Raw genomic sequence first — 224,164 nt, forward strand, 5'->3', positions numbered from 1 at the left:
GGCCTGCGCTTCGCCATCCGTGAAGGCGGCCGTACCGTGGGTTCGGGCGTCGTGGCCAAGATCCTCGACATCTAAGCCAAGCGTAAAGAGTACCGGAGGGGTATAGCTCAATTGGCAGAGCGTCGGTCTCCAAAACCGAAGGTTGTAGGTTCGATTCCTACTGCCCCTGCCACCTAGGTGGCACCCCGACAAGCCCATCGCGATCCGATGGGCTTCGGCGTCTCAAGAGACGCATTGAATTGAAGGCCGCAAGGTCACAGGAAATCAGCCGACATGGCCACTTCTCAAATCGAAACCGTGAGCACGGGTGCCGACAAAGCCAAGCTGGCTGCGGCGGTGGTGCTGGCAGTGGGCGCGATCGTCGCGTTCTACCTGCTGTCGCGCCAAGGCTCGCTGGTGCAATGGGCTGCGCTGCTGGTCGGCCTGGCCGCGGCCGTGGGCGCCTTCGGCAGCTCCGAGAATGGCCGTCAGCTGTGGGCTTTCGGTCGTGACTCGTGGCGCGAGGTCAAGAAGGTCGTGTGGCCGACCCGCAAGGAATCGATGCAGATGACGGCCTATGTGTTCGCCTTCGTGGCGATCATGTCCGTCTTCCTCTGGCTCACCGACAAGACGCTCGAATGGGTGTTCTTTGACCTCATTCTGGGCTGGAGAAAATAATGACCGACGACGCAGTTGAAACCACGCCGAGCACGCCGGAAGAAGAGCAAAACCCTCTCCTGGCTCCCGCCACCAACCCTGATCTGCGTTGGTACGTGGTGCATGCCTACTCGGGCATGGAGAAGGCTGTCGAGCGCAACATCACCGAGCGCATCACCCGCGCCGGCATGCAGGACAAGTTCGGCCGCATCCTGGTTCCGACCGAAGAAGTGGTTGAGATCAAGAACGGCCAGAAGCGCACCACCGAGCGTCGCTTCTTCCCGGGCTACGTGCTGGTCGAAATGATCATGGACGACGAGAGCTGGCACCTGGTGAAGCACACCAACAAGGTGACGGGTTTCGTGGGCGGCGCCAAGAACCGTCCGGCCCCGATCTCGCAGAAAGAGGTCGAGGACATCGTCAACCAGATGCAGCAGGGCACCGAGAAGCCGCGTCACAAGGTCGAGTTCACCGTGGGTGAGTTCGTGCGCGTCAAGGAAGGCCCGTTCACCGACTTCAATGGCACGGTGGAAGACGTCAACTACGAGAAGAGCAAGGTCAGTGTGTCGGTCATGATTTTCGGCCGCGCCACCCCGGTGGAGCTCGAATTCGGTCAGGTCGAGAAGACCTGATCCCATGGCCTGCCTTCGGGTGGGCCTGCCAGTTTCCGGCTGCGCGTTGTCCGACTCGGCGCGCGGCCTTGATCGAAGAGTCGTTTAACCCCGGGGAGCCGCGGCGAAAGCCAAGGCGATATCACCCGCAAGGAGCAAAGCATGGCGAAAAAAATCGTCGGCTTCATCAAGCTGCAAGTGCCAGCTGGTAAGGCCAACCCGTCCCCGCCGATCGGTCCCGCACTGGGTCAGCGCGGTCTGAACATCATGGAGTTCTGCAAGGCGTTCAACGCGCAAACCCAAGGCGTCGAGCCGGGTCTGCCGCTGCCGGTGGTCATCACCGCGTTCGCTGACAAGAGCTTCACCTTCATCATCAAGACGCCCCCGGCGATCACCTTGATCAAGAAGGCCATCAAGCTGGACAAGGGCTCGGCCCGTCCGCACACCGACAAGGTCGGCAAGATCACGCGCGCTCAGCTCGAAGAAATTGCCAAGGCCAAGATGAAGGACCTGACTGCCGCCGACCTCGACGCAGCAGTTCGCACCATCGCCGGCTCGGCCCGCTCGATGGGCGTGAATGTGGAGGGCGTGTAAATGTCCAAGATCACCAAGAAGCAAAAGTCGCTCGAAGGCAAGGTCGACAGCAACAAGCTGTACCCCCTGGCTGACGCCATCGTCATCGTCAAGGACGCCGCCACCGCCAAGTTCGACGAATCGATCGACGTGGCCGTGCAACTGGGCATCGACGCGAAGAAGTCGGACCAAGTGGTTCGCGGTGCTGTCGTGCTGCCGAACGGCACCGGCAAGACCAAGCGCGTCGCCGTGTTCGCCCAAGGCGCCAAGGCTGAAGAAGCCAAGGCCGCCGGCGCCGACATCGTCGGCATGGACGACCTGGCTGCGATGGTCAAGGCTGGCGACATGCCTTTCGACGTCGTGATCGCTGCCCCTGACGCCATGCGCGTCGTCGGTACGCTCGGTCAGATCCTCGGCCCGCGCGGCCTGATGCCCAACCCCAAGGTTGGCACCGTGACGCCTGACGTCGCCACCGCTGTCAAGAACGCCAAGGCTGGCCAGGTCCAGTTCCGCGTCGACAAGGCCGGCATCATCCACGGCACGATCGGCCGTCGCTCGTTCGACAACGACAAGCTGCAAGGCAACCTCGCTGCGCTGATCGACGCTCTGGTCAAGGCCAAGCCCGCGACCAGCAAGGGTGTGTACCTGCGCAAGGTGGCTGTGTCGTCGACCATGGGTCTGGGTGTCCGCGTGGACACGCAAACCATCTCGGCGAGCTAAAGAGATTTGCCCTCTCCCGCAAGGAGAGGGCGGATGTGGTGGGTCGCGGCAGCTTCGGTTGCCGCGAGCCATCCAAGACCGCTGGTGTGCAGGGCGCTGCACTTAATGGCCGGATCGATCCTTCCGGTATCCAGCGCAGATGGCGACCCCACTGCAAGGAATTTGATTTTTGTTCCGAAACAGTTGGTCGCTGCATGAAGCGCGATCCGAGGCCCCGGCCGAAGGTCGCATTAAAAGGAGTAGACCTTGAGTCTGAATCGCAGTGAGAAAGAAGCGGTCATCAGTGATGTGACCAGCCTCGCCGCAAAAGCTCAAACGCTCGTGATGGCGGAATACCGTGGCATCACGGTGGCCGATATGACCAAACTGCGCAGCGAAGCGCGCAGCAACGGTGTGACCCTGAGTGTTCTGAAGAACACGCTGGCTCGCCGTGCTGTCGCTGGCAGCCCGTTTGAGATCGTCGGCGACCAGATGACCGGTCCGCTGATCTATGGCTTCTCCGAAGACGCTGTGGCTGCCGCTAAGGTGGTGGCCAATTTCGCGAAGACCAACGACAAGTTGGTGATTCGCGGTGGCGCATTCGGTGGCAAGGCCCTGGACGTCGAAGGCGTGAAGCAACTGGCCAACATCCCTTCCAAGGAAGTGCTGCTGGCGCAACTGCTGGGCTTGATGCAATCCCCGATCTCTCGTACCGCCCGCGTGCTCGCGGCGCTGGCCGAGAAGCGTGGTGGTGGCGAAGCTGCACCCGTCGCCGATGCACCGGCAGAAGAAGCGCAGGCCGCCTGAGCGCGCCCTCGTTTTTGAATATTCAACCCAATTGTTAGGAAACAAAAATGGCATTCGACAAAGACGCATTTCTGACCGCGCTCGACAGCATGACGGTCCTGGAACTCAACGACCTGGTGAAAGCCATCGAAGAGAAGTTTGGCGTGAGCGCCGCAGCCATGTCGGCACCCGCTGCCGGCGGTGGCGCTGCTGCTGCAGTCGCTGAAGAGCAAACCGAATTCAACGTCATGCTGATGGATGCTGGCGCGAACAAGGTGTCGGCGATCAAGGCCGTGCGCGAAATCACCGGCTTGGGCCTCAAGGAAGCCAAGGACCTGGTGGAAGCCGCTCCCAAGGCTGTCAAGGAAGGCCTGTCGAAGGCTGACGCTGAAGCCGCCAAGAAGAAGCTGGAAGATGCCGGCGCCAAGGTGGAACTGAAGTAATTCAGACCCCCTAGAGGGCTGGAGGTGCCTGAAAAGGCCCTCCAGCCTTTGCCGCTTTCAGAGCGCACCCAAAAGCCGGCTTGGCGCCGCTTTTCTCAGAGACCGAAAGGTCGATGAAAAAGCAAAAGCCAAGACGATTTTTGAGTGTCTTCTGAACCCGACTGCAGAAGACCCCTTGGTTCGGGCGATGTGCAATGCATCGCCGTCCGCCAACGGCTGGTAGTGGCCAGCCGCCAAGCAGTGGTGCCGTTCGCCCGGCATTGCTGACAAGTCGCTGAAGATCTCAAGCACCGGAGCTCTCATGGCCCAATCGTCCGCGTACAGTTACACCGAACGCAAGCGCATCCGAAAAAGTTTCGGTAACCGCGACAGCGTCGTCGAAATCCCTTACCTGCTGCAGATGCAGAAAGACGCGTACACCGCGTTCCTGCAAGCCGGCATCGCCCCCAAACAACGCACCGTCGAAGGCCTGCAGGCCGCGTTCGACGCCGCCTTCCCGATCGTCTCGCACAACGGTTTCGTCGAGATGAAGTTCCTCGAGTACAACCTGGCAAAGCCGGCGTTCGATGTGCGTGAGTGCCAGACCCGCGGTCTGACCTTCGCCTCGGCCGTGCGCGCCAAGGTGCAGCTCATCATCTATGACCGCGAGTCGTCGACCTCGCAGTCGAAGGTGGTCAAGGAAGTGAAGGAACAAGAGGTCTACATGGGCGAAGTGCCGCTCATGACCGACAAGGGTTCGTTCATCATCAACGGCACCGAGCGCGTGATTGTCTCGCAGCTGCACCGTTCGCCTGGCGTGTTCTTCGAACACGACAAGGGCAAGACGCACAGCTCGGGCAAGCTGCTGTTCTCGGCCCGCGTGATTCCCTACCGTGGTTCGTGGCTCGACTTCGAGTTCGACCCGAAGGACATGCTGTACTTCCGCGTGGACCGTCGCCGCAAGATGCCGGTCACGATCCTGCTGAAGGCCATCGGCCTGAACCCGGAATCGATCCTCGCGAACTTCTTCGTGAACGACAACTTCCGCCTGATGGACAGCGGCGCGCAGATGGAGTTCGTCTCCGAGCGCCTGCGCGGCGAAGTCGCGCGCTTCGACATCACCGACAAGTCGGGCAAGGTCGTGGTCGCCAAGGACAAGCGCGTCACCGCGCGCCACACGCGTGAACTCGAGCAGGGCGGCACCACGCACATCAGCGTGCCGGAAGACTTCCTGATCGGCCGCGTGATCGCCCGCAACATCGTCGACGCCGACTCCGGCGAAATCCTGGCCAAGGCCAACGACGAGCTGACCGAAGCGCTGCTCAAGAAGCTGCGCACGGCCGGCGTGCAGGACATCCAGGTCATCTACACGAACGAACTGGACCAGGGCGCGTACATCTCGCAAACGCTGCGCATCGACGAAACCGTCGATGAGTTCGCCGCGCGCGTGGCCATCTACCGCATGATGCGCCCCGGCGAGCCGCCGACGGAAGACGCGGTGCAGGCCCTGTTCCAGCGCCTGTTCTACAACCCGGACACGTACGACCTGTCGCGCGTGGGCCGCATGAAGTTCAACGCCAAGGTCGGCCGCGACGAATCGACCGGCCCGATGGTGCTGACCAACGAAGACATCCTGGCCGTGGTCAAGATCCTCGTGGACCTGCGCAACGGCAACGGCGAAGTCGACGACATCGACCACCTTGGCAACCGTCGCGTGCGTTGCGTCGGCGAACTGGCCGAGAACCAGTACCGCACCGGCCTGGCACGTATCGAGAAGGCCGTGAAGGAACGTCTGGGTCAGGCCGAGCAAGAGCCGCTGATGCCGCACGACCTGATCAACAGCAAGCCGATCTCGGCCGCGCTGAAGGAATTCTTCGGTGCGTCGCAGCTGTCGCAGTTCATGGACCAGACGAACCCGCTGTCCGAAATCACCCACAAGCGCCGCGTGTCGGCCCTTGGCCCGGGTGGTCTGACGCGTGAACGTGCAGGCTTCGAAGTGCGCGACGTGCACGTGACCCACTACGGCCGCGTGTGCCCGATCGAAACGCCTGAAGGCCCGAACATCGGTCTGATCAACTCGCTGGCCCTGTACGCCCGCCTGAACGAATACGGCTTCATCGAGACGCCGTACCGTCGCGTGGTCGACAGCAAGGTCACGATGGACATCGACTACCTGTCGGCCATCGAAGAAGGCAAGTACGTCATCGCCCAGGCCAATGCGGTCCTGGACAAGGACGGCACGCTGACCGGCGACCTGGTCTCGGCGCGTGAAGCCGGCGAATCGATCCTGGTCGGTGCCGAGCGCATCCAGTACATGGACGTGTCGCCCGCGCAGATCGTGTCGGTGGCCGCTTCGCTCGTGCCGTTCCTGGAGCACGACGATGCGAACCGCGCGTTGATGGGCGCCAACATGCAGCGTCAGGCCGTGCCTGTGCTGCGTCCCGAAAAGCCGATGGTCGGTACCGGCATCGAGCGCGTTTCCGCGGTCGACTCGGGCACCGTGGTCACGGCCACCCGTGGCGGTATCGTCGACTACGTCGATGCGACCCGTGTCGTGGTGCGCGTGAACGACGCCGAAGCGGCTGCCGGTGAAGTCGGTGTGGACATCTACAACCTGATCAAGTATCAGCGTTCGAACCAGAACACCAACATCCACCAGCGTCCGATCGTCAAGCGCGGCGACAAGATCGCCAAGGGCGACGTGGTGGCCGACGGCGCATCGACCGACCTCGGCGAACTGGCCCTCGGCCAGAACATGCTGATCGCGTTCATGCCCTGGAACGGCTACAACTTCGAAGACTCGATCCTGATCTCCGAACGCGTCGTCGCCGAAGACCGCTACACCTCGATCCACATCGAGGAACTGGTGGTGATGGCCCGCGACACGAAGCTGGGCGCCGAAGAAATCACGCGCGACATCCCGAACCTGGCCGAGCAGCAGCTCAACCGCCTCGACGAATCCGGCATCATTTATGTCGGCGCCGAAGTGCAGCCGGGCGACACGCTGGTGGGCAAGGTCACGCCGAAGGGCGAGACCACGCTGACGCCGGAAGAGAAGCTGCTTCGCGCCATCTTCGGCGAGAAGGCTTCCGACGTGAAGGACACCTCGCTGCGTGTGGACCAGGGCTCGCAAGGCACCGTGATCGACGTGCAGGTGTTCACCCGTGAAGGCATCCAGCGCGACAAGCGCGCCCAGCAGATCATCGACGATGAACTCAAGCGCTTCCGCCTCGACCTGAACGACCAGCTGCGCATCGTCGAAGCCGACGCGTTCGACCGTATCGAGAAGCTGCTGACCGGCAAGGTCGCCAACGGCGGCCCGAACAAGCTGGCCAAGGGCACCAAGCTCGACAAGGCCTACCTGTCGTCGGTCGAGAAGTTCCACTGGTTCGACATCCGCCCGGCGGAAGACGAAGTGGCTTCGCAGCTCGAGTCGATCAAGAACTCGCTCGAGCAGACGCGCCACAGCTTCGACCTCGCGTTCGAAGAAAAGCGCAAGAAGCTCACGCAAGGCGACGAGCTGCCCGCGGGCGTGCTCAAGATGGTCAAGGTCTACCTGGCCGTCAAGCGCCGCCTGCAACCCGGCGACAAGATGGCCGGCCGTCACGGCAACAAGGGTGTGGTGTCCAAGATCGTTCCGGTCGAAGACATGCCCCACATGGCCGACGGCACGCCGTGCGACATCTGCCTGAACCCGCTGGGCGTGCCTTCGCGGATGAACGTGGGCCAGGTGCTTGAAGTGCACCTGGGCTGGGCCGGCAAGGGCATCGGCCAGCGCATCGGCGACCTGCTGCAGCAAGAGGCCAAGGTGGCCGAGCTGCGCAAGTTCCTGGAGCAGCTGTACAACGGCTCGGGCCGCAAGGAAGAGCTCGACCAGCTGAGCGACACCGAGCTGCTCGCCATGGCGGCCAACCTGCAAAGCGGCGCGACCTTCGCGACGCCGGTGTTTGACGGCGCCTCGGAAGAAGAAATCCGCGGCATGCTGAAGCTCGCCTACCCGGACGACATCGCCAAGCTCAAGGGCCTGACCGATACGCGCACGCAGGCGTACCTGTACGACGGCCGCACCGGCGACCAGTTCGAGCGTCCCGTCACCGTCGGCTACATGCACTTCTTGAAGCTGCACCACTTGGTGGACGACAAGATGCACGCCCGTTCGACCGGTCCGTACTCGCTCGTCACGCAGCAACCGCTGGGCGGCAAGGCGCAGTTCGGCGGCCAGCGTTTCGGTGAAATGGAAGTGTGGGCGCTGGAAGCTTACGGCGCCGCCTACGTCCTGCAGGAAATGCTGACCGTGAAGTCCGACGACGTGCAAGGCCGTACCAAGGTGTACGAAAGCATCGTCAAGGGCGAGCACTCGATCGAAGCCGGCATGCCGGAATCGTTCAACGTGCTGGTCAAGGAAATTCGTTCGCTGGGTCTCGACATCGAGCTCGAGCGTTCCTAAGTTGAAAAGGGAAAGAGTCTTATGAAATCGCTACTCGACCTGTTCAAGCAATTCACGCCCGATGAGCATTTCGATGCCATCAAGATCGGCATGGCTTCGCCCGAGAAGATCCGTTCGTGGTCTTTCGGCGAGGTGAAGAAGCCTGAGACGATCAACTACCGCACGTTCAAGCCCGAGCGCGACGGCCTGTTCTGCGCCAAGATCTTCGGCCCCATCAAGGACTACGAGTGCCTGTGCGGCAAGTACAAGCGCCTGAAGCACCGCGGCGTGATCTGCGAGAAGTGCGGCGTTGAAGTCACGCAGACCAAGGTGCGTCGCGAGCGCATGGGTCACATCGACCTGGCCGCGCCCTGCGCCCACATCTGGTTCCTGAAGTCGCTGCCGTCGCGTCTGGGCCTCGTGCTCGACATGACGCTGCGCGACATCGAACGCGTGCTGTACTTCGAAGCGTACGTGATCACCGACCCCGGCATGACCCCGCTGAAGAAGTTCGGCATCATGTCCGAGGACGACTACGACGCCAAGCGCAAGGAATACGGTGACGAGTTCATCGCCAAGATGGGCGCCGAAGGCATCAAGGACCTGCTCGAAGGCATCGAACTCGACAGCGAGATCGAACGCCTGCGCGGCGACCTGACCGGCTCCGAAGTCAAGGTCAAGAAGAACTCCAAGCGCCTGAAGGTGCTCGAGGCCTTCCGCAAGTCGGGCATCAAGCCCAACTGGATGGTGCTCGAAGTGCTGCCCGTGCTGCCACCGGACCTGCGTCCGCTGGTGCCGCTGGACGGCGGCCGCTTTGCGACCTCCGACCTGAACGACCTGTACCGCCGCGTCATCAACCGCAACTCGCGTCTGCGCCGCCTGCTGGAGCTGAAGGCTCCGGAAATCATCGCGCGCAACGAAAAGCGGATGCTGCAAGAGGCAGTCGACTCGCTGCTGGACAACGGTCGTCGCGGCAAGGCCATGACGGGCGCCAACAAGCGCGCACTGAAGTCGCTGGCCGACATGATCAAGGGCAAGAGCGGTCGTTTCCGCCAGAACTTGCTGGGCAAGCGTGTGGACTACTCGGGCCGTTCGGTCATCGTGGTGGGCCCGACGCTCAAGCTGCACCAGTGCGGCCTGCCCAAGCTGATGGCGCTCGAACTGTTCAAGCCCTTCATCTTCTCGCGCCTCGAAGCCATGGGCATCGCGACGACGATCAAGGCTGCCAAGAAGGAAGTCGAATCGGGCACGCCGGTGGTCTGGGACATCCTGGAAGAAGTGATCAAGGAACACCCGGTCATGCTGAACCGTGCGCCTACGCTGCACCGTTTGGGCATCCAGGCGTTCGAGCCGATCCTGATCGAAGGTAAGGCCATCCAACTGCACCCGCTCGTTTGCGCGGCCTTCAACGCCGACTTCGACGGCGACCAGATGGCTGTCCACGTGCCGCTGTCGGTGGAAGCACAAATGGAAGCCCGCACGCTGATGCTGGCCTCCAACAACGTGCTGTTCCCGGCTTCGGGCGAACCGTCGATCGTTCCTTCGCAGGACGTGGTGCTGGGTCTGTACTACACGACCCGCGACCGCATCAACGGCAAGGGCGAGGGCCTGATCTTCTCCGACATCGGTGAAGTGCAGCGCGCGCTGGACGCCAACGAAGTCGAACTCACCGCCAAGGTCGCGGTGCGTATCACGGAGTACACCAAGGACAAGGAAACCGGCGTGTTCACGCCGTCGACCTCGCTCGTGGACACCACCGTGGGCCGTGCCCTGCTGTCCGAGATCCTGCCGAAGGGCCTGCCGTTCTCGAACATCAACAAGGCGCTGAAGAAGAAGGAAATCTCCAAGCTCATCAACGTCTCGTTCCGCAAGTGCGGCCTGAAAGAGACCGTCGTGTTCGCCGACAAGCTGCTGCAAAACGGCTTCCGCCTGGCGACCAAGGCCGGCATCTCGATCGCGATCGACGACATGCTGGTGCCCGCTGAAAAGCACGGCATCATCGAGCGCTCCGCCAAGGAAGTGAAGGAGATCGAACAGCAGTACGTCTCCGGTCTCGTGACCTCCGGCGAGCGCTACAACAAGGTGGTGGACATCTGGGGCAAGGCCGGCGACGAAGTGTCGAAGGTCATGATGGCCAAGCTGTCCAAGCAGAAGGTCATCGACCGCCACGGCAAGGAAGTCGAGCAGGAGTCCTTCAACTCCATCTACATGATGGCCGACTCCGGCGCCCGCGGTTCCGCAGCGCAGATTCGCCAGGTGGCCGGTATGCGGGGCCTGATGGCCAAGCCGGACGGCTCGATCATCGAGACGCCCATTACCGCGAACTTCCGCGAAGGCCTGAACGTGTTGGAGTACTTCATCTCCACCCACGGTGCCCGTAAGGGTCTGGCCGACACGGCGCTGAAGACGGCGAACTCGGGTTACCTGACCCGTCGTCTGGTCGACGTGACGCAAGACTTGGTGGTTACCGAGCAGGACTGCGGCACGCACGGCGGTTACCTGATGCGCGCGATCGTCGAAGGCGGTGAAGTGATCGAGTCGCTGCGCGACCGAATCCTGGGCCGCTCGGCTGCGGACGACGTGCTGCACCCGGAAAACCGTTCGGTGCTGCTCAAGGCCGGCGAGATGTTCGACGAAGACAACATCGAAGCACTGGAAGCCCAGGGCGTCGACGAAGTCAAGGTCCGCACCGCGCTGACCTGCGAAACGCGTTTCGGCATCTGCGCGACCTGCTACGGCCGCGACCTGGGCCGCGGCGGCCTGATCAACATCGGCGAAGCCGTCGGTGTGATCGCTGCCCAGTCCATCGGCGAACCCGGCACGCAGCTGACGATGCGTACCTTCCACATCGGTGGTGCCGCTTCGCGCGCTGCCATCGCCTCGAGCGTGGAAGCCAAGTCGAACGGCTCGATCGGCTTCAACGCCACGATGCGCTACGTGACCAACAGCAAGAGCGAGCTGGTCGTGATTTCGCGTTCGGGCGAGATCGTCATCCATGACGAGCACGGCCGTGAGCGCGAGCGTCACAAGGTGCCGTACGGCGCCACGTTGACGGTCAAGGCCGACCAGCAGATCAAGGCCGGCCACGTGCTCGCCAACTGGGACCCGCTGACCCGCCCGATCATTACCGAGTTCGCCGGCAAGGCGCAGTTCGAGAACGTCGAGGAAGGCCTCACGGTTGCCAAGCAGGTGGACGAAGTGACCGGTCTGTCGACCCTGGTCGTGATCGACCCGAAGCGCCGCGGCGCTGCCAAGGTCGTGCGTCCGCAGGTCAAGCTGATCGACGCCCAAGGCCTCGAAGTGAAGATCCCCGGTACCGACCACTCGGTGACGATCGGCTTCCCGATCGGCGCCCTGGTGCAGATCCGCGACGGTCAGGACGTGGGCCCCGGCGAAGTGCTGGCACGCATCCCGGTCGAAGGTCAGAAGACCCGAGACATCACCGGCGGTCTGCCGCGCGTGGCCGAGCTGTTCGAAGCCCGTTCGCCGAAGGACAAGGGCATGCTGGCCGAAATGACCGGTACCGTGTCGTTCGGTAAAGAGACCAAGGGCAAGATCCGCCTGCAGATCACCGATCCCGAAGGCGGCGTCTACGAAGACCTCGTGCCGAAGGAAAAGAACATCCTGGTGCACGAAGGCCAGGTGGTGAACAAGGGCGAAAGCGTGGTCGACGGTCCGGCGGACCCGCAGGACATCCTGCGCCTGCTGGGTTCGGAAGAACTCGCGCGCTACATCGTGGACGAAGTGCAGGACGTGTACCGTTTGCAGGGTGTGAAGATCAACGACAAGCACATCGAGGTGATCGTTCGCCAGATGCTGCGCCGCGTCGTGGTCGACAACATCGGCGACACGAGCTACATCTCCGGCGAACAGGTCGAACGCAGCGAAATGCTCAACACCAACGACGCCCTGCGCGCCGAAGGCAAGATCCCCGCGACGTTCACCAACCTGCTGCTGGGTATCACGAAGGCGTCGCTGTCGACCGACTCGTTCATCTCGGCGGCTTCGTTCCAGGAAACGACGCGCGTGCTGACCGAAGCCGCGATCATGGGCAAGCGCGACGAACTGCGCGGTCTGAAGGAAAACGTCATCGTCGGTCGCCTGATTCCCGCAGGCACCGGCATGGCTTACCACCAGGCCCGCAAGGTCAAGGACGCCATGGACGAAGCCGAGCGCCGCGCCATCGCCGAGTCGGAAGCCGCCGATCTGGCCGGCTCGAGCGACAGCGATGCGACGACCAGCACGGTGGACGCCAACGAAGGCGCCGCGACCGAATAACTGGTTAGCATCACCGGCATGACCGGTTGCCCACGCCCCCCGACCGCTCTGGTCGGGGGGCGTTTTTCTTTGTGTTTCCTGGGTTCCGACCGATGACCAAGAGGTTCTGTTTCCGATGAGCGTCCTGCCCGATTCGCTGGCCGGATGGCTCGTTGCCGCGCTGCTGCTGTTCTGGTTCGTGGGCGCCTACAACCGGCTCGTGCGTCTGCGCGCCGCCGTGCTGCAGGCCTACGCCGTGCTCGACGTGGCGCTGCGCAAGCAGCTCGATTTCGTCCAGGCCAGCATCACCGCTGCACCGCGGCCCGAGACGCCGCCCGAAGGCGCGCCCACCGTGGCGCCGCTGCAGGCCGCCACGACGCAGCTCGCGACCCTGCTCGGCGCGACGCGGGTGCGCCCGCTCGACCCGGGCAGCATGGCGGCGCTGGCCACCGCGCTGCAGGTGCTCATCGCCGCATGGCGGCGCCAGTACCCGGGCGCGGTCACCGTGTTCGACGCGGACGGCACGCTGTCGCGGCCCGCGCCGCTGATGCCCGGCCTCGGTGGCGCGTCCGATCCGGCCGCGCCCATCGCCTGGCCCGAGCCGTCGGCGGCGGCGGAAATCGCGCGCGGCCAGTTCAACCTGGCCGTGGCGCAGTACAACGCCGGCATCGCCCAGTTCCCGGCGCTGCTGGTGGCCTGGATCGTGCGGCTGCGGCCGGCGGCGCCCTTGCTCTGACCGGCCTCGACCTGACGACAGGCGGGTAACGCCTTCGTTCCCATTCCCACCGCGCGGCGTGCTGTCTTTCTCGCCCGTTACCATCGGCTCCAACTTGCCAGCAGATCTCTCCTCCGACCCCTCTTCGGGCAGCGCCTCCTCGGCGCCGCAACAACCGCCGCTCTGGCGCCAACTGCAACTGACCGCAGGGGCGCTGGCGTCGATTCGCGCCGGCACCTCGGGCACCGTCGCGTTCGAGGCCGTCGAGCCCGCGCTGCGCCCCGGCGTGCAGGCCCTGGGCTTCCAGGTGCTGCGCTGGCTCGGCCGCGCCGAGGCGCTGCGCCGCCACCTGGCCAAGCGCACGCCGCCACCGCTGCCCGACGCGTTGCTGTGCACCGCGCTCGCGCTGGCCTGGCACAGCGACCACGCCCCTTACGAACCCTTCACGCTGGTCGACCAGGCCGTGGAAGCCGCCAAGCGCAACCCGGCAACGCGGGCACAGGCCAGCTTCATCAACGCCTGCCTGCGCCGCTTCCTGCGCGAGCGCGACGAACTCGTGGCCGCCACCGACACAGAACCGGTTGCGCAGTGGAACCATCCGCGCTGGTGGATCGAGCGCCTCAAGCGCGACCACCCGCGCGACTGGCAGCGTGTGCTGTCGGCCGACAACGCCCAGGCGCCGATGACCTTGCGCGTCAACGCGCTGCAATCGACGCCAGCCGCCTACCTGCTGGAGTTGGAGGCCGTGGGCCTCGGCGCCACGCGCGTCGGCGTCGATGGCCTGCAGCTGACACGGGCCCGCCCGGTGCAGCAGCTGCCCGGTTTCGCCGACGGCGCCTGCTCCGTGCAGGACGCCGCCGCGCAGCTCGCGGCCCCCTTGCTGCTAGACGGCCTGCTGCCCGCCAAGCCCGGCGCCGCGCCGCTGCGCGTGCTCGACGCCTGCGCCGCCCCCGGCGGCAAGACCGCGCACCTGATCGAACGGGCCGGCGCCGACGCCGTCGAGGTGACCGCGCTGGAGGTCGATGCCGTGCGCAGCCGCCGCATCGACGAGACGCTCGCCCGCCTCGGCCTGAAGGCCAAGGTGGTGGTGGCCGATGCCGGCCGCACCGCCGACTGGTGGGACGGCGCCCTGTTCGACGCCATCCTGCTGGACGCGCCGTGCACCGCCTCGGGCATCGTGCGGCGCCATCCCGATGTGCGCTGGCTGCGCCGCGAGAGCGACACCGCCCAGCTGGCGACCCAGCAGGCGACGCTGCTGGCCGCGCTCTGGCCGCTCGTGCGGCCCGGCGGCCGGCTGCTTTACTGCACCTGTTCCGTGTTCCGTGAAGAAGGCTCGCAACAAATTGATGCGTTTCTTGTACGCAACACCGATGCCCGATTGCTGCCGTCCCCGGGACACTTGCTGCCTCAAAGTGGGGCGAATGCCCGTGGCGTCCCGGACAATCCCTCTGGTGACCACGACGGCTTCTTCTACGCCCTGCTTGAAAAACCCGCGCCGCACTGACGGCCGCCGGTCGATCCTGCTGGCCGGCCTGCTACTGGTCTGGGCCCTGTGGATGGCCCTGTTCCCGGCCGCCGCCACCGCCCAGGCCCGCGCCGGTGGCGCCACCATCACCCAGATGCGCCTGGAGCAGGCCGACGACGGCGTGTACCTCAGCGCCGCCGTGCAGTTCGAGCTGCCCACCTTGGTGGAAGACGTGCTCGACAAGGGCATCGCCATCTACTTCGTGGCCGAAGCCGAGGTCTTCCAGGAGCGCTGGTACTGGACCGACCGCAAGGTCGCCCAGGTGGCGCGCCACATGCGGCTGGCCTACCAGCCCCTCACGCGCCGCTGGCGGCTGAACGTGTCGCCGGTGCCGATCACCGGCGCCGCCGGCTTCGGCATCTCGCTGAACCAGAATTTCGACAGCCTCGGCGACGCGCTCGAGGCCATCAAGCGCATCGGCCGCCTGCGGCTGGGCGACGCCGCCGAGATCGGCGACGAACCGCTGCACCAGGTCACCTTCCGTTTCCGGCTCGACACCTCGCAGCTGCCGCGTCCCTTCCAGATCGGCATGGTCGGGCAGGCCGAATGGAACATCGCCGCCGAGCGCACCGCCCGGCTGCCGCTGGAGAAGCAGCGGTGAGCACCAAGCCGCGCAGCGGCGCCGCGGCCACGCCTGCCGCCCGCCGCTCGCGCGCGTTGCGCTGGGCCGTGGGCGTCGGCGCCGCGATGGTCACCGCCATCGGCCTGGTGCTGATGTTCCTGCTCGCGCAGGCCACCAACAACCGCGCGCTGTACGAGCGCTACTACGTGCGCCTGTTCGGCATCAACGTGGTGGTGGCCGTGCTGCTGGTGCTGGTGATCGGCTGGGTCGCGTTCCGGCTGCTGCGGCGGCTGCGGCAGGGCAAGTTCGGCAGCCGGCTGCTGATCAAGCTCGCCGCCATCTTCGCGCTCGTGGGGGTGGTGCCGGGGGCGCTGGTCTATGTGGTGTCCTACCAGTTCGTCGCGCGCTCGATCGAGAGCTGGTTCGACGTCAAGGTCGAAGGCGCGCTCGATGCCGGCTTGAACCTGGGCCGCGCCACTCTCGATTCGCTCTCCGACGACCTCGCTGCGAAAACCCGCACCGCCAGCGCCCAGCTGGCGCAGGTGCCCGACGCGAGCGCGGGGCTGCTGCTGGAGCGCATCCGCGACCAGCTCGAAGCCAGCGACGTGATCCTCTGGACCGGCTCGGGCCAGCTGGTGGCCAGCGCCGGGGCGTCGCGCTTCCAGCTCAACCCCGAGCGGCCGACGGCGCAGCAGTTCCGCCAGGTGCGGCCCGACCGCGCCGTCGCGCATGTCGAGGGCCTGGAAGAAACCGCCTTGCCCAGCGCCACGCCGCCGAGCGCCAGCGTGCGCGCGCTCGCCATGGTGCAGCGACCGGGCTTCGATTTCGACACTGCGCCGCGCTACCTGCAGGTCACGCGGCCACTGCCGCCGGCGGTGGTTGCCAACGCCCTGGCCGTGCAGGAAGCCAACCGCGAGTACCAGGAGCGGGCTCTCGCGCGCGAGGGCCTGCGCCGCATGTACATCGGCACGCTCACGCTGAGCCTGTTCCTCGCGGTGTTCGGCGCCGTGCTGCTGGCCGTGCTCTTCGGCAACCAGCTGGCGCGCCCGCTGCTCGTGCTGGCCGACGGCGTGCGCCAGGTGGCCGCCGGCGACCTGCGGCCCACTGCCGTGCTGCAGGGCAAGGACGAGCTGGGCGGCCTCACGCGTTCCTTCGCGGTCATGACCCAGCAGCTGGCCGATGCCCGCGGCGCGGTCGAGAAGACCATGGACCAGCTCGATGCCGCCCGCGGCAACCTGCAGACCATCCTCGACAACCTGACCTCGGGCGTGATCGTGCTCGACGCCAAGGGCACCGTGCTGTCCACCAACCCGGGCGCCACCCGCGTGCTGCGCGCGCCGCTCGCCGCCTACGAAGGCAAGGCGCTGGTCGAGGTGCCGGGGCTGGCCGACTTCGGCGCCAAGGTGCAACAGCAGTTCGACGAGTTCCTGGTAGAGCGCATGCAGCACGGCCTGGACCACTGGCAGCACGCCTTCGAGCTGCACGCCACAGGCCACGACCTGCCGCAGCAGGACGACGCCATCAACATCGTGGCGCGCGGTGCAGAGCTGCCGGGCGATGCGCGGCTGCTGGTGTTCGACGACATCTCGGAAATCGTCTCGGCCCAGCGCGCACAGGCCTGGGGTGAGGTGGCGCGGCGCCTGGCGCACGAGATCAAGAATCCGCTCACGCCGATCCAGCTGTCGGCCGAGCGGCTCGAGATGAAGCTCTCGGGCAAGGTGGCGGCCCCCGAGCAGGCCATCCTGATGAAGTCGGTCAAGACCATCGTCGACCAGGTCGATGCGATGAAGCGGCTGGTGAACGAATTCCGCGACTACGCACGGCTGCCCGCGGCCGACCTCAAGCCGGTCGACCTCAATGCGCTGCTGGCCGACGTGCTGCAGCTGTACCACGCCGAGAACCTGCCGATCACGCTGCGCTCGGAGCTCGACGAGCGCTGCCCGCCCGTGCGCGGCGACGAACAGCAGATCCGCCAGGTCGTGCACAACCTGCTGCAGAACGCACAGGACGCCGCCGAGGCCGCCGCCAGCGGCACGGGCCGGGTGGGCGAGGTCGTCATCCGCACCCGGCTGGGCGACTCGGGCCAGCGCGTGCGCCTCACCGTGCAGGACAGCGGGCCCGGCTTTGCCGAAAACATCCTCAAGCGCGCCTTCGAGCCCTACGTCACGACGAAAACAAAAGGTACCGGTTTGGGCCTGGCCGTCGTCAAGAAGATCGCCGACGAACACGGCGCGCGCATCGAGCTTTCCAACCGGGTCGTCGACGGGGCTGTGGCAGGGGCGCAAGTCTCGCTATCATTCGCGCTGGCAGGCGAACCGCGGGCAGCGGTCGCTCACACCGAAGATTCGAAATCTTCGTCCGCCTGAGTACCGGCGAATCCAGCGCATAGGGGCTGGATCGGGAGCGGATCAATACACACCAGCGCATACAACAAGCAGCACTCATGGCAAACATTCTCGTGGTCGATGACGAGCTGGGCATCAGGGACCTGCTCTTCGAAATTCTCAATGACGAAGGCCACAACGTGGAGCTCGCGGAAAACGCCGCCGAAGCCCGCGCGGCCCGACAACGCGCCCGGCCCGATCTCGTGCTGCTCGACATCTGGATGCCGGACACCGACGGCGTCACCTTGCTCAAGGAGTGGTCGACCGCGGGCCTGCTGAGCATGCCCGTCATCATGATGAGCGGGCACGCCACCATCGACACCGCGGTCGATGCCACGCGCATCGGCGCCTTCGCGTTCCTCGAAAAACCCATCACGCTGCAGAAGCTGCTCAAGGCGGTGGAGCAGGGGCTGGCACGCGAGAGCGCCCGCCGCACCGCCGCCGGCGTGGTGCCGCCGCCCACGGGTGCCCATCAGGCCGCCGCCATCACCACCACGGGCGACAGCCTGCTGATGGCGTCGCTCGCGGCTGTGCCGGTGGCCGACGCGGGCCCGCAGTCGACCCAGAGCTTCGACCTCGACAGACCGCTGCGCGATGCGCGCGATGGTTTCGAGAAGGCCTACTTCGAGTTCCACCTCGCGATGGAAAACGGTTCGATGACCCGTGTGGCCGAGAAAACCGGCCTCGAGCGCACCCATCTTTATAGAAAACTCAAACAACTTGGCGTGGACCTTTCGCGAGGCCGCAGAAGCGCTGTATAATTTGAGGCTGCACACCAAGGCCCGGTAGCTCAGTTGGTAGAGCAGCGGATTGAAAATCCGCGTGTCGGTGGTTCGATTCCGCCCCAGGCCACCACTCTTCGAAGCCCCTGATTCCGAATGGAATCAGGGGCTTTTCAGTTTGCGGCCCGCGTTCCTGCGCCGCCATCGCCCTCGGCGCACAAAGCGAAAGTGCTTCGCGAGAAGTCCTCCCATTGACCTCCCCGACAGAACGGCCATGTGCCGTGGGCAGATGCGACCCTTTCGGCCGTCCCGGCAAGTGGTCTCGCGGACAAGCGGCGGAACTACCCAACGCGGGTAGGGATTCCGGCCACCGTGCCCGATCTATTGCAGAGCATCGAACGGATGGAGCGGAAGGTGAAAGCACAGGTGGCAATCAAGCGCGTCGTCGACGCCAACGTGAAGGCGCAGGTCAAGTCGGGCGGTTTCGGCATCGAGTTGGCCAACGTCAAGATGAAGGTGATCCAGGGCGACGAATATCGGGGCGCCATCGGTTTCGCTGTCGCCGGTCGTTGGATCGGCAATGGAATCCCCAAAAAAAACGACCTTCGGAAGAGGTCGCTTTCGCTTGCCATGGCTGAAGGAGCAGGGCACCGTGGCCCCGGGTTCACATCCGGTAAGGCGGTGCGGGCGTGCTGACCGAGACCAGCTGGTAACCCTGCCCGTAGACCGCGCGCAGCACGAACCCATTCTCGCGCTGCAGCGACAGCTTGCGTCGCACGTTCGTGGCGCAGGCGTCGAGCGAGCGCGTGACGGGGCGTTCGGGCGGGAGCTTCCACACCGAACTCATGAGCCAGGAGCGCGTCAGCACGTTGCCGAGGTTGCGGAACAGCTCGAGCGCAAAGGAAAACTGCCGCGGCTGGAGTGCGATCTCGCGGTCGCGGTGCAGCACGGTGTTGTTGCCGTCGACGAAGCGGTACTCGCCCCAGGTCCAGCGGTCTGGCGTGGTCTGGCGCGGGGTGATGCCCGCGTCCTGCTCCGTGTAGAGCGTCTGCATGTGCTGCACCAGTGCGTCGTTCGAGATGCGGCGCAGGTCGAAGTTGGTACCACTGCCCAGCAGGGGCATGTCTTCGAAATAGGAAGGCAGTGCGACCACATCCGGTTCGCCCTGCGCGGTGATGGGGAGGGCCGGCATGCCCAGCACCCAGCACACGGTGAGCAGGCTCTCGCTGCCCATGGCATCCGGGGCGGCGAGCAGCAGGTCGAAACGGCTGCCGCGGCTCAGGGTGTTCAGCAGTTCTCCGATGCTGCTGAACATGACGGGCCGGTGGCCCATGGTGCGCAGGCGGTCCTGGAGCAAGTTGCTGCGCGAGCTGCGGTTGTCCAGCAGGGCCAGGGACAGTTTTCCCTCGAGTGTCATCTGGTTGGTCTATTTCAAAGGGCTGCGAGAACTCACTGCGGAGCGTGCCTGCGACCTTGGGTCTGCCGCAAGGCGCCGGGGCTGCTTCCGCAATGTGCGAGGAGTCTTGATTCTGGGCAGAGGGCGCTTCTTTATTGATCCGATCGCGTCGCTGGATGATGCTTCCTTGACCAGCTCCTGACATGCCAACGCATCGGCCTTCGCTCGCCTCTACTTGTAGTCGATGCTGAACGTGGCGGTGCCATCCGCCCGGCCCGGTGTCACCTGGTTGCCGGTCTGGAAATAGCGGGCCGTGTAGTTCAGCACGTAGTCGCCGTTGCGCGAGGTGCCGACCAGCGTCTCTTCCCCGAACTTCACGGGCACGTTCTTCTCGTCGATCACCTGAATGCCCACGCCGGTCGCCAGGTTCGGCGCGCCTCGCGTGGGTTGCAGCACGCCTTGTTCGTTCGACGGGTCCTGTGGCGCATCCATGCGCAGATACACCGTGTTCTGCGCGTTCTGCCCGGCCTTGCAGTTGAGCTTGATGCTGAACTTGCGTTCGGCCGTGGTGCTGCCGCGGCCCTTGAAGCCGTCCTTCGGCACCTTGCCGAACTGCACCAGGATGTTGCGCGAGCCCAGGTCGACCGAACACGAGGGCGTGATGATCGTGATGCCTTCGCCCAGCAGGTTTGTCGTGAGAACCGACTGCGTGTCGGCGACGCTGTAGTACCGGGTGTAGGTGCCCTGCGCGAGCGGGCCGTTGCCGGTGACGGGTGCGGTCTTGAACAGCTCCACTTGGAAGCGGGACGCTGCGTTGAAATCGCCGAAGTCGTCGTTGGTCGAGCGCTCGTGCGGGTAGAAGTTGACCGAGCTCTGGTCGAAGTAGCGCGACAGGCGGATGCCCACCCCGGGAACGCTGGTGGTGAACACGTGGTCGTAGCCCGGCACGGGGGTGCCCTGCAGCATCACGCCTTTCACGACGCCGCCTTTCGTGCACGTCCATGGCTTGTTGGTCGAGCCGGACAGCGGCAGGGGAAAGAGCTGCTGCTTGAACACCGTGCCCACGGTGGCGTCGTTGGGAATGACGACGCGGCCGATGTTCATGTTGACGATTTTTTCCACGTAGCCCTTGGTCACGTAGCACGCGGCCTGCGCCGGGAAGGCGCACAGCAGCAGGCCCAGGGCCGAGGCGGCGGTGCATGCATTCAACAGGATGGGTCTGCTCATTTCATTCCCTTCGGTGGCGCGCTGTCCGGCGTCCGGCATTGCGCGGTCAGTTCGCGGATGGGCGGGGGGCTGGGGTCGACCGGCAGGCGGTAGGGCACCTCGCACTGGTCCGCCGCGTCCTGGCCCCAGCGCACGGTGAGGCGGCCGCTGTCGCCTGCGCCCGTGACGAAGGCCTGGCCGTCTGGTCCGACGACGCCGACTTCCTGGCCGCTCTCGTTCTCGATCCGCGCGCCCAGCGGCAGTGCGCGTCCCTTGCCGTTGGTCAGCGTGATCAGCAGCCGGTAGCCCACCGAGGTCTCGAAGCGCGCGGCCACCACGGCGCCGCGCGTGGGCACCACGTGCATGGCGGCGTTCTTGACTTCCACGGTGTCCCCCAGGTCGCTTCGGGCGTTTTCACCGCGGTCAGCGGATAGCTGGCTTCGCCGAAGGGCGGCACCATGTCCGCGTTGATCTTCTGCTGGCCGTCGTTGATGTCCAGCGCCGTGAACGTCACGTGATAGGCCGACGGATTGGCGACCCGCAGCACCGCGCCGCGCCCCTCGGGGCCGGGGCTCACCACCCACTGCAATTGGGTGCGCGCTTCTTCCGGCTTGCCCGCCAGCCGCGCCGGCCGGTAGAACAGCTTGATGCGGCTGCGCACCGCGATCTGGAGCACGTTCTCCTCCTTCGACCGCTCGGGGATCTCCTTGACGTTGAGCCAGAACACCGACTCGCGGTCGGCCGGCAGATCGCCGGCCACGCGCATGATGCGCAGGATGTTTTCCGTGCCCGGATCGAGCCGCGACAACGGCGGCGTGACGAGCAGCGGGGTCTTGTTTTGGCCTTCGCCGGCGTCGATCCAGGTCTGGACCACGTAGGGCGAGGTGCTGGTGTTCTTTACCGGGATGGAGGCCTCGCGGTCCTTCTCGCCCAGGATCACGCGCGTGCCGCTGAGCGTGATGCCCGCGCCGGCCGGCCACGGAAGGCACAGCGCCAGCAGGACGGCAAGGGTCCATCGGAAGCGGTTCTTGCTGCACATAGAAGAAATTCCTCGGCGCGTTTCCGACACATGAACCGCGCGCACCCGACCGCGCCGACGCACCACGAGGTGCGCCCGGCGTGCGGGCAGAAAAGAAAACGGGAGGTGGCGCCTGCCGCCGTGTGTCGATCGGGCGGTGGTGCCGTGAGGCCTGGGCGGTATCGCGCCGACGCGATGCGAAGGGCGTCGGTCGGCGTGCGAAGACCGCGGGTGCGGCGATTACTTGTAGGCGATCGTGAACTGCGCGACTGAGTTGGCCGGGCCCGGAACGCGCGGTCGACGATCCGGCGCATGTCGGGCGACAGGTCGTCGCGCGCCTGCAGCAGCTGCAGGTTGCTGAAGACCGCCGCCAGCAGGTTGTTGAAGTCGTGCGCCACGCCGCCGGTGAGCTGGCCCAGCACTTCCATCTTCTGCGCCTGGCGCACCTGACGTTCGAGCGCGCGACTCTCGCTTTGGTCGCTGTACAGCGTGACGAAGCCGCCCGCCGGCATGGGGTGGTTGCGCACGGCCAGCACCTGCCCGTTGTCGAGCAGGTAGTCGCCGCGCCGCCGCTGCGCATCGGGCGGCCCCAGCAGGTCGACGCCGGGGCGGCCGTCGGCCAGCGCCGGCAGCGCCGCGCGCAGCGCGTCGAGCGTCGCGCCGGTATGGATCGCCTGCGCGGGCAGGCGCAGCAGCGCGGCGAAGCGCGGGTTCCAGGCCACCAGGCGGCCTTCGGCGTCGAACGCGCCCAGGCCGTCGTCGATGCTGTCGAGCACCGTGCGCAGCAGGCGCCGCTGCTCCGAAATGTCCGCGCCCATCCGCCGCATCGACAGCGTGTTGTCGCGGAACACGTTGAAGGCGCGGATGAGTGCGCCGACCTCGTCGTCGCGCCGCGGGACATCGGGCGGTGCGCCGGCGTTGCCGTGCGACAGCTCGGTGATGGCGGAGGTGACGCGCGTGAGGTCGCGCATCGAATCGCGCAGGCTCCAGAACCCGAGCATCAGCGCGGCGCCCGCCACCAGCAGCGCGAGCGTGACTGCGATGAGTCCCGAACGCACGATCAGGCCCACCGAATGCTCGCGCGACGACACCTCGGCGCTGAGCGCCGCCACATGGCGGTCGACCGAGCGCGTGAGGTCTTCCGAGAGCATGCGCGTGGAGGTGAGCAACAGGGTCTTGCGGTCGCGCAGCGCAAGGTGCTGCCTGCGCAGCGCGAAGATGCTGTCGGCCTGCGCGGCGATCTGCGCGCGGACCGCCGCATCGATGCGCAAGGCGTTGCCGGAAGCGGCGTGGGCGCGATAGACCCGCTCGGCCTCGTCCAGGTCGAGCGTGTTGTGGGCGTACAGGGCCACGCGCAGCAGCTGCAGCGCGTGGTCGGCCGCGTACCGGGTGCGCTCGGGCAGGTCCGCGATCCGGTGCTCCATCTGGCTCAGCGCGTGGATGCGCCCGCGGCCTTCTTCCCGCAGCGCGAGGTCGCGGCGCTTGAACTCGATCAGGTCTTCCAGCACCCCCTGCATCGCGCCGAGCACCTGCGGGATGCCGGTGGCCGATCCGCTGGCCGGCGGCAGCTGCGCCGCGAGCGCGCGCGCCTCGTCCTGCCGTTTCAGCAGCTCGGCCTTCTCCTGGTTGAGGCGCGCCGAGATCGAGACCTCCGCCACGTACGGCGCCGCCGCCGCCAGGTGCGTGACGCGCTCCGACAGCGCGAGCGACTTCGCCACCGACGGCAGGATGCGTTCGTCGAAGCCCTGGATCGCGGCCTTGGCGTTGAACAGCGCCACCATCGCCACGGCGGCCAGCACCAGCGTGGTGATGGCCAGCACGCCGAAGGTGAAGATCCACTGCCCGCGCAGGCTGCATGAGCGCGAGCGGGTGCGCGCAGGCGCGTGCGAGGGGGCGCGGGGGCCTTGCATGGTGCGGGCGGTGCCGACTCAGCAGCGCACCACGTTCGCGGCAAAGCGGTAGCCCGCGCCGCGTTCCGTGCAGATGAAGCGCGGATGGTCCGGGTCGTCCTCGATCTTGCGGCGCAGGCGCGACACCAGCACGTCGATCGTGCGGCTCACCGCATCCGACTGGGCGCTGCGCGTCTTGAGCAGCAGCTGCTCGCGGTCGATGACGCGGTTCGCATGCAGCACGAAGACCTCGAGCAGGGCGAACTCGCCGTGCGTCAGCTCGCAGGGCGTGCCGTCGCTGTGCAGCAGCTCGCGCGCGGTGATGTTGAGCGACCAGTCGCCGAACAGGTAGCGCTCGTGGCTCAGGCGGTCGGTGCGCAGCGAGCGCGGCATGCCGGTCTCGGCCGAACGACGCAGCAGGGCGCGGATGCGCGCGACCAGTTCGCGGTTGTCGAAGGGCTTGGCGATGAAATCGTCGACGGCCGTTTCGAGGCCCAGGATGCGATCGGCCGCCGTGCCCTGGCCGGTGAGGATGATGATCGGAATGCGCGAGCGTGTGCGCAGCTGGCGCGCGAGCTCGATGCCGTCTTCCTTCTTCAGCCGCAGGTCGATGATCACGAGCGAGAACGCGCGTTGGTCGAGCCGGGCTGCCATGGCCAGGCCGTCCGGCACGGCCTGTGCGCGAAAGCCCGACGACTCCAGCAGGTCGACCAGCGTCTCGCAGACTTCGGGATCGTCGTCGACCACCAGGATTTCGGGTTTCACTACGTCAAGCATGAAGGTTCCAGAAGGCCGGACTGTGTGCCCGGTCGTCCAAAATTCTTGCAGACAAAAGCACACCAATTGATACCTAAAGGTTAATCAACTCCCTCTCAGGCTGGCATTTCGCGACTTTTTTTCGTTCGATGCTTTACATATGCATCGAAGCATCCCTTTCGGGGACTTCAATGTGATCCGTTTGTCACGCGGAATGCGTCACTTCAGTACGGGCGGCTCGACCGGCAGTGCCCGCTTGTGGGCGCTCTTGCGGTGCGTCGACACAATCACCGCGCGCGCCGCGGCCGACACCGGCTTGCCTTCGAGGAAATCGTCGATCTGCTCGTAGCTCACGCCGAAGGCGTCTTCGTCGGGCTTGCCCGGCACCAGCGACTCCAGGTCGGCCGTGGGCACCTTGTAGACCAGCGCATCGGGCGCGCCCAGCAGCTGCGCCACCGCGCGCACGCGGCGCTTGTTGAGGCCGGTGAGCGGCGTGATGTCGGCCGCGCCGTCGCCGAACTTGGTGAAGAAGCCCATGAGCGCTTCGGCCGCGTGGTCGGTGCCGATCACGAGCCCGTCGTGCGCGCCGGCCACTGCGAACTGCGCAATCATGCGTTGGCGCGCCTTGATGTTGCCGAGCACGAAGTCCTCGTGCGCCGCGTCGCGAAACGCCAGCCCGCCGGCGCGCAGCGCGGCCAGCATCGCATCGGCGGCGGGGCGGATGTCCACCGTCAGCAGGCGGTCGGGGCGGATCACCGCCAGCCCCGCCTGCGCCTCGGCCTCGTCGCGCTGCACGCCGTAGGGCAGGCGCATCGCGATGAAGGTGGCGTCGCGGCCTTCGGCACGCAGCGTCTCGACCGCGCGCTGCGCGAGGCAGCCGGCGGTCAGTGAATCGACGCCGCCGCTGATGCCCAGCACCAGCGTCTTCAGGCCCGTGCTGCGCAGGTAGTCGGCAAGGAAGTCGGTGCGCCGCGCGAGTTCGGCGGCGGCATCGAAGACGGGCGCCACGTGCAGGGCCGCGATGATCTCGCGCTGCGTGGCATCGACGGGGGAGAGGTCTGCACTCATCTGTGGGGCTCGGGAAGTGAGGAAGATCAGAAATCGACGAGGCTGAGGCCGATGCTCAGCACCGTGCGCTTGCGGTTGTAGTCCACCAGCGTGTCGCCGTAGCCATGGAACAGCTGCGTATGGAAACGCAGGTTGCTCTTGGTCGGGTCGCCGATGGCCTTCAGCCATTCGAGGCGCACCGAGCCGCGGCCGCTGTCGCGCAGGTTGTTGCGCACCGTGAGGCCCAGCTGGTTGTCGCGGTTGAGGTTCCAGCGGCCCGTGACTTCGGCGCGGCCGATGTAGTCGGCAATGTCGGGGTTGTCGTCCTTCGCGGCGCTTTCGGACATGCGCTTCCAGACGCGGCCGGTGATGGTGAAGCGGTCGTCCAGCTCCACGCCGCCCATCAGGTACACGCGGTTCCAGCTGCGCGACAGCGGCAGGCTCTGGCCGTTCGACTGGTGCACGATGCCGACGCCCGCATAGCGCCAGCGCCAGCCGCCGGGCAGCTTGAAGTCGGTCGGGTAGACATACATCAGCTCGGGTTCGTGGTCGGTGGTGCGGAAGGGCCGCGAGATCGCGCCGTTGAACAGCTGCCAGGTCGACTGCTGCGAGTACGCGAACCACAGCGAGTCTTTCTTGACCGGGTCGTTCTGCGTGAGCATGCCCTGCGCGAGCTTGGTGCGCACCGACAGGCCGATGCGCATCTCGTTGGCCTGGTAGGCCACGGGCTCGGCCGTGTGGCCGGCCGACGGCGAGGTGGGCGGCTGGGGCCTGTCGGTGGCGGCCGAGGCCGACACGGTGAGCGGGCGGTAGCCGCGGAAGCCGAAGGTGCCGCAGTCGGTGGCGTTCTCGAGTTCCCAGAAGCGCGACAGCGTCGAGTACTGGCGGTCGCGGCAGCCTTCGGTGGTGGCGACCGAGACCACGCGCGTGGCCGGGATCGTGCCGTCCACCGGCGGCTGCGTGCTCGCGAGCACGGGCGGCGCCACGGGCACCGACACCGAGGGCAGTGTCTGTTGTTGCGACCAGCGGTCGTAGCAGGCCAGGCGTGCCTCGTTGTTCGCGCCGAGCGCGGCGCACTGTTGCCAGGTGAGCTGTGCATCGGCCAGCGGGCTGGCGGGCTTGTCGACGGCTTGTGCTTGTGCGACAGATGCGGCGCCGAGGCACGCGGCCACGGCGGCGACGGTGCGCAGATCGAACAAAGAAGCAGGGTGTCGTCGTGTCGTCTTCATGGCTTTCCTTCCTGTGCGACGGTCTTGCGCAGCACGAACGGGTGCGTGCGCTCGGTCGCGGCGTCGCGCCACGTGCCGCGAAACTCGCGGCCGCAGGCGCCGGGCTGCAGCGTGCCCGACCAGACGCCGCTGATCGCGCGGCCGTCCAGCGATTCGTCGATGGACAGCGCGCCCTCGTCGTCGACATCGCCCGCGAGCTGCGCGACGGTCGTCTTTGTGGAGGCATCGGCGTGGCGCGTGATGGTGCCGCGCACGCCGGCGTATTCGGGGTGCTTGCCCAGCTGCACGACGGCCGTGCCGGGCAGGTCGTCGAAGCGGGCGTCCCACTGGCCGTACAGCGCCTGCAGCGGCAGCTCGCGTGCGTCGGCGGGGCAGTTGGGGTCGCGGGGCGTTGCGCAACCGGCCGCGAGGGCGGTGGCGAGCAGCGCGACTGCGACCGTCGCCGTCGTCCTCATGGCGTGGCGGCGGCCTTGGCCGCGCTGTCTTGCGCCTTGCGTGCGAACTCGGCGCGCAGCGCCTTCAGTTTCTCGCGCGGGTCTTCCTTGGTCGTGGCCTTGTCCAGGCCCATCTCGGCGATGAAGCGGCTCGGCATGCAGGGCACCATGTCGCGGCCCTGCTTGCGTTTCTTGGTCCAGCTCACGGCCAGGCTGCGCTGGGCGCGCGTGATGCCCACGTACATGAGGCGGCGCTCTTCCTGCAGGCGCTGCGTGGTCTCGTCGCTCACCACCTTCTGGCGGCCGTTGTCGTCGTCGAGCTTGAAAGGCAGCAGGCCCTCGGTCACGCCGATGAGCATCACGTGCGGCCATTCGAGGCCCTTCGATGCATGCAACGTCGAAAGCGTGACCACGTTCTGGTCCTGCTCGCGCTCGCTGATGGTCGACAGCAGCGAGATGGTCTGCGCCACCTCGAGCAGGCTCTTGTGCTCGTTCGGGTTCGTGTCGTCGGCGCCCGAGGCGTCGTCGAGCGAACCGCCGGCGCGCTGCGACATCCAGTCGACGAACTCCAGCACGTTGGTCCAGCGCGTGGCGGCGGCGGCCTCGCTGTCTTCGCCTTCGTACAGATGGCGCTCGTAGTCGATCTCCTTGAGCCACTCGAGCATGAAGGCGCGCGAGGCTTCGGCGCCCATGGTGCGGCGCGCGCGGTACTCCAGGTCGTTGATGTAGCGGCCGAACTCGTGCACGCCGTCGAGCGTGCGCTTGGGAATCACGCTCGGCAGCGAGGGGCTGAACAGCGCCGCGAACAGGCTCAGCTTGTACTGGCTCGCGAAGCTGCCCAGGCTGGCCAGCGTGGTGTGGCCGATGCCGCGCTTGGGCGTGGTGATGGCGCGCAGGAACGCCGGGTCGTCGTCGTTGTTCACCCACAGGCGGAACCAGCCGCACAGGTCCTTGATTTCGGCGCGGTCGAAGAAGCTCTGGCCGCCCGACACCTTGTACGGGATCTGCGCCTTGCGCAGCGCCTGTTCGAAGATGCGCGCCTGGTGGTTGGCGCGGTACAGGATCGCGAAGTCGCGGAACTCCTTGTACTGCTTGCCCTGCGACACCGTGTCGCCCGCGCGCAGGCTGATGATGCGCGCCACCGTGCGCTCGGCCTCGTGCAGCTCGGTGTCGGCATCGACGATGCGCACCGGCTCGCCTTCGCCGAGTTCCGAGAACAGCGTCTTCGGAAACAGCTTGGGGTTGGGGCCGATCACGTTGTTCGCCGCGCGAAGAATGGCGCTGGTGGAGCGGTAGTTCTGCTCCAGCTTGATGACCTTGAGCGTCGGGTAGTCGACCGGCAGCTTCTTCAGGTTGTCCAGCGTGGCGCCGCGCCAGCCGTAGATCGACTGGTCGTCATCACCCACGGCCGTGAACTGGCCGCGCTCGCCGGCCAGTGCCTTGAGCACTTCGTACTGCGTGGCGTTGGTGTCCTGGTATTCGTCGACCAGGATGTGGCCCAGCATGGCCTGCCACTTGGCGCGCACCTCGGGGAACTCGTACAGCAGCTTCAGCGGCATGCCGATGAGGTCGTCGAAGTCCACGCTCTGGTAGGCCTGCAGCCGCTCTTCGTACTGGACCATGATCTCGGCCGTGATGCGCTCGTTGTCGTCCACCGCGGCGGCCGCGGCCTGCGCAGCGTTCAGGCCCATGTTCTTCCACTTGCTGATCGTCCACTGCCAGATGCGGGCGGTGGCGATGTCGACGGTGCCGCCGCAGTCTTTCAAGATCTTGGTGACGTCGTCGGCGTCCAGGATGCTGAAGGCCTTCTTCAGGCCCAGCACGTGGCCGTCTTCGCGCATCATGCGCACGCCCAGCGCGTGGAAGGTGCACACCACCACCTTGCGCGCATCGCGCCCGATCAGGTCCTTGGCGCGCTCGCGCATTTCGGCGGCCGCCTTGTTCGTGAAGGTGATGGCCGCGATGCGCTCGGGCTTCAGGCCCGACTGGATCAGCCGGCCGATCTTGTGCGTGATCACGCGCGTCTTGCCCGAGCCCGCGCCTGCGAGCACCAGACAGGGACCGTGCATGTAGTTGACCGCTTCTTGCTGGGCGAGATTGAGACCGTGGGACATGGGGGAGGGGAACCGGGAAAGCGGGAACGCGAAAACGCAGGAGGGGGCCGCAGGGCGCGGCCGTCGCAAAGCGGGCAATGATACGGGCCCGGCTGCGGCCGCCCGTGTCAGCGGGCATCGCGCGACGAAGGAGGACGACAATGCCGGCGTGCTGCCTGTTTTCCTTGTTACTTTTCCTTTCTTCGCCCTGATCGCGGCCGGTTACGTCGCCGCCCGCACCCGCATCCTGCCGCTGGAGGCGATTCCGGGGCTCAACACCTTCGTGCTGTATTTCGCGCTGCCCTGCATGCTGCTGCGCTTCGGTGCGGGCACGCCCATCGCGCAGCTGCTGGACGGCAGCGTTGCACTGATTTGGGGCATCTGCGCGCTGGCCGTGGTGGCGGGCGTGGTGCTGTTCACGCGCAATGCACGCATCGGCTGGAACGACGCGGCCTTCGGCGCGCTGGTGGCGGCTTTTCCGAACACCGGCTTCATGGGCGTGCCGCTGCTGGTGGCGCTGCTGGGCGCGCAGGCGGCCGGGCCGATCATCATCACCATCGCGTTCGACCTGGTCGTGACCTCGTCGCTGTGCATCGCGCTGTCGCGCCTCGACGGTGCCGGCAGCGCAGGCCGCCATGGCGCCACGCTGGCCGCGCGCAAGGCGCTGCGCGGCATCCTCGTGAACCCGATGCCGTGGTCGATCCTGCTGGGCGTGCTGCTGTCGGCGGTGCGCTGGCCGCTGCCCGGGCCGGTCGAACGCACGATCGCCATGCTGGCCGACGCGGCCTCGCCCGTGGCGCTCTTCACCATCGGCGCGGTGCTGGCGCGCTCGGCGCTGCTGGCGCGTGAGCACGGTGCCAGCGCCATGGTCGCGGCGGCGATGGGCACCGGCGCCGGGCCCGCGCCGAAGGCGCCGCTGGCCGACGTGCTGCCCGTGGTGCTCGTGAAGCTGGTGCTGCACCCGCTGGCGGTCTGGGCGCTGGGGCGCGGCGCGATCGCGCTGGGGCTGCCGCTGGCCCCGTCGGCGCTGGTGGTGATCGTGCTGGTCGCGGCGCTGCCGAGCGCGAGCAACGTGTCGATGCTGGCCGAGCGCTTCGGCGCCGACAACGGGCGCATCGCCCGCATCATCCTGTGGACGACGGTGGCGGCCTTCTTCACCTTCCCGGTGGCGGTCGGCGCGCTGCGCTGACCGGGGCCGCTACTCGGTCAGCACGCCCAGCTTGTACGGATCGGCATCCGACAGCCGCTCGCACTTCGAGAAGTCGCGGCCCTGCGTGCCGTCGCAGTAGTAGGTGTTGTAGACGCGGCCGAACAGTGTCGGGCTGGCCGTGAAGAGCACGCCGTGGTCGGGCTGCCAGTTGTCCTTGGGCGCGGGTGCCGCGGCGCTGGTTTCGATCGGGCGTGCCGCGTCGGTGGTGGCAGGGGCGGGCGTGAAGTCGGCCAGTGTCTTGCGGGCCTCCTCGCCGCGCCAGCGCACCGCCAGCTCGGCCGCAGTGGGACGGGTCGCCACGGGCACCAGGATGCCGTTGACCTGCAGGCCGCGTCCGAAGCGGTGCGTCTTGCCGGCCAGGAACGCATAGGCACAGGCCGCCATGCAATGGCCGCGCACCTCGGTCTGCACGCCGCTCTCGCGGATCGCGTCGGCATACGCACCGGCCGCTTCGGCGGTGCCGCCGAACGAGTCTTCGAAGACCACGGTGCGCACCGTGCCGCTGCCCAGGTGCTCGGTGAAGGCCTTGACCTTGCTGCCGTCGAGCGTGCCCGACACCACCAGCCGACGACCCTGCAGTTCGAGCTCCGCCGCGCCCGCGGACCCTGCAACAGCAAGGCACGACAGCGACACGGCGACAGCAACAACGACCCCAGCCAGAAGAGACGACGATTTCACGGCGACCTTTACATCAAGCGAACGGGCACGAAACACCGCGGACCCGGCGATGGAACCGCACAGGCACAGCTTGTGCAAGGCCGGGGGTACCGTCAACTCTTTTTGCAGATTATTTCGGGGTAATCCCAGGGCATGTCTTAAGGCATAGCGTGCGTTATCTCTTCAGATGAATGCTTGCGTATGCAGTTGCGCTGCTACAGTGGTTCCGAGTCCAAGGTGTGAATGGGGCGCTCGATGGCAATACTGGTTCGCATCCTGATGTGGTTGGCCTGGCTCGCTGCGGTGGGCTGGTTCTGGCATGCCGGCACGCTCGGCACCGCTGCCGCGCTCGCGCTCGCCGCGCTGAGCCTCGTCGTGTTCGCCTGGCCGATCAGCGTCGCGCGGCGACGCCACAACGAACTGCGCTACGTCGACATGGGCAAGGAGCCCACCGGCTACCACTGATGATCGGCACGACGCGTTCGTGCCGCGCATAGGACTTTGGTCCAATGCGCTGCAGCGCAGAGCTTCCTAGGATGGCGGCGCCTTACCGCCCTCCAGGAATCTCGCCGTGTCTCTTGTCTCCCCACGTTTTCGTTTCGCCCGTCTTCTGCTGCTGGCCGTTCCGACGGCCGTGCTCGTCGCCTGCGGCGGCGGGGGAGACGGGGGCTCTGGCGTCAGCTTCTGGCCGAACAGCGGCACGGCCACCCCGCCGCCTGCCACCACCCCACCCACGACGCCGCCCGACGTGCCCGACGAAGGCGATGCCTTGCGCAACGTGCCCTGGGTCGAGGGCGTGTTTCGGACCGCGAGCCTCTACAAGGACCGCTGCGCGGCGCCGCGCACCGGCACCGACTACGACGGCAAGCCCTTCGCCGACAAGGCCGGCCGCACGCTCGACGAGAACAACTGGCTGCGCGCATGGGTCAACGACACCTACCTCTGGTACGACGAGGTCCCGGACCTGGACCCCGCGCGCTACGCCACGGCCGACTATTTCGACCTGCTCAAGACCTACGCCGTGACGCCGTCAGGCAGGGACAAGGACCAGTTCCACTTCACCTACACCACCGAGGAGTGGAATGCGCTCTCGGGCGCCGGCTCGTCCGTCGGATACGGCGCGCAGTGGGCGATGCTCGACCCCTACCCGCCACGCGATCTGCGCGTGGCCTATGTGGAGCCCGGCTCGCCCGCGGCCATGCCGGGGGTCGATCTGCGGCGCGGCGCCCGGGTGCTCGAGGTCAACGGCGTCGATTTCGTGAACAACAACACGCAGGAAGGCATCGATGCCCTCAACGCGGCGCTCTTTGGCGCTGCACCGGGGACGTCCACGCGGTTCACCGTCGTCGACGCGGGCAGCAACACTCCGCGCGACATCACGCTGAGGGCCGTCCCGGTGGTCTCGACCCCTGTCCAGAATGTCAGGAGCTTCCCGAACAGCGCGGGCCACACGGTCGGCTACCTGCAGTTCAACGACCACATCGGGACGGCGGAACTGCAACTGAAGGCCGCCATCGAGCAACTGCGCGTGGTGCAGCCGACCGAACTGGTCGTCGACCTGCGCTACAACGGCGGCGGCTACCTGGCCCTGGCCAGTCAACTGGCCTTCATGGTCGCCGGCGAGGCGAAGACGCGCGGCAAGACCTTCGAATCTCTGCGCTACAACAACAAGCACACCGAACGCGATCCGGTGTTTGACGAGCCGATCCTGCCCACGCCGTTCTGGGCCACCACCCTGGGCTTTCTTTCTCCCATCGACCCGCCCCTTCCCCTGCCCAGCCTCGACCTGCGGCGCGTCTACGTGCTCACGGGCCCCGACACCTGCTCGGCCAGCGAGGCGTTCATCAACGGCCTGCGTGGCATCGACATCGATGTGATCCAGATCGGCGACACCACCTGCGGCAAGCCCTACGGCTTTTATCCCCAGGACAACTGCGGCACCACCTACTTCAGCGTGCAGTTCCAGGGTGTGAACGCCAAGGGCTTCGGCGACTACCCGGACGGCCTCGCGCCCACCTGCTTCGTCCCCGACGATTTCAGCCGTGCGCTCGGCGATCCGCAGGAGGCGCGCCTGGCCGCCGCACTGGCGCACCAGGTCTCGGGGGCCTGCCCCCCCGTGCCCCCCGGGCGCCTCGCCAAGCGTGCCATCGCCGGTCCCGCCGCGCCCCTGCTGCACAAGCCCGAAGGCCTGCGCAACCGCATCCTGCGCCCGCGCTGAGGCAGGCGTCCGCGCGCCTCGCTCAGATGCTGTGCGGGTCCACGTCCACCAGCCAGCGGATCACGCCCTTGCCCTCGGGCGTGCGCCGCAGTTCGTGCAGCAGCGGCTGCCAGGCGGCCAGCAGGCGTTGCAGCGCGGCGCGTGAGGGGCTTTCGATGAGCATCTGCGCGCGCTCCACGTTCGCCACGCGCTGGATCGCCAGCGGCACCGCCGGGTAGCGCGTGACCAGGTCGGCGCCGGGCAGCGCCTCGGCCTGGTCGGCCGCGAGGTTCAGGAAGCCTTGCGCGACGGATTGCTCGCGTGCGTCGGCGCGCACCAGCGCCTGGAACGCGAACGGCGGCATGGCGGCGGCCTGGCGCTCCTCCAGCTGCTGTTTGGCGAAGGCTTCGTAGTCATGCCGGCGCAGCGCCGCGAACAGCGGGTGCGGCGCATGGTGCGTCTGGATCCACATCTCGGCCTTGGCGCCCTGCGCCGCGAGGTAGGCGGCGTCGCGGCCCGCGCGGCCGGCCGACTGCATCAGCAGGCTGAACAAGCGCTCGGGCGCGCGGAAGTCGCTGGAGAACAGCGCGCCGTCGGGGTTCACGGCGGCCACCAGCGTGATGCGGCGGAAGTCGTGGCCCTTGGCGATCATCTGCGTGCCCACGAGCACGTCGACCTCGCCCGCGTGCACGGCGGCGAGCTGCGATTCGAGCGCGCCCTGTTTCTTGGTGCTGTCGGCGTCGATGCGCGCGATGCGCACCGCGCTGCCGTCCGCATGCTTCACGCCGGCGAACAGCTCGGCCAGGTGCTCCTCGAGCCGCTCGGTGCCGCGGCCCACGGGCGCGATGTCGGGATTGCCGCAGGCCGGGCAGGCGCGCGGCACGCGCTCGGTGAAGCCGCAGTGGTGGCAGCGCAGCGTGCGGTCGATCTTGTGGAACACGCGGTAGGCGCTGCAGTGCGGGCATTCGCTCTTCCAGCCGCAATCGCCGCAGGCCAGCACCGGCGCATAGCCGCGCCGGTTCAGGAAGATCATGCTCTGCTCGCCGCGCGCGATGCGCTGGCCGATGGCGTCGAGCAACGCGCCCGAGATCACCGTCTTCGGCGGCTGCAGGTTCATGTCCACCAGCCGCACCGCCGGCAGCGCGCCCGCGCCGATGCGCGACGGCATGGCCAGCCGCACATAGCGCCCGCCCGGGTCGTCGCCCTCGGGCGGGCGGCTCTGGTGCCAGCTCTCGAGCGAAGGCGTGGCCGAGCCCAGGATCACCTTGGCCTTTTCGCGCTGGCCGCGCCACACGGCGAGGTCGCGCGCCGAGTAGCGCGCGCCTTCCTGCTGCTTGTAGCTCGGGTCGTGCTCCTCGTCGACCACGATGAGCTTCAGCCCCGGGATCGACGCGAACACCGCCATGCGCGTGCCCAGCACGATGCGCGCGGCGCCGCTGTGCGCCGCCAGCCAGCTCGCCAGCCGCTGCGGGTTGGTCATGCCGCTGTGCAGCGACACCACGGCCTCGTCGCCGAAGCGCGCCTTGAAGCGGGCTTCGAGCTGCGGCGTGAGGTTGATCTCGGGCACCATCACCAGCGCCTGCGCCTCCGGGTCGCGCGCCAGCAGGTTGGCCACGCAGCGCAGGTAGACCTCGGTCTTGCCGCTGCCGGTGCTGCCCACCAGCAGGAAGGTGCCGGTCTCGGCCTCGATGCGGGCCAGCGCGGCCGTCTGCTCCTCGGAGAGGGCGATCAGGTTCGCGGATTCGGCCGTCTCGGCCACCGGCCCGGCCGTGGTCTTGCGCTTGAGCCGGCGCGCCAGCTGCGTCGTGCTCAGGTCGCGCAGCTGCGGCGGCAGGGCGGCCAGCGCGATCTCGCCGATCGAGCGCTGGTAGTAGCGCCCGGCAAACGCCACCAGGTCGCGCCAGGCCTCGCCCAGCGGCGCCAGCGCGTCGAGCGCCGCGCCCACGGGCTTGAGCGCCATGTCGGGCTCGGCACCCTCCAGCGAGGTCGGCTCGTTCCAGACCACGCCCAGCACCTCGCGCTTGCCCAGCGGCACCCGCACCAGCGTGCCCGGCACCAGCGGCTCGGCGCCGGCGTAGCTCAGCAGGTCACCGAGCGCCGCATGCGCGGGCGTCTGCACCGCGATGTCGAGTCGCCAGGGGCAGGAGACGTTTGTGGCGGATGTGACCGTTGGCGCGCCGGCTTCGGGCGGCGATTCGGCGGAGGGGCTGGGCGTCCTTTTTGGCAAGGTTTGTTAATGCGTTTTGGAGCAAGACCGCTTAAGTTGTTGATTTCACAGCGCTTTGGCGGTCATCCAGAGTTTCTGTGGATAACTTTGTTGACAAGACGGCTGGATAGTCGCCGAAGCCTTGATTTTCAAGGCTTCCGCTGGAATGCCTGCAAAAAAAGCAAAAATCAAACCCTATATAAATCAACCACTTAGCGTCGCTATTGGTTTAGGAGCAGAACCAACGGCCCCTCAGATAATCTTGCGCAGTGCAACACGCGTTTTGTGCATAAGTCGGGCGTCCGGGGCCGTTTTAGGGCTTGACAAACGCCGGGCGACTGGCTTTCAGGGGGGCGCTGAGCCTGCCAACCGGGCGGTCGGCAGTTCACATTTGTTAGCTCAAGTGCGCAGCGCGCGCGACTGGTCGTGCACCGCCTGGACCAGCGCCGCGACGTGGTCGGGCGGCGTGAACTGGCTGATGCCGTGGCCCAGGTTGAAGATGTGCGTCGGGCCCGCGGTGGTGCGGTCGGTGTGGGGCTTGCCGAAGGCCTGCAGCACCTTGCCGACCTCGGCCTCGATGGCCGCGGGCGGGGCGAACAGCACGTTCGGATCGATGTTGCCCTGGATCGCCTTGGCCTTGTCCTCGGCACCTTCGGCCACGAGGCGGCGCGCGGCGGCCAGGTTCACGGTCCAGTCGACGCCGAGCACTTCGCAGTCGAGCGCGCGCATGGCGCCCAGCCACAGGCCGCCGCCCTTGGTGAAGACGATGCGCGGCACCGGCTGGCCGTCGGGGCCGTGGCGCTTCAGGCCGGCGAGCACGCGCGCGGTGCAGGCCAGGCTGAATTCGTGGAACGCGCCGTCGGCGAGCACGCCGCCCCAGCTGTCGAAGATCATCACGGCCTGCGCGCCGGCGTCGATCTGCGCATTGAGGTAGGCGGCCACCGAGTCGGCATTGACCGCGAGGATGCGGTGCATCAGGTCGGGGCGGCCGTACAGCATGCTCTTCACGAGGCGGTAGTCGCTCGAACCCGCGCCTTCGACCATGTAGCAGGCCAGCGTCCACGGGCTGCCCGAGAAGCCGATGAGCGGCACGCGGCCGTTCAGCGCCTTGCGGATCGACCCCACGGCGTCGAACACATAGCGCAGCTTGTCCATGTCGGGCACTTCGAGCGCGGCCACGGCCGCTTCGTCGCGCACGGGGCGCGCAAAGCGCGGGCCTTCGCCGGCCTCGAACGACAGGCCCAGGCCCATCGCGTCGGGCACCGTGAGGATGTCCGAGAACAGGATGGCCGCGTCGAGCGGGTAGCGCGCCAGCGGCTGCAGCGTGACCTCGGTGGCGTAGTCGGTGTTGGTGGCCAGCCCCATGAAGCTGCCGGCCTTGGCGCGCGTGGCAACGTATTCAGGGAGGTAGCGGCCGGCCTGGCGCATGAGCCAGACGGGCGTGTGATCGGTGGCCTGGCGCCAGCAGGCCCGCAGGAAGGTGTCGTTTTGCAAAGGGGCGAAAGGCATGGCCCGATTGTCGCAGGGCCCCCGCATTGATCGTCTGTTGACCGACAGCGCACTTTGCGTTGCATCAACCCGCCCCGATGCGCCAGGGCGCGCGCCAGCCGCGAGCATCCGTTCCCGACAACAACTTCAGTCTGGAACGGACATGGCGCAGCAGGTTTTCGATGTGGTGGTGGTGGGCGCCGGCTCGGCCGGCTGCGTGCTGGCGCACCGGCTGGTGCGCGCCGGGCGCCGCGTGCTGCTGCTGGAGGCGGGCCCGCCCGACGACGACCGCTTCATCCACATGCCCGCCACCTTCGTGCGCGTGATCGGCACCGAGCGCACCTGGGCCTACGAGAGCGAGCCGCAGCCCGCCGCCGCCGGCCGCAAGATGTTCGTGCCGCAGGGCCGCACGCTGGGCGGCGGCAGCTCGGTCAACGCCATGGTCTACGTGCGCGGCACGCCGGCCGACTACGACGGCTGGGAGGCGCAGGGCTGCGAAGGCTGGGGTTGGCGCGACGTGCTGCCGTGGTTCCGCAAGGCCGAGGGCAACGCGCGCTTCGCCTGCGAGCTGCACGGCACGAACGGGCCGCTGAAGGTGAGCGACACGCGCTTTCGCCATCCGCTGAGCCTGGCCTTCCTGCGCGCCGCGCAGCAAAGCGGCCTGGCCTACAACGACGACTTCAACGGCGCCGCCCAGGCCGGCGTGGGCTTCTACCAGACCACCACCTTCGAAGGCCGCCGTGCGAGCACCGCTGCCACCTACCTCGCGGCCGTGCGCGACGACCCGAAGCTCACCGTGGTGACGGGCGCGCACGTGCTGCGCGTGCTCACGCAGGACGGCGCGGCCACCGGCGTGGTCTACCGCACGGGCCGCGACGGCAGCGGCGAAGAGGTGGTCGCCACCGCGCGCGACGAAGTGATCCTCTCGGCCGGCGCGCTCGCCTCGCCCAAGCTCTTGCTGCTGTCGGGCATCGGCCCTGGTGCGCAGCTGCAGGCGCTGGGCCTGCCGGTGGTGAAAGACCTGCCCGGCGTGGGCGAGAACTTCCAGGACCACCTGGAGGTGTCGGTCTACGGCCGCACGCGCGAGCCCGTGAGCCTGCTGGGCAACGACCGTGGCCTGGCGGCGCTGAAGCACGGCCTGCAATGGATGATGTTCGGCTCCGGCCTGCTCACGTCGAACGTGGTCGAGAGCGGCGGTTTCGTCGACACCACCGGCGAGGGCCGGCCCGACCTGCAGTTCCATGTGCTGCCCGTGCTCGTGGGCGACGTCGACCGCGAACCGCTGGCCGGCCACGGCCTGTCGATCAACCCCTGCTTCCTGCGCCCGCAGTCGCGCGGGCGCGTGGGGAGGGGGGGAGGGGAAAAGGCGGCGCTGCGCAGCGCCGACCCGATGGCGCCGATCCTGTTCGACGGCGGCTACCTGCAGGCGCAGGCCGACGTCGACACGCTGGTGCGCGGCGTGAAGCTGGCGCGCCGCATCCTGCGCGCGCCGGCGCTGCGCGAGGTGGTGTCCGAAGAGCTGGCGCCGTCGGCCGCCGACGAGATGTCCGACGAGGCCCTCGAGGCCTACGTGCGCGAGCGCGCCAAGACCGTCTACCACCCGAGCGGCACCTGCCGCATGGGCCGCGACGCCATGGCCGTGGTCGATGCGCGCATGCGCGTGCACGGCGTGGCCAGGCTGCGCGTGTGCGATGCCTCGGTGATGCCTTCGCTCGTCAGCGGCAACACCAACGCGCCCACCGTGATGCTGGCCGAACGCTGCGCGGACTTCGCGCTGTCGGGCAACTGAAGTTGCGCGCTCGGTCAATCGCCGAAGCGCACTGAAACCTAGAGTCCTTTCCAACAAGGAGACAGAGCGAATGCGTGCTACAGATTCCATGACCGGCAAGGTCGCCTTCATCACCGGCGGCGGTACCGGCATCGGTGCGGCGGTGGCCGCGCAGTTCGTCGCGGCGGGTGGCCGCGTGGTGCTGATGGGGCGTCGCCTCGCGCAACTCGAAGCGGTGGCGTCAAAGCTTGGCGGGCTCGCGGTGGCGGGCGATGCGGCGAACACTTCCGACGTGCAGCGCGCACTGGCCGCCGCGCGCGAACGCTTCGGCGGCGTCGATGTGCTGGTCGCCAACGCGGGCGGCCACGGCGTGGGCGATGCGCTTTCGACCGACGACGCCTCGTGGGCGCTGTCCACGCGCCTGAACCTCGACACCGCCTTCGTCTGCGCACGCGAGCTGCTGCCCGAGCTCATCGCGCGGCGCGGCAACATCGTCGTGCTCTCGTCGCTCGCGGGCCACTTCGCGGGGCCGGGCGTGGTCGGCTACGTGACCATGAAGCACGCGCTCATCGGCCTCGTGCGTTCGCTGGCGCGCGACTACGGACAGCAGGGCGTGCGCGTGAACGCCGTGTGCCCCGGCTGGGTGCGCACCGAGATGGCCGACGAGCAGATGCAGGTGCTCGTCGACAAGTACCGCCTGCCCGATGCCGACGCGGCCTACGCCCTCGTCACGCGCGACGTGCCCATGGGCCGCGCCGCCAGCCCCGACGACGTGGCGAACGCCGTGCTGTTCCTCGCCTCGCCGCTGGCCGCGATGGTCAGCGGCAGTTCGCTGATGGTCGATGGCGGCGCGTCCGCGGTCGACCTGCCCACCATCGCCTTCGCGCACGACGCTTGAAAGGGGCCGCACCATGAGCACCGACACCACCAAGCCCGCCGACTGGAAGACCTACGACCAGTTCGCGCTCGGCATCGCAACCAACCGCCTGCCCGCCACCGACGCGCTCGCCGGCCAGACGCTGCGGCTCGCGCTGCCCGGCTTCCAGCTCACGCTGCAGCCGCGCGCGCAGCACACGCTCGACTGGCACGAAGACGGCGCACGCGGGGGCGAAGGCCAGGGTGACTGGTACGAGGCCATCGAGGTCGCGCCCGACACCTTCTTCCTCGACATCACGCAGGCCAGCCGCCCGAGCGAGGCGCTGACCGTGGTCCTCAACACGCGCACGCGCCGCGTGCTCGCGATCCGCTGCCGCATCATCAACGCCGACGAGGCCGCGGGCCAGCCCCGCGTGCCGCAGGACTTCTGGCCCGGCACGCTCGAAGGCGGCACTGCAACGGGCAGCGCACCGCACGCCACGCGCGACCTCATCGGCCTGCGCACCTGGCAGACCTACAGCCCCAACCACACCTACGAACACACCTACCTGAGCGCCGAGCGCTACGCCTGGCAGTGCCTCGTGGGCGTGCAGCGCGGCCATGGCGACGTCGACCTGGCGAGCTACTGGAAGTTCGACGACGACCAGTACGTCTTCACCTTCCGCGAGTTCCTCATTCCGGTCGCGTCGGTGTTCTTCTTCGACTTCGCGAACGCCCGCTCGACCGGCAAGTTCCTCGGGCTCACCGGCACCGGCGCGATCGCCAACAACCCCGCCGGCGCCTTCATGCGCAAGGCCTCGCAGACCTTCTACCCGCCCGAGTTCGGGCCCGTCTGACTTCACCGTTGTCCAGGAGCTTTTTCATGCGCACCCCTTACCAGATCGTGGCCGACCACTACGCCGCCTCCGACCGCCACGACCTCGCCGCGATGTTCGCCGACGTGGCCAACGACGTGCAGTGGACCGAGATGGCCGGCTTTCCCTGCGCCGGCACGCACGTCGGCCCCGCGCAGGTGGTCGAGAAGGTCTTCCATGTGCTCGGCGCCGAGTGGGAGGGCTATCGCTTCGTGCTCGAGCGGCTGGTCGACGGCGGCGACACCGTGATCGGCATCGGCGACTACCACGCGCGCCACCGCAAGACGGGCAAGCCGATGCAGGCCCGCGTCACGCACGTGTGGCAGGTGCAGGGCGGCCAGGTGCGGCGCTTCGAGCAGTTCACCGACACGCTGCTCGTCGCACGCGCCATGCAGCCGTGACGCCGCTTTCTTTCGCATCCCTCGCATCCCTTCCCGGAGCCCACCCATGAATCTGCGCGACCTGTCGATCGAACACCTCGGCCAGGTGGGCCTGCTGGCGCAGCGCCGCCGCGGCAACCACATCGACGGCCACGAGGTCGTGCCCCGCAACGGGCAGTACCTGCCGGTGGTCGACCCGGCCACCGAGATGACCGTGGCCGAAGCGCCCGACAGCGACGCGGACGACGTGCACGCGGCCGTCGCCGGCGCGCGCCGCACCTTCGAGAGCGCTGCGTGGAAGTCGCTGCGCCCGGCCGACCGCGAGCGCATGCTGTACACGCTCTCGACGCTCATCGAATCGCACGCCGACGAACTCAGCGCGCTCGAAACCTTGCAAAGCGGCAAGCTGCGCGGCATCGCGCGCATGGTCGACGTGGGCGCGGGCGCGGAGTTCGTGCGCTACATGGCGGGCTGGGCCACCAAGCTAGAAGGCCAGACGCTCGACAACTCCATAGGCATTCCCGGCGCGCAGTGGGTCACGTACACGCGGCGCGAGCCGGTGGGCGTGGTCGCGGCCATCGTGCCGTGGAACTTTCCGCTCGCCATCGCGCTGTGGAAGGTGGCGCCCGCGCTCGCGGCCGGCTGCACCGTGGTGCTCAAGCCGTCGGAGGAAACGCCGCTCACCGCGCTGCGGCTGGCCGAGCTGGCGCTGGAGGCGGGCTTTCCGCCGGGCGCGCTCAACGTGGTGTGCGGGCGCGGCGCCACGGCCGGCGCGGCACTGGCGGCGCACCCGGACGTCCGCAAGATCAGCTTCACCGGCTCGACGGCGGTGGGCCGGTACATCGGCCACGCGGCCGTCGACAGCATGGCGCGCGTCACGCTGGAGCTGGGCGGCAAGTCGCCGCTCATCGTGCTCGGCGACGCCGACCCGGTGGCGGCGGCGCAGGGCGCGGCCAACGGCATCTTCTTTCACCAGGGCCAGGTGTGCACCGCGGGTTCGCGCGTGTACGTGCAGCGCAGCCTGTTCGACGAGGTGGTGCGCCGCCTCGCGCAGGCGGCCGAGGGCCTGCACATCGGCTCGGGCTTCGACCCGAAGGCGCAGTTCGGGCCGCTCGTGTCCAAACGCCACCTGGCGCGCGTGATGGCGCACATCGACGGCGCCGTGGCCGAGGGCGCGACGCTGGTCACGGGCGGGCGCCAGGCCTTCGACGGCGGCTGCTTCGTGCAGCCCACCGTGTTCGTCGACGCGCAGCCGTCGATGCGCATCGCGCGCGAAGAAGTGTTCGGCCCCGTCGCGACGGTTGTGCCCTTCGACGATGTCGACGACGCGGTGCGCCTGGCCAACGACAGCGCCTACGGCCTGGCGGCCAGTGTCTGGTCGAACGACCTTTCGGCTGTGCACCGCATCGTGCCGCGCCTGCAGGCGGGCGTGGTCTGGGTCAACGCGCACAACGTGCTCGACAACGCGCTGCCGCTGGGCGGCGTGAAGCAGTCGGGCAGCGGGCGCGACCTGGGGCGCGCGGCGGTGGAGAGCTTCACCGAACTCAAGAGCGTGTGCATGGCGGTGTAGCCCCGCCCCGGTTTCGATCACCCCCAAAGAAGGAGACACCTCATGCAAAGCAAAAGACGAATCGCGCTGTCGGCCGTTGCGGGCGCGCTGGGCCTGGCCGGTTTCAGCGGCGCCTGGGCGCAGACAGGCCCCGACTGCGGCCTCAACACCGGCAAGCCCGCCACGGGCGAGCCCATTCCCATCGGTGCCGTGGTCGGCAAGACCGGCCCCGACGACTTCAGCGCCTCGGGCCAGGCGGCGGCCGCGTACTTCAAGTGCGTCAACGCCAACGGTGGCATTAACGGCCGCCCGGTCGACTACCTCGTGCTCGACGACCAGTGGAACCCCGAGACGGCCGCGCAGGTGGCCTCCAAGCTCGTGAAGGACCGCAAGGTGGTCGCGCTCGTGGGCAGCACCAGCTTCGTGGAGTGCGGCGCGAACGCCAAGATGTACGCCGACGAGGGCGTGATGGTCATCGCCGGCACCGGCGTGCCGCGCGAGTGCTTCAACGCGCGCAACTACGTGCCGGTGAACGCCGGGCCGCGCGTGTCGGCCACCATCGCCGCGATGTACGCCGCGCAGAAGTACAAGGCCAAGAAGATGGTCTGCATCATTCCGAACATCCCGAGCCTGGGCAACTGGGCCTGCGAAGGGCCGAAGGAGTGGGGCAGGAAGAACGGCGTGACGGTCGAGACCCTCACCATCGACCCCGGCTCGGCCGACGCCACATCGACCATGCTGCAGGCCGCCGCGAAGAAGCCCGACACCATCATCATGAACGTGCCCAAGGGCATCCTCGTGCCGATGCTGGCCGCTGCCGAGCAGCAGAACCTGGGCAGGAAGATCCACTTCGTGTCGGCCGCGCCGGCCTACAACGTCGACGTGCCCAAGGCCATCGGGCCGTACTGGAAGGGCAACTTCGACGTCAACCTCGAGTTCAACCCGCTCGAATCGGCCGGGCCCGACAACAAGAACTGGCTCGCGGTGATGGACAAGCATGGCGCCAAGAGCGACCCGCGCGACACCTTCTCGCAGGCCGGCTACCTGGCCGCGCGCCTGGCCACGCAGGCGATGCTGAAGATGGACCCGAAGCAGATAACCCGCGCCAGCGTGACAGACGCGCTGCGCAAGGTGAGCGACTTCCGCAGCGACATCCTGTGCAAGCCCTTCTACGTGGGCAGCGGCAACCGCCACAACGCGAACAACAGCGGCCCCATGGCCAGCCCCGACGGCAACGGCTGGCGCTTTGCACCCGGCGGCTGCCTCACGGCGGACGACCCGGAACTGGTCGACATCCGTGCCGACGAGCAGAAGATGGGCCTGAAGTAAGCGCGCCGGGCCATGGAGGACTACCTGCCTTTCGTCATCTCGGGCCTGGGCCTGGGCGCGGTGTACGCGCTCTCTGGCGTGGGGCTGGTGGTGCTCTATCGCTCGTCGGGCGTGCTGAACTTCGCCTTCGGGGCCATCGGCGCGCTCGGCGCGTATGTGGCCTGGACGCTGCTCGAAGCCGACTGGCCGCAGGGCCTGGCGTGGTGCGCGGCGGTGCTCGCGGCCATGGCGCTGTCGCTGGCCTACGGACGGCTGCTGGCGCCGCGCCTGTCGCACCGCGACCCGACCATCCGCAGCATCGCCACGCTGGGCTTCGCGCTCGTGGTGGTGGGCTTCACCGAATGGACCTGGGGCGAGCAGCCGCGCCGCCTCGTGCTGCCGACCGACGGCGGCGCGCTCGAGTTCGTGCTGGGCGAGGTCGAGGTGCGGCTCACGCACACGCGCGCACTCGGCCTGGCGCTGGCGGTGCTGATGATGGGCGGCGTCGGCCTGCTGCTGTCGAAGACGCGCGTGGGGCTGAAGATGCGCGCGCTGGCCAACGACCGCGACCTGAGCGCGCTGCTCGGCATCCGCGTGCTCGGCGTCGACACGGTGGCGTGGATATTGAGCGGCGCCTTCGCGGGCGTGTGCGGACTGCTGCTGGCCAACATCGTGCGGCTGCAGGCCACGCTGCTGACCTTTCTCGTGATTCCGGCCTTTGCCGCCGCGATCATCGGCCGGCTGCATTCGCTGCCGGCGACCGTGGCGGGCGGCATCGCGATCGGCGTGCTGGAGGCGCTGGCGATCACGGTGCCGGGCTTCGCGGCCTTTCGCACGGCGACGCCGTTCCTCATCGCGCTGGCGATGATCGTCTTCTACCGCGCGGGGACGCGCTCGGCATGAACGCGTCGATCCTCGAAGGCGCCATGCCCGCGTCCGACGCCGCACCCGCCGCGCTCGCGCAGGCCACGCGCCGCGCCCGCCGTTCGCTCGTGCTCATGGTGGCCTGCGTGCTGCTGATCGGCTGGGCCGTGCCGTGGTTCGCGAACGCGTACTGGATCAAGACGCTGACCTCGTCGCTCGCGCTGTCGGTCGCGGCGGCCGGCGTGGCGCTGCTCTATGGCCAGCTCGGGCTGGTGTCGCTGTGCCAGTACGCGCTGCTCGGCGCGGGCGGCTGGGTCGCGCTGCGCGCGGGACACGGGCTGGGCTGGCCCTTCGAACTGTCGGTGCTCGCGGGCGGGCTGCTGTCGTGCGTCGTGGGCATGCTCGCGGGGCTGCCGGCGCTGCGGCTCAAGGGGCTGTACCTGGCGCTCGTCACGATGATGATGGCGGGCGGCTTCCAGGTGGTCGTCAACGTGACGGGCTTTCCCGATGGCGGCGCGGGCTGGCTGGGCCGCGTGTTCGGCAGCGAGCGGCTGATGATGCCGCGCCCCGCGCTGGCGCTGTCCGATGCGGCGTACTTCCGCTACGTCGCCGTGTGGCTGGCCGCGGTGCTGGCGCTGATCGAGCTGCACCGGCGCACGCGCGCGGGCCGCTCGTGGGCGCTGATCCGGCGCGGCGAGGCGGCGGCCGTGGCGGCCGGCGTGAACATCCTGCATTACCAGACCTGGGCCTTCGGGCTCGCGGGCTTCTGCGCGGGCGTGGCCGGCGCGCTGCTCGCAGGTGGCGTGGGGCAACTCGACGGGCGCGCCTTCACGGCCGGCGAATCGGTGATGCTGTTCGCGCTCACGGTGGTGGGCGGCGTGTACCACTGGGCCGGCGCGCTCATCGCCGGGCTGCTGCTGCGCGCGGTGCCGGCGCTGCTGACCGACTTCGGCGTCAACGGCTACCTCGCGATGATCTTCTTCGGCGTGGCGCTGCTGCATGCGCTCATCACGGCACCGAGCGGCATCGCGGGGCAACTGATGGGCGTGTTCGAGGCGATGCGCAAGCGGCTTTCTGCATCGAAGGACAAGGACGCCGCACCATGATCCGCATCGACGATCTCACCGTCGCCTTCGGCGGCGTCAAGGCCATCGACGCGCTCACGGCGCAGCTCGACGCGCCCGTGTGCGGCCTCATCGGGCCGAACGGCGCGGGCAAGACCACGCTGGTCAATGTGCTCAGCGGCCTCGTGTCGCCGAGTGCCGGCCGCGTGGCGGTGGACGGCGCCGACCTGCTGGGCCTGAAGCCCATCGCGCGCGTGCGCTTCGGCCTGCGCCGCTCGTTCCAGACCGAGCAGGTGGTGGAAGACCTGAGCGTGTGGGACAACGTGCGCGCGCTGCTCGACCACGTGCCGCATGCGCGCGGCGAAGCAACATCGCAGGTGGCGCGCGCGCTGTCGCACACGGGCCTGCTCGACGTGGCGACCGTCATGGGCCACCGCCTCAACCTGTTCCAGCGCCGCATGCTGGAGCTCGCGAAATCGCTGGTCGGCGCGCCCAAGCTGCTGCTGCTCGACGAGCCCGGCGCCGGCCTCACCGAGCAGGAGGCCGGCGTGCTGCGCCGCACGATCGGCGCGGTGCATGCGTTCTGCGGCGCGCAGGTGCTGCTCATCGACCACGACGTCGACCTGATCGCCGCGACCTGCACGCAGACCCTGGTGCTCGACTTCGGCCGCCGCCTCGCACTCGGCCCGACGCGCGAGGTTCTCGACGATCCGGCCGTGCGCAAGGCCTACCTGGGAACGGAGTGACCACCCCATGCTGAACGTGACCGATCTGCGCCTGCAGCGCGGCGGCAAGGCCGTGCTGCACGGCATCGACTTGCAGGTGCCGCCGGGCGAGGTGACGGCGCTGCTGGGCGCCAACGGCGCGGGCAAGTCGAGCACCGTGATGGCCATCGGCGGCGTGCTGCCGCTCGCGGGCGGGCGCATCGAGGTCGAGGGCCACGCGCTGCACGGCCAGCGGCCCGAGCGCGTGCGCGCGCTGGGCGTGGCGGTGGTGCCGGAAGGGCATCGCGTGCTCGGCGAGTTGTCGGTGCTCGACAACCTGCGCGCCGCCGCGACCGCGCTGCCCGCGGCCACGGTGGCCGATGCGGTCGAGCGCGTGCTCGGCGTGTTCCCCGAGCTGCGCGTGAAGCTCGCGCTGCCCGCGCGCTCGCTGTCGGGCGGACAGAAGCAGATGGTCTGCATCGCGCAGGCGCTCATCGGCAAACCGCGCTACCTCGCGATCGACGAACTCTCGCTGGGGCTCGCCCCCGCGGTGGTCAAGCGGCTGGTCGAGGTGGTGCAGCAGGTCGCGCGCGAGGGCGTGGGCGTGCTGCTGATCGAGCAGTTCACGACGGTGGCGCTGGCCGTGTCGAGCCGCGCCTATGTGCTGGAGCGCGGGCGCATGGCCTTTGCGGGCTCGTCGGAAGAACTGCGCAGTCGGCCGGAGATCCTGCACAGCAGCTATCTCGCGGCGGCCTGACGTAAGTCGAGGCGCCGCGATTGCGGTGGTGTCACGCCGCGCCGTCGAGCGAGGCCGAGAAAAGAATGCAGGCATCGCCCGCGATGGACACGGCCGCCGGCTCGCCGTTCGCGATCACGACCTCGACATGCACGACGCCGTCGCGCCGCAACGCGCGACCCTGGCGGCCCTGGAAGCGCAACGCCCGCCCGTCGTGGGCCATGAGCTTGTGGCGCACCAGGTAGGCGCCGAGCGGACCGTTGGCGTTGCCGGTCACGGGGTCTTCCATGATGCCGATGGCCGGCGCGAACATGCGCCCGTCGGTCACGGCGTCTTCCCCGGCCGGCTGCTGGAACACGAAGTAGCCGTTGCAGCCGATCTCCCGGCTCAGCCGCGAGAGCGCGGGCATGTCGGGCCGCAGCGCATCGAGGTCGACCCGCGGCGCCAGCGGCACGATGACCTTGCTGTGCCCGGTCGAAACGACCTGCACCGGAAGTGCGGCAGGCACATCGCCCGGCGCGAGCCCGAGGGCGGCCACGATGCGTTCGCGCAGCGCGCCTTCCAGCGGTGCTTCGAACACCGGCGCGCCCTGGTGCATGACGATCCGGTACCCGCCCGTGGCGCTTCGCGAGAGGCCCACGGTCTGGATGCCGGCGCCCGTCTTCTGCCGCAGCGTCACCTCGCCCAGCTGCAGCGCCGTGGCACGCGCGAAGTGCGCGGCAATGGTGGCGTGGCCGCACAGCGGGACCTCGGTGGTCGGCGTGAAGTAGCGGATGCGCAGGTCGTGGTCGTCCGCGTCGGCGCGCCACACGAAGGCGGTTTCGGAATGCTTGAGCTCGCGCGCCAGGTCCTGCATGGCTTCGTCGGACATGCCGTCCGCATTCAGCACGACGCCCGCGGGGTTGCCGCGAAACGGCGTGCGGGTGAATGCATCGACATGGAAAAGGGTGCGTGGGGTCATCGTCGTTTCAGCAGTGGGGGATGGGCTGGGGCTGCGCCGCGAGTGCGGCCACCATGGCGGCCTGCACCGCGTAGCCCTTGCGGATCGCGGCGACGCCGAGCACCGTGCGTGCGGGGCGATGCGCGCCGAAGAAGGTGGCGCACAGGCGGTCCGCCTCTTCCCAGTGGTCCAGGTCGGTGAGGTACAGCGTCAGTGAAAGCACCTGGGCCCGGCCGCTGCCTGCCGCCTCGAGAACCGCATCGCAGTTGGCGAGCAGCTGCTGCATCTGGTGGGCGAAGGCGCTGTGCGCACCGACACGCCCGGGTGCGCGCGGATCGACCGGCAGTTGGCCGGCGACATGCAGCACGCCCTGGTGCACGATGCCCTGCGCGTAGTGGCCCAGCGGGGCCGGTGCCGTCGAAGAGGTGACGGCCGTGATGGCCGCCTCGCTTGCTTGCGTTGTCATGGCGCCAAGCTTGACGGTGCCGCGGCGCCAAAGATCGGCATGAAAGAAATACACTCGTTCCCTGGAGGAATGAATGGCCGCAACATCCGATCTGCCGCTGGAACTGGTACGCGCCTTCGTGCGGGTGGCCGCGCACCAGAGCTTTGCGCGCGCCGCGCACGATCTGCGCATCACGCCTTCCGCCGTCAGCCGGCAGATCAAGCTGCTCGAGCAGACCCTCGGGGTGCAGCTGTTCTTGCGCACGACCCGCACGATGTCGCTCACCGAGGCGGGCACGACCTACCTTGCCGCGGCGCGCGAAGCCTTCGACCGGCTCGACGCCGCGGGCCAGGCGCTGGGCCGCATGCGCGACGAGGTGCGGGGCGAGTTGCGGATCAGCGCACCCGTGGCGTTCGGACGCCGCTACCTCGTGCCGGCGCTGCCGGCGTTCATGGACCGGCATCCGCAGCTGTCGCTGGACCTGGTGATGACGGACAGCTTCGTGGACCTGGCGGGCGAGGGCGTCGACGTGGCTGTTCGCATCGGCCGGCTCGAAGACTCGGCGCTGCGGGCGCGCAAGCTCGCGGCGAACCGCCGGGTGCTGGTGGCCAGCCCCGGCTACGTGCGGCGGCGCGGGTCGCCGAAGACGATCGAAGACCTGAAGCAGCACAGCTGCATCATCCTCACGGTCAACCGCGATGGCGAGCAATGGCGCTTCTCCGACGCCCAGGGCCAGGAGTTCTCCGTCAAGCCGAAGGGCGTCCTGCGGGCCAACAACGGCGACGCGGTGCTCGAGTTCGCCAAGGCGGGGCGCGGCATCGCGTTCCTTTCGCAGGTGCTGGTGCGCGATGCGCTGGCAGACAAATCGCTGGTGCGCGTGCTGCCGAAGCACGGTGGCGCGGACGCCGGCGTGCATGCGGTCTTCCGGGTCGACCCGCTGCTGAACCCGAAGGTGCGGGTGCTGGTCGACTTCCTGGTCGACCTGCTCGAGCCGCCGTCTGCGGCCTAGGCGCGCGCCTTCCGTGCGGTGGGCATCACGAAGCCCTGGAAGTAGTCGCGCAGCCGCGCGGTGAACTCCTCGGCGATGGCCGAAGGCGCCGACTGCGGCGAGAACGCCATCGACACCTCCACCGGGCAGCGCGGCGACAGCGGCAGGATCTTCAGGTCGCGCGCGAACACGGAAGCCACGTAGGGGTTGACGATGCCGACGCCGGTGCCCTGCGCCGCCATCATGCAGATGGTGACCGAGTAGGTGGTCTCGACCGTGGCGGCGCATTCGATGCGGTGCTGCTGCAGCGTGCGCTGGAACTGCTGGTGGATCTCGTCGTCGGCATTCAGCGTGAGCAGCACCTGCTGCTTCAGGTCGCGCACGTGGATGGCGTCGCGGTGCGCCAGCGCATGCCCGGGATGCACGACGCACACCGCGCTGGCCTTGTGCAGGCTGACCGCGTCGAGCTGCGGCTCGTGGAAGGCGGCGGTGCTGAGCGCGACGTCGTACAGGCCGTAGAGCAGGCCTTCGCGCAAGGCGTGCGTGCCGACGGTCTGCAGGTTGACGTGCACCTCGGGGTGCAGCCGCGAGAACGCATGGATCACCTGCGGCATCACACCGAGCCCGAGCGCCGGCGTGCAGCCCACGCGCAGCGAGCCCGCGCCCGACTTGCGCAGCACCGCCACGCTCTGCTCGATGCGGTCCAGGCCCAGGAAGTGGCGCTGCACCGTGTCGAACAGCTGGCGCGCCTCGTGCGTGGGGCGCAGCCGTCCCTTGTGGATGTCGAACAGCTTGAGCCCGGTGGCATGCTGGATCTGCGAGAGCAGGCGGCTCACGGAGGGCTGCGTGGTGTGCAGCAGCGCCGCCGCGGCGGTGGTGGTGCCGGTCTGCATCACGGCGCGGAAGGCCTCGATCTGGCGGAAGTTCAACGGTCGCGACATGCGGGGGCTCCTGGGGCTGCGCGGTGCAAAGCATGGCATATCTTTTCTGCATAGCCTGCGAATGAAAATGAATTTTTCAGAATGATGCTGCGTTCCTAGACTGCACCCTATCCACCTCTCTCCATCGCGCCGTCGCGGCGCACAGCAAGGAAGACGCATGACACAGCACTGGCCCCGCAGGGCCGCCGGCCTCGGCCTTCTCGCACTGGCCCTGGGCGTCGCCTCGACGTCGCAGGCATCGCCGCCGCAGGCCTACCCCGACCGGATGATCCGGCTCGTGGTGCCCTTCACCGCCGGCGGCAGTTCCGACGTGCAGGCCCGCATGCTGGCCGACCGGCTGGGCAAGCTGTACAAGCAGTCGGTGGTGGTCGACAACAAGCCCGGCGCCGGCGGGCACATCGGCGGCAAGTTCGTGGCCGATGCGCCGGCCGACGGCTACACGCTGCTGCTCGGCTCGATCGGACTGCACGCGACCTACGGCGTGTTCAAGAAGCTGAGCTACGACCCCGCGACCGACCTGAAGGTGGTCACGGTGCTGGCCGAGATGCCGCACGTCGTGGTCGCCAACCCCGCCTTGCCGGCCAACGACCTGAAGCAGCTGGTGGCGCTGGCGCGCAAGCAGCCGGACACCATCAACTTCGGCTCGGCCGGCGTGGGCTCGTCGGTGCACATGATCGGCGAGCTGTTCAAGCTCACGGCCAACGCACCGATCGTGCACGTGCCCTACAAGGGCAGCACAGCCGCACTGAACGACCTGCTGGCCGGGCAGATCCAGCTGATGTTCGAGAACCCGCCGACCACGCTGGCCCACATCCGCGGCGGCAAGCTCAAGGCGCTGGCCGTGACCGGCAAGGCCCGCCTGCCGGCACTGCCCGAGGTGCCGACCGCGATCGAGTCGGGCTTCCCGGCCTTCGAGGCCACCTCGTGGACCACGGTGGCGGTGAGCGCCAAGGTGCCCGACGCCATCGCCGACAAGCTCAATGCCGACATCCGCAAGATCGTCGCCGCGCCGGAGTTCCGCAAAGGGCTGTCGGAGCAGGGCATGACGCCGGTGGCGAACACGCGAGATGTCGCGACGAAGTTCATTGCGGCCGAGAAGCTGCGCTGGGACCAGGTGATCCAGCAAGGCCGCATTGCCGCGGAGTGAGCCCATGTCGACGAACCCACTTCCCGAGCAACTCCGCCTCGCGCCCGTGCCCTGCCGCCGTGTGGGCGATGGCGCGCAGCACCATTTCTTCGGCTACTACAACAAGAGCGCCTGGGACCGCAGCGGGCGCTACCTGCTGGCGCAGCAGGTGCCCTGGATGGACGCCGAACTCACGCCGACGGCGGCAGCACGCATCGGCTACTTCGACCTCCAGGACAACGACCGCTTCCACGCGGTGGGCGACACCACCGCATGGAACTGGCAGATGGGCAGCCAGTTGCAGTGGCTCGACGGTGCACCGGGTCGCCAGCTGATCTACAACAGCCGCACCGGCGATGCCGATGCGTTCTACCCCGGCTTCGGCGCCACGGTGCTCGACGTCGACACCGGCGCGAAACGCCTGCTGCCGTTGCCGATCTACGTGGTGGCGCCCGACAGCCGCTGGGCCTTGAGCGTGGACTACCGGCGCCTGTACATCACGCACCGCACCATCGGCTACAGCGAGGCCGGCGGGCCGTTCGAGCTGCCGCTGGCACCGGCCGACGACGGCATCCACGCGACCGACCTGGCCACCGGCACGGCGCGGCTGCTGCTGAGCTACCAGGACCTGCGCCGGTTTCATCCGCGCGCGTCGATGGACAAGGCGATCCACTGGGTGAGCCACATCGAGGTCAACCCGTCGTCGTCGCGCGTGCTGTTCCTGCACCGCTGGACCGAGCGCGTCGAGGACGAGACCTGCTTTCTGCACCGCCTGCTCACGATGAACCCCGACGGCTCCGACCTGCGCCTGCTGGAGTGCTCCGACCACCCGCTGCCGCAGCTGGCGGACGACTTCGATCCGGCGGCCGTGGGCACCTTCGACTACGAGAAGTCCGAGTACCAGATCTCGCACCCGCTGTGGCAGGACGACGAACACATCATCGTGTGGGGTCCGCACGCCGGAAAGATCCACTACCACCTGTACCACGACCGGGTGGGCGGCGAGGTCCGCGTGATCGGCGACGGCGTGCTGGTGGAAAACGGCCACATGACCTTCTCACCGGTGAACACGCGCTGGCTGCTGAGCGACACCTACCCCGACGCACAGACGCACGAGCGGGTGCTGTTCCTGTTCGACATGGAAACCGGCCGGCGCCACGACCTGGGCAGCTTCTACGCCTCGCCGGCGCTGAGCAAGGAGAACCGGTGCGACCTGCACCCGCGCTGGCGCCGCGACGGGCTGCAGGTGTGCATCGACTCCGTGCACGAATCGCAGCGGCAGATGTACATCGTCGACGTGTCCGACATCGTGCGATGAGACCCGGGGGCCACGGCCGGTTCAGCCGCCGCTGGCGCCCGGTGCGTCGAACGGAAGGTGCGATGAACTCTTGATCGTGTGCAGCACGAAGGCACTGCGCACCTCGCGCACATGCGGCAGGACCGCGAGCACCTTGCGTCCGAATTCCGCGAAGTCGTCGATGTCGCGGGCCACGACGCGCAAAAGGTAGTCGTCCTGCCCGGAAAGAATATGGCAGGAAAGAATATTCCTGACCGGTTTCAACGCCGTTTCGAATTGGACCGCCTGCTCTTCCGAATGCGAGGTGATCTTCACGAAGACAAAAGCCTCGATGCCGAAGCCCAGCGCTTTCCGGTTCAGTGAAATTCCATAGCCTTCAATGACCTTCGTCTCTTCCAGGCGTTTCACGCGCCGCCAGCAGGGAGAGACGGAGCTGTTCGTTTTTTCCGCCAGCTCGGCCATCGAGATGCGCGGGTTCTGCTGAAGCTGCGCCAGCAGGGCAAGGTCGACCGGTATCAGCGCTGTTTCGCTCATGTTTTGCTCCGTGATTCTCTGGATGGGGATATTTTTCCAGTTTATCAATCGCCGGAGAAAATTCATGCCTTTTTGAGGTCTTTGAGGTGGCCATACAGGCAAGAATTTCCAGAATGAATTAACCATAATTCATGCATTCAAAGAGCACCACGAATGCAGGATTCAATCAATTCAGAAGCAAGGGCGAAAGCGTATTCGCCAAGCTCCGTGGCGCCGGATTTTGCAAAAACAATTGCCGAATACGAAAGCCGCAGTGCGCTCGCATCCAAGCGGCATCCTTCACGTGAAATTGGCTATGGCGATTCGCCGGACGAAAAAGCCATTCTTTTCGAGGCGAAATCTGCATCGCCACCGCCATTGCTGGTATTCATTCACGGCGGTTATTGGCAGGAATTGTCCGCGCGGGTTTCATGTTTTCCCGCCCTGCAATGCGTGGACGAAGGCATCTCCTATGCCGCGATCGACTACACGCTGGCGCCGCACGCCTCGCTGGGGAGCATCGTGCGCCAGTGCATCCGGGCGGTGCGCACGCTGGGCGCCTTCTACCGGCGCCGGCATCCCGGTGCCCGCATCGTGATCGCCGGCAGCTCGGCCGGCGCGCACCTGGCGGCGATGCTGCTGGCGGCGCTGGACGACATCGACGCGCCGCTGCAGGGGGCCGTGCTGCTGTCGGGCGTGTACGACCTGCAGCCCCTGGTCGGCACCTACATCAACGACAAGCTGGGGCTCGATGCGCCCGCGGCGCTGCGCCTGAGCCCGTTGTTCCTGCCGGTGACGGCCCGGGTGCCCGCCGTCGTCTGCTGGGGAGAAAACGAGACCGACGCCTTCAAGCGCCAGAGCCGTGACTACGCCGCCCGCATCGGCGCGAACGGCCGCCCGGCGAGCGTCTACGAAGTCGCGGGCCGCAACCACTTCGACATTGTTTTCGACCTGTGCGATCCAGCCACCCGCCTGGGCCGCGACACCTTCCAACTGCTGCGAGGAACCCCATGAGAAAGCCAACACCCCGTGTCATCCCGACGGTGAGAGACCCGGCCCTGGAACTGTCGCTCGTCCGGGCGGTGGACATCTCCACCCACGACAGCCGCGACGAGGCCGTCAAGGCCACCGACGGCCAGCCGATGATCGAGTTCGCCGGCAAGAGCAATCCGTTCATCGACTACCACCGCAACGACCTGCTGCTCAGCACGCAGCACATGCGCAGCGAGGGCCACGACGAGATGGTGTTCATCCTGATGACGCAGTGCAAGGAGCTGATCTTCAAGGCCATTCACTACGAGGCCTTCAACATGCAGCTGCGCCTGCGCGACGACGACCTGGCGGGCGCGCTGGCGCTGGCGCCGCGCATCAAGCGCCTGTTCGAGTACCTCACCAAGACCTGGGACGTGCTGTCGACCATCACCACCAGCGGCTTCAACGAGTTCAGGGACTGCCTGGGCGTTTCATCGGGGCAGCAGTCGTACATGTACCGCCATGTCGAGTTCGTGCTGGGCAACAAGTCGCGCAGGCTGGCGCAGGCGCACGAGAACAATCCCGACGTCTATCCGTACCTGCTGCAGTCGCTCGAGTCCCCGAGCCTCTACGACGAGGCCCTGGCCTTGCTGCACCGGCGCGGTTTCGCGGTGCCCGAGCGCGCGCTGAAGCGCGACTGGAGCGAAACCTACCAGTCCAACCCCGCGGTCGAGCAGGCCTGGCTCGCGGTGTATGCGCAGCCCTGGCCGGAGAACCCGCTCTACCAATTGGGCGAAGCGCTGATCGAAATCGCCGACCTGTTCTCGCAGTTCCGCTTCAAGCATTTCACGTCGGTGGAGCGCATCCTGGGCTTCAAGCCCGGCACCGGCGGGTCGGCCGGCGTCGGCTGGCTCAAGCACGTGGTGGAGCACCGGTTCTTTCCCGAGTTGTGGTCCATCCGCACCGTGATGGGGGCCTGAGTCGTGAGCGTCATCGACATGCATCCGGGTTCTTCGGCAGACGCGGCGCCCGGCCGCTTCAGGCACCGCTTCCACATGCCGCCGGGGCTGCGCTACTTCGACGGCAATTCGCTGGGGCTGATGCCCAGCGCCGTCGCACAGGCGGTCTCCAACGCGGTGTCGCTCGAATGGGCGGACGGCCTCATCCGGTCGTGGAACGGCGCGGGCTGGCGCACGCTGGCGCAGCGCGCGGGCGACAAGATCGCCCGCCTGGTCGGTGCCGAGGCCGGACAGGTCATCGCCTGCGATTCGACGTCGGTCAACCTCTACAAGGTGCTCGTCAGCGCGGTGCGGCTGCGCGCCGGCCGCGCGCGCATCGTCACCGATGTGGACTCGTTCCCGACCGACCTGTACATCATCGACGAGGTCGCCCGGCAGTTCGGGCTGGGCGTGCAGCAGGTGCGCGCGGCGGACATTCCGTCCAGCCTGGATGCGGACGTCGCGGCGGTCGTGCTGACCCACGTGGACTACCGCACGGCGCAGGTTCACGACATGGGGCGATACAACGAGGCCGCCCACGCGGCGGGCGCCCTGATGGTCTGGGACCTCTCGCACACCGCGGGCGCGGTGCCCTGCGCACTGGACGCCAGCGGCGCGGACTTCGCCGTGGGCTGCGGCTACAAGTACCTGAACGGCGGGCCGGGCGCACCGGGCTACCTGTATGTGGCGCATCGCCACCAGGCGGCCTGCGACCAGCCGCTGGCGGGCTGGTTCGGCCACGCGCGGCCGTTCGAGTTCTCGCCTGGCTATGCCCCGGCGCCGGGCGTGGACCGGTTCCAGTGCGGCACCAGCCCGGTGCTGGCGTTGACGGCACTGCATGCGGCGCTCGATGCCTTCGAGGGCACGTCGATGGAGGCGCTGCAGGCGCAGAGCCTGGCGCTCACCGATGCCTTCATCCACGGCGTGGACACCCGGCTGGCCCGCCATGGCTTCACGCTTGCTTCGCCCCGCGACAGGCAGCAGCGCGGCAGCCATGTCTCGCTGCGGCATCCCGAGGGCTATGGCGTGATGCAGGCGCTCGCGCAGCGCCAGCTGATCGGCGACTTCCGCATGCCGGACTTCATGCGCTTCGGCTTCGCGCCGCTCTACAACACCTTCGACGACGTGCAGGCGTTGATCGATGCCATCGACCAGATCATGCGCGATGCCTCGTGGAACAGCGACGCACACCGGGTCCGGCACGCCTTCACCTGACGCCTTCCCTTCCCGTTGCCAGAACAAAGAGAGACACCCCATGGTCAAAGTTCATGATGCCTTTCGCGAAAGCGTGGCCGGCCGGGCCGACGTGGCCGACACACCGCAGCTGCTGGCGTACTACGACGAGCTGGAGCGGCTCGACACCGGCGCGCTGTGGACGGTGGCCAACAAGATCGAACCCTGGCAGCCGCAATCGGCTTCGGTGCCGGTGCTCTGGCGCTACCGCGACCTGCGTGCGCACGTGCTGCGTTCGATCGACCTGGTGACGCCGGAGAAGGCCGGCCGCCGCGTGATCTACCTGAACAACCCGGGCCGCCGCGACGTGGCGGCGGCCGTCGGCTGGCTCTATGCGGGCCTGCAGGTCATGCACCCGGGCGAAGCCGCCTCCGCGCACGCGCATTCCGCGTCGGCGCTGCGCTTCATCATGGAGGGCACGGGGGCCTACACCGTCGTCGACGGCCACAAGATGACGCTCGGCGCCAACGACTTCGTGCTCACGCCCAACGGCACCTGGCACGAACACGGTGTCGGCGCCGAAGGCACCACCTGCATCTGGCAGGACGGGCTCGACATTCCGCTGATCAACGCGCTGGAAGCGGGCTTCTACGTGGTGCATCCCGACCTGTCGCAGGCCGTGACGCACGCGGTCGACGACGCCACCGCCACCTGGGGCGGCGTGGCCCTGCGGCCGCACGACGTGGTCTGGCAGAAGAACTACTCGCCGCTGTTCAAGTACGAGTGGGGGCCCACCTATGAGGCGCTGCGCAAGCGCGCAAGCGTGAGCGACGGCAGCCCGTTCGACGGCATCCTCATGCACTACGTCAACCCCGTGACCGGCGGCCCGGTGATGCCCACCATCGGCGCGAGCATGCAGCTGCTGCGTCCCGGCGAACACACGAAAGCCCATCGCCACACCGGCAGCTTCCTCTACCAGGTGGCCAAGGGCCGCGGCTTCAGTGTCGTCAATGGCCGGCGCTTCGACTGGCAGGAGCGCGACATCTTCTGCGTGCCGTCGTGGATGTTCCATGAACATGCCAACCTTTCTGCGACCGAAGACGCCTGTCTGTTCTGCTTCAGCGACCTGCCGGTGATGCAGTCGCTGGGCCTGTATCGCGAAGAGGCGCTGGCCGAGAACGCAGGCCACCAGCCCGTGGGCTGACCGCGCGCCGCGCGCCCTTTTTTCTTTTCCCCACCGTCCCGCTTGCATGCGCGCCTCGCCGAGCGCGGGGAGGTGTCTTGCCGTCTTTTTTTCTCTCGGAGAACCGATCCATGCGTCTCGTCACCTACCGCGCCCATCCTGCCGCCGCCGCCCGACTGGGCGCACTGGTGGACGAACAGGTCGTCGACCTGGCCACCCTGGGCGCCGCCGCCGGCGTGGCCCTGCCCGACGACATGCTGGCCTTCATCGACCTGGGGCCGCAGGCCGTGCGCATCGCCGGCGACCTGTTGAAGGAACACGCCGGGCGCTGGCCCCTGGCGTCGGCGCTGCCGCTGGCCAACGTGCGGCTGCTGGCGCCGATTCCCAGGCCGCGCAAGAACATCTTCGGCATCGGGCTCAACTACGTGGAGCATGTGGCCGAATCGAGCCGCACGCTCGACACCGCCAAGGAGTTGCCCAGGCAACCGGTCATCTTCTCCAAGCCGCCGACCACGGTGATCGGCCCCGGCGAAGCGATTGCGCACAACGCCAGGCTGACGCAACAGCTCGACTGGGAGGTCGAGCTCGCGGTGGTCATGGGCACGCGCGCCAGCCGCGTGACCAAGGAGGCGGCGCTGTCGCACGTCTTCGGCTACAGCGTGATGATCGACGTGAGCGCCCGCGACTGCCGCCGCGCGGGGCAATGGATCTACTCGAAGGGGCAGGACACCTACGGCCCGTTCGGTCCCTGCATCGTCACCGCCGACGAGATCCCCGACCCGCACGGCCTGGACCTCTGGCTCACCGTCAACGGCCAGATGAAGCAGTCGTCCAACACGCGCCATCTGCTGTTCGATGTGCCGCACCTGATCGCGGACATCAGCGCGGGCATCTCGCTGGAGCCCGGCGACATCATCGCCACGGGCACGCCCGAAGGCGTGGGCGCGGGCCGCACGCCGCAGGAGTGGCTGTGGCCGGGCGATGTGGTGGAGGCCGGCGTCGAAGGCATCGGCACCTTGCGCCACCCCGTCGTCGCCGTCTGAGTCCGCCACGAGGCACGCCCCATGTTCAGCCACCTCGCGGCCAGTCCCGACGATCCGATCCTGGCGCTCAACGAGGCGTTCATGCGCGACGCCAGGGCGCACAAGGTCAACCTGTCGATCGGCATGTACTTCGACGCAACCGGCGCGCTGCCGGTGCCCGATGCCGTGCGTGAAGCCGAGCGAAGGCTGGCCGCGCGTGCCGGCGCGAAGCCCTACCAACCCATCGAGGGCCAGCCGGATTTCTCGCAGGCCGTGCGTGCGCTGCTGTTCGGCCCCGGCCACGAGGCCGTCGCCGCGGGCCGCATGGCCACGCTCCAGACGGTCGGCTCCTGTGGCGCGCTGCGCGTCGGCGCCGAGCTGCTTCGGCAGGCCTTTCCCGGCAGCGCCGTCTGGGTGAGCGACCCCACCTGGGAGAACCACCGCGCCATCTTCCACAGTGCCGGCATGGCCGTGCACGCGTACCCGTACTTCGACCACGGCACGGGGCGCCTGCGCTTCGACGCCCTGTGCGAGGCCATCGGCGCACTGCCCGCGCACAGCGTGGTGCTGCTGCATGCCTGCGGCCACAACCCGACCGGCGCGGACATGACGCACGCCGAATGGACGCAGCTCGCGGCGTTGATGGCCCGGCGCGCGTTGATTCCTTTCGTCGACCTGGCCTACCAGGGGTTCTGCGAAGGGATGGAGGCCGACGCGGCACCCGTGCGCCTGCTGGCGGATGCAGGGCTCGGCCTGCTGGTCGCGAACTCCTTTTCCAAGAACATGGGTGTGTACGGCGAACGCTGCGGTGCGCTCAGCGTGGTCTGTCCCGATGCCGCGCAGGCGGCGCTCGTCCTGGGGCAACTGAAGGCGATCGTTCGACAGAACTATTCCAGCCCGCCGATGCACGCCGGACGGCTGGTGGCCGAGGTGCTGAACGACGCCGCCTTGCGCGAGGCATGGGCGCGCGAGGTCGAGGGCATGCGCCTTCGCACGAACGCCATGCGCGCCGCGCTGCATGAGGCGCTGCGCCAGCGTCTTCCCGGGTACGACGCCGGCTACCTGCTGCGCCAACGCGGCATGTTCAGTTTCACGGGCCTCTCGCCTGCGCAGGTGGATGTGTTGCGGGCGTCGCACGCGGTCTACCTGGTGCGCTCCGGGCGCATGTGCCTGTCGGGTCTGAACGGCGGCAACGTGGATCGCGTGGCCGATGCGATCGCACGCGTCATCGGCTGAGGTCGTGCCGTTCGACGCGCTTGCTCTTTCCTTTCTTCCACGCTTCATCCCCTTCGAAGGAGTCTTCATCATGAGATCCAGGCAGATCGTTCTCGGTTTCCTCCACACGGTGCTGCTGATCGGCAGCGCGTGCACGGCCCAGCCGTCGGCTGCGGAGGAGGGGCCGATCCGGATGTTGGTCGGCTATGCCGCCGGCGGCAGCACCGACGCCATCGCCCGCGTCCTGGCGGAGGGAATGCAGCGCGAACTGGGGCGCAACGTGATCGTGGAGAACCGTGCGGGGGCCGGTGGGCAGGTCGCGGCGCTGGCGCTGAAGGCTGCCGCGGCGGACGGGGCCACGCTCTACCTGGCCAACAGCAACACCGTGTCGATGATTCCGCTGACCATGCGCAAGCCGGGCTTCGACCCGGTCAAGGACTTCGCGCCGGTGGGGCTGGTCGCGATCAACCCCGACGTCTTCGCCATCAGCACGACGGCGGTGGACGTTGCGAATGCCGGCCTGCGCGAATACGCCCAGTGGGCGAAGGCGCACCCGGGCCAGGGCAATGTCGGTGTGCCGGCACAGGCCAGCGCCCCCGACTTCGCGGTGGGCCTCGTCGGCCGGGCCTTGGGTGCCCCTTTGCAGTCGGTGCCTTACCGCGGCGACAGTCCCATCGCGCTGGACCTGGTCGGCGCGCAACTGTCCGGCGGCATCGGCTCGGTCGGGACCATGCTGCAGCACGCGAAGACCGGAAAGATCCGGATCGTCGCCGTCAACGGCACGAAGCGGCTTCCCCTGCTGCCGGAGGTGCCGACCTATGCCGAGCTGGGCATCGAGGGCTACGAGGAGGTGATCTTCACCGCCATGTTCGCGCCGGCGGGCACGCCGCGCGAACTGGTGCAGCGCTACAACGCGGCCATCGTGCGCATCGTCGATTCCGCGAGCTTTGCCGACAAGCTCAACAAGCTGGGCATCGTTCCCAGCGCCAGCACGCCGACCGAGCTGGCGCAGCGGATGGCCGCGACGACCCGGTCGTGGTCGGTGATGGTTCGCAACGCCGGCTACGTTCCGCAATGACGACAGGCGCATCAGGATCGCAGGCGGCGCCAGGCGCGCTGCTGCAAGCGCTGCGCGCGGTGACGGGCGAGGCCGGTGTGCTGACGGGCGTCGATGTCGCGGCCCTGGCCATCGTCCGCCCTCGCAGCACGCAGGAGGTCTCGGCCGTGCTGGCCCTGTGCAAGGACGCGCGGCAACCCGTCGTCACCCAGGGCGGGCGCACCGGGCTGGTCCGCGGCTGCGAGGCCGGGCCGGGCGAGCTGGTGCTCTCGACCGAACGCATGAACCGCATCGAAGGGATCGATGCCGTCGGGCACACCGTCACCGTGCAGGCGGGCGTGGTGCTGCAGGCGCTGCAGGAGGCCGTGCAAGAAGAAGGCCTGTGCTACGGGGTCGATTTCGGCGCGCGCGGCAGCGCGACCGTTGGCGGGAGCATCGCCACCAACGCCGGAGGCAACCGCGTCATCCGCTACGGCATGACGCGCGCTTCGGTGCTCGGGCTCGAGGCGGTGCTGGCCGACGGCACGGTGATCTCGTCGATGAACGCCATGCTGAAGAACAACACCGGCTATGACCTGAAGCAGTTGTTCATCGGCAGCGAAGGAACACTGGGCGTCGTCACGCGCGCCGTGCTGCGTCTGCACGAAATGCCGACCCGCCAATGCACGGCCCTGGTCGCGTGCGACGACTTCGACAGCGTGCAGCGCCTGCTCCAGCACATGGGACGCCATCTGGCCGGGGACCTGGCGGCTTTCGAGGTGATGTGGCAAGACTACTTCCACCTGGCCACGACCTCGCCGGCAAAAGGGCGCTCGCCCTTCGCGCGCGAGCCTGCGCTGTGCGTGCTGGTCGAGTGCGAAGGGTCTGCGGGCGAATCGGACGCCGCGCGCTTCGCCGATGCACTGGAGGCCGCCATGGCAGCGGGCTGGGCGGTCGATGCCGCCATGGCCCAGAGCGTCGAACACCGCGATGCGTTCTGGCGCATCCGCGACAGCGTCGAGGCGCTGCACGCTTTTTCTCCGGCCTTTCACTTCGACGTGTCGCTGCCCATCGTGGAGATGGATGCCTACGTCCGTCAGCTGCAGGCCGAGGTGCGGCGGCGCTGGGCGGGTGGACGCTGCTGGGTCTTCGGGCACATCGGGGACGGCAACCTGCATGTCTCCGTGGCACCCGCTTCGCACGAACCCGGCATCCAGCGGATCGTCGAAGCGCTCGTCTACGAACCGCTGGCGCGCTGCCGCGGCGCGGTGTCCGCCGAACACGGCATCGGCATGGCGAAGCGGCCGTGGCTGTCCGTCACACGAACGGCGCAGGAGATCGAGCTGATGCGGCGGCTCAAGCAGTCGCTCGACCCCCTGGGGCTTCTCAATCCCGGGCGGGTCGTGGGCGCGACGGTCGATGCCGCGCACTGACGGTCCGCCGCATCGGCGCACTTTTTCTTTTTTTCTTTTCATTGCAATCCCGAACCACAGGAAACAGACACATGCTTGATCTGCCCACGTTCAAGGCCGCGGCCGTGCAGGCCGCGCCGGTGTACCTCGATACCGATGCGACCCTCGACAAGGCCTGCGCGCTCATCGCCGAAGCCGCGTCGCACGGGGCCACCCTCATCGCCTTTCCCGAAGTCTTCGTGGCCGGCTATCCGTACTGGAACTGGGTCATGAACCCGATCGAGGGCAGCCCGTGGTTCGAACGGCTGTGCCGCTCGGCCATCGAGGTGCCCGGGCCGCAGGTGCAGCGCCTGCAGCAGGCCGCGCGCAGCCACGGCGTTCATGTCGTGATCGGCGTCAACGAGCGCAGCCCGACCGGCGTCGGCACCCTCTACAACACCCTGCTGACCATCGGCCCCGATGGCGCCTTGCTGGGCCGCCACCGCAAGCTGGTGCCGACCTGGGCCGAGAAGCTCACCTGGGCGAACGGCGATGCCTCGTCGCTGCGCGTGCACCAGACTGCGGTGGGGCCGCTGGGGTCGCTGGCCTGCGGCGAGAACACCAACACGTTGGCCCGGTTCAGCCTGCTCGCCCAGGGCGAGCTCGTGCACGTGGCCAGCTACATCTCGCTGCCGGTCGCGCCGCCGGACTACGACATGGCCGAGGCCATCCGCCTTCGGGCCGCCGCGCATTCCTTCGAAGGCAAGGTGTTCACCGTGGTCTCGTGCTCGACGGTCTCCGAAGACATCATCGAGGCCATGGCCGCCACGCATCCGGCGTCGCGCGCGTTGCTGTCGCGGCGCAGCAGCGCCTTCTCGGGCATCCTGGGGCCCGACGGCCGCGTGATCGGCAAGCCGCTGATCGACGAAGAAGGCATCGTCTATGCCGACATCGACCTGTCGCGTTGCATCCAGCCGCGGCAGATGCACGACATCACGGGGCACTACAACCGTTTCGACATCTTCGACCTGCGCGTCGATCGCCGGGCACGGGCACCGGCGCGGTTCCGCGACGAGGACGCTCCCGACCCGGGCGATGGCGGCGGTGCGGTGTTTCCGATGGCGCTCGCCGCAGGCCAGGCCGGGGAGGGCGCGCCATGACGCAGGGCCGTGTGTTTCGCATCGGGCAGATCGTGCCGTCGTCCAACACGACCATGGAAACCGAGATCCCCGCGATCCTGCGGGCGCGCGAAGCGGTGGCGCCCGAGCGCTTCAGCTTCCACGCGAGCCGCATGCGCATGAAGAAGGTCACGCGCGAAGAGCTGGCCGCGATGGACGGCGACAGCGACCGCTGCGCGCTGGAGCTGTCCGATGCGCGCGTGGACGTGCTCGGCTACGCCTGCCTGGTGGCCATCATGAGCATGGGCAAGGGGTATCACCGCATCTCCGAGCAACGGCTGCATCAGCGGACCGTGGACAACGCGGCGCCCGCGCCTGTCGTGACCAGCGCGGGCGCGCTGGTCGACGGCCTGCATGCGATCGGTGCGAAGAAGGTCTCGATCCTGGCGCCGTACATGAAGCCGCTGACGCAGCTGGTGATCGACTACATCGAGCACGAAGGCATCGAGGTCGTCGACAGCATCTCGCTGGAGATTCCCGACAACCTGGAAGTGGGGCGCCAGGACCCCCTGGCCCCGGCGCAGATCACGAAGCGCCTGAAGACCGCGGGTGTGGATGCCATCGTGGCATCGGCCTGCGTGCAGATGCCGTCGCTGGCATCGGTCGATCTCATCGAGCAGCGGACCGGGCTGCCGGTGGTGTCGTCGGCGGTGTCGACGACTTTCATGATGCTCAAGCGCCTGGGCCTGCGCACCCATGCACCCGGGGCTGGATCGTTGCTCGGCGGCAGCTACTAGCAGAGGCCCCGAAGCGCCACCGGCGCGCGCGCTCAAGAAAACCAGGCCCATCGGCCACAAGAAAAAAGGAAGACAAACCCATGCAAGCCAACGAGTCCCCCGCGGGCCATCTGCAGCGCCGGCTGAGCAACCGGCATATCCAAATGATCGCCCTGGGCGGCACGATCGGCACGGGCCTGTTCCTGGGCTCGGCGGGCGTGCTCGAGCTGGCCGGCCCCTCGATGATCCTCGGCTACGGCATCGGCGGCATCGTGGCCTTCATGATCATGCGATTTCTCGGCGAGATGCTGGTCGAGACGCCGACGTCGTCGTCGTTCAGCCATTTCGCGAGCGAGCACTGGGGCGATTTCGCGGGCTTCTTCGCGGGCTGGAACTGCGTCGTGATGTACGTGCTTGTCGGCATGCTGGAGCTGACGGCGGCGGGAAAGTTCGTGCAGTTCTGGTGGCCCGGGGTTCCGACCTGGGTCACGGCCGCGGTCTGCTTCGTTCTCATCAACGCCATGAACTTCGTCAGCGTGCGGGTCTATGGCGAGACGGAGTTCTGGTTCGCCATGGTCAAGGTCGCGGCGGTGGTCGGCATGATCGCGCTGGGTGGCTACCTGCTGATCTCCGGGGACGGCGGGCCGCAGGCCGGCGTCGGCAACCTGTGGCGCCACGGCGGGTTCTTTGCGAACGGCGTGCACGGCCTGGTGATGGCGATGGCCCTGATCCTCTTTTCGTTCGGCGGCCTGGAGATGCTGGGCTTCACTGCCGCGGAGGCGGCCGAGCCGGGGCGGACGATTCCGAAGGCCATCAACCAGGTCATCTTGCGGGTGCTGATCTTCTACATCGGCTCGATGCTGGTGCTGCTGAGCCTGGCGCCCTGGACCCAGTTGCTGGCGTCGTTGCAGGCGGGCGGCGACACCTACGGCAGCAGCCCCTTCGTCAGGATCTTTTCCGCGCTGGGCAACCGCTTCACGGCCGATGCCCTGAACTTCATCATCCTGACGGCGGCGCTGTCGGTCTACAACGGCATGGTGTACGGCAACAGCCGGTTGCTGTACGGCATGGCACAGCGGGGGCATGCGCCGAAGGGGCTGGCGAAGGTCAGCCGGCGCGGCGTGCCTTCGGCCGCCATCCTGCTGCCGGCGTTCTTCACGGGCTCGTGCGTGGTGCTGAACTACGTCATGCCGAACGGGGCCGTCGAGCTGCTGATCTCGCTGGCCGTGGCGTGCCTGGTGCTGACCTGGTTCGTCATCGTGCTGACGCACCTGAAGTTCCGGCGAAGGATGCGCGCGCGGGGCATCGCCACGGGTTTCCCGGCACCGGGCAGCCCCGTGAGCAACGGGTTGTGCCTCGGGTTCCTCGTGTTGGTCGTCGCCGTGATGCTTCTGACACCGGCGATTCGTGCCTCGGCACTTGCGATGCCGATCTGGGTGGGAACCGTGTGGGCCGCCTACCGGTGTGCACGGTGGCGACGCCCGGAAATGCCGAAGCAGTGCGCGAACTGACGGGATGCGCCACCTCCTGTTTCAACACCAACCAACCAGGAATCCTGACATGTCTGATTTCAAGCGAAATGCGTGGGCTCTGTCGCTGGCGGCAGCCGCTTCTCTTCTGGCAGTGGACGTCGGCGCCGACATCGGGGGCGGCCAGGCGATGCCGCCCGCGAAGCGCGGCCTCGTGAGTGACGGCGACCAGGCCTCTTCCGGAGGAACGCATGCCGCATCGCTGGTCGCCCTGGTGGCGCAGATGTACCCGCAACTGGATGTGCTGTACAAGGACTTGCATGCGCACCCGGAACTGAGTTTTGCGGAAGTCCGCACGGCGGCGCGCCTGGCCGCCGAGATGCGGGCCCTTGGCTTCGAGGTGACGGAAGGCGTTGGAAAGACCGGTTTGGTCGCGCTGTACCGCAACGGTGCAGGACCGACGGTCATGGTCCGCACCGACCTCGATGGCCTTCCCATGGAGGAGAAAACGGGCCTGCCCTATGCCAGCAAGACCCAGGCAATCTGGCAGGGCCGCGAGACGTTCGTTGCGCACAGCTGCGGCCACGACGTGCACATGGCGAGCTGGGTGGGCACGGCGCGCGCGCTGGTGGCGATGAAGGGCCAATGGCAGGGCACGCTGATGTTCGTGGCCCAGCCGGCCGAGGAAATCGGCGCGGGCGCCAAGGCCATGCTGGCGGACGGCCTGTTCAAGCGTTTTCCGAAGCCCGACACGGTGCTGGCGCTGCACACCGATCCGCGTCCCTACGGAACGGTCAGCTACAGCGTGGGCCCGATGACCTCGGCGGCCAACTCGCTCGAGATCGTCTTCAATGGCCGTGGCGGCCACGGTTCGGCGCCCCACAAGGCGCTCGACCCGGTCATGATCGCCGCGCGCTTCATCGTGGACGTGCAGGCCGTGGTGAGCCGGGAGAAAGACCCGATGGCGTTCGGCGTGGTCACGATCGGCGCCTTGCAGGCGGGGACCTCGGGCAACATCATCCCCGACGCCGCCCTCGTGCGGGGCACCATTCGTTCGTACGATCCCGCGGTGCGGGCGCAGTTGCTGGAGGGCGTGCGCCGCGTCGCGCTCGCTTCGGCCGCCGCGGCCGGCGCGCCGGAGCCGGAGGTGAAGTTCCCCGACGCCGGCGCCGGCGTGGTCAACGACGAAGCCCTGGTCCTGCGCGTCGAGGCGGCACTGCAGGCCGGCCTCGGCGCGGACAAGGTCGAACGCACGCGACCGCTGACGACCAGCGAGGACTTTGCCGAGTACGGCAACGACGGCGTGCCCTCGATGTTCTTCCTGGTCGGTGTGCTCGACCCGAAGGAGGTCGCCGAGTCGCACAGGCCTGGCGGCAAGCCGCTGGTGTTCAATCACTCGCCGTACTTCGCGCCGGTTCCCGAGCCTTCGATCACCACGGGCGTGAAAGCCATGAGCCTTGCGGCGCTCAGTGTGCTGGGTGCGCGGTAGGCGCGGGTGAGGGGCGTGGCGGCGCCCCCGGCGCGGCGTTCGTGAAGACGTCTTCGACCTGCTCAGTGCGTCAGCGCCGGCGACGCCGCCCGCTGCGCCTCGCGCCGCTGGAACTCGCGCGGCGACACGCCGTACTGCGCCTTGAACACGCGGCAGAAATGCGCGCTGCTGTTGAAGCCCCAGGCGAAGGCGATCTCCGACACCGAGGTGCGCCCGCCCGCGGCCTGGCGCAGCGCTTCGCTGCAGCGCTCCAGCCGCATCTGCCAGATGAAGCGGTCGAGCGTCTGGTCTTCGTCCTCGAACACGCGGTGCAGGTAGCGCTTGGAGCAGCGCAGCTGCTGCGCGATGAGGTCGAGCGACAAAGCCGGGTCGGCCAGGTGCGCGTGCACGAACTGCTTCACGCGCGCCTTCAGCACGCCCGGCAGCGGCTGCGCGCCGAACTGCTCGTCGGCGTGCGTGGCGAGCGTGGAGGCCAGCAGGCCCAGCACGGTGTCGCTGACCGAGCGGCCGACAGCATTGGGCAGCGAGGGCAGCTGGTCGGCCAGCGAGGTGAGGAACGAACCGAGCACCGCGTACAGCCCCTGCATGGCCGGCGTGTGGGCTTCGCAGGTGTGCAGGTCGGGCATCTTCATGCCCTTGAACTGCTGGCGCGGGATCGTGATGGCCAGCAGGCGCGAGCGCTCGGGGTTGGTGATGGCGTAGGGCACGCGCGGGTCGTACAGGCTCCAGTCGCCCGGGTGCAGGTGGAACTCGCGGTCGCGCTGCGAGATGTGGCCGTGGCCTTCGAGCTGCAGCACCAGCTTGTAGTGCTCGTCGAGCGCGATCTCGCGGTGCGTGTCGGGCCGCGCCACGCGGTGCGAAGGCGCCTCGATCATGAACATGCCCAGCGGCCCGAGTTCGTAGGCGTCCATGCGCGCGTCGAACGGGCCGGGGTCGAGGCACTGCACGCGCAGCGCGCCGAAGTACGACTCGTTGATGCGGCCCCAGCAGGCCTGCCGGTCGGCCGGGTGTTCGAGCCGGGTGCTGAAGTGGTGTGCGTTCATGCCGTGGTTCCCTGGGGGCGCCGGAAGCGCTGGTGCAGGATAGGCAGGTCGGCGCGCGCCATCATCGGTACTTCCACCCGGGGCGGCAGGGGCGGTGCGCTCCCGGTCAACGGCCGGTGCGCGCTGGGTCAATGCAAGGGCCGTGGTTCAGACGACGGGCACGCGGCCCGCGTCGGCCGGGTCGACGTTGCGCCGGTACAGCACGAGCGTCGCGATCAGCCCGCAGGCCGCGGCGGCCGTCATCCACAGGCCGGGCGCGCCCTTGTCGCCGGTCATCTCGATCAGCCCCGTGGCAATCGCCGGCGTGAAACCGCCGAACAGGGCCGTGGCGAGGCTGTAGGCCAGCGAGAAGCCCGCGGTGCGCACGCTGACCGGCATCACCTCGGTGAGCGCCACCACCATCGCGCCGTTGTAGCTGGCGTACAGGAACGACAGCCACAGCTCCACCTCGAGCATGCGCGCGAAGCTCGGCGCACCGACCAGCCACTTGAGCGACGGGTAGGCCGTGAGGATGGTCAGCAGGGTGAACAGCACGAGCAGCGGCTTGCGCCCCACGCGGTCCGACAGCGAGCCCATGATCGGCAGCCAGATGAAGTTGGAAATGGCCACGCACAGCGTGACGATGAGCGCGTCGGTCGTGCTCAGGTGCAGCACGGCCTTGCCGAAGGTGGGCGTGTAGACGGTGATCAGGTAGAACGACACGGTGGTCATCGACACCAGCATCATCCCGGCGACCACGAGGCCCCAGTTGGCCACCATCGAGCGGAAGATCTCGCGCGCGTCGGGGCGGTGCTTGCGCGCCATGAACTCCTCGGTCTCCTGCAGCGAGCGGCGGATGATGAACAGCACCGGCACGATCAGGCAGCCGACGAAGAAGGGAATGCGCCAGTAGAAGTCGCCGATCTCCTGGGGCGTGAAGGTCACGTTGAGCCAGTAGCCGAGCGCAGCGGCGACGACGATGGCCACCTGCTGGCTGGCCGACTGCCAGCTCACGTAGAAGCCCTTGCGGCCGGGCGTGGCCATCTCCGACAGGTACACCGACACGCCGCCCAGCTCCACGCCGGCCGAGAAGCCCTGCAGCAGCCGCCCGACCAGCACCAGCAGCGGCGCGATGACGCCGATGGTCGCGTAGCTCGGCACGCAGGCGATGAGCAGGGTGCCGACGGCCATCAGCGCGAGCGTGACGATCAGCCCCTGGCGGCGGCCCACGCGGTCGACGTACGCACCGAGAAAGATCGCGCCCAGCGGCCGCATCAGGAAGCCTGCGCCGAAGGTCATGAAGGTCAGCATCAGCGACGCGAACTCGTTGCCCGCGGGGAAGAAGGCCTTCGAGATCTGCGTGGCGTAGAAGCCGAACAGGAAGAAGTCGAACATCTCCATGAAGTTGCCGCCGGTCACGCGCAGGACGGTGGCGAATTTCGAGGAGGAATGCGCGTTGGCAGGCGCGGAAGTCATGGTGTGTCCCCTGGGGCGGTGTTGTGGGCCCAAGGGTAGGTCGGGGTTCCCGACCTGCACCTGACGAGGGGAGTCAGGTAGCTGTCAATGCGGCGCGCCGCGCAGCGGGCGGCGCGTGCACACGCATCAACTCTTGTACTTGATCGAACACCCGTACGGCCGCGTGCTCGCCATCGACACCGGTTTTCCGCCGGTCACTTCGCCCAGCGCCTGGTTCACGTAGTTGGTGGCGGTCTTGATGTCGTCCACGCGGGCCGAGGCGATGCTGTCGATGCCGCCGGCATACACCAGCGTGCCCTTGGGATCGATGATGAAGATGTGGGGCGTGGTGCGCGCGCCGTAGACCTGGCCGATCACGCCGTCTTCGTCCATCAGCACGGCGGTGGGCGCGGCCTTTTGCGACTTCATCCAGGCGTCGAGCGCGTCGGCCTTCAGGTAGTCGCTGGCGGCGCGCTCGGTGGAGTTGATGGCGAGCCAGACCACGCCCTTGTCGGTGGCCGCCTTCTGCGTGGCCGGCATGTTGCCGCTGCCGTAGTGTTTGCGCACGAAGGGGCAGCCGGGGTTGGTCCATTCGAGCACCACGAACTTGCCCGCGAAATCAGACAGCTTGTGCTTGGCGCCGGTGGTGTCGACGGCGACGAAATCGGGCGCCTGCTGGCCCACGGCGGGCGCGGCGAAGGCGTTGGTGCCCATGAGGAAGGTGGCGCCCAGCGCGACGGCGGCGGCCACGACGGCGCGGCGGGACGCGCGGCTGAGGGCGGCGCGTGCCTGGCGCGCGGCGCGAAGGGAGCGTGAGTCGACAGTGGGCGAGAGCGTCATGGCCAGCTTGAACTCCAAAAAACAAAATTCCAAACAACAACTGCAGCTTAGAACGGTTTCTTCAAGTGCGTGTGACAACCCATGACAGCGGCGTTGTCATCTCGTTTCAATTCACCGCATCGGCGCTCAAAGCGCTGCCAACGCGGCGCGCACCTCGTCTTTGCTGAGGATTTCGGTCAGCACCACCGGCGCCTTGCCCGGTGCCTGCAAGACGTACACCGGCACGCCGCTGCGGCCCAGTGCGGTGAGCGCAGCGGTGATGGCGGGGTCGCGGCGGGTCCAGTCGGCGCGCAGCATGGCGACCTGCTTGGTGTCGAAGTCGGCGAGCACCTCGGCGTCGGCCAGCGTGCTCTTCTTGTTGTACTGGCAGGTCACGCACCAGGCGGCGGTGAAGTCGATGAACACGGGCCGGCCCGCGGCCGCCATGTCGCTCACGCGCTGGGCCGACCACGGCTGCCAGCGCTCGCCGTCGTTCGGTGCTGAAGCCAGCTTGGCCGTCGGCTCGGGCACCTGCACGATGTTGCGGCCGATGGTGCCGGCCAGCACGGCGGTGAAGGCGATCATCAGGGTGGCGATGACGACGCGCGTGCGGCCGGTCAGCGTGAGCGCCCAGACCACGGCGGCCAGGCACACCAGCAGCGCGAGCAGCGTGCCCGCGCCGTCGATGCCGCTTTGCTGGCCCAGCACCCAGACCAGCCAGGCCACAGTCGCGAACATCGGGAAGGCCAGCAGGCGGCGCAGCGTGTGCATCCACGGGCCCGGCTTGGGCAGCAGGCGCGCCACGGCCGGCACGAAGCCCGCCACCAGGTAGGGCAGGGCGAGGCCCAGGCCCAGCGCGGCGAACAGCAGCAGCGCCTGGGCCGCCGGCAGGCCGATGGCAAAGCCCAGCGAGGCGCCCATGAACGGCGCGGTGCAGGGCGAGGCGATCACCACGGCGAGCACGCCGGACAGGAAGTCGTTGGCCAGCGGATGCTTGGCCTGCGCGCTGCACACCGACTGCGGCGCGGCGCGGCCGAACTCGAACACGCCGGCCAGGTTCAGGCCGAGCAAGGTGAAGAGCGCCGCCAGCGCCGCCACCACGCCGGGCGACTGCAGCTGGAAACCCCAGCCGAGCTGCGCGCCCGCCGCGCGCAGCGCCAGCATGGCGCCGCCCAGCGCGAGGAACGACAGCATCACGCCGCCCGTGTAGGCCAGCCCGGCCTTGCGGTGCGCGCTGGCGTTACCCGCCTGCCGCGCGAAGCCCAGCACCTTGATCGCGAGGATCGGGAACACGCAGGGCATGAGGTTGAGCAGCAGGCCGCCGAGCAGCGCGCCGAGCAGGGCGACCATGAAGGTGCCGGCGGGCTGGGCCTGCGCAGCGGCAGCAGGGGCCGCCTGGGCCGCGTTGGCCGCCAGCGCCGCCTGCAGCGCGGGCGACACCTCGGCGGCGCGCGGTGCGGCGGTGGCGGCGGGCCAGGTGCCCGACACCGGCGCCTCGGCGCGCCAGGCCACGGGCTGGCCGGCCCGGCGATCGGCTTCGGCCAGCGCCACCACCACCGGCATGGCGGTGGGGCTTTCGCTGCGCTGGTCGGCCAGCGGCATCGTGGCGGTCCAGGTCGCGCCGTCCCAGGCTTGCGTCCAGTCCTTGCCCGACACGGCGGCGGTGCGGATCACCTCGGGCGTTTCGGGGAAGAACTCGAGCGTCTTGCCGCGCACGGTGGCGGGCAGGCCCTCGAGGCGCACCTTCAGCTGCTGGCCCTCGACGGCGATGGTGCCGGGCGCGCCCAGCGGCTGCGGCTGCGCGGCCTGCGCGGTGTCGAAGGCCGCCTTGTTCAGCGCGGTCGAGCCGCGCGTGGGCAGCGAGAGCGTGAACTCGCCCTCTTCGGGAATGCATTCCTTGCGGCAGACCAGCCAGGAGGCCTGCAGCTTGATGTCCAGGGCCGGCGAGCCGCCGGTGAGCGCCACGTCGGGCTTGTAGAGCGTGGAGACCTCGAGCGGCACCGGCAGCAGCACGGTGTTCTCGTAGCCGTAGTTGGCGAGCGTGCCGACCGGGATCTTCTTGGGCACCGGCCAGGCGATCTCGCCGGTCGAGACGCCGGCGGGCAGCGTCCACTTCAATTCCGTCGGAAGGCCGGAGTCGCCGGCGTTCTTCCAGTAGGTGTGCCACTCGGGCTGGTGGGTGATCTGCAGCCCGACCCAGACCGGCGCGCCGGGCGCCACGCCCTCGGGCGCATGGGCGACCAGTTCGGCGCGCACGTGGGGGGTGGTGACCACCGCCCCGGTCTTCGGGGCCAGCTGGGCCGCAGCCGGCATGCAGGCTGCGGCGGTAGCTATCAGAAAAGTAGCGAAAGAGATGCGCGAAAAGGTCATGCCGGTCAGTCGGAGCCAGAGGGCGGGGCGAAGTTCCTGGGGGCCGGGTCTTTCCCGAGGCTCAGGCTGCGGAGGCCGAGGGCCAGCCCAGGACCACGCGCCGGGTGGTCGCGCTCTTCTTCTCGATCTTGGTGACGACCATGGCGCCGATTTCCGCCGTGTTGGCCACGTGCGTGCCACCGCAGGGCTGGAAGTCGATCGACGGCGCGCCGCCGTCTTCTCCCGTGCCGCCGATGCGGATGGTGCGCACCGTGCCCGTGCCGCGCGGCGGTTGCACGCTCATGCTCTTGACCAGCGCGGGGTTGGCGTCGAGCTCGGCGTCGCTGATGGCGCCCACGGTCAGCGGGTGGGCGGCCTCGACCAGCCTGGCGAGGCCCGCGGTGAGCGTTTCCTTGTCGAGCGGGTCGGTGATGTGGAAGTCGATGCGCGCGTACTCGGGCGTGATCGAGCAGCCGTTCACCGGCACCGGCACGAGGTGGCACAGCAGGTGGCTGGCGGTGTGAAAGCGCATCAGCCGGTGGCGGCGCTCCCAGTCGAGGCGCGCGGTGACGGTGTCGCCGGGCGCCAGCGCGGCCAGCAGCTCGGCCTGGTCGGGCGCGGGCACATGGACGAATTCGGCGGTCGGCTGGCCCTCGGCGTCCTTGGCCTTGCGGGTGTCGATGATGGCGATTTCGCGGCCGTCGGCGAGCGCCAGCACGCCGGCGTCGCCGGCCTGTCCGCCGCCCAGCGGATAGAACACGGTGCGGTCCAGCACGATGCCGGTGTCGTCGAGGCGCAGGATGCGGGCTTCACAGGTGCGCAGGTAGGCGTCGGCGCGGAACAGGTCGTCGGTCATGCGGCGATGGTAGCGACGATGCGCGAAGGAGGTGTGCGCACGCCGGAAAGCGCCCACGACCGACACGCCCGCGTCGTGCGATTGCGCATGATCCGGCGGTCTGCGGCCGCCTGCCGCGCAAGGAATCTGCATGAACGCATCGCCGCACCTTCCCGTCCGCCTCGCCCTGTCTGCCGCGGCCGTGGCCGCCGTGCTGCTCGTCGCCGGCTGCGGTGAGGCCGCCAAGCTCGCGCCCGAACTCACGACCGGCCCCCGGCCGCAGCTGGCCGATCCGAACAAGACGCTGATCCCCACCGTCAACGTGGCGCCCGCCGTCGGCTGGACCGACACCGCCGCGCCCACGCCCGCAGAAGGCCTGCGCGTGACGGCGCTGGCGCGCGGGCTGGACCACCCGCGCTGGGTCTACACCCTGCCCAACGGCGACGTGCTGGTGGCCGAGAGCAACAAGCCGCCCCAACCTGAAGGCAGCGGCGCCAGCGGCCCGGTCGCCACGGTGCGCAACTGGGTCATGGGCAAGGTCATGGGCCGCGCGGGCGCGGGCGTGCCCAGCGCCAACCGCATCACCCTGCTGCGCGACGCCGACGGCGATGGCCTGGCCGAGGTGAAGCAGGTGTTCCTGGCGAACCTGACATCGCCTTACGGCATGGCGCTGGTCGGCAACGAGCTCTTCATCGCCAACGCCGACGCGCTCGTGAAGGTGCCCTACACCGAGGGTCAGACCTCGGTCAGCGCCACGCCCACCGTGGTGACGGCGCTGCCCGCCGGTATCAACCACCACTGGACCAAGAACGTCATCGCCAGCGCCGACGGCAGCAAGCTGTACGTCACGGTCGGCTCCAACAGCAACATCGGCGAGAACGGCATGGCGGCCGAAGAGGGCCGCGCCGCGATCTGGGAGGTCGACGCGAAGAGCGGCGAGAAACGCCTGTTCGCCAGCGGCCTGCGCAACCCCAACGGCCTGGGCTGGGAGCCCGAGACGAACGTGCTGTGGACCGTGGTGAACGAGCGCGACGAGATCGGCAGCGACCTCGTGCCCGACTACCTCACCTCGGTGAAAGAGGGCGCCTTCTACGGCTGGCCCTGGAGCTACTGGGGTGGCGTGGTCGATGCGCGCGTCACGCCGCAACAGCCCGAGCGGGTGGCCAAGGCGCTGGCGCCCGACTACGCGCTGGGCGCGCACGTCGCGCCGCTGGGGCTGGTGTTCTCGCACGCGCGCGGCATGCCGCCCGAGTTCGCGAGCGGCGCCTTCATCGGCGAGCACGGCTCGTGGAACCGCAAGCCCAAGTCGGGCTACAAGGTGGTGTTCGTGCCCTTCATCGGCGGCAAGCCGAGCGGGCCGCCGGTCGACGTTCTCACGGGCTTTTTGAGCGCCGACGAAAAGGCGCACGGCCGGCCGGTCGGCGTGGCGCTCGACAAGAACGGCGCGCTGCTGGTGGCGGACGACGTGGGCAACGCGGTGTGGCGCGTGTCGCGCAGCAAACCCAACTGACGCGCGATCAGCCCCGGCGTGCCGACGACAGCCGCGGCACCAACTGGGCCGCCGGCCCGTCGACGCGGCGCCGGCTCGTGTCGCCGCGCAGGTGGTCGAACAGCAGCGCAATCGCCTGCTGCGCCACCTCGTCCAGGTGCAGATCGACGGCCGTGAGCGGCGGCACGCAGGTGCGCGCGCGCAGGCCGTCGTAGCGCGTGGCGACCATCACGTCCTCGGGAATGCGCCGGCCCGATTCGCGCACGGCCGTCACCGCGCCGGAGGCGAACGCGTCCACCGGCACGCAGAAGGCGTCGATGTCGGGGTGCGCCGCCAGCAGCGCCAGCGCGGCCTGCCGCCCGCCGTTCTCGCCCTCGGCTTCGTCGACCAGCGACAGCAGCGGTGCCTGCCCGCGCGCGGCGGCGAAGGCCTGGTAGGCCGCCTGGCCTTCCACATAGGAATTGCGCGCGGCCGAGCCGAGGATCATCGCGACCTTGCGCGCGCCCTGGTCGTGCAGGTGCTCGAGCAGCAGGCGCGTCGTCTGGCCCGAGTGGATGTCGACATAGGGCGGCATCGCCGGCCCGTCGGCCGCTTCCTCGGCCGGCTTGCCGATGGCCACCACCGGCAGGCCGCGCCGCAGCAGGTACGCCAGGTTGGGGTCGCCCGCCGAAGGCTCGATGACCAGCGCACCGTCCACGTCGAGCAGCTCCATCGGCACGCGGCCGGTTTCCATCGGCGGCGCCAGCACCAGCGCCAGCCGGCGGTCCAGCGCCGCGGCGGCCGCCACGGCCGCCACTTCCATCAGGAAGCCCAGGCGCGACGGGCCGCCGGCCACCGCGAACGGCATCGACGACAGCAGCACGATCATGTGCGCCTCGCCCGTTCGCAGCCGCTGCGCATTGCGGTTGGGCCGGTAGCCCAGCTTCAGCGCCGCCTGCTCGACGCGCGCGCGCGTTTCCGCGTCGACCTGGCCCCGGGCGTTGAGCGCGTGCGAGACCGTGGTCGGCGACACGCCCGCTTCGCGCGCCACGTCCTTGATGTTTGCCCGCGGCGATGGGTTGGTGCTCATCCCGTTGACCTTTTCGAAAAGCGGTGATTCAATTCCCAAATCGTTTTGGGGCGCCATGCCTCGGAATGTACTTCACCCGCTTCGGCGGCTTTTTTTGCCAGTGCGCCCAAATCGATTTGGGCGCGGTCCCGGTTCAAGGATTCCATGATGTCCCGTGTGCCCGATGCCTCTGCTGTGCCCCCGGTCGTGCCTGTCGGCGCGCCTTCCGCCATCGCCCCGGTCGATGCGGTGCTGCCCCTGTCGCAACTGCTGCTGTTCGGCCTGCAGCACGTGCTGGTGATGGCGGCCGTGCCCATCACCTCGGTGTTCCTCGTGGCCAAGGCGCTGGGGCTGGAGTCCGCGCTCACGGTCAACCTGATCAGCGCCACCTTCCTGCTGTGCGGCGTGGGCACCCTGCTGCAGTCGTTCGGGCCGTGGAAGTTCGGCGCGCGCCTGCCCTTCGTGATGGTGCCGGGCGGCGCGCCCATCGTGATGTTCGTGACCATCGCCCAGCAGCGCGACCTGCAGACGGCCTCGGGCGCGGTGATCCTCACGGCGCTGTTCTACTTCCTGGTGCTGCCGGTGTTCGCGCGCTGCCTGCGCTACTTTCCGAAGATCGTCATCGGCACCTTGCTGCTGCTGGTGTCGATCAACCTCGTGAAGGTGTACGGCGGCATCATCGCGGGCAAGGCCGGCACGTCCACCTTTGCCGACCCGGTGAACATCGGGCTGGCGCTGGCGACCATCGGTTTCACGGTGCTGTTCGCGCGCGTGTTCAAGGGCACGCTCGGCCAGCTCGCCGTGCTGCTGGGCCTGCTGGCCGGCACGGTGCTGGCCGCGGCCTGCGGGCTGATGGACTTCGGCAGCGTGGCCGCCGGGCCCTTCTGGAGCGCGCCGACGCTGCTGCCCTTCGGCATGCCGCGCTTCGACCTGGTGGCGGCCGTGCCGCTCCTGATCTTCAGCATCATCTCGATGGTCGAGGCCACGGGGCAGACCGTGGCGGTGGCCGAGGTGGTGGGCCGCAGGATCGATCCGCGCGACGTGGTGCCGCGCACCATCCGCGGCGACGCGCTGGTGTCGCTGGCGGGGGGCCTGTTCGGCACCTCGATGATCATCACCAGCGGCGAGAACATCGGCATCGTGCGCGCCACCAACGTGCGCTCGCGCTACGTGACGGCCGCGGCCGGCGTGATCCTGATCCTCATCGCGCTGTCGGCGCCGCTGGGCCGGCTGGCCAGCGCCATTCCGTCGGCCGTGGTCGGCGGCACCGCGATGGTGGTGTTCGCGATCATCGGCACCATGGGCATCGACATGCTGCGCAAGGTCGACCTGCACGAGCGCGGCAACATGTTCGTGCTGGCCGGCGCGCTGACCATGGGCCTGCTGCCCATCGTCGTGCCGGGCCTGTACAGCCGCTTTCCCGACACGCTGCAGCTGGTGCTGGGCAACGGCCTGGCCATGGGCTCGCTCACGGCGGTGGTGCTCAACCTGGTGTTCAACCGCGTGCCGGCCGACAGCCCGGCCATCGCACCGGCGCCGCAATGAGCGCCTCCTCATTTCTTTTCCCGCTCTCTCCTTTCACCATGTCTCCTGAACTCGATGCCGCGCACTTCGCGGCCGACGAGCTGCTGCTCGTTCCCGACCACCTGATACTGCGCGACGGCCCCGCCACCGGCCATGCCGTGCGCATCGCAGGTGGGCGTTTCCGCGAGGTCGGCCCCGCCGACGCGCTCATCGCCCGCCACCCGCAGCTCACGCCGCTGCACCTGCCCGGCAAGCTGCTGATGCCGGGCATGATCGACGCGCACCACCACCTCACGCAGTCCTTCGGCAAGTCGCTGGCCTACGGCGAGCCGTCCGAGATCTTCCGGCGCGTGTGGGTGCCGCTCGAGTCGAGCCTGGACGACGAGTTCGTCTACATGGCCTCCAAGCTCGCGGCGCTCGAATCGCTGCGCGGCGGCTTCACCACCGTGTGCGACGCGGGCACGCGCGCGCCGGGCGACATCGGCGCCGTGGCCGCCGCCGTGCAGGAGGCCGGGCTGCGCTGCGTGCTGGGCCTGATCTGCAACGACGGCGGCAACGACAGCAGCGCCGCCGATCGACAGGCCATCCAGTCACATGCCGCGCAGTTCCTGCAGCAGTGGTCGGGTGCGGACCTGGTGCATCCCTCGCTCGCCATCTCGGTGCCCGAAGCGGCGTCCGACGAGATGCTGGTCGCCGTGTCGGCCCTGTGCGCCGAGGCGCGCACCGTGTTCCAGACGCACGTCAACGAGCACCTGGCCTCGGTCGAGCGCTCGGTCGTGCAGCGCGGCAGGCGGCCGCTGGAGCTGCTGGCGCACCTGGGCGCGCTCGGCCCGCAGGTGCTCATCGCGCACGGCACGCTGGTCACGCCCTCGGAACTCATGGTGCTGCGCGACACCGACACCGCCGTGAGCTACAACCCCGTCGCCAGCCAGTGGAAGGGCAATGCCGTGGCGCCCGCGAACCTGATGGCCGCGCTGGGCATCCGCTTCGGCCTGGGCACCGACGCCACGCGCAGCGACGCCTTCCGCCTGATGGACGCGGCCGAGGCCGCGCAGAAGCTGGCCTTCGGCATGGCCATCGGCGATGCCTCCAGCGGCGGCGGCTGGACCTGGTTCGACCACGCCACGCACGAAGGCGCGCGCGCCGTGGGCCTGGGCCATCTCACGGGCGAGATCGCCGTGGGCAAGGCGGCCGACTTCCTCATCGTCGATGTCGACACGCCCGAGATGTGCACCTCCGTCGACCTCACGTGGGACCTCGTGCGCCTGGGCAACCGCGACCAGATCGTGGCCGTGTTCGTCGACGGGCGCCTGCGCCTGTGGGAAGGCTGGCCGCCCGACTGGGATGCGCGCGCGCTGCAGCGGCAGCTGGCGCGCGTCGCCCACGCGGCCATGGACCGCGCGCCCATCGTGCGCCTGCATCCGCCGGCAGCCGCGCACCGCCGCCTGGCCTCGGAGCGGCACTCGCAGTGAGCGCGCAACACCTGGTCCTCGTCTCGCTCGCCGTGCTGTTCGCCGCCTTCGTGCAGGGCGCGACCGGCGTCGGCTTTGCGCTCATCGCCGCGCCGGTGATCGGCATCGTGCGCCCCGACCTGCTGCCCGTGTGCGTGCTGGTGCTGATGCTGCCGCTGAACTTCTACGTGATGTGGCGCGAGCGCGGCGCCATCGACCGCACCGGCGCCAGCTGGATCACCGGCGGGCGCTTGCTCGGCACCGTCGGCGGCCTGTGGGTGCTGGCGGCGCTGAGCGCGAGCCACCTGTCGCTGTTCGTCGGCGCCTCGACCATCGCGGCGGCCGGGGTCACGTTGATGATGCCGGCCTTCTCGCCGGGCCGCACCGCGTTCGTGGCGGCGGGGCTCGTGACCGGCGTCACCGAAACCGCGACCGGCATCGGCGGGCCGCCGCTGGCGCTGGTCTACCAGCACCAGCCGGCGCCCACCATGCGCTCGACCATCGCGCTGTGCTTCCTGGTCGGCGAGCTGGTGTCGCTGGCCACGCTGATGGCGGCGGGGCGCATCGACGGCTCACAGCTCTACGCCGCGGCCCTGCTGTTGCCCGCGCTCGTCGTGGGCGCGGTGCTCAGCCGCGTGGTGCATCGGCGCATCAACGGCCGCGTGCTGCGCATCTTCGTGCAGGTCTTCGCGATCGTGTCGGGCGCCGCCCTGCTGCTGCATTCATTCTGAGGTGCGCTGCGCGGCCCGCCATGCCGCGCGGTCGATGCGGAACAGTCGGTGGCCGCGCAGCGCATCGCCTTCGGGCACTGCCGGATGCTCGAAGGCGCCGGCCACGTCTTCGTGCATGCCCAGGCGTGCCATCACGGCGGCCGAGCGCAGGTTGCCATGGGCGGTGAATGCCACGATTTCTTCGAGCCCGAGCCGTTCGAAGCCGACCTGCAGCGCGCCGCGCGCGGCCTCGGTCGCGAAGCCCTGGCCCCAGCTGGCGCGTGACAGGCGCCAGCCGATCTCGACGCAGGGCGAGAAGGGCAGCGCGGCCATCGGCACGTTCAGTCCGGTGAATCCGATGAACTCGCCTGTGTCCTTGCGCTCGACGGCCCAGAAGCCCCAGCCCTTCTGTGCGATGAGCGCCTGGGTACGGTGGGCCGCGGCGTCGCTCTCGGCGCGCGTGGGCAAGGGCAGCAGGAACTCCATCACCTGCGGGTCGCAGGCCAGCGCGAAAAATGGCGCGAGATCGCTCTCGCGCCATTGGCGCACCCGCAGGCGCGGGGTCTCGAATTCGATGAGGTGGGACGGGGTGGGTGTGCTTTCGTCGGTCATGCGACCGATTGTGCGCAAATCAGAACCCGGCCAGCACCACCTTGCCCTGCGCCTTGCCGCTCTCGATGAGCGCATGTGCCTTGCGCAGGTTCGCGGCGTTGATGGTGCCGAAGCTCGCATTCGCCGTGGTGCGGATGCGGCCCGCGTCGACCAGCGCGGCCACTTCGGCGAGCAGCTTGCCTTGCTCGGCGATGTCGGGCGTGGTGAAGCGCGAGCGCGTGAACATCATTTCCCAGTGCAGCGAGATGCACTTGGTCTTCAGCGGCATCGCGTCGAGCACCTTCATGTCGTCGATCACCGCGAGCTGGCCCTGGGGCTTGAGGCTCTCGATGAGCTGCGCGTAGTGCTGGTCGGTCTGCGTGAGGCTGGCGACCATGTCGACCTCGTCGATGCCGGCTGCCTTGAGTTCGGCGGCGAGCGGCTTCGAATGGTCGATGACAGCGTGCGCGCCCAGTGCCAGGCACCAGGCGCGCGTTTCGGCGCGCGAGGCGGTGGCGACCACGCGCAGCTTCGTGAGCTGGCGTGCGAGCTGGATGAGGATGGAGCCCACGCCGCCCGCGCCGCCGGTGATCAGCAGCGTCTGGCCGTCGCCGCCGTCCTTGGGCACCTGGAGGCGGTCGAACAGCAGTTCGTAGGCGGTGATGGTGGTCAGCGGCAAGGCGGCGGCCTGCGCATCGTCGAGGCTCTTCGGGGCGAGGGCGGCGATGCGCTCGTCGACCGCATGCAGCTCCGAATTGGCGCCGGGGCGAATGATCGAGCCGGCGTAGTAGACGCGGTCGCCGACCTTGAAGCTTTGCACGCCGCTGCCGATGGCTTCGACGGTGCCGACTGCGTCCCAGCCCAGCACCTTGGCTTGGCCGGCTTCGGGGGCGGCGTTCTTGCGGACCTTGGTGTCGACCGGGTTGACCGACACGGCCTTCACGCGCACCAGCAGGTCGCGCGCGCCGGGGACGGGGGCGGGGAGCTCGATGTCCTGCAGCGATTCGGGGTGGTCGATGGGGAGGGGCTGGTGGTAGCCGACGGCTTTCATGGGAAGAAACCTTCTTTCTGGAACGATGGCTGGACTGTAGGATGACAACGGCTGTTTGATAAGGCGGCCTGAATCACCAACACTTTCAAATGAAGATTGAAAATATATCGGACCTGCAGGTGCTCGTGCAGACGGCGCGTGGCGGCACGTTGACGGCGGCGGGGCATGCGCTGGGGATCACGCCCGCGGCGGCCAGTGCGACCTTGAAGCGGCTGGAGGCGCAGTTGGGGGCGCGGCTGTTCGAACGCTCCACCCGGGCGATGCGGCTGACGCCGCAGGGGCAGACGCTGCTCGACTATGCGGTGCGTGCTTTTGAGCTGCTGGACGAGGGGGAGTCGCTGGTCACTGCGGACCGGGGGGAACTCGTCGGGACCTTGCGGGTGGCCTCGCCGTCGGACCTCACCCGCAGCACCTTGCTGCCCTGGTTCGACGAGTTCCTGGCGTTGCATCCGGGGGTACAGTTGTCGCTCTCTGTCGGGGATCGGCCGCTGGACGTGATGCGCGACGAAGTGGACGTGGCGCTGCGCTACGGGGCGCTGGCCGATTCGCGGCTGGTGGCGCGGGCGTTTGCGCTGACGAATCCGGTGCTGACGGCTTCACCGGACTATCTGCGTCGGCATCCCTTGCCTCGGGTTCCGCAGGATCTGCTGCAGCACAACTGCCTGACGTTCAACCGGAGTGGGCGACGGCACCGGGTGTGGCGGTTTGCGCAGTTGGGGCAGTGGACGGAGGTGCGGGTGAATGGGGATCGGAGTGTGGATGATGCTTCGCTGGCGCGAGAGTGGACTGTGGCGGGGTATGGGATTTCGCTGAAGTCTGCTTTGGATGTGCGTAATGACATTCGGGAAGGTCGTCTTGTGCGGCTGCTGCCGGATTGGGAGACGGAGCCTTATCCGTTGCATGCGCTGTTGCCTAGTGGGAGGTTTGTGCCGGCTCGGGTTCGGGGTTTTGTCGACTTCCTGGCGTTGAAGTTCGAGGGGTTGTTGGCTTTGGGCTGAGGGTTTGCTTTCGGGGGCCGGGTCTCGCCCCGGCGGGCGACTCACTTTCTTTTGCTTCGCCAAAAGAAAGTAAGCAAAGAAAAGGCGACCCCACTGTCCGCGTCCCTCCGCTTCGCTGCGGGCAACCTGCGGTGCTCGCGTTTCGCGGGGTCTCGCCCAAACTCGCTTCGCTCAAACAAGGGCGAGCCCTGATCCGCGAAACGCTGCGCTCCTCGGCGCGGCCAGAGGGGAGGGGGAGCACTCGGGCCATCGCTTCGCTCGGCCTGGGGGATCGCATCACTGCGTTCGCTCCTGGATTCGTTCCCCGGGCTTACTCCCTCTCCCTCTGGGAGAGGGTTGGGGGGAGGGCAGCGGCCTTTGAACCCGCCCTGTCCATCCTCAAATCATCGGCGTCACCGCCCCATCCATCGCCACGATCGCCCCCGTCACATAGCTTGCCTTCGACGACGCCAGGAACAGCACGGTGTTGGCGACTTCCTCGGGCGTCGCGATGCGGCCCAGCGGCAAGCGTGCGGTGGCGCGCTCCAGCGCTTCGTCGGTGTCGATGCCCTGCAACTTGGCGTCGGCCTTCATGCCTTCCTGCAGCCGCGCGGTCAGCGTGAGGCCGGGGTTCACGGCGTTCACGCGCACGCCCTTGGCCGCATAGGCCGCGGCCATGCCGGCACTCACCAGCATCAGCGCGGCGTTGGCGGCACCGCCGGCCATGTGCACGGGGCTGGCGACCTTGCCGCCCTGGCCGATCACATTGACGATCGCGCCGCGACCGCGCGTGCCCATGCGCTTCACGACCGGGTCGATCATGTGGATGTAGGTGAAGTACTTGGCGTCCATCGCGTCGTGCCACGCGGCAGGCGTGAGCTCGTCGGGCGGGGTGCGGCGCGCGGCGCCTGCCGAGTTGACGAGCACGTCGACGGGGCCGAATGTCTGTTCTGCGGCGTCGAGTGCGGCCACGGCACTGGCGGGGTTCTTGAGGTCGGCGGCGTGCAGGCTGACGCGGCCTTCGGCTTGCGGGAACGCGGCGAGCAGCGACTGCTGGCCCTGCTGCAGGTTCTGCAGGTCGCGCGAGACCAGGCTCACGCGCGCGCCTTCGCGCAGGAAACCCAGCGCGCAGGCCAGGCCGATGCCCTTGCTGCCGCCGGTGATGAGAACGTGCTGGTCCTGGAGCTGGAGGTCCATGTCGGGGGTCCTTGGAAGAAGGTGGGTCTGTCTGCGGCGCTGCCGCCGCGCGATTGAATCACCGCCCCGAAATCCCTGCAGCGACGCGGCCGAAAGGCCGCGCCGGTTGCTCCTGCGCGTCAGGCCTTGCGGCGCTTCGCTGGTGCTTCTTCTTCCAGCGCGGCCGGCGCGGTGTCGGTGGCGTCGCGCAGATGGCCCTGGTTGTCGTGGTGCGCCAGCAGCTGGCGCGTGCGTTGCCAGGTCGACAGGCGCGCGGGCGCGACCTCGATGTACGACGCCAGCGCGAACAGCGAGGACTGCTCTTTTTCCGGCGGCGTTTCGCGCCGGTGCTGGCGTCGGCGCAGCGGGCCCATGACCAGCATCGAGGCGAGGATCACGCCGATGACGATGGCGTACAGGCCCAGCAGCTGAAGCACCTCGGGCTGGGAGCGCGCGCCCATCACGTAGGGCCAGGCGTACCAGATGGCGCAGAACCAGATCGCGACGGTGATGGCCGGGCGCAGCACGCGCAGCCACAGGTACATGGCCAGGGTGCGCGCCGGCGAACGGCCGTTGCCGAAGGCGTGCAGCGGGATGCGCGCGGCGTCGATGATGGGTTCGTCGACCGCGGGCTGGCCCCACGAACGGGTGCGGGGCGGCGGGGCTTCGTGCAGCGCCGGCGAAGAGGGCGGGTTCTCAGGATGCATCGGAAGAAACTCCTCGGTCAGGGCTCGTCCACACCGCGCGCTTGCCGCGACGACGCATCAGAGCGTTGGGAAGGGCGACCACCGTGGTGGCCATCGTGATCGTCCAGAACGCGATCGGGTACCAGATCGTTCCGGCGAAATAGCGCATGAGGTCGCGGTCGTAGCGACGGTCGATCCACAGGCTCAGCAGCATCTGCAGGATGCAGGTCATGGCCAGCAGCGTGCCCTGCCAGTGCGGCAGCAGCGCGGAGTGCCAGGCCGACTCGTGCGGCAGGAAGGGGCGGATGAAGCTGATCACCAGCACCAGCGCCATCGCATAGGCCCACACCACGCTCACCATGTACTCGCTGTAGATGAGCCACAGGCGCCAGCTGCGCAGGCGCAGGATGGACGGCGTGATGCGCAGCATGGTCTGGATGCCGCCGACGGCCCAGCGCAGGCGCTGCTTCCACAGGCCGCGCAGGGTCTCGGGCATGAGGATCCAGCACAGCGCGCGCGGCTCGAAGCGCAGGCGCCAGCCGGCGAGCTGGAGCTTCCAGCTCATGTCGATGTCCTCGGTGAGCACGTCGGGGCTCCAGAAGCCCACTTCGAGCACGGCGCGGCGGCGGAACATGGCGAGCACGCCCGACACCGTGAAGAGCGTGCCGATGAGCTGCTGCGAGCGCTTGATGAGGCCGATGATCGACGAGAACTCGCCCACCTGCATGCGCCCCAGCAGCGTGGTGCGCGTGCGGATGCGCGGGTTGCCGGTGACGGCGCCGATGCGATCCGAGGCCAGCATGCGCTTGAGCATCCAGGCGATGGCGTTGGGGTCGACCAGCGCGTCGCCGTCGATGCCCAGGATGTACTCGCCGCGCGCCAGCTGGCAGGCGGTGTTCAGGCCCACGGCCTTGCCCTGGTTGCTGGCGTTGTGGATCACGCGCAGGCGGCTGAACTCCTGCGTCATCTCGTCGAGCAGCTCGCCGGTGCCGTCGGTGCTGCCGTCGTTGACGGCAATCACCTCGTAGTTCGGGTAGCGCGTGCGCATGAGCTGCTCGATCACTTCGCGCAGGTGCGGCGCCTCGTTGAAGCAGGGCACGACCACGGTCACGAGCGGCTGCGAGGGCAGGGCCTCGAGCGGGTCGGCCTCGACGTCGCGCTTGCGCTCGAACGACCACGCGTGCGAGAGGCCGCCCGCGATCCACACCCACGCCATGAAGAACGGGTAGTAGAAGACGAAGCCGAAGAGCACCGGCGGAATCAGGTCCACCAGCATCTGGAGCGTGTTCATCGGGGCTTCCCTCCTTCAGGCGGCAGCGTGGCGGCGTCGTGGTTGCGCCGCGGGGCGCGCGACAGCAGCGAACGCACCGAGATCGCGCGGCGCACGGTCTCCAGCGAGGGCTGGTTGTTCAGGAAGTCGTCGGGGTAGTAGCCCAGGTGGCGCACGCCGGCGCGCTGCAGCAGGGTCCACTGGCGCGTGAGCTCGGCATCGGCCACGGGTTTCCCGGTGCGCCAGTCGCGCGCCTGCAGCTCGAACACGGTGCGGTCCAGGCCGTGCGGCGCGGCGGCCGCGCGCTGCGCGAGGCGGCCCAGCCAGGCGTCGCTGTCGGCCGGGGTGCGGGCCTCCTGCTCCATGCGCGGCATGGCCATCAGGCCGACGTAGTCGTAGGCGGCCAGCGAGGCTTCGTAGTTCTGTGCGAACCACTGCTCGGCCTGCGGCTCCAGCACCGGGCGCGCGTAGAGGTTGCGCGCCGTTTCCAGCGCGGGGCGCCAGGTGCCCACGCGCGCCGCGAGTTCGTGCGTGAAGTCGATCAGGTAGCGGGTCTTGGCCGCGGTCCAGCGCGCCATGAGCGCGGGGTCGGCGCGCAGCGCGGCCACGTCGGCCGGCAGGCCCCAGCGGCGGTAGGTGTCGAGCGCGGCGGGGCTTGCGTCCTCGTCGTCCGAGAGCATGGCGTCGTCGTGGAACAGCAGGCCCTCGAAGAAGGTGTGGCGACCCAGGTCTTCGTACAGGTCGCCGACCAGCGTGCGCACGGCCGGGTCGAAGGGTGAGAGCCGGTGGTAGCGGTCGGCCGGCGCGTCGCCCTTGAGCGTGCGCACCGTGTGCGTGGCCAGCGGGTTCGACGCGGGCAGCCGGTAGGCGGTGACGGGCATCCACGCGTAGACCTTCACGCCGGTGCGGCTGCGCAGCTGCCAGGCGGCGCGGGCGAACAGGTCGGCGCGCATCGGCAGGTGGCGGTTGGGAAAGTACAGCGCGTCGGCCACGCCGTCGCCGTCGGGGTCGGCATAGGCCTGCAGGAACACCGAGCGCGGGCGCACGGCGGCCACGCGCTCGATCAGCGCCGAGAGGTTGCGCTCCTGCTGGGCCGGGTCGGCGTCGTACACGTAGTCCAGGTCGACGTGCATCACGCGGTTGATCGGGCGCACCTCGCCGCCCACCGGGCTGCGCAGCATCTGCACGTAGTCGGGCGCCTCGTTGTCGTAGGCGGCCAGTGCGCGGCGGATGCGGCTGAGCGGAATCTCCTTCGTGTTCGCGCCGTCGTCGAGCGTGAAGGTGATCGGCATGCCCACGCGCGCCGAGGCTTCCAGCGCAGGCGTGTTGTAGGCGCCGTAGGGCCACACGGTGGCGCGCACCTTGGCGCCGGTGCGCTTCTCGATCAGCTCACGGCTGCGGCGCAGGTCGGTCTCGATGCGGCGCAGGTAGGCGGCGTCGTCCTCGTAGCGGCCGGTGGTCGGGTCGTAGCGGTGCGTGGCCGCGGCGGGCAGCATGTTGCCCTGCGGGTTGGCCTGGATGCCGGTGTGCATCGCGTCGGTGTGGCTGGCGAACTCGACCAGCGGCGAGCGCGCCATCTCGGCGGCTTCGCGCCACAGCAGGAAGTTCTCGCGCGGCGCGGGCTTGTCGCCCCAGTGCACGGGCTGGCCTTCGGGCACCTCGAGCCAGCTCGTCACGAGCGCGAACAGCGCGGGGTAGTTGAAGCGCTGCAGCAGCGGGAACACGTGCGTGTAGGCGCTGCGGTAGCCGTCGTCGAAGGTCAGCAGCACGGGCTGCGAGGGCAGCGGCTTGCCGCCGCTGCGCGCATCGATGATCTGCTGCAGGCTGACCGGGTGGTAGCCGTTGTGGCGCAGCCAGGCGAACACTTCGGCGAGCGTGCGCTCGTCGATGGCGGTTTCGTCGGGCGAGGTCTCGAAGCTGGCGCGCACGTTGGGGCGCACGTCGTGGAACGAGATCACGCGGAAGTCGACGCCGTTGTCGGGGTCGGCGGGCAGCACCGGCGCCGCCAGCGCAGGCAAGGCCGCCGCCAGCAGCAGCCCGAGCAGGGCCGCGCGCAGCCGGAGGAAGAAGGTGGGGGCTTGCATCACGGACATCACTGCAGGGGCATCGAAAGGTTCAGGAACACGCCGCGCTGTTTTTCGCGCACGCCGTCGTAGGGGTGGCTGCCGAAGGCCAGGCCGTAGCGCAGCGTGAGCTTCTGGCCCAGGGCCCAGCGGTGCTCGTAGCGCAGGTTCCACAGCGGGCCGCTGCCGAAGCCGGCCTGCTGGTAGCTGCCGCCGCCGAGTTCCAGCACCTGGAAGAACTGGCGGTCGTCGCTTTTCCAGGTGAGCCACTGGCCGCGCACCGACAGCTGCGCGCTGGCGTCGCGCGAGGGGCTGAAGTAGCGCACGTCCTGCAGGCGGCTGCGGCTGGCATCGACGCCCAGCCGCGTCTCGACCTGGAAGCGCGGCGTGCTGACCCAGCGCTCGCGCCAGCCGAAGTCGAGGCCGTCGCGCAGGTTGCCGTCGCTGAAGTCGAGCCGGCGCCATTGCAGGTCGAAGCGGCGCGATTCGTTGACGACGTAGGCCGCGCTGGCGCCGAACTCGCGCGCGCCGATGGCCTGCGCGCCGAAGGGCACGGCGCGGGCCTTCCAGGGCAGCTCCTTGCTGTCGCCGTCGTAGGTGGCCGACAGGCGCCAGGCATCGCTGGCGCGGTAGTCGACGCGGCCGGCCACGCTGTTGCGGTAGCGGCCGCTGTTCGCATGCTGCAGCACGCCTTCGGCCAGCCAGCGGCCTTGTTGCCAGCTCGCGCCGAGGCCGCCGCGCGCCCACTGGGCCGTGCCTTCGGAGGTGTAGCCGCGGCCCAGCGTCTGCGCGTAGAACACGCGCCATGCGTCGCCGATGAGGCCGGAGCTGAGCCGGCTGTCGACGCGCCATTCGCGGCTGGCCAGCGTGCCGCCGCCGCGCGAACCCTCTGCATCGATCTCGAGCTGCGGGCCGACCAGCGAGCGGCGCTTGCGCGCCATCTCGCGCACTTCGGCGGCGTCGGGCGCATCGGCCTCGAGCGCTTCGGCGCGCAGCCGCGCGGCGCGGAATTCGTCGGCGTCGAGCAGCGCCTCGACATGGCCGGTGCGCACGCTCAGGTCGTCGGGGTGGTCGGCGCTCAGTGCCTCGAAGCGCGCCACGGCCGCCTCGGGGTGCTCGCGCAGCCGCTCGGTGAGCGCGGCGCCGTAGGCGTAGCCCGCGTTGAGCGGGGCTTCCTGCGTGAGTGCGTCGAAGCGCGGCTGCGCGATCTTCGGGCGGTCGCCGTAGAGCTGCAGCAATGCGCCCAGGCCGCTGACTTCGGAGAACTGGTCGTTGGGGCGGCCGGCTTCGGGTGCCAGCCGCATCAGCACGGGCGTGGCGCTTTCGATGCGCTGGAGCAGCGCCTCGGCGTCGTCGAAGCGGCCGGTGTCGAGGTAGGCGTAGACCAGGCCGAAGTGCAGGCTGTCGGGCATCGGCAGGTCGACGACCGCCTTTTCGAACAGCGGCACGGCATCGGCCGAGCGGCGCTCCTGCGCCAGCGCGCGGGCGGCGGTGCCCAGCGCGTAGGGCGGCAGCACGGTGCCGTCGGCACGCAGGCTGTCGTACAGCGCGATGGTGTCGGCGGGACGGCCACGCTCCAGCAGCGCCGCCATGCGGTCCGACTGCAGCCGCATGCGCAGCGTGCGCCAGGTGTCGGCGTCGGGCGGGGCGGGCTGCGCGAGCGCGGCGTCGACGCGGGCCAGCGCGCCACTCTGGGCGGCCAGCACCTTGTCGAGGTCGGCGACGCGCGCCGCGCCCAGGCGCTGGTCGCGCGCCTTCACGGCCCAGCGCAGCTGCTGCGCCAGCGCCTGCTGTTCGAGCAGCGCGAGCGTCAGCGGCGCAAGGCTGCCGGGCTGCTTGCGTTCGGCCGCCTGCGCGTCCTCGAACGCAGCGGTGGCGCCACCGTACTCGGCCAGCAGGAAGTCGGCATCGCGCTGCGCATCGCGGCGCGCGGGCTGCAGCGCGGTGATCTCGCTGTAGGCCGTGAGCGCCTGGAAGGGCTGGCCCTGGGCGCGCGCCAGCGCGGCGCGCAGGTCGAGCAGCGCGACGCGGTCGGCGACTTCGGTGGGCGCGGGCTGTGCGAGTGCGCGGTAGAGGGTTTGCGCGCCCGCCGTGTCGCCGCTGGCCAGTCGCCAGAAGGCTTCGTGGATGCGCGGTTCGCGGGCCGCCGGCTGGCGCGCGCGCCAGACCTTGACGGTGTCGCCTTGCAGGGCGATGTCGCCCGTGCGCCGCGCGGCGCCGGCCAGCGGGCCGAGCGCGTAATCGCCCAGCTCGCTCGGCGGCACCTGGTGGCCCACGGCCACTGCATCGGCGAACTGGCCCTCGGCCACCGCGATCGCGATGGCGTCGGACGCCACGCGACGGCGCTGCTCGTCGGCCAGCGGGGCGGCCAGCCATTGGCGCAGCTGTTGCAGGGCGTGGGCCGGCGTGATGCGACCGGCGCGGCGCGCGACGATCAGGGCGTCGTGCTGCGAGGCGTCATATGCCACCGCGCCGCCAAGGGTGGCGACAAGCGAGGGCGCGACAGTGGAATCCGCGTAGGCGGCGCTGCTTCCGAAGACCAGCACGCACACGATCGGCGGCAAACCTCGCACGGCACGTGCGAGATGGTGAGGCAATGCCTTGAAGGGCGCGACTTTGCGCCCGGCAACGACGGTGCCTCCATTTTTTTGTGGATGGATGGACACGCTACTCCCTTTTGCGTGAACTCTCCTGGGCCGTGACAAGCCGTGGCGGAAAGTTCGTGAAAAGTGACTCTAGGTCAATTTGTAAACAATAGGACCGAATATCGGGAAAGATGAGAACTAATCGTGAACAGATTCGCGATCAATTCATCCGATGTTGGCAAGTTGTATGCAAGTGTTGCCCCATGCGTCGCCCATGGCCCCGTCCTAAGATCGCGGCATGAACGCACTTCCGGTTTCTTTGCCCCGTTTCTGGTCCCAATTGACGACGCGCGACTTCGCCGCGCTCGACGCGGCGACCACCGTGGCGGTGCTGCCGCTGGGCGCCACCGAGCAGCACGGCCCGCACCTGCCGCTGGGCGTGGACACCGTGCTGGCCGACGGCATCGTGGCCGCGGCGCTGCCGCTGCTGCCGCCGGAACTGCCGGCGCTGTTCCTGCCGACCCAGCAGATCGGCCTGAGCCCCGAGCACGCGCGCTTCGCGGGCACGCTCACCTTCTCGGCCGAGACGCTGATCCGCATGTGGAACGAGATCGGCGCGGGCGTGGCGCGCGCCGGCGTGAAGAAGCTGGTGCTGTTCAACGCCCACGGCGGCCATGTGGGCGCGATGGACATCGTGGCGCGCGAACTGCGCGCCGCGCACGGCCTGATCGTCTACAGCGTGAGCTGGTTCAACCTGCCGCTGGGCGATGCGAACGCGCAGTTCAGCGCGCAGGAGCACCGCTTCGGCGTGCACGCAGGAGAGGTCGAGACCTCGATGATGCTGGCGCTGACGCCCGCGTTCGTGCGCATGGGCGAGGCGAAGGATTTCGGTTCCACTTCGCAGCAGCGCGCGGCGGACTACGCCATCCTCGGCAACGGCAAGAGCGCCAAGCTCGGCTGGGCGATGGAGGACTACAACGCGCAGGGTGCAGCGGGCAATGCCGCGGCGGCCACGGCCGCGAAGGGGCAGGCGGTGATCGATGCGGCCGCGCAGCAGTTGGCACTGCTGCTGGCCGAGGTGTCGCGGCTGCCGTTGAGCACGGCGAATACCCAACCGCTGCCCTGAGATCGAATCAGGCGCTGCGTCCCAGCACGCCGGCGAACATGTCGGCATCGACATTGCCGCCGCTCAGCGCGATGCCCACCGTCTGCCCGCGCCAGCGTTCCTTCTGCTGAAGCGCGCCCGCCAGCGCGGCAGCCCCCGCGCCTTCGGCCACGTTGTGCGTGTCGCTGAAGAGCACGCGCATGGCTTCGGCCACCTCGTCGTCGGTGACGGTGATCACGTCATCGGCTTCCTGCAGGATCACGTCCAGCGACGCAGGCACCGGCGTGCGACAGGCCATGCCGTCGGCCAGCCATGTCGTGACGGGCGATTCGATGGCGCGGCGCGCGCGGAAGGAATCGCGGTAGGCCGTGGCATGCGCCGACACCACGCCGATGAGCTTCGTCGACACGCCGCAATGCGCACGCGCCGCCGCCGCGCCGGCAAAGCCGGAGCCCAGGCCGATGGGCACGAACAGCACGTCGGGCGGTGAAGCTTTCAGTGCACTGAAGAACTCGACGTACGCGGTCGACACGCCGCGCACCAGCTCGCGATGGAACGAGGGCACGCGGTGCAGTGCGTCGCGCTCGGCCAGCACCGCCGCGTGTTCGGAGGCCGCCTGGAAGTCGTCGCCATGCTCGACCAGCGTCACGCCGAGCGCGCGCATCGCGGCATTCTTCTCGCGCGAATTGCCGTGGGGCACCACGATGGTCGCGGCCAGTCCGTGGCGCTGCGCCGCGAAGCCGACCGACTGGCCGTGGTTGCCGCGCGTGGCGCTGATCACGTGGCGCACGGCGGGCTGCTCGCGCGCGAGGGTCTCGAAGTAGGTCAGGCCGCCGCGGATCTTGAAGGCGCCGACCGGCGTGTGGTTCTCGTGCTTGGCCCAGACCGTGGCGCCCAGGCGCTGCGACAGCTGCGGCCAGGTGTACTGGGGCGTGGGCGGCATGGCCGCATGCACGGTGCGCTGCGCGGCTTCGATCTCTTCGCGGGTGAATCGCATCGACGTCCTTCTTGTTGCTTACTTGCGTTCGGTGAGCGCCACGCGCACGGCCAGCGCGGCCAGCACGCTGCCCATGATGTAGCGCTGCGCGCGCAGCCAGCCCGCGCTTTGCGACAGCACGGCCGTGATGCTCGCGGCACCGACGATCATCACGGTGTTGACCAGCGCGCTGCTCGCCATCTGCGCCATGCCCAGCTGCAGGCTCTGCAGCAGCACCGAGCCACGCTCGGGATGGATGAACTGCGGGAAGAACGACAGGTAGAACATCGCCACCTTCGGGTTCAGCAGGTTCGTGAGAAAGCCCATGCGAAACAGCTTGGCCGGCGGGTCGGCCGGCAGCGCGCGGGCCTCGAAGGGCGCGTTGCCGCCGGGCTTGACCGCCTGCCACGCGAGCCACATCAGGTAGGCCGCGCCGGCGAAGCGGATCGCGTCGAACGCGACCGGCACCGCCAGCAGGAGCGCCGTGAGGCCCAGCGCCGCGGCGAACAGGTGCACCAGGAACGCCATCAGCACGCCGCCCAGCGAGATGAGCCCCGCGCGGCGGCCCTGGATCAGCGTGCGCGACACGCAATAGATCATGTTCGGCCCCGGCGTGAGCGCCAGCAGCAGCGAGGCGAGGGCGAACCAGGCGATTTCTGTCAGGGTGAGCATGGGGTCAGAGTCCTTGCGATTCGAGGGTGACGGGGCCGCGCGGCGTGTCGAGCACGGCGACGAGGTTGGGCGGCCCGGCATCGACCGGCAGGCTGCCCATGCCGATGGCCGTGAGCGCGGCCGACAGCGCCGGCGCGCGCGGATGCGCCACGCGCAGCGAACGCAGCGCCAGGCCCGAGGCGGGCATGGCGTCGGTGGGGTGCACCGCGCCCCACTGGATCAGCGTGGGCAGTGCGCCGTAGAACAGGCGCTGGCCGTCGTCGCGCACCGTGATCTGCCATTCGAGCCGGCCGGCCGGCGTGTCGCGCGAGGCTTCGAGCAGATGGCCGCGGTCGATGTGCGCATGCTCCTCGCGCGCGAGCGCCTGCGTGGCGGCATGCGCATCGGGCACGCGCGCCACGAAGTGGATGAGCCGCGGGCCGCGCTGCGCGAGCGCGGCCTGCAGCGCGGCGTCGTCCAGGTCGAACCAGCGGCGCGTCTTCGGCCGCGACGGCGCCTTGCCGGGCTCGATCGCGATGATCTCGGCATAGGCGCGCGGGAACGCGGCGCTCGCGATGTTCAGCAGCCGGTTGTGCGTGCCCATGAGTGGGTGCACGCCGCCCGGCGCGGGCGTGACGCCGAGCGTGGCCTCGCACCATGCCACGCCCTCGGCCAGCGAGGCGGCGGCGATCACCAGGTGGTCGACTTCGGCGGGGTGCATGGTGTGGCTTTCGTTCAGAGCGTGACGTGGCCGTCGACGCAGGTCACGGCATCGCCGCCGACCCAGATCGTGCCGTCGCTGTCGCGCTCGATGTGCACGCGGCCGGCGCGGCCCAGGCACTGGCCTTGCGCGGCCAGGTAGCGCTCGGGCATGTGGCCGTCGGCGATCAGCCATTCAGCCAGGCTGGCGTTGAGGCTGCCGGTGACCGGGTCTTCCTGCACGCCGATGGGCTCGGCGAAGGCGCGCACCTCGAGGTCGATCTTGGCGCCGTCGTCGTTCGGCGTGGCGGGGCGGTTGCCGAAGGCGCGCGCCTCGCGGTTCGAACGGCCGATGAGCAGCGAGGTGTCGTGCGCCGAGGGCACGCCGGCCACGCCGGCCTTCACGCCCAGTTCCTTCAGCGCGCGGTGGTCGGGCTGCAGCGCCAGCACGGCATCGGCGTCGTTCAGCAACAGGCCGAACCAGACCGGGCCGTTGTCGAGCACCTGCGCCGCGATGACCTGCTGCGCCTTCAGGCCCAGCGCGCCGGCCACCTTGGCCAGCAGCGCGGGGCTCGGGGCGCTGCGCTTGAGCGGCGGCGCAGCAAAGGCCAGGCGCTCGCCGTCGCGCCGCAGCGGCACGAGGCCGGCGCCGCACTGCTGGACCACGCGGCCCGCCACCTTGGGCTTGCCGCCGGCCTGCAGCCACGCATGGCAGCTGCCGATGGTCGGGTGGCCGGCAAAGGGCAGCTCGCCGCCGGGCGTGAAGATGCGCACGCGGTAGTCGGCGCCCGGGTCGGTCGGCGGCAGCAGGAAGGTGGTCTCCGACAGGTTGGTCCACTGCGCGAAGCGCTGCATGGCGGCGTCGTCCAGGTCCTGGCCGTCGATCACCACCGCGAGCGGGTTGCCGTAGTAGGCGGTGGCGGTGAAGACGTCGACTTGCTTGAAGGGGCGGGATTTCATCAGGGTCATTCGAGGGATAAATCAAGCACGCCACGCGTGCCCGGGCGGGAAAGCAGTTCCGAATACCAGCGCTCGACGTTCGGCCAGGTCGGCCGGCGGTACTCGGCGCCGGGCAGGCCGAACCAGCGGTGCGCCTCGCAGCCGATCGGGATGTCGGCCATGGTGAAGCGCTCGCCGGCCATGTAGGGGCGCTGCGCGAGGTGCGCGTCGAGCATCGCGAACAGCGCCTCGCTCTCGCGCACCGACGCGGCGATCAGCGCGGGCTGGCGCTCCGAGGGCGGCGTGCGCACCCATTGCACGAAGGCGTCGCGGCTGGCGCGGTTGAGCGTGGTCTGCTGCCAGTCCATCCAGCGCTCGGCGTCGAAGCGCGCGGGCAGCTCGCTCGGGTAGAGCGTGCCGTGCGAGTAGCGGGCGCACAGGTAGCGCACGATGACGTTCGACTCCCACAGCGTGACGCGCTCGGCGCCTTCGCCGTCGTCGATGGTGGGCACCATGGCGTTCGGGTTGAGCGCGCGGTATTCGGGCGTCTGCACCACGCCGAACTTGCCGCCGGCCTCGGTGCGCTGGAAGTCGAGCCCGAGTTCCTGCGCGCACCACACGACCTTGCGCACGTTGATCGAACTGATGCGGCCCCAGATGTTGAGCATGGTGTTCAGTGTCCTTGTGCGCAGAGGGCGTCGGCCGTGGCCTGCAGGTACGGTTCGATGTTGCGCATCGCGCGCGCCACGTAGTCGTCTTTCTCGCCGACCGGCGCGACGTAGTGCAGCGCGCTCTTCGCGGCCTCCAGGCCTTCGGTGCGCGCGATGAGCCACGCCGCGAGGTAGGGCGCCGAGAAGCAGCCGCCCGCGGTGGCCACGTTGCCCTGCGCGAAGAAGGGCTGGTTGAGCACCTCGATGCCGGCTTCCTGCACCCAGGGCTTGGTCGTGAGGTCGGTGCAGGCCGGCACCGTGCCCAGCAGGCCGAGCTTGGCCAGCAGCAGCGTGCCCGAGCATTGCGCGCCGATGAGCTGGCGCGACGGGTCGAGCCCGCGCAGCACGCCCATCAGGCCCGCGTCGGCGGCGATCTCGCGCGTGCGGATGCCGCTGCCGACGATCACCGCACCCGCCTCGCAGGCCGATTCGAGCGTCGCGGTGGCGTGCACCGTGACGCCGTTCATCGAGGTCACGGTGGCGCTGGGCGAGGCCAGCGTCACGCGCCAGCCGGGCTTCTTCACGCGGTTGAGCACACCGAGCGCGACCAGCGAGTCGAGCTCGTTGAAGCCGTCGAAGGTGAGGATGGCGATGTGCATCGTCGTCGGCCTTGTCAGGCGTGGGCGGGGGCCAGCAGCGCCAGCTCTTCGCGCAGCGTGACGGCGAGCGCGGCGATGGCGGTGTCGATCTCTTCGACGCTGGCGGTCACGAAGGAAAGGCGCAGCGTGCGCGGATCGCCTTCGCCCGCATAGAACGGCGCGCCGGGCACGAAGGCCACGTTGCGTTCGACCGCTTTGGGCAGCAGGGTCACGGTGTCGATGCCCTCGGGCAGGCGCGCCCACAGGAACATGCCGCCCTTGGGGGCGTTGAACTTCACATCCAGGCCGGCCATCTCGCGCGTGAGCGCGGCCATCATGGCGTCGCGCTGGCGCTTGTACAGGGCGCGGATGGTGGGCACGTGGCGGTCGAGGAAGCCGTCCTTCATCACGGCCGAGACCATGCGCTGCGTGAAGATCGGCGTGTGCAGGTCGACCGCCTGCTTGGCCTGCAGCAGCTTGGGGAAGATGGCCTTCGGCGCCACCAGGAAGCCCAGGCGCAGGCCCGGGGCCAGCACCTTGGAGAACGAGCCCAGGTAGATCACGCCCTCGGGGTTGCGCGCGGCCAGCGGCAGCGGCGGGGCTTCGTCGAACCAGAGTTCGCCGTAGGGGTTGTCCTCGACGATCGGCAGGTTGGCGGCGGCTGCGGCGGCCGACACGGCGGCGCGGCGCGCCTCGGTCATGGTGCGGCCGGTGGGGTTCTGGAAGTTGGGCAGCAGGTAGACGAAGCGCGCGTCGGCCGCCTTGGCCACGAGGTCCTCGACGATCACGCCGTCGTCGTCGCTGGCCACGCCCACGGGGTGCGGCTCCATCGGGCCGAAGGCCTGCAGCGCGCCCAGGTAGGTGGGCGTCTCGACCAGCACCTTGCTGCCCGGATCGATCAGCACCTTGGCCACGAGGTCGAGGCCCTGCTGAGAGCCGGTGGTGATGAGCACCTGCGACGCGTCGACGTCCCAGGGCAGCATGTCGGCCACGGCCTGGCGCAGCGGCGCATAGCCTTCGCTGGCGGCGTACTGCAGCGCGGCGGCGCCGTCGCTGTGCAGCACTTCGGCGCAGGCGTCGGCGAATTCCTGGATCGGGAAGGTCTTGGGCGAAGGCAGGCCGCCGGCCAGGCTGATGATGCCGGGGCGCTCGGTGACCTTGAGGATTTCACGCAGCACCGAAGGATTCATCTTGGCGGCGCGGGCGGCGAGTTTCCAGTTCATGGGAGGCTTTCTTCTTTCTGGCGGATGAGAGGTGAGGTGAGTCTGAGTGTGGGGTCAGGGCGGCGGGATGTCGCCACGGTGCACGACATGGATTTTGTTGCCGTCCGGGTCGCGCAGGTAGGCGCCGTAATAGCCCTGCCCGTAACGGGGGCGGGGACCGGGCGCGCCTTCGTCGCGGCCACCGTGGCGCAGGGCCGCCTCGTGGGCGGCGTGAACGGCCTGCGGCGAGGGCGCGCAGAACGCGACCATGCTGCCGTTGCCGGCGCTGGCGGGTTCGCCGTCCAGCGGGATGTACACGTAAAAGCGCGGCAGCGTCTGGCCCGGCACGATCCAGCAGGCGGCGTCGGGGCCGCCGTCGGGCGTCACGGGGCGGCGGATCAGGCCGAGCGGCGCCAGCACCGCGTCGTAGAAGGCGGCGGCGCGCGACAGGTCGGTGCAGCCGACGGTGACATGGCTGAACAGCGTCATGGTCGTCAGCTCCTGGCCTGCGGCTCGACGCCGCGCGGAACGGTGGGGGTGGCCGGTTGCGACAGCCGCTTGCCCACGACCACCGTGGCGACCACGGCGGCGGCGAAGCCCAGCGTCACGAGGTCGAGCGGCTCGCCCAGCAGCGGGATCGACGCGAGGATCGACAGGAAGGGCTGCAGCAGCTGCGTCTGGCTCACGCGCAGCGCGCCGCCCAGGGCCAGGCCGCGGTACCAGGCGAAGAAGCCGATCCACATCGAGAACATGCCCACGTAGGTGAAGCCGACCCAGGCCGAGGCGGCCACGGGTTGCTGCGGCCACAGGGCGATCGTGGCGGGCAGCGTCACGGGCAGCGCCATCACGCAGACCCAGCAGATCACGCGCTCGGCGCCCAGCGACGGCGTGACCTGCGCGCCGTAGATGTAGCCGACCGAGGCCGCGACGACCGCGCCGACCAGCAGCAGGTCGGCCCATTCGAAACCGAAGCCGTGGCCGCTCTGCTGCGCGCGCAGCACCGAGAACACCACCACCAGCAGGCTGCCCGCGACGGCGCAGAGCCAGAAGCCCAGCCGCGCGCGCTGGTGCAGCACCCAGGCCGCGACCGCGGCCGTGACCAGCGGCAGCAGCGCCGTCACCACCGCCGCGTGGCTGGCCGTGACCACGCGCAGCGCAAAGGCCAGCAAGAGCGGAAAGCCGATCGCGTTGCCCAGCACCGCCATGCCCAGCGGCTTCCACTGGTGCGGCGCCGGGCGTGGCGAACGCGTGACCAGCAGGAAGATGGCCGACAGCACGCCTGCCAGCGCTGCGCGCCCGACCGTGACGAACCACGGCGACAGCTGCGGCGCGTCCTGCGTGCCCGTGGCCAGACGCGTCATCGGCAGCGTGATGGCGAACAGCGCCACACCGACCATGCCGAGCCACATGCCCAGCGTTTCGTCCTTGAGGGCGAGCTTCATACGCCCACCATCCACCAGGCCGTCAGGACCAGGATGAGGCCCATCACGCGGTTGAACCACAGCAGGCGCGTGCCCTTGGCCAGCCACTCGCGCAGCAGCGCACCGACCAGCGCATAGGCGAAGTTGCTGGTGAAGGCGTAGGTCAGCATCACGGGCGCGACGATGGCGAAGCGCGCGAGCGCGTCGGGCTGGCCGGCGATCCAGCCGGCCACCAGCGTGAGCGCCAGCAGCCAGGCCTTGATGTTCACGAACTGCAGCATCACGCCCTGCCCGAAGCCGACCGAGAGGCTGGCGTTGTCGGCCTTGCCGAGCTGGGCGCTGCCGCTGAGCTTGTAGGCCAGCCACAGCAGGTAGGCGATGCCCAGGCCCTTGATCGCCAGGCGCAGCGGCGGCATCGCCACCACCAGCGCGCCGAGGCCGGCCGCGCAGATCGCCAGCAGCAAGGTCCAGCCCACGGGCACCGCGACCACGAAACGCATCGCACGCGGCAGGCCGCCGTTGGCCGCCAGGGCGGTGGAGAGCGTGGTGTTGGGGCCGGGCGAGAAGCTCATCGCCGTGGCCAGCACCAGCAGCGCGGTGAATTCTTGCCAGTTCATGTCACAGACTCTAAACTTTGGACCATTACAGTTCCAGTACAGATGATCGAACAAATCTGAAATCTGTATTGGTCATTCCTTCGACACACGCCGCCCTTTTCTTGCTCTCTGTGCGATGCAGCCCGATCCGATGCTGACCCGAACCTCCACCCAGTCCCTGACCGGGCAGCTGGCCGACCGCCTCGCCGAGCGCATCCGCAACCGGCTGCTGGCCCCCGGCGCGCGCCTGCCCTCGGTGCGCGAATGCGCGCGCCAGCAGGGCGTGAGCCCGTACACCGTGGTCGCCGCGTACGACCAGTTGCTCGCGCAAGGGCTGGTCGAGGCGCGCCGCCAGCGCGGCTTCTATGTGCGCGACGCGGCGCCCGTGCCCGAGAGTTCGCGCAACCCGGCGCATGCCGCACCCGAGGTCCCGCCGATGATGGCCTCGCGCGTGCCGGCCGATGCCAGCTCGCTGATCCGCAGCATGTTTCACCGCCCGAGCGACAAGCCGCAGCCGGGCATGGGCGTGTTCCCGCCCGACTGGATGGCCTCGACCTTCCTGGCGACCGCGGTGCGCCGCGTGACCACCACGTCGGCGCTGCAGGAACTGTCGCTGCAGTACGGCGAGCCCTCGGGCGACCTTGCGCTGCGCCGCAGCCTGTCGCAGAAGCTGGTGCGCATCAACGTGCCGGCTGGGCCGGACCAGATCGTGACCACCATCGGCGCCACGCATGCCCTGGACATCGTGAGCCGCACGCTGCTGCGCGCGGGCGATCCGGTGATGGTCGAGGAGCCCGGCTGGGCGCTGGAGTTCGCCCGGCTCGAAGCGCTGGGCATGCGCATCCTGCCGGTGCCGCGCCGCGCCGACGGGCCCGACCTCGACGTGATGGCGCAGTACTGCAAGCTGCACAGCCCCAAGCTGTTCGTGAGCGTGAGCGTGCTGCACAACCCGACCGGCTACAGCCTCACGCCGGGCAGCGCGCACCGCGTGCTCAAGCTGGCCAACGAACACGACTTCCACATCGTCGAGGACGACACCTACAGCCACCTCGCGCCCGAGCACGCCACGCGCCTGAGTGCGCTCGACGGGCTGCAGCGCACCATCTACGTCAGCGGCTTCGCGAAGATTCTGGCGCCCAACTGGCGCATCGGCTTCCTGGCCGCCTCGCCCGCGCTCAAAGAGCGGCTGCTCGAGACCAAGCTGCTGGCCACGCTGACCTCGCCCACGCTGTTCGAGCGGGCGCTGTCGTGGTGCATCGACCAGGGCCAACTGCGCCGCCATTCGGAGCGCGTGCGCATCCGCCTGGACGGCGCGCGCGGCCGCGCGGTGAAGCTCGCCATGTCGCACGGCTGCACCTTCGCCTCGGAGCCGGCCGGGCTGTTCGGCTGGGTCGACACGGGCGTGGACACCGACGCGCTCACGCAACGCATGCTCGACCAAGGCTACCTGCTGGCGCCGGGCTCGCTGTTCCATGCGCGCCGGCCGCCGAGCACGATGATGCGGATCAACTTCGCGACCTCGCAGGACGCGAATTTCTGGAAGGTTTTCAGCCGGGTCAGGGACGAGCTCTGATTCGCTTGCAAAGGGCTTGGAGTAAGCTGGCAGCACAAGAAAACCCAGCCAGGAGACCTCCCGCATGAGCAACGCCAGCAAACCCTTCGACTTCAGCCAGTTCGTCCCCGGATTCGACTTCCTGAAGAACCTCGCCGGCGGTGCCGCCGCGGGCTCCGGCTCGGTGCCCGGCATCCCCAGCCTCGCGAGTTGGGTCGCGCCCACCATGAGCGTCGAAGAGGTCGACAAGCGCATCCAGGAATTGAAGACGGTCCAGTACTGGCTCGAACAGAACGGCCACGCGCTCAAGGCGACCATCCAGGCGCTCGAGGTGCAGAAGATGACGCTGTCGACCCTGCGCGGCATGAACGTGCGGATGGAAGACATCGCCAGCGCGTTCACCAAGCAGGCCGCGGCCATGGCGCCGGCACCTGCACCGGCTTCTGCACCGGCCCCCGCACCGCGGCCCGAACCGGAAGCTGTCGAGGAAGAGGAAGAAGAGTTCGACGAGGCCGAGGAAGAAGCGGAAGAGGTGGAAGAGGAAACCCCGGCGCCGAAGAAGACGTCGCGCGCCAAACCCGCAGCGTCCAACGGCGCCGCCGGCGTGGTCGACCCGATGCAATGGTGGGGCTCGCTCACCGAGCAGTTCCAGCAGATCGCGAGCACGGCGCTGCAGGACGCGGCGCAACTCAAGGTGCCGGCCATGGCGCAGCCGCTGGCCGACGCCGTGGGGCAGGTCATTGGCAAGGCAACGGCGGCGCGCAAGCCGGCCGCCAAGACCGCGGCGAAGAAGGCCGCCGCCAAGAAAGCCGCGCCGGCACCCGCCGCGCGCAAGAAAACCACGTCCACCGCCGCGCGCAAGCGAACCTCCGGCCGGCGCTGACGTCTCACAGTCACCTTTCCAGACGACGACGCACGGGTCGGTACGCACCATGAAACTGTTTCCCACCGGCCATGCCACCCACCCGCAATGGCGCATGGCCGCCGGCCTCGTGCTGGCCCAGTTGCGCGCGCAGATGGCGCTGCCCGATTACGCGTCGAACCCGACGCTCGGGCTGCTCTACATCACCGACCACTACGCGAGCGAGGCGCAGGAGATCCTCGATCACCTGAGCGCCGAACTGCCCGAGGTCACCGACTGGTCGGGCACGGTCGGCATCGGCGTGTCGGCCAACAACGCCGAGTACTTCGACGAGCCCGGCCTGAGCCTGATGCTGTGCGCGCTGCCCAGCGACCAGTACCGCGTGTTCTCGGGCGTGGCGCCGCTGGGCAGCTCCGAAATGAGCGGCTTCGAGGCGCACACCGCGCTCGTGCACGCCGACCCCGCCACGCCCGACCTGGGCGAGCTCATCGGCGAGATGGCGGGCCGCACCGACACCGGCTACCTGTTCGGCGGGCTCTCGTCCGGCCGCGGCGGGGCGCTGCAGTTCGCGGTCGGCGGCAACGGCAACATCCGCGGCCACGGTGCGGCGGGCGGTGTGTTTTCGGGCGGCTTGTCGGGCGTGGTGTTCGGCGAGGGCGTGCGGCTGGTGTCGCGCGTCACGCAGGGCTGCCAGCCGCTGCGCACGGGCGGCGCGCGCGAGCGCGAGATCACCGAGGCCGACGGCAACCTGCTGCTCTCGCTCGACGGCGAGCCGGCGCTCGACGTGCTGCTGGCCGACCTGCAGGTGTCGCTCGACCGGCCGCAGGAGGCCATCGACGCCGTGCGCAACACGCTGGTCGGCCTGGCCGACGCGGGCAGCGACGGCATCCGCCGCACCGGCGACCTGGGCGCTGACGTGCTGGTGCGCCACATCATCGGCCTCGATCCGACGCGGCGCGGCATCGCCATTGCCGACAACGCCGAGGCCGGCATGCGGCTGAGCTTCTGCCGCCGCAACGCGCAGGCGGCGCGCGCCGACCTGATGCGCATCTGCGCCGAGATCCGCGAAGAGCTCGAGCCCGAAGAACAGACGCTGGCCACCGCGCGCGCCGTGGCGGCCGGCGAGGCCGAGGCCGCGCCGCATCCCGCGCGGCGCATCGCGGGCGCGGTGTACGTGAGCTGCTCGGGACGCGGCGGCCCGCACTTCGGTGCGCCGGGCGCTGAGCTGCAGATCGTGCGGCATGCGCTGGGCGACGTGCCGCTGGTCGGCTTCTTCGCCGCCGGCGAAATCGCACGCCACCACCTGTACGGCTACACCGGCGTGCTGACGGTGTTCACCGCGCCGGACTGACTGGCTGACTGACGGGAAAAAACGACGCGTGCGCCTGCGCGTTGTTTTCGCAGGCGGTTCGCGTCGCTAGAATCCGCCCGCTTTCTTGAATCTCTGCTGCTGCAAGAAGGAGTGATCCGCGCGCCCCGAGGCACGCGGTCGATCTCTTTCGCCCCGCCATGCGATGTGACGGGGCCCGGAAACCGACACGGTTTCCCCGAATGGAATTGCAGCCATGGGCAGCCCCAACCACAGTCATTTTTCGAGACTCCAGCGCGCCTTTTCGCGCGCGAACATCGCCGTCGATTACCGCGACGGCATCTATCACCTTCGCAACGAAGCCGCGCAGGCGACCGTTCTTCTGCCGCAGAGCCTGCCGCTGGAAGAAAAAGCCGTGAACCAGCTGCTGGCCTTCGCCAGCGTGCGCTCGCCCGACGGCGCGCATGGCGTGTGCAAGGCCTGCGCGACGCCGGACTTTCATCCGGGCTCGGTCGCGCCGGTGGGCAGCGTCGTCGCCACCGATGGCGACTTCGTGATTCCCGCCGCGGTCGGCACCGACATCAACTGCGGCATGCGCCTGCTGACCACCGGCCTCACGCTGGACCAGGTGGCGCCGCACAAGACGCAGTTGCTCGCGCGGCTCACGCGCAGCTTGCTCGACAACGGGCGCGACGTGCCGGTGCACACGGCGGCGTTTCGCGCGCTGTTCGACGAAGGGCCGGCCGCGTTCCTGGACGCCGTGCGCAATGACGGGCTCTGGGCGGCCTGCGACCGCGACCGGCTGCAGGCCGAGATCGGCGCGTGCATCGGCCTGGCGAGCTTCGGCGGGCAATCGCGGCACGCACCGCCGGCCTACACCGGCGCGCGCCACGAGGTGTTCCGCGATCCGTGCCTGGGCACGCCGGGCAGCGGCAACCACTTCGTCGAGCTGCAGGTGGTCGACCAGGTGATGGACCGACACGCGGCGTACCGCGCAGGGCTCAAGGCGGGCGAGGTCGTCGTGATGATCCACAGCGGCTCGCGCGACATCGGGTTCCATGTCGGCGGCCGATGGATGGACCGCGCACGGGCCGAGTGGCCGCAGGGCCTGCGCCATCCGAAGAGCGGGCTGTACGGCCTGGCCGGGCCGCAGGCGCAGGAGTACCTCGAAGCCATGGGCGTGGCCGCGCGCTACGCGTGGGCCAACCGCGTCGTGCTGGCCGAGCTGGTGCGCAAGGACTTCGCCGAGCTGCTGGGCGCCACGGCGTCGACGCTGGTGGTCGACGTGCCGCACAACGTGGTGCTGCGCGAGCACGGTATGAACATCCATCGCAAGGGCGCGACGCCGGCGCACGCGGGCGACCTGGCGCTGATTCCCGGGTCGATGGGCGATCACTCGTACCTCGCGACCGGGCTGGGGCATGAGGACTGGCTGTGGTCGTGCAGCCATGGCGCCGGCCGGCGCATGCGTCGGCAGGAAGTGCGCGCGATGCGGCCCGCGCCCGGCGACGCCGATGCCAGCTGGCAGTGTGTGACCTTGCGCGAAGAGCGCCGCATCGAAGAGGCGCCGCAGGCCTACAAGCCGATCGGCGCGGTGATCGAGGCGCAGGAAAGTGCAGGGCTCATCCGCTGCGCCGTGCGGCTCAAGCCCTGGGTCACGTTCAAGGCGTGACCCAGGGGCGCGTGTCGTGTCAGCCCAGTGCGGGTTGCACGGCACGCGGCGCGTTCGCCGGCATGCCGGCGAACGCGAAGTCGACCTCGGGCGCCAGCCCGCTCACGATGCGCGCGATCGACTTGCCCGAGCCGCAGGCGTGCGTCCAGCCGAGCGTGCCGTGGCCGGTGTTGAGGAACAGATTCGGCAGCTTGGTCTTGCCGATCAGCGGCACGTTGCTCGGCGTGGCCGGGCGCAGGCCGGTCCAGAACTGCGCGCGCTCGGTGTCGCCGGCGCCGGGGAAGAGTTCTTCGACGCGCCGCACGATGGCTTCGCAGCGCACCCGGTTCAGGTCGCGGTCGTAGCCGTTGAGCTCGGCCGTGCCGGCAATGCGCAGGCGGTCGCCCGACTCCGACGTGTAGCGCGAGAACACCAGCTTGTATTCGTCGTCGGTGAGCGAGACCTGGTGCGCCTTCGATGCGTCCTTCACGGGCAGCGTCACCGAGTAGCCCTTGGCCGGGTAGATCGGCAGGCGGATGCCCAGCGGCGCGGCGTACAGCGGGCTCAGCGAACCCATCGCAAGCACGAAGGCATCGCCGCGGATGCGCTGGAAGCGGCCTTCGTTGTCGGTCGCCTCGACGTGGTCGATGCTGCCGCCGGCTTCGCGCAGCGCGGTCACCGTGTGGCTCATGAGGAACTTCACGCCGGCCGCCTCGGCCAGCTTCACGAGCTCGCGTGCGAAGCGGTTGGCGTCGCCCGATTCGTCTTCGGCGGTGTACGTGGCGCCGGCGAGTTGGGGGCGGATGTGGGCGAGGGCGGGTTCGATCTTGATGGCCTCGTCGGCCGAGATGACCAGCCGCTCGCAGCCCAGGGCACGCATCTGCTCGGCGGGCGCGAGGGCGCCGTCGAATTCTTTTTGCGTCGTGTAGAAGTGCAGGATGCCTTGCGTGCGCTGGTCATAGTTCAGGCCGGTGTCTCGACGCAATTGCTGCAACATTTCCCGGCTGTATGTACCGAGACGAACGATCTGTTCGATGTTGTGGCGGGTGCGCGCGGGGGTGCATTCGCGCAGGAACTGCAGGCCCCAGAGCCACTGGCGCATGTCGGCGCGGATGCGAAACAGCAGCGGCGCATCTTCCTTGCCAAGCCACTGCAGCACCTTCAGCGGCGCGCTCGGATTGGCCCAGGGTTCGGCATGGCTGACCGAGATCTGGCCTCCGTTGGCGAAGCTGGTTTCGGCGGCCGGGGTGGCCTGCCGGTCGATCACGGTCACCTCGTGGCCGAGTTGCTGGAGGTAGTAGGCCGAAGTCACGCCGAGCAGGCCGGCGCCAAGAACGATCACACGCATTGCAAGTACCTTTGAGTTTGCAGCGCTTGAACGGCGGGCGTGGAGCGCTATTGAAAAAATAGCAAGCAACCGGACGACCGTTGTCCAAGTTGCCGCTCCCCCTGTCCTCGGTACCTGAGAGATTCACCCTGCTGCACCCGCAGCGGGTTTGCTCCTTCGGTGCGCCACATGGCGTGGCGGCTCTCCAGACGGCTGTATCGATGAGTGCAGTACTGACCCCTTGCCGAAATTCCGTGGCGTTGCCTGGAATGTCGTCGGGCCGACCTGAGCGTTTATGGGAGTTTGCGCCTTCGGTAGGGCCTCCGTGGAGGCCCGCTCTCCTGCAATTGTTGGCGATTGTAGGCGGGCCCCGCAAGCCGGCCAAGCCCTGTACATCGGCACTTCACACCGATGGGATAATTGAATGTTGATTTTCGGTAAAGCAAACTTTTTTCTACAGGTGGGGACTCCATGATCCTGGTTACCGGCGGCGCAGGCTTCATTGGCGCCAATTTCGTACTCGACTGGATCGCGCAGGGCGACGAGCCCGTCGTGAACCTCGACAAGCTGACCTACGCAGGCAACCTCGAGACCCTCGCATCGCTCAAGGGCAACGCGAACCACGTCTTCGTGCAAGGCGACATCGGCGACAGCGCACTGCTCGACCGCCTGCTGGCCGAGCACAAACCGCGTGCCGTCGTGAACTTTGCCGCGGAATCGCACGTCGATCGCTCGATCCACGGCCCGGAAGACTTCGTGCAGACCAACGTGCTCGGCACCTTCCGCCTGCTCGAATCGGTGCGCGGTTACTGGAACGCCCTGCCGGCCGACCAGAAGGCGCCCTTCCGCTTCCTGCATGTGTCGACCGACGAGGTCTACGGCTCGCTCTCCAAGACCGACCCGGCGTTCACCGAAGAGAACAAGTACGAGCCCAACAGCCCGTACTCGGCCAGCAAGGCCGCCAGCGACCACCTCGTGCGCGCCTGGCACCACACCTACGGCCTGCCGGTGGTCACCACCAACTGCTCGAACAACTACGGCCCGTTCCACTTCCCCGAGAAGCTGATCCCGCTGATGATCGTCAACGCACTGGCCGGCAAGAACCTGCCCGTGTACGGCGACGGCATGCAGGTGCGCGACTGGCTTTACGTGAAGGACCACTGCAGCGCCATCCGCCGCGTGCTCGAGGCCGGCAAGCTCGGCGAGACCTACAACGTCGGCGGCTGGAACGAGAAGCCCAACATCGAGATCGTCAACACCGTGTGCGCGTTGCTCGACGAGCTGAGCCCTCGCGCCGACGGCAAACCGTACAAGGAACAGATCACCTACGTCACGGACCGCCCGGGCCACGACCGCCGCTACGCCATCGATGCACGCAAGCTCGAGGCCGAGCTTGGCTGGAAGCCTGCCGAGACCTTCGACACCGGCATCCGCAAGACCGTCGAGTGGTACCTCGCGAACGGCGAGTGGGTGCGCAACGTGCAAAGCGGCGCGTACCGCGAGTGGGTCGAGAAGCAGTACGACGCCACGACGGCGAAGGCCGGCGCATGAAGCTGCTGCTGCTTGGCAAGGGTGGGCAGGTCGGCTGGGAGCTGCAACGCAGCCTCGCGCCGCTCGGCGAACTGGTCGCGCTGGATTTCGACAGCACCGACTTCCATGCCGACTTCAGCCGTCCCGAGCAGCTGGCCGCCACGGTGCTGGCCGTGCGCCCTGACGTCATCGTCAATGCCGCCGCGCACACCGCCGTCGACAAGGCCGAGAGCGAGCCCGACTTCGCGCGCAAGCTCAACGCCACCTCGCCTGGCGTGGTGGCCGAGGCCGCGCAGCAGATCGGCGCGCTGATGGTGCATTACTCCACCGACTACGTCTTCGACGGCAGCGGCACCGAGCCCTGGAAAGAAGACGACGCGACCGGTCCGCTCAGCGTGTACGGCCAGACCAAGCTCGAAGGCGAACAGTTGGTGGCGAAGCATTGCGCGAAGCACCTGATCTTTCGCACCAGCTGGGTGTACGCCGCGCGCGGCGGCAACTTCGCCAAGACCATGCTGCGGCTGGCCAAGGAGCGCGACAAGCTCACGGTCATCGACGACCAGTTCGGCGCGCCAACCGGCGCCGAGCTGCTGGCCGACATCACCGCGCATGCCATCCGCGCCACGTTGCAAGACCCGGCCAAGGCCGGGCTGTACCACGCCATCGCCGGCGGCGAGACCACGTGGCACGGCTACGCGCGCTTCGTGCTCGAGATGGCGCAGCAGGCCGGCGTCGAACTCAAGGCCGGCCCGCAGGCGGTGGAGGCCGTGCCCACCAGCGCCTTCCCGACGCCCGCGACGCGGCCGCACAACTCGCGGCTCGACACCACCAAGCTGCAGACCACCTTCGGCCTGCGCCTGCCGCCCTGGCAGGAAGGCGTGGCGCGCATGCTGCGCGAGACGCTCTGACCGACTGATTTTTCCTGCCCCTCACAGAAGAAGACTCCCATGACGCAACGCAAAGGCATCATCCTCGCCGGTGGCTCCGGCACCCGCCTGCACCCGGCCACGCTCGCCATGAGCAAGCAGCTCTTGCCGGTGTACGACAAGCCGATGATCTACTACCCGCTGAGCACGCTGATGCTCGGCGGCATGCGCGACATCCTGATCATCAGCACGCCGCAGGACACGCCGCGCTTCCAGCAATTGCTGGGCGATGGCAGCCAGTGGGGCATGAACCTGCAGTACGCGGTGCAACCGAGTCCCGATGGCCTGGCGCAAGCCTTCATCATCGGCGAGAAGTTCGTGGGCAATTCGCCGAGCGCGCTGGTGCTGGGGGACAACATCTTCTATGGGCATGACTTCGTGCACCTGCTGTCGGATGCCGATGCGAAGCAGGGCGGTGCGACCGTGTTCGCGTACCACGTGCACGACCCGGAGCGCTATGGTGTGGTGGCCTTCGATGCCAACGGCAAGGCCAGCAGCATTGAAGAGAAGCCTGTCAAGCCCAAGAGCAGCTACGCGGTGACCGGCCTGTACTTCTACGACAACCAGGTCGTCGACATTGCCAAGGCCGTGAAACCCAGCGAGCGCGGCGAGCTGGAAATCACGGCCGTCAACCAAGCCTATCTGGACCTCAACCAGCTGAATGTGCAGATCATGCAGCGCGGCTATGCGTGGCTGGATACCGGCACGCACGAGAGCCTGCTAGAAGCCGGCCAGTTCATTGCGACGCTGGAGCATCGACAGGGGCTGAAGATCGCGTGTCCTGAAGAGATCGCGTGGCGCAATGGCTTCATCGATCGCGAGCAACTCGAAAAGCTGGCTGCACCGCTGCAGAAGAACGGCTACGGAAAGTACCTGAAGCACCTGCTGGCCGAAGAGGTGCGTTCGTGAAGGTCATCCAAACCGAGATTCCCGACGTCTTGATCATCGAGCCGAAGGTCTTCGGCGATGCCAGAGGGTTTTTCTACGAGAGCTTCAATCAGCGTGCCTTCGAAGATGCGGTCGGATCGAAGGTCGACTTCGTGCAGGACAACCATTCAAGGTCGTCCAAGGGCGTGCTTCGAGGCCTGCACTATCAGGTCCAGCAAGCGCAAGGAAAGCTGGTGCGTGCGGTGCGCGGTGCGGTCTTTGATGTGGCTGTCGATATCCGGCGTTCTTCGCCCACGTTCGGGCGGTGGGTGGGTACGGAGTTGAGCGAAGGCAATCACCGGCAGTTGTGGGTTCCGGCGGGCTTCGCGCATGGATTCTTCGTTCTCACGGATTCCGCGGATTTCTTGTACAAGACGACGAACTACTACGCGCCGGAGCACGAGCGATGCATCGCCTGGAACGACGCGAGCCTGCAGATCGCGTGGCCGGACATCGGCATGGCGCCGCAGTTGTCCAAGAAGGACGTCGAAGGCAAATCGCTTCAAGCGGCGGATGTCTTCGAGTAATCAGAGTTTTTTGGACAAGGCACCTGAGTGCCAGCCGGATTCGGTGCTTCGTTTCTTGATCGCACAGCAATGAGCGAATGCCGAAAGTGAGATTCTTGTCTTCTTGCTGTATTTGAAATATTCCCGCTGCCTGTGAATGCGAGTTGCTTCTGATGGAGTGAACCGAACGACTCCGGCCTCATGCGCATTCGATCGACGGACAAAGGCCTGAGCGTGTGAGCGCAAGGAAGCGCATCAATTTTCATGAAACCCGGAATGAATTTCAAAAAACTACTGAAGCGAAGCGCTCAGGTTGTGAGCGAGTATCGCGATGCTGGTCTGCTCCGGCAGTCGGATCTGTTCGATAAAAAATGGTATCGGGAGCGCAATCCGGATGTGCCGGAAGGCGCTGAGATCCAGCATTTCCTTCGGTTCGGCGGCAGGGAAGGGCGTGCACCAAGCGAAAAGTTCGATGCAGCAGGGTATCTGGAGGCCAACAAGGACGTGGCGTACCGAGGCCTGAATCCTTTGGTGCACTACCTCAAGTGGGGCAAAGAGGAGGGGCGGAAGATCGCAGTTGCCCGCCTGCCAATGCGCGCGTCCATCTCCGAGAAGCGACGTTCGGCGCCAACCATCGATCTCAGTCGCTACTCAAGAAACGGCACTCTGCTCGTGACAGAGCAGGAGATTCGCGATCTCGAATTGCTCCATGAAACGGACCTCTTCGATGCCGAGTGGTATCTCGAAAACTACCCGCATCTGAAGAATCAGGATCCTTACCTTCATTTCCTGCGGCATGGCGGTTTTGAGGGATTGAAGGCCAGCGAGAACTTCGATTGCGAGTGGTATTGCGACATCTATCCGGATGTTGTCTTGCACGGCGTGCACCCACTGCTTCACTACCTGAAGCATGGAATGAAGGAAGGTCGCTTCAAGGGCATGCCGCCCAAGATCGCATCGGCCGTCAGGCGGACCGTTGCAGACCTGATGACGCTCGACCCCGAAATCGAATCGTGCCATCCGTTGCACGGCAAGCACTTGAGGCTGCGCCCGAATTTCAGCATCCCGACCGATGAGCTTGGTGCCGTCTGGACTGAAATTTTTCATGACCTGCCTGCTGGAGTCCGGCACGTCGTTTTCATGCCTTGGCTTGTCAAAGGCGGGGCCGATCTCGCTGGGGTCAACATCCTGCGTGCAGCGCAGGAGGCGGTCGGTGTTTCTGCCACGCTGCTCGTCTTGACTGATCATGACAAGGTGGATGCCTTCGACTGGCTGCCCTCGGGGTCGCAAGTGCTGGTTTTGTCCGATTACGACCCCGATCTCAATCAGCGGAACAGGCAACGCATCGTCGAGGCGCTGATCTTCGCGCTTCAGCCCGAGTCGATCACGAACGTAAACAGCCTGGCGTGCTGGACGGCCCTTGTTGAAAAGGGCAAGGCTTTCCAGTCGATATGCAAGGTCTACACGACGCTGTTCTGCCGCGATTTCACGGAAGATGGCCGCGGGGCGGGGTATGCGGATACGCACCTTCGGGCCGCGATCCACAACGTCGACAAGATCTATTTCGATACCAACGTCTTCCTTGAAGAAGTGGTGGCGAGGTATGGGTTTACACATGCATTGACGCAGAAGCTCCAGTTTCTTCCTCAGCCGGCATTGGACGATCTGCGAGAGATTTCCAAGAGATCCGCATCCGACGAACAACGGCCGGCCGTCTTCTGGGCGGGCCGGTTCTGCTACCAAAAAAATACGGAGTTGTTGGGGCGGATCATCCGGTCTCTGCCGGAGGTCGCACTGGACGTCTACGGCGGCGGTGAGCCTCAGCGCGAAGCTGAACTGGCGGCGCTCGCAGGCACGCAGCCCAAGCTGCGTCTGTTGGGGATGTTCGCCTCGTTCAGCAAGCTTCCCCTGGAGCGGTATGCCGCCTTCCTCTTCACGTCACGTTTCGAGGGTATGCCGACTGTCCTGATCAATGCCGCCGCCGCAGGCGTCCCCATCATCGCGAGCAATGTTGGAGGCGTCTGCGAACTGGTGACCAACGAAACCGGATGGCTGATCGATGCTCTGGACGACGAGCGCGCTTATTGCGCGGCCATCCAGGAAATTCTCGACAACCCGCAAGAGGTGGAGCGCCGCCTGCAAGCCATGAGGAAAAAGCTGGGTCTCGAGCGTTCCTGGTCCGCATTCAAGGCGGGGCTTCCTTTCTCATCCATGTCCTCCAGTGAGGCCGAGCATGTCTAAGTTTCACATCACGGCGATCGTCAATGCGCACAAGGAAGGCCTGTGGCTCAAGCCGGCATTGGACAGTGTCTGGGCGTGCTTCGAGGCGGCCCGGGAACGGGGCTTGACCACTGAACTGCTCGTCGCGATGGACCGCGCGGACGCACTGTCTGTCGAGATCGTCAACAACAGCGTCGCAAGATTTCCCCAGGTGCGTGTGGTCCCCATGAACCATGGTGATGTCGGGCATGCTCGGAATCAGGCGGCATTGCTGGCCGAGGGCGACTATGTGGCGTTTCTCGACGGCGACGATCTTTGGGGTCCTGCCTGGCTTTCGGACGCCTATGCCATGGCGAGCGCGGACGAGCGGGAACTCGTGCTTCATCCCGAGGTGAATGTCTATTTCGGGCACGACCCTCATGTTTTTGTGCATATCGATGCCGAAAGCAAGAATTTCGACGCAGCAGCACTTGCGTTGGTGAACTATTGGACGTCACTTTGTTTTGTGCGCAGAGAGTTTCTTGTGAAAAATCCCTACCCAGAAACAGACTTGGCAGCACAAATAGGCTACGAAGATTGGGCCTGGAATCTCAAGGTGATGTCAGCGGGTGCCGTGCACAAATGCGTTCCGGGAACCGGCCATGCCATCCGCATGAAGAGAATTTCTTTGGTTCGTCAAACAAGTTCGGCGGGTTGCATCGCGGCACCCAGTGATATTTTCAAGAAGATCCTGAAAAACCAGGCAAGAAGGCCCGATTCGAAGCTTCGCGTCGCAGTTTAGTTCGCGCTTCCTGAGAAGCTTTTCAATTCGGCTTCAATGTGTGATGGAAAAAACAAAATTCAAAATCCTTGACGGGTGGGAGAGCACCCATGTCAAGTTGCTGCTGATCGTATTTGGTACGGCGCTGATTGCAAAGGGTGGAGTTCTGGCGCGTGGTTTTGCCGTGGATGATTACGCGTTCGGGCAGGGGTTCACAAAGGGCGAGCTGAGCGTATTCCTGACACAGGGCCGGTTCCTGCTTGGGGGCATTGACAGCTTCATCGACTCCCTTGGGGTGAACATCAATGACTTGTACGTGTCGCTCGGCGTCTGTGCGCTGCTCCTTCAGGCCGCGCTGGTCGTTTCCATCTTGCGATTCGTGGGCGTCGCGAATGCGCGGGGTGCGGCGCTGGTGGGCGCTGTCATGGTGGCCCATCCATATCTGGCGGAAATCCTCACTTTCCGCATGGTGCTGCCCGGGTACTGCGTGGCGGCGGCATTTTCCATCGTGTCGTTGGAGATGATTTCGCGAAAGCCGTTGAGGTGGCCGCACATCGCGATTGCACTGGCCGCCATGGTCGGCATGTTGTTCATCTACCAAGGGTTTTTGAACTATTTTTCCACAGCCGTCATTTTTGCTTACCTGTTTGGAGCGATTTCCTGGAAGCAGATCGATTTTGAAGTGACTGACGGACAGGATCTCAAACGACGCGCCATGATGCTGATGTTCGTTTGCCTTGCTTCCGCGGTCATTTTCTTGATCATTCTCAGCGTATCGAAAAGCATGGGATGGATCGAGTTGACGGGAAGAGCGAACCTGATTGAGCGCGGGTTCTTTGCGGAGAGAATCGGACAGATCAAGGATCTTCTGCTTCGGACCTACTGGTTGGGTGAGCCGGTGTCCCCTCGGTGGTTGAAGGTTCTTGTTGCCGCGATGATTTTTATCGCCGTGATGTTGACCGCGAAGATTTTCTGGTCTCAAGAGCGAAATTCAAAGAAATCGCTTGATCTTTTTTGCATCGCATTGGGTTTGCTTTTGCTGATCCCCGTGACTGTGGGGGTGATTGCCCCATTCAAGGACTGGCATCCGGTGCCGAGAGTGCTTCCCCAGGTTGCATTGATTGTTGGGTTGCCGTTGCTCGTCGGTTATTCGGCGGTGCGAGGATTTTTCGGAAAGACTTCTGGGAATATTTTTTCAGGCTTGTTGATCTTCTTGCTGGTGTCTTTTGTTTTTATAAACAACCAGGTGTTTGCAGATCAAAAAAGAATAAATTCGTGGGACAGAGCTGAGGCGAACCGGATAATTGCTCGTCTTGAGCAACAAGAAGATTTTTTGAAGGTTGAGTACGTCTTTGTAAGCGATGGTGGTTGGCATCATTCCTCTCGGTTGAGTACGATTCAAGGAGATATGAACATCTCCGCATTTTCTCCAGAGTACTCAAGGGTGCCATTGCTGGTTGAAGTTTCTGGTTATGCCTTCAAAAAATCCTCCGGCGATCAGAGCCTGATTGGCGAAAGGTATTGCGAAAAATCCGAACCCTGGCCAAGTCGGAAGTCTGTCTTTATTGTTGAAAATCTGGCCATTGTTTGCTTGAAGAAATGAGCTTTTGATTCCGAGGGGAATTTCGGGTTTGAGTTTTGTTTCAATGGTGGCAAATTAAATTTTTAGAATTATTAAAATGAACAGGCTAGAACGAGTTTCCATAGTGATCCCGGTTTATTCGGGGGAAAAAACGCTGCCAATTCTCGTGGCCGAAATCGAGAAATTGACACACCCGCAAGTCACCGCGGCCGGGAACTCGTTCGTCGTCAGCGAAGTCGTGCTGGTCCACGATTGCGGCCCGGACCGGTCGGACCTCACCATGACCGCTCTCGCGGAGAGCCATACCTTCGTTCAGCCGGTCTGGCTGTCTCGAAACTATGGACAGCACGCCGCCACCATGGCCGGCATGGCCAGCGCCACAGGAGACTGGGTTGTGACCATGGATGAAGACGGCCAGCAGGACCCCACAAGCATCGGTGCGATGCTGGACCTGGCGCTCAGCGCTTCGCTCCAGCTCGTCTACGCGCAACCTACGAACCCGCCGCCGCATGGCTGGCTGCGCAACCTGATGAGCCGAACGGCCAAGGGCATCAGCACGCGCCTTCTCGGCAACAAGACCATCGGCCGCTTCAACAGCTTCCGATTCATCGATGGCGAGATTGCCAGGACGTTGTCCGCCTATTGCGGCAACGGTGTCTATCTGGATGTCGGGCTGTTCTGGATCACGGGCCGTGTAGGGCACTGCCCCTTGCGTCTCAGGGAAGAACTGGGCCGACCCTCGGGCTATTCCTTCCTGTCGCTGGTCCGGCATTTCTGGAGCCTGGTTCTCACGACCGGCACCCGACCGCTGCGTCTGATCACCATCATGGGATTCTTCTCGATCCTGTTGGCGATGGGATTTGCGATCTACGCCATCTACGAGAAGTACACCGGGCAGGTGCCTGTCGAAGGGTGGACGTCGCTCGCCGTCGTGGTGGCATTTTTCTCCGGGGTCATCTTGACAGCGCTTGGCGTGATCGCGGAGTACTTGGCGGTGACGATGGGCATTGCGATGGGCAAGCCACTCTATGTCGTGAGTTCGAAGCCGACCCGGCCAAACCGTCCATGACGCTGACCTGGGTGCTCGGCGGCCGGGGGTTGCTGGGTTCTGCTTTTTGCCGTGCGCTCCGACTTGATGGGGCCACGGCATTCACTCCCGTCGAGCATTTCAGCTGGACGGATGAGGCTCGGCTCGCGACACAGATCGAAGCCGCGGTTGACGCTTTTTCTCTCCAGGCACGGCAGGCGTCGCGATGGGAAATCTACTGGGCTGCCGGCATCGGAACAATGGGCAGTGCTGAAGAGTCGCTTGAGCCGGAAGTCCGGGCGCTCGCGTTGCTCACTCGGCTGATCGAGTCGAATGGAACGCTGATATCGATGCCCGGTGCGCTGGTGCTCTCGAGTTCGGCCGGGGCGATCTATGCGTCGTCCAAAGATGAAATCATCACCGAGAACTCTCTGCCTGCGCCTAACAGCGCCTATGCGCGAGCCAAGTTGCGTCAGGAGGACATTCTGCGCAGCTTCGGGGCTGCGCATCCGCAGGTTTCAGTGCTGCTGGCCCGAATATCGACGCTCTATGGTGCGGGGCAGGCCGTTGGGAAGGCGCAAGGGCTCTTGACGCACATGGCTCGCAGCATCGTGCGCAATCGACCGGTTGGCATCTATGTCCCGATCGACACCATCCGCGACTACATCTCGGTAGACGATGCGGCAGTCGAAATCATCGGGACCCTGCGGGAACCGGATCTGTGGCCGGGGGTGCTGTTGAAGATCGTGGCATCGGGGCGGCCAACGACGATCGCCGAGATCATTTCCATATTCAAGAGAATTTCCAGAAAGCCACCAAAAATCACTACAGGCGTCAGCAAGGCTTCCAGCCTTTATCAAAGAAAAATCCAATTCCAATCCGTCGTGGGAAATGAAAAGCGCATGTTGCAGGTGCGCAGTCTGGGGGTGGGAATACATCAGGTCCTCAGCGCCGAGCGGGCTGCATATGCCTGTGGTGAGGGAAATTCTCGATGACAACGATATTTCCCTGCGCTCCCCTTCAATTCTTTGGCTGATTTTAAATGAAGCGGTCAAAAATATTTTCCTTTCAATTCGTGCGCTTCCTTGTGGTCGGGGTCGCCAACACGATGGTTGGCCTGTCGGTCATCTATTCCGCCAAATATTTCTTCCATGCCGGTGATGTCGTGGCCAATGCCATCGGCTATGGCGTCGGAATTTGTGTCAGTTTCATCCTGAACAGCCGCTGGACGTTCGCTTACCGCGGTCTCATGGCGTCGGCGGCGGTGAAGTTTTTTCTGGCCACCGCAGTGGCGTACGCCGCCAACCTGTTGACGGTGATGGCTGCAATCGATGGGTTTGGTATAAATACCTATCTGGCTCAGGCGCTCGGCATGCCGGTCTATACGGTCGTTGCGTACCTCGCCAGCAAGTACGTGGTGTTTCGCTTGAAAATGGAATAAAACACTTTGCTTCCTGGCTGTATGAAATGGAAAATAACGTATTTATTTGTGGATGCTTAAAGCGGGTCAGCCATCTCGAGCATATTGCGTTTCATAGACGGTGTTGATTTTTTCCCTCACGATGCTGCATATCCCGACAGTCGCTTGTGTCGGTGCTTGATAAAGAAAAACAGGAAACAAGAATGAGTGTGCGAGGTCGACGCTTCGTGGAGTTCTGGAGGGAGCACGGAACCCGAGCTGCCGCAAGATTGATTCGCGAGAAGCTGGGGGATGCCGTTGCCGGGCGTGGCGTATTCACCAAAGCGGAGGTTGCGTCCGTCGTCGTCGAACGCTCCGGGACGGTGCCGCAAATCTGTGGGCAGCGCTTCCTTTCGCAGCAGCCTCTGCAAACCTACGTCATTCCGCAACCTTCGCTGCCGCGTGTCAGCCTGGTGACGGACAGCATCGGTTCGGACAGCCTGTTCGGGGGCGTGGGCACGGCCTTGCTGTTCTCGGCCCAGCTGGCCAACCGGATGAACGCAACCCTGCGGGTCGTGACCCGGACCGAAGCCCCCATTCCCGGCAATGCCTGGCAGATCCTGAACGCCTACGGCATCGAGCTTCGGCACGAAATCCAGTTCGCGTTCGCGCCGCTCTTGGACGAGAACCCGGCGGCGGACCAGCCTGGGGCGACCGTTTCGCCCGGATTGGATATCCATCCGGACGAGACCTTCGTCACGACTTCCTGGTGGACAACGGCCGCCGCGTTGCCGAGCGTTCCGCATGCATCGATCATCTACCTTCTCCAGGAAGACGAGCGCATGTTCTATCCATTCGGAGAGGAGCGGGTGCATTGTGAGCAGGTGCTGCGCACCGAGGACATCCGGTTCGTCATCAATACCCGGTTGCTTTACGACCACCTGATCGCTACCGGTCTCACGCACCTGAACCGCACCGGATGCTGGTTCGAGCCGGCCTTTCCGACATCGCTGTTCCATGTGCGCGACCGCGAATCAGGGGATAAGAAGCGCTTCTTTTTCTACGCCCGGCCCAACAACCCGCGCAATCTTTTCCACGTCGGCCTGGCGCTCATTGATCGCGCGATCAACGAAGGCATCCTCGATCTTCGGCAGTGGGACGTGTACTTCGTCGGCAAGGACATTCCGAATGTGACGTTCGGCGACGGCAGCAGGCCTCAGCGATGCGAAGGGCTCGGGTGGAGGGCTTATGCCGATCTCGTGGGCACCATCGATCTGGGGCTCAGCCTCATGTATACCCCGCATCCGAGCTATCCGCCGTTCGATCTGGCGGCCAGCGGTGCGGTGGTGGTTACCAACAGGTTCGCCAACAAGCAGGACCTCTCGCCCTACTCGATGAATATTCTTTGTGCGGAGCTGGACACGGAGGCCTTGCTGAACGCCCTGCGGGAAGGAGTGGCACTTGCAGGAGACGCGCAAGCGCGCAGTCGCAACTACGCCGCGAACGGATTGGGCGCGGACTGGGCGCAGGCGTTCGAAGATGTCCTTCGGTCGCTCACGACAGCACGCTGATGTTTGCGCTGAACACGCCCAGCGTTCCTTATGCGGACCCCTGGCTTCTGCCGGTTTCCGCGCGTCTGGCCATGCTGCATCGGCGTTCGATGCGGGTGGCGTACTTCTATGAAGAGCCGAACAACAGCACGTTTCGCTACCGAGCCTACAACATGGCTCAGGTGCTCAACGAACTCGATACCGCCAGCCAGGTTTCGGCCAGCTATTTTTTCCTGTCCGATAGCGCGCGCTTCGACGAGATCGCCGACGCCTCGGATGTGCTGGTCATCTGTCGCTCGCGCTATTGCCATCAGGTCAACGGGCTGATCACAAAGTTCCGTGCGCGCCGCAAGCGGGTACTGTTCGACGTCGACGATCTGGTGTTCGACACGGACTATGCGCACCTGGTGGTGGCGACCCTGGGGCTCGATGTCACGCAGAAGGGGCTGTGGGACGACTGGTTCGCCATGATCTCTCGCATGGGGCAGACGTTGAGGCTGTGCGACGGCGCGATCACGACCAACGATTTCCTGGCCCAGAAGCTGGCGGATTACTCGGGCCTTCCCGTGTCCGTGGTTCCAAACTTCATGAACAGGGAACAACTCCAGCTCGCGGAGAAAGTCTTTGCCGAGAAGCAGCGCATGCGTTTCTCGGGCGACGGCAAGGTCAGTCTGGGCTACTTCAGCGGTTCGCCTTCGCACCGCCTGGACTATGCCATCGTGGAGCCGGCACTGGCCGAGGTGCTGGCCCAGCGACCGAATGTCGAGGTCATGGTGGTGGGGTACATCGACCACGGACCCGCGATGCGGGCATTTTCGGACCGCGTCAGTCGGCAGCCGTTCCACGATTACGTGAACCTGCAGCGGCTGCTTGGAACGGTCGAGTTCAATCTCATGCCGCTGCAATCGAACGCTTTCACCGACTGCAAGTCCGAACTGAAGTACTTCGAGGCGGCGAGTGTGGGCACCTTGAGCATCGCTTCGCCGAGCTTCACCTATCGTCGCGCCATTCGTCACGGCGAAAACGGCTATATCGCGAAAGCCCATGAGTGGGCCTCGGCGATCCTGCAGGCGGTGGACCGCAGTGCCGAGAGCTATGAGGCGATGGCGACAGAGGCCCGGCGCGATGCGCTGCAGAAGTTCGGCTGGCAGCACCAGACCGATGCGATCCTCAACGCATTGCAGATCGCCTGACCGGCCGGGCGCTTCTCGGGGCGCGCTTCTTCAGCTTTCGACGATCCGCCCGTGTTCCATATGGATCACGCGATTGCACTCCTTGGCAATCAGCTCGGGCGAGTGCGAGGCCAGCACCAGGATGCCCGACTTGGAGACCACGTCGCGCATCCGCTTCTCGGCCTTCTCGGTGAAGGCAGCGTCGCCCACCGACAGCCATTCGTCCATCAGCAGGATGTCGGCCTCGACGCTGGTCGAGATGGAGAACGCCAGTCGCATCATCATGCCGGTCGAGTAGGTGCGAACAGGCATGTTGACGTACTCGCCCAGGCCGCTGAACTCGCAGATGTCGGGCGTGAGCCGGTCGACCTCTTTCTTGCTCATGCCCATCACGAGGCCGCGCAGCATGATGTTCTCGATGCCAGTGGCGTCCATTTCGATGCCCAGTGCGGGATCGATCAGGCTGGCCACCGAACCCTGGCGCGTGAATTCACCCGAGGAGGGCTCATAGACGCCCGCCAGCGTGCGCAGCAGCGTGGATTTACCCGCGCCGTTGTGGCCGATCAGCCCCAGCCGGTCGCCGCTCTTGAGCTCGAGGTTCAGGCCGCTGAGCGCCTGCACCACGGTGACCCCGGTCTCTTTGCCGAAGCGCCCGCCGGTGACGGAGGCCGCGAGCGTCTTCTTGAGCGACACCGAGCCTGCCCCGTAAATGGGGAAACTGACCGAAACGTTTTTGAGTGAAATGGATGCCATGGATCAGAGCCAGTAAACGACGCGGCGACGGTATTTGACGAACATCACGCTCGCGGCGGTCAGACACAGTACGGTCCACACGCCAATGCCGATCCAGCTGTGGAGATGGGCCTCGCCGCCCATCAGCGGGGTGCGCAACAGGTCGAGCATCTGCGCAAAGGGGTTCCACAGCACGTATTTGGCGCGGCCCGGGAGGTTCTCGGGAAGCCAGAAAACAGGGGTAAGGAACATCAGCATCTGCATGATGCTGGTGATGATCTGCGTCACGTCGCGATAGCGGGTGCAGATGAGGCCCAGCAGCAGGCCGAGCGCATGGGCGTTGACGACGAGGATCAGGAAGGCCGGAATGACCATGAGCGCCGACCACGACAGCGAGACGCCGGCCCAAATGGCGACGGGGATGTACAGCACGATCTGGTGGGCGAACTGGATCAGGTTGCGCCCCAGGCCTCGCCACACGAAGAGGCTGATGGGAAAGTAGCCTTGCTTCAGGTAGTTGGAGGCGCCGACGAAGGCGTTGCAGGCATCGGTGACCACCGCGGAGAAGAACCCCCAGAAGATCACGCCGAGTGCCAGGTGTGGGAAGAACTTGTCCAGATGGGTGCCGAAGAGCGAGGCATACAGTGGCCCCATGCCGCCGATCATGACGCCCATGCTCAGCGTGAGCCACAGGGGGCCCAGCATGGAGCGGCGATAACGCAGCACCACGTCGAACCATGCCAGCGTCCACCAGATGTCGGTGCGGCGGGTGCCTTCCCACCAGTCGGCCAGGGCGCTTCGGTGGAGATTGGAATGAACTTGGCTCATGCGTGTGCGTCAGTGTCTTTGTCTGCCATGCGGGTGCTGATGTGCAGGGTCAGGTTCCCACCACCGCATGACACCGCGATGAGCAAAAGCGCTTCGTGGCCGAGGGGGTCAAGCGGGATTTCTTGGAGGGCTATGGCCGGATGGGCCGGAACGGTGCTCGTGCGAGCCCGCGCATTTTATTCGGAGTATCAACTGAGAGATAATTTTACCGGCTCCGGTTCCGCTGCAATTCGTAACCATCGAAGAGCCCACCGCTCCCCCGATCGGACGGGCTGCGGCTGCCCTCGGCAGCATGCCCGACAGAAAATCGATCAACCCATGCGTATGTCCCGTCCCCTCGAAGTCTCCGTCGCCCTGTGCACCTACAACGGCGCCCGCTTCCTGCGCGAACAGGTGCGCAGCATCTGCCTGCAAACCCGGCCACCGATCGAGATCGTGCTGTCCGACGATGCCTCGCGCGACGGCTCGGTCGACGTCGTGCGTGCCACGGTGGCCGAATGCGCGGCGGAGCGTGCCGGGCTGGCCATCGCCCTGCGGGTCTTCGAGAACCCGGTGGCCCTGAGGGTCGTCAAAAACTTTGAGCAGGCCATCTCCGCCTGCACCGGCGACCTGATCGCGCTGAGCGACCAGGACGACGTGTGGGTACCCGACCGGCTCGAGCGGATGGTGGCGCCCTTCGTGCAGGACGACAACCTCTGGCTGCTGCACACCGACGCGCGCCTCGTGGATTCGCAGGGCCACGATCTGGGCAACACGCTGTTCCATGCGCTCGAGGTCACACCGTCCGAAATCGAGCGGATCCACACCGGCCGGGCCTTCGACGTGTTCCTGCGCCGCAACCTCGTGACCGGCGCCACCACGGTTTTCCGTCGTGTGCTGCTCGCCGATGCGCTGCCGTTGCCCGTCGAATGGGTGCACGATGAATGGCTGGCCATCATCGCGTCGACCACGTCGCGGGTCGATCTGCTGGAAGAGTCCCTCATCGACTACCGCCAGCACGAATCCAACCAGATCGGCGCCCGCCGCGACACCTTCAAGGAAAAGGTGCGCAAGGCGCTCGCCTCGCGCGGTAACACGCACGTCGAGCGCGCGATCAAGGCCGAGCTGTTGCTGGAGCGCCTGCTGAAATTGGGCGATCGCGTGCCCCCCGAGATCATCGACAAGGTGCGCAGCAAGATCGTGCACCAGCGCTTCCGCGCCGCCTTGCCCGCCTCGCGCCTGGCCCGGTGCGTGCCGATCCTGCGCGAGGCCATGACCGGTCGCTACGACAAGTTCGGCCGCGGGGTGCGCGGCGTGGTCCGCGATCTTTTCGAATCTGTCTGACACAACAACAATGAACCCAATCAACGTCCCCGCGAACCCTTCCCGGCCCGGCGAGCCGACGGCCTGGCCGAACGTCGTGGTCATCATCCCGTTCTACAACGGCGCCGATTTCATCGAGCGCTCGGTGAAGAGCGTGTTCGAGCAGTCGGTGCCCGCGCACGAGGTGATCGTGGTCAACGACGGCTCCCGCCCGGAGGAGCGCGCCGCGCTCGACGGGCTGGCGGCCCGCTACCCGTTTCGCATCCTCGACAAGGAGAACGGCGGCCAGGGCTCGGCGCGCAATGCGGGCGTGGCGGCGTCGACTTCCGAGTACATCTGCTTCCTGGACCAGGACGACTTCTACCTGCCGAACCACATCGAGACGCTGGTGTCGTCGATCCCGGCAGACGACCGCCTGTTCGGCTACATCTACGCCGACCTGTACGAGGCGGACGGCGACGGCAACGTGATCCGCACGGGCGTCATCAAGGACCACGCACAGCACCCGAAGCGCAGCATCTTCGACCTGCTGCGTTACGACATGTTCGTGCTGCCCTCGGCCGCGCTGGTGAGCCGCAAGGCCTTCGACGCGGTGGGCGGCTTCGACTCGCAGTTCATGGGCTACGAGGACGACGACCTGTTCCTGCGCATCTTCCGCAAGGGTTACAGCAATCACTTCGTGGACAAGGCGGTGACGGTCTGGTGCATCCACACGGCGAGTACCTCGTTCGGCATCCGCATGGTGCGCAGCCGCTTCAAGTACTTCAAGAAGCTGCTGCAGATGTTCCCCGACGAGCACCAGCGCGGCCGCTACTACCTGCGCGAATACCTGATGCCGCGCTTCCAGCTGTTCTTCGTGAACGAGGCGATCGAGGCCATCAAGAAGGACGACCAGTACCGCGGCGAGATGACGGCGGTGCTGGACGACTACGCGGCCATCGTCTTCGCGAACCCGTATGTGGGCCGCAAAAAGAAGCTGCGGTTGTGGATCACGCTGTTCCTGCTGCGCCGGAGCACGCCGGGCATGGTGCGCTTCATCGGTGCGCTGACGAAGCTGCCGATCATCCGCAGCCTGCGCAAGGTCTACAAGTCCTGATGTGCGCCGCGGCGGCCCGCAGGCCGCCGCAGCCTGGTCCTCAGCGGGCCGGCGCCGACGTCATCGCCGGGTCCATGTAGGTGGCGTGCGAGCGCACGTACTCGGCGCGCAGGTGACCCGCGTCCTTGTAGATCGGCGTGGCGTCGGCGTCGGCGCGGGTGCACCAGTCTTTCTGGCACAGGGTCGGGATCGGGTCGATCACGATGGCGCCGCTGCGCTGCGCGATCTGCCGCATGCGCTCGTGCAGCGCCTTCTGCCTCGGGTCCCAGGGGGCGGTGGGCGACATCTTGCCCACTTGCATGTCGCCCAGGCGGCCGCCCTTGATGAACTCCTCGGGGCCGAAGCCCTCGCCGACCGGGTTGTCCAGCAGCAGGTAGACCTGCTTGTGCTTGGCCAGCGTGGTCAGCACGGTCTCGAGCATGTTGAGCGAGAAGTCCACGCCGCCGCCGCCCATGAAGCGCCGCTTGTCCTTGCCGTCGAAGAAGTAGTAGCGGTCGGCCGCTGCGTTCTCGGCGTTGGGCTTGCCGGTCTCGGTGAAGTAGCAATTCCAGCAGCCGCCGAAGACGACGGCGTCGAACCGGTCGCTCATGGCCAGCCGCATGCCGCCGTCGCGGCGTTCGCCGCAGAGGTTGTTCTGCTCGTCGACCACGTTGGGAATCGGCGGGCAGGCGCCCCAGGTCACGAAGGAGAGCGAATCGAGCGTGCCCGGCGAGGTCTTGGCGAGCTCGACGGCGCGCGGCCCGTACTGCTCGACGTGGCTGTCGCCGAAGAACAGCACCCGCCGCTTGCCCTGCCCGATCTGCTGCAGCACCTCGCCGTCGACCTTGATCGGGCTCAGGCCGTCCGGGTAGGCCCAGTCCTTGGCGGCGGCGGCGGTCTTGTTGAAGTAGGGATCGCTGTGGCGGCCCACGTAGTAGCGCGTGGTCGCCAGCAGGCCGAGCACGACGAAGCCGACCATCACGGCCACCAGCCCCGCCGTCACTGTCGGGTTCTCGCTGCGGCGCGTGTAGCGCTCGACGAACCGGTAGGTGAGCCAGGCCAGAACGAACGACGCCACCAGCATCAGCGCGCGGATGCCGTCGGAAGGCAGCTTGCCTTCCAGGATGCGCGCATAGGCCAGCAGCGGCCAGTGCCAGAGGTAGAGCGGGTAGCTGATGAGACCCACCCACACCATCGGCTTGGAGGCCAGCACGTAGCGGTTGAGTACGCCGGTCGGCCCGGCGGCGATGCAGAAGAAGGCGCCCACCGACGGCAGGATGGCCCAGAACCCGGGGAAGGCCTTGCCGCCGCGGATGTAGCACAGGCCCAGCACGATCAGCACGAGGCCGGCGATCGACTGTGCGTGGCGGCTCCAGCCCGGCTGCGGCGGCGGGCGGTGCAGCCGCGCATAGGCCAGCATGCCGCCGATCATCAGTTCCCAGAAGCGCGACAGCGGCGAATAGAACGCGGCCGTGCGGTGGCTGTGGATGGTCGTCACGTTGAGCAGGAACGACATCGCCGCCACCGTGCCGAGCACCGTGAGCATGCGCCACTTGCGCTTCCAGGCCAGGCCCAGCAGCACGGGCCAGAAGATGTAGAACTGCTCCTCGATGGCCAGCGACCACAGGTGCAGCAGCGGCTTGGTCTCGGCGGCGTTGTCGAAGTAGCCGGCCTCGCTCCAGAAGGCGAAGTTCGAGACAAAGCCCGCGCCCGCGGCCACGTGCTTGCCCAGCTGTTCCCATTCGTGCGGCAGCAGGGCGAACCAGCCGAAGGCCATGGTGGCCAGCAGCACCAGTGCCAGCGCCGGGAAGATGCGCTTCACGCGGCGCGCATAGAACTCGCGGTAGCTGAAGCCGTCGCCCTGGAAGCTGCCCAGGATGATGGTGGTGATCAGGAAGCCCGAGATGACGAAGAAGATGTCGACGCCGATGAAGCCGCCCTTGATCCACTGCGGGAACGCGTGGTAGCCGAGCACCGAGAGCACCGCGACGGCGCGCAGCCCGTCGATGTCCGGGCGGTATTTCGGGTGAACCAGGTGGGCGTGTTCGGGGAGGGAGGTCGGGCTGCTCGTGGTCGTCATCGTCGGTGCTGAAAGCGGCGCTAGCGGGCTTTTTGTGCGGGCTTTTCGGCCCCGATTGTCCTCGCAAACGCCGCCGCGCCTTTTTCAGGCGGCGGTGCGCTGCAGCCGCCAGTAGCGCCAGAACGCCCCCGACAGCCACACCTTGAGCAGGCTGGTCACGTGCCAGTAGAGGTACTTCTTGCTGCGGTGGCTGGCGCGCTGGGCGTCGTGGCGCGCGCGCAGGTCTTCGGTCACCTGGAGCTTCCAGCCCGCCAGCCGGGTGCGGGCGCAGATGTCGAAGTCTTCCCCGTACATGAAGAAGCGCTCGTCGAAGCCGCCGATGCGGCGGTAGGCCTCGCTGCGAAACAGCATGAACAGCCCGGGAATCCAGGCCGGCACGGCCGGCGGCTGGTAGCCGGGCTTCTTGCGGCCCAGGATCTCGAAGGGGGTCAGCAGCGCGCGGTGCGGCTCGGGCTCGGGCCGGCCCGACTCCAGGATGCGCGGCGTCATCAGGCCGGCGTCGGGCGCGGCCTGGGCGAGCATCGGGGCGAGCACGTCGGCGTCGAAGCGGATGTCGGGGTTGAGCACCAGGAACCAGGGCGTGTCGCAGCGCGCGAAGGCCTGGTTGTGGTTGGCGCCGAAGCCCAGGGGCGCCGGGTTCTCGATCCGTTCGATGGCGAATCCCCACTGGCGTCCTGCGAGCAGGTCGGCCTCGGGAATGTTCAGCGTGAGCACGACCTTGGCGATCGCGTCCCGGCTGTACTGGTCGAGCTGCTCGAGCAGCGGCAGCACCAGCGCGAGCTGGCCGTGGCTCACGATCGACAGGGTGACCGGGGCTTGGGGTGAAGAAGGGGGCGTGGGCATGGTCTAATTTCGCTCGGGAATTCTAGGGTTCCCCTAACCCCACACATGATTGCCCTGATCATCCTCAGTTTCTTCGTCTCCGCCATCGCGGTGCAGCTGTTCATGCGCCGCGCGCGCAGACACGCGCGCCGCTATGGCGCCGACATGCCCCAGCGTTTCCACAAGGGCCACGTGCCGCGCCTGGGCGGGGCCGGCATCATGCTCGGCATGAGCGCGGCCTGGCTGGGCGCCGGCCTGATCGAACCGCTGAACATCGCCTGGCCGCTCAAGACCTCGATGCTGACGCTGGTGTGCATCCTGCCCGCCGTGCTCGGCGGCATCGTCGAGGACGTGACCCAGCAGGTCAAGGTGCGCTACCGGCTGGGCCTGACCATCGGCTCGGCGCTGCTGGTGTGCTGGGTGCAGGGGCTGGGCGTGGCACGCACCGGCTTCGAGACGCTCGACGGCTGGCTCGCGCTGCTGCCGTACGCCTCGCTGGTCTTCGCGGCCCTGGCCATCGGCGGCCTGCCGCATGCCTTCAACATCATCGACGGCTACAACGGGCTGGCCGGTACCGTGGCCGTGCTCGTGTGCCTGGCGATCTCGCACGTCGCGCTGCAGCTGGGCGACCGGCAGCTGGCCGCGATGGTGATCTGCCTGGTCGGCGCCACCTTCGGTTTCCTGGTCTGGAACTACCCGCGCGGCAAGATCTTCGCCGGCGACGGCGGCGCCTACGTCTGGGGCATGGTGATCGCCGTGGCCTGCGTGACGCTGGTGCAGCGCCACCGCGTGGTGTCGCCGTGGTTCCCGATGCTGCTGCTGATCTACCCGGTGTGGGAGACGCTGTTCTCCATCTACCGCAAGCTGGCCCGGGGCCAGTCGCCGGGCACGGCCGACGCGCTGCACTTCCACCAGCTGATCTTCCGGCGCATCGTGCGCGTGGCCTTCGCGGACGACGAGGCGCGCCAGCTGCTGGCGCGCAACAACCGCACCTCGCCCTACCTGTGGATGTTCGCCGCGCTGTCGGTGGTGCCCGCGGTGCTGTTCTGGAACAACACCTTCGTGCTGATGCTGTTCTGCCTTCTGTTCGTCACGACCTACGTCGGGGCGTACCTGATGATCGTGCGCTTCAAGGTCCCCCGCTGGCTGCGGCCCTGACCGCCGGCGCCACCTTGTTGCGAGAATTCTTCCCATCGTCCACCGCTTTGGAGCCTGACTGTCCATGACCGATCCCGTCCTCAACATCCCTCCGCGCGACAAGGCCGAGATCCTGGCCCAGGCGCTGCCGTACATCCGCAAGTTTCACGGCAAGACCATCGTCATCAAGTACGGCGGCAACGCCATGACCGACCCGGCGCTGCAGGCCGACTTCGCCGAAGACGTGGTGCTGCTCAAGCTGGTCGGCATGAACCCGGTGGTGGTGCACGGCGGCGGCCCGCAGATCGAGGCCGCGCTGAACAAGCTGGGCAAGAAGGGCAGCTTCGTGCAGGGCATGCGCGTGACCGACGCCGAGACCATGGAAGTCGTCGAATGGGTGCTGGCCGGCGAGGTGCAGCAGGACATCGTGGGCCTGATCAACCAGGCCGGCGGCAAGGCCGTGGGCCTCACGGGGCGCGACGGCGGCCTCATTCGCGCGCAAAAGCTCAAGCTGGCCGACCGCACCGACCCGAATGTGCACCACGACGTGGGCCAGGTCGGCGACATCGTCTCCATCGACCCCAGCGTGGTCAAGGCGCTGCAGGACGACGCCTTCATTCCCGTGGTCAGCCCGATCGGTTTCGGTGAAGAGAACGAGAGCTACAACATCAACGCCGACGTCGTCGCCGGCAAGCTCGCCACGGTGCTCAAGGCCGAGAAGCTCATGCTCCTGACCAACACGCCCGGCGTGCTCGACAAGAACGGCAACCTGCTCACCAACCTCAGCGCGCGCGAAATCGACGAGCTGTTCGCCGACGGCACCATCTCGGGCGGCATGCTGCCCAAGATCGAAGGTGCGCTCGACGCGGCCAAGAGCGGCGTGAATGCGGTGCACATCATCGACGGCCGCGTGCCGCACGCGATGCTGCTCGAGATCCTGACCGACCAGGCCTACGGCACGATGATCCGGGCGCGCTGAGCGCCCTGTGCGTGCCTTCCTGCGGCGGAAGGCGCGCGCTCACTGCGCTGTGCGAGAATCAATTGATTACATCTTTGCACGCGCTCCCATGCAGAACGAAGAGACAGCTGCCCCCGGCGTAGAGACCCCGGCCGACACGCCCGCCGCCGCACCGACGCGCAAGCGCCCCAAGCCGGGCGAGCGGCGCGTGCAGATCCTGCAGGCGCTGGCCGCCATGCTGGAGCAGCCCGGTGCCGAGCGGGTCACCACCGCCGCACTCGCTGCGCGGCTCGAGGTGAGCGAGGCGGCCCTGTACCGCCACTTCGCGAGCAAGGCCCAGATGTTCGAGGGCCTCATCGATTTCATCGAGCAGAGCGTCTTCACGCTGGTCAACCAGATCCTCGAGCGCGAAGGTGCCACCGGCAGCCAGCAGGCCGCCCGCATCCTCACGCTGCTCGTGCAGTTCGCCGAGCGCAACCCCGGCATGACGCGCGTCATGGTCGGTGATGCGCTGGTCTATGAGAACGAGCGCCTGCAGCAGCGCATGAACCAGTTCTTCGACAAGATCGAGGCCACGCTGCGCCAGGTGCTGCGCGGCGCGGCCGCCGCCGACGGCTCGGCCACGCCCAGCGTCGACGCCCAGGTGCGCGCCGCGGCGCTCACGGCCTTCGTGGTCGGACAGTTGCAGCGCTTTGCGCGCTCGGGTTTCCGCCGGGCACCGTCGGAACACCTGGAAGCCACGATCGCCCTGATCGTCTGAAGGCCAGGCCGGCAGGTCCGGCGCCGCACCGCTGAACTCGACGCGGCCCCTGGCGACGCGTACGATCAATTTCCTCCCTTGCCGCCACGCGGTGCCGCGGTGACAAGCCCGTTTCGCATGACCTCTGGATCGGAGGCTCGCATGAGTGCTTGTCCTTCCCGCCTTCGCTGGCCTTCCGGGGCGCGCCATGCCTGACGCCGCCGCTGCCCGCCCGGCCCTTCTCCTGCACGTCGCCGCGCTCACCGCGGTCGCCATGGTCGCGTTCGCGGCCAACTCGCTGCTGTGCCGGCTCGCGCTGCAGCACGGCGGCATCGACCCCGCCAGCTTCGGCAGCATCCGGCTCGCGTCCGGCGCGCTCACGCTCGCACTCGTCGTGCGCTTCCGGGCGCAGCCGTCCGCCCTTGGGCGCACCGGCTGGCTCCCGGCCGTCATGCTGTTCGCGTACGTCGCGTTCTTCTCCTTCGCCTACCTCAGCCTCCCGGCGGGCACGGGCGCGCTGATCCTCTTCGGCGCGGTGCAGCTCACGATGCTGGGCGCGGGCCTGGGCGGCGGCGAGCGCTTCGGGGTGCTGGCGTGGTGCGGTTTTGTCCTTGCGGCGGCCGGGCTCGTCTACCTGGTGTCGCCGGGCGTCGCCGCGCCGCCGCTGCTGGGCGCCGTGCTGATGGCGGTGGCGGGCGTGGCGTGGGGCGTGTATTCGCTGCGCGGCCGGGGCGTGGCCGACCCGCTGGCCGCGACCGCGCGCAACTTCCTGCGCGCCGTGCCGCTGGCCCTGGCACTGAGCCTGGTGTTCATCGCGCATGCGCACGCCGATGTGCGTGGCGTCGCGCTGGCCGTGGCCTCCGGCGCGCTGACCTCGGGGCTCGGCTACGTGGTCTGGTACGCGGCGCTGGGCCGGCTGTCGGCCTTGCGGGCGGCGACCGTGCAGTTGTCGGTGCCGCTGCTGGCAGCGTTCGGCGGCGTGCTGTTCCTGTCGGAAGCGATCACGCCGCGGCTGGCGCTCGCCTCGGTGGCGATCCTCGGCGGCATCGCGCTCGTGCTGAGCCAGAAGTCGCGCCAGGCGGCGCGACGCTAGGCGACGGCCACGCCCACCTTCGCGCCGGCGGCGATGATCTCGCCCCAGGTCGCGTCATCGACCCACACCCCGTCGCGCCGGCGTGCCGCGCGCGCCCGGCGCTCCGGTTCGCCCGCGATCTGCACGGCCTCGAAGCCCTGGCCCGGCGGGCTTTGCCGCAGCCAGCCGATGAACTCGCGCGCCTCTTCGTCGAAGGCCTTCTGCGTGCCGAGCTTCGCGGGGTCGATCAGCACCGTCAGCATGCCGTTGAGCACCGTGCGCGCCGTGTCCGCCGGCCGGTGCCAGGTGCCGCCGCCGGTGAGCGCGCCGCCCAGCAACTCGCACGCCACGGCCATGCCGTAGCCCTTGTGTTCGCCGAAGGTCATGAGCGCGCCGAACAGGCCGTTGCCCTGCGGCACCACGACCACGCCGGGGTCGTTGGTGGGCGCGCCGTTCTCGTCGATGAGGTAGCCGTCGGGCACCTGTTCGCCCTTGTTGTGGGCCACGCGCATCTTGCCCTGCGCCACACGGCTGGTCGCGTAGTCGAGCACGAAGGGCTCGGCGCCCGCGAGCGGAATGCCGATGCAGCACGGGTTGGTGCCGAAGCGCCCGTCGCCGCCGCCCCAGGGCGCCACCACGGGCCGCGAGAGCACGTTGACGAAGTGCATCGCCACCAGCCCCTGCGCCGTCGCCATCTCCGCGAAATGGCCGATGCGCCCCAGGTGGTGCGCGTTCGCGAGCGTGAAGATGCAGCTGCCGTGCTGCTTCGCGCGCGCGATGCCGAGTTCCATCGCCTGCACGCCGACGATCTGCCCGTAGCCGTGCTGGCCGTCCAGGCCCATCAGCGTGCCGATGTCGAGGTTGACCTTCACGGCCGCGTTCGGCACGAGGCCGCCCTCGGCCACGGCGTCGACATAGCGCGGCAGCATGCCCACGCCGTGCGAGTCGTGGCCGCTGAGGTTGGCCAGCACGAGGTTGGCCGCCACCTGCTGTGCTTCGGCAGGCTGGCTGCCCGCCGCTTCGAGGATGCGGGTGACGGTCGCTTGCAGCGCATCCGCCGGCAGGGTGTGAGACATGGATCAGGCTCCCTTCGCGTTCAGTGTGATGGCATAGAGCGACGTCGTCGCGCAGATGAAAAGCCGGTTGCGCTTGGGCCCGCCGAAGCAGACGTTCGCCACCCGCTCGGGCAGGAGGACCTTGCCCAGCAGCGTGCCGTCCGGGTGGTAGGCGTGCACGCCGTCGAGCGCGCTGGTCCAGAGGCGGCCTTCGGTGTCGAGGCGAAAGCCGTCGAACATGCCGCTCGTGCATTCAGCGAACACCTCGCCGCCGCTCAGGCTGCGGCCGTCGGCGCCCACCTTGAAGCGGCGGATGTGCCTCGGCCCGTCCTGCAGGTGGCTCGCGCCGGTGTCGGCGACGTAGAGCAGCGATGCGTCGGGCGAGAACGCGAGGCCGTTGGGCTTCACGAAGTCGTCCGCCATGCGCTCGACGTCGCCGCTCGCGGGGTCGATGCGATAGACATGGCACGCGCCGATCTCGCTGTCCGCGCGCAGTCCTTCGTAGTCCGAGAGGATGCCGTAGCTCGGGTCGGTGAACCACACGCCACCGTCCGGATGCACCACCACGTCGTTGGGTGAGTTCAGGCGCTTGCCCTGCCAGTGCGAGGCCAGCACGGTGATCGATCCGTCGTGCTCGGTGCGCGTCACGCGTCGCGTGAGGTGCTCGCAGCTCACGAGCCGGCCTTCGCGGTCGACCGTGTGCCCGTTCGTGTTGTTCGACGGCTCGCGGAACACGCCGACCGTGCCGTTCACCTCGTCGTAACGCAGCATGCGGTTGTTCGGAATGTCCGACCACAGGAGCGTGCGGTGCGCACCGAACCACACCGGCCCTTCGCACCAGCGCGCGCCGGTCCACAGCCGCTCGACGCGCTCGGGGCCGGGGATGCAGGTGTTGAAGCGCGCGTCCAGCCGCTCGAAGCCGGTGCCTTCCAGGAAACCGAAGGGAAGGGTGCTCATGCCGGCGCTCACATCACCGCACCGACTTGCCAGGGCACGAACTCGTTCTGCCCGTAGCCGTGCTGCTCGCTCTTCGACTGCGCGCCGGATGCGGTGGCCAGCACCAACTCGAAGATGCGCTGGCCCATCTCCGCAATCGAGGCCGTGCCGTCGACGATCTCGCCGCAGTTGATGTCCATGTCCTCTTCCTGCCGCTGCCACAGCGCCGAGTTGGTCGCCAGCTTGAGAGAAGGCGAGGGCGCACAGCCATACGCCGAGCCGCGACCGGTCGTGAAGCAGATCAGGTTCGCGCCGCCGGCCACCTGGCCCGTGGCGCTCACCGGGTCGTAGCCCGGCGTGTCCATGTAGACGAAGCCGTGCGCGGTGACGGGCTCGGCGTATTCGTACACCGCCTCGAGATTGCTGGTGCCGCCCTTGGCGACCGCGCCCAGCGACTTCTCGAGGATGGTCGTGAGTCCGCCCGCCTTGTTGCCCGGCGAGGGGTTGTTGTTCATCTCGCCTTCGTTGATTTCGGTGTAGTGCTCCCACCACTTGATGCGGTCCACCAGCTTCTGGCCCACCTCGCGCTTCACCGCGCGGCGCGTGAGCAGGTGCTCGGCGCCGTACACCTCGGGCGTCTCGCTGAGGATGGCCGTGCCGCCGTGCGCCACCAGCAGGTCGACCGCCGCGCCCAGCGCCGGGTTGGCGCTGATGCCCGAGTAGCCGTCGGAGCCGCCGCACTGCAGACCGATCGTGATGTGCGCCGCGCTGCACGGCTCGCGCTTCACCGCGTTGGCGCGCGGCAGCATCTCGTTGATGAGCGCCACGCCTTTTTCGACCGTCTTGCGCGTGCCGCCCGTGTCCTGGATGTTGAAGGTGCGGAAGTTCTCGCCCTCGGCCAGGTGGCCGGTGGCGAGCCACGCGTTGATCTGGTTGGCCTCGCAGCCGAGGCCGACGACCAGCACGCCCGCGAAGTTCGGGTGCGTGGCGTAGCCCGTGAGCGTGCGTTCCAAAATCTGCATGCCCATGCCCTGCGTGTCCATGCCGCAGCCCGTGCCGTGCGTCAGCGCGACCACGCCATCGACATTCGGAAACGCCGCGAGCGCCTGCGGATTCGTCTTGCGCGAGAAGTGGTCGGCAATCGCGCGCGCCGCCGTGGCCGAGCAGTTCACGCTGGTCAGCACGCCGATGTAGTTGCGCGTGGCCACGCGGCCGTCGGCGCGCTTGATGCCCATGAAGGTGGCTTCGCGTTTCGCGGGCGCGGGCTTCACGTCGGCGCCGAAGGCGTAGTCGCGTTCGAAGTCACCCTTGTCGGGGCCCATGTCCAGGTTCTGCGTGTGCACGTGCTCGCCGGCCGCGATGGGCCGGCTCGCGAAGCCGATGATCTGGTTGTAGCGGCGCACCGGTTCGCCCGGCGCGATGTCGCGCATGGCGATCTTGTGGCCCGGCGGAATGAGGCCGCGCACGGTCACGTGCTCGACGGCGGTGCCGCCGAGCAGCTGGGCGCGCGCGATGACGACGTCGTCGGCGGCGTGGAGCCTGATGTAGGGGGTCATGGGTGCGTCTGCTGGCTGTGGGAGGGGCTGGCGTGCATGTCAGGAGGCCTTCGTGCGGCGCCAGCTGGCGCTGAATCGCTGGTGGAACTTGTCCATGTGCTGGTGCATGGCCTCGCGCGCCGCGGCGGGGTCGCGCGCGGCGATGGCGTCCAGGATGATCTGGTGCTCGCCGATGGCGGCCTGCCACGACGCCATGGTCTCGAAGTAATCGATCATCCGCGCGAAGATCGGGCCCTGCCGCGACTCCCAGAAGCCCTGCACCGTCTCGGTCAGCACCACGTTGCCGCAGGCGTTGACGATGGCCAGGTGGAAGGCGCGGTCGCCCTCGTGCGGCACCTCGTTGCGCGCCGCCATCTCGCGCATCCTCTGGATCGCGCGGCGCATGGCGTCGATGTCCTTGCGCTTGCCGTGCTGCGCGGCCGTGGCGGCGGTTTCGCCTTCCACCAGGCGGCGCGCCCGGATGATCTCGAGCGGGCCCCACTCGGCGCCGGTGCCGCCCGCGGGCGTGCTGCTGCGGTGCGAGCGATCGAGCACGTACACGCCCGAGCCGGTGCGGATCTCGACCCAGCCTTCCACCTCCAGCGCGATCAGCGCCTCGCGCACCGACGGCCGGCTCACGCCCAGCTGCTTGGCGAGGTCGCGTTCGGCGGGAATGCGCGCGCCGACATCGAACTCGCCCTTGCCGATGAGCCCGCGCAGCTGGTCGGCAATCTGGCGGTACAGGCGCTGGGGTTCTACGGTCTGGAGCGGCACGGGATCGAAGGGGGTTAAGGGTTGTCCTGAATTGGACAAGTGGTAAGGCCAATTCAGAATACGGCGCTTCGCCGATGCCACCCATCGGGCCTAACCCGAATCCACCCCGCACCCACAGACCATCCCCAGGAGACACCGACCATGAGACTGAAGGGAAAGACCGTGCTCGTCACCGCCGCCGGCCAGGGCATCGGCCGCGCCAGCGTGCTCGCGCTCGCGGCCGAGGGCGCCCGCGTGTGGGCCACCGACGTCAACGAGCAGCTGCTGGCGGCCTACGACGGCGTGGCGAACGTCACGGCCCTGAAGCTCGACGTGCTCGACAAGGCCGCCATCGGCGCGGTGGTGGCGCAGTTGCCCGCGCTCGACGTGCTGTTCAACTGCGCGGGTGTGGTGCACAACGGCACCATCGAGCAGGCCGGCGACGACGACCTCGACTTTGCCTTCCGCCTCAACGTGCGCGCCCAGATGTGGACCATCCAGGCCGTGCTGCCCGGCATGCTCGCGGCCGGGCGCGGCAGCATCATCAACATGGCCAGCGTGTGCTCCAGCATCAAGGGCCTGCCCAACCGCTTCGTCTACGGCACCACCAAGGCGGCCGTGCTCGGCCTCACCAAGAGCGTGGCGGCCGACTACGTGGCCCGCGGCATCCGCTGCAATGCCGTGTGCCCGGGCACGGTCGACACGCCTTCGCTGGGCGATCGCATCAACGCCAACGCCGACCCGGAGGCTGCGCGCAAGGCCTTCGTGGCGCGCCAGCCCATGGGCCGGCTCGCGCAGGCCGAGGAGATCGCGCCGGTGGTGGTGTTCCTGGCCAGCGACGAATCCATCTTCGCCACTGGCCAGTACTTCACCGTCGACGGCGGCATCACGATATGAACCGGCTCGATTTCGAAGGCCGCCATGCGGTGGTCACCGGCGGTGCCACGGGGCTGGGCTTCGGCATCGCGCAGCGGCTCGTCGCCTCGGGTGGCAGCGTCACGCTGTGGGACCGTGACGAGGCCGCCGCGGTGCGCGCGGCCGAAGCGCTGGGCGCCAAGGCCTTCGCACTGAAGGTCGACGTGACGCAGCAGCCCTCGGTGGCAAAAGCCGTGGCCGCCACGCTCGCCCACGCGCCGCGCATCGACGCACTGGTCAACAGCGCCGGCATCACGGGGCCCAACGTCAAGCTGTGGGACTACCCGGTGGACGAGTGGCGCCAGGTGATGGAGGTCAACGTCAACGGCGTGTTCCTGTGCTGCCGCGAGGTGGTGGCGCAGATGCGCAGGCAGGGCACGAAGGGCGAGGGCCGCATCGTCAACATCGCCTCGGTCGCCGGCAAGGAAGGCAACCCCAACGCCAGCGCCTACAGCGCGAGCAAGGCGGCGGTGATCGGTCTCACCAAGTCGCTCGGCAAGGAGCTGGCCGACACCGGCATCCGCGTGAACTGCGTGACGCCCGCGGCAGTGAAGACTGCCATCTTCGACCAGATGACGCCCGACCACATCGCGTTCATGCTGTCGAAAATTCCGATGGGCCGTTTCGGCACGGTGGAAGAAGTGGCTGCGCTGGTCGGCTGGCTTTGCACCGAAGATTGTTCGTTCTCCACCGGCGCGGTCTTCGACCTGTCCGGTGGCCGCTCCACCTATTGATTTTTCAATGCACTGAAAGGAACGCATGAAACTCGTCCGCTACGGCAACCCCGGCAAAGAGAAGTCCGGTCTCATCGACAACGAAGGCAAGCTGCGCGACCTGAGCGCCGTCGTCAAGGACATCGGTCCCGACCAGCTCGGCGATGCCGCCCTTGCCAAGCTGCGCAAGACCAAGGTCGACAAGCTGCCGCTGGTCAAGGGCAAGCCGCGCCTGGGCAGCCCCGTGGCCAACGTCGGCAAGTTCATCGCCATCGGCCTGAACTACGCCGACCACGCGGCCGAATCGGGCCTGCCGGTGCCCAAGGAACCCATCGTCTTCATGAAGGCCACCAGCTGCATCCAGGGCCCGAACGACCCGGTGATGCTGCCCAAGGGCTCGGTCAAGTCCGACTGGGAGGTCGAACTCGGCGTGGTCATCGGCACGAAGGCGCGCTACGTGTCGCAAAAGAGCGCACTCGATTACGTGGCCGGCTACTGCACCGTCAACGACGTGAGCGAGCGTGAATACCAGATCGAGCGCGGCGGCACCTGGGACAAGGGCAAGGGCTGCGACACCTTCGGCCCCATCGGCCCCTGGCTCGTCACGCGCGACGAGATCGAGAACCCGCAGAAGCTCGCGATGTGGCTCGACCTGAACGGCCAGCGCGTGCAGACCGGCAGCACCAAGACCATGATCTTCAGCGTGGCCAAGCTCGTGAGCTACGTGAGCCAGTTCATGACGCTGATGCCCGGCGACGTGATCACCACCGGCACGCCGCCCGGCGTCGGCATGGGCATGAAGCCGCCGCTGTTCCTGAAGAAGGGCGACGTGATGACGCTGGGCATCGAAGGCCTGGGCGAGCAGCGCCAGGAAGTGGTGCCCTTCAAGCTCTGAGCACGCGGACCAGTTCGTCGTACACCAGCCGCACGCGCGCCGGCACCGGCGCGCGCTGCGGGCGGTAGACGTGGATCGGCCAGGGCTCGGGCGCCTCGGCCGCCAGCACCTCCACCAGCGCACCCGACTGCAGCCACGGCTGCGCCAGCGGCCCGATGAGCTGGCCGAAGCCGATGCCCGCCAGCACCGCGGCGCTTTCGGCGTCGATGTTGTCCGTCACGAACGCGGGCGACGACACGGTGAACACCCGCTTCTTGCTGAAGGCCCACGGCCAGGGCCGGCCCGAGCTGTGGTCGATCAGCGCCGTCACCGGCAGCCCGGACAGCGCATCGACGGTGCGCGGCGCACCGACCCGCTCGATGAGTGCGGGTGAGCCCACCACGCACAGCGACATCTTTCCCACACCCCGGGCCACGAAGCGCGCGTCGCGCATCGGGCCGACGCGCACGCCGAGGTCGATCTGCTGGTCGACCACGTCGGCATGCTGCTCCGACAGCCGCAGGTCGAGCACCAGCCCGGGATGCTGCGCCAGCAGCGGCGCCAGCGCCTGCGGAATCAGCCGGGCGTACACATGCGGCGCCGTGACCCGCACCGTGCCCGTGTGCTGCGACAGCGCGCGCCGGTCGATGCGGTGGAAAAGTTCGTCCACGCCGCCCACGGCCACGCGGGCGCGCTCGGCGAGCTGGCGCCCGAAATCGGTGAGCTGCACGCCGCGCGTGCTGCGGTGAAAGAGCGGCTCGCCCAGTTCTTCCTCGAGTTCGCGCACGGCGCGCGTCACCACCTGTGGCGACACCGACAGGCGCACGGCCGCCTCGCGGAAGTTGGCGGCATCGGCGGCGGTGAAGAACACGCGCAGGGCTTCGAGGCGGTTGGACATGAGACGTTCCTTTTTTGGGAATTCTGAAGTCGCCAGAGTTTCATTTACTGGAACGCGTGGATTTTCCACACTGCATGCACTTCTTCAATACACCCCCAAGGAAATTCCATGACCTCCATTCAAGACAACATCCAGGGCAAGGTCGCCATCGTCACCGGCGCCAGCAGCGGCCTGGGTGAATCGACGGCGCGCCACCTGGCCGCACGCGGCGCCAAGGTGGTGCTCGCGGCCCGACGCACCGACCGGCTCGACCAGGTCGTCGCCGAGATCCGCGAGGCCGGCGGCGACGCCATCGCCGTGGCCACCGACGTGGCGAAGCGCGCCGACCTGGAAAGGCTCGCGGCCGCCACCGTCGAGGCCTTCGGCCGCATCGACGTGCTGGTCAACAACGCGGGCGTGATGCCGCTGTCGCCGCTCGAAAAACTCAAGGTCGACGAATGGGACCGCACCATCGACGTCAACATCAAGGGCGTGCTCTACGGCATCGCCGCCGTGCTGCCGCGCATGCAGGCGCAGGGCAGCGGCCACATCGTCAACGTCGCGTCGATTGCCGGGCTGAAGGTGTTCACGCCCATCGGCACGGTCTACAGCGCGACCAAGCACGCGGTGCGCGCCATCTCCGAAGGCCTGCGCGTGGAGGTGGGCAACAGTGGTGTGCGCGTGACCATCGTGTCGCCCGGCGCGGTGGACTCGGAACTCAAGTTCGGCAGCAGCGACGCCGAGAGCGCCGCCGGCGTGAAGGCCTTCTACGACGCCAACCAGATTCCGGCCGACTCGGTGGCGCGCGCCATCGTCTACGCGGTGGAGCAGCCGGCCAACGTGGACATCAACGAGGTCGTACTGCGGCCCGTGTCGCAGGACTTCTGATCCCGCGGGGCAAGGGTGCGGCCCCCTGGCGGTCGCCCCTTGCTTTGGCTAACCTTTATTAACCCAGCGCCGCCCAAGGTCATTTGCGGTCAAAAGTGCAAAGCCCCTGCAAAATAGAACGACCGTTCGTTTTATTCGGAGCTTTCACGATGTCTGCCACCGCCGTTCCCGCCAAGCCGGCCCGCGCCGCCCCCAAAGGCCAGCAGACCAAGGCCATCATCGTCGACGCCGCACTGGCGCTGGCCGCGCAGATCGGGCTCGAGGGCCTGTCGATCGGCGCCGTGGCCGAGATCACCAAGATGAGCAAGTCGGGCGTCTTCGCCCACTTCGGCTCGCGTGAAGAGCTGCAGATTTCCGTGGTGCGCGAGTACCACGCCCGCTTCGAGCAGGAGGTGTTCTTCCCCGCCCTGCAGGCCCCGCGCGGCCTGCCGCGCCTGCGCGCCATGTTCGCCAACTGGATGAAGCGCACCTCGACCGAGATCGACTCGGGCTGCATCTACATCAGCGGCGCCTCCGAATTCGACGACCGTCCGGGCCCGGTGCGCGATGCGCTGGTCGAGTCGGTCAGCATCTGGCAGGCCGCCGTGTTGCGCGCCATCGTGCAGTCCAAGACCGAAGGCCACCTGCGCGCCGACGCCGACGAGCGCCAGGTCGGGTTCGAGATTCACGGCCTGATCCTTGCGCTGCACTACGAAGCCCGCTTCCTGCAGGTGCCCGGCTCCATCGGCCGCGCCAACGTCGGCTTCGACAACATCCTTGCGCGCGCCGCCACGCCGGACGCGCCGCCTGCCTCCAACGCCGCCGAGTCCGCGCCCGCCGCGCGCGGCACGCGCCGGCTCAAGACCGTGCGCTGAGCGCCACGGCCGCCCGTTTCGTTTTTCCGTTTTCGTTTTTTCCAATCTATCTAGCTTCGACCAGGAGAGTCCCGGATGCCTACCTACAACCCCCCCGTGCGTGACATGCAGTTCGTGCTGCACGAAGTGCTCAACGTCGCCGAGGAACTCAAGGCACTGCCGGCCCACGCCGAGACCGATGCCGACACCATCAACGCGGTGATCGAAGAGGCCGGCAAGTTCGCGGCCGAAGTCACCTTCCCGCTGAACATCAGCGGCGACGAAGAAGGCTGCGTGCTCGACAAGGCCACGCACGAAGTCAAGACGCCCACCGGCTTCAAGGACGCCTACGCCAAGTACGTCGAAGGCGGCTGGCCCGCGCTGTCGTGCGATCCGGCCTTCGGCGGCCAGGGCCTGCCTTTCGTGGTGAACCAGTGCCTGTTCGAAATGCTCAACAGCGCCAACCAGGCCTGGACCATGTACCCGGGCCTCTCGCACGGCGCCTACGAGGCCCTGGCCGCGCACGGCACCGACGACCAGAAGAAGACCTACCTGCCCAAGCTCACGAGCGGCGAGTGGACCGGCACCATGTGCCTGACCGAACCCCATTGCGGCACCGACCTGGGCCTGCTGCGCACCAAGGCCGAGCCGCAGGCGGACGGCACCTACCGCATCACCGGCAGCAAGATCTTCATCTCGGCCGGCGAGCACGACATGACGGACAACATCATTCACCTGGTGCTGGCCCGCCTGCCGGACGCGCCCAAGGGCAGCAAGGGCATCAGCCTGTTCGTGGTGCCGAAGTTCCACGTCAAGGCCGACGGCTCGCTGGGCGAGCGCAACCCGATCTTCTGCGCCGGCCTGGAGCACAAGATGGGCATCCACGGCAACGCCACCGCGCAGATCGTGATCGAAGGCGCCACCGGCACGCTGGTGGGCGAGCCCAACAAGGGCCTGGCCGCCATGTTCGTGATGATGAATGCCGCCCGCCTGGGCGTGGGCAACCAGTCGCTCGGCCTGACCGAAGTGGCTTACCAAAATGCGCTGGCCTACGCCAAGGACCGCATCCAGATGCGTTCGCTGTCGGGCGTGAAGGCCAAGGACAAGGAAGCCGATCCCATCATCGTGCACCCCGACGTGCGCAAGATGCTGCTCACGGCCAAGGCCTATGCCGAAGGCGGCCGCGCGCTGCAGATCTTCTGCACGCTGCTGCTCGACAAGGAACACAACCACCCCGACGAGAAGGTGCGCAAGGACAGCGGCGAGCTGGTCGCGCTGCTCACGCCCATCGTCAAGGCCTTCATCACCGACAACGGCCACATCGCGACGAACTCGTGCATGCAGGTCTTCGGCGGCCACGGCTTCATCAAGGAATGGGGCATGGAGCAGTTCGTGCGCGACAACCGCATCAACATGATCTATGAAGGCACCAACACCATCCAGTCGCTGGACCTGCTGGGCCGCAAGATCCTGGGCAACAACGGCGCGTCGCTCAAGAAGTTCGGCAAGCTCGTGGCCAAGCTGGTGGAAGAAGAAGGCGTGAACGAGAAGATGGCCGAGTTCATCAACCCGATCGCGATGCTGGGCGACCAGCTCACCAAGTTCACCACCGAGATCGGCTTCAAGGGTTTCCAGAACCCCGACGAAGTGGGCGCTGCCGCCGTCGATTACCTGCGCGTGGCCGGCCACTTCGTGTTCGGCTACCTGTTCGCCCGCATGGCCCAGGTGGCCCTGCGCGAAATCGCCGCCGGCAACAACGATCCGTTCTACGTCGCCAAGCTGCAGACCGCGCGCTTCTACTTCGCCAAGCTGTTCCCCGAGACCGTGATGCTGATGCGCACCGCGCGCGCCGGCAGCAAGGTGTTGATGGACACCGACGCCGCACTCGCTTAAGCGACACACAGCCTTTCTTCATCGACCCACCGGGAGCCCGCTCATGAAAGCAACGCTTGCAGCTGTCTTGTTCACCGTCACCGCCGTCTCGGCCATGGCCCAGAGCACGCCGGTGGGCCTGTGGCGCAACGTCGACGACAAGACCGGCGAAGCCAAGGCCGAGATCCGCATCGCCGACGCCAACGGCGCGCTGCTCGGGCGCATCGAGAAGTCGTTGAAGAAAGACACCAAGCCCGACGCCACCTGCGACGAATGCGCCGACGACCGCAAGGGCAAGCCCATCGCGGGCCTGGAGATCATTCGTGGCGGCAAGAAGGCCGAGGGCAAGGACGTCTGGGAAGGCGGAAAGATCCTCGACCCCGAGAACGGCAAGGAATACCGCGCGAGCTTCACGCCCATCGACGGCGGCAAGAAGCTCGAAGTCCGTGGTTACCTCGGCCCCTTCTGGCGCACCCAAACCTGGAACCGTGTGCAGTAACTCCGCGCACAACCTATCCAAGAAATACCAAGCAACATGTCCCGATTTCAAGTGAAGAAGGTCGCCGTGCTCGGCGCCGGCGTGATGGGCGCGCAGATTGCCGCCCACCTCGTCAACGTGCGCGTGCCCGTCGTGCTGTTCGACCTGGCCGCCAAGGAAGGCCCGAAGAACGGCATCGTCACGCGCGCCATCGACAACCTCAAGAAGCTCAAGCCCGCGCCGCTCGGCGACGTGGCCGACGCGGGCCTGATCGAGCAGGCCAACTACGAGGATGACCTGGCCAAGCTCGGCGAATGCGACCTCATCATCGAGGCCATTGCAGAGCGCATGGACTGGAAGCTCGATCTGTACAAGAAGATCGCGCCGCACGTGGCCAAGCATTCGATCCTGGCCTCGAACACCTCGGGCCTGTCGATCACCAAGCTCAGCGAAGCACTGCCTGAAGCCCTGAAGCCGCGTTTCTGCGGCATTCACTTCTTCAACCCGCCGCGCTACATGTTCCTGGTGGAGCTGATCAACACGCCCACCACGCAACCCCAGGTGCTCGACGACCTCGAGGCCTTCGTCACCAGCACGCTCGGCAAGGGTGTGGTGCGTGCGCACGACACGCCCAACTTCATCGCCAACCGCGTCGGCATCGCCGGCATGCTGGCCACGCTGAAGGAAGTCGAGAAGTTCGGCCTCACGCCCGACGTGGTGGACGACCTCACCGGCAAGAAGCTGGGCCGCGCGAGCTCGGGCACCTTCCGCACCGCCGACGTGGTGGGCCTGGACACCATGGCCCACGTCGTGAAGACGCTGCAGGACAACCTCAACGCCGAGACCGATCCGTTCTACGCCAACTTCGCGACGCCGCCGGTGCTCGCCAAGCTGCTGGAGCTGGGCAACCTGGGCCAGAAGACCAAGGCGGGCTTCTTCAAGAAGGCCGGCCGCGACATCCTGCGCTTCGACCTGAAGAGCGGCGAGTACGTGCCCGCCGGCGCCAAGGCCGACGAGGTGTACGGCCGCATGCTCAAGAAGCCCGCGGGCGAGCGCCTGAAGCTGCTGCGCGAGAGCGAAGGACCGCAGGGCCAGTTCCTCTGGGCCATCCTGCGCGACGGTTTCCACTACGCCGCCGTGCACCTGGCCGATATCGCCGAGAGCGCGCGCGACATCGACTTCGCGATGCGCTGGGGTTTCGGCATGAAGCAGGGCCCGTTCGAGCTCTGGCAGGAAGCCGGCTGGGCGCAGGTCGCCAAGTGGGTGCAGGAAGACATCGACGCGGGCAAGGCACTCAGCACTGCACCGCTGCCGAAGTGGGTGTTTGAAGGCCCAGTGGCCGAAGCTGGCGGCGTGCACACGCCCGAAGGCTCGTGGAGCGCTTCGCAGAACAAGTTCGTGCCGCAGCGCAAGCTGCCCGTGCACGACCGCCAGCTGTTCCCCGAGAGCGTGCTCGGCGCGAACGCGGCCGATGCCAACACGGCCGGAACCACGATCAGCGACGAAGGCGATGTGCGCGTGTGGACGCTCGACGGTGAAGTGCTCATCGCGAGCATCCAGTCGAAGATGCACGCCATCAGCCCCGACGTGGCCGAAGCACTCGGTGCTGCGGTCGACCTGGCCGAAGCCGAATACAAGGGCCTGGTGATCTGGTCGCCCGACGAGGTGTTCTCGGTCGGCGCCGACCTGCAGGCGATGCTGCCGGCCTTCGTGGTCGCGGGCATCGGCGCGGTCGAAGGCGCGGAAGAAGAGCTGCAGAACGTCATGCTCAAGATCCGCTACGCCAACGTGCCGGTGATCTCCGCCGTGCGCGGCATGGCGCTGGGCGGCGGCTGCGAGCTGGCCATCCACTCGGCCAAGCGTGTCGTCGCGATGGAAAGCTACATCGGCCTGGTCGAAGTCGGCGTGGGCCTGATCCCCGGCGCGGGCGGCCTGACCTACATCGCACGCCGTGCGGCGGAGAACGCCTCGGCGTCCACGGGTACCGACCTGCTGCCCTTCCTCACAGAAGGCTTCACCGCCGCGGCGATGGCCAAGGTGGGCACCGGCGCGCTCGATTCGAAGAAGCTGGGCTACCTGCTCGACAGCGACGTGATCGTGCCGAACAAGGACGAGCTGCTGTACGTGGCACTGCAGCAGGCCAAGGCCATGGCCGACGCCGGCTACCGCCCGCCGCTTCGCCGCACCTTCCGCGTGGCGGGCCGCAGCGGCGCCGCGACGATCAAGGGCCAGCTGGTGAACATGCGCGACGGCGGCTTCATCAGCGCGCACGACTTCCACATTGCCAGCCTGATCGCCAACGTGGTCACCGGCGGCGACGTGGACGCGGGCTCGCTCGTGACCGAGGAATACCTGATGACGCTGGAACGCAAGGCGTTCTGCTCGCTCATCGTGCATCCCAAGACGCAGGAGCGGATCATGGGGATGTTGAGCACGGGGAAGCCGGTGCGTAACTGACCCGCGCACGCAACTGACCTCGCAAGGACCATGAGCGACGACCTCGACACGTCCGGTCCCCTCTCCCGCTTGCGGGAGAGGGCTAGGGTGAGGGCACGCAGCCTTCGCGAAACCCCGACCGATGCTGAGGCCCTGCTCTGGTTTCACCTGCGGGATCGCCGCCTCGGCAACCACAAGTTTCGTCGCCAGCGTCCGATCGGTCCGTATTTCGCGGACTTCGCTTGCCTCGAAGCCAGGCTGATCGTCGAACTGGATGGCGGTCAGCATGTGGAAGCCGCCGCCTGCGACGAGAGTCGCACGCGCTTCATCGAGGCCCAGGGCTATCGCGTACTTCGCTTCTGGAACCACGAAGTGCTGACGCAGACGGACGCGGTGCGGGAACGCATCCTGCAAGCGCTGCAGGAAGACAGCCCTCACCCCAGCCCTCTCCCGCAAGCGGGAGAGGGAGCAAGACAGCCAACTGCCGTCCCATCGGACGAGTGAGCAAGACAAGACACAAGGACTGAAAAGCCATGAAACAGATTCAAGACGCCTACATCGTCTCCGCCACCCGCACCCCCATCGGCAAATCCCACCGCGGCTACTTCCGCAACTACCGTCCCGACGACCTGCTCGCGACCACGCTGAAGGCAGCACTCGCGGCAGTTCCTGGCCTCGACCCCAAGGCCATCGAAGACATCATCTGCGGCTGCGCCATCCCCGAATCCCAGCAGGGCCTGAACGTCGCGCGCATCGGCGCGGTGCTGGCGGGCCTGCCGACCAGCATCGGCGGCATCACCGTGAACCGCTTCTGCGCCTCGGGCCTGTCGGCCGTGCAGATGGCGGCGGACCGCATCCGCGTCGGCGAGGCCGACGTGATGATCGCGGCCGGCGTCGAGAGCATGAGCATGGTGCCGATGATGGGCAACTCGCCCTCGCTGTCGCCCTCGATCTTCGAGCGCGAAGGCGACGTGGGCATCGCCTACGGCATGGGCCTCACGGCCGAGAAGGTCGCGCAGCAGTGGAAGGTGAGCCGCGAGGCGCAGGACGCGTTCGCGCTGGCCTCGCACCAGAAGGCACTGGCCGCGCAGGCCGCCGGCAAGTTCGCCGACGAGATCACGCCGATCGAAGTGACCGACCGCACGCCGAACCTGGAAACCGGCGAGTCGATCGCCAAGACCCGCACGGTGAGCCTCGACGAAGGCGCGCGCCCCGACACCAGCATCGAAGGCCTGGCCAAGCTGCGCACCGTGTTCGCCGCGCGCGGCACGGTGACGGCCGGCAACAGCTCGCAGACCTCGGACGGCGCAGGCGCGCTGATCCTGGCGAGCGAAAAGGCCATCAAGCAGTACGGCCTCACGCCGCTCGCGCGTTTCGTGAGCTTCGCCAGCAAGGGCGTGCCGCCGCACATCATGGGCATCGGCCCCATCGAGGCGATTCCGGCCGCGCTGCGCTATGCGGGCCTGAAGCACGAAGACATCGACTGGTTCGAACTCAACGAGGCCTTCGCCGCGCAATCGCTCGCGGTGATGAACACGCTGGGGCTCGATCCGTCCAAGGTCAACCCGATGGGCGGCGCCATTGCACTGGGCCACCCGCTGGGCGCGACCGGCGCGATCCGCGCGGCCACCGTGGTGCACGCACTGCGCCGCGAGAAGCTGAAGTACGGCATGGTCACGATGTGCGTGGGCATGGGACAAGGCGCAGCAGGCATCTTCGAAAGGGTTTGAGCTAACCCCCCAGTCTTCGCGCACTTCGTGTCGCTTCGCCAACCCCCTTGCAGGGGGCGACACCAGCGGCCCGGCAAAGCCGGTTCCGCGGTGTCTCGCGAAGGGACCGTGTCTGTTTTGAGGAGAAGGGCATGCAACAGCAGGTTCTGCCGGTCGACGCCGGCGCCCACGTGGCGGTGCGCCGCTACGACCCCGCCGGCGCACCGCGCGCCAGCATCGTCATCGGCGGTGCGATGGGCGTGCGCCAGTCGTTCTACGAGCCTTTCGCGCACTGGCTCGCGGGGCAAGGCCTGCGGGTCTGGACCTTCGACTACCGCGGCAGCGGCGACTCGCTCGGCGATGCGCCGCTGCGTGGTTTCCAGGCCGACCTGTTCGACTGGGCGCGCGACTACGAAGCGGTGATCGACGCCGCTAAGGCCGTGCTGCCCGACGAGCCGCTGTACCTGCTGGGCCACAGCCTCGGCGCGCAGTTGCCGGGCTTCCTGCAGCGGCCCGGGCAGGTCGACGGCCTCGTGAGCATCGCGGCCGGCAGCGGTTACTGGCGCGAGAACGCGCCGAAGCTGCGGCGCAGCGTCCTGTATTTCTGGTTCGTGCTGGTGCCGCTGGCGACGCGCCGGTGGGGCTACTTTCCGGGCCGCAAGCTGAAGAAGGTCGGTGACCTGCCGCGCGGCGTGATCCTGCAATGGCGCCGCTGGTGCCTGAACCCGCGCTACAGCGTGGGCGCCGAAGGCGAGCCCGCGCTGCAAAGCTATGCGCGCGTGCGCTTCCCGGTGCTCGCGCTCTCGATGACCGACGATGAGCTCATGACGCACGCCGGCACGCGCAGCCTCGTGAGTTTTTATGCAGGCGCACCGAGCGCGGTCGAGCGCATCGCGCCGGCCGACGTGCAGGCGCGGCGCATCGGTCACTTCGGCTTCTTCCGCGAGCAGTTCAGCCAGAGCCTGTGGCCGAGCACGCTCGACAAGCTGCACCGGCTCGCCGCGCTGACTGCGCCTGCCGCAGTGCAGCACGCCAACGTCCCGCACACGACTGCGTGACGTCATCCTCCGCAGGCACACTGGCGATCACCATGAGCAGCACGACCCCACACCCCCTCGACAAAGCCCTGGCCCTGCACCACAGCGACATCCGCGTGGGGCACTTCACAGGCACCACGAGTCCCGACTACTGGAATATGGTCGGCCCGTTCGGCGGCACCACCGCGGCGCTGGCGTTGCAGGCGGTGCTCCGGCACCCCGACCTGCTCGGCGCGCCCATCGCGCTGACCGTCAACTACGCGGCCGCGCTCGGCGAAGGCGCGTTCGACATCCAGGCCACCGCCGTGCGCACCAACCGCTCGACGCAGCACTGGACGGTGACGATCACGCAGCCCGGCGCCGACGGCACCGCGAACATGACGACCACCGCCACCGTGGTCACGGCCGCGCGCCGCGACACCTGGAGCCAGGCCGACCTCACCATGCCCGAGGCGCCGAAGCCCGAGGCGGTCGATCGCATCCGCATCGGCCCGTCGGGCGTGGCCTGGCTCGAGCAGTACGAGATGCGCCCCTTCAGCGGCGGCATTCCCGCCAAGTGGGACGGCAGCCTGCAGCACAGCGAAACGCGCCTGTGGGTGCGCGACGCGCAGGCCCGCCCGCTCGATTTCGCCTCGCTCGCCGCGTTGAGCGACGTGTTCTACCCGCGCGTGTGGCTGCGCCGCGCCACGCACGTGCCTGCGGGCACGGTGTCGATCACCACGTACTTCCATGTCGGCGCCGCCGAGCTGGCCGAGGTCGGCACGGGCTACCTGCTGGGCTGCGCGGCGGGGCAGCAGTTCTTCAACGGCTTCTTCGACCAGAAGGCGCAGCTGTGGAGCGAGAAGGGTGCGTTGCTGGCCACGTCGAACCAGATCGTCTACTACAAGGAATGACTGTCATGGCGCTCACCAAGGCTGCATTGATCGTCGGCGCGGGCGACGCCACCGGCGGCGCCATCGCCCGCCGCTTCGCGCGCGAAGGCTACGCCACCTGCGTCACGCGGCGCAGCCTCGACAAGCTGCAGCCGCTGGTGGCGCAGATCGAGGCCGACGGCGGCCGGGCCCACGCCTTCGCCTGCGATGCACGCAAGGAAGAGGAAGTGGTGGCGCTCATCGAGCAGATCGAATCGACCGTCGGGCCGATCGAGGTGATGGTGTTCAACATCGGCGCGAACGTGCCAGAGAGCATCCTCACCGAGTCCGCGCGCAAGTACTTCAAGGTGTGGGAGATGGCCTGCTTCTCGGGCTTCCTCAACGGCCGTGAAGTCGCGAAGCGCATGGTGGCGCGCGAGATGCCGACGGGCGGTCATCGCGGCACGATCATCTTCACGGGCGCGACGGCGTCGCTGCGCGGCGCGGCCAACTTCGGTGCCTTCTCGGGCGCCAAGATGGCCCTGCGCGCGTTGGCGCAGTCGATGGCGCGCGAGCTGGGGCCGCAGGGCATCCACGTCGCGCATGTCGTGGTCGACGGCGCCATCGACACCGAGTTCATCCGCAGCAACTTCCCCGAGCGCTATGCGCTGAAGGACAGCGACGGCATCCTGAACCCGGACCACATCGCCGACAGCTACTGGATGCTGCATGCGCAGCCGCGCGATGCGTGGACGCACGAGCTGGACCTGCGCCCCTGGTCCGAGAAGTTCTGACCGGCGCCGCGCTACGCATCGCGGCGCGACGCACAGCCCCAAGGAGACGACACCCATGACGAAATCCGTCGCGTTCTATTTCGACGTCGGCAGCCCCGCCGCCTACCTGGCCGCCACACAGCTGCCGCACGTGTGCGCCGACACCGGCGCCGAGCTGGTCTGGAAGCCCATGCTGCTGGGCGGCGTGTTCCAGGCCACGGGCAACCATTCGCCCGCCGAGATCAAGGCCAAGGGCCCGTACCTCACGACCGACCTGCAACGCTTCGCCAAGCGCTACGGCGTGCCCTTCGTGCACAACCCGCACTTCCCGATCAACACGCTGCTGCTGATGCGAGGCGCCACCGGCGTGCAGATGAAGATGCCCGAACGTTTCGGTGCCTACATCGACGCGGTGTTCCATGCGATGTGGGTCGAGCCGAAGAACCTGAACGACCCCGCGACCGTCGGCGCCGTCTTGCAAAATGCAGGCTTCGACGCCGCAGGCCTGCTCGCGCTGGCCGGCGCGCAGGAAGTGAAAGACCGCCTCAAGGCGGTCACGCAGGAGGCGGTGGAGCGCGGCGTGTTCGGCGCCCCCACCATGTTCGTCGGCGACCAGATGTTCTGGGGCCAGGACCGCCTCGATTTCGTTCGCGAAGCTATCGACGCTTGAGAAGGTGTGAACGAACCCGCCATGTCCGCTCATCCCGCCCAGACGCGCCCCCTCTGCGTTGCAAATGCTCGCCATAGCCCGAGCTATGGCTGCGCTTTGCGCCTTGAGGGCGCGCGCCTGCGCGGGCTGCTCGGCCACGCCGGATTCATTCACACCTTCTGAGCGCGTCGCCCCCCGTTTTACCTACCCAAGGATCTTTCCATGAGCGACATCCTCGTCCACACCGAAGCCGGCGTGATGACCATCACCTTCAACCGCGTCGACAAGAAGAACTCGATCACCAGCAGCATGTACGCCGCGCTGGCCGACGCGCTCGCCACGGCCGAGAGCGAAGCGGCCGTGCGCTGCGTGCTGATCCAGGGTGACCCGACGATCTTCAGCGCCGGCAACGACATCGGCGACTTCCTCAACGGCCCGGCCTCCACGCAGGAATCGCCGGTGTTCCGCTTCCTGCGCGGCATCGCCACCTTCCCCAAGCCCATCGTCGCCGCCGTGTGCGGCCCGGCCGTGGGCATCGGCACCACGATGCTGTTCCACTGCGACCTCGTCTACGCGGGCGACAACGCGGCCTTCTCGATGCCCTTCGTCAACCTGGGCCTGTGCCCCGAGGCCGCGTCGAGCCTGCTGGTGCCGCAGATGCTGGGCTACCACCGCGCTGCCGAAGCCCTGCTGCTGGGCGAGCCCTTCATGGCCGAGGCCGCGCTCGAAGTGGGCCTGGTCAACCGCGTGGTGCCGCCGACCGAAGCCAACGGCATCGCGCAGACGCAGGCCCGCAAGCTCGCCGCCAAGCCGCTGAGCGCGCTGATCGAGACCAAGCGCCTGCTGAAGAAGGCGCAGATGCCCGCCGTGCTCGAGCGCATGGGCGAAGAAGGCGCGAGCTTCGGCCGCATGCTGCGCGAGCCGGCCGCGAAGGAAGCTTTCGGTGCCTTCATGGAGAAGCGCAAGCCCGATTTCTCGAAGGTCTAAGCCTTCCGTGGACTTGCCTGCGGACGGTGCCTGCGTACACTGTTCCTCGTGCCTGCTCCCGACGTCAACCCGCCCACAACGCCCGCCATGCGGGCGATGCGTGCTACTGAAAAAGTAGCATTTGGGCCCACGCGCCGGCATGCTTTGGGCTTACTCGCGGGCACGCTCGCGGCGCCCTCGCTGGTGCTGGCGCGCGTGCGGCCGTTGCGCATCGGGGTCATCGGCTCGTGGTCGGGCCCCTATGCGGGCGGCGGGCGCCAGTTCGACGCCGGCATGGCGGTCTGGCTGGCCGACCACAAGCAGCAGATCGCGGGCCGGCCGGTGGAGCTGCTGCGCCGCGACGTGCCCGGCAGCGCGCCCGAACAGGCGCGGCGCCAGGCGCAGGACCTCATCGAGAGCGAGCGCGTCGACCTGCTCACGGGGCTGGACTTCAGCTCCAACGCCTACGCCGTCGGCACCGTCGCCACGCAGGCGCGCGTGCCGACCGTCATCATGAACGCCGCCTCCTCGGGCATCCCCGGGCGCTCGCCGTTCATGGTGCGGGTGTCATTCACCATCGCGCAGGTCACGGCGCCGCTGGCGCGCTGGGCGCTGCAGCAGGGGCTGCGCGACGTGTGCACCGTGGTGGCCGACTACGCCTCGGGCGTGGACGCCGAGAGCGCCTTCGTCTCCGGCATCACCGCGGGCGGCGGGCGCGTGGGCGCGATGCTGCGCGTGCCGCTGAACACGCTCGACTATTCGGCCTACATGCTGCGCCTGCGCGAGCTGAAGCCGCAGGCCGTGTTCTTCTTCCTGCCCTCGGGCCAGATGCCGGCCATCTTCCTGAAGTTCTGGCGCGACCGCGGCATGGCCGACACCGGCATCCGCCTGCTCGCCACGGGCGACGCCACCGACGACCACTACCTGGACGGCATCGGCGAACTGGCCGAGGGGCTGGTCACCAGCCACCACTATTCCTTCGCCCACGAGTCGCCGGCCAACCGGCGTTTCGCGGGCGCCTTCGAGACCGAGTACGGCAGCCACCTGCGCCCGGGCTACTTCGCCGTGGCGGCGCACGACGGGCTCGCGGCCATCGACGCCGCGTTGAGCGCGCCGGGCGCGCGCGGCGGCAAGGCGGGCGCCGAGCGGCTGGTGGATGCGTTCCGCGGCCTGCGGCTGGACAGCCCGCGCGGGCCGGTCGAGATCGACGCCCACACGCGCGACGTGGTGCAGTCGGTCTACATCCGCCGCGTGGAGCGGCGCGACGCGCGCTGGATCAACCGCGAGTTCGAATGCTTCGAGCGCGTGCGCGACGCCGGCATGGGCGTCGCCTGAAGGCGGCTCAGGCCGCCGGCTGTTCGATGGGGCGCGGGCGGCCGTTGTCGTCGATGGCCACGTAGGTGAACGTGGCCTGCGTCACCTTGATGTACTCGCCCTGCGCCCGGAAGCGCTCGGCGAACACCTCGACCGTCACGGTGATCGAGGTGCGGCCCACGCGCACCAGCTTCGAATAGAACGAGAGGATGTCGCCCAGCCGCACCGGCTGCTTGAAGATGAACTCGTTGACCGCCACCGTGGCCTGGCGGCCCTTGGCGTAGCGCGCCGGGATCACCGAGCCGGCCAGGTCGCACTGCGCCATCACCCAGCCGCCGAAGATGTCGCCGTTGGCGTTGCAGTCGGCCGGCATCGGGATGACCTTGAGCACCAGCTCCATGTCGGTGGGCAGGCTCTTGAGGGTGGCGGCGGCCGCCGCTGCGGCGGAAGCGGCACTGGAAGGGGTGGACATGGGCACAATCTGAAGCAACAACAACACCCACGATTGTCCCCCATGCGCCGAAGCGGCGAAGCTCTTTCCTCCTCTCCCCATGCGCCCGGCGGCCACCCGCCCGCGCGCTCCGACCGTTCCGACTGGGCGACCCTGCGCCGCCTCTTTCCCTATCTCTGGCAGTACAAATGGCGCGTGATGGCCGCGCTGGCCTTCATGGTGGGCGCCAAGGTGGCCAACGTGGGCGTGCCGGTGCTGCTGAAGAACCTCATCGACACGATGACGCCCAAGCCCGACATGGCGCAGGCGCTGCTCATCGTGCCGATCGGGCTGTTGCTGGCCTACGGGCTGCTGCGCTTTTCCACGGCGCTCTTCGGCGAGCTGCGCGAGCTGATCTTCGCCAAGGCCACCGAAGGCACGGCGCGACAGATCGCGCTGGAGGTGTTCGGCCACCTGCACTCGCTGAGCCTGCGCTTTCACCTGGAGCGCCAGACCGGCGGCATGACGCGCGACATCGAGCGCGGCACGCGCGGCGTGCACTCGCTCATCTCGATGTCGCTGTACAGCATCGTGCCGACCATCATCGAGCTGGCGCTGGTGCTCACCATATTGGGTGTGAAGTTCGACGCGCTGTTCGTGTGGATCACGGGCGTGGCGCTGGTGCTGTACATCACCTTCACCGTGACGGTGACCGAGTGGCGCACGCAGTTTCGCAAGACCATGAACGAGCTCGACTCGATGGCGCAAAGCCGCGCGGTCGATTCGCTCCTGAACTACGAAACGGTCAAGTACTTCAACAACGAAGACTTCGAGGCGAAGCGCTACGACGCCAGCCTCGACCGCTACCGCAAGGCCGCCATCAAGAGCCAGCGCACGCTGAGCATGCTCAACACCGGCCAGCAGCTGTTGATTGCCGTGAGCCTGGTGCTGATGCTGTGGCGCGCCACCTCGGGCGTGGTCGAAGGACGCATGACGCTGGGCGACCTGGTGATGGTCAACGCCTTCATGATCCAGCTCTACATTCCGCTCAACTTTTTGGGCGTGATCTACCGCGAGATCAAGCAGAGCCTGACCGACCTGGACAAGATGTTCGTGCTGATGGAAAAAGAGCGCGAGGTGCGCGACGCGCCCGGTGCGCAGCCGCTGGCGGGCGTCGACTCGACCATCCGCTTCGAGGACGTGAGCTTCGCCTACGAGCCCGACCGCCCGATCCTCAAGCACGTGAGCTTCGAGATTCCTTCCGGCAAGACGGTGGCCGTGGTCGGCCCCTCGGGCTCGGGCAAGTCGACGCTGGCGCGCCTCCTGTACCGCTTCTACGACGTGCAGCAGGGCCGCATCACCATCGGCGGCGAAGACATCCGCGCCGTGCAGCAGTCCAGCGTGCGCCGCGCCATCGGCATCGTGCCGCAGGACACGGTGCTGTTCAACGACACGGTCGAATACAACATCGCCTACGGCCGCCCCGGCGCGACGCGCGAAGAGGTGGAGGGCGCCGCACGCGCTGCGCGCATCCACGACTTCATCTCGGCCACGCCCAAGGGCTACGAGACGACGGTGGGCGAGCGCGGCCTGAAGCTGTCGGGCGGCGAGAAGCAGCGCGTGGCCATCGCGCGCACGCTCTTGAAGAATCCGCCGATCGTGATCTTCGACGAGGCCACCTCGGCACTCGACTCGGCCAACGAGCGCGCGATCCAGTCCGAGCTGCGCAGCGCCGCGCAGGGCAAGACCACGCTGGTCATCGCGCACCGCCTCTCGACCGTGGTCGAGGCGCACGAGATCCTGGTGCTCGAATCGGGCGTGATCGTCGAGCGCGGCACGCACGCCGATCTGCTCGCGCAGCAGGGGCGCTATGCGCAGATGTGGGCTTTGCAGAAGAGCGAAGCGGTCCCGATGCTCTAGCCCGATCATTCACCCCTTCTTTCCTTTCACCGACCCCAGGAGTTCAGACGTGTCGACCAAGATTCCCCTGCTGGTGCTCAACAGCCTCTCGAGCGCCCACCAGGCCCAGATTGCCGAGGTCTACGACATGACCTACGCCTTCGGCGACGCGCAGCGCGCCGCCGCCATCGCCGAGCACGGCCCCAAATTCCGCGCGGTGCTGACCATCGGCGTCATCGGCCTCACGCCCGCCGAGATCGACGCCATGCCGGCGCTCGAGCTGGTCTGCTGCATGGGCGCGGGCTACGAAGGCGTGCCGCTTGAGGTCACGCGCGCACGCGGCATCGCCACTGCCAACGGCGCCGGCACCAACGACGACTGCGTGGCCGACCACGCCTTCGGCCTGCTCATCAGCATCGTGCGCGAGTTCCGCACGCTCGACCGGCTGTGCCGCGAAGGCGTGTGGCGCGAAGCCATTCCGCAGCCGCCGAACGTGTCGGGCAAGAAGCTCGGCATCCTGGGGCTGGGCACCATCGGCCAGAAGATCGCCAAGCGCGCCGCCGCCTTCGACATGGCCATCGGCTATCACAACCGCAAGCCGCGCGAAGGTGCCACGCACCGCTACTTCGACGACCTGAAGTCGCTCGCCACCTGGGCCGATTTCCTGGTGCTGGCCGCGCCGGGCGGGCCGGCCACGAAGCACCTGGTCAACGCCGAAGTGCTCGACGCGCTCGGGCCGCAGGGCTATCTCGTGAGCATCGGCCGCGGCAGCGTGGTCGACACCGAGGCGCTGGCGACGGCGCTGCGCGAACACCGCATCGCGGGCGCGGGCCTGGACGTGTACGAGAGCGAGCCCAAGCGCCCCGAGCCGCTCATCGGCCTGGACAACGTGCTGCTCACGCCGCACATGGCGGGCTGGTCGCCCGAGGCCACGCAGAAGTCGGTGGACCACTTCCTCGCGAACGCCGAAGGGCACTTCGCGGGGCGCGGTGTCGTGACGCCGATCTGAGTGTTTTGCTCCTTCCCCCTCTGGGGGAAGGTTGGGATGGGGGCGGGCAGGGCGCCCGATGGATGCGCCGCGTGCCCCCACCCCCGCCCTCCCCCGGAAGGGGAGGGAGTCAAGCCAATGCAGAGGGGCGGTGCGCCGCCCAGCCGCAGGCCTGGTCGTAGGCATGCCCCAGCCGCAGCACGTCGAGGTCCGCATGGATCGGCCCGGCCAGCTGCAGCCCCATCGGCAGCCCGCCGTCGCCGAAGCCCGCGCGCACATTGAGCGTGGGCAGGCCCGCCAGCGTGAAGGGCGTGACGATCTCCATCCAGCGGTGGTAGGTGTCGCTCTTCACGCCGTTCACCTCGGCCGGCCAGTGCAGTTCGGCATCGAACGGGAACACCTGCGCCGTCGGCGCGACCACGAAGTCGAAGCGCTCGAAGAGCTTCAGGAACGCGCGGTACACGTTCGATCGGTAGTGCGAGGCCTGGTACAGCGAGGCGGCGTCCAGGTGCCGGCTTTGCTCGATCTCCCATTGCGCCTCGGGCTTGAGCTGCGCGAACAGCTTCGGGTCGCTCAGGTAGGCGCCGAGCTTGCCGCCCACCAGCAGTTGCCTCAATCGCAGCCACGCGCTCCAGTTGTGCTCGCGCGGCACGTCGAGCGTGCAGGGTTCGACCTCACAGCCGATGGTGCGGAAGGTGTCGAGCGCCTGTTCGCCGAGTTCGCGCACGCCCGGCGCCAGCGGCAGTTCGGGCCAGAGGCTGCCGAGCCAGCCGACGCGCAGGCCGCGGCCGTCGCCGTCCAGCTGCAGGTCGTCGGGCGAGGGCAGGGCGTGCGGCGACGACAGCGGCACGCGCGTGTCGAAACCCGCCTGCACGGCCAGCAGCCGGGCCGCGTCTTCCACGGTGCGGCCCATCGGGCCTTCGCAGCCCAGCTGCTGGAAGAACAGCTCCTGCTCAGGGTCACCGGGCACGCGCCCGCGTGAAGGCCGTAGGCCGATCACGTTGTTGAAGGCGGCGGGGTTGCGCAGCGATCCCATCATGTCGCTGCCGTCGGCCACGGGCAGCATGCCCAGGGCCAGCGCCACGGCCGCGCCGCCGCTGCTGCCGCCCGCGCTGCGATCGGGCGCGTAGGCGTTGCGCGTGATGCCGAACACCGTGTTGTAGGTGTGCGAGCCGAGGCCGAACTCGGGCGTGTTGGTCTTGCCGATGACCACGGCGCCGGCCGCGCGCATGCGCGCCACATGCAGGCTGTCGGTGCGCGCGGGCGAGCGCGGCGACAGCGGCGAGCCCATCGAGGTCGGCAGGCCGGCGGCGTGGCTCAGGTCTTTCACGGCCAGCGGAAAGCCGTGCATCCAGCCGCGCCGTTCGCCGCGCGCCAGTTCGGCGTCGCGTTCGTCGGCCTCGGCCAGCAGCTGGGCGGGGTCGCGCAGGGAGACGATGGCGTTGAACCGCGGGTTGAGCGCATCGATGCGGGCGAGCGACGCCTGCATCACCTCGCGGCAGGACACGTCGCGGGCCGCGATCTTGCGCGAAAGTTCGGTGGCGCTGAGGTCAGGCAGGTCGTCGAAAGGCATGGCGCATGCGGGAAAAGGAGGGGGCGCCCAGTATGGCGCGGCGCTCGCATAATCGCCGCGTATGGAAACAAAGTGGCTCGAAGACTTCATCAGCTTGGCGGAAACCCGCAGCTTCAGCCGCTCGGCCCAGTTGAGGCACGTGACGCAGCCGGCGTTCTCGCGGCGCATCCAGGCGCTCGAGGGGTGGGCCGGCACCGACCTGGTCGACCGCAGCTCCTACCCCACGCGCCTCACGCCCGCGGGCCAGACGCTGTACAGCCAGGCCATCGAGATGCTGCAGTCGCTGCAGAGCACGCGCGCCATGCTGCGCGGCCATTCGGCCGCCGGCCAGGACGTGATCGAGATCGCCGTGCCGCACACGCTGGCCTTCACCTTCTTTCCCTCGTGGGTCACCAGCCTGCGCGAGCACTTCGGGCCGATCAAGAGCCGGCTCATTGCGCTCAACGTGCATGACGCGGTGCTGCGCCTGGTCGAGGGCAGCTGCGACCTGCTGATCGCCTACCACCACCCCTCGCAGCCGCTGCAGCTCGATGCCAACAAGTACGAGATGGTCAGCCTGGGCGAGGAAACCGTGGCCCCCTGGGTCAAGGCCGATGCCGAAGGTGCACCGCGCTACCGGCTGCCGGGCCGCCCGGGCCAGCCGCTGCCCTACCTGGGCTATGCGCCGGGCGCCTACCTCGGGCGCGTGGTCGACCAGCTGTTGAAAGAGTCGGGCACCGCCATCCACCTCGACCGCGTCTACGAGACCGACATGGCCGAAGGCCTGAAGGTGATGGCGCTCGAAGGCCACGGCATCGCCTTCCTGCCACAGAGCGCGGTGCGCAAGGAGATCAAGGCGCGCAAGCTCGTGAGCGCGCTGCCGCCCGAGATCGACAGCCTCGAGGCCAAGATGGAGATCCGTGCCTACCGCGAGCGGCCCAGCGCGCCGGTTCCGGTGAAGGCCGGCGCCAGCCGCTCGGCGGCACGGGCCGGGTTGTCGGAAAGCATGCAGCCCAAGCGCACGGCCGACGCGCTCTGGTCGTACCTGGTCGGGACCCAGCCGCCGCACTGAACGAGCGTGAACGGCGGGCAGATTTGTGCACTGCACAATCTATAAGCACCACGCATACGGCCCCCCGCAATCAGCATTGGCGGCCGGGCCGCGCCGCCACTACAGTCGCGGCAGTTTTTTTCGGCCGTTGCACGCCGGGGATCGCCGGTCGCTGCTTGCGCCACGCACACAGCCGCCCCAACGCGGGCACAAAGGCTGCTTAGTGAAAGTCGGACAATGCGAAATGTCTGGATTGCACCAGGCTGGCGCCCCGATGGGCGCGGCCGGTGCGAGGCGGGCGGCGATGCCCGTGGAATGCACCGGGTTGGTCCGGGTATCCCGCAAAATGCGAGTGTCTAGAATTTCGTTCTATTTGTTTCAGTCACCCTCAGGAGCTTTTCGTATGAAAAAACAAGTATTGGCATTGGCTGTCGCAGCGCTCGCCACCAGCGGCGCCTTCGCGCAGGCCAATGACACCCTGGCCAAGATCAAGGCCTCGGGCACCATCACCGAAGGCGTGCGTGAGTCCTCCGGCCTTTCGTACACGCTCGGCAATGGCCAGTACACCGGCTTCCATTACGACGTCTGCGCCAACATCATCAAGGACCTGGAGAAGGCCGCCGGCAAGAAGCTCGAAGTCAAGTACCAGCCCGTGACTTCGCAGAACCGCATCCCCCTCGTGCAGAACGGCACCGTGGACATCGAGTGCGGCTCCACCACCAACAACGCCACCCGCCAGAAGGACGTGGCTTTCGGCGTGACCACCTACGTCGAAGAAACCAAGATCGTCGTCAAGGCCAACTCGGGCATCAACTCGCTGGCCGACCTGAAGGACAAGACGGTCGCCACCACCACCGGCACCACGCCGCTGCAGACCGTGCGCAAGCAAAAGCGCGCCGAGAACCTGACCTTCAAGGAGGTCTACGGCAAGGACCACTCCGACAGCTTCCTGCTGCTGGAAACCGGCCGTGCCGACGCCTTCGTGATGGACGGCTCGATCCTGGCTGCCCTGGCCGCCAAGTCGAAGTCGCCCAAGGACTACAAGATCCTGAACGACGTGCTGGCCGTGGAACCCATCGCCATCATGATCCGCAAGGACGACCCGGCTTTCAAGAAGGCCGTGGACGACAGCATCAAGGCACAGGCCAAGTCGGGCGAACTCGCCAAGCTGTATGACAAGTGGTTCCTCAAGCCGATTCCCCCGGCCAACGTGACCATCAACCTGCCGCTGGGCGAAGCCACCAAGAACGCGTGGGCCAACCCGAACGACAAGCCTGCCGAAGACTACGTCACCAAGGAATAAGCGCGCGTCGCTGCGTGAATGGACGCCCACCTTTCACGGTGGGCGTTTCTTTTCAAGGGACGGTTTTTCGAAAAGAAGCTGAAGGAGTAAACACACATGGGAAACTGGGATTGGCAGGTCTTCCTGCAAGACCCCGGGGGGGAATATCCGAGCTACCTGCAATGGATGCTCTCGGCCTGGGGCTGGACGGTGTCGGTCGCGCTGCTGGCGTTGATCGTCGCGCTGGTGCTGGGCTCGCTGATCGGCATCATCCGCACGCTGCCCGACAGCCCGTGGCTCGTGCGCTTCGGCAATGCATGGGTGGAGCTCTTTCGCAACATCCCGCTGCTGGTTCAGATCTTCCTCTGGTATCACGTGATTCCGGCGCTCATCCCCGTGATGAAGGGCGTGCCGAGTTTCATCCTCGTGGTGCTGGCGCTGGGCTTCTTCACCTCGGCGCGTATCGCCGAGCAGGTGCGCTCCGGCATCCAGGCGCTGCCCAAGGGCCAGCGTTATGCGGGCATGGCGGTGGGTTTCACCACGCCGCAGTACTACCGCTACGTGATCCTGCCGATGGCCTACCGCATCATCATCCCGCCGCTCACGAGCGAGACGATGAACATCTTCAAGAATTCGTCCGTCGCGTTCGCCGTGTCGGTCACAGAACTCACCATGTTCGCCATGCAGGCGCAGGAAGAAACCTCGCGCGGCATCGAGGTCTACCTCGCGGTGACGGCGTGCTACGTGGTGTCGGCGCTCATCATCAACCGCCTCATGGCGTTCATCGAGAAGAAGACCCGCGTGCCGGGCTTCATCGTCTCGGCCAGCGGCGGCGGAGGACACTGACATGATGAATCTCGACCTGTCCTTCTACAACTGGGACGTCATCAGCAACTTCGTCATCAAGGGCTTCTACTTCAGCATCATGCTGACGGTGGTGGCCACGATCGGCGGCGTGATCTTCGGCACGATCCTGGCGCTCATGCGCCTGTCGGGCAAGAAGTGGCTCGATACGCCCGCGGCCATCTACGTCAACGGCATGCGAAGCATCCCGCTGGTGATGGTGATCCTGTGGTTCTTCCTGCTGGTGCCGGCGTCGTTCTATTCGCTGTTCGGTTCGCTCGGCTCGAACTACCGCTCGGAAATCTCGGCGGTGATCACCTTCGTCGCGTTCGAGGCGGCCTACTTCTCCGAGATCATGCGCGCGGGCATCCAGTCGATCCCGCGCGGCCAGGTGAACGCGGGCCAGGCGGTGGGCATGACCTACGGCCAGAACATGCGTCTCGTGGTGCTGCCGCAGGCCTTCCGCAACATGCTGCCGGTGCTGCTCACGCAGACCATCATCCTGTTCCAGGACACCTCGCTGGTCTACGCCATCGGCGCCTACGACATGCTCAAGGGCTTTGAAACGGCGGGCAAGAACTTCGGCCGTCCGATCGAGGCCTACCTGCTCGCAGCCGTCGTGTACTTCGTCATGTGCTACGCCCTTTCCTGGCTGGTGAAACGCCTGCACAAGAAAATCGCCATCATTCGCTGATCGAGTTGGCTGAACTGAACCGGAGAGAAACAAATGTCCGAAAAAATGATTGAAATCAAGAACGTCTCCAAGTGGTACGGCCCGGTGCAGGTGCTCAACGATTGCTCGGTGAACATCTCCAAGGGCGACGTGGTCGTGGTGTGCGGCCCGTCGGGTTCCGGCAAGTCCACGCTCATCAAGACCGTGAACGCGCTCGAGCCCTTCCAGAAGGGCGAGATCACCGTCAACGGCATCCCGCTGCACGACCCCAAGACCAACCTGCCCAAGCTGCGCTCCAAGGTCGGCATGGTGTTCCAGCACTTCGAGCTGTTCCCGCACCTGTCGGTGACCGAGAACCTCACGATCGCGCAGATCAAGGTGCTGGGCCGCACGCCCGACGAAGCGAAGACCCGCGGCCTGAAGATGCTCGACCGCGTGGGCCTGATGGCGCACAAGGACAAGTTCCCAGGCCAGCTGTCGGGCGGCCAGCAGCAGCGCGTGGCGATCGCCCGTGCGCTGTCGATGGACCCGATCGTGATGCTGTTCGACGAACCCACCTCGGCGCTCGACCCCGAGATGGTCGGCGAAGTGCTCGACGTGATGGTGAGCCTGGCCAAGGAAGGCATGACCATGATGGTGGTCACGCACGAAATGGCCTTCGCCCGCAAGGTCGCGAGCCGCGTGATCTTCATCGACGTGGGCGGCAAGATCCTCGAAGACTGCCCGAAGGACGAGTTCTTCAACCACCCGGAAAACCGTCAGCCGCGCACGAAGGATTTCTTGAACAAGATCCTGCAGCACTGATCCGCTGCGCGCCCCAAGCAAAAAGCCACGCTGTCCGCAGCGTGGCTTTTTTCATGGGGTTCGGGTTGAGGCTCAGGGCAGCCGCACGATGTGCTCCGTCAGCAGGTCGAAGAAGCCCTGCGCATCGCCATCGACGACCCACTGCACGTTGGCCGGCCGCTTCAGGCTGCCGTGCCAGTCGGCCACGGTCTGGCCAAAGCCCATGCCTTCGCGGCTGTCGATCTCGACGTGGATGCGGCGGCCCTGGAACAGGTCGGGGCGCAGCAGGTAGGCCGTCACGGTGGCGTCGTGCACCGGGCCGCCGGGCATGCCGTAGTGGGCCATCTCCTGCGGCGCGTAGGCGTCGAGGATGTCGGCAACGATCGCGCCCGCGCGGTTGCCCAGCTGGCGCAGCCGCGCGATGCGCGCGTCGCTCGTGAGGATCTTGTGCGTCACGTCCAGCGGCAGCATCGTGATCGGCACGCCGCTCTTGAGCACCGCCTCGGCCGCATGCGGGTCGGCGAACACGTTGAACTCCGCCACCGGCGTGATGTTGCCGCCGTTGAAGTGCGCGCCGGCCATGAGCACCAGCTCGCGCAGGCCGCGCACGATGTCGGGCGCCTGTTCGAGCGCGAGTGCGAGGTTGGTCTGCGGGCCGAGCATGGCGAGCGTCACGCTGTGCTCAGGTGCGGCGCGCAGCGTACGAACGAGATAGTCGACGGCGCTGCCCTCGGCCAGTGGCACGGCGGGCTCGTGCACGGCCACGCCCGTGAGGCCTTCGCGGCCGTGGATGTTGGCGGCGTAGATCGGTGTGCGCTGCAGGGGCCGCTCGGCGCCCGCGTAGACCGGAAGCTCCGGTCGTCCGGCCCATTCGCAGGCCAGGCGCGCGTTGCGCGAGGTCTTGGCCAGGGGAACATTGCCTGCCACCGTGGTCAGCGCCTGAATCGCCAGAGATTCGGGCGCCGCCAGGGCGAACAGCAGCGCGATCACGTCGTCCGCGCCGGGGTCCGTGTCGATGATCAGGGTGTGCATGGCGACATTGTCATGCCGCCCCGATCCACCGACGGCGATGCGCGGCTGCTTACTTCGCGCGTGCGGCGATGGCCTTCTCGGCCTTGGCCACCAGGTCGACGCCGACGGTCGACTTCCACTTGTCGTACACCGGGCGCGTGGCCTTCACGAAGGCGTCGCGCTCGGCCGGCGTGAGGTTGGTCACCGTCACGCCCATGGCCGCGATGTCCTTCAGCACGGGCTTGTCGGCTTCGACCAGGCCCTTGCGCGCGATGGCGATTTCCTGCTTGCCGGCATCGAGCGCGGCCTGGCGCACGATGGCCTGGTCGGCCGGCGTCCACGAGGCCCAGATTTCCTTGTTCACGACGAACACCAGCGGGTCGGCCACGTAGCCCCAGGTGGTGACGAACTTCTGGCCCACCGTGTGCATCTTGAGCACGGTGAACAGGAACAGCGGGTTCTCCTGGCCGTCGACCGCGCCGCTGGCGAGCGCGGGCTGCGCGTCGGCCCAGCTCATCTGCGTGGGGTTGGCGCCCAGCGCGGTGAGCATGTCGGAGTAGATGGGCGAGCCCACCACGCGGATCTTCATGCCCTTGATGTCGGCCGGTGACTTGATCGGCTTCTTCGAGTTGGTGATCTCGCGGAAGCCGTTCTCGCCCCAGGCGAGCGGCACCACGCCGGCCTTGTCGAGCGTCTTGAACATGTCCTTGCCCACCTCGCCCTGCGTGAGCGCGTCGATGGCCGCGTAGTCGGGCATCAGGAAGGGCATGGAGAACAGGTTGAGCTGCTTCACTTGCGGCGACCAGTTGATGGTCGAGCCCACGGCCATGTCGATCACGCCCTGGCGCAGCGCGCTGAACTCGCGCGTCTGGTCGCCCTGGATCAGCGACACGCCCGGGTACAGCTTGATGTTGATGCGGCCCTGGGTGCGCTCCTTCACGAGGTCCGCCCAGATCTTGCCGGCCTGGCCCCACGGCGTGGGCGGGCCCAGCACCAGCGACATCTTGTACTCGGGCTTGTAGGTGGCCTGCGCCATCGCGCCGGTCGAGAACAGGCCGAGCGTGGCGGCGACGGCGGCAAGGCCCAGCAGGGTGCGGCGGAATTTCATGAGAGCGGTCTCCTCTTTGTCTGTCGATGGATCGAAAAAATCAGTAGCCCAGCTTGCGCGGCAGCCAGAGCGCGAGTTCGGGAAAGGCGATTACCAGCACCATCACCACGAACATCGAGAACAGCATCCAGCCCACCCACTGCACGGTTTCTTCCATGCGCACCTTGGCGATGCGGCACGAGACCATGAGGTTGACCGCCAGCGGCGGCGTGAACTGGCCCAGCGCCACCTTCAGCGTGAGGATCACGCCGAACCACACCGGGTCCCACTTGTAGTGCTGCACGATGGGCAACAACAGCGGCACGAAGATCAGGAAGATCGACACGCCGTCCAGGAACATGCCCACCGTGATCAGCAGCAGGATCAGGAGCGCCAGGATGCCGTACTCGCCCAGCCCCGAATTCACGATGGCGCGCGTGACCGGATCGATGACGCCCAGCGTCGACAGCGAGTACGCGAAGATGCCCGCCAGCGACACCACCAGCAGGATCACCGCCGACAGCTCGCCCGACTCGCGCAGGATCACGAACAGGTCGCGCACCTTGATCGTCCGGTGGATGCACATGCCCACGAACAGGCCGTAGAACACGGCGACCACGGCCGCCTCGGTGGGCGTGAACCAGCCCGCGCGCATGCCGCCCAGAATGAGCACCGGCGCCGCCAGGCCCCAGATCGCTTCGCGAAAGCTCTTCCAGAACGGCGGGCGCGGCAGCGTCGATTCGAGCGCGCCCATCTTGTGCTTGCGCGCCAGCCACACGGCCGGAATCATCAGCGCCAGGCCGGCCATGATGCCGGGGATCATGCCGGCCGCGAACAGCGCCGGCACCGAGGCGCCGGGCACCAGCACCGAGTACACGATGAACGCGACCGACGGCGGAATCAAAATGTCGGTGGCCGCCGCGGCGCCCACCACGCTGGCCGAGAAGGCCGGCGGGTAGCCGGCGAGGCTCATGGCCGCGATCATCACCGCGCCCACGGCGGCGGCGTTGGCCGGGCCCGAGCCCGAGATGCCGCCCAGGAACATCGCCACCGCAATCGCCACCAGCGGCAGCATGCCGGGGCCGCGGCCCACGATGGCGATGGCGAAGTTGACCAGCCTCAGCGCCACGCCCGAGCGGTCGAAGATGGAGCCGACCAGCACGAACATCGGGATCGCCAGCAGCGGGTACTTGCCCAGACCGGCGTAGAAGTTCTGCGGCACGGCCAGCAGGCCGAACCACTGGGCGTCGGCGTTGGCCAGCGCAATGCAGGCGGCGCCCGCCAGGCCGAGCGCGGCGCCGATGGGCACGCCCACCAGCATCATCACGACGAAGGCGACGAAGAGCAGGGTGGCGATCACTTGGCGTCGCCCTTCTTGCTGTCGTCAGACTTGTAGTTCGTCTTGCGCCCACGGCGGACCATCAGGCCGATGGCGCGCCCCGCGATCGCGAACGACACGATGGGCAGCCAGATCGAATACCACCAGGCCGGCAGGCCGATGCCGGGCGTGGTTTCCTCGAAGCGGTAGTCGTCCCACACCATGCGGATGCTGAGCGCGCCGATCAGCGCGAACAGGATGGCGATCATCAGCGCGCCGAACTGGGCCAGGCGCTTGCGCCGCGCCATGGAGCCGCTTTCCGAGAAGTACTCGATGCGGATGTGCCGGTCGCGCGCCACGGCGGCCGAGCCGGCCACCAGCGCCAGCATGATCATGAGGAACACCGAGAACTCCTCCGTCCACGCGAAGGACGAGTCGGTGAAGTAGCGCACGATGACGTTGGCAAACGTGATGAGCGCCAGCGCGCCCATGATGAGAACCGTGAGCCAGTCTTCGATGGCGAGGGGAACCTTGGTGGGTTCGTCGGCGGCTTCGATGTCGGGGGGGAGGGGACTGGCGGCGTCCAGCGTGGGGCCGGACTCGGGAGGAGTTGTCATCGCAGGAAAGGGCAGCTGAGGCAGGCGCCAAGTCACCGGGCGGACGCCGGGACGCGATCCGTACACCTTGACAGGCGAGCAGCGCTCGATGCTAGGGGGTCAATGACCATTCATATATCGGGGGTTTCCTTAGCTGTGGCGGTGCGTGGACGGCCTCGGCTTCGGGGCGCGTGCACAGGACACCGGGTACTCCCCTCCGCGAATGTCCCCCGCCCTTCGGGCTCCTCCTTGATTTCGCTGCGGGGAGCACCCGATGCCCTGCGCACGATGAGTGCGGCTGTGGCGTTGGTGGGTCGACCGCTGCGGCGGATTGCAGATGGATGTGCGGGGCGTACCACTGAGCTTTCGTGAGCGACAGGCACTGGCGAAGCAGAAGCCCGAAGGGCTGGTGCCGGATGCGGTCGACATGGACAGGGCTGCGTTCAATGTTCGCTTCAGACTGGTTGTTGTCGTTCGATCGGGCGGACCGGAGGGGTACTATCGGCCAGAACCAACCATTCGCTGCGTCGGGAAAATTCGAATAGAAGCGGGCATCGCAGAAAGACAAGGGACCTACATGCCAACGTTCTCGATCTATGCGAACGAGGTGCTGGTTGGGTACTCCAGCTTGGAGTTGGGCGACCCTCCTATGGGCGTAGCGTTTGGCATATTTCGACCGGTTCCGGGGTACTCGAATATCCGCGCCGAATGCATTTCAAATCACGCTCATCAGGCCCACCTTGCCCTAACAGTGCGAACAGAAGACCAAACGGTCCTCGCCTGTGCTGGCGTGTGCATCATGGACTGCGACGATGGCCCCGATAGCATCGAGGTGAACGTCTTGGGCATTTCCTACCCGGCCTATGAGACGTTGTTTCCCGAGCACGTCGCAGCCTATGAGCGACAGTGGAGCTGATCACGTCGGCTTTCCGCTGCGAACTCGGTCACGACGGCGGCGCGACTGGCTGCAGTCGGCCAGAAGCAGATGTAGGAGTCGCCGCAGCCAATGTCCGCTTCAGGCTCTCGCGATCAGTCGCCAGAGACTGCTTTGTGGAAATCCGGTAGCGGCCCGCCCACCCGCTCAGAGTTGTCTGAGGATTTTGCGTCGAATAGTTGGGTTCTGACTGCCGCTACAGTCATGCCAGCGTAATGCAACAGTAGGCTTGCATGCGTTCACAAGAAATTTCGCCGCCTGGACGCGGTGCTTTGGAGGAAATCTTGATGCCGCAGTTCGACGGCCGCTGGCTGAGCTTGAGTCCCGACGCTGAGCTCGCTGGGGCTAAGGGCCCCGCATGCAGAGGAAGCCAGCGACAGGTACTACGCGCAGTCACTGGTGCTTCTCCGCCTGGGAGCAACGAATGAACCAGATTCAGTTTCATGTGGTCAAGCCGCGCACGCGCATAGATGCGAAGACAGCTCCGGACCTTGTCCTTGCCCAGGACAACTGGAACGATTTCTCTTTCCAGACGCTGTACCACCTTTCCTACTTCTCAACCGCTGACGGTGTGCGGGAGGAGACTCTTATCGGGTCCGTCAAGATTCTTCGGCGAGGACAGACGGTCAGCGACGGCATCCTCGTTCAGAATGATTTCAGCCAGCTCGGCGAGGAGTTCTGCTCCGCAGGGGAGTCACTCGACTACTACTTGCGGCTACGCGCGTTGGGCGACTTGGGCGCCGAGATTCTCTTGAGGCTTCGCGATGTCGTCCAGTCGCCCGAGCTGGTCGAGCAGTTCTCAAGCGAACCGGGTTGGTCGAAGTCGCTTTACCGGGACCAAGTCGACAGCGGGGCGAACTTCCGGTATTTGGCAGGGGGAGTTGTTCAAGGGCACTATTCGGCCGAACCGGTTGACCAACAGCCGTTTAGCTTCCAGATGCCAGGCTGGCAGAACGGTGTGAACATCGACACACGGTCAGAGACACTGGACATCTTCAGCCCTCCGAATCTGCCTGAGCGTGTGAATGTCCTAGTCGGGCGAAACGGTTCAGGCAAGAGCACGCTTCTGTCTCGGTTGGCGCGTGTGGCATTCGCCTCCACCACCGAGCGCTTGGCGACACCTTTAAGCGACCTTGGCACCTTGCTCCCCGGCGGGGTCGGATTCCCGCGCATCGTCACGATTGCCTTCAGTCCATTCGATAACTTCAAGCTGCCCGGCTCTGACGCGCGAAACGTTGCCCAGGTCGCTAAGGACATGCAGCGCGGGATAGGACGGTTCGCGTTCATCGGTCTGCGGGATTTCGAGGCCGAAGCCAATGTGTCGCTTTCCGACCTGCCGAGCTCAGCGCTCGGCCAACTGATTCCCGATGCAGACCGCGTCAACCAGACCCGGCTGAAATCTATTGCGGACCTTGTGAACGACTTCGAGCAATACCGTTCCAGGATTGATGAGTACCCAGACAGACAACTCGTTCTTCGGCAGGCACTCAACAAGCTGCGTGTCGGGCTTGTCTCCGAGGAATGGAACGGCGGCCCGGCAACGGGAACGCCAGCGGAGGCGGTGACGTGGTTCCGGCAGTGCAGCACTGGGCACAAGATTGCAGTGCTAGTAATCTTCGGACTGGTCGCGCGCCTTGAGACGCGGTCGTTGGTGCTCATCGACGAGCCCGAGACACACCTTCATCCGCCGCTGCTGTCGGCCATGATGCATGCCCTTCGGCTCGTATTGCGGAAGTTCGAGTCCGCAGCACTGGTTGCGACCCATTCGCCCGTGGTGGTGCAAGAGTGCCTTGCCAAACACGTTCACGTCGTACGACGTGAAGGCGACAGCCTCGCTGTGCGGGCAGTGAGCGCTGAGACCTTTGGCGAAAGCATTGGGTTAATCACCGCGCAGGTGTTCGGGATGGAGAGCAACGCCACAGACTTTCACGAGGTCCTCGATAAGCTGATTGAGAAGCACAAGTCGGCGGAAGCGATTGAGAGGTTGTTCCTCGACGGGGTGATGAGCAACCAGGCCCGAGCATATGTAATCTCCAAGCTGGCGAGCGGAGCCGAAGCAGGTGGAGTCGAACAGTGACGATGTGGAACTTGCAGCGCCTCGTTGGTTTTGATGCTAGAGCACATCTAGACACGGCATTTGGGGAAGAAGCAGTTACTGAGGACGAGAAGGCTTTCCTGATGGGCCTCTACCAGCAATACGAGGCAGGCTTGGGCAGGCCGTCTGACGCAATGCTCGCGGTTGGTCAGCGGCCTGAGCTGTTTACCTTGGTACACGATGCCTACGGACTAGTTCAGGATGGCCGCAGACTGAAGCAACTGCGCGCAGACTTGAAACTTTTGGCTGACTACTGCCCTTACTGCGGCTTTGCACCAATATCTGACCTCGACCACCACCTTCAGCGTGGTCGGTTCAAGCTGCTGAGCATCTTCGCGTTGAACCTAGTCCCCTGTTGCAGTCCGTGCAATACAGGGAAGCGACGCACCCCTTCGGAGAATCCCGCCGAGCACCAGCTACATACATATCTTGAGTCTGTCGCTCAGTTCGATTTTCTCCGTGCGGCTGTCGCGCTTCATGCAGGAACCGGCGCCCTTGAAGTGACGTATTCGGTGGCGCAATGCGCGGGCATGTCTGCTGAACTGCATGGTCGCCTCCAGCACCATCTCACCGAGTTCGACCTGCAAAAGAAGTACGCGAAGCAGGTGAATATCCATCTCAGCGAACACGAGTTTGGGCTGTCGATGGCCTTTGACACGGGGCCTGCTACGCTCCAACGATACCTCGCTGGGACAGCTGCTGGACACATGAAAAACTTTGGGGTTAACGACTGGCGCACCGCGCTATTCCGTGGCCTGTCGCAATGCAATGCATTTTGGAATGGCGGGTTCAAGAAGGCCCTTGGCATCGTCGATGCCGCGGCGCCCGCAGTACTACCGGATCTAGAAAACTTGGCCTAGCTCGTCGCAGCTTCTACCCACCCGAGTTGCCGGTTAAGCGGTACATGCAGGCTTAGCGATGCCTCCCCGTAGCTAGATCGTCAAATGGCAGCTATCAGGCGACGAGCTCGATGAGTTGAAGAGCGGAAATTGCTGCCAAGCGGACGGATGCAGGATTCGGACAAAGGTCGGCTTAGGGCTCATAGCTGAAGTTAACGCGTAGCCAACAGAAGCGTCGAAGGCTTCTGGAGCCCTTCATAATCAAAACCCGCCCCCGCTTGTTCGAGATACCAACCTTTCGTCATGGATAAATTCTTGCTGCAACAGCAGGTGCTGGAACGGCTCGCCGAAGACCTGCTGCAAGCCGAACAGGCAGTGCGGGCAGCCCATGAAACGGCGACTCACGAAGAGAACATCGCCGAAAACAAATACGACACATTGGGACTCGAAGCCGCCTACCTGGCCACCGGCCAAGCTCGGCGCGCCGAAGCCATACGCCAGGCGATGGCCAACTGGCGCCAATTCCGCCCGCGTCCCTACGACGCCAGCATAGGAATACGGCTCGGCGCGTTGGTCTGCCTGGTCGATTCCGACGACAAGCAGCAACAGCTCTTTCTCGGCCCGGATGGGGGCAGCATGACGTTGGTCAGCGGCACTCAGCTGGTTCAGGTCATCAGCAGCGAAGCCCCTTTGGGTCGGGCAATGCTGGGCAAATGCGTGGGTGATGAGGTGTCGATACAGGTCGCTCCAATCCGACAGCAGTTTGAGGTGCTGCGGGTTCTTTAAGCCGCGACTGGACAGAAGCGGCACGCGCGACGTTGAGAGTCAGTCGAAGGCGGCGGACCTCGACCTGCATTGACGCCAACTAGGGTCTCGACGAACGTTCCTCGAAGATGGGCCCCGAATTTCCAGTTGTAGATTTGAGCTGCGCGTTGGCGAGATCTCCAAGACTCCTGATAGCCCCTTCCAAGCGCGGGTCGCCGAGATACCCGTAGTTGATGCGCAGGTGCCGGGTGTATCGGCGGTCGGCTGAAAACAAATGGCCCGGCGCTACGCCTATGCCGAGCCGAAGAGCGTCCTGGTGCAGTGCGAGCGAGTCGACTCCTTCTGGCAGCGCGAGCCACAGGAAATAGCCACCCTCGGGGCGCGTGACCCGCGTTCCAGTTGGAAAGTATCGATCGATAAATCGCAAGCATGCAGCCTGCTGGCGGCTGAGCGAATGCCGCAGGGCGCGCAGGTGACGATCGAAACTCTTGTGTTGCAGGTACTCCTGCAACGCCAGTTGCGAGGGGAGTGCCGTCGCCAGCGAGCTCATCAACTTGTTGCGACCCAAAGTGGCTGCAAAGCGACCGCCCGCTACCCAACCGATGCGATATCCGGGTGCCAGGGATTTCGAGAAAGAACTGCAGTGCAGCACCCAGCCATCCCGGTCCCAGGCCTTGGCTGGTGGCGGTCTTCGAGCCCCATGCGCGAGCTCGCCGTACACGTCGTCTTCGATCAGCGGTATGGCGCGGGTGGTGAGCATGCTGACCAGTTGCTCTTTGGCTGCGTCGCTCATGGTGCAGCCCATTGGATTCTGGAAGGTCGGCATGAACCAGCAGGCCTTCACCGGATGCTGGTCGATCACGCGAGCAAGAGAGTCGAGATCTACGCCTGTACGCGGGTGGGTCTCAACCTCGACCGCGCGAAGTCCGCGCCGCTCCAGTGCCTGCAACGCACCATAGAAGGTTGGCGTTTCGATCGCCACGAGGTCGCCTGGCTGCGTCACCGATTCGAGCGCAAGATTGAGTGCTTCCATCGCCCCGCTGGTAATGACCAGTTCAGACGCAGGAACATCCATCCCGACGCTGCCGTAACGCAGGGAGATCTGATGGCGCAATTGGGCGTTTCCTGGTGACAAATCCTCGACGGTCTGCCAAGGATCCATCCGCTTGAGCGCTCGCGTCAGGCCGGCGGCAAGTTGCTCGAAGGGAAACAGCTCTGGCGACGGAAAGGCCGAGCCGAGCGGGACCATATCGCGTTCGCGAGCCTGTGCAAGGACCTGAAAGACAAGCGACGAGACGTCGACCGACATGGACCGCAGGACAGGCTCGCTGGCGGCGAGTTCGTTGGTCGGCATTTCCGCGCCCGCTCGAACGAAGTATCCCGACCGCTGCCGAGCTTCGACAAGCCCTTGCGCTTCCAGCAGGTAGTAAGCAGAGAACACGGTGGACGCACTGATGCCCATTTGCGACTTCAGTTCGCGCACGGAGGGAAGGCGATCGTTCGCCTTCAGGCTACCCGCGCGAATACGCTGAGCGATGTTGTCGGCAAGCTTCTCGTAGCGGTTCATGGGCATCTCGTTCTGATACGGTCGTTCTGGACCGCTCCAGAGATTGTCATATCAGACGTCGGCCTGCCCCGGCGCGACTACCGGCCTCCTTTCATCTGATACGGAAATTTTCAGCTGATCTGGTTCTGTACGTATCAGCCTGGAAGATGAACACTCGACAGCACGATGAGAGTGCTTCTGTGGTGCAGGCAGACTGCTCCGCCTTTCGACGCGTCTTGCGGACGCCCATTTAGCTGACCGCTACCGTTTCGTTAGATTGATTGATTGACCGTTTCTTCATTGGTCTATTGAGCTAATCGCCGCACTCGAGCACTTCGCCGTCTGTCACCATTGATATCCCTTCAATCATGAATTCAATCCCTATCTCTTTTGTTATTTTCAAGGTTCTCGTGCTCAGCGTGGGCATGTATTTAGCCGTCAAGTGGCATTACGAACGGGGACAGAAGGACAAAAATCAGAAGACAGCTGCAGTGGTGCTGACATCCATCAAGGTGGGCGGGGCGTTCGTCGCTTCTGCGTTCCTCGTGCTCTTCCTCACCTTTGAATTTTGCAATTGGATGGGTCTGGACCTGGCCATGCAGTGATTGGAAGTTTTCGGTCGATAGCCCGGATACGACGCGACTGACGGCACGACCCTTTCAGAGACGGACATCGCACGATGGCGCGGTATTTGGCTGGCATGCCGACGTGCGAGGCGAGCTCGCCGATGGCAAAGTTCTCGCCCAGAATTCATGTCAAGTGATCGCCCGGCTGCATCGTCTCGCTGTGATTTGTCAGTGCGCCGAGAGCAGATACTTCAGGCCCTGCGTAAAGCCACGCGGCGCGACGGTGAGATGGTCCTCGTCGTTCAGGACCGCTGACTTCAGCTTCAAGCTTGGGTACTTTCTGCTCTGTAGCGCCGTCTCCAGCGCCTGGTTGTCGGCAACCATGTCTACCGTCTGGTTGTAGCGCCGAACACCTTTGCGCAGCGCCTCATAGGCGCCGACATAGAGATAGACATTCGCCTTCAGGTCCCGATTCTGTTTGGCGTAGCTCGCTTCGAGCTTCAAGGCATGTCGCTTGTCGTACCAGAGAGATGGGCTGCCGAGGATATAGCCGTTGAACAAGCCGGGCTCGGTGAAAAGGATCTGCATCCCAAGCAGGGCGCCGTAGGAGTGACCGAGAAAGATTGCTCTGGCCGGGGCGGCCCGGTAGCGAGCGGCGATGAACGGCTTGACCTGGTTGCGCAGATATTCTTGATAGGCGCGCGCCTGACCGTGGACCGCATTGGCAGGCGCGGTGCTGGGGCCGTTCGGTGTCGGTGTGTAGTCGCGCTGGCGGCTGACCGCGCCGTCCTCGCCCTTTGCGTAAGACAGACCGACGAGGATGAATTCCTCGATCTGAGGCCCTTCAACGTTCAGGCGGCGCCCCAATTGCCGGACGATCGGGAAAGCGTAGTCGGCGTCAGTCACATACAGCACGGGGTAGCGCTGCCGCGGCTGCTTCGCATAGGACGGCGGCAAAGCAATGAAGACTTGGTAGCCGCGGCCTGAAACCGGATCGGGCACGTCCCATACCTCGCTGTCGACAATCTCGTAAGGCCGCCCCTCGCCGGGCTGCACCTTGGGCGTCGTTTGGGCCTGGGCGCGTGCCGGATCGCCAGAGATGCCGAAGCTGGCGATGAGGGCAACCAGCAAGGCATTCAGAAAACGTTGTTGCATGTGATGAGGTCTTCGCAGATCGGGGGAAATTCTGGTGCAGACCGAGAGGATGGCTTTCGTTCGACACCTGTCCCATGTTGAGTGTCTGCTTGTGACCGAATCGTTCCGGCGCAAAAAACGGACGGTTGTTGGCCCCTGGTGACCTTAGGGTGTTCGCGAACTGGGCGGCGTGAGCCAAGGTCCGGTTCTGGCCGATAGCACTCATTCGCGCGAGGCCAGAAGATGTCGGCAACTGCTGCATCGCCGTCCTTCGTGTGCGCCCGCTTCAGACTGTTGCGAGACAGGCCCGCACGCCTGGCTATCTCGCAAATGCACAACCATTCATTTCATTTGCATCTTTTACTCAGAGCAAATCAGCCGGCGCATCATGCCTTGTGCATGTCGTACTGATGCACTTTGGGTCTCGGCTCGACCCCCCGGCCGCTCCGGTATCCAACTACTTCAATTGGAGACCCAAATGAAAAAATTCATTCCCAACGCCATCGCCAGCCTCCTGATCGCAGGGGCAATCTTGCCGGTCGCCGCCAAGGAGAAAGTCGTCGACCGGAGCATCACGGAAGCGGAAGTCCTGGGGGCCCAGCAGGCCTGGTGCAAGGCGCTGGTCGACATCAGCGCTGCGAATTCCAGCGGAGGGCAGCCGGCCGCCAGGGCGCTGGCCGAGAAGGTCATCGACAGCGCCTACGCCTACCAGTTGGGTGCAGTGCTGTTCAAGCCGACGCTCACGACATCGCCGCAGACCTTCCGCACCGCTCGCGAGGGCGCGCTGGCGTACTTCGTGGGCGGCAACCCTGCCTTTCCCAACGACACCGGCTTCGCCCTGAAGGGCTGGACGAAATGCGAGATTGCCAACAGTGCCTTGTTCATCCACGGCGACGTGGCCAGCACGCTGGGCAACGTGCTGTTCACTGACCCGGACGGCAAGGTCACCACGGTCGACAAGACCTGGACTTTCGTGAAGGACGGTGCCGGCAAGCTGCGCATCGTCGTGCATCACTCGTCGCTGCCGTACGCTGGCCGTTGAACACCGCGTTCGAGTGCTGGCAGGCCCAGGCTCTGGTGCGGCGCCTTCAAGGGGCCTTCATCGGGTGATGAAGGCCCCTCGGAAGACCGTCGTTGGTGGCTCAAAGGCGCGAATCGGTGGCAGCACGCCGTCGTAGCGCTCGACCTGCACCGTAGTGAGTTGCCCCGCGCAACCCTGCGCCAGTGATGAGGTGCCGATGTCGCGCGTCAACACATTGGGCTTGCCGTGCACGCTTGCACTTCGAGCGGCAGTGGCCAGAGTGGCCGAACGCCTGTCCGTCTTGGGTCAGTAGGCACCCATGTAGTCGCGCTTGCCGATCTCCATACCGTTGTGGCGCAAGATGGCATAGGTGGTGGTCACGTGGAAGAAAAACTGCGGCAGTCCATAGTGCAGAAGGTATGCGCTTGCGGTCAGCTTCTTTTCCTTGGGGGTGCCGGGGCGCAACACGATCTCGCGGCTCTCGCTTGAATCAAATTGCTCGGGCTTGAAGGAGCCGATATGGGCCAAAGCTTTGGCGATCAACGCTTGCAGGTCGGCGAAGCTGACCTCGGTGTCGGGCCAGGACGGCACCTCGGCACCCGCCAGGCGGGAGGCAATGCCCTTGGAGAAGTCTGCGGCGATCTGTACCTGACGTACCAGCGGAAACATGTCGGGGAACAGCCGCGCCTGCAGCAGCGCATTGGGATCGATATTTTTCTGCGTCGCCTGGTCTTCGGCCTTCTTGAGCACGTCGGACAGGGCGCGCAGCATCTGCTGCATGACGGGAACGGAGGCGTTGTACAGCGGGCTGGTCATGGTGAGTTCACTTCTAAAAAATTGGGCGCGATGGCCGGAGTTGGCGTGGCAGAGGCCCTGCCTACCATGCAAGGCTAACAGCACAGGGTGAACTGAATCGCCCCGGCTTTTGTGGCCAGCTTTTCTTCCCGCTGGTAGTCGGAGCAGCCGCGTTGAAGGGCAGTTCACTGGCAGGAAGCGGACGTCAATTGCAGACGCACGACAGACCGCGATCGCTGCAAAGCAGTCGGTCGACCTCTCGCATCGAAGGACCGCATCGGGCCCTAAGCCGACTTCTAAATTTCTCTAAAGCAGTCGTTCTTTCCAATCGCGCAGAAGCTCCGCGTCGATGCGAAGCATCTCCAAGCCACCCCCATTAGGGTTGCTCACGCGCCACCAAGAACCGTCAGGTTCCTCGTAGTAGCCCATCAGGTGCTCGCCGTCTCGCTGACCAAGGTAAGGCGAGGGATGGCGCGCGGAAACTTGAAACGAGTCAATCTGTCGCATGCGATGACGAATCAGCCACTGCACTCTGTAGTAATCGAGGATGCTTCTCTCGTCAGGCGACGGCGGTCGCTGCGGCTCCTCTAGCTGAGCGTGACGCTCTACAACAGACGGCGGGAGGGTTCCATCATCGACATAGGCAAAGAACCCTGCCCAATCTCGCGACTCTCGCCATGAAGTCTGATAGACCCGTCGTTCATCCGCTGAACGTGCTTGATACCAAACGGTCCAGCGTTGCATATACGACTCACCGTGGCCCATTCGCCAGCCGGCGCTGCCCATCGGAATGTCGGGAAACTCAACCCAAGGTGGATTCATGGCGCGCAATGAAGGTCTGGTTGTGGCCGAAAGCGATTCATTCGGTTTGCCAGTCTTTCTCGCTGGTTTTTACCCAGATCAGACCGCCCAACACAGTTCCAATCGGAAAGCCGATGAGGAGCAAGGTGCCCAATACCCGCGACAGGGTTTTCCCCCAACCAGACCCAGCCTTCGCGCCTTGTGCCGCCCAAAGATGAAGACCAATGGGAATAGCGGCAATAAATCCCAATGTCCAAAGACCGGCCAGGCTAGCCGTTGACCTGCTCACCACCGCGTAGACGATGAAAAGAAAGACGGCCAGATAGAAAGCTGCGATTCCTCGGTGCAAGCGCACCAACGATGTGTTCCGCATACGTGTCCTCGCCCCGATCAAGCTGTAACTGGAATGTAGCAGACAGCTTGTGAGCTGCGGAGCCGAGCGTCGGCTCGTGGCCGGTGTGGTCGCTGGGATTCTCCATAGCAGTCACTAAATAAAGGGGAGCCGATCTATTCCCGAGACTGGTTAACGTGCTCGCACGCGGGTACAGCCCCTGCCTTTGGGCTTGTCTTGCAAAACGTCGCAAAGGCGCGCTGCGAGTCACTTTTCGCCTGTGCTCGCACCCTTTGAGCTTCCTCGACTCTTGCATTCATTTGATGCTTTTCCACGTTGTCCCAAACGAAAAGTACAACGGGCGCTGCAAGGTAAAGAGTCAACGTCAACTTCAGCTTGCCAGTCGGGCGTCTGAAGGCAACGACAAACAGGAAGATGAGGCCAATGAGATACGAACCAACGATACCTATGGCGCCGACAAGATCGAAATAGACGGGGCCCGCCGCCAGCGCTGTGATCGGTGCGGCCAGGAGTACTAAGGCAGGAGATGCGAGCTTCATCAGAGATTGTTCATAAGCAGCCAATGACCGGTCCTGGCCGACTGTAGTCAAGGCGGAAGCGAGGTGCTGCTGGAGGAAAACTGGAGAGGCGTGACGAACTTCCGTTATTGGCCGAACGCGGTCGGACCGGTCTGAACCACGGCCTAACGCGGAGGACGCCGATACAGCACGTGCTGATACCAGACCTTGGACAACCAGGCAGCGGCCGCCGCCAACAGGAACAGGACGATACCCAATATGAGGAAAAGACCGCCGTCTTCACCACCATCACCCACTGCGCTCACCTGCATCCGGTAAACCCCGAAAGCGCACATCAAGAATGCTATGGCGAAGAGGAATTTTGTTCTCCACCCCGCAATTCTTGTTTGTCGCGAGATTTGCGCTTGTCGATACGACTCTTCCGCGGCAACTTCGGTCTCCCGAACCGCACGATGACCTTCTAAATCGCCTATCCCTCGGTGAGCAAGTTCCACGGTAAGTGCTTCGCGCGCCTCGGGGACCAGTTCGCGAGTTGTGGCGAGCTCTATGAGCTCATCATCGTGCAACTGCTGATAGTGCGATCGGAACTGAGACATCGATGTGACTAGTGAAGACGGTGCTTCCGATTCTCTGCTCATCTATCGTGAGTGCGCACGCGCTAACGATGTAGGCGGAGTGGAAACGGAAGACTGACGCGACCGTCTGCTAGTGGCCGATAGTACCCATTCGCGCGAGGCCGAGGGATGTCGGCAACCGCTGCAAAGCGGCTGCTCGCATGGTCTGCCGACGATCAGCATGGAGCGCATGGCTGCCACCGAGGCCTGCACCACAAGCACCTCAACCGAACCGGATTCCCTCCATCACAAGGGCTTCAGCCGTCGCACCCCGAAGAACCTGTTCACCAGGGCGGGCCGCGAAACACGCAGCCCGCAGACCAGCCGCTAACCGCCGGTCTCAAGCGCTGCGCGTCGCGCCTTCTCGCTCAGTTGAAACAGCTCTCCAGCCTTGCGAGCGAGATCAGCCGCAAGCCACAGCAGGTTGTCCAGTTGTCGAGGCCCGTCACCGCTGCACCAGTCGATGTCTTCCCCGTGGCAGACCCACAGGAGCGCTTCGAGTTGAGAGAGGGTGTTTTCGAGAAGATCCGCCGGGTCTTGGGCGTTGTCTTCGGAAGCTACCGGCGTAGTTGGCCGGGCTATAGTCTTGGTAGCCATTTATGTGCGCTCCTTAGAGGTGATTGCACGTTTTTGGTTAGACGGCTGGGGTGCTAGTAACACCTCGGCCGTCGCCTTTTGATACCTCGCATCTGCATCGCTGCTTTCGCACCGACGACCTGCCGCGAGGCAAGCAGCCTTCAAACATCTCAGTAGGGGGTGGGGTGTGGCGCCTTTCTTCTTCCCTTGGTGGGGTGTCGAGTGACAGGGGCATTCACTCTAGAGAAGAACCCGGCGAAGTGGCCGGTTCATGCGGCACGAAGTCTCGGCGAGCGCCAACAAATGCAGCTTCCGCAGCGGCGCTTGACGCTCACGCTGGCGGGGTGCCTTGGGCAGCGAAATAAAGGGGGGAGCCCGAAGGCCGGGGGACATTCGCGGAGCAAGGTACTCCGTCGGCGTGAACGCCCCCCGAAGGCGAGTGGAAAGACTCAGTCCATCCAGGACCGCGCCCGGTCCAGATGCTCACGGCACTCGCGCACCATGCGTTCCAGCAGCTCGGCGCAGGTCGGGATGTCGTCGATCAGCCCGATGCACTGGCCGGCCGAGACCACGCCGTTGTGCACCTCGCCCGACTCCAGCGCCGCACGGCCGCGTGCACCGGCCACCAGCGGGCGGATGTCCTCGAACTCGCAGCCGCCCGGACGGCGTTCGGTGGCCACCACTTCTTCGGAGATCGCGTTGCGGAACACGCGCGCCGTGTTGTGCAGCGTGCGGAACATCAGCTTGGTGTCGCGCTCGGTCGCGGCGACCAGTGCCTGCTTGATGTTGTCGTGGATCGGCGCTTCCTGGGTCACGCAGAAGCGCGTGCCCATGTTGATGCCCTCGGCGCCCAGCGCCAGCGCGGCGGCCATGCCGCGGCCGTCGGCGATGCCGCCCGAGGCGATGATCGGAATGCGCAGCTTGCGCGCCGCCACCGGCAGCAGCACGAGGCCGGGCACGTCGTCTTCGCCGGGGTGGCCGGCGCATTCGAAGCCGTCCACCGACACCGCGTCGACGCCGTTGCGCTCGGCCGAGAGCGCGTGGCGCACCGAGGTGCACTTGTGGACGATCTTCACGTCGTGGCGCTTCAGGGCCTCGATGAAGTCCTTCGGGCTGTTGCCGGCGGTCTCCACGATCTTCACGCCGCTGTCGATGATGGCCTGCACGTACTCGGCGTACGGCGGCGGCTTCACCGCCGGCAGGATGGTGAGGTTCACGCCGAAGGGCTTGTCGGTCATCGTGCGCGTGCGCGCGATTTCGTTGCGCAGGTCGTCGGGCGTGGGCTGCGTGAGCGCCGTGAGAATGCCCAGGCCGCCGGCGTTCGACACGGCCGCGGCCAGCTCGGCGCGGCCCACCCATTGCATGCCGCCCTGGATGATGGGGTAGCGGATGCCGAGCAGTTCGGTGATGCGGGTCTTCATCGTCGCAGCCGCTTACAGCGTCGTCACGAGTTCCGGCACGGCCGTGAACAGGTCGGCCACGAGGCCGTAGTCGGCCACCGAGAAGATCGGCGCCTCTTCGTCCTTGTTGATCGCGACGATGACCTTCGAGTCCTTCATGCCGGCCAGATGCTGGATGGCACCCGAGATGCCCGCGGCGATGTACAGCTGCGGCGCGACGATCTTGCCGGTCTGGCCCACTTGCCAGTCGTTCGGGGCGTAGCCTGCGTCCACTGCGGCGCGGCTGGCACCCAGGCCGGCGTTGAGCTTGTCGGCCAGCGGCGTCATCACTTCATTGAACTTCTCGGCGCTGCCCAGCGCGCGACCACCGGAGACGATGATCTTGGCGGCGGTCAGTTCGGGGCGGTCGCTCTTGGTGACTTCACGGCCGACGAAGCTGCTCTTGCCGCTGTCGGCCACGCCTTCAGCGGTTTCAACGGTGGCGCTGCCACCGGTGGCGGCTGCGGCGTCGAAGCCGGTCGTGCGCACGGTGATCACCTTGGTGGCGTCGGTGCTCTGCACGGTGGCGATGGCGTTGCCGGCGTAGATCGGACGCTCGAAGGTGTCGGGGCTGTCGACCTTCGTGATGTCGCTGATCTGCGCGACGTCCAGCTTGGCGGCCACGCGCGGTGCGACGTTCTTGCCGTTGGCGGTCGAGGGGAACAGGATGTGGCTGTAGTTGCCGGCGATCGCCAGCACTTGGGCTGCGACGTTCTCGGCGAGGTTTTCTGCCAGCGATGAGCTGTCGGCGGCGATCACCTTGGACACGCCGGCGATCTGTGCAGCGGCCTTGGCGGCTTCAGCGGCGTTGGCACCGGCCACGAGGATGTGGACGTCGCCACCGCAAGCCAGGGCTGCGGTCACGGTGTTGAGGGTGGCCGGCTTGATGCTGGCGTGGTCGTGTTCGGCAATGACGAGTGCGGTCATGTTCGTTTCTTCCTCAGATCACTTTGGCTTCGTTCTTGAGCTTGTCCACCAGGGTGGCAACGTCGGGCACCTTGATGCCGGCGCCACGCTTCGGGGGCTCGCTGACCTTGAGGGTCTTCAGGCGGGGCTTCACGTCCACACCCAGGTCTTCCGGCTTGAAGGTGTCCAGCTGCTTCTTCTTGGCCTTCATGATGTTGGGCAGTGTCACATAGCGCGGCTCGTTCAGGCGCAGGTCGGTCGTGATGACCGCGGGCAGCGTGAGCGTCAGTGTTTCCATGCCGCCGTCGACTTCGCGTGCGACGGTGACCTTGTCGGCTGCGAGGTCGACCTTCGAGGCGAAGGTGGCTTGGGGCAGGTCGGCCAGCGCAGCCAGCATCTGGCCGGTCTGGTTGGCGTCGTCATCGATGGCTTGCTTGCCGAGGATGATGAGAGACGGTTGTTCCTTGTCGACCAGTGCCTTCAGCAGCTTGGCAACCGCGAGAGGTTGCAGCTCTTCAGCGGTCTCGACCAGGATGCCGCGGTCGGCGCCGATGGCCATCGCGGTGCGCAGGGTTTCCTGGCACTTGGCATCGCCGCAGGAGACGGCGATGACTTCGGTCACGATGCCCTTTTCCTTCAGCCGCACCGCTTCTTCGACAGCGATCTCGTCGAAGGGGTTCATGCTCATCTTGACGTTCGCAATGTCCACCCCGGTGCCGTCGCTCTTGACGCGCACCTTCACGTTGTAATCGACGACCCGTTTGACAGGCACCAGAACTTTCATGGCTGTTCCTCTTGAATGACAAAAATGGGAAATGGGGTTACTCGAGCTTGGCGCCCGACTGCTTGATCAGGCGTTCCCACACGGGACGCTCCTGCTTCCAGGCTGCTGCAAAGAGCTCGGGCGAGCTGTCCTTGATCTCGAAGCCCATGGCCGCCACGCGCTCGCGCACGTCGGGCTGCTGCGTGGCCTTGCGCACTTCGTCGGCGATGCGGTCGACGATGGCCTTGGGCGTCTTGGCGGGCGCGGCGATGGCGAGCCAGCCGGTCACGCGGTAGGCCTCGTCCTTCAGGCCTTGCTCGGCCAGCGTGGGCACGTTGGGCAGCGTGCTCATGCGGCGCTCGCCGGTCACGCCGATGGCCTTGAGCTTGCCCGCGTCGATGTGCGGCTTGGCCGCGAGGGCGCTGGCGTAGGCCATCTGGATCTGGCCACCGATCAGGTCTTGCACCATCGGTGCCTCGCCCTTGTAGGCGACGTGGTTCATGTCGGCCTGCTGCGTGAGGCTCATGTGCGCGCCGGCCAGGTGCGGGTAGGCTCCCACGCCGTACGAGCCGTAGGCGACCTTGCCCTTGTTCGCGGCCACGTACTTCAGCAGCTCGGGGCCGGTCTTGGCGGGCACGCTGGGGTGCACCACGAGCACCAGCGGCGCCATCGCGATCTGGTAGACCAGCGTGAGGTCGCGCTGCGTGTCGTAGGGCAGCTTCTCGTAGAGGAACTCGTTGGTCATGAGCGAGTTGCTCAGCGACAGCACGATGGTGTAGCCGTCGGGCGCGGCCTTGGCGACCGCGTCGGTGCCGATGATGCCGGCCGCGCCGGGCTTGTTGTCGACCACGAGGGGCTGGCCCATGCTGGCCGACATCTTCTGGCCCAGCACGCGTGCCAGCACGTCGGTCGCGCCGCCGGCCTGGAAGGGCACGACGAGGCGGATCGGCTTGTTCGGGTAGGGCGCCTGCGCATGCGCGGGGGCCAGCGCGAACAGCGCGGCGGTCGATGCTGCCGCGCACAGCAGGGCGCGGCGGGTCGAGGGTTGATGGGTCATGGTTTGTCTCCCGTTCGGTTTCAGAAAATCGTTGTGAAGAAGCAGATCAAGATCACTTCAGCGCGATGCGCGTCTTGAAGGGCAGGGGCTCCAGGGCCTTCTGCAGCCGCTCCTGCAATGCTGCGGCCTGCGCGCCCGTTACTGCGGCGTCGATCTGCACGTGCACGAGGCTTTCGCCTTCGGCGCTCACCGCAGGCCGTGCCGCATCGCTCAGGCCGAGTGCCGTGCAGACCTCGGCGACCGTGGCCGTCACCACCTGCCGCGCGGCCATGGCGCGCAGCTCGGGCTTGTAGATCTTGCCGACGTTGGTCATTGGCATCGTCGCGATCACCGACACCCACTTGGGGCGCGCGGGCGCTTCGTCGACGCGCGAAGAAGTGAAGGCCAGCAGTTCCTCTTCGGTGGCCGAGGCGCCGGGCACCAGCGTCGCGAAGATCACGGGCAGCTCGCCCGCGTAGGCATCGGGGGCGCCGACGGCGGCGCACAGCTGCACGGCGGGGTGCGCGCCCAATGCGTCTTCGATGGTCTTGGGGTCGATGTTGTGGCCGCTGCGGATGATCAGGTCCTTCGAGCGGCCCGTGAGGTGCAGCCGCTCCTCGGCGTCCATCCAGCCCAGGTCGCCGGTCGCGAGCCAGCCGTCGGCGGTGAAGGCCTTGGCGTTGTCGGCCGGATCGACGAAACCCGAGAACACGTTGGGCGACTTGAACAGCACCATGCCGGTCTCGCCCTGCGCCACCTCGCGGTCGCTGGCGTTGCCGTTCTCGTCGAGCGCCACGATGCGCACCTGTGCATACGGCAAGCGAAAGCCGACGCAGCCCGCGGGCCCGTTCACGCCGGGCGGCGTGATGGTCGAGATGCCGGCCATCTCGGTCATGCCCAGGCTCTCGTGCACATGCAGGCCGAACAGGCGCTCGAAGCGCGCGGCCAGCTCGGGCGCGAGCACGGCGGCGCCGGTGCGGCAGTAGGTGATGGAGGAGATGTCGGCGCCGTCCAGCGGCACGTTGGCCAGCGCGGCGAGCACCGTGGGCACGGCCGACAGCGAGGTCGGGCGGTACTTCTCGACCAGCTTCCAGTAGTTGGCCAGCACCTCCTTGTTGCGCAGCAGCGAGGGCGTCGGAATGATCACCTCCACGCCCGCCGACAGCGACGAGAGCGAGGCCGGCAGCACGCCCGCCACATGGAACAGCGGGTAGCCGTTGATCGAGATGCCCTGTTCGTTCATGCCCGCCAGCTGCACGCTGGCCCAGGCGGTGAACACCTGTGCGCCGTGGCTGTGGCGCGCGAGCTTGGGCGCGCCGGTGGTGCCGCCGGTGTGGAAGTAGGCGGCGATGTCGGTGGGCGCGATGTCGCGGCCGCTCACGAGACGGTCGCTCGGTTGCGCGGCGCGCAGCACGTCGAACTCGGCCACGCCTTCGGGCAACGCACCCGCAGAACCCGGTGCTTCGTCGTGCGGCGCCACGCGCAGCACGGTGGTGAGCGTGGGCACCTGGCCGCGCAGGCGCATCGCCTTCGACCACATGCCCGATTCGGCGTCGGAGCCGTAGGCGATGAGCACCTTGGCGCGGCCCGCGGTCATGAGCGCGACCAGCTTCTCGTCGGTGAGCAGCGGGTTCAGCGGCTGCACGATGCCGGCTGCTTCGCCACCCCACAGCGCGAGGTGGTACTCGAGGCAACCGGGCAGCAGCACCGCGACCGCATCGTCCGGCCCCACGCCCAGCGTGTGCAGCAGGTTGGCCGTCTGGTGGATGCCCGCGAGCAGCTGCGCATATGACCAGCGGATGGGTTCATCCGCCGGGTTGCCGCTGCGCAGGAAGGTGAGCGCGGTCTTGTCGCCGAAGGCCGCGCCGGAATTGCGAAAGAGCTCGTAGGTGCTGCGCACCGTGAGCGCTTCGTCGAGCGGCGTTTCTTCCAGCCGCCGGATGTCGGCGAGACCGCGCACCGGGAACAGGGGGCGGAACGGCGCGCTGGCCGTTCCCGTGGGGTTGTTCTTGTCGTTGCCTGTTGTCATGTTGTCTCCTTGAGGGGTCTTGCCGGCTGCGGACGGAGGCCGTGTCTTACTGGTTCGTGATCTTGTTGTCGCGAATGACCTTGCCCCAGCGCTCGAAGTCCTGGCGCATGCGCGTGGCGGTCTGTTCCGGCGTGCCGTAGGCCGCGAAGGAGCCCACGCTCTGCAGCTTCTCGCCGACTTCCTTGTCGGCCAGCGCCTTCTTCAGCTCGGCGCTCATGCGGTCGACCACGGCCTGCGGCGTGCCGGCCGGGGCCAGCAGACCGCCCCACGAGGTGGCGTCGAAACCGGGAAAGCCTTGCTCGGCCACGGTCTTCACGTCGGGCAGCAGGCTCACGCGCTTGCCGGAGCCCACGGCGATGGGGCGCAGCGTGCCGGCGCGGATGTGCGGGATCACGGCCACGAGGTCGGAGAACATCGCGGGCACCTGGCCGCCGATGAGGTCGGTCACGGCCGGGGCGCTGCCGCGGTAGGGCACGTGCTGCATCTCGAACTTGCCGATGTTCTTCAGCTGCTCGGTCGTCAGGTGGCCGAAGCTGCCGGCGCCTGCGGTCGTGTAGTTGAGCTTGCCGCCGTCGGCCTTGGCCTTGGCGATCAGGTCCTGCAGGCCGTTCACGCCGGGCAGCACCTTCGGGTTCACCACCATCACGATCGGCAGGTCGTACACGGTGCCCACGGGCGTGAAGTTCTTGAAGATGTCGTAGGGCACGGTGCCGTACAGGTGCGAGGCCAGCAGCGTCGGCGTGGCCAGCATCACGAAGGTGTAGCCGTCGGGTGCGGCCTTGGCGGCAAAGGCCGCGCCGATGGTGCCCGAGGCGCCGCTGCGGTTGTCGACCAGGATGTTCTGCTTGAGCGACAGCGACATCTTCTGCGCCACGATGCGCGAAGCCACGTCGGTCGGGCCGCCGGGCGGGAAGGGCACGACCAGCGTGATGGGCTTGGTCGGCCAGGCCTGGGCGAAGGCGCTGCCGGCCAGCAGGGGAAGGGCCAGCGCGAGCAGGGCGCGGCGCACGGGGTTGCGGGGGGTACGGAGGAACGGGAAGGCCATGGATTTCTCTTCAGGGATGCGGGCGTTGTCTTCGCGTGGTGCGATCAGACGACGCCATTCGTTTTCAGCGCTGCCAGCTTTTCATCCGACAGGCCGAGCAGGGACTTCAGCACGTCGTGCGTGCCTTCACCCAAAGTGGGCGGCGCGCTGCGCACGGGCAGGCGCTCGCCATCGAAACGGTAGGGCGGCGCCAGCACGTTGACTTCGCCGGCCACCGGGTGCGGCTGCTTGGTCACCAGGCCGGCGTCGGTGGCGCGCTTGGAGTTCAGCGCCTCCAGCAGGCCCAGTACTTCGCCGCAGGGGATGCCCGAGGCGTTGAGTTTCTCGAGCAGCGCGGCGCGCGGGCGCTTCGCGAGTTCGGCGGTCAGCTCGGGCAGCAGCGCCGCGCGGTTGGCCGAGCGCAGGATGTTGGTCTTGAAGCGCTCGTCGGCCGCGAGGTCGGGGCGCTCGATCACTTCGGTGCAGAAGCGCGAGAACTGCGCGTTGTTGCCCACGGTGATCACCAGCGGGCCGTCGGCCGCGTCGAACACGCCGTAGGGCACGATCGACGGGTGCGAGTTGCCGTAACGCGGCGGGTCTTCGCCCATCAGCAGCGCTTCGAGGCCGTAGTAGGCGGTGATCATCAGGCCGCAGTCGAACAGCGCCATCTCGATGTGGCGGCCCGTGCCGGTCTTCTCGCGCTGGTAGAGCGCGGCCAGCACGGCCTGCGCCGAGTACATGCCGGTGAACAGGTCGACGGCGGCCACGCCGAACTTCAGCGGCGGCTGGTTGGCTTCGCCGTTCAGCGCCATCAGGCCGGCCTCGCCCTGCACCACGAGGTCGTAGCCGGGGCGCGCGGCCTCGGGGCCGGTGCGGTCGTAGCCCGAGATCGAGCAGTAGATGAGGCCCGGGTTCTCCTTGCGCAGCTGTTCGTAGCCCAGGCCCAGCTTGTCGATGCCGCCGAACTTGAAGTTCTGGATCACCACGTCGCACTGCTTGGCCAGGTCGCGTGCGATCTGCTGGCCTTCGGGCGTCTGCAGGTCGAGCGTGACCGAGCGCTTGTTGCGGTTCACGCTGTTGAAGTAGGCGGTCTCGGTCTTGCCCACGCGCAGGCCCCAGTCGCGCGTGTCGTCGCCGCGGCCCGGGTGCTCGACCTTGATCACCTCGGCGCCCATGTCGGCCAGCACCATGCCGCACCACGGGCCGGCAAGGATGCGGGACAGATCGAGGACGCGCACGCCGGCGAGCGGCAGCGAGGAATTCAGCGAGGGCATGGGAACAACTCCAGGAAAACGAAAGACCCCCGCATCTGCACGCGGGGGAGGGCGCGTGGCGTCAGGACGCGTCGGGTGGGGGTGCGTGGCGCAACGCGACGAAGTCGGCCTTGCGCTTGCCGAGGAAGGCGCCGATGCCTTCGGCGGCTTCGGCATCGGCCTGCGACGCCACCATGTAGACCGCTTCGGCCTCGAGTTGTTCCTCGAGCGTCGCACGATGGGCCTGGCGGCACAGCGTCTTGATGCGTGCGCTCGCGCGCTGTGGGCCGTTGGCGACCTTGGCCGCGAGTGCGATGGCCTCGGCCAGCGCGCCGCCCTTGTCGGTCAGGCGGTTCACCGCGCCCATCGCGTGCAGGCGCTCGGCCGTGAGGCGGTCGCCGGTGAGGCACAGCTCGGTGAGCAGCTGGCGCGAGACGAACTCCGCGAGGAAGGCCGTGGCGCCGCCGTCGGGCGTGAGGCCGACCTTGACGTAGGCCACCGTGTAGAACGCATCGCGCGCCGACACCACCATGTCGCAGGCCAGCGCCATCGACAGGCCCGCGCCGGCCGCGCCGCCTTCCACGGCCGCGATCACGGGCTTGCCGCAGTCGCGGAGCGCGCGGATCAGGTCGTGCAGGCCTTCGAGCTTCTCGCGGCGTTCGGCCTCGGGCAGTTCGCGGCGCTTGGCCAGCAGGTTCAGGTCGCCGCCCGAGCAGAAGAAGTCGCCCGCGCCGGTGAAGACGATGGCGCCCACTTCGGGGTCGTTCTGCGCGTCGGTGAGCGCGGCGGAGAGTTCGGCGTACAGCGTCGGCGTGATCGCGTTGCGCGCGGCCGGGTTGCTGTTGGTCAGGATGCGGACCGCGCCTTCCTGCGAGATGAGGACGGTCTTGTCCGTCATGCCGCGACCTCTTTGCCCAGAGCGATGTAGCGCTGCAGGTGGTGGTCTTCGTCGCCGAGCTGGTGGTCGATCATCACGAGGCGCTTGGCGTAGTGGGGCAGCGGCAGCTCCCAGGTCATGCCGATGCCGCCGTGCATCTGGATGCTCTCTTCGGCCACCAGCGCGCCGATGCGGCCGATGCTGAACTTGGCGGCCGACAGCGCGCGCTCGCGCGCCACGCGGTCGCTGCCGTCGATGGCGGCTGCGGCGTTGATCACGGCCGAGCGGGCCTGCTCGATCTCCAGCAGCAGGTCGGCCATGCGGTGCTGCAGGGCCTGGAAGCTGCCGATGAGGATGCCGAACTGCTTGCGCGTGCGCAGGTACTCGAGCGTGGCGGTCTTGGCGGCTTCCATCGCGCCCAGGGCTTCGGCGCACAGCGCGAGCACGCCGCGGCCGATGGCGCGCTCCAGCGTGGCGGCGCCCTGGCCTTCGGCGCCCAGCAGCGCGTCGGCGCCGAGCGTCACGCCGTCGAGCGTGAGTTCGGCCACGCGGCCCCCGTCGATCGCGGGGCAGCCGCGCACGGTGAGGCCGGCGGTCTTGGCGGGCACGAGGAAGAGCGAGATGCCGGCTTCGTCGTCCACATTGCCCGAGGTGCGGGCGGAGACGAGGAACAGGTCGGCCTGCTCGCCTTGCGGCACCACGGCCTTGGCGCCCTTGAGCACCCAGCCGTCGCCGCTGCGTTCGGCCTTCGTGGCCACGCGCGTGCGTTCGTAGTGTGTATCGGCCTCGTCGTGCGCAAAGGCCGCCACGGTCGCGCCGTTGACGATGTCGCCGATCTTTTCTTTCTGCGCGTCGCTGCCGGCGGCGCTGATTGCCTCGCCGACCATCACGGCGCCCAGCAGCGGCTCGACCACGAGGCCGCGGCCCAGTGCTTCGAAGACCACGGCGATGTCGAAGCCGCTGCCGCCGAAGCCGCCGTCGGCCTCGCTGAACAGCGCGCCGATCACGCCGAGCTCGGCGAAGTTCTGGAAGATTTCCTTGCTGAAGCCGTGCGCTGACTTTGCGATGCGGTCGCGTGCATCGAAGGCGTACTTCTCGGCGATGAAGCGGTTCAGGCTGTCGGCGAGCATGCGCCGGTCTTCGGTGTGTTCGAAGTTCATTGCGTCTCTCCTTACAGGCCCAGGATCATCTTGCTGATGATGTTCTTCTGGATTTCATTGGAGCCGCCGAAGATCGACAGCTTGCGGTTGTTGAAGTAGCGCGCGGCTGCGGCCGACGCGTAGGCGGGGCCGAAGGTCTCGCCGTCGAAGCCGTCGTGCAGCGCTTCCTCGACGAAGGGCCGTCCGTATACGCCCATGGCGCGGCGCGCGAGCGACGAAATCTCCTGGCGGATTTCCGTGCCGCGAATCTTCAGCATCGAGCTTTCCGCGCCGGGCACGCCGCCGCCGGCCACCGCCGCGATCACGCGCAGGTTGGTGGTCTTCATGTTCTCCAGGTCGATCTCGACGCGCGCCAGGCGCGCGGCAAAGGCCGGGTCGTCCGCGAGCGGCTTGCCGTTCTTGGTCTGCGATGCGGCGATGCCCTTGAGCTGTTCGAGCGCGGCCACCGAGAAGCCCACGCCCGCGATGTTGGTGCGTTCGTAGGTCAGCAGGTACTTGGCGCAGGTCCAGCCCTTGTTCTCTTCGCCCACGAGGTTCTCGGCGGGCACGCGCACGTCGGAGAAGAACACCTCGTTGACTTCATGCTCGCCGTCCAGCGTGATGATCGGGCGCACTTCCACGCCGGGCGAGGTCATGTCGACCAAGAGGAAGCTGATGCCTTCCTGCTTCTTCGCCTCGCGGTTGGTGCGCACCAGGCAGAAGATCATGTTGGCGTGCTGGCCCAGCGTGGTCCAGGTCTTCTGGCCGTTGACGATGTAGTGGTCGCCCTGCGCGTCGATGCCGCGCACGGCCGTGGTCTTCACCGCGGCCAGATCGGAGCCCGCGCCGGGTTCCGAATAGCCCTGGCACCACCAGTCGGCGCCATCGAGGATGCGCGGCAGCCAGCGCTGCTTCTGCGCTTCGTTGCCGTACTTGATGAGCACCGGCCCCAGCATGTTCACGCCGAAGGGCACGATGCGCGGCGCGAAGGCCAGGGCGCATTCGTTCTCGAAGATGAACTTCTCGACCGCCGTCCAGCCGGGTCCGCCGTACTGCTCGGGCCAGTGGTTGGCGAGCCAGCCGCGCGCGTTCAGGATGGCGTGCCATTCCTGCATGTCGGCCTTTTCCAGGATCTTGCCGCCGCGCACCTTGTCGGACAGCCGCGCGGGCAGCTTGTCAGCCAGGAAGGTGCGCACTTCGCTGCGGAAGGCTTCTTCTTCGGTCGTGAAGTTCAGGTCCATCGCGGACTCCTCAATGAATCAATAAATTTCGAACAGGCCCGCCGCGCCCATGCCGCCGGCGATGCACATCGTGACCACGGCGTACTTGGCGCCGCGGCGCTTGCCTTCGAGCAGCACGTGGCCCGTGAGGCGCGCGCCGGTCATGCCGAAGGGGTGGCCGATGGAGATCGCGCCGCCGTTCACGTTCAGGCGTTCCGAGGGAATGCCCAGCTTCTCCTGGCAGTAGATCGACTGCGAGGCGAAGGCTTCGTTGAGTTCCCACAGGTCGATGTCCTGCACCTTCAGGCCGTGGCGCGCGAGCAGCTTGGGCACGGCGAAGACCGGGCCGATGCCCATCTCGTCGGGTTCGCAGCCGGCCAGCGCCAGGCCGCGGAACGCGCCCAGCGGCTTCAGGTTGGCGCGCTCGGCGTCCTTGGCTTCCATCATCACGCAGGCCGAAGCGCCGTCGGACAGCTGCGAGGCGTTGCCGGCGGTGATGAACTTGTCGTCGCCCATCACGGGCTTGAGCTTGGCCAGCGCCTCGTAGGTGGTGCCGCGGCGGTTGCAGTTGTCTTCCGTGGCGGTGACTTCGCGGTGCGTGACTTCCTTGGTCTCCTTGTCGGTCACGGCCATCGTGGTGGTGCAGGCCACGATCTCGTCCTTGTAGCGGCCGGCCAGTTGCGCTTCTTCGGTCTTGCGCTGGCTCTCGGCGGAGAAGCGGTCTTGGGCTTCGCGGCTGATGTTGTAGCGCTTGGCGACGATGTCGGCGGTGTCGATCATCGCCATGTAGAGCTCGGGCTTGTGCTCGACGATCCACGGGTCCAGGCTGAGGTCGCCACCGTCGCCGGGGCTGCGGCCGCGAATCTGCGAGATGCTTTCCACGCCGCCCGCGATCATGGCCGGCGCGCCGTCCACCACGATGCGGCCGGCGGCCATGGCGATGGCCTGCAGGCCCGAGGCGCAGAAGCGGTTCACGGTGGTGCCGGCGATGCTGATGGGCAGGCCCGAGCGGATGATCGACTGGCGCGCGATGTTGCGGCCGGTGGTGCCTTCGGGGTAGCCGCAGCCGAGGATGGCGTCCTCGATCAGGGCCGGGTCCAGGCCCGAGCGCTCGACCGCGGCCTTCACCGCGAACGAGGCCAGCGTGGCGCCGGAGGTGATGTTGAATTCGCCGCGGTGCGCCTTGGTGAGCGGGGTGCGGGCGGTAGAAACGATGACGGCTTCACGCATGGGTTGTCTCCTGGACGGTGGGCTCTAACGGTTACTCGGATTGATTCAGGCTGGCGAAATCGGCGCCGCGTTCGACCAGTTCCACGAGCAGCGGCGACGGCTTCCAGAAAATCGGGTCGGCCTTGGCGAACTCGCGGATGTCGGCGAGCACCTTGGGCAGGCCCACGGTGTCGGCGTACTTCATGGGGCCGCCGCGGTGGCGCGGGAAGCCGTAGCCGTAGAGGAAGGTCACGTCCACGTCGAGCGGGCGCAGCGCGATGCGCTGCAGCACGACGTTGGCGCCTTCGTTGACCATGGCGGCCATGTAGCGGCGCATGATTTCTTCTTCGGTGAATTTGCGCGGCGTGATGCCGGCGCGCACGCGCTCGGCGTCGATGATGGCCAGCACCTCGGGGTCGGGCACGCCGGTGCGCGCGCCTTCGGGGTACAGGTAGTAGCCGCGCTGCGTCTTCTGGCCGAACCAGCCGCGCTCGCATATGCGGTCGGCCACCTGCACGTAGCGCGCCTGCGGGTCGCGCGTGGCGGCCTTGCGCTTGCGCGTGGCCCAGCCGATGTCGCCGCCGGCCAGGTCGGACACCTGGAACGGGCCCATCGGGTAGCCGAAGTTGCGCACGGCCGCGTCGATGTCGTAGGGCGAGGCGCCGTCTTCCATCATGTGGTCGGCGGCCTGGCGGTACACGGCCAGGATGCGGTTGCCGATGAAGCCGTCGCACACGCCGGCGCGCACGGGCACCTTCTTGAGCTTCTTGGCAAGCTCGAAGCCGGTGGCGACCACGTCGGCGCTCACCTTGGCGGGCACCACGATCTCCAGCAGCTTCATGATGTTGGCGGGCGAGAAGAAGTGCAGGCCCACCACGTCCTGCGGGCGCGAGATGCTGGCGGCGATCTCGTCGATGTCCAGGTACGAGGTGTTGGTGGCGAGCACGGCGCCCTTCTTGCACACGCGGTCGAGTTCGGCGAACACGGCCTTCTTGACGCCCATCTCTTCGAACACGGCCTCGACCACGATGTCGACATTCGCGAACGCGTCGTAGCTGGTCGAGCCCGAGAAGCGCGCCATCACGGCGGCCTTGGCCTCTTGTGTCATGCGGCCCTTGGCGATGAGGCCGTCGTACACCTTCTCGACGTGGGCACGGCCGCGCGCCAGGCTGGGCTCGTCGCGCTCGACCATGGTCACGGGCAGGCCCGCGTCGAGCATGGCCACGGCGATGCCCGCGCCCATGGTGCCGCCGCCGACGATGCCGGCCGAAGTGAGCGCGCGCGGGCTGGCCGAGCGGGTCTCGGGCGCCTTCAGCACTTCGCGTTCGGCGAAGAAGGCGTGGATCAGGCCGGCGCGCTGCGGGCTGTCGATGCACTGCAGGAACAGCTTGCGCTCCAGTGCCATGCCTTCGTCGAAGGGCAGCGTGAGCGCGCCTTCGACCGCTTCGACGATCTTCATCGGCGAGAACAGGCCGCGGCTCTTTTTGGCGGTGTCGGCGCGCGCGGCCTCGAGGGCGGCACGGGCGGCGTCCTTGTCGGCCAGGCCGGCGGCTTCGCGCGTGCGGCGCACGGGGGCGTTGGCAGCGACCAGTTCCTGCGCGTAGGCGAGGCCTTCGGCGCGTGCGTCGGCGTCGGTGCCGAGGCGGTCGACGAGGCCGAGCGACAGCGCTTCCTTGGCGCCCGCATGGCGGCCGCTGAGCATCAGTTCGAGCGCGGGCTTCACGCCGATCAGGCGCGGCGTGCGCTGCGTGCCGCCCGAGCCGGGCAGCAGGCCCAGCGCCACTTCGGGCAGGCCCAGCTTGGCGGTGGGCGCGGCGAGGCGGTAGTGCGCCGACAGGGCAATCTCCAGCCCGCCGCCGAGCGCGGCGCCGTGGATGGCGGCGACCACCGGCTTGGTGCAGTTCTCGATCTTCAGGCAGACCTCGGGCAGCGAGGGCGGCTGCGGCGCCTGGCCGAACTCGCGGATGTCCGCGCCGGCGATGAAGTTGCGGCCCGCGCCGACGATCAGCACCGCCTTGGCGCCGCTGTCGGCCTCGGCCGCGTCGATGGCGGCGGCCAGGCCGCGGCGCACGTCCACGCCCAGGGCGTTGACGGGCGGGTTGTCGATGGTCACCACGCACACGTCGCCTTGACGCTGGAAGGTGACGGGACCGTTGGACGTGGAAGGGCTGGGAGTGGGGGTGGCCATGTGCGTGTCGCTTGTCTCTTGCTTGCGTGGCAGGCCCTCGTGAAGCCGAGGGGTCCGGGGCTCTGGGGAGCCCTGCATTCTTGGCCGGCATCGCTGCTTTGACAATTGCATAGGCGGTTGACAGACTGTCAAAGAATTTTTGACACAATCCGCCCATGGACCTGCAATCGCTCACCCTGCTGGTAGAAATCCTTGACGCGGGCAACCTGAGCGCGGCGGCGCGCCGGCTCAAGATGACCCGCGCCAACGTCAGCTACCACCTGAACCAGCTGGAGCGCTCGGTGGGCGCGCAGCTGATCCGGCGCACCACCCGGCGCGCCGAGCCCACCGAGATCGGCCTGCGGCTGTACCAGCACGGCGTGGCCATCCAGGGCGAGCTGCTGGCGGCGCGCGAGTCGGTCACCGCGCTGGGCGAGGGCCTGCAGGGCCGCGTGCGCCTGAGCGTGCCCAGCGGCTACGGCCAGCTCGTGATGGCCGACTGGCTCATCGACTTCAAGCGCCAGTACCCCGGCATCGTGCTCGACGTGGTGTTCGAGAACCGCATCGAAGACCTGCTGCGCGACGAGGTCGACATCGCCATCCGCGTGATCCCCGAGCCGCCGCAGAACCTGGTGGCGCGCGAGATGGGCCCGGTGCGCTACGTGGCTTGCGCCACGCGCGCGTACGCCGAGCGCCACCCGCTGCCCGTGCAGCTGGACGCGCTGCGCGCCACGCCGGTGGTCACGGCCGCCGTCATCGGGCGGCAGCTGCGCATCTCGGCCTACCAGGGCGAGACGCGGCGCGAGGTGATCCTGGAGCCGACGCTGATCTCGGAAAACTTTCTGTTCCTGCGCCAGGCCATCCTCGCGGGCCTGGGCGTGGGCCTCGTGCCCGACTACGTGGTGCAGGAAGACGTGCGCCGCGGCGACGTGGTGACCACGCTGGACGACTGGCGCCTGTCGATCTTCGGCACCCAGATGTTCATGCTCTACATGCCGAACCGCCAGCACACGCGGGCGATCCGGACGTTCATCGATTTCATCCTGGCGCGGGTGCGGCCGGAAGAAGCCGAAGAAGCTCAGTCGCAGCGGTAGACGACTTCCCCCGCCGGCACGCCTTCTGCCGGCACCTCCGACAGCGTGCTGCTTAAAAAGCGCATCGGCGCGCCGAAGTTGCGGCAGTAGTTCTCGGCGTCCTGCGCGGTGGGCGACTTGAACACGCCGTCGGCCAGGAAGGTGACGCGCGGCGCGGGCCGCGAGACGCAGCCCGCGCCGATGAGCAGGGCCGGAACGAGGACGGAGAAAGCAGCGAATCGGCGCATGGGGCAGGGCGGAGAGAAGAGGTCGCGACTGTAGCCGCTCGACGGCCTCAGTCGGCCAGCCACACGCTGCCGTCCGCCGCCTCGCGCAACGCCAGCGGCGTGAGGCGCGCGCCGCGGCAGGGGCCGCCCACGCAGCGCCCGGTGTCGGGCTCGAAGATCGCGCCGTGCCGCGCGCACATCAGGTAACGCCCGGAGCTTTCGAGGATCTGCCCTTCGAAATCGAGCGGGCCGCCCGCGTGCGGGCACTGGTTCAGGTAGCCGTGCACGGCGCCCTGCCAGCGCACCGCGAAGGCCGGCGCGCCGCCGGGTGCGGTGAACAGGGCCGCGAGGCCGCCGTCGGCGAGTTCGGTGGCGATGGGGTGGGCGGTCGGGGCGGGCGCGGTCATGGGGAGCGAGCCTACCAAGGTCAAGGTCCATCGCTCGGGGGCGAACCCCTGTGTCATCACATGTTCTGGCTATGTCCTCCGACCAATAGACGCAGGGGCGCGCCGTTTTCACAATGCATCCGCTCGCTTTCATTCGTCCGTGCATCCTTGTGTCAAGGGGGATTCCCACCGATGAGCACGCTGAAACAGGGCTGGCGCGGGGCCGATGTCCGTCGCCTGCAGGAGGCCCTGAACCGCAAGCTGCAACCCAGCCCCGCCCTCGTACCCGATGGCGACTACGGCCCCGTCACCCGGGCGGCCGTGCTGCGCTTGCAGGCCGCGCACTGGCTGTGCGAGGACGGCGAGGCCGGCCCCTGCACCCGCAACGTGGCCTTCGACAACGAAACCCACGCGCCGCTGCTGCACCCCGTGGCGCTGATCCCGCAGCCTGCGCCCGCGCTGTGCTGGGCCGCGGCCACCGCGATGCTCACGCGCGCCACCGTGCAGACCGTGCTGGCGCGCACGCCCTGCGAGCTGATGGGCGCCGACGGCGCCTTGCGCCGCTGCGTGGACAGCGACCGCCATGCGCAGGGCAGACACGATGACGACGACGACAACCGCCGCTTCGCCGCCGCGCACGGCCTCACGCTGCGGCCCCACGGCCCGTGGACCGTCGCCGCGCTGCGCACCGCGCTGCACGCGGGGCCGCTGATGTTCGACCTGCGCTGGGGCGCCAAGGGCGGCGCGCCTGTCGGCCAGCCGGGCCACATGGTCGTGCTCGTGGGCATCCGCGGCGACAACGACCCCGGCGGGGGCGGCACCACGCTGCGCCTGTTCGACCCCTGGCCGCCGGGCCGGGGCGCGCGCAGCTCGACCAGCCACGTGCGCTGGATGCAGGCCGTGGCCGACCGCATCTGCGGGGTGTTCCAGCGGTAGCTGTGCCTCGTGCGGGTGGGCATTGCCGCGACGGCATGAAAAAATCCTGACTTTCCGCGAACCGCTTCGGCGGGGGGCCGCCTCTTTCCATGCGGGAGGGCGTTCTGTTCCCCCGCACTCACACGTCACGGATCGAAGGAAACCACCATGCTCTACGTCAAGAATGTTCCCGGCTGGGAACGCGCCCTGCGCATCGCCCTGGGCCTCATCGGCCTCGCCTTCGCCGCCCTGAACTGGCCGGCGGACGCCATGGTCGTCGCGGTCGGCCTCATGGGCGCGATGCTGGCCCTCACCGGACTCGTCGGCTTCTGCCCGATGTGCGCGATGGTCGGGCGCAAGCTCGACAAGGGCCGCTGACCCATGGCCCCCGCAGCGATCGACCGCACCTGCCTGATCCTGGCTGCGCAGACCGGCGACCCTGTCGCCATCGAGGGCCTGCTCGCCGCCTGCCAGACCGACGCGCGCCGCTACGCCCGCCGGCACTGCCAGGCCAGCGACGTGGACGACGCGGTGCAGGAATCGCTGCTCGTGGTCGCGCGCCGGGTGCGCGGGCTGCAGGCGGCTGCGGCGTTCTCGTCGTGGCTGTTCACCGTCATCCGGCGCGAATGCATGCGCCTGCAGCGCGCGATGTTCCGCCACGACCCGCTCGACGAAGACACCGTCGAGCGCCAGCTCGCGGCCCGCAGCGACCACGCGCTGCGCATCGACCTGGCCAACGCGCTCGAATCGCTGCCGGCGCACTACCGCGAGGTCGTGCTGCTGCGCGACTTCGAGGAACTCACCATCGCCGAGATCGCCGAGCGCCTGGGCGAGCCGGCGGGCGCCGTGAAGAGCCGGCTGCACCGAGCGCGATTGCTGGTGCGCGAGTACCTGCTGGGGTAGGGGCCGTCGCGGGGGCGATGCGACAATCCTCCCGCCATGACAGACACCCTCACGATCACCCGCCCAGACGACTGGCACCTGCACGTGCGCGATGGCGCCGCCCTCGAAGCCGTCGTGCCCCACAGCGCCCGCCAGTTCGGCCGCGCGCTGATCATGCCGAACCTGCGTCCGCCCGTGACCACCGCCGCCCAGGCCGTGGCCTACCGCGACCGCATCCGCGCCGCCGTGCCCGCGGGCACGTCCTTCGAGCCCGTGATGTCGCTCTACCTGACCGACAAGCTGCCGCCCGAAGAAATCGCGCTGGCCGCCGAAGCCGGCGTGCGCGCGCTCAAGCTCTACCCGGCTGGCGCCACCACCAACAGCGATGCCGGCGTGACCGACATCCGCAAGACCTACAAGACGCTCGAGGCCATGCAGAAGCACGGCCTGCTGCTGCTGGTGCACGGCGAGGTGACCGACCCGGCCATCGACCTGTTCGACCGCGAAGCCGTGTTCGTCGACCGCGTGATGATTCCGCTGCGCCGCGACTTCCCCGAACTCAAGGTGGTGTTCGAGCACCTCACGACCAAGGAAGGCGCCCACTACGTGCGCGACGCCGACCGCTTCACGGCCGCCACCATCACGGCGCACCACCTGCTGTACAACCGCAACGCCATCTTCACCGGCGGCATCCGCCCGCACTACTACTGCCTGCCCGTGCTCAAGCGCGAGACGCACCGCGTCGCGCTCGTCGAAGCGGCCACCAGCGGCAGCGACCGCTTCTTCCTGGGCACCGACAGCGCGCCGCACCCCGCGCACCTGAAGGAACATGCACTGGGCTGCGCCGGCTGCTACACCGCGCTCACCGCCATCGAGCTGTACGCCGAGGCCTTCGACAGCGTGAACGCGCTCGACAAGCTCGAAGGTTTCGCCAGCTTCCACGGCCCCGACTTCTACGACCTGCCGCGCCACACCGACACCATCACGCTGAAGCGCGAAACCTGGACCCTGCCCGAGACCGTGCCCTACGGCGAAGCCACGCTCAAGCCGCTGCGCGGCGGCGAGACCGTGCAATGGAAGCTCGCATGACGGCGCCGGTGCCCCTGTCGTCGCTGCGCGTGATGCTGCTGATCGACGCCGACAACGTCTCGGCCGACGTGATCGAGCAGGCCGTGCAGCGCACGATGGAGGACTTCGGCGCCATCCACGTGCGCCGCGCCTACTGCAACGCCGAGATGGCCGTGAACCGCCAGGCGCTGTTCAAGCGGCTGTCGGTGCGGCCCATGGTGAACCTGTCGGCGGGCAAGAACAGCACCGACATCGCGCTGGCCGTCGACGCCATCGACCTCGTGATCGCCGAGCGCCCCGACGTGGTCGTGCTGGTGTCGTCCGACTCCGACTTCGCGCCGCTCGTGATCCGCCTGCGCGAAAAGGGCTGCCGCGTCTGCGGCATCGGCCAGCAGGGCAAGACCGGCGAAGAGACCGTCGGCATCTACGACAGCTTCATCGACCTCGCGCACCACGGCATCCAGCCGGCCGTGCGCACCGCGCCGGCCAAGAAGGTGGCGGCTGCGAAGAAGACGCCGGCCGCGAAGACCGCCCCCGCGAAGAAGGCGGCGACCAAGACCGCGCGCAAGACGGCGGCAAAGACCGCCAAGCCGGTGGCACCGCCACCGCCGCAGCAGCCTGAAATCTCCGAAGCCGCCGAGTTCATCCTGCAGGCCGTGCCCGCGCTGCGCCGCGGCACCGACGTGCCGCTCAACGACGTGGCCAAGGCCCTGCGCACCGCCGGCCTGCTCAGCAAGAGCGGCAGCTCGCTCAAGCTGTTCGACAAGCTCACGGGCGAGTTCGCGGTGATGCAGCATCCCGACCGCATCCGATGGACGGGGGCGTCCGCGCCTTGAGCCCGGGCCTGCCGGCGGTCGCGGCCATCGATTGGGCCGCACCCTGGCTGGCGCCCTACCGTGATCCCGGCGAAGCCGTGGCGCGGGCCGTTGCACACAGCGGCACCGTCGCCGCTGCGCTGCAGGCTGCCAAGCCACCCGCCGTGCCCGACTTCGTCACGCAGGACGCGCTGCCCGAAGGCCAGGCCTACGAGGCCCACATCTTCCGCACGCGCACCGTGCCCACGCGCGACAACCTGCACGACTTTTTCAACGGCCTCGTCTGGCTGGCTTTCCCTGAAACCAAGCGCCGGCTCAACGAACTGCAGGCCGCCGAGATCGCACGCGCCGGCGTCGGCGCCACGCGTGGACCGCTGCGCGATGCGCTCACGCTGTTCGACGAGAACGGTGCGGTGCTCGATGCGCCGCCTGCGCTGTGGGAGGCGCTGGTGGCGCGCGACTGGCAGGCGTTGTTCGTCACGCAGCGCGCGCTCTGGGCCCAGGCCCGGTTGCGCGTGTTCGGCCATGCGCTGCTCGAAAAGCTGGTGGTGCCGCGCAAGGCCGCGACCGCGCATGTGCTGTTGCTGCCTGCAGCCGAAGGCCCGCTCGGCGATGCGGCTTTGGCGCGCTGCCTCACGCCCGAATACATGGCACGCAAGCCCTTCGCACCGCTGCCGGTGCTCGGCGTTCCGGGGTGGTGCGGCGCCAACGAAACACCCGATTACTACGACGATCCGAAGGTCTTCCGGCCCCGTTCGTAGAACTTTTACTCCTATCATTGCTCTACCGCACGCCACCGCGCCGCGCCCGTCACAACCTACGACAACAGCGGTCACCCCGGCCGGACAGGCTTGAAGCGGGCCTTGTGGCCCTCATCTGGTCGGCAGTGTTCCCCACGGAGAATTCAACTTGAAACGTATCCTTCTGTTTGTCCTGACCAACGTGATGGTCGTCGCGGTGCTCGGCGTGGTCGCCAGCCTGCTCGGCGTCAACCGCTTTCTCACGGCCAACGGGCTCAACCTGACGGCGCTGCTCGGCTTTGCGCTGGTCATGGGTTTCGGCGGCGCGATCATCTCGCTGCTCATCAGCAAGCCCATGGCCAAGTGGACGGCCGGCCTGCGCATGATCGACAACCCCCAGTCGCCCGACGAGGCCTGGATCGTCGGCACCGTGCGCAAGTTCGCCGACAAGGCCGGCATCGGCATGCCCGAGGTCGGCATCTTCGAAGGCGAGCCCAATGCCTTCGCCACCGGCGCGTTCAAGAACTCGTCGCTCGTGGCGGTGTCCACCGGCCTGCTGCAAGGCATGACGCGCGAAGAGGTCGAGGCCGTCATCGGGCACGAAGTCGCGCACATCGCCAACGGCGACATGGTCACGATGACGCTGATCCAAGGCGTGATGAACACCTTTGTCGTGTTCCTTTCGCGCGTGATCGGCTACGCGGTCGACAGCTTCCTGCGCCGCGGCGACGACCGCTCGTCGGGCCCCGGCATCGGCTACTACGTGAGCACCATCGTGCTGGACATCGTGCTCGGCTTCGCCGCCGCGATGGTGGTGGCCTGGTTCTCGCGCCAGCGCGAGTTCCGCGCCGACGCCGGTGCCGCCGCGCTCATGGGCAACCGCCAGCCGATGATGAACGCACTCGCGCGCCTGGGCGGCCTGCCGGCCGGCGAGCTGCCCAAGGCCGTCGAAGCCATGGGCATCACGGGCGCGATGGGCAAGCTGTTTGCCACGCACCCGCCGATCGAAGAGCGCATCGCGGCGCTGCAGAACGCGCGCTGAGCCCACTGCAGAAGGCGACCAACGCCGTCGCCCATGAAAAAAGCCGCCACAGTGATGTGGCGGCTTTTTTCGTTGGAGCGGGCGTGTGGCGTCAGTCCGCGGCGGGTGCTTCGGGGGCGGCCGGGGCTGCTTCTGCTTCGGGCGCTGCCTGCACTTCAGGCGCTGCGGCTGCCGCCGCTTCAGCGGCCACCGCTGCGGCAGCGGCCGCAGCCTCGGCCCGCTTCTTGTCGTCCCGCACGCGCTGCAGCGTGGGCGTCACGTCGCCGGGCTTCATGCCGTACATGTCGGCGAATTCCTGTTCGCTGCGACCGCTGGCTTCGAAGGCGCGCAGCAGGGCTTCGCGCTTGGCGGCCTGCTGGGCGAGTTCGGCCAGGGCTTCGTCGACGACGGCGTTGTTGTTGGCGTCGCGCGAGCGCACCAGCACGGCATACGCCTCGTGGTCGAGGCCCGAGGCTTCGATGGCCTTGGCGATGCGCGTCACCAGCTGCGGACGCAGGTCTTCGCCGGGGTTGCGGTGCGAGCGGCGGCGGTGCAGCTCGAGGATGGCGTGGTGCACGTGCTCGGGCGCGACCGGGTCGAGCGCGTTGCCGTCCAGGTCATGGCGCGCATGGCCGGCGGCCACGCTCTCGAGGTAGCGCGTGGAGCGCGCATGCTGGCCCATCGCGATCTTCAGGTCTTCGGCCTTGAAGTCTTCGGGATGGCGCGCGATCAGCTCTTCGTACACGCCGAGCTTCAGCGGCACGAAGCGTGCGCCGAAGAGCTGCGGATACAGCGCGAACAGGCGCTCGAGCACGGGGTTGACCTTGCGCGGTGCGCGTTGGGCTTCGGGCTGCTGTTGTTGCGGCTGCTGTCCGCGCGGCTTGCGCCCTTGCTGCGGCTGCTGCTGCCCATGCGGGCGCTGTTGCTTCGCGCGCGGCGGGCGTTGTTGCTGCTGTTGTGCGGGGGCGGGCTGCGACGCCGACGCGTCAGCGCCTGCGTCGGTGCTGCCTGCGCCGGCCTTCAGCTGCTGCAGCTGCTCGGCCATGTCCGGGCGCTGGCGCCGTGCGTTGCGCGAGTTCGTGTTCGGGGCGGCGGTGGATGCGTCGGTCATACGGAAGGCTCGGCGATGGGCGCGAGGGATGGAAAGGGAAGAAAAAGAACAACCGGTCCCGCGCGGTCAGCGCGGCCGGAACATCCTGCGGGTATTGTCAGGGCGGATGGTCATGCGCGTGCAGCGCCTCGGTCACCTCGGTCAGCGGCTTGCCGCCCGATCAGCAGCCGGAACGGCAGCAGCATCAGCACGCCGACACCGAGCTTCACGCCCAGGTCGCCGAGCGCCCAGGTGAGCCAGGGGCCGTCGGTGCCTGCGAAGGCGATGCCCCAGAAGACGATGCTGTCGAGCACGGCCGCGATCACCGTGGCCACGAGCGGCGCGCGCCACCACAGGCCCCGGCGCAGGCGGTCGAACACGCGGATGTCGAGCAGCTGCGAAGCGATGAAGGCCAGGCCCGAGGCGGCGGCGATGCGCGCCGGTGCCAGCAGCAGCGACACCGCCACGGCCACCGCGAAGCCGACCCAGGCCACGCGACGCGCCATGCCGGGGCCGAAGCGCCGGTTGACGAGGTCGCTCACGAGGTAGGCCACCGGGTAGGTGAAGGCGCCCCAGGTGAGCCAGTCGTTGATGGCGAACTGCACCAGGACGTTGGACGCGAGCACCACGGCGGCCATCGCCAGCGTGGCGACGGCCAGCTGGCCGGTGGTGGGACGGTGGAAGTGCATCGTCAAACGGCGCTGCCGAGCACGCTGCGCGCCACGGCCTCGGCCACCTTGATGCCGTCCACGCCGGCCGACAGGATGCCGCCCGCGTAGCTCGCGCCTTCGCCGGCCGGGTAGAGGCCACGCACGTTGAGGCTCTGGAAGTCGTCGCCGCGCGTGATGCGGATGGGCGACGAGGTGCGCGTTTCCACGCCGGTGAGCACGGCGTCGTGCGTGTCGAAGCCCTTGATCTTGCGGCCGAAGGCCGGGAAGGCTTCGCGCATGGCCTCGATGGCGTAGGCGGGCAGGGCCTGGTGCAGGTCGGTCGGTGTCACGCCGGGCTTGTACGACGGGATGATGCTGCCGAGCGCGGTCGACGGCTTGCCGGCGATGAAGTCGCCCACCAGCTGGCCGGGCGCGTGGTAGTTGCTGCCGCCGAGCACGTAGGCGTTGCTTTCGAGCTGGCGCTGCAGCGCGATGCCTGCCAGCGCATCGCCGGGGAAGTCCTTCGGGTCGATGCCCACCACGATGCCCGCGTTGGCGTTGCGCTCGTTGCGCGAGTACTGGCTCATGCCGTTGGTGACCACGCGGCCCGGCTCGCTGGTGGCCGCGACCACGGTGCCGCCGGGGCACATGCAGAAGCTGTAGACCGAGCGGCCGTTGCTGGCGTGGTGCACCAGCTTGTAGTCGGCCGCGCCGAGCAGCGGATGGCCCGCGTGGCGGCCCCAGCGGGCGCGGTCGATCAGGCCCTGCGGGTGCTCGATACGGAAGCCGATCGAGAAAGGCTTGGCCTCGATGTGCACGCCGCGGGCGTGCAGCATCTCGAAGGTGTCGCGCGAGCTGTGGCCCAGCGCCATCACGACGTGGTCGGCGCGCAGTTCGCTGCTCTGGCCGGTCGTCTGGTCGAGCACGGTGAGTCCGCGCAGGTGGCCGTCTTCGATGTGCACGTCGGCCACGCGCTGCTCGAAGCGGATCTCGCCGCCGAGCGCCACGATCTGCTCGCGGATGTTCTCGACCACCTTCACCAGCTTGAAGGTGCCGATGTGCGGGTGTGCGACGTACAGGATTTCGGGCGGTGCGCCGGCCTTCACGAACTCTTCCATCACCTTGCGGCCGAGGAAGCGCGGGTCCTTGATCTGGCTGTAGAGCTTGCCGTCCGAGAAGGTGCCGGCGCCGCCTTCGCCGAACTGCACGTTCGACTCGGGGTTGAGCACGCTCTTGCGCCACAGGCCCCAGGTGTCGCGGGTGCGCTGGCGCACGGTCTTGCCGCGTTCGAGCACGATGGGCCTGAAGCCCATCTTCGCGAGCATCAGCGCCGCGAAGATGCCGCAGGGGCCGAAGCCGATCACCACGGGGCGCGTGGCGTCCGCGGGCGCCTGGCCCGGCGGCGTGTAGCGCATGTCGGGCGCGGGCTGGATGTGCGGATGGCTGGCGTGCTTCGCCAGCAGCGAGGCTTCGAGCGCCGCGTCGGCCAGCTGCACGTCGCAGATGTAGACCGTGAGCAGGTCGACCTTGCGGGCGTCGAAGCTGCGCTTGTAGACGGTGTGGGAGGCGATCGCTTCAGGCGGAACGTCGAGCGTCCGGGCGATCAGGGTGGCCAGCGCCTCTGGGGCGTGGTCGAGCGGGAGTTTGAGTTCGGAGATTCGCAGCATGTCGTGGGGCTTGTGGTTATCAAGCAGACCGACGATTTTAAGCGCCCGGGGCGCTATGAAACTTGTAGCTGGATCAGGCGGGCAGGAAGCCTTCGACCGACAGGTAGCGCTCGCCGGTGTCGTAGTTGAAGCCCAGCACCACCGCATCGGGCGCCAGCGAGGGCAGCTTCTGCGCAATGGCCGCGAGCGTCGCGCCCGACGAGATGCCGACCAGGATGCCTTCCTCGACCGCGCAGCGGCGCGCCATTTCGCGCGCCGGCTCGGCGTCGACCTGCAGCACGCCGTCGAGCAGCGAGGTGTCCAGGTTCTTCGGAATGAAGCCCGCACCGATGCCCTGGATGGGGTGGGGCGCCGGCGCGCCGCCCGAGATCACGGGCGAGGCCACCGGCTCCACCGCGAACACCTGCAGCTTGGGCCACTTCTTCTTGAGCACCTTCGCCACGCCGGTGATGTGGCCGCCCGTGCCCACGCCGGTGATGAGCACATCGATGCCCTCGGGGAAGTCGGCCGCGATTTCTTCGGCCGTGGTGCGCACGTGCACGTCGACGTTGGCGGGGTTGTTGAACTGCTGCGGCATCCACGCGCCCGGCGTGCCGGCCACGATTTCCTCGGCGCGGGCGATGGAGCCCTTCATGCCGTTGGCGCGCGGCGTGAGGTCGAAGGTGGCGCCATAGGCCAGCATGAGGCGGCGGCGCTCCACCGACATGCTGTCAGGCATCACCAGGATCAGCTTGTAGCCCTTGACAGCCGCGACCATCGCCAGGCCGATGCCGGTGTTGCCCGAGGTCGGCTCGACGATGGTGCCGCCGGGCTTGAGCGCGCCGCTCTTCTCGGCGTCTTCCACCATCGACAGCGCGATGCGGTCCTTGATCGAGCCGCCGGGGTTGGCGCGCTCCGACTTGATCCAGACCTGCTGCTTCGCATGGCCGAACAGGCGGTTGATGCGGATGTGCGGCGTGTTGCCGATGGTCTGGAGGATGTTCTGGGCCTTCATGGAATCTCCTTGGATCAATGCGGTTGTTCGGGCGGACAGCGCGCATTGTGAGACCAGCCCGCGACTGTTTCAGCGCAGGGCCTTGCTTCCCTCAGGCTTCCAGGGCTTCGAGCGGCCCGAAGAACTCGTAGCGAAGCTGCTGCTTCGGCACGCCGAGCGCCAGCCCGTTCGCATACACCGCCTGCATGAAGGGCTTCGGTCCGAGAAAGTACAGGTCGACGTCGCGGTCTTCCGGCAGCAGCCCGGCCAGCAGCTCGCGGGTGACGAAGCCGGTCGCGTGCGGCGTGTCGGTGTCGCGCGGCGCGTCGTAGACATACAGCGGCTTCACGTTCGCATGCCGCTGCGCGAGCGCGTCGACGCGGGCGCGGAACGCATGCGCGCCGCCGTGCCGCGCCGCATGGACGAAGTGCACCGGCCGGCCCGTGTGGGCCACCGATTCGAGCATGCTCATCGCGGGCGTGATGCCTACGCCGCCCGTCACCAGCACGAGGGGGCGTGCCTGCTCACCGGCGGGCTGCAGCACGAAGTCGCCGCACGGCGCCTGCGCCTGCAGCCGCGTGCCGATCACGGCGGCTTCGTGCAGCCAGTTCGAGGCGCGGCCGCCTTCTTCCTTCTTCACGCTGATGCGGTACCACGGCTTGCCCGGTGCGTCGGACAGCGAGTAGTTGCGCCGCACCGGCTGGCCGTCGATCTCCAGCACCAGCGTGAGGTACTGCCCCGGCGAGAACGTCAGCAGCGCGCCGCCGTCCACGGGCTCCAGGTAGAACGAGGTGATGACCTCGCTCTCGTCCTCGCGCCGGGCCACGCGGAATTCGCGCGTGCCGCGCCACCCGCCGGGTTGCGCCGCATTGGCGCTGTAGACGGCTTCTTCCGCGGCGATGAGCAGGCCCGCCAGCGATTCGTAGGCCTCGCCCCATGCGGCGATCACCTCGTCGGTGGCGGCATCGCCGAGCACCTCCTTCACGGCGCGCAGCAGGTAGTGGCCGACGATCGGGTAGTGCTCGGGCAGCACGCCCAGCGCGGCGTGCTTCTGGATGATGCGGGGCAGGGCGCCGGCGATCGCTTCGAGCCGGTCGATGTGCGCGCCGTACGCGATGACCGCCCCCGCCAGCGCGCGCGCCTGGGTGCCGGCGGCCTGGTGCGCTTCGTTGAAGAAGGCCTTCACCTGCGGATGGCCCTCGAACATGATCTTGTAGAAGTGGCTGGTGATGGCCTCGCCGTGGGCCTGGAGCGCGGGCACGGTGGACTTGACGATGGCGATGGTTTGTGGGTTCATGGTCTGGCGGTCCTTCGGTTGAGATGCGTTGGTCATCTCACGATCCGTGCCAGCCGGAAGGCCTCTGCAAGTGCTTGACGCCATTGGGGATTTATTGGGCGTGGTCAAATTCGCAACAACTCCAGCGTTGTACTTATGACCACATTGCGTGTCGATTCGACCACCGAGGCCTCACCACCCGAGCCCGAAGCCGAGGCCGCCCGCTACCGATCGCTGCTCGCCGCCGCGCGCGGACTGGTCCGCTGCGATGCCGCCGCGCTGCTGCAGCTCGACGTCGACGTGCTGAAGCCCGTCGCGGTCGACGGCCTGAGCGACGAAACCCTGGGGCGCCAGTTTCCCGTGGCCGCCCATCCGCGTTTTGCGCGCCTGCTCGACAGCGAACGGGGCCTGCGTTTCGCGCACGACTGCAACCTGCCCGACCCGTACGACGGCCTCGTCGCCGGCCAGCCGGGCATCCTGCCGGTGCACGACTGCATGGGCGCGCCGCTGCGCCTGCGCGGCGCCGTCTGGGGCCTGCTCACGCTGGACGCGCTGGAGCCGCACGCCTTCGATGCCGTGGGCCCGGCGCAGATGGAGGCACTGATCGCCCTCGTCGAAACCGGCATCGAGGCCGCCGACACGATCCGCGAGATGCAGGCGCGCGCGATGCGCGAGCAGGCCGTGGCGCAGGCGCTGCGTGCGGGGCGTGGCGCGCCGCGCGAACTGCTGGGCAGCAGCCCGGCGATGAAGCAGCTGTGCCACGAGATCGACACCGTCGCCGTGTCCGACCTCACGGTGTTGTTGCTCGGCGAAACCGGCGTCGGCAAGGACCTCGTCGCGCAGCGCCTGCACGCGCGCTCGCGCCGCAGCGAGCAGCCGCTGGTGCAGGTCAACTGCGCAGCGCTGCCCGAGTCGCTGGCCGACAGCGAGCTCTTCGGTCACAAGCGCGGCGCGTTCACCGGCGCCGTGCAGGACCGCGACGGCAAGTTCGAGATCGCCGACGGCGGCACGCTCTTTCTCGACGAGGTCGGCGAACTGCCGCTGAGCGTGCAGGCCAAGCTCCTGCGCGTGCTGCAAAGCGGCGAGGTGCAGCGCCCCGGCAGCGACCGCATGCGCAAGGTCGATGTGCGCGTGATCGCGGCCACCAACCGCGACCTGCCCGCGGCGATCGCGCAGGGGCGCTTTCGTGCCGACCTGTACCACCGGCTGTCGGTCTATCCGGTCGTGGTCGCGCCGCTGCGCGAACGGGGGCGCGACGTGCTCGTGCTCGCCGGCAGCTTTCTCGAGGAGAACCAGCACCGGCTGGGCGCGCGCAACCTGCGGCTCTCGCCGGCGTCGAAGGCCGCCATGCTGGCGCACGGCTGGCCGGGCAATGTGCGCGAGCTCGAGCATGTGATCAGCCGCGCTTCGCTGCGGGCGTTCAGGGAGCAGCCGCGCGGTTCGCGCTGGACGGCCATCGAACCGCATCACCTGGCGCTGGACAGCACCGCCGTCGCGGGAAGCGCCATGGCAGCGCCCGTGCAGGCCCCGGCGAACGAACTCGCGGGGCCTGCCATCGCGGGCGGCACGCTGCGCGACGCGACCGAGGCCTTCCAGCGGGCCTGGCTCTCGGAACTGCTCGCCCGCCACGGCGGTCGCGTGGCCAGCGCCGCGCGCGAGGCCGGCATCGACCGCAGCAACTTCCATCGAACGCTGCGCAAGCTGGGCCTGGTGCAGGCCGGCGACAGCGAAACGCCCGGCTGACGACCGGCGCGCGGCATCGCCTGAAGGGTCATTGACGGGGCGGGCGATAATCGAGGTGTGAAGCACGCCAGACCGCCGCTGGTGCAAGCCCGAAAGGGACGATGCTCTGCCCTCGGGCAACAGCATCGGGTCGAAAGATCGCACTGGAGGAACGTCCGGACTGCACAGGACAGCGCAGGAGTTAACGACTCTCCACCGTGAGGTGAGGATCAGAGCAACAGAGACGAGCCGATTCAGTTCGGGTGAAACGGGCAATCTCTGCGCGCAGCAACACCAAGTAGGCCAGTATCGAGGTGGTTCCGCTGAGCTGGCGGGTAGGTGGCATCGAGCCGTTTGGCGACAAACGGCCCAGAGTAATGGCGGTCACGCCGGGGTCTTCGCAAGAGGGCTCCGGTGCACAGAATCCGGCTTATCGGCGAGCTTCACACTTTTCTTTCTCTCCCCCTTTTCCCTGGGCCGTGCGCTGACGACGTGCGCGGCTGCGTGCAGAACTTGGTAGAAACCCGTACAATTGTTAGCAAGCTAACTAATTGATAACGCCGTGGCCGATACCGAACCCATCTCCCCGTTGCGCGAACACGCGCTGATGCGGCTCGGCACCTCGCTGTCGGTGCTCCAGCGCGGCTACCGCGCGGCGGCCGACAAGGCGGTGGCGCACGTCGGCCTGTCGCAGACGCTGGCCTGGCCGGTCGTGGTGCTCGGGCGCATGGAAGACGGCGTGCGCCAGGGCACGGTGGCCGAGGCGTTGGGCATCGAGGGGCCGTCGCTGGTGCGCTCGCTCGACCAGCTGGTCGAGGCCGGTTTCGTCGAGCGTCGCGAAGACCCGGCCGACCGCCGCGCCAAGACGCTGCACCTCACGCCCGCCGGCCGCGCCGTCTGCGAGCCCATCGAGGCCGCGCTGCGCCAGATGCGCGCCGCGCTGTTCGAAGGCATTCCCGACGAGGACATCGCCGCCACCTTGCGCGTCTTCGGCGCGCTCGAGGCCAAGCTCGGCCGCAGTGCCGCCGGCATGCAGAGCCTGCAGCAGGAAGGGCGCGGCCAGTAGATGTCCACGGCGATGTCGTTGCCGCGCTTCAGCCGCGCGGAAGTTCTCTTTTCCGTCAAGAGCTTCGCCGCCGCGATGCTGGCGATGTACCTGGCCAGCCGCGCCGGCCTGCCGCGCCCGTTCTGGGCGCTCATGACCACCTACGTCGTCGCCCATCCGCTGGCCGGCGCCGTGCGCTCCAAGGCGGTGTTCCGCTTCTGCGGCACGCTCATCGGCAGCGTCGCCACCGTGCTCATGGTGCCCGCGCTGTCCAACGCGCCCGAGCTGCTCACGCTGGTGCTCGCGCTGTGGGTCGGGCTGTGCCTGTACATCTCGCTGCTCGACCGCACGCCGCGCTCGTACGTCTTCATGCTCGCGGGCTACACGGCGGCGCTGATCGGCTTTCCGTCGGTGCAGACGCCGCTCGTGCTGTTCGACACCGCCGTGGCGCGCGTGGAAGAGATCGGCCTGGGCATCTTCTGCGCCACGCTGGTCCACAGCCTCGTGCTGCCCGCCGGGCTCGCGCCCACCGTGCTGGGCCTGCTCGACCGCACGCTGAAAGACGCGCGCCAGTGGCTCGGCGACCTGTTCCAGCCCGGCGACCGCAGCACCCCCAAGGACGCCGACCCGAAGCGCCTGGACGACGACCGCCGCCGCCTCGCCGGCGACATCACGCAACTGCGCCTGCTCTCGACCCACGTGCCCTTCGACACCACGCACCTGCGCTGGACCGCCGGCGCGATCCGCGCCATGCAGGACCGCGTGGCGGCGCTCACGCCCGCGCTGTCGGCCGTCGAAGACCGGCTGCAGGCGCTGGCGCAAGCCGAAGGCCGCCTCGCGCCGGACGTCACCGCCGTGCTGGCGCTGGCCGCACAGTGGCTGCGCGACGAAAGCGACCCGGCCGTCGATGCCTCCGCTCGCCTGCAGGCGCTGCGCCAGGCGATCGCCGCACTGGGCAGCGCGCAGGACGCGGGGTTCACGCCCTGGGCCCGCGCGCTGCGCATCGGCCTCGCAGGGCGGCTCGAAGAACTGGTCGACGGCTGGACCGCCTGCGCCCAACTCCGCCGCGACATCGACGAAGGCCTGAAGGGCGGCGCGCCGCTGCGCCGCACGGCCGCGCTCGGCCAGCGCGCGATGCACCGCGACCACGGCATGGCGCTGCTCTCCGCCCTCGCGGCCGTCATCGCCATCTGCTTGTGCGGCGCGTTCTGGATCCTCACGGGCTGGACCATGGGCTCGGCCGCCACCATGATGGCCGCGGTCTTCTGCTGCTTCTTCGCGACCATGGACGACCCGGTGCCGGCGATCCACGGCTTCCTGAAGTGGACGCTGTGGTCCATTCCGATCTCGGCCGTCTACGTGCTCGTGCTCATGCCCACGGTGCAGGACTTCGGCATGCTGGTCGTGATCTGCGCGCCGCTCTTCCTGCTGCTGGGCCTGTACCTGCCGCGCCCGACGCACTTCATGGCCGCGATGGCGCTGGTCTTCGGCGTGTCGGGCACGCTGGCGATGCACGACACCGCCAGCGCCGACCTCGTGAGCTTCATCAACAGCATGATCGGCCAGGTCGTCGGCGTGCTGGTCGCAGCGCGCGTCACGCGGCTGGTGCGCTCGGTGGGCGCCGACTGGAGCGCGCGCCGCATCCAGCGCGCCACCTGGCGCGAGCTCGGCGACATGGCCGCTTCCTCCCAGCCGCAGTACGCGCAGAGCGACGCTTATGCCGTGCGCATGCTCGACCGCATCGGCCTGCTGGCGCCGCGCATCGCGCAGGCCGGAGGCACCGTGGAGGGCGTGGCCGCCAACGACGCGCTGCGCGACCTGCGCATGGGCGCCGACATCGCCGTGCTGCAGCGCGTGCGCGCCCAGCTGCCGATGGCCACCTCGGCTGCACTGCTCGGCGGCATCGCGCGCTTCTTCCGCCAGCGCGGTGAAGGCCGCATGGCGCCGCGCCCGGCGGCGCTGCTGCCGCAGATCGATGAAGCGTTGACCGCCGTGCTCGCTGCGCGCGACAGCTCCACCGCGTCGCGCGCCGCCGTCACCGCGCTGGTCGGCCTGCGTCGCAACCTGTTCCCCGACGCGCCGCCTTCGCTGGCGGCCGTGTCCGTGTCCTCTTCACCGCAAGGAGCTTCCGCATGATCGGCGAAGCCAGTTTCTACGGGCTCTACGTGCCCTGGCTCATGCTGCTGGCCGCCGCCGCGCTGCTCGCCCTGTGGGGCGTGCGCCGGCTGCTCGCCGCCACCGGCCTGTACCGCTGGGTGTGGCACCCGGCGCTGTTCGACATGGCGCTGTACCTGCTGCTGCTGTACGGCCTGAGCCGGCTCACGGCGCACCTGCAATGACAACTCAAACACCACAGAGATTCCCATGAAAGCCAACCCCTTCGCAGACAACCCCCGGGCGCAGAGCCTGCTGCGCGTTCTCCTCACCGTAGCCGTGGTGGCCGCCGCCGTCTGGGCGGGCTTTCGCCTGTGGGACCACTACGAGCTCGCGCCGTGGACGCGCGACGGCCGCGTGCGCGCCAACGTGGTCCAGATCGCGCCCGACGTCTCGGGCCTCGTCACGGCCGTGCCGATCCGGGACAACCAGCCGGTCGCCGCCGGCACGCTGCTGTTCGAGGTGGACCGCGCGCGCTACGACCTCGCCGTGCGCCAGGCGCAGGCCGCGCTTGCCGCGCAGCGCGCCGTGAGCGCCCAGGCCCAGCGCGAGAACGCGCGCAACACGGGGCTCGACGAGCTGGTGTCGAAAGAGTCGCGCGAACAGACCCGCGCCCGCGTCGAGCAGGCGCAGGCCGCCGTCGCGCAGGCCGAGGTGGCGCTCGATTCGGCGCGCCTGAACCTGCAGCGCGCCGAAGTGCGCGCACCGGCCGACGGCCTCGTCACCAACCTCGACCTGCGCCAGGGCAGCTACGCCGCCGCGGGCCGTCCGGTGCTCGCGCTGGTCGATGCGCAGTCGTTCTACGTCGAGGGCTACTTCGAAGAAACCAAGCTGCCGCGCATCCACCTGGGCGACCGCGTGCGCGTGACGCCGATGGGCGGCGGCGCGGTGCTCGAAGGCGCGGTCGACAGCGTGGCCGCCGGCATCGCCGACCGCGACCGCTCCACCAGCGCCAACCTGCTGCCCAGCGTGAACCCGACCTTCAACTGGGTGCGGCTGGCGCAGCGCATCCCGGTGCGCGTGAAGCTCGACCCGCTGCCCGAAGGCGCGCGCCTCGTGGCCGGCCAGACCGTCACGGTGCAGGTCCTCGAACACGACGCGGCCCACGCTGCCGCCGCACCGAAGAAGGGATGACCGCCATGACCCGCTTCGCCTTTCGCATGGCTTCGCTCGCGGTCGCGGCCGGGCTCGCGGCCTGCGCGGCGGTCGGCCCCGACTACCGGCAGCCGCCCGAGGCGCTGGCCAGCCAGCCCGCTGCCGGCAAGCCCTTCGCCGAAGCCCCGGCGAACGCCGCACCGCTGCCCGCGCACTGGTGGCGCCTGTACCACGACCCGCTGCTCGACCGGCTCGTCACCCAGGCCCTCGCGCACAACACCGACCTGCGCCAGGCCGTCGCCAACCTCGAGCGCGAACGCGCCATCGAAACCGAAGTGGCCGGCGCCAAGTACCCCACCATCGGCGTGAACGCCGGGCCGTCCTTCGGCCACGTCTCGGGCCTGTCGCTGCTGCAAAAGGGCTACGAGCCGCCGAACACCTTCAACTACAGCGCGGGCGCGTCGCTGTCGTACCAGGTCGACCTGTTCGGCCAGATCCGCCGCGCCATCGAGGCCTCGGCCGCCAGCAGCCAGGCCGCCGAAGCCGCGCTCGACCTCGTGCGCGTGAACGTCGCGGCCGGCACCGCGCGCGCCTACGCCGAGGCCTGCTCGGCCGGCCTGCGGCTGCAGATCGCGCAGAAGTCGGTCGCGTTGCAGCAAGACGCCGTGAACGTCACCGAGCGCCTGCAGCGCGCGGGCCGCGCCGGTGCCATCGACGCCGGCCGTGCGCGCGCCCAGCTCGCGCAGCTCGACGCCGCGCTGCCGCCGCTGAAGGCCCAGCGCCAGGGCGCGCTCTACCGCCTGGCCACGCTCACCGGTGCGCTGCCGCAAGACTTTCCGCGTGAGGTGGCCGACTGCACCACGCCGCCGCGCGTGGCCGGCGCACTGCCGGTGGGCGACGGCGCCGCGCTGCTGCGCCGCCGGCCCGACATCCGCCAGGCCGAGCGCAGCCTCGCTGCCTCCACCGCGCGCATCGGCGTCGCCACGGCCGACCTCTATCCGAAGGTGACGCTGGGCCTGTCGGGCTCGTCGGCCGGCCATGCCACCGGCTTCGGCCGCCAGGACACGCTGGCCTGGAGCGTCGGCCCGCTGATCTCGTGGACCGTGCCCAACACCGGCGCCGCGCAGGCCCGCATCGCACAGGCCGAGGCCGGCACGCGCGCCGCGCTCGCCAAGTTCGACGGCACCGTGCTCACCGCGCTGCGCGAGACCGAGACCGCGCTCGGCACCTACGCCCGCGAGCTCGACCGCCGCGCCGCCCTGCAGGCCTCGCGCGACGAGAGCGCCAAGGTCGCCGCGCAGGCGCGCCAGCTGTACCGCAACGGCCGCACCGCCTACCTCGACGCGCTCGATGCCGAACGCGCACTGGCCGGTGCCGACGCCGCCTTGGCCGCCAGCGACGCGCAACTGGCCGACGACCAGGTCGTGCTGTTCATGGCGCTCGGCGGCGGCTGGGAGCCGGCCGATGACGCACTCGCGCAGGGCAAGCCCGCCACCACAGCCCGATGACCGAGCCCTTGCCGCCACGCCCGCGGCATGCGCCGCTCTGGCTGCTCGCGCTCGTCACCTTCAGCGGCACGCTGGCGATGCACGTCTTCGTGCCCGCGCTGCCCATCGCCGCCAAGAACCTCGGCGCCGGCATGGGCGCGATGCAGATGACGGTGAGCCTGTACATCCTCGGCCTCGCGGCCGGGCAGCTGGTGTACGGCCCGCTGGCCGACCGCTTCGGGCGTCGGCCGGTGCTGCTGGCGGGGCTCGCGATCTATGCCGTGTCGGGCCTGGCCGCGGCCGTGGCGCCCGACGTGCATGCGCTGATCGCCGCGCGCCTGTTCCAGGCCGTGGGCGGCTGCGCGGGGCTCGTGCTGGGCCGCAGCATCGTGCGCGACACGGCCGAGCCGCAGGAGGCCACGCGCCGCCTCGCGCTCATGAACCTCATGGTGGCCGTGGGGCCGAGCGTGGCGCCGCTCATCGGCGGCGCGCTGGCCACCGCGCTGGGCTGGCGCTCGATCTTCTATGCGCTCTTTGCGCTGGGCGTCGTCGGCTTTCTCTTCGCCTGGCGCCTGCTGCCCGAGACGGGCTCGCCCGGCACGGCGCTCGACGGCGCCGCGCTGGCGCGCAACTACCGGCAGCTGGTGGGCTCGCGCGCGTTCGTCGGCTTCTCGGTCGGCGGCGGCTGTGCCACCACGTCGATGTACGCCTTCATCGCCTCGGCGCCCTTCATCTTCGTGGACCAGCTGCACCGGCCCGCGCACGAGGCGGGCATCTACCTGGCGATCCTCGTGTCGGGCGTGTGGCTCGGCAGCTTTCTCACGAGCCGGCTGATCTCGCGCGTGCGGCTCGATCGGCTCATGGTGCGCTCCAACGCACTGAGCGTGGCAGCAGCCTTCGTGCTGCTGGGCGCGGCGCTCGCGGGGCAGCTCTCGGTGCCGCTGATCGTCGCGAGCATGTTCCTCTTCACGGTGGGTGCCGGCATGGCCTCGCCGGCCGCGCTGACGCTGGCGATCGGCGTCAACCCGAAGGTCATCGGCTCGGCCTCGGGGCTGTACGGCGCCACGCAGATGGCGATCGGCGCGCTGTGCACCGCGCTCGCGGGCCTGGGCCATGCCAACCCTGCGCTGGCGGCGGCGGCCGTGCTGGCCGGCGCGGGCATCGTGGCGCAGCTGTCGTTCGGTGTCGGCCTGCGCGCGAACGCGGCAGCAGCAACACTCAGCGAGTGAAGAGCCAGCCGCCCTTGGGCTGGCGCACCAGTTCGTGGCGCTTGATGGCGCGCTCTTCGCCGTCGTCGCCCACGTAGACCACGTCGAAGCGCAGCAGCCGGGGCGATACCAGCTTCCAGTTCTGGATGCGCTGCACCGTCACGCAGGCGGTCTTGTCGTGGTACTGCATCTCGGCCATCGGTCCGCCCTGGAAGCCCGTGCCGTCGAACAGCCGGCCGGGCGCCGCGAAGGGGTTGAGCACCGCGCCGTTGCGCGCCGTGATGCAGCCTTCGGTACGCAGGAAGGATTCGATGGTCGACGACGCGCTCTCCACCACCTTGCCCACCGCGGGGCTCGGCGGCTTGCCGCCGACGGCTTCGCGGATGCGGTCCACCTGCACCGCGGTGATCGGCGCGAGGCCGTCTTTCGAGACCACCGTGGGCGGCGATGCAGGCGGGGTGGCTGTCGCGGCGGTCGGCGAACCGACCGGCGTGTCGGGGAACAGCAAGGCCGTGAGGTAGCTGCAGCCCGCCAGCAGCGTCAGGGGCAGGGTGCAGGCCAGGGTGCGGATCGGTGTGCCGAACTTCATGGTGCTGGTATCTCCCGTGTGCGGCGCGGGGCCGCTGTCTTCAGGTGGCAGTTTGCGGTGCTGCCTCGTCGTCCTCAAGCCGCTTTCAAAAACGCTCGTGCGGTGCCAGGTAGCGCCACTGGCCCGGCTGCAGCCCGGCCAGCGAGACGCGGCCCACGCGCAGGCGCCGCATGGCGACGATGCGCAGGTTCACGCCGTCGCAGATGTGCGCGATCTGCCCGGGCCGCGCGCCCTTCAGTGCAAAGCGCAGGCCGGTCTGTTCGGGCGACTGCCGGCCGATGCTCACGCGCGCGGGCGAACGCTCCAGCCGCGCCAGCACCTCGGGGCTCACCGGGCCGGCCACGTCGACCATCACTTCGTGTTCGAGGATGCCCGCGTCTTCCTGCAGTTTGCGCTCGATGCGCCATTCCTGCGTGTAGGCCACGAGGCCGCTGGCGCCGGTTTCGAGCGGCGTCATGCAGCGCTGGCCGCGCGCATGCGCCGGCAGGAAGCGCTGGCCCTCGCGCTCGGGCTCGTGGTGGTTGGCGGCCACCAGCAGCTGGTGGGCGTTGTCGGTCGGCATGCCGGCGGGCTTGTAGAGCACCATCGTCACCGGCACGATCGGCTCGGGCCGCGCACCAGCGGCGATCTCGACCTGCTGGTGCGGCTGCACGCGCGACTGCGGCAGCAGGGCGGGCACGCCGTCGACACTCACGGCGCCGTTCTCGATCAGCAGCTCGGCCTCGCGGCGCGACACCTGGGCCAGCGCGGCCACGCGCTTGGCCAGGCGCACGCCTTCGTCGTCGGGTGCAGAGGGGCGGTTCGAGCGGTTCATCGCGCGTCGGCCAGTTGCCGGATGCGCGCCACGTGCGCCGCCAGCGAACGCGCCGCCACCGGCCACATGCGCTCGGGCACGTCGTCGTAGGCGAGCGGCAGCCACTGCTCGGGCGTGCCGTCGGGCAGCCGCTGCATCGCGGCGGCGATCTTGGCCTCGCGCTTCAGGCGGTGCGCCTTCAGGTGCGCGATGGCGGTGCGCGCAAAGCCGATCACGTAGCCGTGCGCCGGCAGGATGAAGTCGATGCCGCCGGCCGCGCAGGCCGCGTCGAGCTTGTCGAGCGAATCGAGGTACGCCGTCATGTCGCCGTCCGGCGGATCGACCACCGTCGTGCTGCCATTGAGGATGTGGTCGCCCGAGAACAGCAGGCCGTCTTCTTCCAGCACCAGGCACAGGTGGTTGGCCGCGTGGCCGGGCGTGTGGATGGCGCGCAGCGTGTGCGTGAGGGGCGTGCCGTCGGGCGCGATGCCCGAGAGCACCAGCCGTTCGCCGTCGGCCAGCTCGCGCTCGGCGCTGAAGCGTGCGGTGGAACGTGCCGTGGGCGCGGACGACAGGCCCAGGATCGGCGGCTTGCGCTCTGCCGCGCACAGCGCCTGCAGCGGCGCGGCGCCCGGCGAGTGGTCGGCGTGCGAGTGCGTGCAGACGATCAGGCGGATGTCGCCTTGCGTGGCTTCCATCAGCCGCGCCAGGTGCGTGGCGTCGTTCGGGCCCGGGTCGATCACGAGGTAGCCGGTGGCCGCGTCGCCCACGAGGTAGGTGTTGGTGCCCGGGCCGGTCATGGCGCTGGGGTTCGGCGCGGTGAGGCGCTGCACGTTCTTCAGCAGCGCCACGGGCTGCGTGCTCTGCCAGTCGAGCGCGTGCGCGATCTGGCCGTCGGGGCACACCAGCGCGAGCTCGCCGAAGGGCGACTCGTGTTCCATGTAGCGCGCGTCCTCGCCCTTGAGCAGGCCGGCGCGCGGGCAGCTGGTCCACAGCGGCTTCTCCTGGCCGTCGGCCCCGGGCGCGCAGGCCGCGAGCACCGCATCGACCGTCGCGTAGGCCGCCATGCGCTGCAGCGTGCGGATGGTCGGGAAGATCATGAAGAAGCTGCCCGCCTCGTGGCGCGCCAGCGCGTCGGCCGGGCGCACCCAGCAGGGCTCGAACTGCTCGCTCTCGTCGGCCGTGGGCTCCTGGCCCTCGGGCATGCGCGCCACCAGGAAGGGCACATCGAAGCGCTTGGGCAGGTCGCGGTCGGTGATCCAGTGCGCGAAGGTGAAGACCTCGTCGGCCGACAGCACCAGGCCGCGCGCGGCGCACTGGTCGGCGAAGGCCGTGCCGGCGGTGGCGTTGCGGTCCATCGCGGCGACCTCGCCGGCGCTCACCGCGCGGCCGTCGGCGTGGCGGGCCAGCAGGATGCCCAGTTCTTCGAAGGCCTCGCGGATCGCGGCGATGGCCTGCGTGTGCTGCGTGTCGCTCTGCGTGGCGCGGCGTGCCGCGATGCGCGCGGCGGCGGCGTCGGCCGCGTCGATGTGGCCCCCCGGAAAGACGTAGGCGCCGGGCGCGAAGCTCGCGGTGGCCGAGCGGCGGGTCATGAGGACCTCCAGGCCGGCGTCGGTGTCGCGCAGCAGCAGGACGGTGGCGGCGGCGCGCACGGGCACCGGTTCGCGATGGGTGTGGAGTTGTTGTGTGGGGCGGACCATGGAGCGATTATGGAGAGGCAAGGGGCGCGGTGCATAAGCACATGTGCAAACAGATATCAGCCGCGCGCCACAATCGGCGCCTGCACCGTCCGCCTCGAAGAAAGACCGACATGGCCCATTCTCCCTTCCCGCGTCGCGCCCTGCTGGCCGCTGGCGCCTTGCTCTGCACCGCTGCCGCATCGACCCTGGCGCTGGCCCAGCCCGACTGGCCGCAACAACCCGTCACACTGATCATGGGCTTCCCGGCCGGCTCGGGCGTCGACGTGGTGGCCCGCGCCATCCAGGAGCCGCTGTCGCGCCAGCTCGGCAAGCCGGTGATCATCGACTACAAGTCGGGCGCGGCCGGCAACATTGCCAGCGAGTACGTCGCGCATGCCAAGCCCGACGGCTACACGCTCTCGTTCGGCACCGCCGCCACGCACGGCAGCAATGCTGCGCTGTACAAGAAGCTGCCCTTCGACGTGGAGGCCGACTTCGTGCCCGTGGCGCCCGTGCTCGATGTGTCGAACGTGCTCACCATCAACCCCGACGTGATCAACGTGCGCACGCTCAAGGAGTTCGTCGAGCTGGTGAAGGCCAACCCCGGCAAGTACAACTACGCCTCCACCGGCAACGGCGCGGGCACGCACATGGCCTTTGCCGAGTTCAACTCGCGCCTGGGCCTGAACATGGTCCACGTGCCCTACAAGGGCGGCCCCGAGGCCATCACCTCGGTGGTGCGCGGCGAGACCTGCTGCATCATGAACCAGGTGCAGACCGTGCTGCCGCACTACAAGGCCGGCAAGGTGCGCCTGCTGGGCGTGACCACCGCCACGGCGGTGCCGGCCGTGAAGGAGGTGCCGACCATCGCCTCCAGCGGCCTGCCCGGCACCAAGGGCTTCGACAGCGCCATCTGGTTCGGCATCTTCGCGCCCAAGGGCACCGACGCGCACATCGTCGACAAGCTCAACGCCGCCGTGAAGACCGTGCTCGAGCAGCCCGAGATCCGCGAGCGCTTCGAGAGCCAGGGCAACACGGTGCGCATCGAGTCGCCCGCGCAGTTCAAGAAGACCGTGCACGCCAACCGCGTGAAGTGGGCCGAGGTCGCCAAGGCGGCGAACATCAGCATCGACTGATCACAAGGTCTTGGTCAGCGTCAGGATGAAGCGCGCCTTGTTCGGCGAGTAGGTCGTCTGGCCGACGGTGCCGAAACCGTAGTCGTAGCCCGGGTTGGCCACGGACACGTACGCGCTCTTCTTGTTCGCGCCCTGCACCGAGCCCGTGAGCGTGAGGCCGCTGCCGAAGTCGTAGGTCGCGCCGACGTTGTAGTCCACGTAGCTCCTGTAGCCCAGGCTGCGGATGTCGCTCGACATGTTCGTGTAGCCGACGGCCGCTTTCAGCGTGACTTTGGGCACGATCTCCTTGCTGTAGGCCAGGTTCAGGTAGCCGGTGTTGCGGCCCGTGCGGCCCGAGCCGGTCTTGGCGCCGGCATAGCCGAAGTAGTCCTTCGACACCGTGTGCGAGTACTTCAGCGTGAACGAGCCCAGCGTGGCGTCGGTGTAGCCCGCGCTGGCGTACAGCTCCGTCGTGTTGCCCGTCGAATTGCCCGGGTACAGGTAGGTGAGGGCGCCCACGTCCATGTCGAGCGGGCCGGCCTTGAACTTGTAGCCGCCGTACAGGTCGCTCTCGAGGCTGTTGCCCTTGAGCCAGTTGACGCTGGAGTTCCAGTTGCCGATGTAGAAGCCGCTGTCGCCGAAGGCGTAGTCGAAGCCGCCCTGCACGGCGGGCTTGAAGCCGCGGGTCTTGGCGTAGTCGTTCTTGCCCAGCATGTCCTGGTCCTGGCCGCGGAACTTGTAGTTCGTGGTCAGCGCCACGTTGCCCGTGAGCTGCGCGTTGGCGAGCATCGGCAGGGCGAACAGGGTGGGAAGAACGAGCACCGGCAAGGCGGTGCGAAGGAGGTGTTTCATCGAAAGAATTCGCTAACGGATGGAGGAGCCGGCAGCGTAGAAGCGCGGGTCTAAAAGCCGCGTAAAAAACGAAGGCCCCGGCGCAAAAGTTGTGTGTCGGGCATCGTCATCGCGACCACGCCCACCACCACGCAGGCCAGCCCGATCCACGCCGTTGTCGCCAGCGTCTCGCCCAGAAACACCACGCCGATCGTCACGCCGATGGGCACGCGCAGGTAGGCCTGCGCCGAGGTCGACATCGGCCCCAGCGTCTTGATCAGCCGGAAGTAGATCGTGAAGGCCAGCGCCGTGGACAGCACCGCCAGCGCCAGCGCCAGCACGGCGAGCATCGAGGCGGTGGAGGGGGCGAGCGTCCAGGGCCTGTCGATCGCCAGGCTCGCGGGCACGAGCAGGGCCGCGCCGCTCAACAGCGAGCCGGCCGCGGGCACCATCGGGTCCAGGCCCTTGAACACGCGGCCGAACATCGCAGCGCAGCCGTAGCAGACGGCGGCCACCACCAGCGCCAGCTGTGCCAGCAGCGAATGCCCCAGCCCCTGCAGGGCCTCGAAGCCCACGATCAGGCAGATGCCCGCCAGCCCCGCCCCCACGCCGAAGAGGCGCTGCAGCGTGGGCTTGCCCGCCCCGCCCAGGCCCCAGCCCAGCAGGAAGATGAAGATCGGCGAGGTCGAGTTGAGGATGGTCGCCAGCCCCGCATCCACGCTGCGTTCGGCCCACGCGATCAGCGTGAACGGCAGCACGCTGTTCAGACCAGCCTGCAGCACGAAGCGCCGCCATGTCGCGCCATCTTTGGGCAAGCGCACGCCGCGCAGGCGCAGCACCGCGAGCAGCAGCAACCCCGCGATCAGGGTGCGTGCCGCGATCAGCGTGACCGGCGGGATCGTCGCCACGCCGATCTTGATGAAGGTGTACGAGGCGCCCCAGCAGGTCGCGAGCACCGCGAGCAGCGCCCATTCAAGGGCAGGGGTGTGGGGTTGGACTGAAGCGGCGAGCGGGGTCGTTGGCATGGTGCGCCGATCTTCGCGAGACCGGCCCCTCGACACTTCGCTGGAGGACGAAATGTGGGCGAAACGTGGGCGCGAAAGCCTCAGTGATCGTGCCCGTGGCTTCGCGCCGGCGCAGCGCCGTTCAGCAGCGCCGCCAGGTCGACTTCCTGCTCCGCCGCCGCCCCCGCGATCACGCGCTGCTCCAGCTCGTCCAGGTGTTCCAGCGCCACGGCCAGCGCGGCGTCGAGCGAGTCGCCCATGAGCGCTTCGATGATCTGTTCGTGCTCGCGCGGCGCGCAGCTCGCGGCCTCGGCCGAGTCGTACAGCGCCTTGTACAGCTCGGTGTTCGCAATCAGCCGCCGGATGTACGACAGCAGCTCGTCGCTGCCCGCCATCTGCGCCAGCAGCAGGTGGAAGTCGCCGGCCAGGCGGATCGCGTCCTCGCGCCGGCCTTCCTTGAACGCCTTCTGCTCCGCCTGCACGTGCTTGCGCAGCGCGGCCACCTGGTCGCGCGCCAGCCGGCCGAACAGCGTGGCGACCAGCCCGGCCTCCACGATGCGGCGCGCGCGGTAGATGCCGCGCATGTCGTCGATCGACGGGTTGGGCACGAAGGCGCCGCGGTTGTGCTCCAGCACCAGCCGTTTCTCGGAGCCTAGCCGCGCCAGCACCTTGCGCACCGCGCCGCGCGTGCAGCCCAGCGCCTCGGCCAGCGCGCGCTCGCGCAGCGGCGTGCCGGGGCGCAGCTTGCCGCTGAGCAGCGCCTTGGACACGGCGGCGTAGACGCGCTCGTCCACGTTCGCGTCGTCAGCGGACTCGATGGGTTCAGTCGAAGGGGCGGGCGCGGCGGATCGGCGGGTGGCGGCAGGCATGGGCCTGCGGATTATTGCCTGCACCCCGCCACCTCCGGGAAAGCCCCCGGATTGACGCGGCCCGCCCGGCTCCGTACCATTCGCGCCGTTTGGTTAACCAAAATATTTAAAATGGTTAACCAAAAGAAGACCGAATTTCCAACCAACCGAACACACAGAGACATCCCATGAAACTCGCCAAATGGCTGGCCCTGCTGCCGGTCGCCGCCTTCTTCAGCGGGGGATGGCTGTCGTCCGTCGCGCCCACCTTCGTGCTCGGCATGCCCTTCCTGATGGTCTGGAACGTGAGCTGGCTGGTGCTGACCTCGCTCATCATGGTGGTGATCGACCGCGCCGAAGGCGACCTCGACGCGCAAGATGCCCAGGCTGCCCAGGCCGCAGGAGACGCGCGATGAACGCCGCACTCGGCGTGATCGCGCTGTTCGTGGCCGGCGCCCTCGGCCTGGCCGTGCTCGCGCGCCGCGGGCGCACCATGAGCCTGGAGCAATGGGCGCTGGGCGGGCGCGGGCTGGGCACGATCATGGTGTTCCTGCTCATGGCGGGCGAGTCGTTCTCGACCTTCACCTTCCTGGGCGCCAGCGGCTGGTCGTACAGCAAGGGCTCGCCGGCCTTCTACATCCTGGCCTACGGCGGCCTGGCCTACCTCATGGCCTTCTGGATGCTGCCGGCCATCTGGCGCTACGCCACCGCGCACAAGCTGGTGTCGTTCTCCGACTTCTTCGCCCACAAGTACGACAGCCGCCCGCTCGGCGTGCTGGTGTCGGTGGTCGCGCTCATGGGCATGGTGGCGCTGCTCACCATCCAGCTGCGCGGGCTGGGCATCATCGTGTCGGAGGCCTCGTACGGCTCCATCGCGCCGCAGGTGGCGATCTGGATCGGCACCGTCGTGATGGTCAGCTACATCCTGTTCTCGGGCATCCACGGCTCGGCCAGCATCGCCATCGTGAAGGACATCCTGATCCTCGTGCTCGCCGTGTTCCTGGGCGTGTACCTGCCGTGGCACTACTACGGCGGCGTCACGCCGATGTTCAGCGCCATCCATGCGGCCAACCCCAGCTTCTTCGAGTTTCCGAAAGAGGGCCTGAACCTCACCTGGTACAACTCGACCATCCTGCTCACGGCGCTGGGCTACTACCTGTACCCGTTCAACCTGACCTCGGTGTATGCCGCGCGCAGCGCGAGCGCGGTGCGCCGCAACACCATCCTGATGCCGCTGTACCAGGTGGTCATCGCCTTCCTGTTCCTGGTGGGCTTCGCGGCCATCCTGCAGGTGCCGGGGCTCAAGGGCTCCGAGGTCGACCTGGCCCTGTTCGGCCTCGTGAAGCACACCTTCGACCCGTGGTTCGTGGGCGTGATCGGCGGCACGGGCGTGCTCACCGCGCTGGTGCCGGGCTCGATGATCCTGCTCACCGCTTCAACGGTGATCGGCAAGAACGTCTACAAGGAAGGCTTCGCGCCCCATGCCACCGACAAGCAGGTCTCGCGCGTGGCGCGCGGCGTGCTGCCCTTGTTCGCATTGGTGGCTGTGTACTTCGTGCTGCGCGGCGGCACCACCATCGTGGCCGTGGCCATCTTCGCGTCGAGCCTGCTCACGCAGTTGCTGCCTTCGCTGCTGTTCAGCCTGCTGAAGAAACCCTTCGGCAGCAAGCACGCGGCCTTTGCGGGCATCCTCGCGGGCGGTGCGGTGCTGGCCTTCACGATGACCACCGGCGCGAACCTCGGCACGCTGTTCCCGGCGGCGCCCGTGGTCTTCAAGTCGCTCAACACCGGGCTGGTGGCGCTGGCGGTCAACGCGCTGGTCTTCGTGGCGGTGGCGCTCGTCACGCCGCGCGTGCTGCCGCGCACCGTGGCGGCGCAACCCGCCTGACCGGTCTTCCTTTGCCTCTGACCCACGAACGAAATCGAATGACCTCCCAGCTCCTGATCCGCAACGTGCGCCCCCTGGGTGCGTCTCCTGTCGATGTGCGCGTGCACGACGGCCGCATTGCCGAGATCGGCGCGGCGCTGGCCGCACCGGCCGGCGCCACCGTCGAAGACGGCGAGGGCGCCTTGCTGCTGCCCGGCCTCGTCGAAGGCCACACCCACCTCGACAAGACCATGTGGGGCATGGACTGGTACCGCAACGAGGTCGGCACCAACCTCACCGACAAGATCGAGAACGAGCGCGCCTTCCGCCACGCCAGCGGGCACGACGCCGCCGCGCAGTCGCTGGTGCTGGCCAAGGCCTTCCTCGCGCTCGGCACCACGCGCCTGCGCACGCACGTCGACGTCGACACGCAGGCCGGCCTGCGCCACCTCGAAGGCACGCTGCGCACGCGCGAGACGTTGCGCGAGGTGCAGCAGATCCAGGTCGTCGCCTTTCCGCAGTCGGGCCTGCTCGGGCGTGCCGGCACGGCCGAACTGCTCGACCAGTCGCTCGCCATGGGCGCCGACGTGCTCGGCGGCCTCGACCCCTGCGCCATCGACGGCGACCCGGTGAAGTCGCTCGACGTGCTCTTCGGCATCGCCCACAAGCACCAGCGTCCCGTCGACATCCACCTGCACGAGCCCGGCGCCATGGGCGCCTTCTCGCTCGAGCTGATCCTGCAGCGCACCGAGGCGCTCGGCATGCAGGGCCAGGTGGCCATCAGCCACGGCTTCTGCCTGGGCGACGTGAGCGAACGCGAGCGCGACGTGCTGCTCGCGCGCATGGCGAAGCTGGGCGTGGTGCTCATCACCAGCGCGCCGGCTTCGCGCAACGTGCCGCCGCTCATGGCGTGCCGCGCGGCCGGCGTCACCGTGCTCGGCGGCAACGACGGCATCCGCGACACCTGGTCGCCCTACGGCAACCCCG

The 224,164-nt window shown here is 67.6% G+C and carries 208 protein-coding genes, 2 tRNA genes, 1 other RNA gene, 1 pseudogene and 2 riboswitches (1 of these 214 cut by a window edge); of the genes and pseudogenes, 122 read left to right on the top strand and 90 right to left on the bottom strand.

From position 1 onward, the window contains the following. The 17 genes from AC3WQM_RS11870 to AC3WQM_RS11950 all read left to right on the top strand — a co-directional run. A partial coding sequence (locus AC3WQM_RS11870; protein WP_492679784.1) for an EF-Tu C-terminal domain-related protein occupies positions 1 to 75 on the top strand: 75 nt, incomplete at its 5' end. A 21-nt stretch (positions 76 to 96) separates the two neighbouring features. After that, positions 97 to 172 (top strand) — tRNA-Trp (locus tag AC3WQM_RS11875). A gap of 101 nt (positions 173 to 273) precedes the next feature. Continuing rightward, complete coding sequence (secE, locus tag AC3WQM_RS11880; RefSeq protein ID WP_062479313.1) at positions 274 to 657, top strand: preprotein translocase subunit SecE; 384 nt, start codon at positions 274 to 276, stop codon at positions 655 to 657. Beyond that, positions 657 to 1,268, top strand: coding sequence for a transcription termination/antitermination protein NusG (gene nusG / locus AC3WQM_RS11885; protein ID WP_492678893.1), 612 nt, complete (start codon positions 657 to 659; stop codon positions 1,266 to 1,268). The genes secE and nusG overlap by 1 nt, the downstream gene beginning before the upstream one ends. A 141-nt stretch (positions 1,269 to 1,409) precedes the next feature. Then, the gene (rplK, locus tag AC3WQM_RS11890; protein WP_056584627.1) at positions 1,410 to 1,841 is read left to right on the top strand and encodes a 50S ribosomal protein L11; all 432 of its coding nucleotides are present in this window, start codon (positions 1,410 to 1,412) and stop codon (positions 1,839 to 1,841) included. Further along, positions 1,842 to 2,540, top strand: coding sequence for a 50S ribosomal protein L1 (gene rplA / locus AC3WQM_RS11895; RefSeq protein WP_056584630.1), 699 nt, complete (start codon positions 1,842 to 1,844; stop codon positions 2,538 to 2,540). A 246-nt stretch (positions 2,541 to 2,786) separates the two neighbouring features. Continuing rightward, complete coding sequence (rplJ, locus tag AC3WQM_RS11900) at positions 2,787 to 3,326, top strand: 50S ribosomal protein L10 (RefSeq protein ID WP_056584633.1); 540 nt, start codon at positions 2,787 to 2,789, stop codon at positions 3,324 to 3,326. Between the two features lie 47 nt (positions 3,327 to 3,373). Continuing rightward, positions 3,374 to 3,748 carry a 50S ribosomal protein L7/L12 gene (gene rplL / locus AC3WQM_RS11905; RefSeq protein WP_489060755.1) on the top strand — a complete coding sequence of 125 codons (375 nt, stop codon included), beginning with the start codon at positions 3,374 to 3,376 and terminating at the stop codon, positions 3,746 to 3,748. A gap of 301 nt (positions 3,749 to 4,049) precedes the next feature. Then, on the top strand, positions 4,050 to 8,174 hold the full coding sequence (gene rpoB, locus AC3WQM_RS11910; RefSeq protein ID WP_489060757.1) for a DNA-directed RNA polymerase subunit beta: 4,125 nt from the start codon (positions 4,050 to 4,052) through the stop codon (positions 8,172 to 8,174). 21 nt (positions 8,175 to 8,195) lie between these two features. Further along, the gene (rpoC, locus tag AC3WQM_RS11915; protein WP_489060759.1) at positions 8,196 to 12,431 is read left to right on the top strand and encodes a DNA-directed RNA polymerase subunit beta'; all 4,236 of its coding nucleotides are present in this window, start codon (positions 8,196 to 8,198) and stop codon (positions 12,429 to 12,431) included. Positions 12,432 to 12,546: 115 nt separating this feature from the next. After that, the gene (locus tag AC3WQM_RS11920; protein ID WP_139701540.1) at positions 12,547 to 13,146 is read left to right on the top strand and encodes a LemA family protein; all 600 of its coding nucleotides are present in this window, start codon (positions 12,547 to 12,549) and stop codon (positions 13,144 to 13,146) included. Positions 13,147 to 13,240: 94 nt separating this feature from the next. Then, complete coding sequence (rsmB, locus tag AC3WQM_RS11925; RefSeq protein WP_492678895.1) at positions 13,241 to 14,629, top strand: 16S rRNA (cytosine(967)-C(5))-methyltransferase RsmB; 1,389 nt, start codon at positions 13,241 to 13,243, stop codon at positions 14,627 to 14,629. Beyond that, entirely contained in the window at positions 14,607 to 15,251 is a 645-nt protein-coding gene (locus AC3WQM_RS11930; RefSeq protein ID WP_489060766.1) for a DUF4390 domain-containing protein, read from the top strand. Before rsmB ends, AC3WQM_RS11930 begins: the two co-directional genes overlap by 23 nt. Continuing rightward, positions 15,248 to 17,578, top strand: coding sequence for a sensor histidine kinase (locus AC3WQM_RS11935; protein ID WP_492678897.1), 2,331 nt, complete (start codon positions 15,248 to 15,250; stop codon positions 17,576 to 17,578). Before AC3WQM_RS11930 ends, AC3WQM_RS11935 begins: the two co-directional genes overlap by 4 nt. A gap of 77 nt (positions 17,579 to 17,655) precedes the next feature. Next, complete coding sequence (locus AC3WQM_RS11940) at positions 17,656 to 18,357, top strand: response regulator (protein ID WP_062480363.1); 702 nt, start codon at positions 17,656 to 17,658, stop codon at positions 18,355 to 18,357. Between the two features lie 18 nt (positions 18,358 to 18,375). Next, positions 18,376 to 18,451: transfer RNA gene (locus AC3WQM_RS11945), tRNA-Phe, on the top strand. Positions 18,452 to 18,690: 239 nt separating this feature from the next. After that, complete coding sequence (locus AC3WQM_RS11950; RefSeq protein WP_492678899.1) at positions 18,691 to 19,014, top strand: hypothetical protein; 324 nt, start codon at positions 18,691 to 18,693, stop codon at positions 19,012 to 19,014. Here AC3WQM_RS11950 and AC3WQM_RS11955 read toward each other — a convergent pair. From AC3WQM_RS11955 to AC3WQM_RS12000, 10 genes are all read right to left on the bottom strand, one after another. After that, entirely contained in the window at positions 18,983 to 19,735 is a 753-nt protein-coding gene (locus tag AC3WQM_RS11955; RefSeq protein ID WP_492678901.1) for a winged helix-turn-helix domain-containing protein, read from the bottom strand. The genes AC3WQM_RS11950 and AC3WQM_RS11955 overlap by 32 nt on opposite strands. A gap of 210 nt (positions 19,736 to 19,945) precedes the next feature. Continuing rightward, positions 19,946 to 20,941 (bottom strand): fimbrial protein, encoded by a 996-nt coding sequence (locus AC3WQM_RS11960; protein ID WP_492678903.1) that lies wholly within the window; start codon positions 20,939 to 20,941, stop codon positions 19,946 to 19,948. After that, positions 20,938 to 21,285: a FimD/PapC C-terminal domain-containing protein gene (locus AC3WQM_RS11965; RefSeq protein WP_492678905.1), complete on the bottom strand. Its 348-nt coding sequence runs from the start codon at positions 21,283 to 21,285 to the stop codon at positions 20,938 to 20,940. Before AC3WQM_RS11965 ends, AC3WQM_RS11960 begins: the two co-directional genes overlap by 4 nt. Further along, positions 21,213 to 21,959, bottom strand: coding sequence for a fimbrial biogenesis chaperone (locus tag AC3WQM_RS11970; protein ID WP_492678907.1), 747 nt, complete (start codon positions 21,957 to 21,959; stop codon positions 21,213 to 21,215). The genes AC3WQM_RS11965 and AC3WQM_RS11970 overlap by 73 nt, the downstream gene beginning before the upstream one ends. Next, positions 21,857 to 23,848, bottom strand: a complete 1,992-nt coding sequence (locus AC3WQM_RS11975; protein ID WP_492678909.1) for a PAS-domain containing protein — start codon at positions 23,846 to 23,848, stop codon at positions 21,857 to 21,859. The genes AC3WQM_RS11970 and AC3WQM_RS11975 overlap by 103 nt, the downstream gene beginning before the upstream one ends. Positions 23,849 to 23,866: 18 nt before the next feature. After that, positions 23,867 to 24,604: a response regulator gene (locus AC3WQM_RS11980; RefSeq protein WP_492678911.1), complete on the bottom strand. Its 738-nt coding sequence runs from the start codon at positions 24,602 to 24,604 to the stop codon at positions 23,867 to 23,869. Between the two features lie 198 nt (positions 24,605 to 24,802). Then, a complete protein-coding gene (gene nadE / locus AC3WQM_RS11985) occupies positions 24,803 to 25,651 on the bottom strand; it encodes an NAD(+) synthase (RefSeq protein WP_492678913.1) in 849 nt (282 codons plus the stop codon). Positions 25,652 to 25,677: 26 nt separating this feature from the next. Continuing rightward, the gene (locus AC3WQM_RS11990) at positions 25,678 to 26,859 is read right to left on the bottom strand and encodes a phospholipase A (protein ID WP_492678915.1); all 1,182 of its coding nucleotides are present in this window, start codon (positions 26,857 to 26,859) and stop codon (positions 25,678 to 25,680) included. Next, a complete protein-coding gene (locus tag AC3WQM_RS11995) occupies positions 26,856 to 27,314 on the bottom strand; it encodes a hypothetical protein (RefSeq protein WP_492678917.1) in 459 nt (152 codons plus the stop codon). Before AC3WQM_RS11995 ends, AC3WQM_RS11990 begins: the two co-directional genes overlap by 4 nt. Then, positions 27,311 to 29,407: an ATP-dependent helicase gene (locus tag AC3WQM_RS12000; protein WP_489060894.1), complete on the bottom strand. Its 2,097-nt coding sequence runs from the start codon at positions 29,405 to 29,407 to the stop codon at positions 27,311 to 27,313. Before AC3WQM_RS12000 ends, AC3WQM_RS11995 begins: the two co-directional genes overlap by 4 nt. A gap of 148 nt (positions 29,408 to 29,555) precedes the next feature. Here AC3WQM_RS12000 and AC3WQM_RS12005 point away from each other — a divergent pair, with 148 nt between their 5' ends. Next, positions 29,556 to 30,575, top strand: a complete 1,020-nt coding sequence (locus AC3WQM_RS12005; RefSeq protein ID WP_492678919.1) for an AEC family transporter — start codon at positions 29,556 to 29,558, stop codon at positions 30,573 to 30,575. A gap of 9 nt (positions 30,576 to 30,584) precedes the next feature. On the opposite strand, the gene AC3WQM_RS12010 is transcribed toward AC3WQM_RS12005, so the two are convergent. Next, entirely contained in the window at positions 30,585 to 31,229 is a 645-nt protein-coding gene (locus AC3WQM_RS12010) for a hypothetical protein (RefSeq protein ID WP_492678921.1), read from the bottom strand. Between the two features lie 279 nt (positions 31,230 to 31,508). Here AC3WQM_RS12010 and AC3WQM_RS12015 point away from each other — a divergent pair, with 279 nt between their 5' ends. Both AC3WQM_RS12015 and AC3WQM_RS12020 read left to right on the top strand, forming a co-directional pair. After that, positions 31,509 to 31,718: a hypothetical protein gene (locus AC3WQM_RS12015; protein WP_489060899.1), complete on the top strand. Its 210-nt coding sequence runs from the start codon at positions 31,509 to 31,511 to the stop codon at positions 31,716 to 31,718. 106 nt (positions 31,719 to 31,824) lie between these two features. Further along, the gene (locus AC3WQM_RS12020; RefSeq protein ID WP_492678923.1) at positions 31,825 to 33,471 is read left to right on the top strand and encodes a S41 family peptidase; all 1,647 of its coding nucleotides are present in this window, start codon (positions 31,825 to 31,827) and stop codon (positions 33,469 to 33,471) included. 22 nt (positions 33,472 to 33,493) lie between these two features. Here the strand turns inward: AC3WQM_RS12020 and priA are convergent, their stop codons facing one another. Both priA and hemE read right to left on the bottom strand, forming a co-directional pair. Further along, the gene (gene priA / locus AC3WQM_RS12025) at positions 33,494 to 35,575 is read right to left on the bottom strand and encodes a replication restart helicase PriA (RefSeq protein WP_492679786.1); all 2,082 of its coding nucleotides are present in this window, start codon (positions 35,573 to 35,575) and stop codon (positions 33,494 to 33,496) included. A gap of 480 nt (positions 35,576 to 36,055) precedes the next feature. After that, positions 36,056 to 37,165: a uroporphyrinogen decarboxylase gene (gene hemE, locus AC3WQM_RS12030; RefSeq protein WP_492678925.1), complete on the bottom strand. Its 1,110-nt coding sequence runs from the start codon at positions 37,163 to 37,165 to the stop codon at positions 36,056 to 36,058. A gap of 142 nt (positions 37,166 to 37,307) precedes the next feature. Between hemE and AC3WQM_RS12035 the strand changes: the two are divergent. The 10 genes and pseudogenes from AC3WQM_RS12035 to AC3WQM_RS12080 all read left to right on the top strand — a co-directional run. Further along, a pseudogene (locus AC3WQM_RS12035) lies at positions 37,308 to 38,924 on the top strand (GMC family oxidoreductase); the annotation flags it as partial. A 79-nt stretch (positions 38,925 to 39,003) separates the two neighbouring features. After that, entirely contained in the window at positions 39,004 to 39,810 is an 807-nt protein-coding gene (locus AC3WQM_RS12040; protein ID WP_492678927.1) for an SDR family NAD(P)-dependent oxidoreductase, read from the top strand. Positions 39,811 to 39,823: 13 nt separating this feature from the next. After that, a complete protein-coding gene (locus tag AC3WQM_RS12045) occupies positions 39,824 to 40,624 on the top strand; it encodes a MoaF C-terminal domain-containing protein (RefSeq protein ID WP_492678929.1) in 801 nt (266 codons plus the stop codon). A gap of 26 nt (positions 40,625 to 40,650) precedes the next feature. Then, positions 40,651 to 41,043 carry a nuclear transport factor 2 family protein gene (locus AC3WQM_RS12050; protein ID WP_492678931.1) on the top strand — a complete coding sequence of 131 codons (393 nt, stop codon included), beginning with the start codon at positions 40,651 to 40,653 and terminating at the stop codon, positions 41,041 to 41,043. 46 nt (positions 41,044 to 41,089) lie between these two features. Next, entirely contained in the window at positions 41,090 to 42,592 is a 1,503-nt protein-coding gene (locus tag AC3WQM_RS12055) for an aldehyde dehydrogenase family protein (RefSeq protein ID WP_492678933.1), read from the top strand. A 42-nt stretch (positions 42,593 to 42,634) separates the two neighbouring features. Beyond that, positions 42,635 to 43,900 carry an ABC transporter substrate-binding protein gene (locus AC3WQM_RS12060; protein WP_492678935.1) on the top strand — a complete coding sequence of 422 codons (1,266 nt, stop codon included), beginning with the start codon at positions 42,635 to 42,637 and terminating at the stop codon, positions 43,898 to 43,900. Between the two features lie 12 nt (positions 43,901 to 43,912). Further along, positions 43,913 to 44,782 carry a branched-chain amino acid ABC transporter permease gene (locus AC3WQM_RS12065; RefSeq protein WP_062476232.1) on the top strand — a complete coding sequence of 290 codons (870 nt, stop codon included), beginning with the start codon at positions 43,913 to 43,915 and terminating at the stop codon, positions 44,780 to 44,782. Next, a complete protein-coding gene (locus AC3WQM_RS12070) occupies positions 44,779 to 45,849 on the top strand; it encodes a branched-chain amino acid ABC transporter permease (protein WP_492678937.1) in 1,071 nt (356 codons plus the stop codon). The genes AC3WQM_RS12065 and AC3WQM_RS12070 overlap by 4 nt, the downstream gene beginning before the upstream one ends. Continuing rightward, positions 45,846 to 46,553 (top strand): ABC transporter ATP-binding protein, encoded by a 708-nt coding sequence (locus AC3WQM_RS12075; RefSeq protein WP_489060911.1) that lies wholly within the window; start codon positions 45,846 to 45,848, stop codon positions 46,551 to 46,553. The genes AC3WQM_RS12070 and AC3WQM_RS12075 overlap by 4 nt, the downstream gene beginning before the upstream one ends. 7 nt (positions 46,554 to 46,560) lie before the next feature. Next, a complete protein-coding gene (locus tag AC3WQM_RS12080; protein WP_307582755.1) occupies positions 46,561 to 47,268 on the top strand; it encodes an ABC transporter ATP-binding protein in 708 nt (235 codons plus the stop codon). 31 nt (positions 47,269 to 47,299) lie between these two features. Here the strand turns inward: AC3WQM_RS12080 and AC3WQM_RS12085 are convergent, their stop codons facing one another. Both AC3WQM_RS12085 and AC3WQM_RS12090 read right to left on the bottom strand, forming a co-directional pair. Beyond that, on the bottom strand, positions 47,300 to 48,208 hold the full coding sequence (locus AC3WQM_RS12085) for a PhzF family isomerase (protein WP_492678939.1): 909 nt from the start codon (positions 48,206 to 48,208) through the stop codon (positions 47,300 to 47,302). 7 nt (positions 48,209 to 48,215) lie between these two features. Then, complete coding sequence (locus AC3WQM_RS12090; protein ID WP_492678941.1) at positions 48,216 to 48,653, bottom strand: RidA family protein; 438 nt, start codon at positions 48,651 to 48,653, stop codon at positions 48,216 to 48,218. A 73-nt stretch (positions 48,654 to 48,726) separates the two neighbouring features. On the opposite strand from AC3WQM_RS12090, the gene AC3WQM_RS12095 reads away from it, so the two are divergent. After that, positions 48,727 to 49,641, top strand: a complete 915-nt coding sequence (locus AC3WQM_RS12095) for a LysR family transcriptional regulator (RefSeq protein ID WP_492678943.1) — start codon at positions 48,727 to 48,729, stop codon at positions 49,639 to 49,641. Here AC3WQM_RS12095 and AC3WQM_RS12100 read toward each other — a convergent pair. Further along, the gene (locus AC3WQM_RS12100) at positions 49,638 to 50,561 is read right to left on the bottom strand and encodes a LysR substrate-binding domain-containing protein (protein ID WP_492678945.1); all 924 of its coding nucleotides are present in this window, start codon (positions 50,559 to 50,561) and stop codon (positions 49,638 to 49,640) included. The two genes, AC3WQM_RS12095 and AC3WQM_RS12100, sit on opposite strands and share 4 nt — an antisense overlap. 157 nt (positions 50,562 to 50,718) lie before the next feature. On the opposite strand from AC3WQM_RS12100, the gene AC3WQM_RS12105 reads away from it, so the two are divergent. Together AC3WQM_RS12105 and AC3WQM_RS12110 are read left to right on the top strand one after the other, a co-directional pair. Beyond that, a complete protein-coding gene (locus tag AC3WQM_RS12105) occupies positions 50,719 to 51,708 on the top strand; it encodes a tripartite tricarboxylate transporter substrate binding protein (RefSeq protein WP_492678947.1) in 990 nt (329 codons plus the stop codon). A gap of 4 nt (positions 51,709 to 51,712) precedes the next feature. Further along, complete coding sequence (locus tag AC3WQM_RS12110) at positions 51,713 to 53,005, top strand: hypothetical protein (protein ID WP_492678949.1); 1,293 nt, start codon at positions 51,713 to 51,715, stop codon at positions 53,003 to 53,005. 21 nt (positions 53,006 to 53,026) lie between these two features. Here the strand turns inward: AC3WQM_RS12110 and AC3WQM_RS12115 are convergent, their stop codons facing one another. Then, a complete protein-coding gene (locus AC3WQM_RS12115) occupies positions 53,027 to 53,518 on the bottom strand; it encodes an Lrp/AsnC family transcriptional regulator (protein WP_492678951.1) in 492 nt (163 codons plus the stop codon). A 153-nt stretch (positions 53,519 to 53,671) separates the two neighbouring features. On the opposite strand from AC3WQM_RS12115, the gene AC3WQM_RS12120 reads away from it, so the two are divergent. The 12 genes from AC3WQM_RS12120 to AC3WQM_RS12175 all read left to right on the top strand — a co-directional run bounded on the left by AC3WQM_RS12120 (position 53,672) and on the right by AC3WQM_RS12175 (position 67,339). Next, the gene (locus AC3WQM_RS12120; RefSeq protein WP_492678953.1) at positions 53,672 to 54,511 is read left to right on the top strand and encodes an alpha/beta hydrolase; all 840 of its coding nucleotides are present in this window, start codon (positions 53,672 to 53,674) and stop codon (positions 54,509 to 54,511) included. Then, positions 54,508 to 55,449, top strand: a complete 942-nt coding sequence (locus AC3WQM_RS12125) for a tryptophan 2,3-dioxygenase (protein ID WP_492678955.1) — start codon at positions 54,508 to 54,510, stop codon at positions 55,447 to 55,449. The genes AC3WQM_RS12120 and AC3WQM_RS12125 overlap by 4 nt, the downstream gene beginning before the upstream one ends. A 3-nt stretch (positions 55,450 to 55,452) precedes the next feature. Next, positions 55,453 to 56,682 (top strand): kynureninase, encoded by a 1,230-nt coding sequence (gene kynU, locus AC3WQM_RS12130; RefSeq protein ID WP_492678957.1) that lies wholly within the window; start codon positions 55,453 to 55,455, stop codon positions 56,680 to 56,682. Between the two features lie 40 nt (positions 56,683 to 56,722). Further along, positions 56,723 to 57,844 (top strand): cupin domain-containing protein, encoded by a 1,122-nt coding sequence (locus AC3WQM_RS12135; RefSeq protein WP_492678959.1) that lies wholly within the window; start codon positions 56,723 to 56,725, stop codon positions 57,842 to 57,844. Positions 57,845 to 57,954: 110 nt separating this feature from the next. Beyond that, entirely contained in the window at positions 57,955 to 58,866 is a 912-nt protein-coding gene (locus tag AC3WQM_RS12140; RefSeq protein ID WP_492678961.1) for a fumarylacetoacetate hydrolase family protein, read from the top strand. A 21-nt stretch (positions 58,867 to 58,887) separates the two neighbouring features. Beyond that, positions 58,888 to 60,081 (top strand): amino acid aminotransferase, encoded by a 1,194-nt coding sequence (locus AC3WQM_RS12145; protein ID WP_492678963.1) that lies wholly within the window; start codon positions 58,888 to 58,890, stop codon positions 60,079 to 60,081. 70 nt (positions 60,082 to 60,151) lie between these two features. Beyond that, complete coding sequence (locus AC3WQM_RS12150) at positions 60,152 to 61,138, top strand: tripartite tricarboxylate transporter substrate-binding protein (protein WP_492678965.1); 987 nt, start codon at positions 60,152 to 60,154, stop codon at positions 61,136 to 61,138. After that, on the top strand, positions 61,135 to 62,529 hold the full coding sequence (locus tag AC3WQM_RS12155; RefSeq protein WP_492678967.1) for an FAD-binding oxidoreductase: 1,395 nt from the start codon (positions 61,135 to 61,137) through the stop codon (positions 62,527 to 62,529). Before AC3WQM_RS12150 ends, AC3WQM_RS12155 begins: the two co-directional genes overlap by 4 nt. Positions 62,530 to 62,600: 71 nt before the next feature. Beyond that, entirely contained in the window at positions 62,601 to 63,647 is a 1,047-nt protein-coding gene (locus AC3WQM_RS12160; RefSeq protein ID WP_492678969.1) for a carbon-nitrogen hydrolase family protein, read from the top strand. Next, complete coding sequence (locus AC3WQM_RS12165) at positions 63,644 to 64,402, top strand: maleate cis-trans isomerase family protein (RefSeq protein WP_492678971.1); 759 nt, start codon at positions 63,644 to 63,646, stop codon at positions 64,400 to 64,402. Before AC3WQM_RS12160 ends, AC3WQM_RS12165 begins: the two co-directional genes overlap by 4 nt. 80 nt (positions 64,403 to 64,482) lie before the next feature. Beyond that, positions 64,483 to 65,892, top strand: a complete 1,410-nt coding sequence (locus AC3WQM_RS12170) for an amino acid permease (protein ID WP_492678973.1) — start codon at positions 64,483 to 64,485, stop codon at positions 65,890 to 65,892. A 49-nt stretch (positions 65,893 to 65,941) separates the two neighbouring features. Continuing rightward, positions 65,942 to 67,339 (top strand): amidohydrolase, encoded by a 1,398-nt coding sequence (locus AC3WQM_RS12175; RefSeq protein ID WP_492678975.1) that lies wholly within the window; start codon positions 65,942 to 65,944, stop codon positions 67,337 to 67,339. A gap of 62 nt (positions 67,340 to 67,401) precedes the next feature. Here AC3WQM_RS12175 and AC3WQM_RS12180 read toward each other — a convergent pair whose 3' ends face one another. From AC3WQM_RS12180 to AC3WQM_RS12200, 5 genes are all read right to left on the bottom strand, one after another. Further along, positions 67,402 to 68,382, bottom strand: a complete 981-nt coding sequence (locus AC3WQM_RS12180) for an AraC-like ligand-binding domain-containing protein (RefSeq protein ID WP_492678977.1) — start codon at positions 68,380 to 68,382, stop codon at positions 67,402 to 67,404. A 147-nt stretch (positions 68,383 to 68,529) separates the two neighbouring features. Then, positions 68,530 to 69,837 (bottom strand): MFS transporter, encoded by a 1,308-nt coding sequence (locus AC3WQM_RS12185; RefSeq protein WP_492678979.1) that lies wholly within the window; start codon positions 69,835 to 69,837, stop codon positions 68,530 to 68,532. Positions 69,838 to 69,963: 126 nt separating this feature from the next. Further along, on the bottom strand, positions 69,964 to 70,656 hold the full coding sequence (locus AC3WQM_RS12190) for a redoxin domain-containing protein (protein WP_174250269.1): 693 nt from the start codon (positions 70,654 to 70,656) through the stop codon (positions 69,964 to 69,966). Positions 70,657 to 70,782: 126 nt separating this feature from the next. Beyond that, entirely contained in the window at positions 70,783 to 73,005 is a 2,223-nt protein-coding gene (locus tag AC3WQM_RS12195) for a protein-disulfide reductase DsbD family protein (protein WP_492678981.1), read from the bottom strand. Positions 73,006 to 73,066: 61 nt separating this feature from the next. Next, a complete protein-coding gene (locus tag AC3WQM_RS12200) occupies positions 73,067 to 73,840 on the bottom strand; it encodes an alanyl-tRNA editing protein (protein ID WP_492678983.1) in 774 nt (257 codons plus the stop codon). 130 nt (positions 73,841 to 73,970) lie between these two features. Here AC3WQM_RS12200 and AC3WQM_RS12205 point away from each other — a divergent pair, with 130 nt between their 5' ends. After that, positions 73,971 to 75,329, top strand: coding sequence for a PQQ-dependent sugar dehydrogenase (locus AC3WQM_RS12205; protein ID WP_492678985.1), 1,359 nt, complete (start codon positions 73,971 to 73,973; stop codon positions 75,327 to 75,329). A 7-nt stretch (positions 75,330 to 75,336) separates the two neighbouring features. On the opposite strand, the gene AC3WQM_RS12210 is transcribed toward AC3WQM_RS12205, so the two are convergent. Beyond that, positions 75,337 to 76,377, bottom strand: coding sequence for a LacI family DNA-binding transcriptional regulator (locus AC3WQM_RS12210; RefSeq protein ID WP_489060932.1), 1,041 nt, complete (start codon positions 76,375 to 76,377; stop codon positions 75,337 to 75,339). Between the two features lie 147 nt (positions 76,378 to 76,524). On the opposite strand from AC3WQM_RS12210, the gene AC3WQM_RS12215 reads away from it, so the two are divergent. From AC3WQM_RS12215 to AC3WQM_RS12225, 3 genes are read left to right on the top strand one after another with little or no spacing between them, the layout of a single operon-like run. After that, a complete protein-coding gene (locus tag AC3WQM_RS12215; protein WP_492678987.1) occupies positions 76,525 to 77,901 on the top strand; it encodes a uracil-xanthine permease family protein in 1,377 nt (458 codons plus the stop codon). Positions 77,902 to 77,939: 38 nt separating this feature from the next. Continuing rightward, complete coding sequence (locus AC3WQM_RS12220; RefSeq protein ID WP_492678989.1) at positions 77,940 to 79,352, top strand: amidohydrolase family protein; 1,413 nt, start codon at positions 77,940 to 77,942, stop codon at positions 79,350 to 79,352. Then, positions 79,349 to 80,062 (top strand): sulfite exporter TauE/SafE family protein, encoded by a 714-nt coding sequence (locus tag AC3WQM_RS12225; protein ID WP_492678991.1) that lies wholly within the window; start codon positions 79,349 to 79,351, stop codon positions 80,060 to 80,062. Before AC3WQM_RS12220 ends, AC3WQM_RS12225 begins: the two co-directional genes overlap by 4 nt. Here the strand turns inward: AC3WQM_RS12225 and AC3WQM_RS12230 are convergent. Both AC3WQM_RS12230 and AC3WQM_RS12235 read right to left on the bottom strand, forming a co-directional pair. Beyond that, positions 80,054 to 80,653, bottom strand: a complete 600-nt coding sequence (locus tag AC3WQM_RS12230) for a GNAT family N-acetyltransferase (protein ID WP_492678993.1) — start codon at positions 80,651 to 80,653, stop codon at positions 80,054 to 80,056. The two genes, AC3WQM_RS12225 and AC3WQM_RS12230, sit on opposite strands and share 9 nt — an antisense overlap. Positions 80,654 to 80,672: 19 nt before the next feature. Further along, on the bottom strand, positions 80,673 to 81,683 hold the full coding sequence (locus AC3WQM_RS12235) for a zinc-binding alcohol dehydrogenase family protein (RefSeq protein ID WP_492678995.1): 1,011 nt from the start codon (positions 81,681 to 81,683) through the stop codon (positions 80,673 to 80,675). An 89-nt stretch (positions 81,684 to 81,772) separates the two neighbouring features. On the opposite strand from AC3WQM_RS12235, the gene AC3WQM_RS12240 reads away from it, so the two are divergent. After that, positions 81,773 to 82,681, top strand: a complete 909-nt coding sequence (locus tag AC3WQM_RS12240) for a LysR family transcriptional regulator (RefSeq protein ID WP_095949478.1) — start codon at positions 81,773 to 81,775, stop codon at positions 82,679 to 82,681. Between the two features lie 378 nt (positions 82,682 to 83,059). On the opposite strand, the gene AC3WQM_RS12245 is transcribed toward AC3WQM_RS12240, so the two are convergent. The 5 genes from AC3WQM_RS12245 to pgaA all read right to left on the bottom strand — a co-directional run bounded on the left by AC3WQM_RS12245 (position 83,060) and on the right by pgaA (position 90,428). Beyond that, complete coding sequence (locus AC3WQM_RS12245) at positions 83,060 to 83,857, bottom strand: SDR family oxidoreductase (RefSeq protein ID WP_492678997.1); 798 nt, start codon at positions 83,855 to 83,857, stop codon at positions 83,060 to 83,062. Positions 83,858 to 83,976: 119 nt separating this feature from the next. Beyond that, positions 83,977 to 84,543, bottom strand: a complete 567-nt coding sequence (gene pgaD, locus AC3WQM_RS12250; protein ID WP_492678999.1) for a poly-beta-1,6-N-acetyl-D-glucosamine biosynthesis protein PgaD — start codon at positions 84,541 to 84,543, stop codon at positions 83,977 to 83,979. Further along, positions 84,533 to 85,813, bottom strand: a complete 1,281-nt coding sequence (gene pgaC / locus AC3WQM_RS12255) for a poly-beta-1,6-N-acetyl-D-glucosamine synthase (RefSeq protein WP_492679001.1) — start codon at positions 85,811 to 85,813, stop codon at positions 84,533 to 84,535. The genes pgaD and pgaC overlap by 11 nt, the downstream gene beginning before the upstream one ends. Next, positions 85,810 to 87,876: a poly-beta-1,6-N-acetyl-D-glucosamine N-deacetylase PgaB gene (gene pgaB, locus AC3WQM_RS12260; RefSeq protein WP_492679003.1), complete on the bottom strand. Its 2,067-nt coding sequence runs from the start codon at positions 87,874 to 87,876 to the stop codon at positions 85,810 to 85,812. Before pgaB ends, pgaC begins: the two co-directional genes overlap by 4 nt. Positions 87,877 to 87,884: 8 nt before the next feature. Next, positions 87,885 to 90,428, bottom strand: a complete 2,544-nt coding sequence (gene pgaA, locus AC3WQM_RS12265) for a poly-beta-1,6 N-acetyl-D-glucosamine export porin PgaA (RefSeq protein ID WP_492679005.1) — start codon at positions 90,426 to 90,428, stop codon at positions 87,885 to 87,887. Positions 90,429 to 90,738: 310 nt separating this feature from the next. Between pgaA and AC3WQM_RS12270 the strand changes: the two genes are divergently transcribed. Then, positions 90,739 to 91,566, top strand: coding sequence for a creatininase family protein (locus tag AC3WQM_RS12270; protein ID WP_492679007.1), 828 nt, complete (start codon positions 90,739 to 90,741; stop codon positions 91,564 to 91,566). A gap of 7 nt (positions 91,567 to 91,573) precedes the next feature. Here the strand turns inward: AC3WQM_RS12270 and AC3WQM_RS12275 are convergent, their stop codons facing one another. From AC3WQM_RS12275 to AC3WQM_RS12320, 10 genes are read right to left on the bottom strand one after another with little or no spacing between them, the layout of a single operon-like run. Next, a complete protein-coding gene (locus AC3WQM_RS12275) occupies positions 91,574 to 92,542 on the bottom strand; it encodes a threonine dehydratase (protein ID WP_492679009.1) in 969 nt (322 codons plus the stop codon). A gap of 18 nt (positions 92,543 to 92,560) precedes the next feature. Continuing rightward, entirely contained in the window at positions 92,561 to 93,193 is a 633-nt protein-coding gene (locus tag AC3WQM_RS12280) for a LysE family translocator (RefSeq protein WP_062480600.1), read from the bottom strand. A 4-nt stretch (positions 93,194 to 93,197) separates the two neighbouring features. Then, entirely contained in the window at positions 93,198 to 93,893 is a 696-nt protein-coding gene (locus AC3WQM_RS12285) for a VOC family protein (RefSeq protein ID WP_492679011.1), read from the bottom strand. Between the two features lie 14 nt (positions 93,894 to 93,907). Next, positions 93,908 to 94,831: a PhzF family phenazine biosynthesis protein gene (locus tag AC3WQM_RS12290; RefSeq protein WP_172438398.1), complete on the bottom strand. Its 924-nt coding sequence runs from the start codon at positions 94,829 to 94,831 to the stop codon at positions 93,908 to 93,910. Between the two features lie 5 nt (positions 94,832 to 94,836). Then, positions 94,837 to 95,478, bottom strand: coding sequence for a glutathione S-transferase family protein (locus AC3WQM_RS12295; RefSeq protein WP_492679013.1), 642 nt, complete (start codon positions 95,476 to 95,478; stop codon positions 94,837 to 94,839). Between the two features lie 5 nt (positions 95,479 to 95,483). Next, complete coding sequence (locus AC3WQM_RS12300) at positions 95,484 to 96,119, bottom strand: DJ-1/PfpI family protein (protein WP_492679015.1); 636 nt, start codon at positions 96,117 to 96,119, stop codon at positions 95,484 to 95,486. A 14-nt stretch (positions 96,120 to 96,133) separates the two neighbouring features. Further along, positions 96,134 to 97,321, bottom strand: a complete 1,188-nt coding sequence (locus AC3WQM_RS12305) for an aminotransferase-like domain-containing protein (RefSeq protein WP_492679017.1) — start codon at positions 97,319 to 97,321, stop codon at positions 96,134 to 96,136. A 54-nt stretch (positions 97,322 to 97,375) separates the two neighbouring features. Then, entirely contained in the window at positions 97,376 to 97,783 is a 408-nt protein-coding gene (locus AC3WQM_RS12310; protein ID WP_492679788.1) for a VOC family protein, read from the bottom strand. Between the two features lie 11 nt (positions 97,784 to 97,794). Beyond that, positions 97,795 to 98,742, bottom strand: coding sequence for a DMT family transporter (locus AC3WQM_RS12315; protein ID WP_492679019.1), 948 nt, complete (start codon positions 98,740 to 98,742; stop codon positions 97,795 to 97,797). Then, on the bottom strand, positions 98,739 to 99,338 hold the full coding sequence (locus tag AC3WQM_RS12320) for a LysE family translocator (RefSeq protein WP_492679021.1): 600 nt from the start codon (positions 99,336 to 99,338) through the stop codon (positions 98,739 to 98,741). Before AC3WQM_RS12320 ends, AC3WQM_RS12315 begins: the two co-directional genes overlap by 4 nt. Positions 99,339 to 99,468: 130 nt before the next feature. On the opposite strand from AC3WQM_RS12320, the gene AC3WQM_RS12325 reads away from it, so the two are divergent. The 4 genes from AC3WQM_RS12325 (at position 99,469) to AC3WQM_RS12340 (ending at position 104,712) form a co-directional block, all read left to right on the top strand. Continuing rightward, positions 99,469 to 100,890, top strand: coding sequence for an aminotransferase-like domain-containing protein (locus AC3WQM_RS12325; RefSeq protein WP_489060962.1), 1,422 nt, complete (start codon positions 99,469 to 99,471; stop codon positions 100,888 to 100,890). 64 nt (positions 100,891 to 100,954) lie between these two features. Further along, the gene (locus AC3WQM_RS12330; RefSeq protein WP_492679023.1) at positions 100,955 to 101,752 is read left to right on the top strand and encodes a PhaM family polyhydroxyalkanoate granule multifunctional regulatory protein; all 798 of its coding nucleotides are present in this window, start codon (positions 100,955 to 100,957) and stop codon (positions 101,750 to 101,752) included. A gap of 49 nt (positions 101,753 to 101,801) precedes the next feature. Further along, on the top strand, positions 101,802 to 103,082 hold the full coding sequence (locus AC3WQM_RS12335) for an FIST signal transduction protein (protein ID WP_492679025.1): 1,281 nt from the start codon (positions 101,802 to 101,804) through the stop codon (positions 103,080 to 103,082). 214 nt (positions 103,083 to 103,296) lie between these two features. After that, positions 103,297 to 104,712 carry an RtcB family protein gene (locus AC3WQM_RS12340; RefSeq protein ID WP_492679027.1) on the top strand — a complete coding sequence of 472 codons (1,416 nt, stop codon included), beginning with the start codon at positions 103,297 to 103,299 and terminating at the stop codon, positions 104,710 to 104,712. Between the two features lie 19 nt (positions 104,713 to 104,731). Here AC3WQM_RS12340 and AC3WQM_RS12345 read toward each other — a convergent pair whose 3' ends face one another. Continuing rightward, positions 104,732 to 106,039: a D-amino acid dehydrogenase gene (locus AC3WQM_RS12345; protein ID WP_492679029.1), complete on the bottom strand. Its 1,308-nt coding sequence runs from the start codon at positions 106,037 to 106,039 to the stop codon at positions 104,732 to 104,734. Positions 106,040 to 106,130: 91 nt separating this feature from the next. Further along, positions 106,131 to 106,237: riboswitch (glycine riboswitch) on the bottom strand. A 44-nt stretch (positions 106,238 to 106,281) separates the two neighbouring features. Next, positions 106,282 to 106,372: riboswitch (glycine riboswitch) on the bottom strand. A 117-nt stretch (positions 106,373 to 106,489) separates the two neighbouring features. Here AC3WQM_RS12345 and rfbB point away from each other — a divergent pair. The 12 genes from rfbB (at position 106,490) to AC3WQM_RS12405 (ending at position 119,638) form a co-directional block, all read left to right on the top strand. Further along, positions 106,490 to 107,569, top strand: a complete 1,080-nt coding sequence (gene rfbB / locus AC3WQM_RS12350; RefSeq protein WP_492679031.1) for a dTDP-glucose 4,6-dehydratase — start codon at positions 106,490 to 106,492, stop codon at positions 107,567 to 107,569. Beyond that, a complete protein-coding gene (gene rfbD / locus AC3WQM_RS12355) occupies positions 107,566 to 108,456 on the top strand; it encodes a dTDP-4-dehydrorhamnose reductase (RefSeq protein ID WP_492679033.1) in 891 nt (296 codons plus the stop codon). Before rfbB ends, rfbD begins: the two co-directional genes overlap by 4 nt. A gap of 39 nt (positions 108,457 to 108,495) precedes the next feature. Further along, positions 108,496 to 109,383 (top strand): glucose-1-phosphate thymidylyltransferase RfbA, encoded by an 888-nt coding sequence (gene rfbA, locus AC3WQM_RS12360; protein ID WP_492679034.1) that lies wholly within the window; start codon positions 108,496 to 108,498, stop codon positions 109,381 to 109,383. Beyond that, a complete protein-coding gene (gene rfbC, locus AC3WQM_RS12365) occupies positions 109,380 to 109,928 on the top strand; it encodes a dTDP-4-dehydrorhamnose 3,5-epimerase (protein WP_492679036.1) in 549 nt (182 codons plus the stop codon). Before rfbA ends, rfbC begins: the two co-directional genes overlap by 4 nt. A gap of 255 nt (positions 109,929 to 110,183) precedes the next feature. Then, positions 110,184 to 112,148 carry a glycosyltransferase family 4 protein gene (locus AC3WQM_RS12370; RefSeq protein WP_492679038.1) on the top strand — a complete coding sequence of 655 codons (1,965 nt, stop codon included), beginning with the start codon at positions 110,184 to 110,186 and terminating at the stop codon, positions 112,146 to 112,148. Beyond that, positions 112,141 to 112,908 carry a glycosyltransferase family 2 protein gene (locus AC3WQM_RS12375; protein ID WP_492679040.1) on the top strand — a complete coding sequence of 256 codons (768 nt, stop codon included), beginning with the start codon at positions 112,141 to 112,143 and terminating at the stop codon, positions 112,906 to 112,908. Before AC3WQM_RS12370 ends, AC3WQM_RS12375 begins: the two co-directional genes overlap by 8 nt. Positions 112,909 to 112,951: 43 nt before the next feature. Next, positions 112,952 to 114,490: a hypothetical protein gene (locus AC3WQM_RS12380; RefSeq protein WP_492679042.1), complete on the top strand. Its 1,539-nt coding sequence runs from the start codon at positions 112,952 to 112,954 to the stop codon at positions 114,488 to 114,490. Positions 114,491 to 114,566: 76 nt separating this feature from the next. After that, positions 114,567 to 115,538, top strand: a complete 972-nt coding sequence (locus AC3WQM_RS12385) for a glycosyltransferase (RefSeq protein WP_492679044.1) — start codon at positions 114,567 to 114,569, stop codon at positions 115,536 to 115,538. Then, positions 115,535 to 116,491 (top strand): NAD-dependent epimerase/dehydratase family protein, encoded by a 957-nt coding sequence (locus tag AC3WQM_RS12390; RefSeq protein WP_492679046.1) that lies wholly within the window; start codon positions 115,535 to 115,537, stop codon positions 116,489 to 116,491. Before AC3WQM_RS12385 ends, AC3WQM_RS12390 begins: the two co-directional genes overlap by 4 nt. Before the next feature lie 47 nt (positions 116,492 to 116,538). Continuing rightward, positions 116,539 to 116,937, top strand: coding sequence for a GtrA family protein (locus tag AC3WQM_RS12395; protein ID WP_492679048.1), 399 nt, complete (start codon positions 116,539 to 116,541; stop codon positions 116,935 to 116,937). A 248-nt stretch (positions 116,938 to 117,185) separates the two neighbouring features. After that, positions 117,186 to 118,466 (top strand): rhamnosyltransferase WsaF family glycosyltransferase, encoded by a 1,281-nt coding sequence (locus AC3WQM_RS12400; protein WP_492679050.1) that lies wholly within the window; start codon positions 117,186 to 117,188, stop codon positions 118,464 to 118,466. Then, the gene (locus tag AC3WQM_RS12405; RefSeq protein WP_492679052.1) at positions 118,466 to 119,638 is read left to right on the top strand and encodes a glycosyltransferase; all 1,173 of its coding nucleotides are present in this window, start codon (positions 118,466 to 118,468) and stop codon (positions 119,636 to 119,638) included. Before AC3WQM_RS12400 ends, AC3WQM_RS12405 begins: the two co-directional genes overlap by 1 nt. Positions 119,639 to 119,668: 30 nt before the next feature. Here the strand turns inward: AC3WQM_RS12405 and AC3WQM_RS12410 are convergent, their stop codons facing one another. Beyond that, the gene (locus AC3WQM_RS12410) at positions 119,669 to 120,370 is read right to left on the bottom strand and encodes an ABC transporter ATP-binding protein (RefSeq protein ID WP_062471155.1); all 702 of its coding nucleotides are present in this window, start codon (positions 120,368 to 120,370) and stop codon (positions 119,669 to 119,671) included. A gap of 3 nt (positions 120,371 to 120,373) precedes the next feature. Next, entirely contained in the window at positions 120,374 to 121,177 is an 804-nt protein-coding gene (locus AC3WQM_RS12415) for an ABC transporter permease (RefSeq protein WP_492679054.1), read from the bottom strand. Between the two features lie 324 nt (positions 121,178 to 121,501). Here AC3WQM_RS12415 and AC3WQM_RS12420 point away from each other — a divergent pair, with 324 nt between their 5' ends. Further along, positions 121,502 to 122,500, top strand: coding sequence for a glycosyltransferase family 2 protein (locus tag AC3WQM_RS12420; protein ID WP_492679056.1), 999 nt, complete (start codon positions 121,502 to 121,504; stop codon positions 122,498 to 122,500). 10 nt (positions 122,501 to 122,510) lie between these two features. After that, entirely contained in the window at positions 122,511 to 123,575 is a 1,065-nt protein-coding gene (locus tag AC3WQM_RS12425) for a glycosyltransferase family 2 protein (RefSeq protein WP_492679058.1), read from the top strand. 40 nt (positions 123,576 to 123,615) lie between these two features. On the opposite strand, the gene AC3WQM_RS12430 is transcribed toward AC3WQM_RS12425, so the two are convergent. Both AC3WQM_RS12430 and AC3WQM_RS12435 read right to left on the bottom strand, forming a co-directional pair. After that, positions 123,616 to 125,634, bottom strand: a complete 2,019-nt coding sequence (locus AC3WQM_RS12430; protein ID WP_492679060.1) for an acyltransferase family protein — start codon at positions 125,632 to 125,634, stop codon at positions 123,616 to 123,618. An 84-nt stretch (positions 125,635 to 125,718) separates the two neighbouring features. Next, positions 125,719 to 126,477, bottom strand: coding sequence for a glycosyltransferase family 2 protein (locus AC3WQM_RS12435; RefSeq protein ID WP_492679062.1), 759 nt, complete (start codon positions 126,475 to 126,477; stop codon positions 125,719 to 125,721). A gap of 45 nt (positions 126,478 to 126,522) precedes the next feature. Between AC3WQM_RS12435 and AC3WQM_RS12440 the strand changes: the two genes are divergently transcribed. The 4 genes from AC3WQM_RS12440 (at position 126,523) to AC3WQM_RS12455 (ending at position 130,383) form a co-directional block, all read left to right on the top strand. Further along, positions 126,523 to 127,614: a glycosyltransferase family 4 protein gene (locus AC3WQM_RS12440; RefSeq protein WP_492679064.1), complete on the top strand. Its 1,092-nt coding sequence runs from the start codon at positions 126,523 to 126,525 to the stop codon at positions 127,612 to 127,614. A 64-nt stretch (positions 127,615 to 127,678) separates the two neighbouring features. Continuing rightward, positions 127,679 to 128,572, top strand: a complete 894-nt coding sequence (argB, locus tag AC3WQM_RS12445; protein ID WP_489060993.1) for an acetylglutamate kinase — start codon at positions 127,679 to 127,681, stop codon at positions 128,570 to 128,572. An 88-nt stretch (positions 128,573 to 128,660) separates the two neighbouring features. Beyond that, a complete protein-coding gene (gene slmA, locus AC3WQM_RS12450; RefSeq protein ID WP_099794951.1) occupies positions 128,661 to 129,311 on the top strand; it encodes a nucleoid occlusion factor SlmA in 651 nt (216 codons plus the stop codon). A gap of 187 nt (positions 129,312 to 129,498) precedes the next feature. Continuing rightward, positions 129,499 to 130,383: a DMT family transporter gene (locus tag AC3WQM_RS12455; protein ID WP_492679066.1), complete on the top strand. Its 885-nt coding sequence runs from the start codon at positions 129,499 to 129,501 to the stop codon at positions 130,381 to 130,383. On the opposite strand, the gene AC3WQM_RS12460 is transcribed toward AC3WQM_RS12455, so the two are convergent. From AC3WQM_RS12460 to AC3WQM_RS12475, 4 genes are read right to left on the bottom strand one after another with little or no spacing between them, the layout of a single operon-like run. Then, positions 130,380 to 131,438 carry a malate/lactate/ureidoglycolate dehydrogenase gene (locus AC3WQM_RS12460; RefSeq protein WP_492679068.1) on the bottom strand — a complete coding sequence of 353 codons (1,059 nt, stop codon included), beginning with the start codon at positions 131,436 to 131,438 and terminating at the stop codon, positions 130,380 to 130,382. The genes AC3WQM_RS12455 and AC3WQM_RS12460 overlap by 4 nt on opposite strands. 3 nt (positions 131,439 to 131,441) lie before the next feature. Next, positions 131,442 to 132,374 carry an SMP-30/gluconolactonase/LRE family protein gene (locus tag AC3WQM_RS12465; RefSeq protein ID WP_492679070.1) on the bottom strand — a complete coding sequence of 311 codons (933 nt, stop codon included), beginning with the start codon at positions 132,372 to 132,374 and terminating at the stop codon, positions 131,442 to 131,444. A gap of 8 nt (positions 132,375 to 132,382) precedes the next feature. Further along, a complete protein-coding gene (locus AC3WQM_RS12470) occupies positions 132,383 to 133,909 on the bottom strand; it encodes a UxaA family hydrolase (protein ID WP_492679072.1) in 1,527 nt (508 codons plus the stop codon). 39 nt (positions 133,910 to 133,948) lie between these two features. Beyond that, positions 133,949 to 134,662, bottom strand: coding sequence for a FadR/GntR family transcriptional regulator (locus AC3WQM_RS12475; protein WP_492679074.1), 714 nt, complete (start codon positions 134,660 to 134,662; stop codon positions 133,949 to 133,951). A gap of 141 nt (positions 134,663 to 134,803) precedes the next feature. On the opposite strand from AC3WQM_RS12475, the gene AC3WQM_RS12480 reads away from it, so the two are divergent. From AC3WQM_RS12480 to AC3WQM_RS12490, 3 genes are read left to right on the top strand one after another with little or no spacing between them, the layout of a single operon-like run. After that, positions 134,804 to 135,538 (top strand): SDR family oxidoreductase, encoded by a 735-nt coding sequence (locus tag AC3WQM_RS12480; RefSeq protein WP_492679076.1) that lies wholly within the window; start codon positions 134,804 to 134,806, stop codon positions 135,536 to 135,538. Beyond that, positions 135,535 to 136,290 carry an SDR family NAD(P)-dependent oxidoreductase gene (locus AC3WQM_RS12485; RefSeq protein ID WP_492679078.1) on the top strand — a complete coding sequence of 252 codons (756 nt, stop codon included), beginning with the start codon at positions 135,535 to 135,537 and terminating at the stop codon, positions 136,288 to 136,290. Before AC3WQM_RS12480 ends, AC3WQM_RS12485 begins: the two co-directional genes overlap by 4 nt. A gap of 25 nt (positions 136,291 to 136,315) precedes the next feature. Further along, the gene (locus AC3WQM_RS12490; protein ID WP_492679080.1) at positions 136,316 to 137,164 is read left to right on the top strand and encodes a fumarylacetoacetate hydrolase family protein; all 849 of its coding nucleotides are present in this window, start codon (positions 136,316 to 136,318) and stop codon (positions 137,162 to 137,164) included. On the opposite strand, the gene AC3WQM_RS12495 is transcribed toward AC3WQM_RS12490, so the two are convergent. After that, positions 137,154 to 138,041, bottom strand: coding sequence for a LysR family transcriptional regulator (locus AC3WQM_RS12495; protein ID WP_492679082.1), 888 nt, complete (start codon positions 138,039 to 138,041; stop codon positions 137,154 to 137,156). The genes AC3WQM_RS12490 and AC3WQM_RS12495 overlap by 11 nt on opposite strands. A 108-nt stretch (positions 138,042 to 138,149) precedes the next feature. On the opposite strand from AC3WQM_RS12495, the gene AC3WQM_RS12500 reads away from it, so the two are divergent. From AC3WQM_RS12500 to AC3WQM_RS12560, 13 genes are all read left to right on the top strand, one after another. Next, the gene (locus AC3WQM_RS12500; protein WP_492679084.1) at positions 138,150 to 138,908 is read left to right on the top strand and encodes an SDR family oxidoreductase; all 759 of its coding nucleotides are present in this window, start codon (positions 138,150 to 138,152) and stop codon (positions 138,906 to 138,908) included. Between the two features lie 149 nt (positions 138,909 to 139,057). Continuing rightward, positions 139,058 to 139,762, top strand: a complete 705-nt coding sequence (locus tag AC3WQM_RS12505) for a TetR/AcrR family transcriptional regulator (RefSeq protein ID WP_070060219.1) — start codon at positions 139,058 to 139,060, stop codon at positions 139,760 to 139,762. Positions 139,763 to 139,837: 75 nt separating this feature from the next. Next, complete coding sequence (locus AC3WQM_RS12510; RefSeq protein ID WP_095949522.1) at positions 139,838 to 141,634, top strand: acyl-CoA dehydrogenase C-terminal domain-containing protein; 1,797 nt, start codon at positions 139,838 to 139,840, stop codon at positions 141,632 to 141,634. 43 nt (positions 141,635 to 141,677) lie between these two features. Further along, complete coding sequence (locus tag AC3WQM_RS12515; RefSeq protein ID WP_062471092.1) at positions 141,678 to 142,112, top strand: DUF2147 domain-containing protein; 435 nt, start codon at positions 141,678 to 141,680, stop codon at positions 142,110 to 142,112. 36 nt (positions 142,113 to 142,148) lie between these two features. Beyond that, positions 142,149 to 144,548 (top strand): 3-hydroxyacyl-CoA dehydrogenase/enoyl-CoA hydratase family protein, encoded by a 2,400-nt coding sequence (locus AC3WQM_RS12520; protein ID WP_492679086.1) that lies wholly within the window; start codon positions 142,149 to 142,151, stop codon positions 144,546 to 144,548. Positions 144,549 to 144,578: 30 nt separating this feature from the next. Then, the gene (locus tag AC3WQM_RS12525; protein WP_492679088.1) at positions 144,579 to 145,031 is read left to right on the top strand and encodes an endonuclease domain-containing protein; all 453 of its coding nucleotides are present in this window, start codon (positions 144,579 to 144,581) and stop codon (positions 145,029 to 145,031) included. 29 nt (positions 145,032 to 145,060) lie between these two features. After that, positions 145,061 to 146,257 carry an acetyl-CoA C-acyltransferase gene (locus AC3WQM_RS12530; protein WP_492679090.1) on the top strand — a complete coding sequence of 399 codons (1,197 nt, stop codon included), beginning with the start codon at positions 145,061 to 145,063 and terminating at the stop codon, positions 146,255 to 146,257. 131 nt (positions 146,258 to 146,388) lie between these two features. After that, positions 146,389 to 147,294 carry an alpha/beta hydrolase family protein gene (locus AC3WQM_RS12535; RefSeq protein ID WP_492679092.1) on the top strand — a complete coding sequence of 302 codons (906 nt, stop codon included), beginning with the start codon at positions 146,389 to 146,391 and terminating at the stop codon, positions 147,292 to 147,294. 32 nt (positions 147,295 to 147,326) lie between these two features. Next, complete coding sequence (locus AC3WQM_RS12540) at positions 147,327 to 148,166, top strand: acyl-CoA thioesterase (RefSeq protein WP_492679094.1); 840 nt, start codon at positions 147,327 to 147,329, stop codon at positions 148,164 to 148,166. A 5-nt stretch (positions 148,167 to 148,171) separates the two neighbouring features. After that, entirely contained in the window at positions 148,172 to 148,918 is a 747-nt protein-coding gene (locus tag AC3WQM_RS12545; protein ID WP_492679096.1) for an SDR family oxidoreductase, read from the top strand. 55 nt (positions 148,919 to 148,973) lie between these two features. Then, complete coding sequence (locus AC3WQM_RS12550; RefSeq protein WP_070060211.1) at positions 148,974 to 149,567, top strand: 2-hydroxychromene-2-carboxylate isomerase; 594 nt, start codon at positions 148,974 to 148,976, stop codon at positions 149,565 to 149,567. A 201-nt stretch (positions 149,568 to 149,768) separates the two neighbouring features. Next, positions 149,769 to 150,533 carry an enoyl-CoA hydratase gene (locus tag AC3WQM_RS12555; protein WP_070060210.1) on the top strand — a complete coding sequence of 255 codons (765 nt, stop codon included), beginning with the start codon at positions 149,769 to 149,771 and terminating at the stop codon, positions 150,531 to 150,533. A gap of 195 nt (positions 150,534 to 150,728) precedes the next feature. After that, positions 150,729 to 151,847, top strand: a complete 1,119-nt coding sequence (locus tag AC3WQM_RS12560) for an ABC transporter substrate-binding protein (RefSeq protein WP_139701560.1) — start codon at positions 150,729 to 150,731, stop codon at positions 151,845 to 151,847. A gap of 7 nt (positions 151,848 to 151,854) precedes the next feature. On the opposite strand, the gene AC3WQM_RS12565 is transcribed toward AC3WQM_RS12560, so the two are convergent. Next, a complete protein-coding gene (locus AC3WQM_RS12565) occupies positions 151,855 to 152,298 on the bottom strand; it encodes an acyl-CoA thioesterase (RefSeq protein WP_139701454.1) in 444 nt (147 codons plus the stop codon). A 42-nt stretch (positions 152,299 to 152,340) separates the two neighbouring features. Here AC3WQM_RS12565 and AC3WQM_RS12570 point away from each other — a divergent pair, with 42 nt between their 5' ends. Together AC3WQM_RS12570 and AC3WQM_RS12575 are read left to right on the top strand one after the other, a co-directional pair. After that, positions 152,341 to 154,176, top strand: a complete 1,836-nt coding sequence (locus AC3WQM_RS12570; protein WP_492679098.1) for an ABCB family ABC transporter ATP-binding protein/permease — start codon at positions 152,341 to 152,343, stop codon at positions 154,174 to 154,176. A gap of 49 nt (positions 154,177 to 154,225) precedes the next feature. Further along, positions 154,226 to 155,164, top strand: coding sequence for a 2-hydroxyacid dehydrogenase (locus tag AC3WQM_RS12575; protein WP_492679100.1), 939 nt, complete (start codon positions 154,226 to 154,228; stop codon positions 155,162 to 155,164). Positions 155,165 to 155,273: 109 nt separating this feature from the next. On the opposite strand, the gene AC3WQM_RS12580 is transcribed toward AC3WQM_RS12575, so the two are convergent. Next, positions 155,274 to 156,716 carry an amidase gene (locus AC3WQM_RS12580; protein WP_492679102.1) on the bottom strand — a complete coding sequence of 481 codons (1,443 nt, stop codon included), beginning with the start codon at positions 156,714 to 156,716 and terminating at the stop codon, positions 155,274 to 155,276. Positions 156,717 to 156,777: 61 nt separating this feature from the next. On the opposite strand from AC3WQM_RS12580, the gene AC3WQM_RS12585 reads away from it, so the two are divergent. From AC3WQM_RS12585 to AC3WQM_RS12605, 5 genes are all read left to right on the top strand, one after another. Beyond that, positions 156,778 to 157,767, top strand: coding sequence for a LysR substrate-binding domain-containing protein (locus AC3WQM_RS12585; protein WP_153280726.1), 990 nt, complete (start codon positions 156,778 to 156,780; stop codon positions 157,765 to 157,767). 382 nt (positions 157,768 to 158,149) lie between these two features. Further along, positions 158,150 to 159,049, top strand: coding sequence for an amino acid ABC transporter substrate-binding protein (locus AC3WQM_RS12590; protein ID WP_390346785.1), 900 nt, complete (start codon positions 158,150 to 158,152; stop codon positions 159,047 to 159,049). A gap of 96 nt (positions 159,050 to 159,145) precedes the next feature. Further along, positions 159,146 to 159,874, top strand: coding sequence for an amino acid ABC transporter permease (locus AC3WQM_RS12595; protein ID WP_492679104.1), 729 nt, complete (start codon positions 159,146 to 159,148; stop codon positions 159,872 to 159,874). Between the two features lies 1 nt (position 159,875). Further along, positions 159,876 to 160,565 (top strand): amino acid ABC transporter permease, encoded by a 690-nt coding sequence (locus AC3WQM_RS12600; RefSeq protein ID WP_013539317.1) that lies wholly within the window; start codon positions 159,876 to 159,878, stop codon positions 160,563 to 160,565. Positions 160,566 to 160,610: 45 nt separating this feature from the next. Then, entirely contained in the window at positions 160,611 to 161,348 is a 738-nt protein-coding gene (locus AC3WQM_RS12605; protein WP_056576214.1) for an amino acid ABC transporter ATP-binding protein, read from the top strand. 72 nt (positions 161,349 to 161,420) lie between these two features. Here AC3WQM_RS12605 and AC3WQM_RS12610 read toward each other — a convergent pair whose 3' ends face one another. The 4 genes from AC3WQM_RS12610 to AC3WQM_RS12625 are packed head-to-tail and all read right to left on the bottom strand — an operon-like array spanning position 161,421 to position 165,360. Next, positions 161,421 to 162,359, bottom strand: a complete 939-nt coding sequence (locus AC3WQM_RS12610) for a nucleoside hydrolase (RefSeq protein WP_492679106.1) — start codon at positions 162,357 to 162,359, stop codon at positions 161,421 to 161,423. A gap of 49 nt (positions 162,360 to 162,408) precedes the next feature. Next, positions 162,409 to 163,446, bottom strand: a complete 1,038-nt coding sequence (locus tag AC3WQM_RS12615; protein WP_062471046.1) for a DctP family TRAP transporter solute-binding subunit — start codon at positions 163,444 to 163,446, stop codon at positions 162,409 to 162,411. Positions 163,447 to 163,486: 40 nt separating this feature from the next. Next, complete coding sequence (locus AC3WQM_RS12620; protein ID WP_492679108.1) at positions 163,487 to 164,785, bottom strand: TRAP transporter large permease; 1,299 nt, start codon at positions 164,783 to 164,785, stop codon at positions 163,487 to 163,489. After that, positions 164,782 to 165,360 (bottom strand): TRAP transporter small permease, encoded by a 579-nt coding sequence (locus AC3WQM_RS12625; RefSeq protein WP_447740998.1) that lies wholly within the window; start codon positions 165,358 to 165,360, stop codon positions 164,782 to 164,784. The genes AC3WQM_RS12620 and AC3WQM_RS12625 overlap by 4 nt, the downstream gene beginning before the upstream one ends. A 271-nt stretch (positions 165,361 to 165,631) precedes the next feature. Between AC3WQM_RS12625 and AC3WQM_RS12630 the strand changes: the two genes are divergently transcribed. The 4 genes from AC3WQM_RS12630 (at position 165,632) to AC3WQM_RS12645 (ending at position 169,993) form a co-directional block, all read left to right on the top strand. Beyond that, a complete protein-coding gene (locus AC3WQM_RS12630) occupies positions 165,632 to 166,255 on the top strand; it encodes a hypothetical protein (RefSeq protein ID WP_492679110.1) in 624 nt (207 codons plus the stop codon). A gap of 442 nt (positions 166,256 to 166,697) precedes the next feature. Continuing rightward, complete coding sequence (locus AC3WQM_RS12635) at positions 166,698 to 168,350, top strand: AAA family ATPase (protein WP_492679112.1); 1,653 nt, start codon at positions 166,698 to 166,700, stop codon at positions 168,348 to 168,350. Then, entirely contained in the window at positions 168,347 to 169,228 is an 882-nt protein-coding gene (locus tag AC3WQM_RS12640; RefSeq protein ID WP_492679114.1) for a hypothetical protein, read from the top strand. Before AC3WQM_RS12635 ends, AC3WQM_RS12640 begins: the two co-directional genes overlap by 4 nt. Before the next feature lie 282 nt (positions 169,229 to 169,510). Further along, a complete protein-coding gene (locus AC3WQM_RS12645) occupies positions 169,511 to 169,993 on the top strand; it encodes a GreA/GreB family elongation factor (protein WP_492679116.1) in 483 nt (160 codons plus the stop codon). Positions 169,994 to 170,072: 79 nt separating this feature from the next. On the opposite strand, the gene AC3WQM_RS12650 is transcribed toward AC3WQM_RS12645, so the two are convergent. Next, positions 170,073 to 171,539, bottom strand: a complete 1,467-nt coding sequence (locus tag AC3WQM_RS12650) for an aminotransferase-like domain-containing protein (RefSeq protein ID WP_492679118.1) — start codon at positions 171,537 to 171,539, stop codon at positions 170,073 to 170,075. Positions 171,540 to 171,886: 347 nt separating this feature from the next. Here AC3WQM_RS12650 and AC3WQM_RS12655 point away from each other — a divergent pair, with 347 nt between their 5' ends. Beyond that, the gene (locus tag AC3WQM_RS12655) at positions 171,887 to 172,123 is read left to right on the top strand and encodes a hypothetical protein (RefSeq protein WP_062471033.1); all 237 of its coding nucleotides are present in this window, start codon (positions 171,887 to 171,889) and stop codon (positions 172,121 to 172,123) included. A gap of 189 nt (positions 172,124 to 172,312) precedes the next feature. Here the strand turns inward: AC3WQM_RS12655 and AC3WQM_RS12660 are convergent, their stop codons facing one another. Next, positions 172,313 to 173,239 (bottom strand): alpha/beta hydrolase, encoded by a 927-nt coding sequence (locus AC3WQM_RS12660; protein ID WP_492679120.1) that lies wholly within the window; start codon positions 173,237 to 173,239, stop codon positions 172,313 to 172,315. A gap of 457 nt (positions 173,240 to 173,696) precedes the next feature. Here AC3WQM_RS12660 and AC3WQM_RS12665 point away from each other — a divergent pair, with 457 nt between their 5' ends. Further along, complete coding sequence (locus AC3WQM_RS12665; RefSeq protein ID WP_492679122.1) at positions 173,697 to 174,260, top strand: metal-independent carbonic anhydrase family protein; 564 nt, start codon at positions 173,697 to 173,699, stop codon at positions 174,258 to 174,260. Positions 174,261 to 174,317: 57 nt separating this feature from the next. Here the strand turns inward: AC3WQM_RS12665 and AC3WQM_RS12670 are convergent, their stop codons facing one another. The 19 genes from AC3WQM_RS12670 to AC3WQM_RS12760 form a co-directional block, all read right to left on the bottom strand. Beyond that, positions 174,318 to 174,491: a hypothetical protein gene (locus AC3WQM_RS12670; RefSeq protein ID WP_492679810.1), complete on the bottom strand. Its 174-nt coding sequence runs from the start codon at positions 174,489 to 174,491 to the stop codon at positions 174,318 to 174,320. Between the two features lie 54 nt (positions 174,492 to 174,545). Continuing rightward, a complete protein-coding gene (locus tag AC3WQM_RS12675; protein WP_062471023.1) occupies positions 174,546 to 175,055 on the bottom strand; it encodes a DUF1993 domain-containing protein in 510 nt (169 codons plus the stop codon). Positions 175,056 to 175,340: 285 nt separating this feature from the next. Further along, positions 175,341 to 175,856, bottom strand: a complete 516-nt coding sequence (locus tag AC3WQM_RS12680) for a hypothetical protein (RefSeq protein WP_492679124.1) — start codon at positions 175,854 to 175,856, stop codon at positions 175,341 to 175,343. A 37-nt stretch (positions 175,857 to 175,893) separates the two neighbouring features. Continuing rightward, positions 175,894 to 176,208: a hypothetical protein gene (locus AC3WQM_RS12685; protein ID WP_492679126.1), complete on the bottom strand. Its 315-nt coding sequence runs from the start codon at positions 176,206 to 176,208 to the stop codon at positions 175,894 to 175,896. A gap of 134 nt (positions 176,209 to 176,342) precedes the next feature. Continuing rightward, positions 176,343 to 176,726, bottom strand: coding sequence for a hypothetical protein (locus AC3WQM_RS12690; protein WP_492679128.1), 384 nt, complete (start codon positions 176,724 to 176,726; stop codon positions 176,343 to 176,345). Between the two features lie 143 nt (positions 176,727 to 176,869). Continuing rightward, on the bottom strand, positions 176,870 to 177,301 hold the full coding sequence (locus tag AC3WQM_RS12695) for a hypothetical protein (protein WP_492679130.1): 432 nt from the start codon (positions 177,299 to 177,301) through the stop codon (positions 176,870 to 176,872). Between the two features lie 345 nt (positions 177,302 to 177,646). Beyond that, complete coding sequence (locus tag AC3WQM_RS12700; protein ID WP_492679132.1) at positions 177,647 to 177,916, bottom strand: hypothetical protein; 270 nt, start codon at positions 177,914 to 177,916, stop codon at positions 177,647 to 177,649. A gap of 428 nt (positions 177,917 to 178,344) precedes the next feature. After that, complete coding sequence (locus AC3WQM_RS12705) at positions 178,345 to 179,316, bottom strand: NAD(P)H-dependent flavin oxidoreductase (RefSeq protein WP_139701437.1); 972 nt, start codon at positions 179,314 to 179,316, stop codon at positions 178,345 to 178,347. A gap of 12 nt (positions 179,317 to 179,328) precedes the next feature. After that, complete coding sequence (locus tag AC3WQM_RS12710) at positions 179,329 to 180,261, bottom strand: electron transfer flavoprotein subunit alpha/FixB family protein (protein WP_492679134.1); 933 nt, start codon at positions 180,259 to 180,261, stop codon at positions 179,329 to 179,331. A 13-nt stretch (positions 180,262 to 180,274) separates the two neighbouring features. Beyond that, entirely contained in the window at positions 180,275 to 181,024 is a 750-nt protein-coding gene (locus AC3WQM_RS12715; RefSeq protein WP_307694090.1) for an electron transfer flavoprotein subunit beta/FixA family protein, read from the bottom strand. Between the two features lie 37 nt (positions 181,025 to 181,061). After that, positions 181,062 to 182,060, bottom strand: coding sequence for a Bug family tripartite tricarboxylate transporter substrate binding protein (locus AC3WQM_RS12720; protein WP_492679136.1), 999 nt, complete (start codon positions 182,058 to 182,060; stop codon positions 181,062 to 181,064). 52 nt (positions 182,061 to 182,112) lie between these two features. Then, positions 182,113 to 184,068, bottom strand: coding sequence for an acyl-CoA synthetase (locus AC3WQM_RS12725; RefSeq protein ID WP_492679138.1), 1,956 nt, complete (start codon positions 184,066 to 184,068; stop codon positions 182,113 to 182,115). Positions 184,069 to 184,114: 46 nt separating this feature from the next. Continuing rightward, positions 184,115 to 185,113, bottom strand: a complete 999-nt coding sequence (locus AC3WQM_RS12730; protein WP_095743558.1) for a Bug family tripartite tricarboxylate transporter substrate binding protein — start codon at positions 185,111 to 185,113, stop codon at positions 184,115 to 184,117. Positions 185,114 to 185,157: 44 nt separating this feature from the next. After that, entirely contained in the window at positions 185,158 to 186,366 is a 1,209-nt protein-coding gene (locus AC3WQM_RS12735) for a CaiB/BaiF CoA transferase family protein (RefSeq protein WP_492679140.1), read from the bottom strand. A 61-nt stretch (positions 186,367 to 186,427) separates the two neighbouring features. Then, positions 186,428 to 187,243 carry an oxepin-CoA hydrolase, alternative type gene (locus AC3WQM_RS12740; RefSeq protein ID WP_492679142.1) on the bottom strand — a complete coding sequence of 272 codons (816 nt, stop codon included), beginning with the start codon at positions 187,241 to 187,243 and terminating at the stop codon, positions 186,428 to 186,430. Continuing rightward, positions 187,240 to 188,382 carry an acyl-CoA dehydrogenase family protein gene (locus AC3WQM_RS12745; protein WP_492679144.1) on the bottom strand — a complete coding sequence of 381 codons (1,143 nt, stop codon included), beginning with the start codon at positions 188,380 to 188,382 and terminating at the stop codon, positions 187,240 to 187,242. The genes AC3WQM_RS12740 and AC3WQM_RS12745 overlap by 4 nt, the downstream gene beginning before the upstream one ends. An 11-nt stretch (positions 188,383 to 188,393) precedes the next feature. Next, positions 188,394 to 189,602 carry an acyl-CoA dehydrogenase family protein gene (locus tag AC3WQM_RS12750; RefSeq protein WP_492679146.1) on the bottom strand — a complete coding sequence of 403 codons (1,209 nt, stop codon included), beginning with the start codon at positions 189,600 to 189,602 and terminating at the stop codon, positions 188,394 to 188,396. Positions 189,603 to 189,620: 18 nt separating this feature from the next. Next, a complete protein-coding gene (locus AC3WQM_RS12755) occupies positions 189,621 to 190,811 on the bottom strand; it encodes an acetyl-CoA C-acyltransferase (RefSeq protein ID WP_062478557.1) in 1,191 nt (396 codons plus the stop codon). A 31-nt stretch (positions 190,812 to 190,842) separates the two neighbouring features. Further along, the gene (locus AC3WQM_RS12760) at positions 190,843 to 192,978 is read right to left on the bottom strand and encodes a 3-hydroxyacyl-CoA dehydrogenase NAD-binding domain-containing protein (RefSeq protein WP_492679148.1); all 2,136 of its coding nucleotides are present in this window, start codon (positions 192,976 to 192,978) and stop codon (positions 190,843 to 190,845) included. Between the two features lie 155 nt (positions 192,979 to 193,133). On the opposite strand from AC3WQM_RS12760, the gene AC3WQM_RS12765 reads away from it, so the two are divergent. After that, complete coding sequence (locus tag AC3WQM_RS12765) at positions 193,134 to 194,051, top strand: LysR family transcriptional regulator (protein ID WP_062478562.1); 918 nt, start codon at positions 193,134 to 193,136, stop codon at positions 194,049 to 194,051. Here the strand turns inward: AC3WQM_RS12765 and AC3WQM_RS12770 are convergent. Then, positions 194,036 to 194,278, bottom strand: a complete 243-nt coding sequence (locus AC3WQM_RS12770; protein ID WP_307582923.1) for a hypothetical protein — start codon at positions 194,276 to 194,278, stop codon at positions 194,036 to 194,038. The genes AC3WQM_RS12765 and AC3WQM_RS12770 overlap by 16 nt on opposite strands. A 47-nt stretch (positions 194,279 to 194,325) precedes the next feature. Then, the gene (locus AC3WQM_RS12775; protein ID WP_062478568.1) at positions 194,326 to 194,664 is read right to left on the bottom strand and encodes a Rieske (2Fe-2S) protein; all 339 of its coding nucleotides are present in this window, start codon (positions 194,662 to 194,664) and stop codon (positions 194,326 to 194,328) included. A 171-nt stretch (positions 194,665 to 194,835) separates the two neighbouring features. Between AC3WQM_RS12775 and AC3WQM_RS12780 the strand changes: the two genes are divergently transcribed. The 7 genes from AC3WQM_RS12780 (at position 194,836) to htpX (ending at position 200,105) form a co-directional block, all read left to right on the top strand. Beyond that, positions 194,836 to 195,579, top strand: a complete 744-nt coding sequence (locus tag AC3WQM_RS12780) for a peptidoglycan-binding protein (protein ID WP_492679150.1) — start codon at positions 194,836 to 194,838, stop codon at positions 195,577 to 195,579. 147 nt (positions 195,580 to 195,726) lie between these two features. Next, positions 195,727 to 195,936 (top strand): YgaP family membrane protein, encoded by a 210-nt coding sequence (locus AC3WQM_RS12785; RefSeq protein ID WP_492679152.1) that lies wholly within the window; start codon positions 195,727 to 195,729, stop codon positions 195,934 to 195,936. 3 nt (positions 195,937 to 195,939) lie between these two features. Next, entirely contained in the window at positions 195,940 to 196,461 is a 522-nt protein-coding gene (locus tag AC3WQM_RS12790) for an RNA polymerase sigma factor (RefSeq protein ID WP_492679154.1), read from the top strand. A 36-nt stretch (positions 196,462 to 196,497) separates the two neighbouring features. Continuing rightward, complete coding sequence (gene pyrC / locus AC3WQM_RS12795) at positions 196,498 to 197,529, top strand: dihydroorotase (RefSeq protein ID WP_062478580.1); 1,032 nt, start codon at positions 196,498 to 196,500, stop codon at positions 197,527 to 197,529. Beyond that, positions 197,514 to 198,344 carry an NYN domain-containing protein gene (locus AC3WQM_RS12800; RefSeq protein WP_492679156.1) on the top strand — a complete coding sequence of 277 codons (831 nt, stop codon included), beginning with the start codon at positions 197,514 to 197,516 and terminating at the stop codon, positions 198,342 to 198,344. The genes pyrC and AC3WQM_RS12800 overlap by 16 nt, the downstream gene beginning before the upstream one ends. Then, positions 198,320 to 199,084: a DUF3025 domain-containing protein gene (locus AC3WQM_RS12805; protein ID WP_492679158.1), complete on the top strand. Its 765-nt coding sequence runs from the start codon at positions 198,320 to 198,322 to the stop codon at positions 199,082 to 199,084. The genes AC3WQM_RS12800 and AC3WQM_RS12805 overlap by 25 nt, the downstream gene beginning before the upstream one ends. A gap of 148 nt (positions 199,085 to 199,232) precedes the next feature. Next, positions 199,233 to 200,105: a protease HtpX gene (gene htpX / locus AC3WQM_RS12810; protein ID WP_139701422.1), complete on the top strand. Its 873-nt coding sequence runs from the start codon at positions 199,233 to 199,235 to the stop codon at positions 200,103 to 200,105. Between the two features lie 91 nt (positions 200,106 to 200,196). Here htpX and AC3WQM_RS12815 read toward each other — a convergent pair whose 3' ends face one another. The 5 genes from AC3WQM_RS12815 to hmpA all read right to left on the bottom strand — a co-directional run bounded on the left by AC3WQM_RS12815 (position 200,197) and on the right by hmpA (position 205,761). After that, the gene (locus tag AC3WQM_RS12815; protein ID WP_492679160.1) at positions 200,197 to 201,195 is read right to left on the bottom strand and encodes a ProQ/FinO family protein; all 999 of its coding nucleotides are present in this window, start codon (positions 201,193 to 201,195) and stop codon (positions 200,197 to 200,199) included. Between the two features lie 110 nt (positions 201,196 to 201,305). After that, positions 201,306 to 201,863: a VUT family protein gene (locus tag AC3WQM_RS12820; RefSeq protein ID WP_492679162.1), complete on the bottom strand. Its 558-nt coding sequence runs from the start codon at positions 201,861 to 201,863 to the stop codon at positions 201,306 to 201,308. A gap of 2 nt (positions 201,864 to 201,865) precedes the next feature. After that, positions 201,866 to 203,491 (bottom strand): NAD(P)/FAD-dependent oxidoreductase, encoded by a 1,626-nt coding sequence (locus AC3WQM_RS12825; protein WP_492679164.1) that lies wholly within the window; start codon positions 203,489 to 203,491, stop codon positions 201,866 to 201,868. Positions 203,492 to 203,564: 73 nt separating this feature from the next. Then, entirely contained in the window at positions 203,565 to 204,485 is a 921-nt protein-coding gene (cysK, locus tag AC3WQM_RS12830) for a cysteine synthase A (RefSeq protein WP_062478599.1), read from the bottom strand. A gap of 91 nt (positions 204,486 to 204,576) precedes the next feature. Next, on the bottom strand, positions 204,577 to 205,761 hold the full coding sequence (gene hmpA / locus AC3WQM_RS12835; RefSeq protein ID WP_492679166.1) for an NO-inducible flavohemoprotein: 1,185 nt from the start codon (positions 205,759 to 205,761) through the stop codon (positions 204,577 to 204,579). A gap of 135 nt (positions 205,762 to 205,896) precedes the next feature. Between hmpA and norR the strand changes: the two genes are divergently transcribed. The 8 genes from norR (at position 205,897) to AC3WQM_RS12875 (ending at position 214,472) form a co-directional block, all read left to right on the top strand. Further along, positions 205,897 to 207,483, top strand: a complete 1,587-nt coding sequence (gene norR / locus AC3WQM_RS12840; RefSeq protein WP_492679168.1) for a nitric oxide reductase transcriptional regulator NorR — start codon at positions 205,897 to 205,899, stop codon at positions 207,481 to 207,483. A 59-nt stretch (positions 207,484 to 207,542) separates the two neighbouring features. Then, an RNA gene (gene rnpB / locus AC3WQM_RS12845) (RNase P RNA component class A) lies at positions 207,543 to 207,911 on the top strand. Between the two features lie 158 nt (positions 207,912 to 208,069). Further along, positions 208,070 to 208,528 carry a MarR family winged helix-turn-helix transcriptional regulator gene (locus AC3WQM_RS12850; RefSeq protein ID WP_139701559.1) on the top strand — a complete coding sequence of 153 codons (459 nt, stop codon included), beginning with the start codon at positions 208,070 to 208,072 and terminating at the stop codon, positions 208,526 to 208,528. Next, positions 208,529 to 210,643, top strand: a complete 2,115-nt coding sequence (locus AC3WQM_RS12855) for an FUSC family protein (RefSeq protein ID WP_492679170.1) — start codon at positions 208,529 to 208,531, stop codon at positions 210,641 to 210,643. Beyond that, on the top strand, positions 210,640 to 210,846 hold the full coding sequence (locus AC3WQM_RS12860) for a DUF1656 domain-containing protein (protein ID WP_099795029.1): 207 nt from the start codon (positions 210,640 to 210,642) through the stop codon (positions 210,844 to 210,846). Before AC3WQM_RS12855 ends, AC3WQM_RS12860 begins: the two co-directional genes overlap by 4 nt. A 25-nt stretch (positions 210,847 to 210,871) precedes the next feature. Then, positions 210,872 to 211,795, top strand: a complete 924-nt coding sequence (locus AC3WQM_RS12865; RefSeq protein ID WP_307582949.1) for an efflux RND transporter periplasmic adaptor subunit — start codon at positions 210,872 to 210,874, stop codon at positions 211,793 to 211,795. After that, on the top strand, positions 211,792 to 213,264 hold the full coding sequence (locus tag AC3WQM_RS12870; protein WP_492679172.1) for an efflux transporter outer membrane subunit: 1,473 nt from the start codon (positions 211,792 to 211,794) through the stop codon (positions 213,262 to 213,264). The genes AC3WQM_RS12865 and AC3WQM_RS12870 overlap by 4 nt, the downstream gene beginning before the upstream one ends. After that, positions 213,261 to 214,472, top strand: a complete 1,212-nt coding sequence (locus tag AC3WQM_RS12875; RefSeq protein WP_492679174.1) for a multidrug effflux MFS transporter — start codon at positions 213,261 to 213,263, stop codon at positions 214,470 to 214,472. Before AC3WQM_RS12870 ends, AC3WQM_RS12875 begins: the two co-directional genes overlap by 4 nt. Here AC3WQM_RS12875 and AC3WQM_RS12880 read toward each other — a convergent pair. The 3 genes from AC3WQM_RS12880 to AC3WQM_RS12890 all read right to left on the bottom strand — a co-directional run bounded on the left by AC3WQM_RS12880 (position 214,462) and on the right by AC3WQM_RS12890 (position 217,533). Beyond that, positions 214,462 to 215,040: a hypothetical protein gene (locus AC3WQM_RS12880; RefSeq protein WP_492679176.1), complete on the bottom strand. Its 579-nt coding sequence runs from the start codon at positions 215,038 to 215,040 to the stop codon at positions 214,462 to 214,464. The genes AC3WQM_RS12875 and AC3WQM_RS12880 overlap by 11 nt on opposite strands. An 85-nt stretch (positions 215,041 to 215,125) precedes the next feature. Beyond that, positions 215,126 to 215,854, bottom strand: coding sequence for an RNA pseudouridine synthase (locus tag AC3WQM_RS12885; RefSeq protein WP_492679178.1), 729 nt, complete (start codon positions 215,852 to 215,854; stop codon positions 215,126 to 215,128). After that, a complete protein-coding gene (locus AC3WQM_RS12890) occupies positions 215,851 to 217,533 on the bottom strand; it encodes an MBL fold metallo-hydrolase (RefSeq protein ID WP_492679180.1) in 1,683 nt (560 codons plus the stop codon). Before AC3WQM_RS12890 ends, AC3WQM_RS12885 begins: the two co-directional genes overlap by 4 nt. A 110-nt stretch (positions 217,534 to 217,643) precedes the next feature. Between AC3WQM_RS12890 and AC3WQM_RS12895 the strand changes: the two genes are divergently transcribed. Continuing rightward, positions 217,644 to 218,648 (top strand): Bug family tripartite tricarboxylate transporter substrate binding protein, encoded by a 1,005-nt coding sequence (locus AC3WQM_RS12895; RefSeq protein WP_095743580.1) that lies wholly within the window; start codon positions 217,644 to 217,646, stop codon positions 218,646 to 218,648. Here AC3WQM_RS12895 and AC3WQM_RS12900 read toward each other — a convergent pair whose 3' ends face one another. The 3 genes from AC3WQM_RS12900 to AC3WQM_RS12910 all read right to left on the bottom strand — a co-directional run bounded on the left by AC3WQM_RS12900 (position 218,649) and on the right by AC3WQM_RS12910 (position 221,331). Continuing rightward, positions 218,649 to 219,479 (bottom strand): TorF family putative porin, encoded by an 831-nt coding sequence (locus tag AC3WQM_RS12900; protein ID WP_492679182.1) that lies wholly within the window; start codon positions 219,477 to 219,479, stop codon positions 218,649 to 218,651. It abuts the gene before it with no gap. A gap of 50 nt (positions 219,480 to 219,529) precedes the next feature. Next, on the bottom strand, positions 219,530 to 220,483 hold the full coding sequence (locus tag AC3WQM_RS12905; RefSeq protein WP_492679184.1) for a DMT family transporter: 954 nt from the start codon (positions 220,481 to 220,483) through the stop codon (positions 219,530 to 219,532). Positions 220,484 to 220,563: 80 nt separating this feature from the next. Continuing rightward, entirely contained in the window at positions 220,564 to 221,331 is a 768-nt protein-coding gene (locus AC3WQM_RS12910; RefSeq protein WP_159273846.1) for a GntR family transcriptional regulator, read from the bottom strand. 167 nt (positions 221,332 to 221,498) lie between these two features. Between AC3WQM_RS12910 and AC3WQM_RS12915 the strand changes: the two genes are divergently transcribed. The 3 genes in view from AC3WQM_RS12915 to AC3WQM_RS12925 are tightly spaced (at most 38 nt apart) and all read left to right on the top strand, a layout consistent with a single transcriptional unit that may run on beyond the window. Continuing rightward, positions 221,499 to 221,726 carry a DUF3311 domain-containing protein gene (locus tag AC3WQM_RS12915; RefSeq protein ID WP_099795039.1) on the top strand — a complete coding sequence of 76 codons (228 nt, stop codon included), beginning with the start codon at positions 221,499 to 221,501 and terminating at the stop codon, positions 221,724 to 221,726. After that, the gene (locus tag AC3WQM_RS12920; protein ID WP_492679186.1) at positions 221,723 to 223,198 is read left to right on the top strand and encodes a sodium:solute symporter family protein; all 1,476 of its coding nucleotides are present in this window, start codon (positions 221,723 to 221,725) and stop codon (positions 223,196 to 223,198) included. Before AC3WQM_RS12915 ends, AC3WQM_RS12920 begins: the two co-directional genes overlap by 4 nt. A gap of 38 nt (positions 223,199 to 223,236) precedes the next feature. Next, on the top strand, positions 223,237 to 224,164 hold the 5' portion of the coding sequence (locus AC3WQM_RS12925; protein WP_492679188.1) for an amidohydrolase family protein. It continues 278 nt past the right edge of the window; only the first 928 of its 1,206 coding nucleotides appear in the window; its start codon is at positions 223,237 to 223,239; its stop codon lies off the right edge, out of view.

Source organism: Variovorax sp. FW301-JW7, assembly GCF_058788795.1.

Bases quoted from the DNA above. Each gene is read 5' to 3' on its own strand.
- secE (WP_062479313.1), top strand. From the start codon at position 274: ATGGCCACTTCTCAAATCGAAACCGTGAGCACGGGTGCCGACAAAGCC.
- nusG (WP_492678893.1), top strand. From the start codon at position 657: ATGACCGACGACGCAGTTGAAACCACGCCGAGCACGCCGGAAGAAGAG.
- rplK (WP_056584627.1), top strand. From the start codon at position 1,410: ATGGCGAAAAAAATCGTCGGCTTCATCAAGCTGCAAGTGCCAGCTGGT.
- rplA (WP_056584630.1), top strand. From the start codon at position 1,842: ATGTCCAAGATCACCAAGAAGCAAAAGTCGCTCGAAGGCAAGGTCGAC.
- rplL (WP_489060755.1), top strand. From the start codon at position 3,374: ATGGCATTCGACAAAGACGCATTTCTGACCGCGCTCGACAGCATGACG.
- rpoB (WP_489060757.1), top strand. From the start codon at position 4,050: ATGGCCCAATCGTCCGCGTACAGTTACACCGAACGCAAGCGCATCCGA.
- rpoC (WP_489060759.1), top strand. From the start codon at position 8,196: ATGAAATCGCTACTCGACCTGTTCAAGCAATTCACGCCCGATGAGCAT.
- AC3WQM_RS11920 (WP_139701540.1), top strand. From the start codon at position 12,547: ATGAGCGTCCTGCCCGATTCGCTGGCCGGATGGCTCGTTGCCGCGCTG.
- AC3WQM_RS11940 (WP_062480363.1), top strand. From the start codon at position 17,656: ATGGCAAACATTCTCGTGGTCGATGACGAGCTGGGCATCAGGGACCTG.
- AC3WQM_RS11955 (WP_492678901.1), bottom strand. From the start codon at position 19,735: ATGACACTCGAGGGAAAACTGTCCCTGGCCCTGCTGGACAACCGCAGC.
- AC3WQM_RS11960 (WP_492678903.1), bottom strand. From the start codon at position 20,941: ATGAGCAGACCCATCCTGTTGAATGCATGCACCGCCGCCTCGGCCCTG.
- AC3WQM_RS11965 (WP_492678905.1), bottom strand. From the start codon at position 21,285: ATGCACGTGGTGCCCACGCGCGGCGCCGTGGTGGCCGCGCGCTTCGAG.
- AC3WQM_RS11970 (WP_492678907.1), bottom strand. From the start codon at position 21,959: ATGTGCAGCAAGAACCGCTTCCGATGGACCCTTGCCGTCCTGCTGGCG.
- AC3WQM_RS11975 (WP_492678909.1), bottom strand. From the start codon at position 23,848: ATGCAAGGCCCCCGCGCCCCCTCGCACGCGCCTGCGCGCACCCGCTCG.
- AC3WQM_RS11980 (WP_492678911.1), bottom strand. From the start codon at position 24,604: ATGCTTGACGTAGTGAAACCCGAAATCCTGGTGGTCGACGACGATCCC.
- nadE (WP_492678913.1), bottom strand. From the start codon at position 25,651: ATGAGTGCAGACCTCTCCCCCGTCGATGCCACGCAGCGCGAGATCATC.
- AC3WQM_RS11990 (WP_492678915.1), bottom strand. From the start codon at position 26,859: ATGAAGACGACACGACGACACCCTGCTTCTTTGTTCGATCTGCGCACC.
- AC3WQM_RS11995 (WP_492678917.1), bottom strand. From the start codon at position 27,314: ATGAGGACGACGGCGACGGTCGCAGTCGCGCTGCTCGCCACCGCCCTC.
- AC3WQM_RS12000 (WP_489060894.1), bottom strand. From the start codon at position 29,407: ATGTCCCACGGTCTCAATCTCGCCCAGCAAGAAGCGGTCAACTACATG.
- AC3WQM_RS12015 (WP_489060899.1), top strand. From the start codon at position 31,509: ATGGCAATACTGGTTCGCATCCTGATGTGGTTGGCCTGGCTCGCTGCG.
- hemE (WP_492678925.1), bottom strand. From the start codon at position 37,165: ATGCCTTTCGCCCCTTTGCAAAACGACACCTTCCTGCGGGCCTGCTGG.
- AC3WQM_RS12040 (WP_492678927.1), top strand. From the start codon at position 39,004: ATGCGTGCTACAGATTCCATGACCGGCAAGGTCGCCTTCATCACCGGC.
- AC3WQM_RS12045 (WP_492678929.1), top strand. From the start codon at position 39,824: ATGAGCACCGACACCACCAAGCCCGCCGACTGGAAGACCTACGACCAG.
- AC3WQM_RS12050 (WP_492678931.1), top strand. From the start codon at position 40,651: ATGCGCACCCCTTACCAGATCGTGGCCGACCACTACGCCGCCTCCGAC.
- AC3WQM_RS12055 (WP_492678933.1), top strand. From the start codon at position 41,090: ATGAATCTGCGCGACCTGTCGATCGAACACCTCGGCCAGGTGGGCCTG.
- AC3WQM_RS12060 (WP_492678935.1), top strand. From the start codon at position 42,635: ATGCAAAGCAAAAGACGAATCGCGCTGTCGGCCGTTGCGGGCGCGCTG.
- AC3WQM_RS12065 (WP_062476232.1), top strand. From the start codon at position 43,913: ATGGAGGACTACCTGCCTTTCGTCATCTCGGGCCTGGGCCTGGGCGCG.
- AC3WQM_RS12070 (WP_492678937.1), top strand. From the start codon at position 44,779: ATGAACGCGTCGATCCTCGAAGGCGCCATGCCCGCGTCCGACGCCGCA.
- AC3WQM_RS12075 (WP_489060911.1), top strand. From the start codon at position 45,846: ATGATCCGCATCGACGATCTCACCGTCGCCTTCGGCGGCGTCAAGGCC.
- AC3WQM_RS12080 (WP_307582755.1), top strand. From the start codon at position 46,561: ATGCTGAACGTGACCGATCTGCGCCTGCAGCGCGGCGGCAAGGCCGTG.
- AC3WQM_RS12085 (WP_492678939.1), bottom strand. From the start codon at position 48,208: ATGACCCCACGCACCCTTTTCCATGTCGATGCATTCACCCGCACGCCG.
- AC3WQM_RS12090 (WP_492678941.1), bottom strand. From the start codon at position 48,653: ATGACAACGCAAGCAAGCGAGGCGGCCATCACGGCCGTCACCTCTTCG.
- AC3WQM_RS12095 (WP_492678943.1), top strand. From the start codon at position 48,727: ATGGCCGCAACATCCGATCTGCCGCTGGAACTGGTACGCGCCTTCGTG.
- AC3WQM_RS12100 (WP_492678945.1), bottom strand. From the start codon at position 50,561: ATGTCGCGACCGTTGAACTTCCGCCAGATCGAGGCCTTCCGCGCCGTG.
- AC3WQM_RS12105 (WP_492678947.1), top strand. From the start codon at position 50,719: ATGACACAGCACTGGCCCCGCAGGGCCGCCGGCCTCGGCCTTCTCGCA.
- AC3WQM_RS12110 (WP_492678949.1), top strand. From the start codon at position 51,713: ATGTCGACGAACCCACTTCCCGAGCAACTCCGCCTCGCGCCCGTGCCC.
- AC3WQM_RS12115 (WP_492678951.1), bottom strand. From the start codon at position 53,518: ATGAGCGAAACAGCGCTGATACCGGTCGACCTTGCCCTGCTGGCGCAG.
- AC3WQM_RS12120 (WP_492678953.1), top strand. From the start codon at position 53,672: ATGCAGGATTCAATCAATTCAGAAGCAAGGGCGAAAGCGTATTCGCCA.
- AC3WQM_RS12125 (WP_492678955.1), top strand. From the start codon at position 54,508: ATGAGAAAGCCAACACCCCGTGTCATCCCGACGGTGAGAGACCCGGCC.
- AC3WQM_RS12135 (WP_492678959.1), top strand. From the start codon at position 56,723: ATGGTCAAAGTTCATGATGCCTTTCGCGAAAGCGTGGCCGGCCGGGCC.
- AC3WQM_RS12140 (WP_492678961.1), top strand. From the start codon at position 57,955: ATGCGTCTCGTCACCTACCGCGCCCATCCTGCCGCCGCCGCCCGACTG.
- AC3WQM_RS12145 (WP_492678963.1), top strand. From the start codon at position 58,888: ATGTTCAGCCACCTCGCGGCCAGTCCCGACGATCCGATCCTGGCGCTC.
- AC3WQM_RS12150 (WP_492678965.1), top strand. From the start codon at position 60,152: ATGAGATCCAGGCAGATCGTTCTCGGTTTCCTCCACACGGTGCTGCTG.
- AC3WQM_RS12155 (WP_492678967.1), top strand. From the start codon at position 61,135: ATGACGACAGGCGCATCAGGATCGCAGGCGGCGCCAGGCGCGCTGCTG.
- AC3WQM_RS12160 (WP_492678969.1), top strand. From the start codon at position 62,601: ATGCTTGATCTGCCCACGTTCAAGGCCGCGGCCGTGCAGGCCGCGCCG.
- AC3WQM_RS12165 (WP_492678971.1), top strand. From the start codon at position 63,644: ATGACGCAGGGCCGTGTGTTTCGCATCGGGCAGATCGTGCCGTCGTCC.
- AC3WQM_RS12170 (WP_492678973.1), top strand. From the start codon at position 64,483: ATGCAAGCCAACGAGTCCCCCGCGGGCCATCTGCAGCGCCGGCTGAGC.
- AC3WQM_RS12175 (WP_492678975.1), top strand. From the start codon at position 65,942: ATGTCTGATTTCAAGCGAAATGCGTGGGCTCTGTCGCTGGCGGCAGCC.
- AC3WQM_RS12180 (WP_492678977.1), bottom strand. From the start codon at position 68,382: ATGAACGCACACCACTTCAGCACCCGGCTCGAACACCCGGCCGACCGG.
- AC3WQM_RS12185 (WP_492678979.1), bottom strand. From the start codon at position 69,837: ATGACTTCCGCGCCTGCCAACGCGCATTCCTCCTCGAAATTCGCCACC.
- AC3WQM_RS12190 (WP_174250269.1), bottom strand. From the start codon at position 70,656: ATGACGCTCTCGCCCACTGTCGACTCACGCTCCCTTCGCGCCGCGCGC.
- AC3WQM_RS12195 (WP_492678981.1), bottom strand. From the start codon at position 73,005: ATGACCTTTTCGCGCATCTCTTTCGCTACTTTTCTGATAGCTACCGCC.
- AC3WQM_RS12200 (WP_492678983.1), bottom strand. From the start codon at position 73,840: ATGACCGACGACCTGTTCCGCGCCGACGCCTACCTGCGCACCTGTGAA.
- AC3WQM_RS12205 (WP_492678985.1), top strand. From the start codon at position 73,971: ATGAACGCATCGCCGCACCTTCCCGTCCGCCTCGCCCTGTCTGCCGCG.
- AC3WQM_RS12210 (WP_489060932.1), bottom strand. From the start codon at position 76,377: ATGAGCACCAACCCATCGCCGCGGGCAAACATCAAGGACGTGGCGCGC.
- AC3WQM_RS12215 (WP_492678987.1), top strand. From the start codon at position 76,525: ATGTCCCGTGTGCCCGATGCCTCTGCTGTGCCCCCGGTCGTGCCTGTC.
- AC3WQM_RS12220 (WP_492678989.1), top strand. From the start codon at position 77,940: ATGTCTCCTGAACTCGATGCCGCGCACTTCGCGGCCGACGAGCTGCTG.
- AC3WQM_RS12230 (WP_492678993.1), bottom strand. From the start codon at position 80,653: ATGACCGACGAAAGCACACCCACCCCGTCCCACCTCATCGAATTCGAG.
- AC3WQM_RS12235 (WP_492678995.1), bottom strand. From the start codon at position 81,683: ATGAAAGCCGTCGGCTACCACCAGCCCCTCCCCATCGACCACCCCGAA.
- AC3WQM_RS12240 (WP_095949478.1), top strand. From the start codon at position 81,773: ATGAAGATTGAAAATATATCGGACCTGCAGGTGCTCGTGCAGACGGCG.
- AC3WQM_RS12245 (WP_492678997.1), bottom strand. From the start codon at position 83,857: ATGGACCTCCAGCTCCAGGACCAGCACGTTCTCATCACCGGCGGCAGC.
- pgaD (WP_492678999.1), bottom strand. From the start codon at position 84,543: ATGCATCCTGAGAACCCGCCCTCTTCGCCGGCGCTGCACGAAGCCCCG.
- pgaC (WP_492679001.1), bottom strand. From the start codon at position 85,813: ATGAACACGCTCCAGATGCTGGTGGACCTGATTCCGCCGGTGCTCTTC.
- pgaB (WP_492679003.1), bottom strand. From the start codon at position 87,876: ATGCAAGCCCCCACCTTCTTCCTCCGGCTGCGCGCGGCCCTGCTCGGG.
- AC3WQM_RS12270 (WP_492679007.1), top strand. From the start codon at position 90,739: ATGAACGCACTTCCGGTTTCTTTGCCCCGTTTCTGGTCCCAATTGACG.
- AC3WQM_RS12275 (WP_492679009.1), bottom strand. From the start codon at position 92,542: ATGCGATTCACCCGCGAAGAGATCGAAGCCGCGCAGCGCACCGTGCAT.
- AC3WQM_RS12280 (WP_062480600.1), bottom strand. From the start codon at position 93,193: ATGCTCACCCTGACAGAAATCGCCTGGTTCGCCCTCGCCTCGCTGCTG.
- AC3WQM_RS12285 (WP_492679011.1), bottom strand. From the start codon at position 93,893: ATGCACCCCGCCGAAGTCGACCACCTGGTGATCGCCGCCGCCTCGCTG.
- AC3WQM_RS12290 (WP_172438398.1), bottom strand. From the start codon at position 94,831: ATGAAATCCCGCCCCTTCAAGCAAGTCGACGTCTTCACCGCCACCGCC.
- AC3WQM_RS12295 (WP_492679013.1), bottom strand. From the start codon at position 95,478: ATGCTCAACATCTGGGGCCGCATCAGTTCGATCAACGTGCGCAAGGTC.
- AC3WQM_RS12300 (WP_492679015.1), bottom strand. From the start codon at position 96,119: ATGCACATCGCCATCCTCACCTTCGACGGCTTCAACGAGCTCGACTCG.
- AC3WQM_RS12305 (WP_492679017.1), bottom strand. From the start codon at position 97,321: ATGAACTGGAAACTCGCCGCCCGCGCCGCCAAGATGAATCCTTCGGTG.
- AC3WQM_RS12315 (WP_492679019.1), bottom strand. From the start codon at position 98,742: ATGAAGCTCGCCCTCAAGGACGAAACGCTGGGCATGTGGCTCGGCATG.
- AC3WQM_RS12320 (WP_492679021.1), bottom strand. From the start codon at position 99,338: ATGAACTGGCAAGAATTCACCGCGCTGCTGGTGCTGGCCACGGCGATG.
- AC3WQM_RS12325 (WP_489060962.1), top strand. From the start codon at position 99,469: ATGCTGACCCGAACCTCCACCCAGTCCCTGACCGGGCAGCTGGCCGAC.
- AC3WQM_RS12330 (WP_492679023.1), top strand. From the start codon at position 100,955: ATGAGCAACGCCAGCAAACCCTTCGACTTCAGCCAGTTCGTCCCCGGA.
- AC3WQM_RS12335 (WP_492679025.1), top strand. From the start codon at position 101,802: ATGAAACTGTTTCCCACCGGCCATGCCACCCACCCGCAATGGCGCATG.
- AC3WQM_RS12340 (WP_492679027.1), top strand. From the start codon at position 103,297: ATGGGCAGCCCCAACCACAGTCATTTTTCGAGACTCCAGCGCGCCTTT.
- AC3WQM_RS12345 (WP_492679029.1), bottom strand. From the start codon at position 106,039: ATGCGTGTGATCGTTCTTGGCGCCGGCCTGCTCGGCGTGACTTCGGCC.
- rfbB (WP_492679031.1), top strand. From the start codon at position 106,490: ATGATCCTGGTTACCGGCGGCGCAGGCTTCATTGGCGCCAATTTCGTA.
- rfbD (WP_492679033.1), top strand. From the start codon at position 107,566: ATGAAGCTGCTGCTGCTTGGCAAGGGTGGGCAGGTCGGCTGGGAGCTG.
- rfbA (WP_492679034.1), top strand. From the start codon at position 108,496: ATGACGCAACGCAAAGGCATCATCCTCGCCGGTGGCTCCGGCACCCGC.
- AC3WQM_RS12370 (WP_492679038.1), top strand. From the start codon at position 110,184: ATGAATTTCAAAAAACTACTGAAGCGAAGCGCTCAGGTTGTGAGCGAG.
- AC3WQM_RS12375 (WP_492679040.1), top strand. From the start codon at position 112,141: ATGTCTAAGTTTCACATCACGGCGATCGTCAATGCGCACAAGGAAGGC.
- AC3WQM_RS12380 (WP_492679042.1), top strand. From the start codon at position 112,952: ATGGAAAAAACAAAATTCAAAATCCTTGACGGGTGGGAGAGCACCCAT.
- AC3WQM_RS12385 (WP_492679044.1), top strand. From the start codon at position 114,567: ATGAACAGGCTAGAACGAGTTTCCATAGTGATCCCGGTTTATTCGGGG.
- AC3WQM_RS12390 (WP_492679046.1), top strand. From the start codon at position 115,535: ATGACGCTGACCTGGGTGCTCGGCGGCCGGGGGTTGCTGGGTTCTGCT.
- AC3WQM_RS12395 (WP_492679048.1), top strand. From the start codon at position 116,539: ATGAAGCGGTCAAAAATATTTTCCTTTCAATTCGTGCGCTTCCTTGTG.
- AC3WQM_RS12405 (WP_492679052.1), top strand. From the start codon at position 118,466: ATGTTTGCGCTGAACACGCCCAGCGTTCCTTATGCGGACCCCTGGCTT.
- AC3WQM_RS12410 (WP_062471155.1), bottom strand. From the start codon at position 120,370: ATGGCATCCATTTCACTCAAAAACGTTTCGGTCAGTTTCCCCATTTAC.
- AC3WQM_RS12415 (WP_492679054.1), bottom strand. From the start codon at position 121,177: ATGAGCCAAGTTCATTCCAATCTCCACCGAAGCGCCCTGGCCGACTGG.
- AC3WQM_RS12420 (WP_492679056.1), top strand. From the start codon at position 121,502: ATGTCCCGTCCCCTCGAAGTCTCCGTCGCCCTGTGCACCTACAACGGC.
- AC3WQM_RS12425 (WP_492679058.1), top strand. From the start codon at position 122,511: ATGAACCCAATCAACGTCCCCGCGAACCCTTCCCGGCCCGGCGAGCCG.
- AC3WQM_RS12430 (WP_492679060.1), bottom strand. From the start codon at position 125,634: ATGACGACCACGAGCAGCCCGACCTCCCTCCCCGAACACGCCCACCTG.
- AC3WQM_RS12435 (WP_492679062.1), bottom strand. From the start codon at position 126,477: ATGCCCACGCCCCCTTCTTCACCCCAAGCCCCGGTCACCCTGTCGATC.
- AC3WQM_RS12440 (WP_492679064.1), top strand. From the start codon at position 126,523: ATGATTGCCCTGATCATCCTCAGTTTCTTCGTCTCCGCCATCGCGGTG.
- argB (WP_489060993.1), top strand. From the start codon at position 127,679: ATGACCGATCCCGTCCTCAACATCCCTCCGCGCGACAAGGCCGAGATC.
- slmA (WP_099794951.1), top strand. From the start codon at position 128,661: ATGCAGAACGAAGAGACAGCTGCCCCCGGCGTAGAGACCCCGGCCGAC.
- AC3WQM_RS12455 (WP_492679066.1), top strand. From the start codon at position 129,499: ATGCCTGACGCCGCCGCTGCCCGCCCGGCCCTTCTCCTGCACGTCGCC.
- AC3WQM_RS12460 (WP_492679068.1), bottom strand. From the start codon at position 131,438: ATGTCTCACACCCTGCCGGCGGATGCGCTGCAAGCGACCGTCACCCGC.
- AC3WQM_RS12465 (WP_492679070.1), bottom strand. From the start codon at position 132,374: ATGAGCACCCTTCCCTTCGGTTTCCTGGAAGGCACCGGCTTCGAGCGG.
- AC3WQM_RS12470 (WP_492679072.1), bottom strand. From the start codon at position 133,909: ATGACCCCCTACATCAGGCTCCACGCCGCCGACGACGTCGTCATCGCG.
- AC3WQM_RS12480 (WP_492679076.1), top strand. From the start codon at position 134,804: ATGAGACTGAAGGGAAAGACCGTGCTCGTCACCGCCGCCGGCCAGGGC.
- AC3WQM_RS12485 (WP_492679078.1), top strand. From the start codon at position 135,535: ATGAACCGGCTCGATTTCGAAGGCCGCCATGCGGTGGTCACCGGCGGT.
- AC3WQM_RS12490 (WP_492679080.1), top strand. From the start codon at position 136,316: ATGAAACTCGTCCGCTACGGCAACCCCGGCAAAGAGAAGTCCGGTCTC.
- AC3WQM_RS12495 (WP_492679082.1), bottom strand. From the start codon at position 138,041: ATGTCCAACCGCCTCGAAGCCCTGCGCGTGTTCTTCACCGCCGCCGAT.
- AC3WQM_RS12500 (WP_492679084.1), top strand. From the start codon at position 138,150: ATGACCTCCATTCAAGACAACATCCAGGGCAAGGTCGCCATCGTCACC.
- AC3WQM_RS12505 (WP_070060219.1), top strand. From the start codon at position 139,058: ATGTCTGCCACCGCCGTTCCCGCCAAGCCGGCCCGCGCCGCCCCCAAA.
- AC3WQM_RS12510 (WP_095949522.1), top strand. From the start codon at position 139,838: ATGCCTACCTACAACCCCCCCGTGCGTGACATGCAGTTCGTGCTGCAC.
- AC3WQM_RS12515 (WP_062471092.1), top strand. From the start codon at position 141,678: ATGAAAGCAACGCTTGCAGCTGTCTTGTTCACCGTCACCGCCGTCTCG.
- AC3WQM_RS12520 (WP_492679086.1), top strand. From the start codon at position 142,149: ATGTCCCGATTTCAAGTGAAGAAGGTCGCCGTGCTCGGCGCCGGCGTG.
- AC3WQM_RS12525 (WP_492679088.1), top strand. From the start codon at position 144,579: ATGAGCGACGACCTCGACACGTCCGGTCCCCTCTCCCGCTTGCGGGAG.
- AC3WQM_RS12530 (WP_492679090.1), top strand. From the start codon at position 145,061: ATGAAACAGATTCAAGACGCCTACATCGTCTCCGCCACCCGCACCCCC.
- AC3WQM_RS12535 (WP_492679092.1), top strand. From the start codon at position 146,389: ATGCAACAGCAGGTTCTGCCGGTCGACGCCGGCGCCCACGTGGCGGTG.
- AC3WQM_RS12540 (WP_492679094.1), top strand. From the start codon at position 147,327: ATGAGCAGCACGACCCCACACCCCCTCGACAAAGCCCTGGCCCTGCAC.
- AC3WQM_RS12545 (WP_492679096.1), top strand. From the start codon at position 148,172: ATGGCGCTCACCAAGGCTGCATTGATCGTCGGCGCGGGCGACGCCACC.
- AC3WQM_RS12550 (WP_070060211.1), top strand. From the start codon at position 148,974: ATGACGAAATCCGTCGCGTTCTATTTCGACGTCGGCAGCCCCGCCGCC.
- AC3WQM_RS12555 (WP_070060210.1), top strand. From the start codon at position 149,769: ATGAGCGACATCCTCGTCCACACCGAAGCCGGCGTGATGACCATCACC.
- AC3WQM_RS12565 (WP_139701454.1), bottom strand. From the start codon at position 152,298: ATGTCCACCCCTTCCAGTGCCGCTTCCGCCGCAGCGGCGGCCGCCGCC.
- AC3WQM_RS12570 (WP_492679098.1), top strand. From the start codon at position 152,341: ATGCGCCGAAGCGGCGAAGCTCTTTCCTCCTCTCCCCATGCGCCCGGC.
- AC3WQM_RS12580 (WP_492679102.1), bottom strand. From the start codon at position 156,716: ATGCCTTTCGACGACCTGCCTGACCTCAGCGCCACCGAACTTTCGCGC.
- AC3WQM_RS12585 (WP_153280726.1), top strand. From the start codon at position 156,778: ATGGAAACAAAGTGGCTCGAAGACTTCATCAGCTTGGCGGAAACCCGC.
- AC3WQM_RS12590 (WP_390346785.1), top strand. From the start codon at position 158,150: ATGAAAAAACAAGTATTGGCATTGGCTGTCGCAGCGCTCGCCACCAGC.
- AC3WQM_RS12595 (WP_492679104.1), top strand. From the start codon at position 159,146: ATGGGAAACTGGGATTGGCAGGTCTTCCTGCAAGACCCCGGGGGGGAA.
- AC3WQM_RS12600 (WP_013539317.1), top strand. From the start codon at position 159,876: ATGATGAATCTCGACCTGTCCTTCTACAACTGGGACGTCATCAGCAAC.
- AC3WQM_RS12605 (WP_056576214.1), top strand. From the start codon at position 160,611: ATGATTGAAATCAAGAACGTCTCCAAGTGGTACGGCCCGGTGCAGGTG.
- AC3WQM_RS12610 (WP_492679106.1), bottom strand. From the start codon at position 162,359: ATGCACACCCTGATCATCGACACGGACCCCGGCGCGGACGACGTGATC.
- AC3WQM_RS12615 (WP_062471046.1), bottom strand. From the start codon at position 163,446: ATGAAATTCCGCCGCACCCTGCTGGGCCTTGCCGCCGTCGCCGCCACG.
- AC3WQM_RS12625 (WP_447740998.1), bottom strand. From the start codon at position 165,360: ATGACAACTCCTCCCGAGTCCGGCCCCACGCTGGACGCCGCCAGTCCC.
- AC3WQM_RS12635 (WP_492679112.1), top strand. From the start codon at position 166,698: ATGAACCAGATTCAGTTTCATGTGGTCAAGCCGCGCACGCGCATAGAT.
- AC3WQM_RS12645 (WP_492679116.1), top strand. From the start codon at position 169,511: ATGGATAAATTCTTGCTGCAACAGCAGGTGCTGGAACGGCTCGCCGAA.
- AC3WQM_RS12650 (WP_492679118.1), bottom strand. From the start codon at position 171,539: ATGAACCGCTACGAGAAGCTTGCCGACAACATCGCTCAGCGTATTCGC.
- AC3WQM_RS12655 (WP_062471033.1), top strand. From the start codon at position 171,887: ATGAATTCAATCCCTATCTCTTTTGTTATTTTCAAGGTTCTCGTGCTC.
- AC3WQM_RS12660 (WP_492679120.1), bottom strand. From the start codon at position 173,239: ATGCAACAACGTTTTCTGAATGCCTTGCTGGTTGCCCTCATCGCCAGC.
- AC3WQM_RS12665 (WP_492679122.1), top strand. From the start codon at position 173,697: ATGAAAAAATTCATTCCCAACGCCATCGCCAGCCTCCTGATCGCAGGG.
- AC3WQM_RS12675 (WP_062471023.1), bottom strand. From the start codon at position 175,055: ATGACCAGCCCGCTGTACAACGCCTCCGTTCCCGTCATGCAGCAGATG.
- AC3WQM_RS12680 (WP_492679124.1), bottom strand. From the start codon at position 175,856: ATGAATCCACCTTGGGTTGAGTTTCCCGACATTCCGATGGGCAGCGCC.
- AC3WQM_RS12685 (WP_492679126.1), bottom strand. From the start codon at position 176,208: ATGCGGAACACATCGTTGGTGCGCTTGCACCGAGGAATCGCAGCTTTC.
- AC3WQM_RS12690 (WP_492679128.1), bottom strand. From the start codon at position 176,726: ATGAAGCTCGCATCTCCTGCCTTAGTACTCCTGGCCGCACCGATCACA.
- AC3WQM_RS12695 (WP_492679130.1), bottom strand. From the start codon at position 177,301: ATGTCTCAGTTCCGATCGCACTATCAGCAGTTGCACGATGATGAGCTC.
- AC3WQM_RS12700 (WP_492679132.1), bottom strand. From the start codon at position 177,916: ATGGCTACCAAGACTATAGCCCGGCCAACTACGCCGGTAGCTTCCGAA.
- AC3WQM_RS12705 (WP_139701437.1), bottom strand. From the start codon at position 179,316: ATGAAGACCCGCATCACCGAACTGCTCGGCATCCGCTACCCCATCATC.
- AC3WQM_RS12710 (WP_492679134.1), bottom strand. From the start codon at position 180,261: ATGACCGCACTCGTCATTGCCGAACACGACCACGCCAGCATCAAGCCG.
- AC3WQM_RS12715 (WP_307694090.1), bottom strand. From the start codon at position 181,024: ATGAAAGTTCTGGTGCCTGTCAAACGGGTCGTCGATTACAACGTGAAG.
- AC3WQM_RS12720 (WP_492679136.1), bottom strand. From the start codon at position 182,060: ATGACCCATCAACCCTCGACCCGCCGCGCCCTGCTGTGCGCGGCAGCA.
- AC3WQM_RS12725 (WP_492679138.1), bottom strand. From the start codon at position 184,068: ATGACAACAGGCAACGACAAGAACAACCCCACGGGAACGGCCAGCGCG.
- AC3WQM_RS12730 (WP_095743558.1), bottom strand. From the start codon at position 185,113: ATGGCCTTCCCGTTCCTCCGTACCCCCCGCAACCCCGTGCGCCGCGCC.
- AC3WQM_RS12735 (WP_492679140.1), bottom strand. From the start codon at position 186,366: ATGCCCTCGCTGAATTCCTCGCTGCCGCTCGCCGGCGTGCGCGTCCTC.
- AC3WQM_RS12740 (WP_492679142.1), bottom strand. From the start codon at position 187,243: ATGACGGACAAGACCGTCCTCATCTCGCAGGAAGGCGCGGTCCGCATC.
- AC3WQM_RS12745 (WP_492679144.1), bottom strand. From the start codon at position 188,382: ATGAACTTCGAACACACCGAAGACCGGCGCATGCTCGCCGACAGCCTG.
- AC3WQM_RS12750 (WP_492679146.1), bottom strand. From the start codon at position 189,602: ATGGACCTGAACTTCACGACCGAAGAAGAAGCCTTCCGCAGCGAAGTG.
- AC3WQM_RS12755 (WP_062478557.1), bottom strand. From the start codon at position 190,811: ATGCGTGAAGCCGTCATCGTTTCTACCGCCCGCACCCCGCTCACCAAG.
- AC3WQM_RS12760 (WP_492679148.1), bottom strand. From the start codon at position 192,978: ATGGCCACCCCCACTCCCAGCCCTTCCACGTCCAACGGTCCCGTCACC.
- AC3WQM_RS12765 (WP_062478562.1), top strand. From the start codon at position 193,134: ATGGACCTGCAATCGCTCACCCTGCTGGTAGAAATCCTTGACGCGGGC.
- AC3WQM_RS12770 (WP_307582923.1), bottom strand. From the start codon at position 194,278: ATGCGCCGATTCGCTGCTTTCTCCGTCCTCGTTCCGGCCCTGCTCATC.
- AC3WQM_RS12775 (WP_062478568.1), bottom strand. From the start codon at position 194,664: ATGACCGCGCCCGCCCCGACCGCCCACCCCATCGCCACCGAACTCGCC.
- AC3WQM_RS12780 (WP_492679150.1), top strand. From the start codon at position 194,836: ATGAGCACGCTGAAACAGGGCTGGCGCGGGGCCGATGTCCGTCGCCTG.
- AC3WQM_RS12785 (WP_492679152.1), top strand. From the start codon at position 195,727: ATGCTCTACGTCAAGAATGTTCCCGGCTGGGAACGCGCCCTGCGCATC.
- AC3WQM_RS12790 (WP_492679154.1), top strand. From the start codon at position 195,940: ATGGCCCCCGCAGCGATCGACCGCACCTGCCTGATCCTGGCTGCGCAG.
- pyrC (WP_062478580.1), top strand. From the start codon at position 196,498: ATGACAGACACCCTCACGATCACCCGCCCAGACGACTGGCACCTGCAC.
- AC3WQM_RS12800 (WP_492679156.1), top strand. From the start codon at position 197,514: ATGGAAGCTCGCATGACGGCGCCGGTGCCCCTGTCGTCGCTGCGCGTG.
- AC3WQM_RS12805 (WP_492679158.1), top strand. From the start codon at position 198,320: ATGGACGGGGGCGTCCGCGCCTTGAGCCCGGGCCTGCCGGCGGTCGCG.
- AC3WQM_RS12815 (WP_492679160.1), bottom strand. From the start codon at position 201,195: ATGACCGACGCATCCACCGCCGCCCCGAACACGAACTCGCGCAACGCA.
- AC3WQM_RS12820 (WP_492679162.1), bottom strand. From the start codon at position 201,863: ATGCACTTCCACCGTCCCACCACCGGCCAGCTGGCCGTCGCCACGCTG.
- AC3WQM_RS12825 (WP_492679164.1), bottom strand. From the start codon at position 203,491: ATGCTGCGAATCTCCGAACTCAAACTCCCGCTCGACCACGCCCCAGAG.
- cysK (WP_062478599.1), bottom strand. From the start codon at position 204,485: ATGAAGGCCCAGAACATCCTCCAGACCATCGGCAACACGCCGCACATC.
- hmpA (WP_492679166.1), bottom strand. From the start codon at position 205,761: ATGAACCCACAAACCATCGCCATCGTCAAGTCCACCGTGCCCGCGCTC.
- norR (WP_492679168.1), top strand. From the start codon at position 205,897: ATGACCACATTGCGTGTCGATTCGACCACCGAGGCCTCACCACCCGAG.
- AC3WQM_RS12850 (WP_139701559.1), top strand. From the start codon at position 208,070: ATGCGGCTCGGCACCTCGCTGTCGGTGCTCCAGCGCGGCTACCGCGCG.
- AC3WQM_RS12855 (WP_492679170.1), top strand. From the start codon at position 208,529: ATGTCCACGGCGATGTCGTTGCCGCGCTTCAGCCGCGCGGAAGTTCTC.
- AC3WQM_RS12860 (WP_099795029.1), top strand. From the start codon at position 210,640: ATGATCGGCGAAGCCAGTTTCTACGGGCTCTACGTGCCCTGGCTCATG.
- AC3WQM_RS12865 (WP_307582949.1), top strand. From the start codon at position 210,872: ATGAAAGCCAACCCCTTCGCAGACAACCCCCGGGCGCAGAGCCTGCTG.
- AC3WQM_RS12870 (WP_492679172.1), top strand. From the start codon at position 211,792: ATGACCGCCATGACCCGCTTCGCCTTTCGCATGGCTTCGCTCGCGGTC.
- AC3WQM_RS12875 (WP_492679174.1), top strand. From the start codon at position 213,261: ATGACCGAGCCCTTGCCGCCACGCCCGCGGCATGCGCCGCTCTGGCTG.
- AC3WQM_RS12880 (WP_492679176.1), bottom strand. From the start codon at position 215,040: ATGAAGTTCGGCACACCGATCCGCACCCTGGCCTGCACCCTGCCCCTG.
- AC3WQM_RS12885 (WP_492679178.1), bottom strand. From the start codon at position 215,854: ATGAACCGCTCGAACCGCCCCTCTGCACCCGACGACGAAGGCGTGCGC.
- AC3WQM_RS12890 (WP_492679180.1), bottom strand. From the start codon at position 217,533: ATGGTCCGCCCCACACAACAACTCCACACCCATCGCGAACCGGTGCCC.
- AC3WQM_RS12895 (WP_095743580.1), top strand. From the start codon at position 217,644: ATGGCCCATTCTCCCTTCCCGCGTCGCGCCCTGCTGGCCGCTGGCGCC.
- AC3WQM_RS12900 (WP_492679182.1), bottom strand. From the start codon at position 219,479: ATGAAACACCTCCTTCGCACCGCCTTGCCGGTGCTCGTTCTTCCCACC.
- AC3WQM_RS12905 (WP_492679184.1), bottom strand. From the start codon at position 220,483: ATGCCAACGACCCCGCTCGCCGCTTCAGTCCAACCCCACACCCCTGCC.
- AC3WQM_RS12910 (WP_159273846.1), bottom strand. From the start codon at position 221,331: ATGCCTGCCGCCACCCGCCGATCCGCCGCGCCCGCCCCTTCGACTGAA.
- AC3WQM_RS12915 (WP_099795039.1), top strand. From the start codon at position 221,499: ATGAAACTCGCCAAATGGCTGGCCCTGCTGCCGGTCGCCGCCTTCTTC.
- AC3WQM_RS12920 (WP_492679186.1), top strand. From the start codon at position 221,723: ATGAACGCCGCACTCGGCGTGATCGCGCTGTTCGTGGCCGGCGCCCTC.